This is a genomic window from Mesorhizobium sp. L103C119B0 (assembly GCF_000502235.1).
Lineage (GTDB): Bacteria > Pseudomonadota > Alphaproteobacteria > Rhizobiales > Rhizobiaceae > Mesorhizobium.
In genome coordinates this window covers 112159-335761 of sequence record NZ_AYXE01000004.1, presented here as the reverse complement: position 1 = coordinate 335761, position 223603 = coordinate 112159, and the positions used below count along the sequence as shown (strand labels likewise).

Annotated in this window: 228 protein-coding genes, 3 tRNA genes, 5 pseudogenes and 1 riboswitch (1 of these 237 cut by a window edge); of the genes and pseudogenes, 130 read left to right on the top strand and 106 right to left on the bottom strand. The window is 63.5% G+C overall.

Translation table 11 applies throughout. The features are described from left to right. Positions 1-53: 53 nt before the first annotated feature. Positions 54-461: a 4-oxalocrotonate tautomerase family protein gene (locus tag X728_RS157135; RefSeq protein WP_023831148.1), complete on the bottom strand. Its 408-nt coding sequence runs from the start codon at positions 459-461 to the stop codon at positions 54-56. Positions 462-573: 112 nt separating this feature from the next. Here X728_RS157135 and X728_RS157140 point away from each other — a divergent pair, with 112 nt between their 5' ends. Then, a complete protein-coding gene (locus X728_RS157140) occupies positions 574-1437 on the top strand; it encodes a LysR substrate-binding domain-containing protein (RefSeq protein WP_023831147.1) in 864 nt (287 codons plus the stop codon). Between the two features lie 134 nt (positions 1438-1571). Here X728_RS157140 and X728_RS157145 read toward each other — a convergent pair whose 3' ends face one another. The 3 genes from X728_RS157145 to X728_RS157155 form a co-directional block, all read right to left on the bottom strand. Beyond that, complete coding sequence (locus tag X728_RS157145; protein ID WP_023689124.1) at positions 1572-2480, bottom strand: DMT family transporter; 909 nt, start codon at positions 2478-2480, stop codon at positions 1572-1574. A 51-nt stretch (positions 2481-2531) separates the two neighbouring features. Further along, positions 2532-3419, bottom strand: coding sequence for a DMT family transporter (locus X728_RS157150; protein WP_023831146.1), 888 nt, complete (start codon positions 3417-3419; stop codon positions 2532-2534). A gap of 149 nt (positions 3420-3568) precedes the next feature. Further along, positions 3569-5074, bottom strand: a complete 1506-nt coding sequence (locus X728_RS157155; RefSeq protein ID WP_023831145.1) for an alpha/beta hydrolase — start codon at positions 5072-5074, stop codon at positions 3569-3571. Between the two features lie 289 nt (positions 5075-5363). Between X728_RS157155 and X728_RS157160 the strand changes: the two genes are divergently transcribed. Beyond that, positions 5364-5870: an OsmC family protein gene (locus X728_RS157160; protein WP_023693975.1), complete on the top strand. Its 507-nt coding sequence runs from the start codon at positions 5364-5366 to the stop codon at positions 5868-5870. A gap of 153 nt (positions 5871-6023) precedes the next feature. Here X728_RS157160 and X728_RS157165 read toward each other — a convergent pair whose 3' ends face one another. The 13 genes from X728_RS157165 to X728_RS157225 form a co-directional block, all read right to left on the bottom strand. Then, positions 6024-6245 (bottom strand): hypothetical protein, encoded by a 222-nt coding sequence (locus X728_RS157165; RefSeq protein WP_023689120.1) that lies wholly within the window; start codon positions 6243-6245, stop codon positions 6024-6026. Positions 6246-6380: 135 nt separating this feature from the next. After that, positions 6381-7010 (bottom strand): hypothetical protein, encoded by a 630-nt coding sequence (locus X728_RS157170; protein WP_023693974.1) that lies wholly within the window; start codon positions 7008-7010, stop codon positions 6381-6383. A 77-nt stretch (positions 7011-7087) separates the two neighbouring features. Then, positions 7088-7843, bottom strand: coding sequence for an SDR family NAD(P)-dependent oxidoreductase (locus tag X728_RS157175; RefSeq protein ID WP_023693973.1), 756 nt, complete (start codon positions 7841-7843; stop codon positions 7088-7090). Between the two features lie 30 nt (positions 7844-7873). Beyond that, complete coding sequence (gene purF, locus X728_RS157180) at positions 7874-9355, bottom strand: amidophosphoribosyltransferase (protein ID WP_023711952.1); 1482 nt, start codon at positions 9353-9355, stop codon at positions 7874-7876. Between the two features lie 131 nt (positions 9356-9486). Beyond that, positions 9487-10152, bottom strand: coding sequence for a CvpA family protein (locus tag X728_RS157185; protein ID WP_023831144.1), 666 nt, complete (start codon positions 10150-10152; stop codon positions 9487-9489). A gap of 48 nt (positions 10153-10200) precedes the next feature. Beyond that, positions 10201-11604 (bottom strand): DNA repair protein RadA, encoded by a 1404-nt coding sequence (gene radA / locus X728_RS157190; RefSeq protein WP_023831143.1) that lies wholly within the window; start codon positions 11602-11604, stop codon positions 10201-10203. Between the two features lie 234 nt (positions 11605-11838). Beyond that, entirely contained in the window at positions 11839-13332 is a 1494-nt protein-coding gene (locus tag X728_RS157195) for a replicative DNA helicase (RefSeq protein ID WP_023672717.1), read from the bottom strand. A 225-nt stretch (positions 13333-13557) separates the two neighbouring features. Further along, positions 13558-14532, bottom strand: a complete 975-nt coding sequence (locus tag X728_RS157200) for a small ribosomal subunit Rsm22 family protein (protein ID WP_023831142.1) — start codon at positions 14530-14532, stop codon at positions 13558-13560. A gap of 157 nt (positions 14533-14689) precedes the next feature. Then, positions 14690-16039 carry a cyclopropane-fatty-acyl-phospholipid synthase family protein gene (locus X728_RS157205; protein WP_023831141.1) on the bottom strand — a complete coding sequence of 450 codons (1350 nt, stop codon included), beginning with the start codon at positions 16037-16039 and terminating at the stop codon, positions 14690-14692. A 186-nt stretch (positions 16040-16225) separates the two neighbouring features. Beyond that, on the bottom strand, positions 16226-16813 hold the full coding sequence (rplI, locus tag X728_RS157210) for a 50S ribosomal protein L9 (protein WP_023672721.1): 588 nt from the start codon (positions 16811-16813) through the stop codon (positions 16226-16228). A gap of 267 nt (positions 16814-17080) precedes the next feature. After that, positions 17081-17329 (bottom strand): 30S ribosomal protein S18, encoded by a 249-nt coding sequence (gene rpsR, locus X728_RS157215; RefSeq protein ID WP_006203718.1) that lies wholly within the window; start codon positions 17327-17329, stop codon positions 17081-17083. Further along, complete coding sequence (rpsF, locus tag X728_RS157220; RefSeq protein WP_023672722.1) at positions 17329-17829, bottom strand: 30S ribosomal protein S6; 501 nt, start codon at positions 17827-17829, stop codon at positions 17329-17331. The genes rpsR and rpsF overlap by 1 nt, the downstream gene beginning before the upstream one ends. Positions 17830-18140: 311 nt before the next feature. After that, entirely contained in the window at positions 18141-20069 is a 1929-nt protein-coding gene (locus tag X728_RS157225) for an LTA synthase family protein (protein ID WP_023693968.1), read from the bottom strand. Between the two features lie 277 nt (positions 20070-20346). On the opposite strand from X728_RS157225, the gene fabD reads away from it, so the two are divergent. The 7 genes from fabD to gmk all read left to right on the top strand — a co-directional run bounded on the left by fabD (position 20347) and on the right by gmk (position 27143). After that, on the top strand, positions 20347-21294 hold the full coding sequence (fabD, locus tag X728_RS157230) for an ACP S-malonyltransferase (RefSeq protein ID WP_023831140.1): 948 nt from the start codon (positions 20347-20349) through the stop codon (positions 21292-21294). 60 nt (positions 21295-21354) lie between these two features. Further along, positions 21355-22092, top strand: coding sequence for a 3-oxoacyl-[acyl-carrier-protein] reductase (gene fabG, locus X728_RS157235; protein WP_023685686.1), 738 nt, complete (start codon positions 21355-21357; stop codon positions 22090-22092). A 221-nt stretch (positions 22093-22313) separates the two neighbouring features. After that, entirely contained in the window at positions 22314-22550 is a 237-nt protein-coding gene (locus X728_RS157240; protein ID WP_006203723.1) for an acyl carrier protein, read from the top strand. Between the two features lie 34 nt (positions 22551-22584). Then, positions 22585-23847: a beta-ketoacyl-ACP synthase II gene (gene fabF, locus X728_RS157245; protein ID WP_023731139.1), complete on the top strand. Its 1263-nt coding sequence runs from the start codon at positions 22585-22587 to the stop codon at positions 23845-23847. A 202-nt stretch (positions 23848-24049) separates the two neighbouring features. Next, on the top strand, positions 24050-25309 hold the full coding sequence (mltG, locus tag X728_RS157250) for an endolytic transglycosylase MltG (RefSeq protein ID WP_023672727.1): 1260 nt from the start codon (positions 24050-24052) through the stop codon (positions 25307-25309). Positions 25310-25571: 262 nt separating this feature from the next. Continuing rightward, positions 25572-26462 (top strand): YicC/YloC family endoribonuclease, encoded by an 891-nt coding sequence (locus X728_RS157255; protein WP_023831139.1) that lies wholly within the window; start codon positions 25572-25574, stop codon positions 26460-26462. 24 nt (positions 26463-26486) lie between these two features. Further along, positions 26487-27143: a guanylate kinase gene (gene gmk / locus X728_RS157260; RefSeq protein WP_023689111.1), complete on the top strand. Its 657-nt coding sequence runs from the start codon at positions 26487-26489 to the stop codon at positions 27141-27143. Between the two features lie 33 nt (positions 27144-27176). Here gmk and X728_RS01000000166560 read toward each other — a convergent pair. The 8 genes and pseudogenes from X728_RS01000000166560 to lptF all read right to left on the bottom strand — a co-directional run bounded on the left by X728_RS01000000166560 (position 27177) and on the right by lptF (position 35478). Further along, positions 27177-27469: pseudogene (locus X728_RS01000000166560) on the bottom strand (type II toxin-antitoxin system RelE/ParE family toxin). Beyond that, the gene (locus tag X728_RS157265) at positions 27466-27771 is read right to left on the bottom strand and encodes a type II toxin-antitoxin system RelB/DinJ family antitoxin (protein ID WP_023672731.1); all 306 of its coding nucleotides are present in this window, start codon (positions 27769-27771) and stop codon (positions 27466-27468) included. The pseudogene X728_RS01000000166560 and the gene X728_RS157265 overlap by 4 nt, the downstream one beginning before the upstream one ends. 68 nt (positions 27772-27839) lie before the next feature. Continuing rightward, positions 27840-28676, bottom strand: a complete 837-nt coding sequence (gene rsmA, locus X728_RS157270; RefSeq protein WP_023831138.1) for a 16S rRNA (adenine(1518)-N(6)/adenine(1519)-N(6))-dimethyltransferase RsmA — start codon at positions 28674-28676, stop codon at positions 27840-27842. A 23-nt stretch (positions 28677-28699) separates the two neighbouring features. Next, positions 28700-29728: a 4-hydroxythreonine-4-phosphate dehydrogenase PdxA gene (gene pdxA / locus X728_RS157275; RefSeq protein WP_031195193.1), complete on the bottom strand. Its 1029-nt coding sequence runs from the start codon at positions 29726-29728 to the stop codon at positions 28700-28702. A gap of 12 nt (positions 29729-29740) precedes the next feature. Continuing rightward, positions 29741-30670 carry a peptidylprolyl isomerase gene (locus tag X728_RS157280; protein WP_023738609.1) on the bottom strand — a complete coding sequence of 310 codons (930 nt, stop codon included), beginning with the start codon at positions 30668-30670 and terminating at the stop codon, positions 29741-29743. A gap of 91 nt (positions 30671-30761) precedes the next feature. Continuing rightward, positions 30762-33194 (bottom strand): LPS-assembly protein LptD, encoded by a 2433-nt coding sequence (locus X728_RS157285; protein WP_023711931.1) that lies wholly within the window; start codon positions 33192-33194, stop codon positions 30762-30764. Continuing rightward, the gene (lptG, locus tag X728_RS157290; RefSeq protein ID WP_023695591.1) at positions 33194-34276 is read right to left on the bottom strand and encodes an LPS export ABC transporter permease LptG; all 1083 of its coding nucleotides are present in this window, start codon (positions 34274-34276) and stop codon (positions 33194-33196) included. The genes X728_RS157285 and lptG overlap by 1 nt, the downstream gene beginning before the upstream one ends. Positions 34277-34278: 2 nt before the next feature. Further along, complete coding sequence (lptF, locus tag X728_RS157295; protein ID WP_023733864.1) at positions 34279-35478, bottom strand: LPS export ABC transporter permease LptF; 1200 nt, start codon at positions 35476-35478, stop codon at positions 34279-34281. 32 nt (positions 35479-35510) lie between these two features. On the opposite strand from lptF, the gene X728_RS1000000170230 reads away from it, so the two are divergent. The 3 genes from X728_RS1000000170230 to X728_RS157305 are packed head-to-tail and all read left to right on the top strand — an operon-like array spanning position 35511 to position 37802. Further along, positions 35511-35804 carry a hypothetical protein gene (locus X728_RS1000000170230; protein ID WP_155923279.1) on the top strand — a complete coding sequence of 98 codons (294 nt, stop codon included), beginning with the start codon at positions 35511-35513 and terminating at the stop codon, positions 35802-35804. Between the two features lie 49 nt (positions 35805-35853). Further along, a complete protein-coding gene (locus X728_RS157300; protein WP_023831137.1) occupies positions 35854-37344 on the top strand; it encodes a leucyl aminopeptidase in 1491 nt (496 codons plus the stop codon). Positions 37345-37352: 8 nt separating this feature from the next. After that, positions 37353-37802 carry a DNA polymerase III subunit chi gene (locus X728_RS157305; RefSeq protein ID WP_023831136.1) on the top strand — a complete coding sequence of 150 codons (450 nt, stop codon included), beginning with the start codon at positions 37353-37355 and terminating at the stop codon, positions 37800-37802. Between the two features lie 6 nt (positions 37803-37808). Here X728_RS157305 and X728_RS157310 read toward each other — a convergent pair whose 3' ends face one another. Continuing rightward, complete coding sequence (locus tag X728_RS157310; protein ID WP_023685696.1) at positions 37809-38405, bottom strand: T6SS immunity protein Tdi1 domain-containing protein; 597 nt, start codon at positions 38403-38405, stop codon at positions 37809-37811. A 201-nt stretch (positions 38406-38606) separates the two neighbouring features. Between X728_RS157310 and X728_RS157315 the strand changes: the two genes are divergently transcribed. Genes X728_RS157315 through X728_RS157345 form a run of 8 tightly spaced genes read left to right on the top strand, consistent with a single transcriptional unit; the run spans position 38607 to position 45386 of the window. Then, entirely contained in the window at positions 38607-39545 is a 939-nt protein-coding gene (locus X728_RS157315) for a 3-oxoacyl-[acyl-carrier-protein] synthase III C-terminal domain-containing protein (RefSeq protein ID WP_245262699.1), read from the top strand. After that, a complete protein-coding gene (locus tag X728_RS157320) occupies positions 39542-40546 on the top strand; it encodes an NAD(P)-dependent oxidoreductase (RefSeq protein ID WP_031195192.1) in 1005 nt (334 codons plus the stop codon). The genes X728_RS157315 and X728_RS157320 overlap by 4 nt, the downstream gene beginning before the upstream one ends. Beyond that, positions 40543-41367 (top strand): MBL fold metallo-hydrolase, encoded by an 825-nt coding sequence (locus X728_RS20600; protein ID WP_023715074.1) that lies wholly within the window; start codon positions 40543-40545, stop codon positions 41365-41367. Before X728_RS157320 ends, X728_RS20600 begins: the two co-directional genes overlap by 4 nt. Beyond that, positions 41364-42620, top strand: a complete 1257-nt coding sequence (locus X728_RS157325; protein WP_023715075.1) for a F390 synthetase-related protein — start codon at positions 41364-41366, stop codon at positions 42618-42620. The genes X728_RS20600 and X728_RS157325 overlap by 4 nt, the downstream gene beginning before the upstream one ends. Beyond that, positions 42617-43750 (top strand): GNAT family N-acetyltransferase, encoded by a 1134-nt coding sequence (locus tag X728_RS157330; RefSeq protein ID WP_023831135.1) that lies wholly within the window; start codon positions 42617-42619, stop codon positions 43748-43750. Before X728_RS157325 ends, X728_RS157330 begins: the two co-directional genes overlap by 4 nt. After that, positions 43747-44751, top strand: coding sequence for a Rieske (2Fe-2S) protein (locus X728_RS157335; RefSeq protein ID WP_023715077.1), 1005 nt, complete (start codon positions 43747-43749; stop codon positions 44749-44751). Before X728_RS157330 ends, X728_RS157335 begins: the two co-directional genes overlap by 4 nt. Positions 44752-44803: 52 nt before the next feature. Next, positions 44804-45091 (top strand): type II toxin-antitoxin system RelE/ParE family toxin, encoded by a 288-nt coding sequence (locus X728_RS157340; RefSeq protein WP_023672746.1) that lies wholly within the window; start codon positions 44804-44806, stop codon positions 45089-45091. Between the two features lies 1 nt (position 45092). Next, a complete protein-coding gene (locus X728_RS157345; protein ID WP_023672747.1) occupies positions 45093-45386 on the top strand; it encodes an addiction module antidote protein in 294 nt (97 codons plus the stop codon). A gap of 58 nt (positions 45387-45444) precedes the next feature. Here X728_RS157345 and X728_RS157350 read toward each other — a convergent pair whose 3' ends face one another. After that, positions 45445-46602, bottom strand: coding sequence for a hypothetical protein (locus X728_RS157350; RefSeq protein ID WP_031195188.1), 1158 nt, complete (start codon positions 46600-46602; stop codon positions 45445-45447). Positions 46603-46784: 182 nt separating this feature from the next. Here X728_RS157350 and X728_RS157355 point away from each other — a divergent pair, with 182 nt between their 5' ends. From X728_RS157355 to X728_RS157370, 6 genes are all read left to right on the top strand, one after another. Further along, the gene (locus X728_RS157355) at positions 46785-47399 is read left to right on the top strand and encodes a hypothetical protein (RefSeq protein WP_023831133.1); all 615 of its coding nucleotides are present in this window, start codon (positions 46785-46787) and stop codon (positions 47397-47399) included. A gap of 7 nt (positions 47400-47406) precedes the next feature. Beyond that, entirely contained in the window at positions 47407-48255 is an 849-nt protein-coding gene (locus tag X728_RS157360; RefSeq protein ID WP_023831132.1) for a 23S rRNA (adenine(2030)-N(6))-methyltransferase RlmJ, read from the top strand. Between the two features lie 239 nt (positions 48256-48494). Further along, positions 48495-48662, top strand: coding sequence for a hypothetical protein (locus X728_RS1000000171480; RefSeq protein WP_023831131.1), 168 nt, complete (start codon positions 48495-48497; stop codon positions 48660-48662). Continuing rightward, the gene (locus X728_RS20645) at positions 48583-48915 is read left to right on the top strand and encodes a MarR family transcriptional regulator (protein ID WP_245266107.1); all 333 of its coding nucleotides are present in this window, start codon (positions 48583-48585) and stop codon (positions 48913-48915) included. The genes X728_RS1000000171480 and X728_RS20645 overlap by 80 nt, the downstream gene beginning before the upstream one ends. A 70-nt stretch (positions 48916-48985) precedes the next feature. Beyond that, a complete protein-coding gene (locus X728_RS157365; RefSeq protein WP_023689094.1) occupies positions 48986-49408 on the top strand; it encodes a VOC family protein in 423 nt (140 codons plus the stop codon). Between the two features lie 202 nt (positions 49409-49610). Further along, positions 49611-50057, top strand: coding sequence for a hypothetical protein (locus tag X728_RS157370; protein ID WP_023673457.1), 447 nt, complete (start codon positions 49611-49613; stop codon positions 50055-50057). A 97-nt stretch (positions 50058-50154) separates the two neighbouring features. On the opposite strand, the gene X728_RS157375 is transcribed toward X728_RS157370, so the two are convergent. Beyond that, on the bottom strand, positions 50155-50745 hold the full coding sequence (locus X728_RS157375; protein ID WP_023831129.1) for a TetR/AcrR family transcriptional regulator: 591 nt from the start codon (positions 50743-50745) through the stop codon (positions 50155-50157). A 95-nt stretch (positions 50746-50840) separates the two neighbouring features. Here X728_RS157375 and X728_RS01000000166555 point away from each other — a divergent pair, with 95 nt between their 5' ends. The 4 genes from X728_RS01000000166555 to X728_RS157385 all read left to right on the top strand — a co-directional run bounded on the left by X728_RS01000000166555 (position 50841) and on the right by X728_RS157385 (position 53275). Continuing rightward, positions 50841-51191, top strand: coding sequence for a hypothetical protein (locus tag X728_RS01000000166555; RefSeq protein ID WP_348625632.1), 351 nt, complete (start codon positions 50841-50843; stop codon positions 51189-51191). Then, the gene (locus tag X728_RS1000000172260) at positions 51188-51367 is read left to right on the top strand and encodes a DinB family protein (protein WP_348625631.1); all 180 of its coding nucleotides are present in this window, start codon (positions 51188-51190) and stop codon (positions 51365-51367) included. Before X728_RS01000000166555 ends, X728_RS1000000172260 begins: the two co-directional genes overlap by 4 nt. A 581-nt stretch (positions 51368-51948) precedes the next feature. Continuing rightward, on the top strand, positions 51949-52338 hold the full coding sequence (locus X728_RS157380; protein ID WP_023673454.1) for a hypothetical protein: 390 nt from the start codon (positions 51949-51951) through the stop codon (positions 52336-52338). Positions 52339-52678: 340 nt separating this feature from the next. Further along, positions 52679-53275: a glutathione S-transferase family protein gene (locus X728_RS157385; RefSeq protein WP_023689091.1), complete on the top strand. Its 597-nt coding sequence runs from the start codon at positions 52679-52681 to the stop codon at positions 53273-53275. A 63-nt stretch (positions 53276-53338) separates the two neighbouring features. Here the strand turns inward: X728_RS157385 and X728_RS157390 are convergent, their stop codons facing one another. Next, positions 53339-53989 (bottom strand): outer membrane protein, encoded by a 651-nt coding sequence (locus X728_RS157390; RefSeq protein ID WP_023684724.1) that lies wholly within the window; start codon positions 53987-53989, stop codon positions 53339-53341. 410 nt (positions 53990-54399) lie between these two features. On the opposite strand from X728_RS157390, the gene X728_RS157395 reads away from it, so the two are divergent. The 6 genes from X728_RS157395 (at position 54400) to X728_RS157420 (ending at position 59577) form a co-directional block, all read left to right on the top strand. Beyond that, positions 54400-55164, top strand: coding sequence for an SDR family oxidoreductase (locus tag X728_RS157395; protein ID WP_023701905.1), 765 nt, complete (start codon positions 54400-54402; stop codon positions 55162-55164). Further along, positions 55161-57236, top strand: a complete 2076-nt coding sequence (uvrC, locus tag X728_RS157400) for an excinuclease ABC subunit UvrC (protein ID WP_023831128.1) — start codon at positions 55161-55163, stop codon at positions 57234-57236. Before X728_RS157395 ends, uvrC begins: the two co-directional genes overlap by 4 nt. A gap of 170 nt (positions 57237-57406) precedes the next feature. Next, entirely contained in the window at positions 57407-58003 is a 597-nt protein-coding gene (gene pgsA / locus X728_RS157405) for a CDP-diacylglycerol--glycerol-3-phosphate 3-phosphatidyltransferase (RefSeq protein WP_023831127.1), read from the top strand. Between the two features lies 1 nt (position 58004). Beyond that, positions 58005-58262: a molybdopterin converting factor subunit 1 gene (gene moaD, locus X728_RS157410; protein ID WP_023831126.1), complete on the top strand. Its 258-nt coding sequence runs from the start codon at positions 58005-58007 to the stop codon at positions 58260-58262. 4 nt (positions 58263-58266) lie between these two features. After that, complete coding sequence (locus X728_RS157415; RefSeq protein WP_023733882.1) at positions 58267-58740, top strand: molybdenum cofactor biosynthesis protein MoaE; 474 nt, start codon at positions 58267-58269, stop codon at positions 58738-58740. A 69-nt stretch (positions 58741-58809) separates the two neighbouring features. Further along, a complete protein-coding gene (locus tag X728_RS157420; protein WP_023831125.1) occupies positions 58810-59577 on the top strand; it encodes a YbaY family lipoprotein in 768 nt (255 codons plus the stop codon). A 2-nt stretch (positions 59578-59579) separates the two neighbouring features. Here the strand turns inward: X728_RS157420 and X728_RS157425 are convergent, their stop codons facing one another. Then, a complete protein-coding gene (locus tag X728_RS157425; protein ID WP_023689086.1) occupies positions 59580-60059 on the bottom strand; it encodes a cupin domain-containing protein in 480 nt (159 codons plus the stop codon). A gap of 64 nt (positions 60060-60123) precedes the next feature. Here X728_RS157425 and X728_RS157430 point away from each other — a divergent pair, with 64 nt between their 5' ends. Beyond that, the gene (locus tag X728_RS157430; RefSeq protein ID WP_023693942.1) at positions 60124-60579 is read left to right on the top strand and encodes a MarR family winged helix-turn-helix transcriptional regulator; all 456 of its coding nucleotides are present in this window, start codon (positions 60124-60126) and stop codon (positions 60577-60579) included. A 76-nt stretch (positions 60580-60655) separates the two neighbouring features. Here the strand turns inward: X728_RS157430 and ndk are convergent, their stop codons facing one another. After that, positions 60656-61078, bottom strand: a complete 423-nt coding sequence (gene ndk, locus X728_RS157435) for a nucleoside-diphosphate kinase (protein ID WP_023673443.1) — start codon at positions 61076-61078, stop codon at positions 60656-60658. 238 nt (positions 61079-61316) lie between these two features. On the opposite strand from ndk, the gene X728_RS157440 reads away from it, so the two are divergent. Next, entirely contained in the window at positions 61317-61541 is a 225-nt protein-coding gene (locus tag X728_RS157440; RefSeq protein ID WP_023738631.1) for a hypothetical protein, read from the top strand. A 9-nt stretch (positions 61542-61550) separates the two neighbouring features. On the opposite strand, the gene bluB is transcribed toward X728_RS157440, so the two are convergent. After that, complete coding sequence (gene bluB, locus X728_RS157445) at positions 61551-62186, bottom strand: 5,6-dimethylbenzimidazole synthase (RefSeq protein WP_023693940.1); 636 nt, start codon at positions 62184-62186, stop codon at positions 61551-61553. 304 nt (positions 62187-62490) lie between these two features. On the opposite strand from bluB, the gene X728_RS157450 reads away from it, so the two are divergent. The 4 genes from X728_RS157450 (at position 62491) to X728_RS157465 (ending at position 66251) form a co-directional block, all read left to right on the top strand. Further along, positions 62491-63003 carry a DinB family protein gene (locus X728_RS157450; protein WP_023673440.1) on the top strand — a complete coding sequence of 171 codons (513 nt, stop codon included), beginning with the start codon at positions 62491-62493 and terminating at the stop codon, positions 63001-63003. Between the two features lie 446 nt (positions 63004-63449). Next, positions 63450-64100, top strand: coding sequence for a hypothetical protein (locus tag X728_RS157455; RefSeq protein WP_023831124.1), 651 nt, complete (start codon positions 63450-63452; stop codon positions 64098-64100). A gap of 393 nt (positions 64101-64493) precedes the next feature. Further along, positions 64494-65279 (top strand): GGDEF domain-containing protein, encoded by a 786-nt coding sequence (locus X728_RS157460; protein ID WP_023673438.1) that lies wholly within the window; start codon positions 64494-64496, stop codon positions 65277-65279. A gap of 546 nt (positions 65280-65825) precedes the next feature. Then, positions 65826-66251, top strand: a complete 426-nt coding sequence (locus tag X728_RS157465) for a hypothetical protein (RefSeq protein WP_023831123.1) — start codon at positions 65826-65828, stop codon at positions 66249-66251. A gap of 203 nt (positions 66252-66454) precedes the next feature. On the opposite strand, the gene X728_RS157475 is transcribed toward X728_RS157465, so the two are convergent. From X728_RS157475 to X728_RS1000000170965, 3 genes are all read right to left on the bottom strand, one after another. Beyond that, on the bottom strand, positions 66455-66757 hold the full coding sequence (locus X728_RS157475) for a DUF982 domain-containing protein (protein ID WP_023831121.1): 303 nt from the start codon (positions 66755-66757) through the stop codon (positions 66455-66457). Positions 66758-66921: 164 nt separating this feature from the next. Then, positions 66922-68976, bottom strand: a complete 2055-nt coding sequence (locus tag X728_RS157480; RefSeq protein WP_023831120.1) for an ATP-dependent helicase — start codon at positions 68974-68976, stop codon at positions 66922-66924. Positions 68977-69118: 142 nt separating this feature from the next. Continuing rightward, the gene (locus X728_RS1000000170965) at positions 69119-69286 is read right to left on the bottom strand and encodes a hypothetical protein (protein ID WP_023831119.1); all 168 of its coding nucleotides are present in this window, start codon (positions 69284-69286) and stop codon (positions 69119-69121) included. A 136-nt stretch (positions 69287-69422) separates the two neighbouring features. Between X728_RS1000000170965 and X728_RS1000000170960 the strand changes: the two genes are divergently transcribed. Then, the gene (locus X728_RS1000000170960; protein ID WP_023693936.1) at positions 69423-69575 is read left to right on the top strand and encodes a hypothetical protein; all 153 of its coding nucleotides are present in this window, start codon (positions 69423-69425) and stop codon (positions 69573-69575) included. Positions 69576-69812: 237 nt separating this feature from the next. Here X728_RS1000000170960 and X728_RS157485 read toward each other — a convergent pair whose 3' ends face one another. Then, positions 69813-70781: a LysR substrate-binding domain-containing protein gene (locus X728_RS157485; protein ID WP_023735479.1), complete on the bottom strand. Its 969-nt coding sequence runs from the start codon at positions 70779-70781 to the stop codon at positions 69813-69815. Positions 70782-70971: 190 nt separating this feature from the next. Between X728_RS157485 and X728_RS1000000170955 the strand changes: the two genes are divergently transcribed. The 6 genes from X728_RS1000000170955 (at position 70972) to X728_RS157510 (ending at position 77829) form a co-directional block, all read left to right on the top strand. Beyond that, entirely contained in the window at positions 70972-71727 is a 756-nt protein-coding gene (locus X728_RS1000000170955) for a hypothetical protein (protein ID WP_245266105.1), read from the top strand. Between the two features lie 25 nt (positions 71728-71752). Further along, a complete protein-coding gene (locus X728_RS157490) occupies positions 71753-72709 on the top strand; it encodes a DMT family transporter (protein WP_245265458.1) in 957 nt (318 codons plus the stop codon). Beyond that, the gene (locus X728_RS157495; RefSeq protein WP_023684750.1) at positions 72702-72935 is read left to right on the top strand and encodes a hypothetical protein; all 234 of its coding nucleotides are present in this window, start codon (positions 72702-72704) and stop codon (positions 72933-72935) included. The genes X728_RS157490 and X728_RS157495 overlap by 8 nt, the downstream gene beginning before the upstream one ends. 167 nt (positions 72936-73102) lie before the next feature. Further along, positions 73103-73549 (top strand): MucR family transcriptional regulator, encoded by a 447-nt coding sequence (locus tag X728_RS157500; RefSeq protein WP_023670270.1) that lies wholly within the window; start codon positions 73103-73105, stop codon positions 73547-73549. 135 nt (positions 73550-73684) lie between these two features. Then, positions 73685-75562 carry an ABC-F family ATP-binding cassette domain-containing protein gene (locus X728_RS157505; protein WP_023831118.1) on the top strand — a complete coding sequence of 626 codons (1878 nt, stop codon included), beginning with the start codon at positions 73685-73687 and terminating at the stop codon, positions 75560-75562. Positions 75563-75720: 158 nt separating this feature from the next. Then, complete coding sequence (locus X728_RS157510) at positions 75721-77829, top strand: molybdopterin oxidoreductase family protein (RefSeq protein ID WP_023695559.1); 2109 nt, start codon at positions 75721-75723, stop codon at positions 77827-77829. 58 nt (positions 77830-77887) lie between these two features. On the opposite strand, the gene X728_RS157515 is transcribed toward X728_RS157510, so the two are convergent. Beyond that, positions 77888-78364, bottom strand: coding sequence for an Lrp/AsnC family transcriptional regulator (locus X728_RS157515; protein WP_023684753.1), 477 nt, complete (start codon positions 78362-78364; stop codon positions 77888-77890). A gap of 103 nt (positions 78365-78467) precedes the next feature. Here X728_RS157515 and X728_RS157520 point away from each other — a divergent pair, with 103 nt between their 5' ends. The 6 genes from X728_RS157520 to X728_RS157545 all read left to right on the top strand — a co-directional run bounded on the left by X728_RS157520 (position 78468) and on the right by X728_RS157545 (position 84291). Beyond that, positions 78468-79670, top strand: a complete 1203-nt coding sequence (locus X728_RS157520) for a diaminopropionate ammonia-lyase (RefSeq protein WP_023752542.1) — start codon at positions 78468-78470, stop codon at positions 79668-79670. A 2-nt stretch (positions 79671-79672) separates the two neighbouring features. Continuing rightward, positions 79673-80899 (top strand): Zn-dependent hydrolase, encoded by a 1227-nt coding sequence (locus X728_RS157525; RefSeq protein WP_031195177.1) that lies wholly within the window; start codon positions 79673-79675, stop codon positions 80897-80899. A 12-nt stretch (positions 80900-80911) separates the two neighbouring features. Continuing rightward, entirely contained in the window at positions 80912-82084 is a 1173-nt protein-coding gene (locus X728_RS157530; protein ID WP_023831116.1) for an amidohydrolase, read from the top strand. A gap of 96 nt (positions 82085-82180) precedes the next feature. Next, entirely contained in the window at positions 82181-82984 is an 804-nt protein-coding gene (speB, locus tag X728_RS157535; RefSeq protein ID WP_023727319.1) for an agmatinase, read from the top strand. Between the two features lie 63 nt (positions 82985-83047). After that, on the top strand, positions 83048-83821 hold the full coding sequence (dapB, locus tag X728_RS157540; protein WP_023727318.1) for a 4-hydroxy-tetrahydrodipicolinate reductase: 774 nt from the start codon (positions 83048-83050) through the stop codon (positions 83819-83821). A 236-nt stretch (positions 83822-84057) separates the two neighbouring features. Then, on the top strand, positions 84058-84291 hold the full coding sequence (locus X728_RS157545; protein ID WP_023831115.1) for a DUF680 domain-containing protein: 234 nt from the start codon (positions 84058-84060) through the stop codon (positions 84289-84291). A gap of 191 nt (positions 84292-84482) precedes the next feature. On the opposite strand, the gene X728_RS157550 is transcribed toward X728_RS157545, so the two are convergent. From X728_RS157550 to purM, 3 genes are read right to left on the bottom strand one after another with little or no spacing between them, the layout of a single operon-like run. Then, on the bottom strand, positions 84483-85007 hold the full coding sequence (locus X728_RS157550) for a histidine phosphatase family protein (RefSeq protein ID WP_023693925.1): 525 nt from the start codon (positions 85005-85007) through the stop codon (positions 84483-84485). Positions 85008-85014: 7 nt separating this feature from the next. Then, positions 85015-85722: a phosphoribosylglycinamide formyltransferase gene (purN, locus tag X728_RS157555; protein WP_023689060.1), complete on the bottom strand. Its 708-nt coding sequence runs from the start codon at positions 85720-85722 to the stop codon at positions 85015-85017. Further along, the gene (purM, locus tag X728_RS157560) at positions 85719-86798 is read right to left on the bottom strand and encodes a phosphoribosylformylglycinamidine cyclo-ligase (protein WP_023733903.1); all 1080 of its coding nucleotides are present in this window, start codon (positions 86796-86798) and stop codon (positions 85719-85721) included. Before purM ends, purN begins: the two co-directional genes overlap by 4 nt. Before the next feature lie 187 nt (positions 86799-86985). On the opposite strand from purM, the gene X728_RS157565 reads away from it, so the two are divergent. The 5 genes from X728_RS157565 to X728_RS157585 all read left to right on the top strand — a co-directional run bounded on the left by X728_RS157565 (position 86986) and on the right by X728_RS157585 (position 90373). Beyond that, positions 86986-87543, top strand: a complete 558-nt coding sequence (locus X728_RS157565) for a CDP-alcohol phosphatidyltransferase family protein (protein WP_023831114.1) — start codon at positions 86986-86988, stop codon at positions 87541-87543. Beyond that, a complete protein-coding gene (locus X728_RS157570; RefSeq protein WP_023831113.1) occupies positions 87515-88708 on the top strand; it encodes an AI-2E family transporter in 1194 nt (397 codons plus the stop codon). The genes X728_RS157565 and X728_RS157570 overlap by 29 nt, the downstream gene beginning before the upstream one ends. A gap of 2 nt (positions 88709-88710) precedes the next feature. Further along, complete coding sequence (gene hdaA, locus X728_RS157575) at positions 88711-89415, top strand: DnaA regulatory inactivator HdaA (protein ID WP_023711890.1); 705 nt, start codon at positions 88711-88713, stop codon at positions 89413-89415. Positions 89416-89735: 320 nt separating this feature from the next. Then, positions 89736-89993: a type II toxin-antitoxin system prevent-host-death family antitoxin gene (locus tag X728_RS157580; RefSeq protein WP_023711889.1), complete on the top strand. Its 258-nt coding sequence runs from the start codon at positions 89736-89738 to the stop codon at positions 89991-89993. Further along, positions 89990-90373, top strand: a complete 384-nt coding sequence (locus X728_RS157585; protein ID WP_023819147.1) for a type II toxin-antitoxin system VapC family toxin — start codon at positions 89990-89992, stop codon at positions 90371-90373. The genes X728_RS157580 and X728_RS157585 overlap by 4 nt, the downstream gene beginning before the upstream one ends. An 8-nt stretch (positions 90374-90381) precedes the next feature. On the opposite strand, the gene X728_RS157590 is transcribed toward X728_RS157585, so the two are convergent. From X728_RS157590 to X728_RS157605, 4 genes are all read right to left on the bottom strand, one after another. Continuing rightward, positions 90382-90642 (bottom strand): hypothetical protein, encoded by a 261-nt coding sequence (locus tag X728_RS157590; RefSeq protein ID WP_023701878.1) that lies wholly within the window; start codon positions 90640-90642, stop codon positions 90382-90384. A gap of 424 nt (positions 90643-91066) precedes the next feature. Further along, entirely contained in the window at positions 91067-91378 is a 312-nt protein-coding gene (locus tag X728_RS157595) for a hypothetical protein (RefSeq protein ID WP_023689055.1), read from the bottom strand. A 177-nt stretch (positions 91379-91555) separates the two neighbouring features. Next, positions 91556-91632: transfer RNA gene (locus X728_RS157600), tRNA-Pro, on the bottom strand. Positions 91633-91683: 51 nt separating this feature from the next. Beyond that, positions 91684-92868 carry an NAD(P)/FAD-dependent oxidoreductase gene (locus X728_RS157605; RefSeq protein WP_023826949.1) on the bottom strand — a complete coding sequence of 395 codons (1185 nt, stop codon included), beginning with the start codon at positions 92866-92868 and terminating at the stop codon, positions 91684-91686. A 173-nt stretch (positions 92869-93041) separates the two neighbouring features. On the opposite strand from X728_RS157605, the gene X728_RS157610 reads away from it, so the two are divergent. Next, entirely contained in the window at positions 93042-93347 is a 306-nt protein-coding gene (locus tag X728_RS157610) for an ETC complex I subunit (protein WP_023670294.1), read from the top strand. Between the two features lie 60 nt (positions 93348-93407). Continuing rightward, a tRNA-Arg gene (locus X728_RS157615) sits at positions 93408-93484 on the top strand. Positions 93485-93504: 20 nt separating this feature from the next. On the opposite strand, the gene X728_RS157620 is transcribed toward X728_RS157615, so the two are convergent. Continuing rightward, positions 93505-93578: transfer RNA gene (locus X728_RS157620), tRNA-Cys, on the bottom strand. Positions 93579-93708: 130 nt separating this feature from the next. Between X728_RS157620 and X728_RS157625 the strand changes: the two genes are divergently transcribed. Both X728_RS157625 and X728_RS157630 read left to right on the top strand, forming a co-directional pair. Next, positions 93709-94044: a hypothetical protein gene (locus X728_RS157625; protein ID WP_031195175.1), complete on the top strand. Its 336-nt coding sequence runs from the start codon at positions 93709-93711 to the stop codon at positions 94042-94044. A 32-nt stretch (positions 94045-94076) separates the two neighbouring features. After that, positions 94077-94934 (top strand): alpha/beta hydrolase, encoded by an 858-nt coding sequence (locus X728_RS157630; RefSeq protein ID WP_245266104.1) that lies wholly within the window; start codon positions 94077-94079, stop codon positions 94932-94934. A 45-nt stretch (positions 94935-94979) separates the two neighbouring features. Here X728_RS157630 and X728_RS157635 read toward each other — a convergent pair whose 3' ends face one another. The 6 genes from X728_RS157635 to X728_RS157660 all read right to left on the bottom strand — a co-directional run bounded on the left by X728_RS157635 (position 94980) and on the right by X728_RS157660 (position 100652). Beyond that, the gene (locus X728_RS157635) at positions 94980-95612 is read right to left on the bottom strand and encodes a LysE family translocator (protein WP_023831111.1); all 633 of its coding nucleotides are present in this window, start codon (positions 95610-95612) and stop codon (positions 94980-94982) included. Positions 95613-95701: 89 nt separating this feature from the next. Beyond that, positions 95702-96508, bottom strand: coding sequence for an ABC transporter permease (locus X728_RS157640; protein ID WP_023831110.1), 807 nt, complete (start codon positions 96506-96508; stop codon positions 95702-95704). Further along, positions 96508-97341: an ABC transporter permease gene (locus tag X728_RS157645; RefSeq protein WP_023670301.1), complete on the bottom strand. Its 834-nt coding sequence runs from the start codon at positions 97339-97341 to the stop codon at positions 96508-96510. Before X728_RS157645 ends, X728_RS157640 begins: the two co-directional genes overlap by 1 nt. 21 nt (positions 97342-97362) lie before the next feature. Further along, the gene (locus X728_RS157650; protein WP_023831109.1) at positions 97363-98478 is read right to left on the bottom strand and encodes an ABC transporter substrate-binding protein; all 1116 of its coding nucleotides are present in this window, start codon (positions 98476-98478) and stop codon (positions 97363-97365) included. Positions 98479-98560: 82 nt separating this feature from the next. Next, entirely contained in the window at positions 98561-99652 is a 1092-nt protein-coding gene (locus X728_RS157655) for an ABC transporter ATP-binding protein (RefSeq protein WP_023831108.1), read from the bottom strand. Positions 99653-99755: 103 nt separating this feature from the next. Then, positions 99756-100652 carry a LysR substrate-binding domain-containing protein gene (locus X728_RS157660; RefSeq protein ID WP_023684774.1) on the bottom strand — a complete coding sequence of 299 codons (897 nt, stop codon included), beginning with the start codon at positions 100650-100652 and terminating at the stop codon, positions 99756-99758. A gap of 83 nt (positions 100653-100735) precedes the next feature. Here X728_RS157660 and X728_RS20950 point away from each other — a divergent pair, with 83 nt between their 5' ends. Together X728_RS20950 and X728_RS157665 are read left to right on the top strand one after the other, a co-directional pair. Beyond that, a complete protein-coding gene (locus X728_RS20950; protein ID WP_032897480.1) occupies positions 100736-102361 on the top strand; it encodes a peptidase M20 in 1626 nt (541 codons plus the stop codon). After that, entirely contained in the window at positions 102358-103290 is a 933-nt protein-coding gene (locus X728_RS157665; RefSeq protein WP_023693913.1) for a dimethylarginine dimethylaminohydrolase family protein, read from the top strand. Before X728_RS20950 ends, X728_RS157665 begins: the two co-directional genes overlap by 4 nt. A gap of 324 nt (positions 103291-103614) precedes the next feature. Here X728_RS157665 and X728_RS1000000168580 read toward each other — a convergent pair whose 3' ends face one another. From X728_RS1000000168580 to X728_RS157680, 3 genes are all read right to left on the bottom strand, one after another. Then, complete coding sequence (locus X728_RS1000000168580) at positions 103615-103776, bottom strand: FCD domain-containing protein (RefSeq protein WP_023831106.1); 162 nt, start codon at positions 103774-103776, stop codon at positions 103615-103617. A 237-nt stretch (positions 103777-104013) separates the two neighbouring features. Beyond that, positions 104014-104436, bottom strand: a complete 423-nt coding sequence (locus tag X728_RS157675) for a hypothetical protein (protein WP_023684778.1) — start codon at positions 104434-104436, stop codon at positions 104014-104016. A gap of 128 nt (positions 104437-104564) precedes the next feature. Further along, entirely contained in the window at positions 104565-105116 is a 552-nt protein-coding gene (locus tag X728_RS157680; RefSeq protein ID WP_245266103.1) for a cytochrome c, read from the bottom strand. A 530-nt stretch (positions 105117-105646) separates the two neighbouring features. On the opposite strand from X728_RS157680, the gene X728_RS157685 reads away from it, so the two are divergent. The 9 genes from X728_RS157685 to X728_RS157725 all read left to right on the top strand — a co-directional run bounded on the left by X728_RS157685 (position 105647) and on the right by X728_RS157725 (position 116142). After that, positions 105647-107161, top strand: coding sequence for a tlde1 domain-containing protein (locus X728_RS157685; protein ID WP_348625630.1), 1515 nt, complete (start codon positions 105647-105649; stop codon positions 107159-107161). 180 nt (positions 107162-107341) lie between these two features. After that, positions 107342-108127 (top strand): ThuA domain-containing protein, encoded by a 786-nt coding sequence (locus X728_RS157690; RefSeq protein ID WP_023831104.1) that lies wholly within the window; start codon positions 107342-107344, stop codon positions 108125-108127. A 103-nt stretch (positions 108128-108230) separates the two neighbouring features. Then, a complete protein-coding gene (locus X728_RS157695) occupies positions 108231-109289 on the top strand; it encodes a Gfo/Idh/MocA family oxidoreductase (RefSeq protein WP_023831103.1) in 1059 nt (352 codons plus the stop codon). A 21-nt stretch (positions 109290-109310) separates the two neighbouring features. Next, complete coding sequence (locus X728_RS157700) at positions 109311-109712, top strand: GFA family protein (protein WP_023689042.1); 402 nt, start codon at positions 109311-109313, stop codon at positions 109710-109712. 196 nt (positions 109713-109908) lie between these two features. Then, entirely contained in the window at positions 109909-110574 is a 666-nt protein-coding gene (locus X728_RS157705; RefSeq protein ID WP_023670314.1) for a hypothetical protein, read from the top strand. Between the two features lie 7 nt (positions 110575-110581). After that, on the top strand, positions 110582-113350 hold the full coding sequence (locus X728_RS157710) for an OmpA family protein (RefSeq protein WP_023831102.1): 2769 nt from the start codon (positions 110582-110584) through the stop codon (positions 113348-113350). An 11-nt stretch (positions 113351-113361) separates the two neighbouring features. Then, on the top strand, positions 113362-113856 hold the full coding sequence (locus X728_RS157715; RefSeq protein WP_023670316.1) for a Rab family GTPase: 495 nt from the start codon (positions 113362-113364) through the stop codon (positions 113854-113856). Positions 113857-113859: 3 nt separating this feature from the next. After that, a complete protein-coding gene (locus X728_RS157720) occupies positions 113860-114930 on the top strand; it encodes an adenylate/guanylate cyclase domain-containing protein (RefSeq protein WP_023831101.1) in 1071 nt (356 codons plus the stop codon). A 144-nt stretch (positions 114931-115074) separates the two neighbouring features. Further along, the gene (locus X728_RS157725; RefSeq protein ID WP_023684786.1) at positions 115075-116142 is read left to right on the top strand and encodes a cyclic nucleotide-gated potassium channel; all 1068 of its coding nucleotides are present in this window, start codon (positions 115075-115077) and stop codon (positions 116140-116142) included. Positions 116143-116350: 208 nt separating this feature from the next. Here X728_RS157725 and X728_RS157730 read toward each other — a convergent pair whose 3' ends face one another. The 7 genes from X728_RS157730 to X728_RS157760 all read right to left on the bottom strand — a co-directional run bounded on the left by X728_RS157730 (position 116351) and on the right by X728_RS157760 (position 122049). Next, positions 116351-117079, bottom strand: a complete 729-nt coding sequence (locus tag X728_RS157730; RefSeq protein WP_023670319.1) for an amino acid ABC transporter ATP-binding protein — start codon at positions 117077-117079, stop codon at positions 116351-116353. A gap of 70 nt (positions 117080-117149) precedes the next feature. Continuing rightward, positions 117150-117824: an amino acid ABC transporter permease gene (locus X728_RS157735; RefSeq protein ID WP_023684787.1), complete on the bottom strand. Its 675-nt coding sequence runs from the start codon at positions 117822-117824 to the stop codon at positions 117150-117152. Beyond that, positions 117821-118498: an amino acid ABC transporter permease gene (locus X728_RS157740; RefSeq protein WP_023831100.1), complete on the bottom strand. Its 678-nt coding sequence runs from the start codon at positions 118496-118498 to the stop codon at positions 117821-117823. The genes X728_RS157735 and X728_RS157740 overlap by 4 nt, the downstream gene beginning before the upstream one ends. Positions 118499-118648: 150 nt before the next feature. After that, complete coding sequence (locus X728_RS157745; RefSeq protein ID WP_023684789.1) at positions 118649-119437, bottom strand: ABC transporter substrate-binding protein; 789 nt, start codon at positions 119435-119437, stop codon at positions 118649-118651. A 108-nt stretch (positions 119438-119545) separates the two neighbouring features. Further along, entirely contained in the window at positions 119546-120709 is a 1164-nt protein-coding gene (locus X728_RS157750) for a saccharopine dehydrogenase family protein (protein ID WP_023831099.1), read from the bottom strand. Continuing rightward, entirely contained in the window at positions 120706-121215 is a 510-nt protein-coding gene (locus tag X728_RS157755; protein WP_023670324.1) for an Lrp/AsnC family transcriptional regulator, read from the bottom strand. The genes X728_RS157750 and X728_RS157755 overlap by 4 nt, the downstream gene beginning before the upstream one ends. Positions 121216-121317: 102 nt before the next feature. Then, positions 121318-122049: a 3-keto-5-aminohexanoate cleavage protein gene (locus X728_RS157760; protein ID WP_023689036.1), complete on the bottom strand. Its 732-nt coding sequence runs from the start codon at positions 122047-122049 to the stop codon at positions 121318-121320. 200 nt (positions 122050-122249) lie between these two features. Between X728_RS157760 and X728_RS157765 the strand changes: the two genes are divergently transcribed. Both X728_RS157765 and X728_RS157770 read left to right on the top strand, forming a co-directional pair. Then, positions 122250-122672 (top strand): OsmC family protein, encoded by a 423-nt coding sequence (locus tag X728_RS157765; RefSeq protein ID WP_023670326.1) that lies wholly within the window; start codon positions 122250-122252, stop codon positions 122670-122672. 44 nt (positions 122673-122716) lie between these two features. After that, entirely contained in the window at positions 122717-123256 is a 540-nt protein-coding gene (locus X728_RS157770; protein WP_023695530.1) for a hypothetical protein, read from the top strand. Between the two features lie 46 nt (positions 123257-123302). On the opposite strand, the gene X728_RS0134705 is transcribed toward X728_RS157770, so the two are convergent. Next, the gene (locus X728_RS0134705; RefSeq protein WP_155923950.1) at positions 123303-123758 is read right to left on the bottom strand and encodes a hypothetical protein; all 456 of its coding nucleotides are present in this window, start codon (positions 123756-123758) and stop codon (positions 123303-123305) included. A gap of 65 nt (positions 123759-123823) precedes the next feature. On the opposite strand from X728_RS0134705, the gene X728_RS157775 reads away from it, so the two are divergent. Together X728_RS157775 and X728_RS157780 are read left to right on the top strand one after the other, a co-directional pair. Next, a complete protein-coding gene (locus X728_RS157775) occupies positions 123824-124567 on the top strand; it encodes a 2OG-Fe(II) oxygenase (RefSeq protein ID WP_023805622.1) in 744 nt (247 codons plus the stop codon). 378 nt (positions 124568-124945) lie between these two features. Then, positions 124946-126568, top strand: a complete 1623-nt coding sequence (locus tag X728_RS157780; RefSeq protein ID WP_023689031.1) for an ABC-F family ATP-binding cassette domain-containing protein — start codon at positions 124946-124948, stop codon at positions 126566-126568. Positions 126569-126613: 45 nt separating this feature from the next. Here X728_RS157780 and X728_RS157785 read toward each other — a convergent pair whose 3' ends face one another. The 3 genes from X728_RS157785 to X728_RS157795 form a co-directional block, all read right to left on the bottom strand. After that, a complete protein-coding gene (locus X728_RS157785) occupies positions 126614-129235 on the bottom strand; it encodes an EAL domain-containing protein (RefSeq protein WP_023827696.1) in 2622 nt (873 codons plus the stop codon). Between the two features lie 262 nt (positions 129236-129497). Beyond that, the gene (locus X728_RS157790; protein WP_023827697.1) at positions 129498-130391 is read right to left on the bottom strand and encodes a hypothetical protein; all 894 of its coding nucleotides are present in this window, start codon (positions 130389-130391) and stop codon (positions 129498-129500) included. A 236-nt stretch (positions 130392-130627) separates the two neighbouring features. Then, positions 130628-132274 carry an acyl-CoA synthetase gene (locus tag X728_RS157795; RefSeq protein ID WP_023711869.1) on the bottom strand — a complete coding sequence of 549 codons (1647 nt, stop codon included), beginning with the start codon at positions 132272-132274 and terminating at the stop codon, positions 130628-130630. A gap of 201 nt (positions 132275-132475) precedes the next feature. Here X728_RS157795 and X728_RS157800 point away from each other — a divergent pair, with 201 nt between their 5' ends. The 4 genes from X728_RS157800 (at position 132476) to X728_RS157815 (ending at position 138738) form a co-directional block, all read left to right on the top strand. Then, on the top strand, positions 132476-133597 hold the full coding sequence (locus tag X728_RS157800; protein ID WP_023831098.1) for a KamA family radical SAM protein: 1122 nt from the start codon (positions 132476-132478) through the stop codon (positions 133595-133597). A 151-nt stretch (positions 133598-133748) separates the two neighbouring features. Then, the gene (gene metH, locus X728_RS157805; RefSeq protein ID WP_023831097.1) at positions 133749-137558 is read left to right on the top strand and encodes a methionine synthase; all 3810 of its coding nucleotides are present in this window, start codon (positions 133749-133751) and stop codon (positions 137556-137558) included. A gap of 190 nt (positions 137559-137748) precedes the next feature. Next, on the top strand, positions 137749-138339 hold the full coding sequence (locus X728_RS157810; protein ID WP_023831096.1) for a BA14K family protein: 591 nt from the start codon (positions 137749-137751) through the stop codon (positions 138337-138339). Between the two features lie 87 nt (positions 138340-138426). Further along, the gene (locus X728_RS157815; RefSeq protein WP_023831095.1) at positions 138427-138738 is read left to right on the top strand and encodes a DUF2934 domain-containing protein; all 312 of its coding nucleotides are present in this window, start codon (positions 138427-138429) and stop codon (positions 138736-138738) included. A gap of 102 nt (positions 138739-138840) precedes the next feature. Here the strand turns inward: X728_RS157815 and X728_RS0134700 are convergent, their stop codons facing one another. After that, positions 138841-142089 (bottom strand): SIR2 family protein, encoded by a 3249-nt coding sequence (locus tag X728_RS0134700; RefSeq protein WP_196815064.1) that lies wholly within the window; start codon positions 142087-142089, stop codon positions 138841-138843. Between the two features lie 904 nt (positions 142090-142993). On the opposite strand from X728_RS0134700, the gene minC reads away from it, so the two are divergent. The 8 genes and pseudogenes from minC (at position 142994) to X728_RS157850 (ending at position 149510) form a co-directional block, all read left to right on the top strand. Beyond that, positions 142994-143821, top strand: coding sequence for a septum site-determining protein MinC (gene minC, locus X728_RS157825; protein ID WP_023831092.1), 828 nt, complete (start codon positions 142994-142996; stop codon positions 143819-143821). Positions 143822-143870: 49 nt separating this feature from the next. Further along, positions 143871-144686, top strand: coding sequence for a septum site-determining protein MinD (gene minD / locus X728_RS157830; protein ID WP_023670342.1), 816 nt, complete (start codon positions 143871-143873; stop codon positions 144684-144686). Next, positions 144683-144963, top strand: a pseudogene (gene minE / locus X728_RS01000000166545) (cell division topological specificity factor MinE). The gene minD and the pseudogene minE overlap by 4 nt, the downstream one beginning before the upstream one ends. A gap of 253 nt (positions 144964-145216) precedes the next feature. Next, entirely contained in the window at positions 145217-145648 is a 432-nt protein-coding gene (locus X728_RS21125; protein WP_023743859.1) for a metalloregulator ArsR/SmtB family transcription factor, read from the top strand. Then, positions 145645-146181, top strand: coding sequence for an SRPBCC family protein (locus X728_RS157835; RefSeq protein ID WP_023743860.1), 537 nt, complete (start codon positions 145645-145647; stop codon positions 146179-146181). The genes X728_RS21125 and X728_RS157835 overlap by 4 nt, the downstream gene beginning before the upstream one ends. Before the next feature lie 165 nt (positions 146182-146346). After that, positions 146347-146928, top strand: a complete 582-nt coding sequence (locus tag X728_RS157840; protein WP_031195160.1) for a dihydrofolate reductase family protein — start codon at positions 146347-146349, stop codon at positions 146926-146928. Between the two features lie 391 nt (positions 146929-147319). Further along, positions 147320-148201: a DMT family transporter gene (locus tag X728_RS157845; RefSeq protein ID WP_023831089.1), complete on the top strand. Its 882-nt coding sequence runs from the start codon at positions 147320-147322 to the stop codon at positions 148199-148201. A 106-nt stretch (positions 148202-148307) separates the two neighbouring features. Beyond that, entirely contained in the window at positions 148308-149510 is a 1203-nt protein-coding gene (locus X728_RS157850; RefSeq protein WP_023831088.1) for a hypothetical protein, read from the top strand. A gap of 90 nt (positions 149511-149600) precedes the next feature. Here the strand turns inward: X728_RS157850 and X728_RS1000000170225 are convergent, their stop codons facing one another. The 4 genes and pseudogenes from X728_RS1000000170225 to dinB all read right to left on the bottom strand — a co-directional run bounded on the left by X728_RS1000000170225 (position 149601) and on the right by dinB (position 151627). Then, positions 149601-149693, bottom strand: a complete 93-nt coding sequence (locus X728_RS1000000170225; RefSeq protein WP_023689018.1) for a hypothetical protein — start codon at positions 149691-149693, stop codon at positions 149601-149603. A gap of 74 nt (positions 149694-149767) precedes the next feature. After that, on the bottom strand, positions 149768-149866 hold the full coding sequence (locus X728_RS1000000168575; RefSeq protein ID WP_023684816.1) for a hypothetical protein: 99 nt from the start codon (positions 149864-149866) through the stop codon (positions 149768-149770). A 59-nt stretch (positions 149867-149925) separates the two neighbouring features. After that, positions 149926-150024: a hypothetical protein gene (locus X728_RS1000000168570; RefSeq protein ID WP_023670351.1), complete on the bottom strand. Its 99-nt coding sequence runs from the start codon at positions 150022-150024 to the stop codon at positions 149926-149928. A 285-nt stretch (positions 150025-150309) separates the two neighbouring features. Next, positions 150310-151627, bottom strand: a pseudogene (gene dinB / locus X728_RS0134675) (DNA polymerase IV). Between the two features lie 233 nt (positions 151628-151860). Here dinB and X728_RS157855 point away from each other — a divergent pair. The 3 genes from X728_RS157855 (at position 151861) to X728_RS157865 (ending at position 153146) form a co-directional block, all read left to right on the top strand. Beyond that, entirely contained in the window at positions 151861-152097 is a 237-nt protein-coding gene (locus X728_RS157855) for a hypothetical protein (RefSeq protein WP_023670353.1), read from the top strand. Between the two features lie 153 nt (positions 152098-152250). Next, the gene (locus X728_RS157860) at positions 152251-152658 is read left to right on the top strand and encodes a hypothetical protein (protein ID WP_023695509.1); all 408 of its coding nucleotides are present in this window, start codon (positions 152251-152253) and stop codon (positions 152656-152658) included. Between the two features lie 266 nt (positions 152659-152924). Further along, positions 152925-153146: a hypothetical protein gene (locus X728_RS157865; protein ID WP_023693867.1), complete on the top strand. Its 222-nt coding sequence runs from the start codon at positions 152925-152927 to the stop codon at positions 153144-153146. 20 nt (positions 153147-153166) lie between these two features. On the opposite strand, the gene X728_RS1000000170950 is transcribed toward X728_RS157865, so the two are convergent. The 3 genes and pseudogenes from X728_RS1000000170950 to X728_RS0134665 form a co-directional block, all read right to left on the bottom strand. Next, positions 153167-153397, bottom strand: coding sequence for a hypothetical protein (locus X728_RS1000000170950; protein ID WP_023702926.1), 231 nt, complete (start codon positions 153395-153397; stop codon positions 153167-153169). A gap of 46 nt (positions 153398-153443) precedes the next feature. Further along, positions 153444-153524, bottom strand: a pseudogene (locus tag X728_RS1000000172255) (PRC-barrel domain containing protein); the annotation flags it as partial. Positions 153525-153537: 13 nt separating this feature from the next. Further along, positions 153538-153864, bottom strand: coding sequence for a hypothetical protein (locus X728_RS0134665; protein WP_023689014.1), 327 nt, complete (start codon positions 153862-153864; stop codon positions 153538-153540). Positions 153865-154025: 161 nt separating this feature from the next. On the opposite strand from X728_RS0134665, the gene X728_RS157870 reads away from it, so the two are divergent. From X728_RS157870 to X728_RS157885, 4 genes are all read left to right on the top strand, one after another. Continuing rightward, positions 154026-154328, top strand: a complete 303-nt coding sequence (locus X728_RS157870; RefSeq protein ID WP_023689013.1) for a hypothetical protein — start codon at positions 154026-154028, stop codon at positions 154326-154328. A gap of 342 nt (positions 154329-154670) precedes the next feature. Further along, positions 154671-155000, top strand: a complete 330-nt coding sequence (locus X728_RS157875) for a DUF1236 domain-containing protein (protein ID WP_023670359.1) — start codon at positions 154671-154673, stop codon at positions 154998-155000. 98 nt (positions 155001-155098) lie between these two features. Beyond that, positions 155099-155314: a hypothetical protein gene (locus tag X728_RS157880; RefSeq protein ID WP_023670360.1), complete on the top strand. Its 216-nt coding sequence runs from the start codon at positions 155099-155101 to the stop codon at positions 155312-155314. A 92-nt stretch (positions 155315-155406) separates the two neighbouring features. Next, complete coding sequence (locus X728_RS157885; protein WP_023695508.1) at positions 155407-155646, top strand: DUF2934 domain-containing protein; 240 nt, start codon at positions 155407-155409, stop codon at positions 155644-155646. Positions 155647-155802: 156 nt separating this feature from the next. Here the strand turns inward: X728_RS157885 and X728_RS157890 are convergent, their stop codons facing one another. Together X728_RS157890 and X728_RS157895 are read right to left on the bottom strand one after the other, a co-directional pair. Next, entirely contained in the window at positions 155803-156054 is a 252-nt protein-coding gene (locus tag X728_RS157890) for a hypothetical protein (protein WP_023684826.1), read from the bottom strand. Between the two features lie 370 nt (positions 156055-156424). Next, positions 156425-156721: pseudogene (locus X728_RS157895) on the bottom strand (GSU2403 family nucleotidyltransferase fold protein); the annotation flags it as partial. 198 nt (positions 156722-156919) lie between these two features. Beyond that, a riboswitch (TPP riboswitch) is annotated at positions 156920-157032 on the top strand. Here X728_RS157895 and X728_RS157900 point away from each other — a divergent pair. The 4 genes from X728_RS157900 to X728_RS157915 all read left to right on the top strand — a co-directional run bounded on the left by X728_RS157900 (position 157023) and on the right by X728_RS157915 (position 160512). Then, positions 157023-157631, top strand: a complete 609-nt coding sequence (locus tag X728_RS157900) for a YkoF family thiamine/hydroxymethylpyrimidine-binding protein (protein WP_023670364.1) — start codon at positions 157023-157025, stop codon at positions 157629-157631. (Overlaps the previous riboswitch by 10 nt.) 255 nt (positions 157632-157886) lie before the next feature. Beyond that, a complete protein-coding gene (locus X728_RS157905) occupies positions 157887-158729 on the top strand; it encodes an ABC transporter permease (RefSeq protein WP_023831086.1) in 843 nt (280 codons plus the stop codon). Then, entirely contained in the window at positions 158726-159508 is a 783-nt protein-coding gene (locus X728_RS157910; RefSeq protein WP_023695506.1) for an ABC transporter ATP-binding protein, read from the top strand. Before X728_RS157905 ends, X728_RS157910 begins: the two co-directional genes overlap by 4 nt. Continuing rightward, positions 159505-160512, top strand: a complete 1008-nt coding sequence (locus X728_RS157915; RefSeq protein ID WP_023672481.1) for an ABC transporter substrate-binding protein — start codon at positions 159505-159507, stop codon at positions 160510-160512. Before X728_RS157910 ends, X728_RS157915 begins: the two co-directional genes overlap by 4 nt. Positions 160513-160680: 168 nt before the next feature. Here the strand turns inward: X728_RS157915 and X728_RS157920 are convergent, their stop codons facing one another. Continuing rightward, on the bottom strand, positions 160681-161343 hold the full coding sequence (locus X728_RS157920; protein WP_023689008.1) for a S24 family peptidase: 663 nt from the start codon (positions 161341-161343) through the stop codon (positions 160681-160683). A gap of 80 nt (positions 161344-161423) precedes the next feature. Between X728_RS157920 and X728_RS157925 the strand changes: the two genes are divergently transcribed. The 3 genes from X728_RS157925 to X728_RS157935 all read left to right on the top strand — a co-directional run bounded on the left by X728_RS157925 (position 161424) and on the right by X728_RS157935 (position 163502). Beyond that, positions 161424-161798 (top strand): hypothetical protein, encoded by a 375-nt coding sequence (locus X728_RS157925; protein ID WP_023831085.1) that lies wholly within the window; start codon positions 161424-161426, stop codon positions 161796-161798. An 85-nt stretch (positions 161799-161883) separates the two neighbouring features. Next, positions 161884-162576, top strand: coding sequence for a GcrA cell cycle regulator (locus X728_RS157930; RefSeq protein ID WP_023831084.1), 693 nt, complete (start codon positions 161884-161886; stop codon positions 162574-162576). A 326-nt stretch (positions 162577-162902) separates the two neighbouring features. Continuing rightward, positions 162903-163502 (top strand): DUF6456 domain-containing protein, encoded by a 600-nt coding sequence (locus tag X728_RS157935; RefSeq protein WP_023831083.1) that lies wholly within the window; start codon positions 162903-162905, stop codon positions 163500-163502. A 66-nt stretch (positions 163503-163568) separates the two neighbouring features. Here the strand turns inward: X728_RS157935 and X728_RS157940 are convergent, their stop codons facing one another. After that, positions 163569-163877: a hypothetical protein gene (locus X728_RS157940; protein ID WP_023831082.1), complete on the bottom strand. Its 309-nt coding sequence runs from the start codon at positions 163875-163877 to the stop codon at positions 163569-163571. 203 nt (positions 163878-164080) lie between these two features. On the opposite strand from X728_RS157940, the gene X728_RS157945 reads away from it, so the two are divergent. Then, a complete protein-coding gene (locus tag X728_RS157945) occupies positions 164081-164965 on the top strand; it encodes an NmrA family NAD(P)-binding protein (protein WP_023730350.1) in 885 nt (294 codons plus the stop codon). A gap of 57 nt (positions 164966-165022) precedes the next feature. Here the strand turns inward: X728_RS157945 and X728_RS1000000167755 are convergent, their stop codons facing one another. Both X728_RS1000000167755 and X728_RS157950 read right to left on the bottom strand, forming a co-directional pair. After that, positions 165023-165820, bottom strand: a complete 798-nt coding sequence (locus X728_RS1000000167755; protein ID WP_155923948.1) for a hypothetical protein — start codon at positions 165818-165820, stop codon at positions 165023-165025. Positions 165821-165937: 117 nt separating this feature from the next. Continuing rightward, positions 165938-167212: a DUF763 domain-containing protein gene (locus tag X728_RS157950; protein WP_023824439.1), complete on the bottom strand. Its 1275-nt coding sequence runs from the start codon at positions 167210-167212 to the stop codon at positions 165938-165940. A gap of 243 nt (positions 167213-167455) precedes the next feature. Between X728_RS157950 and X728_RS157955 the strand changes: the two genes are divergently transcribed. Continuing rightward, entirely contained in the window at positions 167456-168448 is a 993-nt protein-coding gene (locus tag X728_RS157955) for an HNH endonuclease signature motif containing protein (RefSeq protein WP_023831081.1), read from the top strand. Positions 168449-168498: 50 nt separating this feature from the next. Here the strand turns inward: X728_RS157955 and X728_RS157960 are convergent, their stop codons facing one another. After that, a complete protein-coding gene (locus X728_RS157960) occupies positions 168499-170454 on the bottom strand; it encodes an acyltransferase family protein (RefSeq protein ID WP_023727022.1) in 1956 nt (651 codons plus the stop codon). Between the two features lie 459 nt (positions 170455-170913). Between X728_RS157960 and X728_RS157965 the strand changes: the two genes are divergently transcribed. Then, the gene (locus X728_RS157965; RefSeq protein WP_023824440.1) at positions 170914-171267 is read left to right on the top strand and encodes a cupin domain-containing protein; all 354 of its coding nucleotides are present in this window, start codon (positions 170914-170916) and stop codon (positions 171265-171267) included. A gap of 710 nt (positions 171268-171977) precedes the next feature. Here the strand turns inward: X728_RS157965 and X728_RS157970 are convergent. The 4 genes from X728_RS157970 to X728_RS157985 all read right to left on the bottom strand — a co-directional run bounded on the left by X728_RS157970 (position 171978) and on the right by X728_RS157985 (position 175855). Then, a complete protein-coding gene (locus X728_RS157970; RefSeq protein ID WP_196814115.1) occupies positions 171978-172805 on the bottom strand; it encodes a metal ABC transporter permease in 828 nt (275 codons plus the stop codon). Then, positions 172789-173583, bottom strand: coding sequence for an ABC transporter ATP-binding protein (locus X728_RS157975; RefSeq protein ID WP_023688992.1), 795 nt, complete (start codon positions 173581-173583; stop codon positions 172789-172791). The genes X728_RS157970 and X728_RS157975 overlap by 17 nt, the downstream gene beginning before the upstream one ends. Before the next feature lie 26 nt (positions 173584-173609). Beyond that, a complete protein-coding gene (locus X728_RS157980) occupies positions 173610-174491 on the bottom strand; it encodes a zinc ABC transporter substrate-binding protein (RefSeq protein WP_031195142.1) in 882 nt (293 codons plus the stop codon). Between the two features lie 302 nt (positions 174492-174793). Next, positions 174794-175855 carry a maleylacetate reductase gene (locus tag X728_RS157985; protein ID WP_023831080.1) on the bottom strand — a complete coding sequence of 354 codons (1062 nt, stop codon included), beginning with the start codon at positions 175853-175855 and terminating at the stop codon, positions 174794-174796. A gap of 309 nt (positions 175856-176164) precedes the next feature. On the opposite strand from X728_RS157985, the gene X728_RS157990 reads away from it, so the two are divergent. The 6 genes from X728_RS157990 to X728_RS158015 all read left to right on the top strand — a co-directional run bounded on the left by X728_RS157990 (position 176165) and on the right by X728_RS158015 (position 183060). Next, positions 176165-177049, top strand: a complete 885-nt coding sequence (locus X728_RS157990) for an AraC family transcriptional regulator (RefSeq protein WP_023695498.1) — start codon at positions 176165-176167, stop codon at positions 177047-177049. Between the two features lie 228 nt (positions 177050-177277). Next, positions 177278-178342, top strand: coding sequence for a sugar ABC transporter substrate-binding protein (locus X728_RS157995; RefSeq protein WP_023672498.1), 1065 nt, complete (start codon positions 177278-177280; stop codon positions 178340-178342). A 153-nt stretch (positions 178343-178495) separates the two neighbouring features. Beyond that, complete coding sequence (locus X728_RS158000) at positions 178496-179320, top strand: ATP-binding cassette domain-containing protein (protein ID WP_023688990.1); 825 nt, start codon at positions 178496-178498, stop codon at positions 179318-179320. Next, the gene (locus tag X728_RS158005) at positions 179317-180576 is read left to right on the top strand and encodes an ABC transporter permease (protein WP_023672500.1); all 1260 of its coding nucleotides are present in this window, start codon (positions 179317-179319) and stop codon (positions 180574-180576) included. The genes X728_RS158000 and X728_RS158005 overlap by 4 nt, the downstream gene beginning before the upstream one ends. A gap of 28 nt (positions 180577-180604) precedes the next feature. Then, positions 180605-181333, top strand: a complete 729-nt coding sequence (locus X728_RS158010) for an SDR family oxidoreductase (protein WP_023685460.1) — start codon at positions 180605-180607, stop codon at positions 181331-181333. A gap of 119 nt (positions 181334-181452) precedes the next feature. Next, the gene (locus X728_RS158015) at positions 181453-183060 is read left to right on the top strand and encodes an FGGY-family carbohydrate kinase (protein WP_023705149.1); all 1608 of its coding nucleotides are present in this window, start codon (positions 181453-181455) and stop codon (positions 183058-183060) included. 10 nt (positions 183061-183070) lie between these two features. Here X728_RS158015 and X728_RS158020 read toward each other — a convergent pair whose 3' ends face one another. Genes X728_RS158020 through X728_RS158045 form a run of 6 tightly spaced genes read right to left on the bottom strand, consistent with a single transcriptional unit; the run spans position 183071 to position 188927 of the window. Next, positions 183071-184000, bottom strand: a complete 930-nt coding sequence (locus X728_RS158020; RefSeq protein ID WP_031195140.1) for a phosphatidate cytidylyltransferase — start codon at positions 183998-184000, stop codon at positions 183071-183073. Positions 184001-184039: 39 nt separating this feature from the next. After that, positions 184040-184708: a lysophospholipid acyltransferase family protein gene (locus X728_RS158025; RefSeq protein WP_023672504.1), complete on the bottom strand. Its 669-nt coding sequence runs from the start codon at positions 184706-184708 to the stop codon at positions 184040-184042. Positions 184709-184711: 3 nt separating this feature from the next. Next, positions 184712-185146 (bottom strand): hypothetical protein, encoded by a 435-nt coding sequence (locus X728_RS158030; protein ID WP_023688985.1) that lies wholly within the window; start codon positions 185144-185146, stop codon positions 184712-184714. 10 nt (positions 185147-185156) lie between these two features. Beyond that, complete coding sequence (locus tag X728_RS158035) at positions 185157-186497, bottom strand: phosphatase PAP2/dual specificity phosphatase family protein (protein ID WP_023695494.1); 1341 nt, start codon at positions 186495-186497, stop codon at positions 185157-185159. A gap of 4 nt (positions 186498-186501) precedes the next feature. Then, positions 186502-188286, bottom strand: a complete 1785-nt coding sequence (locus X728_RS158040; RefSeq protein WP_023831078.1) for a bifunctional alpha/beta hydrolase/class I SAM-dependent methyltransferase — start codon at positions 188284-188286, stop codon at positions 186502-186504. Between the two features lie 38 nt (positions 188287-188324). Beyond that, positions 188325-188927, bottom strand: coding sequence for a CDP-alcohol phosphatidyltransferase family protein (locus X728_RS158045; RefSeq protein WP_023831077.1), 603 nt, complete (start codon positions 188925-188927; stop codon positions 188325-188327). A 238-nt stretch (positions 188928-189165) separates the two neighbouring features. On the opposite strand from X728_RS158045, the gene X728_RS158050 reads away from it, so the two are divergent. The 3 genes from X728_RS158050 to X728_RS158060 are packed head-to-tail and all read left to right on the top strand — an operon-like array spanning position 189166 to position 191926. Continuing rightward, complete coding sequence (locus X728_RS158050) at positions 189166-190167, top strand: sugar phosphate isomerase/epimerase family protein (protein WP_023831076.1); 1002 nt, start codon at positions 189166-189168, stop codon at positions 190165-190167. Continuing rightward, on the top strand, positions 190164-191039 hold the full coding sequence (locus X728_RS158055; RefSeq protein ID WP_023730361.1) for a MurR/RpiR family transcriptional regulator: 876 nt from the start codon (positions 190164-190166) through the stop codon (positions 191037-191039). Before X728_RS158050 ends, X728_RS158055 begins: the two co-directional genes overlap by 4 nt. Continuing rightward, on the top strand, positions 191036-191926 hold the full coding sequence (locus X728_RS158060; RefSeq protein ID WP_023831075.1) for a ribokinase: 891 nt from the start codon (positions 191036-191038) through the stop codon (positions 191924-191926). The genes X728_RS158055 and X728_RS158060 overlap by 4 nt, the downstream gene beginning before the upstream one ends. A 140-nt stretch (positions 191927-192066) precedes the next feature. On the opposite strand, the gene X728_RS158065 is transcribed toward X728_RS158060, so the two are convergent. After that, on the bottom strand, positions 192067-192567 hold the full coding sequence (locus tag X728_RS158065) for a hypothetical protein (protein ID WP_245259886.1): 501 nt from the start codon (positions 192565-192567) through the stop codon (positions 192067-192069). Positions 192568-192635: 68 nt separating this feature from the next. Beyond that, positions 192636-193607, bottom strand: a complete 972-nt coding sequence (locus X728_RS158070; protein ID WP_023831074.1) for a LysR family transcriptional regulator — start codon at positions 193605-193607, stop codon at positions 192636-192638. Positions 193608-193713: 106 nt separating this feature from the next. On the opposite strand from X728_RS158070, the gene X728_RS158075 reads away from it, so the two are divergent. Beyond that, entirely contained in the window at positions 193714-194724 is a 1011-nt protein-coding gene (locus X728_RS158075; protein ID WP_023712504.1) for an NAD(P)-dependent alcohol dehydrogenase, read from the top strand. A 184-nt stretch (positions 194725-194908) separates the two neighbouring features. Here X728_RS158075 and X728_RS158080 read toward each other — a convergent pair whose 3' ends face one another. Genes X728_RS158080 through X728_RS158090 form a run of 3 tightly spaced genes read right to left on the bottom strand, consistent with a single transcriptional unit; the run spans position 194909 to position 198680 of the window. Continuing rightward, positions 194909-197209, bottom strand: a complete 2301-nt coding sequence (locus X728_RS158080; RefSeq protein ID WP_023831073.1) for a xanthine dehydrogenase family protein molybdopterin-binding subunit — start codon at positions 197207-197209, stop codon at positions 194909-194911. Further along, a complete protein-coding gene (locus tag X728_RS158085) occupies positions 197206-198189 on the bottom strand; it encodes a xanthine dehydrogenase family protein subunit M (protein WP_023831072.1) in 984 nt (327 codons plus the stop codon). The genes X728_RS158080 and X728_RS158085 overlap by 4 nt, the downstream gene beginning before the upstream one ends. After that, positions 198186-198680 carry a (2Fe-2S)-binding protein gene (locus X728_RS158090; protein WP_023831071.1) on the bottom strand — a complete coding sequence of 165 codons (495 nt, stop codon included), beginning with the start codon at positions 198678-198680 and terminating at the stop codon, positions 198186-198188. Before X728_RS158090 ends, X728_RS158085 begins: the two co-directional genes overlap by 4 nt. A gap of 460 nt (positions 198681-199140) precedes the next feature. Between X728_RS158090 and X728_RS158095 the strand changes: the two genes are divergently transcribed. After that, positions 199141-199758: a TetR/AcrR family transcriptional regulator gene (locus X728_RS158095; RefSeq protein WP_032897510.1), complete on the top strand. Its 618-nt coding sequence runs from the start codon at positions 199141-199143 to the stop codon at positions 199756-199758. A 9-nt stretch (positions 199759-199767) separates the two neighbouring features. On the opposite strand, the gene X728_RS1000000168560 is transcribed toward X728_RS158095, so the two are convergent. Continuing rightward, positions 199768-201864 carry an alpha/beta fold hydrolase gene (locus tag X728_RS1000000168560; protein ID WP_031195131.1) on the bottom strand — a complete coding sequence of 699 codons (2097 nt, stop codon included), beginning with the start codon at positions 201862-201864 and terminating at the stop codon, positions 199768-199770. 134 nt (positions 201865-201998) lie between these two features. Here X728_RS1000000168560 and X728_RS158100 point away from each other — a divergent pair, with 134 nt between their 5' ends. Next, positions 201999-202358 carry a hypothetical protein gene (locus tag X728_RS158100; protein ID WP_023831068.1) on the top strand — a complete coding sequence of 120 codons (360 nt, stop codon included), beginning with the start codon at positions 201999-202001 and terminating at the stop codon, positions 202356-202358. Positions 202359-202382: 24 nt separating this feature from the next. Here X728_RS158100 and X728_RS158105 read toward each other — a convergent pair whose 3' ends face one another. From X728_RS158105 to X728_RS158115, 3 genes are all read right to left on the bottom strand, one after another. After that, complete coding sequence (locus tag X728_RS158105) at positions 202383-202688, bottom strand: hypothetical protein (protein ID WP_023727043.1); 306 nt, start codon at positions 202686-202688, stop codon at positions 202383-202385. A gap of 14 nt (positions 202689-202702) precedes the next feature. Beyond that, positions 202703-205252 (bottom strand): caspase family protein, encoded by a 2550-nt coding sequence (locus X728_RS158110; RefSeq protein ID WP_023831067.1) that lies wholly within the window; start codon positions 205250-205252, stop codon positions 202703-202705. A gap of 242 nt (positions 205253-205494) precedes the next feature. Continuing rightward, entirely contained in the window at positions 205495-206730 is a 1236-nt protein-coding gene (locus tag X728_RS158115) for an ROK family protein (protein WP_023831066.1), read from the bottom strand. 166 nt (positions 206731-206896) lie between these two features. Between X728_RS158115 and X728_RS158120 the strand changes: the two genes are divergently transcribed. From X728_RS158120 to X728_RS1000000167745, 3 genes are all read left to right on the top strand, one after another. Then, positions 206897-207553 (top strand): SGNH/GDSL hydrolase family protein, encoded by a 657-nt coding sequence (locus tag X728_RS158120; RefSeq protein ID WP_023831065.1) that lies wholly within the window; start codon positions 206897-206899, stop codon positions 207551-207553. Positions 207554-207711: 158 nt separating this feature from the next. Beyond that, a complete protein-coding gene (locus X728_RS158125) occupies positions 207712-208857 on the top strand; it encodes a sugar ABC transporter substrate-binding protein (RefSeq protein ID WP_032895848.1) in 1146 nt (381 codons plus the stop codon). 69 nt (positions 208858-208926) lie between these two features. Then, positions 208927-210789, top strand: coding sequence for an ATP-binding cassette domain-containing protein (locus tag X728_RS1000000167745; protein WP_081732354.1), 1863 nt, complete (start codon positions 208927-208929; stop codon positions 210787-210789). Between the two features lie 18 nt (positions 210790-210807). Here X728_RS1000000167745 and X728_RS158130 read toward each other — a convergent pair whose 3' ends face one another. The 3 genes from X728_RS158130 to X728_RS158140 form a co-directional block, all read right to left on the bottom strand. Next, positions 210808-211812: an NAD(P)-dependent alcohol dehydrogenase gene (locus X728_RS158130; protein WP_023831063.1), complete on the bottom strand. Its 1005-nt coding sequence runs from the start codon at positions 211810-211812 to the stop codon at positions 210808-210810. A gap of 48 nt (positions 211813-211860) precedes the next feature. Next, positions 211861-212133 carry a hypothetical protein gene (locus tag X728_RS158135; RefSeq protein WP_023727050.1) on the bottom strand — a complete coding sequence of 91 codons (273 nt, stop codon included), beginning with the start codon at positions 212131-212133 and terminating at the stop codon, positions 211861-211863. Between the two features lie 86 nt (positions 212134-212219). Further along, positions 212220-212972 (bottom strand): thioredoxin family protein, encoded by a 753-nt coding sequence (locus X728_RS158140; RefSeq protein WP_023695474.1) that lies wholly within the window; start codon positions 212970-212972, stop codon positions 212220-212222. A 389-nt stretch (positions 212973-213361) separates the two neighbouring features. Here X728_RS158140 and X728_RS158145 point away from each other — a divergent pair, with 389 nt between their 5' ends. Further along, a complete protein-coding gene (locus X728_RS158145) occupies positions 213362-214582 on the top strand; it encodes a hypothetical protein (protein WP_023831062.1) in 1221 nt (406 codons plus the stop codon). Between the two features lie 29 nt (positions 214583-214611). Further along, the gene (locus tag X728_RS158150) at positions 214612-215244 is read left to right on the top strand and encodes a glutaminyl-peptide cyclotransferase (protein WP_023831061.1); all 633 of its coding nucleotides are present in this window, start codon (positions 214612-214614) and stop codon (positions 215242-215244) included. A 52-nt stretch (positions 215245-215296) separates the two neighbouring features. On the opposite strand, the gene X728_RS158155 is transcribed toward X728_RS158150, so the two are convergent. Next, positions 215297-215602: a hypothetical protein gene (locus X728_RS158155; RefSeq protein WP_023689804.1), complete on the bottom strand. Its 306-nt coding sequence runs from the start codon at positions 215600-215602 to the stop codon at positions 215297-215299. A gap of 284 nt (positions 215603-215886) precedes the next feature. On the opposite strand from X728_RS158155, the gene X728_RS158160 reads away from it, so the two are divergent. Continuing rightward, positions 215887-216231: a PQ-loop domain-containing transporter gene (locus X728_RS158160; protein WP_023827255.1), complete on the top strand. Its 345-nt coding sequence runs from the start codon at positions 215887-215889 to the stop codon at positions 216229-216231. Between the two features lie 37 nt (positions 216232-216268). On the opposite strand, the gene X728_RS158165 is transcribed toward X728_RS158160, so the two are convergent. Next, positions 216269-217000 (bottom strand): DUF2270 domain-containing protein, encoded by a 732-nt coding sequence (locus X728_RS158165; RefSeq protein WP_023831060.1) that lies wholly within the window; start codon positions 216998-217000, stop codon positions 216269-216271. Between the two features lie 239 nt (positions 217001-217239). On the opposite strand from X728_RS158165, the gene X728_RS158170 reads away from it, so the two are divergent. Beyond that, entirely contained in the window at positions 217240-219534 is a 2295-nt protein-coding gene (locus X728_RS158170; RefSeq protein WP_023831059.1) for a cation:proton antiporter, read from the top strand. A gap of 30 nt (positions 219535-219564) precedes the next feature. On the opposite strand, the gene X728_RS158175 is transcribed toward X728_RS158170, so the two are convergent. Continuing rightward, entirely contained in the window at positions 219565-220773 is a 1209-nt protein-coding gene (locus X728_RS158175) for an MFS transporter (RefSeq protein WP_023735437.1), read from the bottom strand. A gap of 247 nt (positions 220774-221020) precedes the next feature. On the opposite strand from X728_RS158175, the gene X728_RS158180 reads away from it, so the two are divergent. Beyond that, on the top strand, positions 221021-221449 hold the full coding sequence (locus X728_RS158180; RefSeq protein ID WP_155922514.1) for a VOC family protein: 429 nt from the start codon (positions 221021-221023) through the stop codon (positions 221447-221449). Positions 221450-221544: 95 nt separating this feature from the next. Here X728_RS158180 and X728_RS158185 read toward each other — a convergent pair whose 3' ends face one another. Continuing rightward, complete coding sequence (locus tag X728_RS158185) at positions 221545-222132, bottom strand: dihydrofolate reductase family protein (RefSeq protein WP_023673464.1); 588 nt, start codon at positions 222130-222132, stop codon at positions 221545-221547. A gap of 137 nt (positions 222133-222269) precedes the next feature. Here X728_RS158185 and X728_RS158190 point away from each other — a divergent pair, with 137 nt between their 5' ends. Together X728_RS158190 and X728_RS158200 are read left to right on the top strand one after the other, a co-directional pair. Then, positions 222270-222686 carry a helix-turn-helix domain-containing protein gene (locus X728_RS158190; protein ID WP_023673465.1) on the top strand — a complete coding sequence of 139 codons (417 nt, stop codon included), beginning with the start codon at positions 222270-222272 and terminating at the stop codon, positions 222684-222686. Positions 222687-223141: 455 nt separating this feature from the next. Beyond that, on the top strand, positions 223142-223603 hold the 5' end (the start) of the coding sequence (locus tag X728_RS158200) for an NAD(P)/FAD-dependent oxidoreductase (protein ID WP_023708708.1). It continues 642 nt past the right edge of the window; 462 of the gene's 1104 nt are visible here — the first part of the coding sequence; it begins with the start codon at positions 223142-223144; its stop codon lies off the right edge, out of view.

The following is a 223603-nucleotide window of genomic DNA, read 5'->3' as shown; positions in this document are numbered from 1 at the left end:
GAGAAGGTGCCCCGAAGGGCGGATGAGGGGCGGCGCTGCGCTTTCACGTTGGCTCAAGCCGCCTTGATCCGCCCGCTGATGAACCGGAACTCCTGGCTCTTGCCGCCATAGCCATAAGCTGCGGCCGGAACCTCGTGCACGAAGGCATAGCTTTCCTCGTGCACACCACCCAGCAACTTACCAAAGGCCTCAAAGATCGCCTTCAGATAAGCCTCCAGTTCCAGCTTGGTGTTGGTGCCGTCGACCACCTTGATGTCGAGCCAGAAGGTGTTGGCGCCATGCTCCGCCAGCGATTTGCCGCCGGCGAACCAATGCTGCGGGTCGACATAGGTGACGGCGACGGCGGTGATCGTCGGGTCCTTGCGCAGATGGGTTGCGGTCAGGCCGGTGATTTCCTTGGCGATTGTGGCGGACAGCTTGGCGTCGGGTTTGCCGGTGACGCTGATGTTGATGATGGGCATTTTTCTCTCCTTCGTTTGAGCGGCGTCTGTTTGCCGTTGGAGAGACAGTGCCACCGTCTTTAAATCAAAAAAATCGAATTGTTTCGAACAAAAGGTTCTGTATTATCGAAGTATGCAAGCTCTCGATCCCGATCTGCTCAAGACCTTCCTTGCCTTTGTCGATGGCGGCTCGCTGGCTCAGGCTGCGTCTGTTGTCGGCCGCTCGCCCTCGGCGGTGACCGCGCAGATGCAGCGTCTGGAGGAGATCGTCGGCGAACCGCTGCTGGTGGCGCAGGGGCGCGGGCGCGGGCTGACGCCGGCCGGCGAGGATCTTGTCGGTCATGCCCGCCGCATTCTTGCCGTGCACAGCGAGGCCTGGCTGGCGCTCAAGGGCGCGCGTGCCGCTGGTCGCGTCGCCATCGGCACGACACAGGATTTCGCCGATAGCGGCCTGCCGGAGCTGCTGCGCGCCTTCGCGACCAGCCATCCGCGCGTCAGGGTCGAACTCCGCGTTGGCCGTTCGGCCGAGCTTGGCGAGGCGCTGCAGGCCGGGCAGCTCGATCTGGCCGTTGTCATGCGCAAGACGCCGGCCAATGACGAAGTCGGGCTGTTCAGTGAGCCGATGCTGTGGCTGTGCTCGCAAAAAGGGCTTGCCGTGCGGGAAGAGGAATTGCCGCTGGCGCTGCTCGACCCCTATTGCGGCTTTCGCGAAGCAGCACTCGCGGCCCTCGATGCTGCCGGCCGCCGCTACCGCATTGCCGCCGGCAGCGCCAGCCTTGCCGGCTTGCGCACGGCGGTCAATGCCGGCATCGCGCTGACCTTGCGCACCGCCCGCTTTGCCCATTCAGGCATTGCCGAAGCACCGCGCGAATTCGCCCTGCCGCCGGTGCCGACAGCGCAATTCGCGATAAAACTCGGCCAGGGCGCCGAGCGGCCGGCGCGCGATCTTGCCATCCTGCTCAGCGACAACCTCGCCTTGCCCGGCTTTGCCGTCTGATGTCCAAAGAAAAAGCCGACCTTTACGGTCGGCTTTGAGGAGGACGGGTCGAGGGGTTTGGGGGGACTTGGGGGGTGACCCGTCGCACATAAAACTGCCTGATCCGCATGATGGTTCCATGACTTGGAAAATAATTATTGGGTTGCCGCGCTTTTTCTCGCGGCCAGCCAGTCGCGCCCCGCATGGGCGAAAACCGCGCACAGTACTATGGCGCCGCCGATCAGGCTGGCGGCCGGCGCGATCTCGCCGAGGAACAGGAAGGCGAACAGGATCGCAAACGGCACTTCGGCGGCACCGAGAAGGCCGGACTCGGGCGCAGGGATCAGCCGCGAGCCTTCCGTCCACAGGATCGACGCCGCCGCAAACGATCCTCCGAAGGCGACGAGCAGCACGGCGTCGCGAGCAGAAATCGCCAGGGGGTCGGTGACGAACCAGCCGAGCACGAACAGCAGAAGCGCCGAGACTGCGCCCGCCCACACCACCGGCGTGTCGCGGAAGGCGCGCACCATGATCATGTAGAGCGCGCTGCCGGCGGTCATCAGCAGCGCGAGCCCATCGCCAAACAGATGACCGCTGCCGAAGCCGGAGCCGACCATCATCGCCACGCCGCACAGCGAAACGGCGGCGGCGGCAAGCGTCTGCGCCCGGAACGGCTCGCGCACCAGCACGAAGGCGAGCAGCGCGGTGATGAAGGGCGCGGTGGCGTAGATGACCGCGACATTGGCGACATAGGTGAATTTGAACGCCGAGATGAAGGCGATGCTGGCCGCGGCGCCCTCGAGGGCCAGCAACCAGCCGCGCCAGCCAAGCCGCAAGCTTTCCCGCCCGCCGGAGCGGCGCCGGCGCCACAGCACATAGAAGGTGATCAGGATCGCGCCGACAAAGCCGCGCCAGCAAGTGATGGTCAGCGGGTCGGCGTGGATCGATTTGGTCAGCACGCCGGTGAGGGCGAAGAAAGCCGCCGAGGCCGCCACCAGCATGATGCCGAGCGTACGCTCGGCAGCGGTATCTGTGGTGCCTGGGCCGTCGAGCGCTTCCGTCATCTCAGCAGCCTATCCGTCTTCTCCTGCCACCATGCTGTCAGCACGGGGTACTCATAGCCGCTTGCGGAAATGCTCGTTGCCGATGATCAGCAGGCCGGCGCCGACGATCAACGCCGCCCCCAGAAACACCTCGCGACGCGGCACGTCGCCCCAGATCGCAAAGCCGAGCCCGAAGGCCCAGACCAATGAGGTGTATTCGAACGGCGCCACGATCGACACCGGCGCCCGCTTCATGCCTTCGAACAGCATAAATTGCGCCACGCCGCCGAGCGCGCCGACGCTGATCAAAAGCAGCAACTGGCGCCAGTCCGGCATCTGCCAGACCAACAGCGCCGGCACCGTGGAAAACACCAGGAAGTAGAAATTGTTGAGCACAAGCTGGATCAGCGTGCGCTCGGCCAGCGCCGTCTTGCGCAACAGCACCACGGCAATGCCCCACAGCACTGCCGCAGCCAGTACCAAGAGCATCGGCACGGACAAGCCGAGACGAGTGGGATCACAGGCGATGAAGACGCCGACGAAGCCGATGAACACCGCCAGCCAGCGCAACAGCGGCACCTTTTCGCCAAGCATCACCACCGACAGCACGGTGACGATGATCGGGGCGGCGTAATAGATGGTGGTGAGTTCGGCCAGCTGCAGGGAGCGGGCCGCGTTGTAGTAGCAGAGCCAGGCGCCGAGCGTGAAGGCGCTGCGCACCAGCATCGGCCGCACGATGGGCGAGCGCATTGTGTCGGCAAAGACGCGCGGTCCGCCGATTGCAGCACAGCCGATAAGCACAGCGATCGAGCGGAAGAACATGATCTGCCAGACGCTGATGCCGACGACCAGAAGCTTGATCGCTGCGTCCTGGGTCGAAAACAGGAAATAGGCGCAGCCGGTGAACAGGATGCCGGCAAGCACCCTTTCGCGGGTTTCCAGAATGGCAATATCGGCCATGCGGCGTGTCCGGCGCTGTCAAGAGGACGAAGAAGAAGCCTGCCCCAATCAGGCTCCCATTGCAGGCTATACGGGCGAAAGCCTGCGGGGCGCTACGCCAGTGGCAAGCTTGCGTTGGCGCAGCCTGGCCGACAGCGTGGGCACGCCGTTCACTGTGTTGCCTGGTAGAGCTCCGAAGCGGCCTCCTTCAGGGCGCGCCGGCCGCCCGGCCTGAGATACATCATGTGGCCGCCTTCGACGACGTCGAGACGGATGGGTTTTGCCCCGCCCAGCGTCGGGATTTGGCTCACCAGATAGCGTGAGGCCAGATAGGGAGTGACCAGATCGGTGTCGCCGTTGACGATCACCACGCCGAGCCCCGGGTTGAGCGAGCGCGCCCGCTGCAGATCGTCCATCACCCCGGCATAGCCTTGCCGCGAGCCGCCATAGTCCCAGGCGTGGGTCACATCGCCATTGAGCAACCTGTAGCTGACATCGGTGCGAAAATTCAGCTCGTCGCGCGCATAACCGACAAAGGCCGAGGTCAGCGCCGGCACGCTGCGGTCGAGCACCGGATCCGGGCCGGCGCTGCGGGCGCTCTCCGGGGCGATGTCGCTGGTGGCGATGGTGCCGTCATACGGGCTGAGCACTTTGCCACTGGCGCGCTGGAATTCGCGCGCGAACAGGCCGGTCGGGATGCGGGCGAAATTGCGCTGCACGAGGTCGAGCGGCAGGCCGGTGATCTCGGCCACGCGCTGGCTGGCCAGCCGCCCGCCCTGTTCCAGCCCGCCGGTCAGAGCCGTGAGGTAGTCGCCCAGCGCATACTTTTCGACCTCGGCGAGCTTTTCGCGCAGTGCTTCGCCGCTGAAGCCTTCGCTGCGCAGGCGCACCGCCGCCAGCGAGGGCAGTTCCAGCGCCCAATGCAGTGGCTGGAATTCGTCGGGCAGCACCAGCGTGAACTCCAGTGCAGGCGAGATCAGTACGATGCCGTTGGGGCTCAGGCCGACATCTTCCTGCAGGGTCCTGGCGAGAAGTGCCGCGCGGAACCCGCCATAGCTTTCGCCGGCGAGGAAGAGCGGCGATCCGGTGCGGCCGTTCTGGGCGAGATAGAGCCGGATGAAAGCGCCGATCGAACTGGCGTCCTGGCTGACGCCCCAAAAATCTTTCGTGTCCTGGCCGGGGGCCTCGCGGCTGTAGCCGGTGCCGACCGGATCGACGAAGACGAGGTCGGTCATGTCGAGCCAACTGTCGGGATTGTCGATCAGCTTTTGCGGCGGCGGCAGGAATTGGCCATCGGCGCCGGTCGCGACGACACGCGGGCCGAGTGCGCCGAGATGCAGATAGGCGGATGCCGCGCCCGGGCCGCCATTGAAGACGAAGGTGATGGGGCGAGCCTTCTCCGCGCCCGCCAGTGGCGGCAGCGTGTAGGCGACATAGAAGATTTCCGCGGTGACCTCGCCCTTGCCGGATAGCAGCGACAGCGTGCCGGCCTTAGCCTGATAGTCCAGCTTGCGCCCGGCAATGGTGATTGAATGGCTGGTCGTCTGCGGTGCCGGCAGCAGCGACAGCACGCCGCCGGCAGGGGCGGGGCGCTCGGGCGTTTCGCCGAGGACTGGCTGCGCGAAGGCTGCAAGCACCAACAGGGTAAGCGAGATCAGTTTCAGCTTGAACGGCATGATGCCTCCGCGGGAATGACTCTGGTTAGGTATGGCTCGGGCGGTCGAAGTCAAAGTAACTCTTCGCGAGCTAGCGTCCTTCACGCCCCCCTCTGTCCTGCCGGACATCTCCCCCACAGGGGTGGAGATTGGATGTCGCGACCGCCTTCGCTAATCGCCGGCGAAGAAAGCGCCATTGGCGTTGCTGCCGATCTCGCCCGTGTGGGGAGATGGCCGGCAGGCAGAGGGGGGCGCTGTCCCGCCGGCATTTCGGTGCTATCAAAGCGCGAAGAACTCGAAAGGACAGACCATGGACGCCACCGAACTCAAAGCCATGCAGGCGCCGCTCAAGGAGGCCTATCGCGGCGATGCTACGCAGGCGCTGATCACGCTTCGCGCCAAAGGCTCCATCGACGACCAGTCGATTGCCTGCAAGGTCGAGACGGGCAGGGCGCTGGCGGTCGCCGGCCTGCATCCGGCGACCGGCGGTTCCGGGCTCGAATTGTGTTCGGGCGATATGCTTTTGGAGGCGCTGGTGGCGTGCGCCGGCGTGACGCTGAAGGCAGTGGCGACGGCGCTGGAATTCAGGCTTGGCGCAGCCACCGTCGAGGCCGAAGGCGATCTCGACTTTCGCGGCACGCTGGGCGTGGCCAAGGACGCCCCCGTGGGCTTTCGCGCCATCCGGCTGAATTTCAACCTCGACACGGATGAGCCGCAGGATCGCATCGACGCGCTGATCAAGCTGACGGAACGCTATTGCGTGGTCTTCCAGACCATCAACAGCAAGCCGGAGCTGACGGTGAAGGCGCGCGCCTGATCTCCCCCCTTGAGGGGGAGATGTCGCCGAAGGCGACAGAGGGGGTCGGGCCGACTGGACGCCACGCCCTTTGTGCGGAAGGAGGTTGGCACTCTACGCGAGGCGACCCCCTCTGGCCTGCCGGCCATCTCCCCCTCGAGGGGGGAGACTGCGCTACTGCGCCGCAGGCTCTTCCGCGTCGCCCTCATCGGTAAACGGGGAGGCGCTCGGCACGCAGTTGACCGCCCAGCCGGCCGGCGTCGGCTGCTTCTGATATTCGGTAATCGCGTTTGTGCACTGTTCGCGGGTGTCGAAGGTGCTGGGCAGCACCACCATGCCGCCTTGCGGGCCGGCGATCACCAGGTACCAGACCAATGCTACGCTGGGAGCAGCCATGGGAATTCCTCGCTTTGCTGGGTGTCGGAGTCGGGTCGACCCTAGCAACTCCCGGCTGATGGCGAAAGCAGGGCGATGGGGGAGGGACCTGCCGGACCATCACAGACCCGTGAACGAACCGCTCCCAGACGTCTCTCAGTTCGCGGCAAAGCAGTAGAACAGGCCGTCGCCGCCGGTGCCTTTCAGCGCCTCCTGGCTGCAGCCGCCGCGCGAGGCATGCGAGGAGTTCCAGGATTTCGCCGCCGCCGACTCATCAAGGCCGGTGCGGTCGTGATGGCCCATCATCGCCGCGCCCTCCGCCCCGCTCAAGGTCCAGTCGCCGCAGGTCTGGTCGGCGAGCTTGGTGCCGTCAGGCTTCGAGCCGGTCAATATGTCGTGCCGGTTCGGCTTATCGCCGCGGCCGTTGACCACCTCGCCCTTTTCGTTGAGCGCCGTCTGCTTGGTGATGGCGTTGGCGTCGCTATGCAGCGAGGCGACGTCATCGGCAATCTTCTCCCCCTTGGCGTTGACCCAGGGACCCTTGCCGATACGGTCGCGCGCATCGACATTGGCGCTCGAGAGATAGGCGTGCCATTCCTTGCCGGTAACCCCAGCCGCTTCCGCCAGCGAGGCGCAATGCGCGTCGGCACCCTTGAGACCGCCGAGATCGGCGCCCTTGCCGGAACCGACGCTGGTGACGAAGAAACTCATCTTGGCGTCTTGCGCCAGCGCCACGCCGGCTGTGGCGGCAATCGCGGCGGCGGCAACGAGAAGAAGTCTACGCATGTCGGTCCTCCGGTTTCGAATGTCCTACATTCGAAGAAACGTAACTGGAGGCCTGTTTAATCCCGCTACAACCCGGTTTATTCCGGCTGCCGGTAGGCGACGAAGCGGTTGTTCTTGACCTGGAAGATCAGCCCCGTCTCTTTCATCTCGGGGCTCGCCAGCGGCACGATGCGTTTTGCCACCTCTGACGGGTGCGGCAGCGTTTCCGGATCCTCGCCGGGCGCGGCCTGCGCACGCATGGCGGTGCGGGTGGCGCCGGGGTCGACCGCATTGATGCGGAGCGCCAGGCTCTGCGTCTCATGCGCCCAGGAACGCGTCATGGCTTCCACAGCCGCCTTCGACGCCGCATAGGGCGCCCAGAAGGCGCGCGCCGAATGCGCGGCCCCGGACGACATGAGAATGGCGCGGCCGGCGTCGGACAGCCTGAGCAGCGGGTCGACCGAGCGGATCAGCCGCCAGGTCGAGGTGACATTGATGGTCATAACCTTCTCGAAGGTTTTGGCCTCGACATGGCCGATCGGCGAGATGACGCCGAGCACACCGGCATTGGCCACCAGAATGTCGAGCTTGCCCCAGCGCTCGTGAATGGCGCCGCCCAGCCGGTCGATGCCGGCCATGTCTGAGAGGTCGAGAGGCACCAAAGTCGCTTCGCCCTTGCCGGTTTTCGCGCGCTCGGCCTTGATCTGGTCGTCGAGTTCTTCCAGCCCACCGACGGTCCGGGCAACCGCAATGACATGCGCGCCGGCGGCGGCAAGTTCCCTGGCGATGAAGTAGCCGATGCCGCGCGAGGCGCCGGTAACGACCGCGACGCGGCCGGAGAGGTCGAGGGTCATGCGAGCGCTTTCAAGGATAGCAGTTGGGCTTTACGCCCCGTTGTTCGCCAGCAGCGACAGCGTGCGCACATTGTCGTGGCCTTCGAAGTCGAGCAGGCGGGTCGGGTACTGGCCGGTGAAACAGGCGTCGCAGAATTGCGGCTGCTCATTGTCGCGGCTGGCTTCGCCGACGGCGCGGTAGAGCCCGTCAATGGTGAGGAAGCCGAGCGAATCGACACGGATGAACTCGGCCATTTCCTCGATCGACATGCGCGATGCCAAAAGCTTCGACTTCTCCGGCGTGTCGACGCCGTAGAAGCACGACGCGCTGGTCGGCGGCGAGGCGATTCGCATGTGCACTTCCTTGGCGCCGGCGTCGCGCACCATCTGCACGATCTTCTGGCTGGTGGTGCCGCGCACGATCGAATCGTCGACCAACACCACGCGCTTGCCCTCGATCATCCGGCGGTTGGCGTTGTGCTTGAGCTTGACGCCCATATGGCGGATCGAATCGCCGGGCTGGATGAAGGTTCGGCCGACATAGTGGTTGCGGATGATACCGAGTTCGAAGGGGATGCCTGCCGCCTGGGAAAAGCCGATTGCCGCCGGCGTGCCGGAATCCGGCACCGGCACGACGATATCGGCATCGACCGGGCTTTCCTGCGCCAATTCGGCGCCGATACGCTTGCGCACTTCGTAGACATTGCGGCCTTCGACCGAGGAGTCCGGGCGGGCGAAATAGACATATTCGAAGATGCAGAAGCGGGTCTTCTGCGGCTCGAAGGGGAACAGGCTCTCGATGCCCTTCGAGGTCACCACGACCATTTCGCCGGGCTTCAGGTCGCGCACGAAGCGGGCGCCGATAATGTCGAGCGCGCAGGTTTCGGAGGCCAGGATCCAGGCGCCGTCGAGGTCGCCGAGCACCAGCGGGCGGATGCCGAGCGGATCGCGGCAGCCGATCATCTTCTTGGAGGTCATCGCAACCAGCGAGAAAGCGCCTTCAACCTGACGCACGGCGTCGATGAAGCGCGAATTCAAATCGCGTTCCTTGCTGGTGGCAACGAGATGCAGCAGCGTCTCGGTGTCGGAGGTCGACGAGAAGATCGCGCCCTGTTTCTGCAGCGCGCGCTGCACGGTCATGGCGTTGGTGAGATTGCCGTTATGGGCGACGGCAAAGCCGCCATCGGCGAGTTCGGCGAAGAAGGGCTGGATGTTGCGCATGCCGGCGCCGCCCGTCGTGGCATAGCGCGTGTGGCCGATGGCACGGTTGCCTTGCAGGCTGTCGATGACGTGCTGCTTGGTGAAGGTGTCGCCGATCAGGCCGACATGGCGTTCGACATGGAACTGCGTGCCGTCATAGGAGACGATGCCGGCCGCTTCCTGGCCGCGATGCTGCAGCGCATGCAGGCCTAGTGTGACGATGGCCGCAGCGTCCTGCCGGCCGAAAATGCCGAACACCCCGCATTCATCGTGGAAATGATCGTCTGCTTCGGCGGAAAGGACGTCGTCCGCGTCTGCCTTCGAAACTGCCATGGGGCTCAAGCTCCGCTAAAATGGCCATATAGTGCGATAGCACCGCGAAAGCAACGCACGTCGTGCGCCGTTCACACCATAGTCAGGCCGGAACTGCCGGGATGGCGCCTGTCAGGCACCATCCGTCCGTATCAGTTTGCCGGCGCGGCTGGGGCCGGAGCCGGAGCAGCGGGTGCGTTATCGGCCGGAGCGTCGGTCTCGTCGTCGGGCGCCGGCGTATCGTAACCGGTTGCCGGAGCATCCGCCGCCGGTGCATCGGCCGCCGGAGGCGTCTCGGCTGCCGGCTGATTCGGATTGAGCTTCTTCAGGATGGCGTTTTCCGGATCTTCGGGCAGCAGGCTTTCCAGCTTGGCGCCGATGGTCTCGAGCAGCGGCTTCGACTTGGCGTTGGCGATCCAGGCAGGGGCCTTGGCGCCGGCCAGCCAGTTGAAGAACAGCAGCGCCACGGCGACGACGAGGACGCCGCGCGCGGCGCCATAGAGGAAGCCCAGCGTACGGTCGAGCGCGCCGATCCTGGAATCGATGATCCAGTCGGCTAGCTTCATGGTGATGACGGAAACGACGATCAGCGCGATGAGGAAGACAATGCCGGCGGATGCCGCCATGGCGATCTTGTCGCTTTCGACATAGGGCTGAACGTAAGGCAGCACCGGCTTGTAGAAGAAGAATGCCGCCGCGGCGGCAGCCGCCCAGGACACGACGGACAGGATTTCGCGTGACAGGCCGCGAACCATGGCGAGCATCGCCGAGACCAGGGTGAAGCCGACGAGAATTCCGTCCAGCAGCGTAATCGGCATGTCTTTCGCCCCACTCAGATTGTCTTTTCACGGCTCGGGCGAGCCGCGTCAATCTTCCACGTCGACACGGCTGCGCCGTGAGCCGGCTATGCGTGCGACGAGATCGGCAAGTTCGGTCGGCTGGAAAGCGCCGGCCCCGATCCCCCCGACAACCTCCTCGCTGCCCAAGGGCAGAACCGCACTTCCAAAACCCAGCTTTTCGGCCTCTTTAAGGCGCTGCTGCGCATGCGCAACCGGCCTCACTGCGCCCGACAGGCTGATTTCGCCGAAATAGACGCAATCGGCGGGAAGGGCAAGACCGGTGAGCGACGAAACCAGTGCAGCGGCAACCGCCAGATCGGCCGCCGGCTCGGAAATCCGGTAGCCGCCGGCGACGTTGAGGTAGACATCGTGGGTGCCGAAGCGCACGCCGCAATGGGCTTCGAGCACGGCAAGGATCATCGACAGCCGTGCGCCGTCCCAGCCGACGACGGCACGGCGCGGCGTGCCCAATGTGGACGGCGCCACCAGCGCCTGGATCTCGACCAGCACCGGACGTGTGCCTTCCATGCCGGCAAATACCGCGGCACCCGGCGATTTTGCGTGGCGTTCGCCGAGGAACAGCTCCGACGGATTGGCGACCTCGCGCAAGCCCTTGTCCGACATCTCGAAGACGCCGATCTCGTCGGTCGGCCCAAAACGGTTCTTCACCGTGCGCAGGATGCGGTAGTGATGGCCGCCTTCGCCTTCGAAATAGAGAACGGCGTCGACCATGTGCTCGACGACGCGCGGACCGGCGATCTGGCCTTCCTTGGTGACATGGCCGACCAGCACGATGGCAGCACCGGTGGATTTGGCGTAGCGGATCATCGCTTGCGCCGAGGCGCGCACCTGGGTGACGGTGCCGGGCGCCGAGTCGGCCATGTCGGTCCACAGCGTCTGGATGGAATCGAGGATGACGAGGTCCGGCCTTCTGCCGTCGGCTATTGTTGCCAGGATATCCTCGACATTGGTCTCGGCGGCAAGTTCGACCGGCGTGTCGGCGACGCCAAGCCGCTGCGCCCGCAGCCGGATCTGCGCGACAGCCTCTTCGCCCGAGACATAGACGATGCGGTGGCCTTTTGACGCCAATGCTGCTGCGGCCTGGGTAAGCAGCGTCGACTTGCCGATGCCGGGATCGCCGCCGACCAGCAGCGCCGAGCCGCGCACGAAACCGCCGCCGGTGGCGCGGTCGAGTTCGCCAATGCCGGAGATGATCCGCGGCGCATCCTCGATGTCACCGGACAGGCTGGTCAGCACCACGGCGCGGCCCTTGCGCGCATTGCGCGTGTTGGCCGGTCCCGAGCCGATGCCGCCGGCCGTGCCTTCCTCGACGAGTGTGTTCCACTCGCCGCAGGCATCGCATTTGCCGGCCCAGCGCTGATGCACCGACCCGCAATTCTGGCAGATGAACTGGACGCGCGATTTAGCCATCAGCAGTCACCTACGCGCAGTGCTGAAGCTAGAAAGGCTGGTGGGGCAGCACCCCCCTCTGGCCTGCCGGCCATCTCCCCCTCAAGGGGGGAGATCAGCAGCTTTGGTCTCGGTGCCCACCCTGCCACGTTGAAAATTGGCGAAAGCCGACATGACATCCAATCTCCCCCCTTGAGGGGGAGATGTCCGGCAGGACAGAGGGGGATGCGAAGGAATGAGGCCTTTCTCAACAGACTACTCGAACCTCTCCGCAATATGATGCTCTTCGGCGAGGTCGGAAAACCGTGTGAACTCGCCATGGAAGGCGAGGCTCACCGAACCTGTCGGGCCGTGGCGCTGCTTGGCGACGATGACTTCGGCCTTGCCGCGCATCTCGTTCATCTCGTGTTCCCACTTGATGTACTCGTCGGTGCCGGGCTTCGGCTCGCGGTTCTTCAGATAATATTCCTCGCGATAGACGAACATCACCACGTCGGCGTCCTGCTCGATCGAACCGGATTCGCGAAGATCGGACAGCTGCGGGCGCTTGTCTTCGCGGCTTTCGACCTGACGCGACAGCTGCGACAGCGCGATGATCGGAACGGAGAGTTCCTTGGCCAGCGCCTTGAGGCCGGTGGTGATCTCGGTGATTTCCTGCACCCGGTTCTGCGACGATTTCGCGCTCGACCCCTGCATCAGCTGGATATAGTCGATGACGATGAGGTCGAGGCCGCGCTGACGCTTCAGCCGCCGCGCCCGCGCCGACAGCTGCGCGATCGAGATACCGCCGGTCTGGTCGATGAACAGCGGGATCTTCTGCATGGTCTGCGAGCAGGCGACCAGCTTTTCGAAATCCATCTCTGAAATCTCGCCGCGGCGGATTTTTGACGACGAAATTTCCGTCTGTTCGGAAATGATGCGGGTGGCGAGCTGCTCGGACGACATTTCCAGTGAGAAGAAGCCGACGACGCCGCCATTGGCTGCCTTGAACGAGCCGTCGGCCTGTTGCGCCGGCTCATACATCTCGGCGATGTTGAAGGCGATGTTGGTGGCTAGCGATGTCTTGCCCATGCCCGGACGGCCGGCAATGATGATCAGATCCGACGCCTGCAGGCCACCCATGCGGCGGTCGAGATCGCGCATGCCGGTGGCGAGGCCCGACAAATGGCCGTCGCGCATATAGGCGGCGTTGGCCATGTCGACGGCGGTCTTGACCGCGTCGGTGAAGCTCTCGAAGCCGCCGTCGTAACGGCCGGTTTCGGCCAGTTCGAACAGCCGCCGCTCGGCATCCTCGATCTGTTCGGACGGCGCCATGTCGACCGGCGCGTCATAGGCGATGTTGACCATGTCCTCGCCGACGGTGATCAGCGCCCGGCGCGTGGCCAGATCGTAGATGGCGCGGCCATAGTCGGTGGCATTGACGACGGTGACGGCTTCGACCGCCAGACGAACCACATATTGCGCCACCGTCATGTCGCCGACCTTCTCGTCGGCCGGCAGGAAGGTTTTCAGCGTGATCGGCGTCGCCACCTTGCCCATGCGGATGAGCTCGGCCGCGACCTCGAAGATTTTCCGGTGCAGCGGCTCGTAGAAATGGCCGGCCTTGAGGAAGTCGGAGACGCGGTAGAAGGCATCGTTGTTGACGAGGATGGCGCCGAGCAGCGCCTGTTCGGCCTCGATGTTGTTCGGCGCTTCACGATAAAGCGGTTGCTGCTCCGCCACGCCGAATTTTCGCGCTGCCTCTGCCATGATGTCCCCGATTTTGATCCCGGCTTCTCGATATCAGAACGAGATAAATCGGTGCTGACCTTTCTGCATCACCGCACGACCAATCAACCTCGATGCCCCGTTTGTTCACAGGGGCGGCAAACCGTCCACAGAAGAGTGTTTCCGCGCCCCGATTCCGGTTGACTCAGAAAGGCGCTGACTTTTATCCGAGTCGTTGGAACGAAGCAAGAACAATCTCGGTGATTATCAGCTTCTTCCGTCCAATGTATCACCCCAGTCCAGCCGCCGCGCTGCCTTGAACAGCTCGCCTTCGCGCTTGGTGAAAAGTGTCTCGCCGACGCCGCCATCCGGCTGGCACAGTTTGAGCAGCACCTTGCCGGAGCCCGATTTCGGCGGCGCAATCACGCGCGGCTGACGTACAGGCGCGGGTTGCCGCGACGCCACGACGTAGATGAATTTCTCGTCCTCCCACGGCACGTCGGCGTCTTTGGCCAGGCGATGCAGGCGCGAGCGGGCGACGCGGCGCGAAAAATGGCACCAGTCGGGCGGCTCAAGTGGGCAGGGCGCCTCATGCGGACAAGGCGCCAGCACATGCGCCCCGGCCTCCAGCAATTGCCTGCGCACTGCCAGGATGCGCTGCCAGCCGGCCGGTGTGCCGGGCTCGACGATCAGCAGTGTGTCGCCGGTCAAATGCCAGAGCCGGCCGACAAGCTTCGGCAGCGATGCCGGCGCGATCTCGTCCAGCACATAGGCGCAGGTGACGAGGTCGGCAGGCTTAAGATCGGCAAGGTCGATGGTCACGTCGCCGGCGCGCCAGTCCATTCTGGTGGCGATGGTATCAAGGGCGAGCGACTGGCCAACCTTGCGCACCGCGGCGCTTGCTTCAACCAGAACCGCCTCTTCGAGGTCGGGCCACAGGTCTGTAGTGGCCCAAAGCACCGTGCCAGGACCGGCGCCGACATCGAGCAAGCTCGTTGGCTGGAAATCGGGCCGCGCATAGGCGAGTTCGTCGAGACCGGCCCGTACCGCCGCGTAGGTCGCCGGCAGCCGCGTCGCCAGATAGGCTTTTACCGCCATCTCTTCGGCCATGTGCAGGCGCCCGTCGCGCAATTCGGCGCGGTAGCGGTCAGACAGCGTCTTCGCCGCCTGGCGCAGCACCGCCAGCGGTATCGTTTCGAGCAGGCGCTCGACGCCTTGTCGCAGCGAGGCGGGGAGTTCCACGCTCAGGCTCCGCGTGCCGCGAGCACCGAGGCGCCGGCGAACTCGACAAGGGTGGTGGCGATGGTGGGCAGGCAGGTCATTAAAAAAGGTCTCGCGAGAACGAGACCTTTTTCAGTGTCAGAGCCGTCAATGGCAAGCGGCAATCGCAATCGAGGCGTTATTCGCGATCCGCCACCTTGCGACGGCGCGCTGGCTTGGCCGCAACGGACCTGACAGCAACGGACCTGGCAGGCACAGACCTGGCGACAGCAGGCTCGGCGGCCGCCGCCTCCTGACGATGCCCCATTTCGCGCATTTCGAGCGCCTTTTCACATTTGGCCATGTAGTCGCGCGTCATCGGCAGCGTGTCGTTCTTCTTGGCGATCTGGATCTGGAAGATCACCAGATCCTGCCAGCGGAAGGCGGCTTCCGAAGCCGCCAGATAGAACTCCCACATCCTGCAGAAGCGCTCGTCGTAGATGGCTTTGGCCTTGTCGCGGTTGGCGGCAAAGCGCTGGCCCCAATGCTTCAGCGTATCGGCATAGTGCAGCCGCAGAATCTCGATGTCGGTGACCACAAGCCCCGACTTCTCGATCGCCGGCATCACCTCCGACAGCGAGGGAATGTAGCCGCCCGGAAAAATGTACTTGCGGATAAAGGCGCTGGTCGCCCACGGCACGCCGGAGCGGCCGATCGTGTGCAAGAGCATGACGCCGTCGGGCTTCAACAGCGTCGCCGACTTGTCGAAGAAGGTGCGGAAGTGGTTGACGCCGACATGCTCGAACATGCCGACCGAGACGATGCGGTCGAAGCGTTCGTTGAGTTCGCGGTAGTCCTTGAGGTCGAAATGCACGCGGTCCTGCAAGCCTTGCGCATGCGCCCGGTCGGTGGCGACGCCGTGCTGCTCGGTCGACAGCGTCACGCCTTGCACGTCGACATCGAAAGCCTTGGCGAGATAGAGGCCGAGTCCACCCCAGCCGGAGCCGATATCGAGCACGGTCTGGCCGGCCTTCAGCCTGAGCTTGGCGGCGATATGGCGTTTCTTGGCCATCTGCGCCTCGTCGAGCGTCATGTCCGGCTGTTCGAAGTAGGCGCAGGAATACTGCATGTCGTCGTCGAGGAAGAGCTGGTAGAGGTCACCCGACAAATCATAGTGGCGCTGCACGTTGCGGCGCGCCCGTGATGCGGTGTTGATCTGCTGCAGGCGGCGAAAGGCGTGGCGCAGACCCTCGATGGCCTTCGACCAGGTGGCGTCGATACCGCCACTGCCCATGTTCTGGAAGGCGATGCGCATCATACCCAGTACGCCGCCCTCGATGATGTCGAGTTCGCCGTCCATATAGGCTTCCGGCACGGCCAACATCGGATCGAAGGTAATGGCGCGCTCGGCATGCGCGGTCTTGATGTGCATATGCACCGGCTCGCCGCTGCCGTCGCCGAAAACCACTGTCGAGCCCTTCGGGCCGGTGACTTTCAGATTGCCCGTACGCACCAGGCGGTCGAGAACGCGTTTCAACAGAATATTCATCACCAAATGTCCCCTCACGGTCAGACTGGCGGACCAATTCTGCAACAATATATAGGGGTTCGAAAAGTTCCATTTGGCACAAAAATGCCCGGGCGAGAGGCCCGGGCATTGGTCCAGAAAGGCTGGATGACGAGAAAGTGATTGGAGCGCTGCTCCCCTTGCTTCCCGATCAGGCCCCGTGCGGGATCAGGCGTTGTCTTCTTCGCCGCCTTCGAACTCGGTGTTCGGGTCGAAGAAGTTCTCCGGCCGCGCATTGTCGTTGATGTCGTCGCCATAGATGGCTTCGGCGGTGGTCAGCGTCTCGCCCTTGGCCTGGCGCTCGGCTTCGTCGGCCGTGCGGGCGATGTTGAGGCTGATGGTGACCTCGACTTCCGGATGCAGCGCAATCGCCACATTGGTGACGCCGATGGTCTTGATCGGCTGGTTGAGCTGGATCTGGTTGCGGTTGACCGAGAACCCTTCGGCGGTCAGCAGGTCGGCGATGTCGCGGGTCGACACCGAACCGTAGAGCTGGCCTGTCTCGCCGGCCGAACGTACGGCGATGAAGCTCTTGCCGTCGAGCTTTTCGGCAACCTGGCTGGCTTCCGACTTGCGCTCGAGGTTGCGCGCTTCGAGCTGCGCGCGCTGTCCTTCGAACTTCTTCTTGTTGGCTTCGTTGGCGCGCAGCGCCTTGCCCTGCGGCAAGAGGAAGTTGCGGGCAAAGCCGTCCTTGACCTTGACGGTATCGCCCATCTGGCCGAGGCGGGAAACGCGTTCGAGAAGAATCACTTGCATGGTCTTGTTCCTTCGTCTGGGCACCGACCGCGGGATCGGCGCCGAATTGAATGGAACAGGTCAGGAAGCTCTGAGCGCCTTGGCGCCGGTGTCGCTGTCCTGCCTGTCGCGGCAGTTAGAGGCTTTTCACCTCAACTCGGGATTTCAATGCACGTCGCCAAGAGTGGGCCCGGTTTTGGGACAACGACATGCATCATCAAATTACCCCTGCGGCGCCCGTCGCCGTGGGAGAAGGAAGCAGGCGGCGAACCGCCTGCTTCGGAGATCTTAGCGAACCACGTAGGGCAGCAGGCCGAGGAAGCGGGCGCGCTTGATCGCCTTGGCGAGTTCGCGCTGCTTCTTCTGGCTGACGGCGGTGATGCGCGACGGCACGATCTTGCCGCGCTCGGAAATGTAGCGCTGCAGAAGACGCACGTCCTTGTAGTCGATCTTGGGCGCATTGGCGCCGGAGAACGGGCAGGTCTTGCGGCGGCGATGGAACGGGCGCCGGGTCGGGATCTGATTGATGTCGACCATTATTCTGCACCTCCTTCAACGCCTTCGCGCGGACGGCGCGGACCACGATCGCCACCGGCATCGCCAAATGAGCGCGGCGGACGATCGCCACGGTCGCCGCGATCACGGTCGCCGAACGAGCGCGGACCACGATCGCCACGGTCGCGGTCGCCGAAGCCGCCGCGTTCCGAGCGCTCTTCGCGCTTCTGCATCATGGCCGACGGGCCTTCCTCATGCGCCTCGACCTTGACGGTCAGGAAACGCAGCACGTCCTCGGACAGGCCCATCTGGCGCTCCATCTCGTTGAGCGCTGCCGGCGGGCAGTTGAGGTCCATAAGCGTGTAGTAAGCCTTCCGGTTCTTGTTGACCCGGTAGGTGAGGGACTTCAGTCCCCAGTTCTCGACCCGGCCGACGGACCCGCCATTTGCGGAGATGACGCCCTTGTACTGTTCGACAAGCGCATCGACCTGCTGCTGCGAGAGGTCCTGCCGGGCAAGGAACACATGTTCGTATAGAGCCATAGTGGTTCAGTGCCTTTCTTCGTTTCTCTCCCGGATCCTCGCGGCAAAAGCCTCTGCAACTTCTCTGACCCGCTGGTCCCGAGGGGGCGAGGAAGAAAGGAGCATTTCGAGACGGTCGAGAGCGGAGACACGGGAGGCGGAAGCGCTTCTGGCTTCACACGAAGGTTTTGGATAAAACCTCCGGCCCTCCGTTCAGCCCCCAGCAAGGACCGGCAGATTGCGGGCGTCTATATAGCAATTTGGCTGGAAGGCAAGGGTAACGCATGCTCCGGACAGCGTCCTGGCGTCGCAGGGTTGGAAAAGACCAGGCATCAACTCGTATGCGGGGTACGACCGTTGATCGTTTCGGGGAAGAAGTCCGGAGCCGCCTTACGCTTGCCGAACATCATATCGTATTGCAGCAGGCGGAAATCGTTGATCGCCGGATCGATGTCCTTCTGCCGCGCCCAGTCCGCCGTGGCCTCACCTGACGGTGTCAAAAGCAGATTGCGATCCACGACGCGATAGCGTTCGCGCAGCGCGCCTAAGAAGCCGGTATAGTAGGGGTGCGTGATCCCGGCCGTGGTAAGGATATGGTAGGGCAGGAAGGCCGGGCTCACCGCGCCCATATCCTGCGCCGGACCGGTGCGGTTAGACCAGATGACCAGCGGCGTCTGATGATGCTCCAGTGCCGCCTCCGGCGTCGGTTCCTTGCGCGGCGCGACATTGTCTTTCAGGTAACCGGTTTCGACATAGACGGGGCCGAGCGGCGGCAGATGGTCGCCGAAGAAGGCGATGACCGTCGGCCGCTCGCGCTTCTTCGCCCATTCGATCAATCGTTCGAGGCCACGGTCGGCATCGGCGGAGCCTTCGGCGTAGCTGAGCAGCGATTCCCGCGCCCATGTGCTGATCGGCGCCGCGACCTTGTGGGTCGGATTGTAATAGCGGTACGGCTCGTAGGGACCGTGGTTCTGCAGGCTGACGGCGAAGAAGAACACCGGCCGCTCGCTGGCGTCGGCCTCTGCGATGATCTCGTCGGTCATCGAGGCATCGGAAGCCAGCGGCCCGCGCTTTTCCAGTGGCGGCAGCGTCTCTTCCGAGCGGAAATCGTTGAAGCCGAAATCGGCATAGACGGCGCCCCTGTTCCAGAACCAGTTGGTGCCCGGATGGATGGCGCGCGCCCGGTATCCCTCGCTTTTCAGGAAGGTCGCCAGCGACGGCGTCGGCGTGCGCACATATTGCTGATAGGGGATCGAGCCCGCCGGCAGGAAGGCATTGGAAAAGCCGGTCAGCGCCTCGAATTCGATGTTGGCGGTCATGCCGCCGAATTCCGGCGAGAACATATAGCCGGAACGCAGCGCCCGCACATTGGGGATCGGGTCAGGCGTGATTGTGACGCCGGGCAGCTTGGTCGGATCCCAGAAAGATTCGCTCATCACCACGATGATGTCGGGTTTCTCATCCGGTACCGAGGCCGCCACATCAGGCCTGTCGATCGCGTCGATCGCCTTGTCGGAATAGCCCGCCGGGGCCGAGACATGCGCCATCGGCACGTTGAGCGCGAAGGCCAGCGCAAACCCGTTGGAGGCGTAGTTCTCCTTCTGGTCCCACATGATCGGGATGATCTGCAGCCGGTCGCGGGTCCACGAGAAGGTGGCGTAGTCCATGATCGAGACGAAGAAGGCGAGCAGCGGCACTGCCAGCGTCAGCCGCGCCAGCCGCCCTTTGCGGCTGAGGATCGGAACCTTGCGGCGCCACAACCGCCAGCCATAGATCAGCAGCGACAGGCCGGCGACGATGCCGACCGCCATGGCGAGCGCCGTCCAGGGCCGTTCGCGCACCAAGAGCGGCATCAGTGCCATGATCTGGCGCGAATAAAGAAAATCGGTTGGGTAGAGTGGATCGCCGAGATAATGCGACTTCTGATGCCCGACAAAGGCCAGCGCCAGCGTCAGCGGCGCCACGATCATCAGGCTCTGGTGACTGCGGCCAAGCACGGCGTCCAGTCCCATCAGCACCAATGCAAAGACAATGATGGTGGTCCAGCCCGGCTTGAATGGCTGCAGGAAGAAGTCGACCGTGCCGAAGAAGTCGCCCCGCACGATCCATTCGATGGCGAACACCAGGATGGCGGAGGCAAGCAGCGTGACCAGACCGTAGCGGATGACCGGCCATCTGCGCCCCGGCAGGTAGCCGGTGGACGGATCGTCTTCCAAGAACTGTGGCGCGGGTACGGCCGCGCCCTTCCTGATCCTAGCCACGTCTCTTCCCCCGGCCCAAGCAACGCGCATTTCCACTCGCGCCACCGTTCTGTCATAGAACTGTCATGCAAAAGCTAGCGCCTGTGGCGAAAATAAGAAGAGCCAGCAAACGATTCGTGAGCGGTTTTCATCAGGTGTGATCGGCAAAAAGCCTTTGGGAACAGGGACTCGAGGTCAGCTCCGGTTTAAGCGAGAGCGGAAATGCCGCCTCCGGGCTTGACTTGACGGTCCGCCTTGCGTCACAGGCAGGAAAAATCAGCCGCTGGAGAGCGCCCAAATGGCCGTCGCATTCACCTTTCCGGGACAGGGCAGCCAAGCTGTCGGCATGGGCAAGGACCTCGCCGACGCCTTCCCCGAGGCACGCAGGGTGTTCGAGGAAGTCGATGATGCGTTGGGCGAAAAGCTGTCGAAACTGATCTGGGAAGGCCCGGAAGAGGCGCTGACCCTGACTGCCCATGCCCAGCCGGCGCTGATGGCGGTCTCGCTGGCGGGAATCCGCTCGCTGGAAGCGCGCGGCTTTTCGCTGAAGGACAAGGTTGCCTACGTTGCCGGTCATTCGCTCGGCGAATATTCCGCCCTTGCCGCGGCCGGTTTCGTTTCGGTCGCCGATGCCGCCCGGCTGCTGCGCATCCGCGGCAACGCCATGCAGGCGGCGGTGCCGGCCGGCGAGGGCGCCATGGCGGCGATCATCGGACTGGAACAGCCCGACGTCGAAGCCGCTTGCACCGAGGCCGCAACGGGATCCGGCAAAGTCTGCCAGATCGCCAACGACAATGGCGGCGGCCAACTGGTGATCTCCGGCGCCAGGGCGGCGGTGGAACTCGCCGCGAAACTGTGCACCGAAAAGGGCGCCAAGCGGGCGCTGATGCTGCAGGTCTCCGCACCCTTCCATTCGGCGCTGATGGCGCCGGCGGCCGATGTCATGCGCGAGGCGCTGGCCGGCGTGACCAAGAATGCACCGGTCGTGCCCGTCGTCTCCAACGTCACTGTAGCCCCGACCAGCGACCCCGACGAGATCGCGCGCCGCCTGGTCGAGCAGATCACCGGCCGCGTGCGCTGGCGCGAAACGGTGGAGTGGTTCGGCGCCAATGGCGTCGCCACGCTGTTTGAGATCGGCGCCGGCAAGGTGCTTTCCGGCCTGGCGCGGCGGATCAACCGCGACATCGCCACATCGGCCGTCGGCACGCCGGCCGATGTCGAGGCGGCGCTGGCCGCGCTTGCATAATCCACTGGCGATTCAACCCCTCCCGTGGGAAGGGTGTTCTCTTAAGATCAGGAGACGAAAATGTTCGAACTGACCGGCCGCAAGGCGCTCGTCACCGGCGCATCGGGCGGCATTGGCGAGGCGATTGCCCGGGTGCTGCATGCGCAAGGCGCCATTGTCGGCCTGCACGGCACCCGCATCGAGAAACTGGAGACCCTGGCCGGCGAACTCGGCGACCGGGTAAAGCTGTTCCCGGCCAATCTAGCCGACCGTGACGAGGTCAAGGCGCTTGGCCAGAAGGCCGAAGCCGAACTCGAAGGCGTCGACATACTGGTCAACAATGCCGGCATCACCAAGGACGGCCTGTTCGTGCGCATGGCGGACGCGGATTGGGACAGCGTGCTGGAGGTGAACCTCACCGCCGTGTTCCGGCTCACCCGCGAGCTGACCCATCCGATGATGCGCCGCCGCCATGGCCGCATCATCAACATCACCTCGGTGGTCGGCGTCACCGGCAATCCTGGCCAGACCAATTATTGCGCCTCCAAGGCCGGCATGATCGGCTTTTCCAAGTCGCTGGCGCAGGAGATCGCCACCCGCAACATCACCGTCAACTGCGTCGCCCCGGGCTTTATCGAATCGGCCATGACCGACAAGCTCAACGACAAGCAGAAAGACGCGATAATGGCCGCGATCCCGACGCGCCGCATGGGCACGAGTGTTGAAGTGGCGTCGGCCGTCGCCTATCTCGCCTCCAACGAGGCAGCCTACGTCACCGGCCAGACCATCCACGTCAACGGCGGCATGGCCATGATCTGACGGGATATTGCCGGGTGATAAGAAGACATGGCCGGCTTGTGAAAAGAGACCATTTCGCCTTGGACCTCGGCCATTTTTCGTGTAATGCGGCCCGCAACCCGGCGGTTCGGGCAAAAACCGGTCCGGCATCGTTGCGTTTCCCGCAGGACCATCTTTCAGCTTGATTAGCGGCATTCTGCCCGCTAACGAAGACAGACAAACAAAAGACGAGGATGCCCCAAATGAGTGACACCGCAGAGCGCGTCAAGAAGATCGTCATCGAACATCTTGGCGTCGATGCCGACAAGGTGACGGAGCAGGCGAGCTTCATCGATGATCTGGGCGCGGACAGCCTCGACACGGTCGAACTCGTCATGGCGTTCGAAGAAGAGTTCGGCGTCGAGATTCCGGACGATGCGGCCGAGACCATCCTGACCGTCGGCGATGCCGTGAAGTACATCGACAAGGCTTCGGCCTGACACTATCCGCAGTCATCACCGGGGAGGACCTGCGATGAGGCGTGTCGTCGTCACGGGCCTTGGCCTGGTTTCGCCGTTCGGCATGGGCTTCGAGCACAGCTGGAAGGAACTTCTGACCGGCCGCAGCGCCGCCAAGCGCGTCACCGAGTTCGAAGTGGAAGATCTTGCCTGCAAGATCGCCCACGTCATTCCGCGCGGTGACGGCACCAACGGCACGCTCAATCCCGAAGCCGTGCTCGAGCCCAAGGAACTGCGCAAGATCGGCGACTTCATCCTTTACGGGATTGCGGCCGCCGACGAAGCGCTGAAGGATTCCGGCTGGGAGCCCAGCACCGAAGCCGAGCGCTGCGCCACCGGCGTCATGATCGGCTCCGGCATTGGCGGCCTCGAGGGCATCGCCGAGAACGCTATCATCCTGAAAGAGCGCGGACCGCGCCGTATCAGTCCATTCTTCATTCCCGGCAACATTATCAACCTGGTATCTGGCCAGGTATCGATCCGGCATGGGCTGAAAGGCCCCAACCACGCCGTCGTCACCGCCTGCTCGACCGGCGCGCACGCCATTGGCGATGCCGCCCGGCTGATCATCTTCGGCGATGCCGACGTGATGCTGGCCGGCGGCGCGGAATCGCCGGTGACCAGACTATCGCTTGCCGGCTTCGCTGCTTGCCGGGCACTGTCCACCGACCGCAACGACACGCCTGAGAAGGCCTCGCGTCCCTATGACCGCGACCGTGACGGCTTCGTCATGGGCGAGGGCGCCGGGGTCGTCGTGCTGGAAGAACTCGAACACGCCAAGGCGCGCGGCGCCAAGATCTATGCCGAGGTCACCGGCTACGGCCTGACCGGCGATGCCTATCACATCACTGCACCGGCCGAAGACGGCGACGGCGCCTTCCGCTGCATGACGGCGGCGCTGAACCGGGCCAGGCTGACGCCCGCCGACGTCGACTACATCAACGCGCACGGCACCTCGACCATGGCCGACACGATCGAACTCGGCGCCGTCGAGCGGCTGGTCGGCAACGCCGCCTCGAAAATCTCGATGTCATCGACCAAGTCGTCGATCGGCCATCTCCTGGGTGCCGCGGGCGCCGCCGAGGCGATCTTTTCGATCCTCGCTATCAGAGACAACATCGCGCCAGCCACCATCAATCTTGACAACCCGGAACGCGAAACCGCGATCGATCTTGTTCCGAACACGCCACGGCATCGCCAGGTCGACGTGGCGCTGTCCAACTCCTTCGGCTTCGGCGGCACCAACGCTTCGCTGGTATTCCAGCGTTATACAGGCTGATTGCGGTATCGACCGGCGCGCCAGCGGTCTGTCGTCAATTTTGCCATATTCAAGCCTACTCTGCCGCTGGGGATTCGTCGCATCGGCTTGAAACCGAAGGCGCTTTTTTTAAAAGCACGATGCGTAGGCTTGAAATGTTAGGGCACGCTGTGCGTCCAATCGGGCGCATGGTCGCTCTAAGAGATCAGATGGTAGGGCGCTAATGAACACCAATCCGGGCGGCAGCGGACAATTCGGACAAAACCAGCAGACCGGCCCGATCGTGCCGAAGACCGCGGCCGAAGCTTTGCGCCCGGAAGCCGGCACACCACCACCAAAGCGCTCGCGCGCCTCGCGCAGCCAAGTCGTCGTGTTCATGAACTTCGTCATCTCCGCGGTGATGTTGATGATCCTCGCCGCCGGCGTTTCGCTCTATTTCGGCAAGCAGGCATTCAACGAACCGGGCCCGTCGGTGGCCGGCGACACCTTCCTGGTCAAGCCGAGCACCGGCGTCCAGGATATTGCCGACCAGCTCGAACGGCGTGGGCTGATCAGCGATGCCCGCATCTTCCGCATCGCCGTGCGGGTCTATGGCAATGATTCAGCGCTGAAGGCAGGCGAATACGAGATAAAGCCGCGCGCCTCCATGCGCGACATCATGGAGCTTCTGAAGAGCGGCAAGTCGGTGATGTACTCGCTGACCATTCCCGAGGGCCTGACGGTCGAGCAGGCGCTGCAGCGCATCGCCGAGCAGGATGCGCTGACCGGCGACATGCCGGCCGCCAAGCCGGCTGAGGGCAGCCTCGCCACCGACACGCTGCGCTTTACCCGCGGCGCCACGCGCCAACAGATGGTCGACAAGCTGCTCGCCGACCAGAAGAAGCTGGTCGACGAGGTCTGGCAGCGGCGCGCGCCCGACCTGCCTCTGGCCAATGTCGACGACTTCGTCACCTTGGCCTCGATCGTCGAAAAGGAAACCGGCCGGGGCGACGAGCGCTCGCGCGTTGCCGCCGTCTTCCTCAACCGTCTGGCCAAGGGCATGCGGCTGCAATCCGATCCGACCATCATTTACGGCCTGTTCGGCGGCAAGGGCAAACCCGCCGACCGGCCGATTTATCAATCTGACATCCAGAAACAGACGCCTTACAACACCTATCTGATCAATGGCCTGCCGCCGACGCCGATCGCCAATCCCGGCCGCGCCGCGCTCGAAGCCGTCGCCAACCCGTCGAAGACCGATGATCTCTATTTCGTCGCCGACGGCACCGGCGGCCACGTCTTTGCCACCACGCTTGCCGAGCACAATGAGAACGTTGCCCGCTACCGGGCACTGCAGAAGAAGCAGGCTGAAGACGCCGCCAAGGGCGCCAAGACTCCCGGCCAGACCGATGCGCCGGCGGATGGCGACGACAACGGTGACGCAAGTGGCGATGCCGCCGGTGACAGCGGTGATGCCGGCGGCGATACGGGTGCCGCCCAGTAGCAGGTCGGCGCTTTCAGACGGATCGACCTTAAGCAACGCGGACAGAGGCGGACGCGCTGCTGCTTTGAACGAACAGCGCGGTTCGAAGCGTTTTCGGTCTTGCTCGGGTGCCTCTGCTTCTCGATTTCAGCCCTGCGAGATCGAAACGACAGCGGAAATCAACATCTTGCCGGTAGTGCGATTCTGACATTCGCGCCGCCCGTGATATCGAACGCATGCGCAATTTGTAGAATCGGACCATCAGGGAGACACGAGCCGCATCATGAATTTGCAGAGCATGACCGGATTTGCACGCACTGTTGCCGAACATGACGGCGCCTCGATCGCCTGGGAGGTCAAGTCGGTCAACGGCAAGAGCGTCGAGGTCAGGTTGCGGTTGCCGCAAGGTTTCGAGCGGCTCGAACCGACTGTGCGGCAGACGCTGCAGAAGCGCTTTTCGCGTGGCAATTTCCAAGCGACGCTGACCGTCGGCCGCGCCGCCGGCCAGCAGGCGCAGCCGGTGGTCAACGAAGCCTTCCTCAGGGATCTGGCGGGCTTGGCCAAGCGGCTGCAGGACCAGTTCGGTGTTGGTCCGGCAACTGCCGACGGTCTGCTTTCCCTGCGCGGCGTGCTCGATATCCCTGAAACCAGCGAAACCGAGGAGGTGCGGGCAGCACTCGACGCGTCAATCCTGTCCGCGCTGGAAAGGGCGCTTACAGGTCTCGAGCAGGCACGCCAGAACGAGGGCGAAGCGCTGCGTTCGCTGCTTTCCGGCCATATCGACGCCATTGAGGCGCTGACGCTTCAAGCCGAGGCCGACCCGTCGCGCGAACCGGCGGCGATCCGCGAGCGGATCGCCGAACAGGTGCGGCTGCTGATGGATGCGTCGGCCAATCTCGATGCCGGCCGGCTGCACATGGAAGCGGCGTTCCTGGCCACCAAGGCCGATATCCGTGAAGAGATCGATCGGCTGAAGACGCATGTGGCGTCGGGCAGAGCGCTGCTGGCAAATGGCGGCGCCATCGGCCGCAAGCTCGATTTTCTGGCGCAGGAATTCAACCGCGAATCGAATACGCTGTGTTCCAAGTCGAACGCCGCCACTGTCACCGCCATCGGGCTGGAACTGAAGGCGGTGGTCGACCAGTTTCGCGAACAGGTCCAGAATCTGGAGTAAACCCGAATGGGTGGCAAGGAGCCGATGGTTGCCAGGGATCTCGGATCCCGCATTCGCCGCCGCGGGCTGATGCTGGTCCTGTCGTCGCCGTCGGGCGCCGGCAAGTCGACGATCGCGCGCAACCTGCTGGAAAGCGACGGCAGCTTGGAATTATCGGTCTCGGTCACTACCAGGCCACGCCGCGGCTCGGAGATCGAGGGCGTCCACTATCACTTCCGCACCACGCGCGAGTTCGAGCGGCTGCGCGATTCCGACGCATTGCTCGAATGGGCCGAGGTGCACGGCAATTGCTACGCGACGCCGCGCGAGCCGGCCGAACTGGCGCTGGCGCAGGGCCGTGACATGCTCTTCGACATCGACTGGCAAGGCGCCCAGCAGCTCAAGGAGAAGATGCGCGCCGACATCGTCTCGATCTTCATCCTGCCGCCGTCGATGAAGGAATTGAAGTCGCGCCTCAAGCGCCGCGCCGAGGACCAGGAGCACGTGATCGAGACCAGGCTGAAGAACGCCCGCAACGAGATCGAGCACTGGAAGGAATATGACTTTGTCATCGTCAACGACGATCTCGACCGCGCCTTCGCCGAAGTGCGTGGCATCGTGACGGCGGAAAGGCTGCGGCGCGACCGCCGGCCCGGGCTGTTCGATTTCGTCTCGGGGTTGCTGGACGAGAAGACGGAATAGCTCGTCCACCGCTGGCAATCTAAATTAGCCGCATCAGCTGCCTGGCAGATCGTCCGGCCAACGCTGCGCTCCGTGAAGCACGCGCAGGATTCGAATCGTGCTGTTGGTCAGCTGATAGGCCGCGACATATGGCGTGCCGACGATGACGATCTCTCGTGTCCCTGCAAGCCTGCCGATCCGGCCGCTTTGGGGAAGGTCCGAAGACGGTTGATTGCGGCGACGATCCGCTCATCGGTGGCGATCGCGGCCGCAGGATTGTCGGCCTCGATATGCGCGAAGATGCCGTCGCGATCTGAAAGCGCGAATGGCGACCAGACGATCTTCAAGATTTAGGTTCACCCGAACGCCGCGCCGCGGCGCGTCTCTCGGCAAAATGCGCCTCGACTTGATCATCAGGAATGTCTTGTCGGGTGTCGTCGAGCGCTTCGCGAACCTTGGCGCGAAACCATAAATCATACGCCTCGTTGTTTGTGACGAGATCGATGGGCAGCGCACCCTCGTTGGCGGTTCGGGTGAGCAATATCCGCACCGCATCCGAGACCGTCAGCCCCATGCTTTCGAGCACCGCCGAAGCTCGATCCCGGATGTCGGCGTCGATACGCGTCTGGACCAGTGCATTTGCTGGCATGGCAATCTCCTTCGCCGTCAATGTAATGCGTTTGAATGACGATTGCTAGGCGGCGCTAGCGCCGCCGGTCAAACCGCGTTTGTCAGCCGCACGAATTCCTCGACGCTGAGCGTCTCCGCACGCCGGGTCGGATCGATGCCGGCGCGCGTCAGCAGTGCCTCGCCACCCAGGCTCTTCACGCTCTGCCGCAGCATTTTCCGGCGCTGGCCGAAAGCGGCTTCGGTGACGCGACCGAGTTTTTTCACGTCGGTTGACAAAGGGCTGGCGCGCGGCACCAGATGCACCACCGAGGACGTTACCTTGGGTGGCGGCGTGAACGCTTGCGGCGGCACCTCGAAGGCGATCCTCGCCTCGGTCCGCCAGCCCGCCAGCACGCCGAGCCGGCCATAAGCATCGCTGCCGGCACCGGCGACAATGCGCTCGGCCACCTCGCGCTGGAACATCAGCGTCATCGATTGATAGAAGGGTGGCCAGTCCGCCACGGTCAGCCAACGGATCAACAGCTCGGTGCCGATATTGTAGGGCAGGTTGGCGGCAATCCTCACCGGGCCGTCTTGTGACGCGGTCTTGGCAAGAGCGGCAAAATCCGTCTTCAGCGCATCGCCGCTGATCACCTCGAGCCGGCCCGGATAGTGGTTGGAGACCTCGGCCAAGGCCGCAAGGCAGCGTTCGTCGCGCTCGATGGCGACGACGCGGCGGGCACCGGCAGCGAGCAGCGCCCTGGTCAGCCCGCCGGGGCCGGGGCCGACCTCGATCACCGTGCTGTCGGTGAGGTCGCCGGCGACCCGCGCGATCTTGCCGGTCAAATTGAGGTCGAGCAGGAAATTCTGGCCAAGCGCCTTCTTTGCCTGCAGTCCATGGCGCTCGATCACCTCGCGCAGCGGCGGCAGCCCGTCAATGCTCATGAATTTGGTTCATGATTTTGGGCTCATGCAGCTGCGGGCTTTGCGCCGGTATCGGCCAGCCGGCGGGCCAGCTTCAGCGCCGCGATCAGGCTGTCGGGACGTGCGATGCCCTTGCCGGCGATGTCGAAGGCTGTGCCGTGATCGGGCGAGGTGCGGATGAACGGCAGGCCAAGCGTGACGTTGACGGCCTCGTCGAAGGCCAGCGCCTTGGCCGGGATCAACGCCTGGTCATGATACATGCAGACCGCCACGTCGTAGCCGGCGCGGGCGCGCGCATGAAACATCGTATCGGCCGGCAGCGGCCCGAAGGCATCGATGCCTTGCGCCCGCAACATGTCGACCGCAGGACGAATGATGCGCTCGTCCTCTGTCCCCATGGCGCCGCTTTCGCCGGCATGCGGATTGAGGCCGGCAAGCGCGAGCCTCGGCCTGGCGATGCCGAAACGGCGTGCAAGATCGCCGGCGGTGATGCGCGCGATGGCAACGATCAGCTCCGTCGTCAGCGTCTTCGGCACCTCGGCCAGCGCGATGTGGATGGTGACAGGAACGGTGCGCAATTCGGGGCCGGCGAGCAGCATCACCGGCGTCACCGTGCCGCCGGTGTGGAGCGAGGCCAGATGCGCCAGATATTCGGTGTGACCGGGAAAGCCGAAGCCGGCATCGTAAAGCGGCTTCTTGGCGATCGGACAGGTGACGACCGCGGCCGCGTGACCGGCAAGGCAGTCGGCGACGGCGCGATCGATGGCCTCGATGATGCCGGCGGCATTGGCCGGGTCGGGCCGGCCGGGATCATCGGTGAAGTGGGCCGCCAGCGGCACCACGGGCAAGGCGTGTTGAAAGACACCAGCCGCTTGGGCCGGCACCGTCTCGGCGATTGCCACCGCCGCGCCGAGCCGGCGCGCCCGCGCGGCAATCAGCGCCGGATCGGCGAGAAGATAGAAGGGCGCGGCACCGGAACCGCGGGCGCTCTGCCACGCGGCAATGGCGATTTCCGGACCGACGCCGGATGGATCGCCGACGCTCAGCGCCAGCGGAAGCTCGGTCTCACGCACGGCTGGGCCGGTTCAGCGCGTAACGATCTTGGCTTTCGCCTTCAGCTCTTCGACATATTTGGCCGAGAGCTCGTCGGCGTTCTTGTCGCCGCTGCCTTCGCTCTGGAACACCATCTGGGCCGCCTTGTCGTCGGAAACCTCGCGCGACGAGCAGATGCCGATGAATTCAATGCCGCGATCGGTCTCGCGCACGGCCGTGGCGCCGCCCAGCTTGGTGGCCTTGATCTGCTCGGCCCAGTCCGGCGGCAGTTGCGGCGCCAGCAATCGGGGGAGGTCGCGAACGGTGACGTCGATCAGGCCCTTGGCGAATTCACGCGTGGTGTTGCAGCCATTGAAGCGGGCGCGCATGGCTTCGGCCTCGCGCTTGCGTTTGGCGAGTGTGGCACTGCGCTCGGCCTTCGGCACCACGAAGATCACCTGCTGCAGCATGTACTCGGTGGCGCTTGGCTTGGCGCCGCCTTTTTCGAGCATGCGCTTGACCAGATCCTGTTCGCTCACCTGCCCGCCGCCGCCGCTGTAGCGTGCGCTCAGCGCCTGGTTCCACGCCATCTGGGAGCGGATGAATTCCTTGAAATGCTCCTTGGTCACGCCGGACTGCGCCATGACACCGTCGAGCTGCTTGAGCTGCATCTTGTTGCTCGAGGCAAAGCGCTGATAGGCAGCCTCTACCTGGGCGTCGGAGATGCGGATGCCGAGACGCCTGGCCTCCGCCATACGCAGCGTCTGGTCGATCATTTCCTGACCCGCGTCACCCTTCTTGCGCTGCAGTTTCAGGAAGGCAGCCCGGTGCGCGATGTCGCCGGTGGTGATCGGCATGTTGTTGACGACATACTTGATTTCACTGGCGAAGGCCGGCGGTACCATCATGGTGACAGAGACCGAGGTCGCCGCCAACAGGAGCGCGAATCCTGCCGAAAACAGGTATTTCCTCATCGAAAGCATCCCAATTCTAGCCCGGTTTTGGCCGATTCCAGCCCAATATTGGCGAAATCCGTGCCCGCTTTATGCGGCAAAACGATGTCGTCAGCCGGCTCTACTGGATGGAGTCGATCGAGCTTTGGGACGAGCCGAAATCGCCGAGCGTGCGGAACGACAGGTTGAAGCCGACATTCTGCGACACTTCCTTGGTGTTGATGTCGCGTGATTCCGAGTACGTCATCAGGTAGGTGAAGCAGGAATCATTGTAGGCAAAGCCGACGCCGTCCTTGACCAGCACGCTTTGTTGCAGGTCATAGGTGCCGGTGCCGAAGACGCGCCAGTTTTCGGCCAGGTGTGTCGAGGCGCCGAGCGTGACTTCGTGGCGGTCGGTGGTGAAACCATAGAGCGGCTGCGCCTGGATGAAGGCGTATTTGGCGCTCAGCGAAACCGGCAGCCCGGAATAGGCGGCCTTCACCTCGGCACGGCGAACTTCGAAGGTCTGCTCGTCGAAGCGGCCGCTGAGCGAACCGGAGAAGCCGCTCGGGCTGCTGAAGCCGACAAGGCCGACATAGTCGGAGGTCGAAGTCTCCAAGCCGGAATCGGCGCCCGCATTGACCAGATCCGGTGAATCGAACGAGTTGCGCCCGCCCAACTGGTAGGATTGGCCGAAGATCGCGTTGGTGCCCCAGCCATTGTCGTAGGCGCCGGAATAGCGGAACCCGACATTGGCGCGGCTGCCGCCTTCGACGCGGTCGTAGCCGGAGAACTTGTCGCGCTCGAACAGCGTCGTGGCGTCGAAGACGAAGCTCTGTGCATCCTCGTTGGGAACGGCGAGCCCGCCGACATACTGCTCGTTCGGGCGCATGAAGACCTGCGCCATCGGCTCGACGATATGGCTGGAGCCGGCCATCGAAAACAGCACCGGCCAGCGCATCTCAAGGCCGGCGGTCGCCATGTAACGGGCGAAGGAAGACCGCATGTCGTCGGCGGCACCGACATTCGTTGCCATCTGGTTTACCGCAGTCAGCGAAGCCGAAGAAGCGTTGAGATAGTCGACGTCGCCCTGCAGAGCCAGAAGGGGCGTCAACTGCAATCCGCCGTCCGTGGTGAAGGTACGCTTCCATTCGGCTTCGGCGGTGAGGCGACCGGATTCGCCCTCGATGCCGCGCACGCGCTGGACGCCTGAGCCCGGCACATAGGGGGTAAAATAGGCCTGATCGAGATCGTCGCGGCGAATGACTCGTGCATTGACGTTGAACGACAGCTGGCCGCCGGCCACCGACATGTCGGGGATGTAGGCATAGTCGAGCGACGGCAACACCCAGGGCTGCTTGTCGCTGCGCGATGCGACGTTGCCGTCCGGTGTGTTTTCCTGAACCTGGAAGCGCATGGCGCGCACGTCGAAATAATTGCGGTCGTTTAGGCCGGTCAGGTAGACCGACGATTGATGCACGGCGTCGTTGTAGCCTTCGATCGTGTAGGTACGCGAAAAATTCTTGTCGGTCTGAAGCAGGATATCCCAGCCGAAGTCCCAGCGCGGATTGATGGCGAACTGGCCTTTGGTGCCCATCATGCCGCGGAATTTGTTCGGATCGCCTGCTGGCCCCGAATTGACATTGTAGCCGCCGGGGAAAGCCGCGAAATCACGGAAAGCGCCAGGGTCCTGCTGGTTGATTCCGGCAAGCTTCAGCGTGTATTGGCCATTGTTGAAGCGCTGGCGCCACTCGGCCTCGCCGAGGAAACCCTGCTTGGTGTAGCCGCTGCCGGTAACGGTGAGGTCGTAGGTCGGCGACAAAGCGAAGTAGTAGGGGACTTTGACGCCGACGCCGAGACGATTGTTGTAGCCGATGCTGGGGATCAGGAAGCCACTTTTGCGCTTGACCGTCGGGTCGGCGATCTCGAACGCCGGCAGATAAGCCAGCGGGAAACCGAAGAATTCGAAATTCGCATTCTCGAAGCGAACCGTCTTCTTTTCGCCGTTCCAGATGATCTTCCTGGCTTTGATCCGCCAGGTCGGCGCCTTGTCCGGCTTGTCTTCGCAAGGCTCGCAGGCCGTATAGACGCCGTTGTGGAACGTTGTCAGCACCCCGCCCATGCGCTCGGCGCTTTCGGCGGCGAAATAGGCTTTTTCGGGCGTTTCGACGCGCAGCGCATTGACGAAACCGTCAGCGAAATCGTCGGTAATATCGATATGCTGCGAGTTGATCTTGGTGCCGTCGCTGTTGACGATCTCGACATTGCCGCTGGCAACCAGCCGCTTGGTGTTTCGATCATAGACGACGCGCTGGGCGACGAGCTTGTTGCCGCCATAGTCGATCTGGACGCCGCCGATGGCGGTGACCGTCTGGTTGTCGTTGTTATAGACGAGCGTGTCGGCCGCCAGCAGCATCTGGGAGCCGGAGGGAACCTTCGTTGCCACGTCGGTGACGTCCTGCGCCAGCGCAGGGGCCGTCAGCACGCCACAGGCGAGCAGGCATGCCAAGGCGCTCGCCGAATAGAGGCGCGCCAAACCGGCCTGCCTATGGCTGCGCAAAGCCGCCTCCCTCACTAGCCGTCTTCCTTGTATAGCAGGAATGTCACCCCAAAGAACATAGCCACGACAACCGGAACCCATGCAGCCACGGCTGTGGGCACGAATCCCGCCACGCCGAATGCCTTGACCAATACCGAAACGACATAAAGCAGAAAGCCGGCGAGGACGCCACCCAGAATCATCGTTGCCGACTGCCCCATCCTCGCAAATCGCATTGAAACTGTTGCCGCAATCAGCGTCATGGCCACAAGCAGGAACGGTAACGCCACCAGCGAATCGAACTGCATGGCGAAGGCATTTGCCTTGAGGCCGAAGGAGCGGGCAACCTCAATCTTGCCGGGAAGGTCGTAAAACGGGATGGTTTCGGGGCGCGCCAGCCGTTCCTGCACGAATTCCGGCTTGAGGTTGGTCGGCAACTGGTCGGTCGTTTCGGAACGGATGTTGCCGTCCTTGAACACCTTGACGTCCTGCAATTCCCAGTAGCCGTCGCGCAGAAAGGCCCGCGCGGCGTCCTTGCGCTCGACGATGTTGCCCTGCGGATCGAGGACGAAGAACACGGTGTCGGCCATTTCCAGGCCCTGGTTCAGGATGGCGCGGGCGCCGATGATGGTGTCGCCGGAGTTGGTTTTCTGGCGGATCCACGGCGTGGCATCGGCCGCCACCGCGTTCGAATTGCCGGATCGCAGCTGGTTTTCCATCTGCTCCGACCATGAGAAGCCATGCGCGGCGATCGGATTGAGCACGCCGACCGACAATATGCCGAATAACAGCGCACCGATGCAGCAGGGCAACAGAAACTGCCAGGCCGACACTCCGGCCGAGCGCGCAATCACCAGCTCGTATTTGCGGTTGAGCGAGACCAGCGTCGCCATCGCCGAGAACAGGCCGACGAACGGCACCGTCTGCAGCATGATCATTGGCATCCTCAGCGCCGAGATCGCGACCGCCGTGCCGTAGGTGAAGCCCGGCAGGCCGGTGATGCGGCCGGACAGCTCGGTGAAGTCGATCAGGAACACCAGCGCCAGAAGGCCGATGAAGAACCAGATCGTGATCGACACGTAGCGAAAGAAGAAGTAGCGGCCCAGGGTCCAGCCCATCGTCAGGCTCCCTGGCCGGATGTGTAGCGCCGATTGAGGCGCAGCTTGAGCGCCGTCCAGCCATGGCTGACGCGGCCGGCGAAATTCGTCATCCAGTCGGCCCAGCTGCCGGGCAGTTCCATGCTTCGCGAGGTGACGATGAACCAGATGGCGACCGCCGAGGCGATGACCGGCACGCCATAGACCATATAGGCGTATTGCGGGATCTTGTCGGCCTTGCCGGCGGCAAAGAAGCCCAGCCAGCGCACGAACAGCGCAATGGCGATGGCTGTGATCAGCGGGTGGATGCGCGCCTCGCGGTGTGAGCGCGCATCGCCTGCCACGGCCAGCGCGATCAGCGCGAACACCAGCGAATAAGACCATTCGGAAAAGCGCTGGTCGAGCTCGGCCTTGTAGGCGCCGGGCCTGCGCTGGAAGATCTTGTCGTTCGGATCCGGGTTGAGCAGGTATTGCGTCGTTCGGTCCTTGGGCAGGAGCATGATATCGTTCGCCGCCGACATGAAGGCGGAAAGGTCGAAGGCGTAGGACGTGAAGCGGATGACCGACAGGTCGCCGGTCAGCGTCTTGCGATGAATGACGCCGTCATTCATCATCAGCACCTTCTCGTCACCCTTTTCGACGACGCTGCCGCTCTTGGCATAATAGATCAGATTGGCGCCTTCCTCGCGCGAATCGGCCACGAAGATGCCGCCGAGCCGGTTGTCCGGCAGCCGCTCGCCTATCTGCAGGAACAGCCCGTCGTCGATCTTGCGGAACGTGCCTTCCTGGATGATCAGCGACAAGAGATCGGCGCGCGAGGATGCTATCAGCTGGCGGTTCTTCTGCCTGGCATAGGGTTCGACGCCATTGTCGACCGCGAAGGAAAAGACGCTGGCCGCCAGCGCGATCAGCAGGACCGGCCGCACAATCGTCCAGCGCGAGGCGCCGGCGGCGTTGATGACGGCCAATTCCGAATCGGAGTTCATGACGCTGAGCGTCTGGGCCACCGCCACCACCAGGGCGAATGGCACCACGATCGGGATGATGGTGGGGATGATGAGGCCCGCGACCTCGAAAAAAGTCAGCGCCGATTGGCCACTGTCGGTGACCAGGTCGATGCGGGCAAGCACCTGCGTCGTCCAGACAATGGCCAGCGTCCAGATCAGCGCAGCGAGAAACACCGCCAACGCGCGACGCATGATGTAGCGTTCAACGACCTTCATGTAAGGCTTTTCTCGATTTGCCGAACGGCATCATGCCCGCCGACAAGGTAGTCGTCCGGCTGCGGCTGTACAACTGGGTGCGTTTGGCCATTTCTTTCAGGCGGTTCGATCCGATTCTCCGTCCCACATCGCCCGTCCCGCAGGCCGGAGTGTCGGCGGCAATGGATAAGAAAGGGAGAACATCGATGGTTAACAACAGGTTGCGGCAGGAAAGCGGGGCCGTGCCGCGACGAATCGTTATCGATTCCGCTGCGCATATGAGCCCTGATTCCGGCAAAGTCTTGCCAAATCAAGGAAAACGACCAAATGTCGCGCATCTTCCCTGAGAATGCATTTTTCCTGAAAATCTGAGCCGTTTCCCGAAAGCAGGACCTGATGACTTTGAGACCATTGATCGCCTTCGCCAAATTTGCCGCACCCAAAAAGGGCAGCATCTTCGTGCTGGCGGCCGACGATGGTGGCCTTGGCGAACCGGCAAAGGCCTGCGACCCCTCAGGAACACTGGCGCGGGCGTTTCCGGTGGCGGAGTTTTCCGGAAAATTCGCCGGTGTCGTCGAAGTGCTGGCGCCGCAGGGAACATCGCTCGACCGACTGGTGGCGGTCGGCGCCGGCAAGGTCGCCGGCCTCGATGACTTTGCCTGGCTGAAGCTTGGCGGCACCATCGCCGCGTCCCTGCGCAAGGCAGCGGAGGTGGCCGTCATCCTCGATGTGCCGGGCGCAAAGATTGGCGGCAGGCAAGCGGCGAACCTTGCCGCTGGCATCATTCTGCGCAGCTACTCCTTCGACAAATACAAGACCAGGAAAGACAAGGACGATGCCGAGCCGAAGAAACCGGTCAAGGTGACCATCCACACCGCCGATCCTGCCGCGGCGAAAAAGGCCTTCGCCGACGAGGTTGCGGTCATCGACGGCGTGCTTCTGGCGCGCGACCTTGTCAACGAACCGGCCAATACGCTCGGCCCGATCGAATTCGCCGCCCGCGCCAAGGAACTGGAAGCGCTCGGCGTCGAGGTCGAGATCCTCACCGAGAAGGAAATGAAGAAGCTCGGCATGGGCTCGCTCCTCGGTGTCGCGCAAGGCTCGCCACGCGGCGCCCGGATGGCTGTCATGCAATGGAAGGGCGGCAAGGCCAAGGACGCACCGGTCGCCTTCGTCGGCAAGGGCGTCACCTTCGACACCGGCGGCAATTCGATGAAACCGGCTTCCGGCATGGAGGACATGAAGGGCGACATGGGCGGCGCCGCGGCCGTCATCGGGCTCATTCAGGCGCTAGCCGCGCGCAAGGCCAAGGCCAATGTCGTCGGCATCGTCGGGCTGGTGGAAAATGCCGTCGACGGCCATGCCCAGCGCCCCGGCGACATCGTCACCTCGATGTCGGGTCAGACCATCGAGGTGCTCAACACCGATGCCGAAGGACGCCTCGTTCTGGCCGACGCGCTGTGGTATTGCAACGACCGCTTCCAGCCGAAATTCATGGTCAATCTGGCGACGCTGACCGGCGCCATCATGGTCGCGCTCGGCCAGCATTATGCCGGCCTGTTCTCCAACAATGACGAACTTTCGGACAGGTTGACGGCGGCCGGCAAGGCGAGTCAGGAGCGGCTGTGGCGCATGCCGCTTGGGCCCGAATACGACAAGCTGATCGATTCCAAGAACGCCGACATGAAGAACATCGGCGGCCGCTATGGCGGCGCCATCATCGCCGCGCAGTTCCTGCAGCGCTTCGTCAAGGAAACGCCGTGGGCGCATCTCGACATCGCCGGCACCGCGATGGGCTCGCCGCCGAGCGAGATCAACCAGTCCTGGGGCTCGGGTTTCGGCGTCAGGCTGCTCGACCGGCTGGTCCGCGACAATTACGAGGGATAAGGCAGGGAATGGCCGATGTCCTGTTCTACCACCTGACCGAATCGACGCTGGAGGATGCTCTGCCGGGCCTGCTCGAGCGCAGCATCGATCGCGGCTGGCGAGCCGTGGTGCAGACCGGCACCGAAGAGCGGCGCGACGCGCTCGACCAGCATCTGTGGACGTTCAGGGACGATTCGTTCCTCCCGCACGCGACCGACCGTGAAGCCCATCCGGCCGAACAGCCAATCCTTCTCACCACAAGCGACGCCAACCCCAACCAGGCGCAGATACGCTTCCTCGTCGATGGCGCCGCACCCGCGGATCTCGCCGGCTATGAACGCGCCGTGTTCCTTTTCGACGGCCATGACGCGGCCCAGGTCGAAGGGGCGCGGACGCATTGGAAGGTGTTGAAAGAAGCGGGCCACGCTGTCACCTACTGGCAGCAGACGCCCGACCGTCGCTGGGAGCGCAAGGCGTAAGTCGCGTTATCGGTCGCTGATCGTAACCTTGTTTATCTTCGCGCCCTGCGGGAGATCTTTCACCTGCCGATGGATTTGGCCGGCGATATGCACCTTCACAACGAAAAACGTCGTTTCCATCTCTCGCAGACTCATTTCGCCGCCAAGCACCGGCGGCTTCTTGAAATCATAGCATTGGCCGGCTGCCGGAATCAGTCCGTTCTTTCGGGCGGCAACGACAAGGCCCGCCAGCAGCAACTCGTCGCGGCGCGCTTCATTCTGCAAGTCGGCCTGAAATTCCGCCCAATGACCCGCAATTCTGGTCAATTTCCCGTCGAGCATATCGAGATGACGAACCGACCCGTCGCCGGCACGGAAAAATATGTCGCCGAAAGCTGACACCGCAGCTGGTTCAAGGCCATCCAGTCCGATCCACTTCCAGCCGTCCAACGCTTCCGCGACTTCGTTCGCAGGTGGTTCGATAAAGAGGAACTGATAGTCATGGGGCCATTCGGCTCTGATCAAGCCCCCTGTATTGGCTCTGTTGGCCTCGGCTTTTCCTTCCTGTCTGGCGTCGGACGCGCCAAAAATTGAAGAAATAAAGCGGAAAAAAGATCTGGCCATAATCGCCCCCGTACGGGTCTTTATACTTGCGAGAGATTCTAGCCGCAATCCACTGAAGGCTCCATAGTTCCCACGCATTCGTCTTGATGATGGCCATCACATTGGATCCGTTTTATGGATTGACTGGATGCAGGCTCATTGGGCGGGCTGAGAATGCGGATCAGGATCATCGGAACCGGGCGAGCCGTGCCGGCTCGATGCGTGACCTCGCGCGCCCTCGACGCGCGGCTGGGGTTTGGCGACGGACATTTCGAGGCCGCGACCGGCGTCATCGAACGCTATGTCTGCGACGCCGAATCGCAGGTCGACCTTGCTTGTGCCGCAGCCCGTCTGGCGCTTGCCGATGCCGAACTTGAGGCAGGCAGTGTCGATCTGGTCATCGGCGGTTGCGGCGTGCCTTACCAGCCGTTGCCGTCGACGGCTCCGCTGGTCATGCAGCGCCTCGGCCTTGCCGATGGGTCGGCGGCCGCCTTCGACGTCAACAGCACCTGCCTCGGCTTCCTCACAGCGTTCGAGACCGCGTCGCGCCTGATCGAGGCCGGGCAATGCCGGACGGCGCTGGTGTTCTCGTCTGAAATCGCCTCGCGCGCCCTGCCGTGGCAGGACCAGCCGGAAATTGCGGCCCTCTTCGGCGATGGCGCGGCGGCCGCCGTGCTGCAACAGGCCCCAAGCGAGGGTCGGGTCGCGGCCAACCTGATGCGCACCTACCCTTCCGCCTATGCGGCCTGCAGCATCGGCTCCGGCGGCACCCGGTTCGACTTTCATCGTGAGCCCGAGGAATTCGCCCGCCACAGCCTGTTCCACATGGAGGGTAAGGAACTGTTTCGCGTTACGTCACGCCATTTCAACGGCTTTGTAGCGGAGTTGCTCGATCGCGCCGGCTGGCGGCACGACGATGTCGACCTCGTCGTGCCGCATCAGGCAAGCCCTTTCGCGCTCGCCCACATGGCGCGCCAGACGGGCTTCGCCAGGGAAAAGCTCGTCGACATCGCGGCGCGCTACGGCAATCAGATCGCCGCTTCCATCCCCTTTGCGCTCGACGTCGCGCGCCGCGAACAACGCATTGTGCCCGGCGCCAAAGTGCTGTTCCTCGGCACCTCGGCCGGCGTGTCGTTCGGCGGCATGGCGCTGGAAGCATGACCGTGGGACGCGTCCTCGTCACCGGCGCTAGCGGCTTCCTCGGCGCGCATGTCATGGCGCGGCTGGCTGCACTGGGCACACCGGCGCTGGGTCTTGGCAGGGACGCCAAACGCTGCGCGGCGCTCGAAGCCGCTGGTCATCGGGTCGTTCGGCTCGATTTGTCTCAACCATTCGATGCAGCTGCCGCGCGCGCTCTCGACGGCGTCGATGCGATCATCCACTGCGCGGCACTTTCCGCGCCCTTCGGCAGGTTGGCGGATTTCCAGACGGCAAATGTCACAGCTACCCGCAACCTCAGCGATTTCGCGCGCGGGCAAGGCGTGCGCCGCTTCGTCCATATCTCCAGCCCGACGGTCTGTTTCGCCTATCGCGACCAGCTCGGAGTTTCCGAGAATGCGGCCTTGCCCCCTCCGGTCAACCACTATGCCCGCACCAAGCGGCAGGCCGAGGAGATCGTGCTGGCGGCGCCTGAGATCAGCCCGGTGGTGCTGCGGCCGCGCGGCCTCTACGGTCCCGGCGACCGCACGCTGCTGCCGCGTCTGCTGCAGGTGGCACGGCAGCGCCCGCTGCCGCTGTTTCGCGACGGCAAGGCGCGCATCGATCTCACTTATATAGAGGATGTCGTCGATGCGGTGCTTGCCGCGCTGTCCGCCGGCAGCGCTGCCGAGGGACAGATATTCAACATCTCCGGCGGCGAAGTGGTGCCGGTCCGCCGCATTGCCGAGGCGGCCTGCGCCCGCGCCGGCGTGCAGCCGCGCTGGCGCAGAATGCCGCTCTGGCCCGCCATGCTGGCGGCCGGGATAGCGGAGACGGTAGCGAATATATTGCCCGGCCGCCCGGAACCGCCGGTGACGCGCTACGGTCTTGGCCTGTTCGCCTATGCGCAGAGCCTCGATCTTTCCAAGGCAGGCCGCATCCTCGGCTGGGCGCCGAAAGTGTCGTTCGAGGAAGGGCTCGATCGCACATTCGGCAAGGCGATGGAAAGCAGGGGGGCAGCGTGAAGATCGTCTTCGCCAACAGCGCCTCTGTCGGCGCAGCCGAGCGCCTGATCCTGCGCGGCGGCAGCTGGGCGAAGGTCAGGCTACGTGTCCGCTACGGCCTGATCATGCATCCGCGGGCCGGCCCCGTCCTGATCGACACCGGCTACACGCCGCATGTGACACAAGGCAGTGGGCGCAGCACGGCGCTGCGTCTTTACAGTGCGATCCTCCGGCCCCAGCTCAACGAAGCCGAGCAGCCGCTCGCGGTACTGGCGCGCTTCGGCCTGTCTTTGCAGGATGTGCGCACCGTCATCGTCACGCATTTCCATGCCGACCACATGTCGGGCCTGTCGCTGTTTCCCAACGCTCGGCTTATCGCCAATGACACCGCCTGGGCGCGGGCGAAGGCCAAGACTTCCCTGCAGAATCTGCGCCATGGCGTCTTCAAGGAACTGTTCCCGTCTGACTTCGAGGCCCGACTCGACGGGCTGTCGTCGAAGCGGCAGGTCGAGCCGCGTGGCGGCGTACCGGGCGGCGCCGATCTGTTCGGCGACGGCAGCGTCATCGCAGTCGGTCTGCCCGGCCATGCCGATGGCCAGTTCGGCCTTTCGTTCCCAAATCTGGAGCGGCCGCTGCTCTACGCCGTCGACGCGCAATGGTTGTTCGCGGCCCTTGTCGAAAACCGAACTCCCGGTCTGCCGGCAACCCTGCTGGCCGAGGATGCCGCCGCGATCGAGCCGACCAGCGTAATGTTGCGCCGGTTTCTGGCGACCGGCGGCGAGGTTGTTCTTTGTCATGATCCGGCGGTGACGGCCTACGATCTGGCCGGAGAGAGCGCATGAACGGGCCGACGGAAGCGGCCCGTTCGTTTGTGTTGACGCAATGGCTCTCGCGCAAGAGCCGTGAGAATTTCGAACGCTGGCAAGGTCATGCCTTGCGCCGCTTTCTCGACCGCGACCTGCCGCGCGCGCCGTTCTACGGCAAGACGCCGCGTCATCTCGGCGATCTGCCGGTGACCGACAAGGCGACGCTGATGGGCAATTTCGAGCGCTTCAACATTCATGGCGTCTCGGCCGCCGAGGCCTGGAAGGCGCAGGCCGGCGATAGCCGCATTGGCGAGCTGACTGTCGGCTCCAGCACCGGCACGTCGGGCAATCGTGGCCTGTTCGTCATTTCCGAGGCGGAAAAATACCGCTGGCTGGGCACCATCCTGGCCAAAGCCGTGCCCGATCTGCTCTGGCGCCGGCAGCGCGTTGCGGTGATCCTGCCGCAAAACACCGGGCTCTACGACAGCGCGCGCAAATCGCGGCGTATCGACCTGCGCTTCTTCGATCTGACGCGCGGTCCGGAGAGCTGGCGCGGCGCTCTCGAAGATTTCGCGCCGACGGTGATCATCGCGCCACCGAAGATACTGCGGCACTTCGCGGCCGAGGGCTTTCGGCTCAAGCCGCAGCGTGTCTTCAGCGCCGCCGAAACGCTCGACCCGGTTGACCGGCCGGTCATCGAGGCATTCTTTGGTGGTCAGGTCGACCAGATCTACATGGCGACCGAAGGGCTGTTCGCCGTCACCTGCCGCCAGGGCGGGCTGCATCTGGCCGAGGATTCGGTGTTCTTCGAGTTCGAACCGGCCGGCGACGGCCTGGTCATGCCGCTGATCACCGCCTTTCGCCGCCGGACCCAGATCATGGCGCGCTACCGGATGAACGACTTGCTGCGGCTGTCCGAAAAGCCATGCCGCTGCGGCTCGCCGCTGCGCACGCTGGACGAGATCGTCGGCCGCATGGACGACGCTTTCCGGCTCGCCTCGCCGCACGGGCAGCTCCTCGTCACGCCCGACATACTACGCAATGCGGTGCTCAAGGCCGACCGGCGCATCGACGATTTCCGCCTGGTCCAGACCGCTGAAGATGCAATCGAACTCAGCCTGGCCCCCGGGCTTGCCGACGAAGCCGCCACCGCCGCCCATCAGTCCGTGCGCAATTTGCTGGCGGCGCGCCAGGCGACAGCTTCGGTCAGCCTTGTTCGCAGGGACCTGCCGTTGGAGACCGGCCGCAAACTGCGTCGGGTCGAATGCCACCTGGGAGCGGCATCATGAACCGGCTCGCTATGTTGCCACTCGATCAGACGAACCGGGTAGAAAACAACCCGCGTGAGGTCGAAGCCTTCGTTCAGCTTTTCAACGAGGTGCCGGTGCGCGACCTCGTGCGCAATCTGACAGTGGCTGTCGAAACCTTCGAGATCGCCGGCCGCTCCTTTCCGCTGACGCTGAACGACAGAAGCGAAGCGCCGAACTGCTATATCTGCTGCCCGTCCAGCGCCTATATCGACTATGCCATCGACGAGACCCGCAATTTCGTCTCCTCGCCCTTGCTGCAAAAAACGATGCGGATGCTGATCGGCCTGTGCGCGCCGCTGGTCAGGATGAGCGGCCTTGACCATCAGGTTCAGGTCAACAACTGGCTCTATTCGACCAATCCGGTGCCGCTGCTCGATCGCAACGCGGTCGCGGCGATGCGCGACGATCTCACCGCGCGTTTTCCAGATCGCGCTGTTTTCATCCGCTCCCTGAACGAGATCGCCGATCCCTCGACAATCGCAGCGCTGAAGGCGGAGGGTTTTCGAATGCTGGCGGCGCGGCAGATCTACATCTTCGCAGGCGACGGTTCGGCCATGACCAACGACATGAAGCGCGACCGCAAGCGGCTGCCCACGACGCCTTTCGAGCAGGTCGGCAATGGCGACTTCACCGAGGCCGACTATGCGCGCGCCGAAGCGCTCTACCGGATGCTCTATCTCGACAAATACACGCCGCTCAACCCGCACTACACGGCCCGCTATATCGGCGAGACGCACCGTCGCGGCATCCTGCAACTGGCAGGTCTGCGTCGTCCCGGCGGTGAACTGGTCGCCGTCGCCGCTTTGTCTCAGAACGGCAGGACACTGACGCAGCCCATCGTCGGCTACGACACCGGCCTCCCGGTGAGCGAAGGCCTTTACCGCATGATGATGGCGCTGGCGCAGGATCATGCGATGGCGCACAGCCTGTTCTTCAACATGAGCGCCGGTGCCGCCGCCTTCAAACGCTTGCGCGGCGCCGTGGCGACGGTGGAATACAACGCCGTCTATGCTGCCCATCTGCCGCGCCGCCAACGCATGGCGGTGCGGATCATGGAATTTGTGCTCGCGAAGATCGGCATTCCCCTGCTCAGGAGATTTGAACTTTGAGCGACACCCGACAGCAGAAAGACAAAGACTATTGGCAGGCGGTGATGCGGTCTGCCGACATCAAAGCCAAGCCGAAGCGCATCCTGTTCGACGGCGCGCCACTGGTGCTGTTCCGCTCGGCGAAAGGCATTGCCGCCCTCTTCGACCGCTGCGCTCACCGCCTGGTCGAACTCTCGACCGGCAAAGTCGTCGGTGGCGAGATCGAATGTCCCTATCATGGCTGGCGCTACAATGGGGAAGGGCGCTGCACCGCCATTCCCGGCCATGTCGGCGACGTCCCGCATTACCGTATCCGCCGCTACAGCGCGATCGAGCGCGACGGCGTCGTCTTCGTCTCGGCAGGCACGCCTGAGGGCGAGCCCTATCTCCATTGCATGCAAGGCAAGGATGTCGTCGTGAAGCGGGTGCGAAGCTCGGCGCGATCGACGGTGCTCGACGCCGCCGAGAACATTCTCGACGCCACTCACACCCACTTCACCCACAAGGGTGTGCTGCGCGGCCTGACCGCAAAGCGCCATCTCGTGCGCGTCGAGGTGACCGGCGGCAAGGGCTGGGTCGAAAGCTGCTACACCGGCGAGGACCGCCAACAGGGGCTGGTCAGCCGGCTGCTGGAAGGCAAGCGCGCCAAGACCATCGGCCGCTACCGCCATCCCGGCATCGTCGAACTCGAATATTGGGGCAAGGGCGGCTTGGCGCTGGCGACCACTTTCCATTTGCGTCAGGCGGACGAACGGACCGTCGAAGGCGTCGGCTGGCTGATCGGCCCGCGACAGGGCCTGTTCGGCGAACTCAAGGCGCTTGCTTTCCGGCCGCTCTTTGCCTTTGCCCTGCAGCAGGATCGCCGTGTGCTGAAATCGGCCAGCGACAACGCCCGTATATCGCCGCAGGTTCAGCCGGCGATCGGCCCGCTGGATTTCCTGCGCCGCGACATAGCGGCGATCATCGACGGCAAGATGCCACCGGCGGCGGCAGAGCCGCGGGTGCACCAAATCGAGTTGTAATCTAAAGTTCACGGCACTTGATTCCAGTTCTGCTGTAAATTATAGTTCACGGATGATCGAAGTTCGATCCACTGACGAATTCCGAAAATGGCTCAGAGGGCTCACGGACATTCGCGCCGTAAAGAAGATCACCCAACGGATTGTCCGCGTTCAGGCTGGGCTGTTGGGAGACGCCAAGTTCTTCGATGGCATAGGAGAATTGCGCGTAGATTACGGTCCGGGATACCGCGTGTACTTCGTCCGGCGCGGCAACACGGTCATTATCCTGCTCTGCGGCGGTGACAAAGGCTCGCAGGACAGGGACATCGGAAAAGCCAGGAAAATGGCAAAGGAAGTTTGATATGACCCTCAGAACCACACCATTCGACGCCGCCGAATATCTTGATGATGCTGAGTCTCAAGCCGAACTGCTCGCTGATGCGTTCGAGACCGGGGACGCGACTTATATTGCGCACGCCCTCGGCATTGTCGCGCGCGCCCGCGGCATGACAAGCATAGCGAAGGACGCCGGCGTGACCCGAGAGGCACTCTACAAGGCGCTGAGCGAAAAGGGCGATCCGCGCCTCAGTACATTGCTGGGCGTAACCAAGGCGCTTGGCCTGCAATTGTCCGCAAAGCCAGTTAATCCCGTTTAGGCAACCTTAGCAGGACTTACGCACTCAGCTGAAAACGGGAAGTTCCGCTTCAACTCGACTAGTCCTGCTCCGGCCCATTCCACTCGATATCGCGCGTCGACGCAGCCTGAAGGCTGATGCGCTGGCGCAGTGCTGTGCCGGCGATCTCGGCCAGCGTGCGCCACTGCGCCCGCTTCGGCGCGGGGTCGCCCGGCCAGTCGAGCAGCTCATCGGCATCGTGCATCGCCTGGCGAAAGCTGCCGAGACCACCGGAGCGCAGTGCCGCCGGCATCCCGTAGATCCACATCGCAAGCCTCACCGTCTGCGGCGCCGTCACGTCGGGCTTCACCTCGGCGCCATCCTCCAGGACCGCGTCGGCGAAGCGCCGCGGATCGCGAAAGAAGTGCAGGCCGCTCACGGCGCGCGGATTGCACTCCAGTGGCAGCACCCTGCCGTTGTTCTCGCGCATCAGGTCGAAGGAGATCTGGCCGGTCCAGCCGGCGCCGGCGACGAAGGTTTCGACGAAGCGCCGGGCAGCCGCATCCCCGACTGGCTCGAAACAGATGCCGGCGCCCATGCCGGCGCGATAGAGCGAACTGTAGAGCGCCAGCGCTTTGAGTTCACCCTCGACCGCCACCGCATAGGCGCTGATCTCTTCACCGGCGATGTAGCGCTGCGCCACCCAAGGAGCGGCGGGCGAGGGGCGGACGGCGTCGAGTTCGTCCGGCGATGGCCGCAGCAGTACGTCACGGGCAAAACGCGACCACACCGGTTTGAACACCAATTCGCGCGATTGGCCACGAACGCCGTCGAGATCGGCCTCGCTTTGCAGCAGTATCGTTTCCGGCACGTCGAGCCCAAGGCTCTGCGCCAGCCGGATGAAGGCATGCTTGTCGTGAACGCGGGCGAGCATCGCCATCTCGGGTGCGAAGAGGCGGGCCGGCATGGCGCGGTGCTGCCAGAGACGACCGAGATAAAAGACTTCCTCGCAGGTCGGGATAACGAGTTCGATGCCTTCCGCGCGGACAAGCGCTTCCACCGCCTTGGCATAGGCGTCGGCGGCAAAGCGCGGCGGCGGCAGGCGATGGTAGGCGGCGCAGGCCGTGCTCGCTGCGGCGATCGGCCGGGCCGGGCTGTCGGCCAGGATCACCCGGCGACCGGCGCCATGCAGCAGCCGCGCCAGGTGCAGCGCCACCGGCGCGCGGGCACCGGTGATCAGCACGGTGCTATTGGGCATGAGCCACCGGCATCGGTTGGAAAAGACGAGTCGATGCTTCTGCGGAAGGCTTCATTCGCCATAAGTGCCACATGGCTTGCGTGCCGCCAACGGACTCCACAAAGGTGGCTCCGCTGCGTCAGCCATCGCTTTTTGGCCTTCAGGGCGTTATTGGCAATCTGTCGAACACCCGGATCTCCTCAATGCGCTTTCTGTTTGTCCTGATACTGCTTGCCGGCACCGCCATTGGCTTCGTCTATCCCTGGGCCATGAGCAATTTCTCCGGCCACGAGATCGGCGCCTGGCGCGTCTACGACCAGGGACGGTTTAGGCCTGTGACGGTGACGCTGAAAGCTGGCGACGCGCCGGTCAGAGTGCTGGTCGACCTGACGGCAAAGGCCGAGCGCATTGTCTCGCAGCAGCGCACCGTGCTGACGCTGACTGCCGCCACAGCCGGGCGCACGGTGCTTGCCTCGACGCTGCAATTCAACCACGCCGACAATCCGCGCCAGGTCAGCCCGCAACTGCCCGACAAGATCTTTCGCGACGAGGCCGGCGTGATCGAAACCGTCAGTCCCGGCACCTATCTCTTCACCGCCGGCCCGGGCGACGCCGACGATATCCCGATACGCGCAGTGGATCTGATACTGCGCTCCGGCGCCGGTGAGATCGATCAACGCGCACGGCCGGTTGGCTATGGGCTGATGGCCGTCGGCCTGATCGGCTTCCTGCTTACTCTGGCTTTCGGCGGTCGCCGGCCGGAGAACCCGAACTCGAAGCCGCCACCGCCGCGTTGGGGCAGAGGCTCCTCGACATGAGCGCGGCATGAACTACCGTCACGCCTATCACGCCGGCAATTTCGCCGACGTCGTCAAGCATGTCGTGCTCAGCCTTCTGCTCGACTATCTGAAGCAGAAGGACAAGGCGTTCCGTGTCGTCGACACTCATGCCGGCATTGGCCGCTACGATCTTTCGTCGGCGGAAGCGCAAAAGACCGGCGAATGGCAAGGCGGCATCGGCCGCCTCATCCACGCCCCGATCGAAAAATCGGCGGCTGCGCTGCTTGCCCCCTATCTTGAAGCGGTGCGTTCGCTCAATCCCGATGGCGGGGTGAAGAAATATCCGGGCTCGCCATTGATCGCCAGGCACCTCATGCGAAAGCAGGACCGGTTGTCGGCGATCGAACTGCACGGCGCAGATGCCGCCAGGCTGAAGACGCTGTTTGCCGGCGATTTCCAGACAAGGGTGATCGAACTCGACGGCTGGCTGGCGCTTGGCGCGCATCTGCCGCCGAAGGAAAAGCGCGGCCTGGTTTTGATCGATCCGCCGTTCGAGGAAGTCGGCGAATTCGACCGCCTGGTCGATGGCATGCAGAAAGCGCACAGGCGCTGGCCGGGTGGCATCTACGCGCTGTGGTATCCAATCAAGGACCGCAAAGCGATCATCGCCTTCCGCAAGGCGCTCAAGCAATCCGGCGTTCCAAAACTGCTCGACATCGAGTTCGAGATCCGGCCGGCATCGCGTGAACCAAGCCTCGACGGCAGCGGCATGGTGGTGGTCAACCCGCCCTTCACGCTGGAGCGCGAACTGCGCATCGTGCTGCCGGTCCTGCACAGATTGCTGGCGGTCGAAAAGCCGGCGCACTGGTCGCTGGAATGGCTGGCCGGGGAGTAGCGACGCTTCGCAGCGGGCGACGCCCGCGGCAAAGACACAAAGTCGCTAGAAGTTTTGACGGTGGCGCCATCCGCGAATGCTCAGTTGTGTTGAACGAACCGAAACCATGGAGATGCACATCTAATCGGCTTGGCGTTGACGCTAATCCCAGAATCAGATAGATAGATATCTAATTATTAGATTTCGAATCGAAGCCAAGATCGACAAAAAAGGAACTGGTCAACGCGATAGGCTTCGCGATGTCGCGCTGGCAGGATGCCGTTGAAACGTTCGATGGGACCGTTGCCGAAATCTATGTGCTGAGCGCTGCCGAGCGCCGCTGGCGCGATCAGTCACGGCCCGCGGCCGGCAAACGTCGTAGCGAGGGAGACAAATCTCACGCCGGCGGCGGCTACGACGTTGATTGACCGGCTGGAAAAGCGCGGCTTCGTCAGCCGCCAGCCGGATCCCGGTGACAGGCGCAAGGTCATGGTCGCGGCGGGCAAGAAGACCGAGGAACTCGTCCGGCGCTGCTACCATCCGATCCTCGAGGCGGGCGCCGCATTGCTGGAGAATATTCGGCGGCCGAGATGCAGTTTTTGCTCGGCTTATCAAGAGGTCGAAGCGATGCAGGAGGCGCAGACCGAGAGGGTGCGCGGCAAAGCAAAACCGGTGCGTTGAGAGAAGGCATCGGAGGATGGTCCGGCGAAACGCCGGTCCGGTTTCAAGTGTGTACTGTCAAGGAGACCCTATGCCCCCCATGATCTTCGTCAACCTGCCCGTCGCCGATCTCGCTGCGTCGATGGCATTCTACAAAGCCCTCGGCTTCGACAACAACCCGCACTTCACCGACGACACCGCAGCCTGCATGGTGCTGAGCGAAACGATCAACGTCATGCTGCTCACCCACGCCAAATGGCGTCAGTTCACCGATCGCCCCATCCCGCCGGCCACCTCGAGCGAGGTCATGCTTGCCGTGTCCTGCGACAGCCGCGCGGCGGTCGATGCGATGAACGAGGCGGCGGCGAAAAATGGCGGCGCCGCCGACATCAACGCCCAACAGGATTATGGCTTCATGTACAATCGCAGCCTGGCCGATCCTGACGGCCACGTCTGGGAAGCGATGTGGATGGACCCGGCCGCCATACCGCAGGGCGACGCCAAGCAAGGCTGAACCGGGTTTCGGCGGCCCGCCGGCCATGGGCAGGCCGCTTTTCCTAATGGGCAAGGCGAGCTTTTTCGAAGGTCAGGACGTGGTTTCGCAGCTTCGCACCGGCAAAACCGGTTGCGGAGCGGGAAACCATCGTCAGGGCGACCGCTTGACCGCGCGCCGCCGAATCCGCAAAGTGGGCGCAGTCGACCTTTGAGAGGCTGCCATGACTCGCTTTGCCAAATCCGCTCTTGCTGCCCTGATTTCGCTTTGCACGCCGCTGGCCGCACCCCTCGGCCAGCCAGCGCAGGCCGCCGATCTTTCCGTCTATTCCGACGAGGACAGCGGCGTTTGCGGCGAGGCCTGGGTGCTAAGCAAAATCTCCAGCCGCTTCTCCTACCAGGTGCATCACGTGCCGCATCTGCCGGATGTTTCGATCACCGATTTCCAACGCATCCACCAGCATCGCTATCTCCCGGCCAGCGAAGAATGGCCGATCGGCCGCCGCTATTGCGGCGCCACCGTCAGCCTTTCCGATGGCCGCGCCCGCACCATCTGGTACTTGATCGAGGAAGGCCAGGGTTTTGCCTCGATCGGCGACAATGTCGAATTCTGCGTCTCGGGCTTCGACCGCTGGATGGTCTACAACGGCCGCTGCCGCGTCCTGCGCTAAGGTCGGATAAGAACCGCCGTTGAACCTGCTATCTCCCCGCAAGGGGGAGATCTGATGTCGCTCCGGTTTCGCCAATCTCCGAACTGCTGCCGCTGCCTCACATCGCCTTCCCACCAGATACGTAAGCGCAGATCAGCTCGACCAACTGCTTCTGCAGTTCCGGCAAGTCGAGCATGTCTCGCCGCGCGGCATTGTGGATGACGCCCTCGACCGCTGAGGACAGCACCCGGGCCACGGTCTCATTGTCCTTTCTGCGCCTGCGATATTGCGCCACCGCCGCCGTGTAGTGATCAAGATAGCGCGACTGGAACGAGGCATGGGCGGCGCGTGAGCCGCGATCGCCCGGCGCCTCGTCGAGCAGCACCTGATGCAGCGTCGGATAGATGCTGTGCGCATCGATCATGCCGCGCACCAGCTCCTGCGCGAATCGCTTGAGCGGCTTGTCGCCTTCTGCTGATTCGGCGATCACCGACAGCACCTGATCGAAATGTCGCCGGCGAATTGCTTCGACCAGCGACAGCTTGTCGGGAAAATATTGATAGAGCGAGCCGATGCTGACGCCGGCCGCATCGGCCACCTTGTTGGTGGTGAAGCCGGCCCAGCCGAGCGCGCTCAGAACATGAGCACCGGCTTCGATGAGCGCCTCGACCGTCGCTCTCGAACGCGCCTGGCGCGGCTGCTTGCGCATGCGTGAGCGCGGCTTTGCAATGCGAGTAGACATGTCTGCTCCAGCAGCCAAGAATATAGGTAACATACTCACATTTTTTGGAAAGGATACAGACCATGGACGCGCTGGATTTGCTCCGCAGCCTCTACGTTTATCAAATCTGGGCGAATGGTGAATTGCTGGAGAAGCTTGCGGGCCTCGACCAGCAGGAGCATGTCGATCAGCGTCACACAGCGACCCGTCTCATCAACCACAACCTCGTCGTATCGAAGATATTCGCCGCGCATCTTTCCGGCACGCGTCATGGCTATGCGTCCGACAACACCGTGGACACACCGGCACTCGATGAATTGAGCGCTGATGTCGCTGCGATGGATCGTTGGTATCTCGACTATATCGGAGCCGTCTCGCCAAAGCTCATGTCAGAGCCTGTGCCTTTCACCTTCACGATGGCGACAGGGCGATGATGTCACGCCAGGAAATGCTGACCCATGTCGTCACGCATGGCGGCTATCACCGCGGCGAGATCGGGCGGATCCTGATGCAGATCGGCATTGCGCCGCCGTGGGATACGTTTGCCGTCCACCTCCACCAAGCCGAGCCTTCGCGCCGGCCGCAGGTGCGCGAGCGGGTTGGCGTTTAGGGCCTGCACCTCTTGGCTTCCAAGGGATCGCGGCTTCCCGGGAGGAAGATTCCCCTATCTTTCGTTTCCCATTTCCGTTGGGCATCTCTTGCGCCGAAGCTGGCGATCTCCCTTCTCGTCTGGGAGACGTCCGACACACAACAGGCTGTCCTTCAAGTGCTGTCTTTCCTGGCTTCCATCCAACCACTTTCGATATACGAGCAAAAAGCTCGTGTTTAGTTTAGTGCTGTTCCTGCAACCGTGGGGATGAAGCAAGATCAGCCTCTGCGGTGCGATGATTGTTGCCATCCGATAGGTCGCCGATGACCGCGTGAGATCGACGGCGTTGCAAGAGAATGTGAGCTTGACGAAAAGATCGTGTGAGTCTCGATATCAGAGATTTCTCTCGCAACAGTTCGCTGCGAAGCGGGAAGAGTCTTTGCCGATTTCTGTGCCGATGATTGCGATAATGCTCTCAGCGTAACCGAAACTTAATTTGCGAAATTCTATGTAATGCTTCGCTGGCTAGATACGCACGAGTCAGATATGCATTAGCTCGCCGGGTCACTCACGGCCATCGGCACAAACGCAAGGGGCATCGCATGGCAAAGACCACGACGAAGGCGCCGGCGGCGAAAGCGCCGGCAAAGAAAGCGGCACCGAAAGCTGCCGCGAAACCTGCAGCAGTAAAGAAGGCAGCACCGAAGGCAGCGGCAAAGCCGGCTGCCAAGGCAGCGGCAAAGCCGGCAGCTAAGGCAGTAGCAAAACCCGCCGCCAAGGCAGCAGCGAAACCCGCCGCCAAGAAGCCGGCCGCCAAGGCTGTGGCGAAGCCTGCTGCGAAGGCAGCAGCCAAGCCCGCCGCCAAGAAGCCGGCAGCCAAGGCAGCGGCAAAACCCGCCGCCAAGGCTCCGATGAAGGCCGCCGCCGCCAAGTCGACGGCCGCTGTGAAGAAGGCTGCACCGGCCAAAAAGCCAGCCGCCAAGAAGAAGTAACAGCGGTCCATCTCAAAGCTCCCGGGAACTTTGCCGACTGGCAGATTCCCGGGAGCTTTTTTGTTGTGATTTAGGTCTTGTTTTGATGCATGTCGTTCTCTCGAAATTGACGCCACTTCTGTGAGACATGCATGGCGATTTCATTGTCGGCGGATTGGCCGCCTGGTTTTGCCCTTCTGGCAGTTGCTCCCTCAGGGAAGATCGTCCAACACTAAGGCGGTCGCATTCGATGGGGTTCAGGCGACACGCTCTAGACCTTTGTTTTACGCGCGTCGTTCTCAAGACCGGAATCGCATTTTTGAGCGACATGCACTGGCCGTCCGAAAACAGGGAACCGATCATGCCGAAGCTGCTCTACGCGTCCTCATCCCCCTACAGTTCCAAGGTGCGCATGGCAGCACTCCATGCCGGCATTGCCGTCGAGCTCGTTCCGGTCAAGACCGAGGACAAGCCTGCTGAACTGATGTCAGCCAATCCTCTCGGCAAGATTCCGGTGCTGGTGCTCGACGACGGCCGCTCGATCCATGACAGCCGCGCGATCACTCAGCATCTCAACCGCGCTTCGAAGAGCCTGTTGTTGCCGCGCAATGCCGACAAGCGCCTCGAGGCCGAAGTGCTGGAGGCGCTGGCCGACGGCATATGCGACTGCGCGCTGTCGATGGTCTATGAGCGGCGCACGCGTCCGGAGGAGATGGTCTATCAACCCTGGCTCGATCGCCAGTGGACCAAGATCACCGCCGCACTCGATTTCCTCAACGCCAATCCGCCGAAGCTGCCGAAGAAGATCACGCTTGGCCAGCTGGCGTTGCGTGCATGCCTCGGCTACCTCTCCCTGCGCTTCGCCGGCAAATGGGAAAAGGGCCGCGGCCGCCTGACCCGCTGGGCAGCGCGTTTCGATGAGAAGTTTCCGGGGCTGAAGGTGGCTGTGCCGGCCTGACGGGCGAAACAAAAAAAGCCGGGCGCGAGGCCCGGCTTTCTTGTGTCGTGGCTTGAACGACAGTTAGAACTTCATACCGACGCCGAAGGTGACGCGGTTGTCGCTCTCTTTGACCTTGGTGCCGACACTGTCGAAGCTTTTGGAACCGAAGTCGGTGTAGCGGTACTCGACACGGCCGAACACATTGTCGGTGATCTTGATGTCGGTGCCGACGCCGGCCGTCCAGCCGAGCATGGTGTTGCTGTCGCTGTCGCCGGGGACCGAGACCTTCTGGTTCTTCAGGGCGCCGCCGCCGGTGCCGTAGAGCAGGATTTCCGGGGTCACGGCGTAACCCAGACGGGCGCGCAGCGAGCCTTCGAAGCCGCCCTTGGAATTGACGCCGCCGCTGTCACCCTTGACGCCATTGTAGCCGAGATCGGCTTCAGCACCGTACACGAAGTTTTCCTGCTGCCACTGGTAGCCGCCGAAAACGCCGCCGACAAAGCCCTTGGTCTTGATGTCCGGGCCGCCGTCATGGACTTTGGCATGACCGCTGAAGCCGTAGCCGGCGCTGAGACCGGCATACGGGCCGGCCCAGGAAGCGACGGGGAGCTCGGCGATCGGGGCCGGCGCCGGGGGCTCTTCCGAGACGACATCGGCAGCAAAAGCGGTACCGCTGAGGGCGAAGAGCCCGAGCGCAACCGCGAGCGGCGCGAATTTGAGATTGGTTTGCATTGTTGTTTACTCCTTAAGCCACAAGACACGTAGGCTTGTTTGTCCTGAGCGCCATCAACCCGTCCGGGGGTGAAACGGATCTGGCACTCAACGGTTCCGAATGTCGTGTCAAAATGCGGCGGCAGCGAACCTGAAAATGGGTCATTCCCCGGCACGAATGAGGCCGAAGCTTGACGTTGCATCTTCGCAACAGCGAAATGTCAGTACGCAGGCGATGCTGCACTGCACTCGGCTTGGTGCAACGGGTTCAGCGTCCTATATTGCGGTCCTGCCGACCCGAATCCGGGGCGGTGCCGGCGGCGAAAAAGCCGTTTCGCCACATTCCTGCCCCAGGTGGAAACGGCATTTAACCCCTGGACGCGTCACAATGTGCCGCTAGCCGAATTGAGGCGCAGATTGAGGATTGACAGATGATCGAAGCCGCCGGAACGGCGCTGGTGACGGGCGGGGGGAAGCGGATCGGCAAGGCGATCGTCGAGGATCTGGCCGCGCACGGTTTTGCCGTCGCCATCCACGCCAACCGCTCGACCGCCGAGGCCGACGCGCTGGCTGCGAGCATCAGGGACGGAGGCGGTCGCGCCGGCGTGGTAGCCGCCGATCTGACCGACATGGATGCGGTTGGCGATCTCGTCGGCCGCGCCGCGGCAGCGCTCGGCCCGGTCACGCTTCTTGTCAACAATGCGTCGCTGTTCGTCGACGATAGCGTCGAGGACTTCGACTGGGCGGCATGGGACCTTCACTTCGCCATCCATGTGAAGACGCCGGCGCTGTTGGCGCAAAACTTCGCCCGCGCCTTGCCGCAAGGGCAGGAGGGGCTGATCGTCAACATCATCGACCAGCGCGTCTGGCGGCCGACGCCGCGCTATTTCTCCTATGCGCTGTCGAAGTCGGCCCTGTGGACGCAGACCGAAATGCTGGCACAGGCGCTCGGTCCGCGCATCCGCGTCAACGCCATCGGTCCCGGTCCGGCGCTGAAGAATGCCCGCCAGGACGATGATGATTTCCAAAAGCAGGTCGATGGCCTGATTCTGAAGCGCGGCCCGCAATTGGCCGAATTCGGCGCCACCATCCGCTATCTCTGGGAGGCGCGCTCGGTGACCGGCCAGATGATCGCGCTCGACGGCGGCCAGCATCTTGCATGGCAGACGCCGGATGTGACAGGCATGGTGGAATGAGTCCCGCAGACCAGAAACACAAGACGCGCGCCGGCGCCGCCGACGCTATGCCGCCCGAGATCAACCTTGAGGATGAAGCGGTCGAGGAGATCGTCGAGCCCGAGGCCACCGGGCCCGATGTCGCCTTCACAGCGATAGACTGGGCGCCGCATGCCGGCGACGCCGACGGCATGGTCGGCGCCGAGGTCATCCAGACATTGGTCAAGCGGCTGCCCAATGCGCCCGGCGTCTACCGCATGATGAACGCCGCCGGCGACGTGCTTTATGTCGGCAAGGCGCGCAGCCTGAAGAAGCGGGTGACCAACTACGCGCAAGGCCGGTTCCACACCGCCCGCATCGGCCGCATGGTGCGCGAGACATCGACGATGGAGTTCGTCGTCACCCGCACCGAAATCGAAGCGCTGCTGCTCGAGGCCAATCTCATCAAGCGCTTGCGGCCGCGTTTCAATGTGCTGATGCGGGACGACAAGTCGTTCCCTTACATCCTGTTGACCGGCGATCACGTCTCGCCCGGCATCTACAAGCATCGCGGTGCGCGCTCGCGCAAGGGGGACTATTTCGGACCTTTTGCGTCGGCCGGCGCGGTCGGGCGCACCATCAATTCGCTGCAGCGCGCCTTCCTGCTCAGGAGCTGCACCAACTCCTTCTACGAAAACCGCACCCGGCCGTGCCTGCTCTACCAGATCAAGCGCTGTGCCGGTCCCTGCACCGGCGAAATCTCGCATGGCGACTATGCCGAGCTGGTCAGCGAGGCGAAGGATTTTCTGTCGGGCCGCAGCCAGAAGGTGAAGACTGAAATCTCTGCCGCCATGCAGCAGGCCTCGCAGGAGCTCGATTTCGAGCGCGCCGCCATTTATCGTGATCGGCTGGCAGCGCTGTCGCATGTGCAGAGCCATCAGGGCATCAACCCGGCCACCGTCGACGAGGCCGATGTCTTTGCCATCCATCAGGAGGGCGGCCAGGTCTGTATCCAGGTGTTTTTCTTCCGCACCGGCCAGAACTGGGGCAACCGCGCCTATTTCCCCAAGGCCGATCCGGCACTGGAGGGGGCGGAAGTGCTGGGCTCGTTCCTGGCGCAGTTCTATGACGACAAGCCGACGCCACGGAACATTCTGCTGTCGCGAGGCGTCCAGGATCAGGAACTGCTGGCCGAAGCGCTGTCCACCCGCGCCGGCCGTAAAGTGTCGATCTCGGTGCCGCAGCGCGGCGAGAAGAAGGATTTGACCGACAACGCGCTGCAGAATGCCCGCGAGGCGCTCGGCCGCCGGCTGGCCGAAACCTCCACGCAAGGCCGGCTGCTCGCCGGCTTTGCCGAGACCTTCGGCCTGCCGAAGCCGCCGGTGCGCATCGAGGTCTATGACAATTCGCATATTATGGGCACCAACGCCGTTGGCGCCATGGTCGTCGCCGGGCCGGAAGGGTTTGTGAAGAACCAGTACCGCAAATTCAACATCCGCTCGACCGAGATCACGCCCGGTGACGATTTCGGCATGATGCGCGAGGTGATGGAACGGCGCTTTTCGCGGCTGCTGAAGGAACATGGCGATGTCGTTCCCGACGACGCGGCAGCCGGTGGAGCAGGCGACGACATCGAAGAAGACATCTCCGGCAGCTTCCCGGCCTGGCCCGACGTCATCCTGATCGATGGCGGCCAGGGCCAGATGAGCGCGGTGCGCAAGATCCTCGCCGACCTCGGCATCGAGGATCGCGTGGCGGCCATCGGCATCGCCAAGGGCCAGGACCGCGATGCCGGCCGCGAGCGTTTCTTCGTCAGAGGCAGGGACTCGTTTTCGCTGCCCGTCCGCGATCCCGTGCTCTATTTCGTCCAGCGGCTGCGCGACGAGGTGCATCGCTTCGCCATCGGTTCGCACCGCGCGCGGCGCAAGAAGGAATTGGTCAAGAGCCCGCTCGACGAGATCGCCGGCATCGGTCCCGGTCGCAAGCGCGCGCTGCTGCTGGCCTTCGGCACTGCTAAGGCGGTCAGCCGCGCGGCAGTCGAGGATCTGGTCAAGGTCGACGGTATTTCAGAGCAGGTCGCCAAGCTCGTCTACAATCATTTCCATGAGAGCTGAGCGCCGGTGACGCCGCTGTCCCGATGAAATGGCAGCAGCCGTTCTTTTCTCGCAGGCCACTCGAATCCCGGCAATCGCGCGCTATTTTCGTCTGGCCAATCGAATCTCGCCTGTTGACCCCCTACATCCGGTTCTGATTTGAGTACGCAGGCAGAAAGAGTCCCTGAGATATGGCCAAGCGCGCGTTCAACCTGCCTAACATGCTTACCTATGCCCGCATCGTCGCGGTGCCGCTGGTGGTGCTGTGCTTTTTTCTCGAGGGGCATCTGAAATCGAGCGACTTCGCCCGCTGGTCGGCGTTGATCATCTTCCTGCTGGCTTCGATCACCGACTATCTCGACGGCTATCTGGCGCGCGCCTGGCAGCAGACGTCCAACATCGGCAAGATGCTGGACCCGATCGCCGATAAACTGCTGGTCGCCACCTGCCTGCTGCTGCTCGCCGCCGACACCGACCGCCATGCCGGCATCGCAGGCTGGTCGCTGTGGGCGGCAATCATCATCCTGTGCCGCGAAATCCTGGTTTCGGGGCTGCGCGAATATCTGGCGGCATTGAAAGTCTCGGTGCCGGTGACGCAGCTGGCCAAATGGAAGACCGCCATCCAGATGGTCGCCATCGCCTTCCTGCTGGCCGGGCCTGCCGGCGACAAGATCTTGCCGCTGACCACGCAGACCGGACTGGTGCTGCTGTGGATCGCAGCCCTCGTCACGCTCTACACCGGCTACGACTATTTCCGCGCCGGCCTCAAGCACATCATGGACGAGTGAGATGTCGACCAGGCTCATTTATTTCGCCTGGGTGCGCGAACGGATCGGCAAGCCGGAAGAGGATGTCGAACTGCCCGCCGGTATCGTGACGGTGGCCGACCTCCTGCGCTGGCTGAAATCGCGCGGCGAGGAATATGGGCACGCGCTGCAATATCCTGATGTAATCCGCGTCGCCATCAATCAGGAACATGTCGAGCATCGCGAAAAGATAGCCGGCGCGCGCGAGATCGCGCTGTTTCCGCCGATGACCGGGGGCTGACACCATGTCCGGCGCGCCGACGGTGCGCATCCAGCGCGACGATTTCGACGTTGCCGCCGAGATCGCGAAACTGACCGAGGGTCGCGCCGACATCGGCGCCGTGGTGTCCTTCTCAGGACTTTGCCGCGACGAGCAGGGCCAGCTGTCGGCCCTGGAACTCGAGCACTATCCCGGCATGGCCGAGGCCGAAATCACCCGCATCGCCCGCGAGGCACTTCAGCGCTGGCCGCTGCAAGGGCTGACCGTCATCCATCGCCACGGCAAGATCGCACCGGGCGAAAACATCGTGCTGGTGGTGGCAGCGTCCTCGCACCGGCAGGCGGCGTTCGAAGCGGCCAATTTCCTGATGGATTTCCTGAAATCGCGTGCACCCTTCTGGAAGAAGGAGCACCGCGTGGACGGCACCGATGGCGGCTGGGTCGAGGCCAAGGACGCCGACGACCAGGCTGCGGCGCGCTGGAAGGCGCGGCCCGAATAAATCTCGGCGCAGCCATGTATTGACTGCATTCCCTTGGCCAAATCGCATCGGCAAAAAGGGAGCAAGGGCATGCTGGACAGGATCGCCGAGTTCTTCATTTTCGGCTTTGTGCCGCTGGTTATCGGCGTTCTGGCCGTTCCCGAGCCTTCCGTCGCCGCCGAGAAAACCCTGAAGGGCGAGGTGATGTATCGCGAGCGCATCGCGCTGCCGCCCAACGCCGTGCTGTCGGTTCAACTTGCCGATGTATCGCTGGCCGATGCGCCGGCCGCCATTGTCGGCGAGCGCAAGGTAGCGCCGGCCGGCCAGGTGCCGATCAAGTTCGAGATCAGCTTCGATTCAACGGTGATCCGGCCCAACATGACCTATGCGCTGCAGGCGCGCATCACCGCCGACGACAAGCTGCTGTTCGTCACGGACTCGCGCTATCAGGTCGATCCGCTCAGCGACGCGCCGCAGGCCATTGTGCTGAAAATGGTGGCGCCGAGCGACAAGCCGACCTCGGCCTCGCTGTTCGGCCAGAGCTGGCTGGTCGAGTATATCGACGGTATCGGCGTGATTTCGGAGCCGCAGGCGACGTTCCGGGTCAGCGAAGCCGGCAAGGCGGGCGGCAGCGGCCCGTGCAACGCCTATTTCGCCACCGCCAAGGTCGATGGCGAGACAATCGTCATCAACGACATCGGCTCGACCTACAAGGCCTGCGCGCCGGAGATCATGGCCGAGGAAAAGGCGCTGTTCGAGGCGCTCGCCAAGGCGGCGTCATACCGTGTCGATGGCGGCAAGCTGATCATCGCCGACAAGGACGGCCGTGACATTTTGCGATTCAACGCAGCGAGCTAAGATCAAGACTGCGGCGGCGGCGGGGGCGCCGGCGTCAGGCCGAACCGGCGCATCAGGTCCATCAGCCTGGTGCGGTCTGGCGGGCCGCCAGTGCTGAAGATGGCGAAGGCCTCGCGAAAATAGTCCGGGCCGATCGCCGCCGGCGTCACCACGCACAGCACCTTGGCGGTCGCGGCGGTGTCGTTGTCGAAGCGGTGAACCGCGCCGCGCGGAATGCACAGCGCCTGGCCCGGCCCGATATCGTGCCGGTGTCCGTCGACGGTCAGCATCAGCACGCCTTCGATCCCGTACATCGTCTCTTCATAGTGATCGTGGCTGTGCGCCGGGGCGGGCAGGCGCTGCGAGCCGGCGACGGTCAGTTCGAAGGCGGCGATGCTGCCGTTCGACTGGTCGCCGGTAAGCAGGAAGCGCACGGCAAGGCCGCCATGGCTGATTGTCTCGTCGGCCGGATTGACGCTGATCTGGCTAGCTCTGTCTAGCATTTCACCCTCCCATGTGGTAAATTGGATTTACCGAAATGAGTAAACTCAATTTACCCGAGTGTCAATGCCATTATCCAGGGAAGAAACGCCAAAGAAGCCACCGCTGATCGGTGCACTGCTGCGCGTTCCGGCCATGGCCATTCACCGCAAGCTGATCAGGGATCTCAGGGCGTCGGGTTTCGAGGACCTCAGCCCGCCGCATATGGCGGTGATCCAATATCCCGGCCCGGATGGCCTTCGGCCGAGCGCGCTCGCCGAGCGCGCCGCGATGAGCAAGCAGGCCATGAATCAACTGCTGAAGACGCTGGAAGCGATGGGTTATATCACTCGCTCGGCGGCACCCGATGAGAGCGGCGGGACCGTCGTCCACTTCACCGACCGCGGGCGCGCCGCATACCAGAAGATGGCCGACATCCTGCTCGACGTCGAACGGGAATGGGCCGAGGAACTGGGCGAGAAGCGTTTCACGGAGCTGAAAACGCTGCTCGGCGACCTCTGGGACACGCCGCTCATCCGTTGAAAGCGGCAGCCGGGACCTGACCAAAGAAAAAGGCCGGCGAAGTGCCGGCCTCTTGCATACATTGGTTCGCGTCGGCTCAGCCGACGATCTCGGTGTCGGAGAACCAGTACTTGATCTCCTGCGCGGCGGTTTCCGGCGCGTCGGAGCCGTGCACGGAATTCTCGCCGATCGACAGCGCGTGCACCTTGCGGATGGTGCCTTCGGCGGCGTTGGCGGGGTTGGTCGCGCCCATAACTTCGCGGTTCCTGGCAATGGCGTTTTCGCCTTCCAGAACTTGCACGATGGTCGGCGCCGACGACATGAATTCCACCAGTTCGCCGAAGAACGGACGATCCTTGTGGACGGCGTAAAAGCCTTCGGCCTCGCGGCGGCTCATCCACACGCGACGTGAGGCGACGACGCGCAGGCCGGCCTCTTCCAGCATCCTGGTGATGGCGCCGGTAAGATTGCGCCGGGTCGCGTCCGGCTTGATCATGGAAAAGGTGCGTTCGAGCGCCATGGGGTCGTCCTTGTCTTGAGATGGAAAGTCTTGAGATCGGAATGTGGAGTGGCGGGCTCTATACAAGCCGCCCGGCCCATTGCCAAGGGGACGCGCCCCGGCAGCGTTATTCGACCGCGACCGCCCGCATGGCTGTTCGCAACGCTCTGGTCAAAGGCAAGGCTTTGCGGGAAAATGGCGATTGCGCAGGCACGCACGGCTTCGAAGGGAAATCAGCGGAACGGAAAGACATCGGACCATGTTTGACGGGACGCGCTGGCCCTACCTCCACCTCAGACCGGGCGACATAAAAGGGAGCCTTTGGATTATCGGCATCTTGGCTGCCGTGGGCCTTGTTCTGCTGCTCTTTTCGGGTCGCCGCACAGATACGAATTTCGGTTTCGGGCCTGAATGGCAGTGCACTCCGATGCCGAAGGGCGACCCGATCTGCGTCAAGCTCATCGCCAAGGAAGAGACGAAGTGATGGGCAGCTTTACCGCCTGATCACTACCGGCGGCCGCCGGCGCTCCCAGCCCTCGCGTTCCAGCGTCGGCAGATCATGCTCCTCGCTGGCATAGCCGAGGCAGAAATAGCCGATCAGCGTCCACTCAGGCGGGGTGTCCAGGATTGCGGCCATCTCGGCCGCGTCGAGGATCGACACCCAGCCCATGCCGATGCCTTCCGCCCGCGCCGCCAGCCACAGCGTGTGCACCGCCATGACGGCCGAATAGTCGATGGTTGCCGGCATCGTCATGCGGCCGAGCCCATGGCCCTGTTGCGTCGTGCGGTCGGCGAAAACCGCGAACTGGCAGGGCGCTTCATTGAGACCGGCGAGCTTCAGCCGGGCATAGAGAGCGGCGCGCTCGCCTGAAAAGCATTCAAGAGCTTCGGCATTGCACCGCTCGAAACAGTCTCTCACCGCGCCCCGCCGCTCGGCGCTCTCGACCACCACGAAGCGCCACGGCTGGCTGAGACCGACGGACGGCGCGATGCTGGCAAGCTCCAGCAGCCGCTCCAGCGTACCCTCGGGCAAAGCCGTCCGCTCGAAGCGCCGCACATCCCGGCGCCAGCGCAGCAGCGTGACCAGCCCGGCGCGAAAATCATCGGTGAAATCGGGGGGTGGTGGCATGGCGATCAGGAGACTTGTGTGGGGAATAGGCAGTAGGCAGTAGGCAGTAGGCAGTAGGCAGTAGGCAGTAGGCAGTAGGCAGTAGGCAGTAGGCAGTAGGCAGTAGGCAGTACAGCCCTCAGACCCTATTGCCTACTGCCTATTCCCTAAGCTGCGGCCGCCGCCTCCTTCCAGCAAGGCGGGCTGAACGGACGGGTCGCGTCGTGTCCGGCGAGTTCATAGAACAGAATGGTCATTGGCGGCTGCGTCCTCGCGGTCTAATTAGGCGCCTGCGGCTGAAGCGGAACTCGTCGGCGGGAAAAAGATGAAACAGCATTTCATGATGTTCGCGGCCTACAATCAATGGGCCAATGGCCGCATCTACGATGCCGTCGCCGCACTTGACGAAGAAGAGTTCAACCGCGATGTCGGCGCATTTTTCGGCTCGATGATGGGCACGCTCAACCATCTGCTGGCCACCGACCGCATCTGGATGAAACGCTTCACCGGCGAGGGCGACGCGCCGGCAAAGCTCGACGCCATCCTGCACCGCGCATTGCCTGGCCTAAAGCTGGCGCGTGAGGCCGAGGACAGGCGGATCGTCGACTGGGTCGGCGGTTTGACCGAAAAGGCTTTGTCCGGCCGCTTCTCCTACATGACCGTTTCCGACATGCGCACCGTCTCGCAGCGGCTGGCGCCGGCGCTGGGACACGTCTTCAACCACCAGACCCATCACCGCGGCCAGGCGCATACCATCCTGACCATTCTCGGCCGGCCTTCGGTGCAGCTCGACCTGGCGTTTTTCCAACGCACCGACGAAGGCCGCGCCTACGCCTGATCTCCTGACCGCGCTTCCCGTTTAAACGCACGGGAGCGTTAACCGGTGCATTTGCGCGGCCGTCGATGCCCGGCACCAGCTCTGGATCCAAGCCGGGTTTGAGGACCCTGTCGGCACAACGCTGCCCGGTGACTGGGCCAGATGGCTGGGCTGTCAGTGGCCCGCCTTTTGTGGGCCTTCGGCTCCAGGCCGCCGCAGCCACAACCCGCTCCAACTCCGGTGGAATTTCTGTCGAGAGAATTAAACAGAGTTTAAATATTGAAGCAAAAACATATTTTTTTTTAGCAGATCAGTGCACGCCTTGAGAACTACAATCCTTATTCTTGGAAAAAATAAAGAAACTATAAGGAAGACTCGTGCGTAGCTGTGAGTGCATAAGCATATGTCTGCTTTGGTTTGCTGGCATGTTGCAATGCACAAAGCAGAACGGCAACAAGGAGAGTGTCATGGTTAATATCACTCAAAAAATCGCTAGAACACTGGCGGCGGGTGCAATTATCGTCATTTTTGCCGCTCCCGCGAATGCAGGCGGCGGAATTGGCGTCGGTGTCGGCGCATCTATCGGCGGTGCTGGCGGCATCAATGCCGGTGTTGGCGCTTCGATCGGCGGCAGCGGCGGGGTCAAGGCCGGTGCCGGCGCCTCGGTTGGCGGCAGCGGCGGTATCAAGGCGGGTGCTGGCGCAACGGTCGGCGGCAATAACGGCGTTACTGCGGGCCTCGGCGCCTCAGTCGGCGGTAGCAGCGGCATCAAGGCCGGCGCTGGCGCGACGGTCGGCGGAGCCGGTGGCATCAAGGCCGGTGTTGGGGCCACGGTCGGCGGCAGCGGAGGTATCAATGCCGGTGTCGGCGTCAACGTCGGCAGCGGCATCAACGTCGGTGTCGGCGTCGGCATTGGCGGAACGCCGGGCACGCCCGGTACCCCCGGCACTCCAGGAACTCCTGGAACACCAGGCACCCCTGGGACACCCGGTGTCGTCGCCAGCATGTCGAACAGCCAGCTGACACGTATGAAGAAGCGCTGCGTCGATGTGCTCGCCAGCGAGGGCACCTACGACAGCGATCTGCGGCAGCTATGCCTTATGATCTCGCGTCGCTGAGACAGGTTTCGCCGGGAGTGTCGAGCCAGCCGTGAGGCTTTACGGCACTCTCCTACCGCATGGCCCAGACTTCCCGAGGGACATGCGCTGACGAGAAGCCTCCGGCCAGTCGGAAAGCCCGCCGCGCAAGTGGCGGGCTTTTTGTCGCCACTCACAAGGCAACCGATCGCGCCTTTCGATTGCCGGAGCGTTTTATCGTTTAACGGAAACGGTGAAACGCGCTATCCCTTTGTCTTGGTAATTCTCAGGGAAAGCGCCCACGCGCTTCTCCCGGGAAAGCTGCTCACACTTTCCTGGAATTGTTCTGGTTAACCACATTCGAATTGCAGGTAAGATTTTAGGGTTTCATTTGTGTTCCCGCTGCAAAATGGCGAACACAGTGGGAGAAATGGCATGCGGGTCGATCTGTCGCCCACGAGCTGGGGCAGGGTCATAGCAGTCACGGTTGTCGGCACGGCGATCTGTATCGCGGCGGCCTTCTTTGTCGATTCCTACAATTTTCCGTCGCTGTCGCCCGATGCGCTGCGCTGGGCAATGCTCACCGACCTGTTGCTGCCGCTCGTGCTGGGTGGATCGTTCTTCTCTTTCCTGATGTACAAGATGCGCCAGCTGGCGATCGCCCAGAAGAATCTGAGCATCGTCGCGGCGACCGACAGCCTGACCGCGGTGTTCAACCGCGGCGCGTTTTCAATGCTGGTCGAGGCCTATCTCGAACAGGCGCGCAGCCAGTCTGTCGTCGATGCCGGCGCCCTGTTGATAGTCGACGCCGACCATTTCAAGACCATCAACGATCGATTGGGCCACGATTGCGGCGATCAGGCGCTCAAGCTGATTGCGCAGACGATCAAGGCCCAGCTGCGCGGCGCCGACATTGTCGGGCGCATCGGCGGCGAGGAGTTCGCCATCTTCCTGCCTGGCGCCGACCCGTCGCAGTCCTGGCTGGTTGCCGAGGGGATCCGGCGGCGCATCCGCGAGGTCGAGTTTGCCCCGGATGGACGGCCCTGTCCGCTCTCGGTGAGCATCGGTGGCGTCGCCTTCAGCGGACCCACCACCTATGCCGACATGTTCCTGACGGCCGACCGGCACCTCTACAAGGCCAAATCCAACGGCCGCGACCAGGTCAGTTTCGAAACGACCGGGCCGCGCGGCCTGCTCGCCGGTGATCCGACGTTGCATTGAAATGCGGGCGCCAGGCGAGGCTCCGGTCGGGCGCAGGAGCTTTTCAAACGGATCGCGGCAATGCGACCTGGAACACGCAGCGGCGCCGTCAGCTTCCATGGTGTCGACTGCAGCAGGCCTCGTTCCTTAACGCAAGTGTTTCGGTCTAATGGTGGCGCTGCGATCCGTTGGCCTGCCGCATCGTTATGATGCCTTCAGATGTACCTAAAATAGTCCTCGCTTGCTGCGTCCGCCGCTGCTTGCGGGTTGGCCGTCCATTTCTGCTCGAGGTGTGGATCAACCCGATGGCGAAACGGTGGCTGCAGCGTCGCTCGCTATCGCGCGTGGTACCCGCCTCGGCGGCTTGTACCGTTATCCACTGCTCATAGATCGGATGAGTCAGTGATCCAGAAGTCGGCCTAAACTGTTGGAACGACAATTACTTAGAGAACAAATAATCCGTAGAGTTTCCGTTGTTCCATTCATCAAGATCATGATATATTCAACTTCCTGATCAGCCATAATGATTTGTGTCTGACGTCTCAAAGGCCAGTTAATATCTCAGAGATGGGCAAGCATCTGCAAAAACTCAAAGGAATTTTAACACGGCATCTAGGCCGGGGGCTCCTCGAGTTCGCCTCAAGGTATGGATGCGTGACGCGGCACCATGTAAAGGATGAAGACATCGATCTCGTCAGTTCCGATTATCCACAAGCGATTTCTTTCCTGGCGAACGAATTCAAGATTAAAGCCATTCAGTCGCGATCGATACCGGAGGAGGCAGTTTTTGGCAGGCTCTATGATGCAGTCCTTGCGCTTTCATTCTTTTCCCACATGCCGATAACAACTGGGCGCGATGGCTGGTTCGTCTGTTCAGCTTTGTGCGGCCTGGTGGCATTCTGGTTTTCACAACTCACGGCTCGCGATCCCTGCCTTTTCTTCAAATGGAGACGTACCGAGCGAATTTGGCTTTCGGTTTGCATTGAACAGTGAACAGGCCGACATCGCGGTTGAGGAATACGGCATGATGGCCATGGAACTTGGGTTCGTGATCAAACATCTCAAGACGCTTCCAATGCCGAGTTACTCTAAGATGAATTGGACGCTTGGTGGGATCACCAAGACGTGTTGTCGTTCGACGTCTGCCGGCAAGTCCGAGTGATCTTTTTTGCTGGGCAGGCCTGGTCCCGGCCGTCTCAGACGGCGTAGCCGCCATAACCGTGTGCGACCGGCTTGACCGAGACGGCCGGCTGGACCGCGGGCCAGAGGATGCCTGCCGTGACCGCAAAGGTGATCAGGGCATCGCGTGCGGCCTCGGTCGAGATTTCTCCGGCGCGCGCCGCCTCGCAAGCCCTCACGGCCGCGCCATAGCTCAGGCGCCGGCGTGACCGCGGAAATTCGGTCAGGAAATCATGCATGTCGAACAGCGAGGCGAGCATGCGTTTGTGGCCGGCGCCAACGCTAACGGCAACCGGGGTGAAGAACATCGCGTCGTGCATTCTGGCCTCTCTGGATGGGCGGAAGGGCGGCGGCCGCCGCCCTCCGATCGCGGGTTGGACGCCAGAAAACGCGGCTGGCGGCCCGAGGTTCCCTGAGAGATGCCATGACAGGACGATTTGCTCTTGAGGTCGCTCCCTGCCGGCATCCGCGGTTGCGGCGGCTTCTATTTCCACATGCCGCGCATGCGGGCGCCGAGGTCGACGCGGACTTCAGGTCTGTGGCGCGGATCGTCCTTGGCGTGGACGCTCGCCCACGAGGTCTGCTCGAAAGCGCCGAGGATCGAGGCCGGGATGAAACGGGTTCGCGAGGCGTAGACGTGGCGGTCGCCGCGCGCTGCCTGGCCGTGGGTGAAGAAGCGCTGCGGCGTCACCAGATGCAGGCCGTCCTTGGCCCGCGTCATAGCGACGTAAAGCAGCCGGCGCTCCTCCTCGATGTCTTCCTTGGTGCCGACGCCGAGATCGGCCGGGATGCAGCCATCGACGGTGTTGAGCACGAAGACGTTCTTCCATTCCTGGCCCTTGGCCGAATGAATGGTCGACAGGATCAGATAGTCCTCGTCGCGGTGCGGCGGCCCGGCCTGGTCGCTGGTCGCATCCGGTGGATCCAGCGTCAGCTCGGTCAGGAAGCGCTCGCGCGAAGCATAGCCGGAACCGATCTGCTCGAGCTGCATGAGGTCGGCCCGCCGCGTCGTCGCATCCTCGTGGATGCGCTCAAGATGCGGCTCGTACCACAGCCTGACCTGTTCGAGATCGGCCGGCCATTTCCCCGACCGGGCGCGCAGGCCGGAATAAAGCGCAACGAAGGCTGGCCAGTCCTCAGCCGCGCGTTGCGGCGGCCGGTAGCGGGCCAGCCCCATTTCCTCGTCGAGCGATGTCGCCATGGTCTCGACGATGGTGCTCGCCGCCGAAGGGCCGATGCCGGGCAGGAGCTGCAGCACGCGGAAGCCGGCGACGCGGTCGCGCGGGTTCTCGGCAAAACGCAGCACCGAAAGCACGTCCTTGACGTGGGCGGCGTCGAGGAATTTGAGCCCGCCGAACTTGACGAAGGGGATGTTGCGGCGCGTCAGTTCGATCTCCAGCGGGCCGCTGTGGTGCGAGGCGCGAAACAGCACCGCCTGCGATTTCAGCACCGTGCCGGCCTCGCGCTCGGCCAGGATGGCCTGGCAGACATAGTTCGCCTGCTCGGCCTCGTCGCGCACGCTGACCAGTTTCGGCCTTTGCGAGGATTTGCGCTCCGACCAGAGGTTCTTGGTGAAGCGCTCCGACGCCTCCGAGATGACCGCGTTGGCTGCCGCCAAAATAGTCACGGTCGAGCGGTAGTTGCGCTCCAGCATGATGACATCGGCGGCTCGCGCGAATTGTTGCGGGAAATCGAGGATGTTGCGCACTTCGGCGGCGCGAAACGAATAGATCGACTGCGCGTCGTCGCCCACCACTGTCAGTCCGGCGCCGTCCGGCTTCAGCGCCGAAAGGATCGAGGCCTGCAGCCGGTTGGTGTCCTGGTATTCGTCGACCAGCACATGGTCGAAGCGCGAGCCCAGATGCGCCGCGATCTCCGGCTCGGCGGCCATCTGCGCCCAGTAGAGCAGGAGGTCGTCGTAATCGAGCACGTTCTGCGCCTGCTTGGCCTCGACATATCCGGCGAACAGCTCTTTCAGCTGTTCTGCCCACCCCGAGCACCAGGGAAAGGCCGAACCCAGCACCTCGCCAAGCGGCGCCTGCGCGTTGACGGCGCGCGAATAGATCGCCAGGCAGGTGCCCTTGGTCGGAAACCGGCTTTCGGTCTTCGAGAATCCAAGCTCATGCCGGGCAAGATTCATCAGGTCGGCGGAATCCTCGCGGTCATGGATGGTAAAGGCGGGGTCGAGGCCGATCGTCAGCGCATAGTCACGCAGCAGCCTGGCGCCGATGCCGTGAAACGTGCCGGCCCAGGCCAGCGCATCGGCGATGACGGACGCGTCTCGGCCCAGCACCTCGCCGGCGATGCGTTCGACCCGCCTGGCCATTTCGGTGGCGGCGCGGCGCGAGAATGTCATAAGCAGAATGCGTCTGGGATCAGCCCCCTTGACGATCAGATGCGCAACCCGGTGGGCGAGCGTGTTGGTCTTGCCGGAGCCGGCGCCGGCGATCACCAGCAGCGGCCCGGCGATCTGGCCGTCGCCATGTTCGACGGCGAGCCGCTGCTCGGCGTTGAGCTTCGTCAGATAGGCGGGCTGCAAGGACGAATCATTGATGNGGGGAGCCGCTGCTCGGCGTTGAGCTTCGTCAGATAGGCGGGCTGCAAGGACGAATCATTGATGGCGATGGTCATCGCCTATCAAGCATCGTTTCCGCTTTGTTCGCAACGGGCCGAAGTAGCCCCTATCGCCGTGGCGCGACACGCGTTGCCGCCGACTGGCGCCGCAAAGTGGCGCGTTCGTCGCCAGGCACCGGCAACGGATCGAAATTGTCGGGCACGTCCTTGATGATCTCCTTGGCGATGCGATAGGTCGCGTAAGCGAAAAGGCCGGTAATGAGCAGACGGATCATGGCGCGATCTCCTTTGGGCAACCAACCTCAGAGCCGCCGTTTGGTTCCAGCCGACGCGGTGTCGTTTGCGAGCGTGCAACCAAAGCTGAACCACCTCGTTGCCTTACGAAGGAGAGGGCAGACCTAGGAGGTCGCCATGAAGAGGCTTCTGATTCTATTGGCCGCCAGCTTGGCGCTCGCCGCCTGCGACGGCGACATCCAGCCAACCAAAGCCCCGGTGCTCGATCAAACTCCGCAGACGGATTCGGCGCCAAAGCCGGCGGCCAGCGGCGATCAGCCGGCGCAATGATCGTTTTCCGGCGGGAGACGAGAAATGGCTTTCAGGAGAAGAAGGCCGGCGCCGCTTGGGAGGTGAGCTGATAGCGCCGGCCAGGCGGATATCAGGTCCGCCGCAACAACCGAAGATAGCTGAGTCTCTCGCCTGCGTCATGAGGTGGCAGTTTTCGTGCCGGTTCTGCTCGTGCCGTCTGCGCAAAACCAGCAGAAAAGACCACAAATCCCGCAAGGCCGCGGAAAGAATCCGACCTCAGGCAATGGCCTTGCGCAGCACCGGGCCGCCGGCAATCCCGGCGTCCAACTGGCACTGCGTCAGCGCCGCCTCGGCCATGATCCACTGCTTGAACAATTCCACCTTGCGCGTGTAGGGCGCGGTGACCGGGCAGACGAAATACCAGCCGGCGGTGTTGGGGTGATGCACGGCAAACGGCGCCACCAGCCGCTCTGCGCGGATCTCGCTCGCCATATAGGCGCGGTTGGCGACTGCAAAGCCCATGCCGGCATTGGCCGCCTCATAGGACATCATGCAGGAATCGAAATAGATGCTCTTGGTCTCGCCGAGCACGGAACTCGCGCCGGCAAAACCCAGCCACGACTGCCAGTTCTGCGTGCAGGTGTCGGAATGCAGCAGCGTGAAATGCCTGAGGTCGTCCGGCGTCACCTTTGACGGCGGCCTGTCGCCGAGAACTTCGTGGAACAGCTTCCTGCTGCACACCGGCGTCAAATCCTCCTTGAACAGCAGGTCCGCTTTGAGGTCGGGAAAGCTGCCGTCGCCATAGCGGATCTCGAGGTCGAACTCGGAGGTGGCGAACTCATTGGCGGCGTAGGAGGTCGAAACCCGCATTTCGATTTCGGGATATTGCCGCTGGAACAGCGGCAGGCGGGCAAACAGCCAGCGCGCCGCGAACGTCGGCAGCACCGAAATCTTCAGCACATGTGCCTGCGACTGTCCGGTCGCCTCCATGCTGGCCGCCACGATGCGCTCCAGCGCCTCGCGAACGCGCGACACATAGGTCTCGCCCTCGGGCGTCAGCGACACCGCATTGCCGCCGCGCTGGAAGATCTTGAAGCGCAGCTGTTCCTCGAGGCTTTTGACGCGCTGGCTGACGGCGGAAGCAGTAATAAACTGCTCTTCGCCGGCGCGCGTGAAGTTACGGTGCCGGGCGGCACTTTCGACAATCTTCAGCGAATTGAGGTTGACCTGACTGAGCAGACGCACGCGTTTCGACCTTAAGCTGGGCTTACACTAGCACCAGCATTCCTAATTTTACAGGGGTGGGGAAATTAATCGACAGTTTACCAAGTGATGCCCCCATCCTGGAGAAGTAGAATGAACGCCCATACCATACCTGAACTGCGCTACGCGATGAGCCGAGAAGCCATTATCCGGTCATGAGACGGCCTGGAAAGTGTCGGGTTTCGGCGTTGCGCAGTATCTGCATGGCTACGACCCGGCGCTGCTGGCGGCGATCGAAGAGGCGGCGTTGAAGCTCAAGGCCAGCCACGCCGTGCACAAGCACCTCGATCTGACCTTCATCACCGGCGCCGACCGTTTCATCCCGGAGATCAAGGAACTGCTGCATGACAAGCTGCGCCTGGAACGTCTGTCCGACATGATGGGCACCAAGCTCGAGCCCTATCCGCTGTCGATCGTCGGCTCGACCGTCACTTTCATGAATCCCAAGGACGGCGCCGTCGATTGGCATTGCGACGGTGTCCCGGTCACCGAACTCATTCCGCTGTCGATCAGCAATCCGCTGGTCGGCGGCCATCTCGAAATCTACTGCGACGATTCCGAGACCGGCCGCGCCATCCTTGAATCCGGCCGCGAGATTCCGCGCAACCAGGTCATGCGCATCGACCACAAGATGAACTACGCCACGCTCGGCCAGTTTCTCGGCGTCCTGCACCGCACCGCGCCGATCCAGCTCGGCTCGCGCGTCACGCTGGTCCTCAACCAGCGCTCGGTGGCCAAGCCTTATGTCGACGACAATCGCATGTTCTATCTCGCAGCCGACAATGATCAAGATCGCGAATGGGTCAACGAGCTCGCCGAAGACGTCTGGACGAACCAGCTGCCGGCCTATCGCCGCTTCGAGGAAGAACGTCCGGTTACGGCGGCGGCCGATGCGCCGGTCCCGGGCGGATCAAGGGAATCATGGTAGCCAGAGCATAGAAGTGGACGCCTGTTTGGCCGTCGGTAACATCATGGTCGGCGATAAGGACAAGGCACCGTCTCGGCGATTCCGGGGTGGATCGGGCTCGCCGTCGGCCCTGGTCTTCGCCGCCGGCGCGGTCGCCCTGTGGTCGACCAACGCGCTGGTCGGCAAATCCCTGCTGGCCAGCCATCCGGTGTCGCTCGTGCAGTTGCTGCAGTTTTGTGGAGCGGCTCTGGTGTTCGCCGTCATCCATCTGGCGAGCCGGAAGGGGGACACGCAAGGCGCAGCCTTTGCCAAGGGTGCTGACGGCACCCTGGCGCCGGTCGCGGTCGGCTTTATTGGCCTGGTCGGCACCATGGTGCTGCAATACATCGCCTTTGCCTCCATGCCGGTGATCGAGGCCAATCTCGTCGCCTACACCTGGCCGCTGATGGTCGCGGCGGCGGTCATCGTGCTGGGCAAGCGGCAACGCCCCGTGCTGCTGGGTTTGACTGCCGTGTTCGGCTTTGTCGGCGTGGCGCTGGTGATCTCGGGTGGTCGCGGCCAGCCTTTTCTCCAGGGCAGCATCGTCGGCTATCTCGCTGCCTTCGGCTCGGCGCTGTGCATGGCCTTCTATTCGATTGCGGTCGCCCGCCTGGCCACACCGTCGGAGCGTTTGCTTTTGCCTTCGGCATTGGTCGGCGTCGGCCTGACCTTGCTGTGGTGTATTCACGACGGCGCAGCCTGGCCATCCAGTGAGCACCTCCTGCTTGGCCTCTATCTCGGTGCCGGTCCGATGGGGCTGGGATATTATTTCTGGTCGCGCGCCTTGAAGCTTGAAGGCGGCGGCAAGGTTGCGGTCATCGCCTATCTGACCCCGATCGCATCGACGCTGCTGCTGACACTTTCGGGCGAAAGGCTGACGCTGACCGCGATAGCCGGTGCGGTCCTCGTCATCGGCAGCTGTATTGCGGTGGGCATAGAACGCTCGGAGGCTGAACATGCTTGACGACGATGAACGCCTCGCCAGACAGGAAGCATTCTGGCTGCTCAAGGAGTTCGGCGCCGAGGCGCCGCTCTACGCCGCCATGAAGGCCGAAAAAGCGATAGAGCAAAAAGATTTCGGCCGGTGCGCCCGCTGGAAGCGCATTCTGGACATACTGGCCGACTCTAAACCTGCGGCGTCCGTGCAGTTGAAATCTGCTGGCGCGAAGTCGGCCGTTTCCAAGTATTAGATTTTCTAATTTGCAACGTTGCAACCTGTTGTGGAAACATCCTCCTGTTCCGATTCTTGATCGTTTATTGAGACTTTAGCGACCCGTTGGGGGGTGCAGCTAGGTCGATACATCAAGAGAAGTCTTAAAAAAAGCCGGCAACTTCATGACCGGCGGGAGAAACAGAATTGCACACCATCGACAGCAAGACCGCTATTGAACTGACTGCTGACATCGTCTCGGCCTATGTCGGCAACAATCCGCTCCCTGCGTCCGGCCTGCCGGATCTGATCGCCAGCGTCAGCGCATCGGTGCGCAAGCTGGGCAGCATTGCCGCCGTGGAAAGCCCCGCGCTGAACCCGGCTGTCAATCCGAAGCGGTCGGTGTTTCCCGACCACATCGTCTGTCTTGAGGACGGCAAGAAATTCAAGTCGCTGAAGCGCCACTTGATGACCGACCATGGTCTCAGCCCGGAGGAATATCGTGGCAAATGGGGCTTGCCGTCGGACTATCCGATGGTGGCGCCGAACTACTCCGCGACCCGTTCGGCACTGGCCAAGTCTTCGGGCCTCGGCCGCAAGCCGGCCGTTCCGGCCGCCGCGGCCAAGGTGACGAAGCGCAAACCCAAAGCCTGAACCAGGCAGCCTCTGAAAAGTCAGTCTGCTGTTTGCAATGGACGGCGCGCTTAAGGCGCGCCGTTTTCATGCCTTATGCCCCCGCCGGCGCCCAGGCCCTTGCGAAGCGCCGCCCTCCCGTGCAAAAGCCCCGGCATGCTTATCATCAACGATCTTTCGCTCCGCATGGCCGGACGCTTGCTTCTCGATCATGCCTCGCTGACCTTGCCGGCCGGCACAAAGGCCGGCCTCGTCGGCCGCAACGGCACCGGCAAGACGACGCTGTTCAAGGCCGTCACCGGCGACTTTCCCTCCGAGACCGGCTCGATAAGCCTGCCCAAGAACACCCGCATCGGCCAGGTGGCGCAGGAAGCGCCCGGCACCGAGGAGCCGCTGATCGAAATCGTGCTCAAGGCCGACCTCGAGCGCACCGCATTGCTCCAGGAGGAAAAGACCGCCACCGACGCGCACCGCATTGCCGACATCCATATGCGGCTGGCGGATATCGATGCGCATTCGGCGGAATCTCGCGCGGCCACCATCCTCGCTGGCCTTGGCTTCGACGACGCCGCGCAGCGCCGCCCGGCCTCGTCCTTCTCCGGCGGCTGGCGCATGCGTGTGGCGCTCGCCGCGGTGCTGTTTGCCGAGCCCGACCTTCTGCTGCTCGACGAGCCGACCAACTATCTCGATCTCGAAGGCACGCTGTGGCTGGAAAACTATGTTTCGAAATACCCGCACACGGTGCTTCTGATTTCGCACGATCGCGACCTGCTCAACCGCGCCGTCAATTCCATCGTTCATCTCGACCAGAAGAAGCTGACCTTCTGGCGCGGCGGCTACGACCAGTTCGAGCGCCAGTACACCGAGCAGAAGGAGTTGCAGGAGAAGGGCCGTGTCAAGCAGGAAGCCGCGCGCAAACACATGGAGTCCTTCGTCGAACGCTTCCGCGCCAAGGCTTCGAAGGCGAGACAGGCGCAGTCGCGCATCAAGGCGCTGGAGAAGATGAAGCCGATCGCGGCGATCGTGAACGACACGGTGAGGCCGTTCTCTTTCCCGGAGCCGGTGAAAACGGTGGCGTCGCCGATCATTGCCTTGAACAACGTCAATGTCGGCTACACCGAGGGCCAGCCGATCCTCAAGAAGATGACGCTGCGCATCGATGCCGATGACCGCATCGCGCTGCTCGGCGCCAACGGCAACGGCAAGTCGACCTTCGCCAAGCTTCTGTCGGGCCGGTTGAAGCAGGAGAGCGGCACCATGACGGTGGCGCCGGGCCTGAAAGTGGCTATCTTCGCGCAGCATCAGCTCGACGATCTCAGGCCTGATGAAAACGCCTATGAGCATGTCCGCCGGCTGATGCCGGAGGCGCCGGAATCCAAGGTACGTGGCCGCGTCGCCCAGTTCGGTCTCACCACCGAGAAGATGAACACCCCCGCCAAGGACCTGTCCGGCGGCGAGAAGGCGCGCCTGCTGATGGGCCTGTCGGCCTTCGAAGGCCCGAACCTGTTCATCCTCGACGAACCGACCAACCATCTCGACATCGACAGCCGCGAATCCCTGATCCATGCGCTGAACGAGTTTCCCGGCGCCGTCATCCTGATCTCACATGACCGCCATCTGCTGGAAGCGACCGCCGACCGGCTGTGGCTGGTCAAGGACGGCGCGGTCAACCCGTATGATGGCGACCTTGAGGACTACAAGACGCTGGTCACCGGCGTGTCGGGTGACCGCCGCGGCAAGCGCGAGGCCGAGAAGGCATCGAAGGCCGATCGCCGCCGCGATGCCGCGGCGCGCCGCGCCGCCTTCGAGCCGCTGGCCAAGGAAATCCGCGCCACCGAAGCGCTGATGGACCGCATCCGCAAGCGCATCGACCTGATCGAGGATGAACTCGCCAATCCGGCGGTATACGAGAAGGATCCATCGACGGCGACCCGGCTGGCCAAGGAGCGCTCGCAACTGGCACAGCAGCTTGCCGGTCACGAGGAAAAGTGGCTGACCATGTCGGCCGAGTACGAGGAAGGCACGGCGGAGTGATTTACCCTCCCCCTTGTGGGGAGGGTCGATCCGCAAAGCCGAGCGGGGCGGGGGTCTGCGCCGCACCCCACCCCGGCGCTGCGCGCCGACCCTCCCCATCAAGGGGAGGGTAAGATCTGGCCCTACACGCCGCCTGCGAAACCCGCTAAAAACGCCGCATGAACCAGCACGCCAAGCTCAGAATCGGCCACTCCGCCTGTCCGCATGATTGCCCTTCGACCTGCGCGCTCGAGGTCGAGCTGCTCGATGGCAACCGCATCGGCCGTGTCCATGGCGCCAAGTCCAATACGTATACGGCTGGCGTCGTCTGCGCCAAGGTCGCGCGCTATGCCGATCGTGTCCATCATCCGGACCGACTGCTGAAGCCGCTGATGCGCGCCGGCGCCAAGGGCGACGGCGTCTGGAAGGAATCCAGCTGGGAAGCGGCACTCGACGTCGTCGCCGAGAACTTCATCGCGGCCGAGGAAAAATACGGCTCCGAGACCGTCTGGCCTTATTTCTATGCTGGCACGATGGGGCTGGTGCAGCGCGACGGCATCGACCGGCTGCGCCATGCGAAAAAATACTCCGGGTTCTTCGGCTCGATCTGCACCAATCTGGCCTGGACCGGCTGGATGATGGGAGCGGGCGCCTTGCGCGGTCCCGATCCGCGCGAGATGGCGAAGTCCGACTGCGTGGTGATCTGGGGCACCAATGCCGTGGTCACGCAGGTCAATGTCATGACCCACGCCATCAAGGCGCGGAAGGAGCGTGGCGCCAGGATCGTCGTCATCGATGTCTACGAGAACGCGACGATGAAGCAGGCCGATATAGGCCTTGTGCTGAAGCCCGGCACCGATGGCGCGCTGGCCTGCGCGGTCATGCATGTGCTGTTCAGGGAAGGCATGGCCGACCGCGCCTATCTCGAAAGATACACCGACGATCCGAAGGGGCTGGAAGCGCATCTGGAGACGCGCACGCCGGAATGGGCTTCCGCCATCACCGGTCTTGCCGTCACCGAGATCGAGGCTTTCGCCCGCCTCGTCGGCACGACGAGGAAAACCTATTTCCGCCTCGGCTATGGCTTTGGGCGTCAGCGCAATGGTTCGGTCAACATGCACGCGGCGTCCTGCATCGCCGCCGTCACCGGCGCCTGGCAATATGAGGGTGGCGGTGCCTTCCATTCCAATTCCGGCATCTTCAAGCTCAACCAGGATGTGCTGGAAGGCACCGCGATGCGCGATCCCAATATTCGCCATCTCGACCAGTCGCGCATCGGTCCGGTGCTGACCGGCGCAGCGGACGCGCTTTACGGTGGCCCGCCGGTGACGGCGATGCTGATCCAGAACACCAACCCGGTGAATGTCGCACCCGAGCAGCGGCTGGTGAAACATGGTTTTCTGCGTGATGACCTGTTCACCTGCGTGCACGAACAGTTCATGACCGACACGGCAAAGCTTGCCGATGTCGTTTTGCCGGCAACGATGTTTCTCGAGCATGACGACGTCTACAAGGGCGGTGGCAACCAGCACATCACGCTCGGTCCCAAGCTGATCGAACCGCCGGAAGGGCCGCGCACCAACCATTTCGTCATCGAGCAATTGGCGCAGCGTCTCGGCGTCGCCGACCGGCCGGGCTTTGGCCTGACCGAGCAGCAGCATATCGACATCATCCTCGGCAAGCGCGGGCTGGGCTCCTTCGCCAGCCTCAAGGAAGACAAATGGGTCGACCTGCAGCCGGATTTCGAGGCGGCGCATTTTATCGATGGTTTCGGCCATGCCGACAAGAAATTTCACTTCCGCGCCAACTGGAGCGGGCAGGCGGCGCCCAACCGGCCGCCGAAAAGCATGGGCCTGTTCGGGCCGGTGGCGGAACTCCCCGAATTCCCCGACCATGTCGACCTGATCGAGGTCGCGGATGCGGAGCATCCGTTCCGGCTGACGACATCACCGGCGCGCAACTTCCTCAATTCGACCTTCTCGGAAACGCCGGTGTCGAAGGCCAAGGAAGGCCGGCCGGAATTGTTGTTGCATCCGGACGACGCTGCCGCGCTTGGCTTGGGCGACGGCGACCGTATCGAGGTCGGCAACCGGCGCGGCGAGGTGGTGCTGCACGCAAAGCTGTTCGAAGGCCTCAAGCGCGGCGTGGTGATCGCCGAGGGCATCTGGCCAAACAGCGCCCATGAGCGTGGCGAAGGCATCAATGTGCTCACCGGCGCCGACGCACCAGCGCCCTATGGCGGTGCGGCCTTCCACGACAACAAGGTCTGGCTGCGGCCGGCTGGCTGAAGCAATTCCAGGAAAAGTGTGAGCGGTTTTCCGTCCGGAATTGCGTAAAAGTGACTGGCTATCCCGGCAGAGGCACCGTCAGCCCCACCTTGACACGGTCCATGGCAACGAAGGTGCGGAATTTTCGGACATTCTTGCTGTCGAAGAACAGTCTGCGCGTCAGGGCCTCATAGGCCCCCATGTCGGCCGCGGTGATGACTAGGATGAAGTCGGCCTCGCCGGTGACGTAGTAGCATTGCTGCACTTCGGGCTCTGCCGAGAATTGCCGCTTGGCCGCGTCGATCAGGTCCGAGCGTTCGCTCTCCAGTTCGACCTCGACGAAAATGGTGATGGGATGGCCGACCGCCGCCGGGTCGACCACGGCGACATTGCCCGCAATGACGCCGGACTGTTCCATGCGCTTGATGCGCCGCTGCACCGCCGGCGCCGACAGGTTGACGGCTTCGCCGATCAGCCGCTGCGGCATCGTGTTGTCCCGCTGCAGGATGGCAAGGATGGCGAGGTCGAAACTGTCGAGTGAAGGCGATCGAGGCAAAGCGCTATCCTGGCGAAACAAACTTGCATTTCGAAGCGCCAATAACAGCGCTATTTGCGCCTCGGCTGCAATATGATTTCGTCACACCCAAAGGAGGCCACCCGTGTTCCTGCTCAACAGCAATGCCTTGCACCGTCGGCCGCTCGATCCGGTCGATGCCGAAACGCTGGGGAATGCCGGTGCCGATACGGTCGAGCGCTTTCTTGCCCATCGCGACAATCACCTGGCAACTCCGTTGCATGCATTGCCGACGCTGGCCGGCGAACTCGGCCTCGGCGCCGTCCACATCAAGGATGAAGGCTTTCGCCTCGGTCTCGGCAGTTTCAAGGCGCTCGGCGGCGCCTATGCCGTTTTTCGACTGGTGCTGGAGGAGGCGAGCCGATCGCTTCATCGGCCCGTTGACGTGGCCGATCTCAACCGGTTCGACGTCCGGGCGGTCGCTGCCGGCATGACGGTTGCCTGCGCCACCGACGGCAATCATGGCCGCTCGGTCGCGCAAGGTGCACAGTTGGTAGGCGCGAAAGCGGCAATCTTCGTTCACGCCGGCGTCAGCGAGGCGCGCATTGCAGCAATAGCCCGCTATGGCGCCGAGATGATCCGCGTCGACGGCAATTATGACGACTCGGTCAGGCAGGCCGCCGAGGTTTCAGCGGAGCAAGGCTGGACCGTGGTGTCCGACACCTCCTGGCCGGGCTACGAGCGCATCCCCGGTCTGGTCATGCAGGGCTATACGGCGATCGTGCGCGAAGCGTTGGGCCAGTTGCCGCAGCCGCCGACCCATGTCTTCGTGCAGGCCGGTGTCGGCGGCATTGCCGCCGCCCTGGCCGGCCATCTCGCCATCGTGCTCGGTGACGCCAGGCCGACCTTCATCGTCGTCGAGCCGGCCCGCGCCGCCTGCGTTGTCGCAGCCGCCCGGGCGGGCCACGTGGTCAAGGTCGCACACGATCAGCCGACGGTGATGGCGATGCTCGAATGCTACGAGGCCTCGCAAGTTGCCTGGCGCGTTCTGGCGCGGGTTGCCGATGCCTTCATGACAGTGGATGAGGAGGAGGCGGTCGCGGTGATGCGGCGGCTGGCACGGCCGGCTGGCAATGATCCAGTGATCGTCGCCGGCGAAAGCGGCGGCGTCGGTCTGGCCGGGCTGATCCGGGCGGTGGCCGACCACAAGGCCGCGCTCGGGCTCGACGACAAATCCCGCGTGCTGCTGATCAACACCGAAGGCGCCACAGACCCGCATCGCTATACCGAGCTGGTCGGGCAGAGCCCCGCCGATGTGCTGGCCGGCAAGCTGAAGGCCGAGGCATAGCCATGATCGGGATCGATGCACAGCGTCTGCTTGGCCGCATCCGGGAACTCGGCGCCGTTGGCCGCGACAGTGAGGATAGGCTGATCCGGCTCGCCGCCTCCGACACAGACAGACAGGGCCGTGACCTCTTTGTCGGCTGGCTCAGGCAGGCCGGGCTGGAAGTCGCCATCGACCGGGTCGGTAATATCTTCGGCATCTGGCAAAGCCCCGACAATGCCGGGCAGGCGCCGCTGCTCATCGGTTCGCATATCGACACCGTTATCGATGCCGGCATCTATGATGGCTGCTACGGCGTGCTGGCCGGGCTGGAGGTGATCGAGAGGCTGCAGGCTTCGGGCTTTTCGCCGTCGCGCCCGGTCGCGGTCGCCGCTTTCACCAATGAGGAAGGCGTGCGCTACACGCCTGACATGATGGGCTCGCTATGCCATGCCGGTGGCGTCAGCGCCGAGGCCGTGCTGGCCGCCATCGGCACGGATGGCAGCGTGCTCGGCCAGGAGCTCGCCCGCATCGGCTATGCCGGCGACCGCGAACCCGGCTTCCTCAAGCCGCATGCCTATCTCGAACTTCATATCGAGCAAGGGCCGGTGCTGGAGCGTGAAGGCGTGCCGATCGGCGCGGTCGAGAATTTGCAAGGGATTTCCTGGCAGCGCATCACCATCGACGGCGCCGCCAACCATGCCGGCACCACGCCGATGTCGATGCGCAGCGACGCCGGCCACGCCGCCGCCCGCATCATCACCTTCCTGCACGATCGGGCCAGGGCTTCAAATGGGCCAACCGTGGCCACGGTCGGCACGATGCGCTTCGAACCCAACGCCATCAACGTCATTCCCGCGCGCGCCGTCTTCACCATCGACCTGCGCGATCCCGACGAACAGCGCCTGCAGGCGCATGAGGCGGCCCTTGCTGCCTATCTCGAGGAGCTTGAGGTTTCGGAGAACGTATCGATCTCGGTCGAGCGGCTCGCCCGCTTCGAACCGGTGCTATTCGACATCGGCATCGTCGAACTGATCGAGGCGGCCGCGAAGAACCGCGGTCTCGGCGTCAGGCGCATGACATCGGGCGCCGGCCATGACGCGCAGATGATGGCCCGCCTCGCGCCGGCGGCAATGATCTTCGTGCCGAGCGCCGGTGGCATCAGCCACAATCCGCGCGAACACACTGAAGATGCCGAGCTTGTCGCCGGCGCCAACATCCTGCTTGATGTCGCCAGTGAGCTTGCAAAATAGGTCGGGGAGAAAATGGCTGAGCTCGATCGTGATGTGCTGAAGCAGGAAATGACCGGCTGGCGGCGCGATTTGCACGCGCACCCCGAGTTCGGCTTCGAGGAAAAGCGCACCGCTGCCTTTGTCGCCGCGAAGCTGCGCGAATTCGGGCTGGACGATGTTGCAGAGGGGGTCGGCGGCACCGGCGTCGTCGGCACATTGAAGCGCGGCAGCGGCAACCGGGCGATTGCGCTCAGGGCCGACATGGATGCGCTGCGCATCACCGAGCAGTCCGCGACAGCCTATCGCTCGCAGAACCCCGGCATCATGCATGCGTGCGGTCATGACGGCCACACCACCATGCTGCTCGGCGCGGCAAAGCTGCTGGCCGCCGAGGGTGGTTTCGACGGCACCGTGCGTTTCGTTTTCCAGCCGGCCGAGGAGTGGGGCAAGGGCGCGCTGGCAATGCTCGATGACGGGCTGCTGCAGCGCTTCCCCTTCGACGAGATCTTTGGCCTGCACAACATGCCGGGCCTGCCCGTCGGGCATTTCGAGACCCGTGCCGGCCCGTTCATGTCGGCGGAGGACAATTTCGAGATCGTGCTCAAGGGCATCGGCGGCCATGCGGCGCGGCCACATTCCGGGAACGAGACCTTGGTCGCCGCCTGCGCGCTGGTCACCAATCTGCAGACCATCGTCTCGCGCCGGCTGAGTCCCGCCGACATTTCGGTGGTTTCGGTGACCGAGCTGATCACCGACGGCACCCGCAACGCATTGCCCGGCCTCGCCCGCATCCTCGGTGACGCCCGCAGTTTTCGTCCCGAGGTCAGCGCCGAGATCGAGCGCCAGATGCGGGTCATCGCGGCAGGCACCGCCGCTGCCTACAATGTCGCCGCCGACGTGACCTATAGCAGGGAATTCGTGCCGCTGCAGAACGATGCCGACCTGGTGGACGCGGCCTTTGTCGCCGCAAGGCGCGTGCTGGCCTATGGCGCCGCCAGCATCGCGGCGGAGCCGATGACCGCCTCGGAGGATTTCGCCCGCTTCCTCGATCACGTACCGGGCTGCTTCGTCTTTCTCGGCAATGGCGAGACCTCGCCGCCGCTGCACAATTCCAGCTACGACTTCAACGATGACGGGCTGTTGCACGGCACGGATTTCCATATCGCGATCGTCAGGCAAAGACTGTGCGGCGCGATCGGGAAATGACGCCTGATCGCCTTCGCAACTGGCCCAAGCGGCACTGCTATCGCCAGCCAGCTGCCGGGTTTAGGGAGATTGCCTGTTGCCGGAGATCGCACGCCGATGACCAGGGTTTCGCTTCTGGGAATACCGCATGACGAGAACTCGTCCTATCTCAAGGGCGCGGCCGCAGCGCCGGCCCTGATCCGGCGGGAACTCAAAAGCGACGCGCACAGCTCGTGGAGCGAAACCGGCTTCGATGTGGCGGACAGTTTCGTCGACCACGGCGACATCGACTTTTCAGGCGCCGGCGGTCCATGGGAGCGGATCGAGGCCGAGGTCGGCCGCGCGCTGGATGCCGGCCACCCGTTGATCAGCCTCGGTGGCGATCATGCCATCGCCTGGCCGGTGCTGCGTGCCGTGCGCCGCCGCCATGCCAGGCTAACGATCGTCCAGATCGACGCCCATCCCGACATCTACGATGCCTATCAGGGCAACAGGCGGTCCCACACCTCGTCCTTCGCGCGCATCCTGGAGGAGGGGCTGGCTGGCCGGCTGATCCAGATCGGCCTGCGCACCCTCAATGATGAGCTTCGTGACCAGCTCAAGCGCTTCGGCGTCGAAATGATCGAGGCGCGGCATTTCAGCGAGGATCTGCAGCTCGATCTCAAGACGCCGGTCTATCTCTCGGTCGATCTCGACGGCCTCGACCCGGCTTGTGCGCCCGGCGTGTCGCACCGCGAACCCGGTGGTCTTACAACCCGGCAAGTGATCAACCTGATCCAGCGGATCGACCAGCCCATCGTCGGCGCCGATGTCGTCGAATACAATGCAAGCCAGGATGTCTCCAATCTCACCGCGCTGGTTGCCGCCAAGCTGGTCAAGGAGATCGCCGGCATGATGCTCAAGACGCATGGCGCCGGCTGAATCAATCTGGCAGGGCGGCATGGTAGATCATTGTTGTGACTCGCATTTCCAGTGAAAGCCGCCATGCCGCATCTGTTGAAGATAGCCATAGCCGGTGCGCTCGGCCGCATGGGCAGCCAGATGGCGCTGGCCGTCGAGGCCGATCCCAGGCTGACGCTCGTCGCCCGCTTTCACAGGCCGGGCAGCATCGGTGAGGGGCTGGTCGAGCGCGACGAAGCACTGGCGCTTGCGGATGTCGTCATCGATTTCACCACGCCTTCGGCCTCCGTCGATCTTGCACAAGCTTGCGCGGCCCGCGGCGGCCCGGCGCTGGTCATCGGCTCGACCGGCTTCGAGCCGGCCGATCTCGCCGCCATCGCTACTGCTTCGAAGTCCGTCGCCATCGTTCGCTCCGGCAGCTACTCGCTCGGGCTCAGCATGCTGACCGGGCTGGTCGAGCAGGCGGCGCGAGCACTTGGTCCCGCCGCCGACATCGAAATCCTGGAAGCGCATCACCGCATGAAGGTCGACGCACCGTCGGGCACGGCGCTGATGCTGGGCGAGGCGGCCGCTCGCGGACATGGCGTCAGGCTGGACGATGTGGCGAAACGCATCCGCGACGGCCTTACAGGTCCACGCCCTGCCGGCGAGATCGGCTTTGCCGTGCTGCGCGGCGGCAGCATCGTCGGCGAGCACAGCGTGAGCTTGCTGGCCGAGGGCGAGACGCTCACGCTTTCCCATTCGGCGGGCCACCGCTCGATGTTCGCGCGCGGCGCCATTGCGGCAGCACGCTGGGTCGCCGTCCGGCCGCCCCGCGAATACGACATGCGCGACGTACTGGGCTTCACGACCTTTTGAGATGCAAGGGTAACGCAACGAGGGGCGTTGGCGGTCGGAGCCGCCTAGAGAATAGAATATAGCAACAACTACGCCATTTCGCGCCTTCCAACACCGAACCGAACGGTTCGGTTCGCACATTTTTGTGATTGGCAATGGCAGCAACGCACACCCATTTCGGGGTGGTCCGAGCGACGCGAATTCCTCCCAAGGCACGCCACTTGACGGACAGAACTGAAAAATCTGGATTACCTGAAATGACCAAGATCGCACTTACCGCTGCTGCCATCCTCCTTGCCACCGGCACCGCTTTCGCAGGCAGCGACCACTACGGCTCCGACGGCGTCAACCAGCCTGCTGTGGCAGCGCCCGCCGGCAACATCGATCACAGTTATACCGCCTCAATCCGCAAGCCGGCCAGCCTCGGCGATTTCACGATCAAGGGCGACTCGAACCAGCCGCAATCCGGCCAGGGCATCTGGGGTCGTTGATTTTCTGAGAAATCGACGACCACAAAGAGCGGGGGGCTTGGCCCACCGCTCTTGGTTTTATGCAATTGACTCTGGGCCGCAAAGATCTTGAATCAATCCGCCAGCAGTTGGTCTTATGTCCTTGATTGCGTGGTCTTTTCAAAACACGGTTTGCGGCTGTCACCTGCGGCTAGCCCGTTAGGCAGCTTGGTCTAGCTTATATCCTTCGGCTTGATGCAATGCGTCAACCGGGCCGCGCCGAAGCCGAGATCCGCCCAATCGCCGTCGATGACAAAGCGGGCAAGGGCGCCGGTCGGGAGTTTCTCTTCAAGTTTCCTTAGAGCAGCCACACCCGATCGCGGACCGGCGAGCCGGCGGGCAAAGTCCTCCAGGCCGGGATTATGGCCGAGCACCAGGAGACAGCTAGCCGATGCGACTGCCTGCTGCACCTCGGCCAGAATGTCGCCAGCCGTGGCTTCGAAAAGCGCCTCGGCGAACTCCACCGTTACGCTCGCCGAAAGTTCCGCCGAGACCAGCCGCCATGTCTCGCGCGTGCGCAGCGCCGGCGACACCAGCGCCAGGTCAGGCAGCCAACTGCGCCGGGCCAGTTCGCGCCCCATCAGCGGCGCCGTCTTCAGCCCGCGCGGCCCGAGCGGCCGGTCGAAATCAGCAAGCGCCGGGTCGTCCCAGCTCGACTTGGCGTGGCGCAGCAGGAGCAATTGTCTCGGTGTCGCCAATGTCGGCCTACGGCGTGATCCGCGCCAGATGTTCGAGATCGCGTTCTTCGCGCAGCGGGTCGGGCGCCATCACCACGGAAGTTCCGTTTTCGGCATCGTCGGCGAAATGTGCCAGCACGGTGCGACCGCCTTCCATGTGCGCCTTGCCGTCAGCGACCAGCCCGAGCGCCAGCGCATAAAGCCGGTGCTCGGCCTTCAGCACTCTGGCGGCCAGCGTGTCTTCGTTGTCGCCGACCATCACCGGCACCGCTGCCTGCGCGATGATCGGGCCGTCATCCATCTCTGATGTGACGAAATGCACCGTGCAGCCATGAATGCGAATGCCGGCGCGCAGGGCGCGCGCATGCGTATCGAGCCCTTTGAAGGCCGGCAGCAGGGCAGGGTGGATGTTGAGCATGCGCCCTTGCCACTTCTCGACCAGGCCGCGGGAGAGAATGCGCAGATAGCCGGCCAGCGCCACGATCTCGGCATTGAACGCAATCAGCGCGGCGTCGATCGCCGCATCATGGGCTTCCTTGCTGGCATGGTCGGCGCGCACGATGACCTTGGTCGGGATACCGCGCGCGGCCGCGATGCCGAGGCCGGCGGCGTTGGCCCGGTCGGAAATGACGCCAACGATCTCGGCCGGATAGGCCGGGTCGCTGGCCGCCGCGATCAGCGCCGTCATGTTGGAGCCGCGTCCCGAGATCAAAACAACCGTGCGTTTCCTGCTCATAGGCCGATCGAGCCCCGATAAATGACGCCGGCGTCGCGGCGCGGCACGATGCGGCCGATCGGCGTCACCGTCTCGCCGGCCTCCTGCAGCACGGCTGCGACCTGTGCGGCCTGGCCGGAGGCGACGACGAGGATCATGCCGATACCGCAGTTGAAGGTGCGCATCATCTCCTCCGGCGCCACGCCGCCAGTCTTCGCCAGCCAGGAAAACACCGCCGGCACATCGATGGCATTGAGATCGAGCTCTGCGGAAAAGTCCTTGGGCAGGACGCGCGGAATGTTTTCGGGAAAGCCGCCGCCGGTGATATGGGCCAGTGCCTTGATGCCATGCGTGTTGCGGATGGCCTTGAGGACCGACTTCACATAGATGCGGGTCGGCTCGAGCAGCGCCTCGGCCAGCGTCGCTTCGTCGTTGAACGGCGCCGGATCGCTCCAGGCAAGCCCGCTGACGGCAACGATACGGCGCACCAGTGAAAAGCCATTCGAATGCAGGCCCGAGGAAGCCAGCCCAAGCAGCACGTCGCCTTCGACAATATCGTCGGTCGGCAGCAACTGGCCGCGTTCGGCCGCACCGACGGCGAAGCCGGCAAGGTCGTAATCCTTGTCGTTATACATGCCGGGCATTTCAGCGGTCTCGCCGCCGATCAGCGCGCAGCCGGCCTGTCGGCAGCCGATTGCTATGCCGCCGACGATTGCCGTCCCCTGGTCGGGGTCGAGCTTGCCGGTGGCGAAATAGTCGAGGAAGAACAGTGGCTCGGCGCCCTGCACGACGATGTCGTTGACGCACATGGCGACGAGGTCGATGCCGATCGTGTCGTGCTTGCCGGCATCGATGGCGATCTTCAGCTTGGTGCCGACGCCGTCATTGGCGGCAACCAGCACCGGATCCGTGAAACCCGCCGCCTTGAGGTCGAACAGGCCGCCAAAACCGCCGATCTCGCCATCGGCGCCCGGCCGGCGCGTCGCGCGCACCAGCGGCTTGATCTTCTCGACCATGAGGTTGCCGGCATCGATGTCGACGCCCGCCTCGGCATAGGTGAGCCCGTTCTTGCGCTTGGCCCGGTCGCCCTTGCTCATCGTCGGCGCATCCCTGTTTCCCTCGGCGGCTCTTCGCATGAATGGTTTCGGGGGGCAAGGATGACGACAGGATACCGGGCTTTTGCCCAAGATAAATACGTGGACAGTCGCCCCTTCACCGCTGGTCCTTGCAGCCACAATCCATCTCCATCATCTATCTGCAGAACAAGCATGGCGGGACATGCCTTTGACCATTCCCAACCTCATCACCGTCCTGCGCTTCGTGCTGGTTCCGGCCGTCGTACTGGCGATGCTGAATATGCGCTGGGACTGGGCCTTTGCCGGCTTTCTCGTCGCCGGCATTTCCGACGGCGTTGACGGCTTCATCGCCCGCCGTTTCAACCAGCATTCGAAACTCGGCGCCTATCTCGATCCAATGGCCGACAAGGTGCTTCTGGTCTCGGTGTTCGTGGTCATGGGCTTCATCGGGCAATTGCCGCTGTGGCTGGTGGTGACCATGGTGTCACGCGATGCGCTGATCATCTGCGCCGTGCTTTTGTCCACGGTCATGGCGCATCCGGTCGAGATGAAGCCGCTCTATGTGTCGAAAGGCCAACACCGCCGCCCAGATCGTGCTGGCGCCGTGGTGCTGGGCGAACTTGCCCTTGGCCTCCACCTCGACCCGCTGAGGCCTGCGCTCATATTGCTGTCCGGGGTCTTGACCGTGGCTTCGGCCGCGGCCTATCTCGTGGCTTGGCTGAGGCATATGAGCGGCTATGGCGAAGGCTCCACCCCGGGTAGTTGACAAGAATGCCGCGACTGCAGTGCTGGCAGAGGCGGCTGCGTCCCTGGCGTTTCGCCGCCAGATTTTCTTCTGGCTGGGCACGGCAATCTTCCTGGCGCTGTTCCTCTACATTTTTTCCAGCATCCTGTTGCCGTTCGTTGCCGGCATGGTGCTGGCCTATTTCCTCGACCCGGTCGCCGACCGGCTGCAACGCCTCGGCCTCTCCCGGCTGATGGCGACGGTGGTCATCCTGATCGCCTTCATCGTCCTTTTGGTGCTGGCCTTCGTCATCCTGGTTCCGGTTCTGGCCACGCAGATGGCCGATTTCGCCAGCAAGCTGCCGGAATATCTGACCCGGCTGCAGTCGCTGATCACCAGCTTCGATCCGAAATGGCTGGAGCAGAAATTCGGCGTCAATGCCAATGGCCTGCGCGACGGGCTGAATTCGCTGCTCACTTCCGGTTTCGGCCTGCTGAGCACCGTCTTCACCTCGATCTGGAGTTCCGGCGTTGCTCTGGTGTCGGTGGTCAGCCTGTTCGTGGTCACTCCGGTTGTCGCTTTCTACATGCTGCTCGACTGGGATCGCATGGTGGCGGTCGTCGACAGCTGGGTGCCGCGCGATTATGTCGGGACGGTCAGGGCGATCTCCAGGGACATCAACACCGCGACCGCCGGCTTCGTGCGCGGCCAGGGCACGCTGTGCCTGGTGCTCGGCGGCATGTATGCCACCGGCCTGACGCTGACCGGGCTGAATTTCGCCATCCTCATCGGCCTCTTCGCCGGGCTGATCTCGTTCATCCCTTATGTCGGCTCGCTGACCGGACTGGTCCTGGCCGTCGGCGTCGCCTTCGTCCAGTTCTGGCCGGACTGGACCATGATCGTTGCTGTCGCCGTGGTGTTCTTCATCGGCCAGTTCATCGAAGGCAACATCCTGCAGCCCAGATTGGTCGGAAAAAGCGTCGGCCTGCACCCGGTCTGGCTGATGTTTGCGCTGTTCGCTTTCGGCGCCCTGTTCGGCTTCGTCGGCCTTTTGATCGCCGTTCCTGCTTCGGCGGCGGTTGCCGTGCTGGTGCGGTTTGCCATTGCCCGCTATCTCGAATCGCCGCTCTACAAGGGACACTCCACCGAGCCCGTCCCGCCGCTGCCCGCCGCTCGCGGCGGCGGGCACCGGTCGCCGCGCGGCTGAACGTGACGGATCATAAGACCGAACCGCCGCGCCAACTGCCGCTCGACCTTGGCCACGGCACCGGCTACTCGCGCGACGAACTGGTGGTGTCGGCCACCAACCGCGAGGCGGCAGCCCTTGTCGATCGCTGGCCGGACTGGCCGTCGCCGGTGATCGTGCTCGCTGGCCCGGCCGGTTCCGGCAAGACACATCTGGGCTCGATCTGGCAGGCGCGGGCCAACGCTGTGGCGGTCGATGCCCAGCGCATCGGCAATGCCATCACCGGGCTTGGCGGCAGGCCCGCGCTGATCGACGATGTCGACAAGACAGCCATCGACGAGGCGGGCCTGTTCCATCTCATCAATGAAGTGCGCGGCGCCGGGGCCACCTTGCTGTTGACGGCGCGGCGCTTCCCCGCCGCCTGGAGGGTGACGTTGCCCGATCTTGCCTCGCGGCTGAAGGCGGCGGCAACCGTCGAGATCCATGAGCCGGACGATTTGCTTCTGGCCGGTGTCATCGCCAAACTCTTCGCCGACCGCCAGGTCGAGGTCGAGCCGCATGTCGTGCAATATCTGGTGCGCCGCATCGAGCGCTCGCTGGCCACCGCCATGCGCGTGGTCGAACGCCTCGACCGCACGGCGCTCGAGCGCAAGACGCCGATCACCAGGGCGCTCGCCGCCGAGATCGTCAGCGCCATGGATGAAGGGCAGGGCGAGTTCGAGGTTTAGGCAGTGGAAGGAGAAGACTCCGCTCCTGTCCCATTTCGAGAAGAAACCTCTGGCATCCATCTTGCAACACTGCGTTTGCCGGCTGACCCCGGTCCTGATCGCGTTCCTGATCGGGTTGTAGGCTCGCCGGGAGTGATGATTGGGGTTCTCGCCCGGCGAGCTTACCTTCAGATAGAATCGCCGCAAGGCCTACGATTGCGCGCCAGCTGTCATTCAGACTTCACCAAGCCGCAAGATCTCATCGTCCTGCATTGAAATGGACCATTAGATGGTCTACTTTTTGGATATGGACCAGAGCATGGTCCATAAAGGAGCGGTCAATGCAGGTATCCGTTACAGACGCCAAGGGGCAGCTCACCGAACTGGTGCGTCGTGCCGAGGCTGGGGATGAAATTATCCTGACCCGCCATGGTCATGCAGCCGTGCGCCTTGTTCCCGTGAAGGCTGCCCCTGACAGGAAAGGCCGCCGGGCATTGCTGGAGGCAATGCGAGCATCCGGCGCTGCCAAGGCAAAGGCGGGGTCGGATGCCGCGCGGAGCCAGGATTTCCTCTATGGCGCTGATGGCCTGCCCGAATGATCGTGGTTGATACCTCGGCCCTGATGGCGATCGTTCTTGCCGAACCTCAATCCAGTGCCTGCATTGCGGCGCTGGAAGCCGAAGACGATATTTTGATCTCGGCTGGCACAGTGGCCGAGGCGCTGATCGTGGCGGATAGGCGCAATGTCGGTGAGGAAATGGCCGGCCTGATCGACGGGCTCGGCTTCGAGGTCACGGCGGTGACACCAGCCTCTGGCCGACGCATAGCCGAGGCGTATGGGCGATGGGGCAAGGGTATTCATCCGGCCGGGCTCAATTTCGGCGATTGCTTTGCCTATGAAGTGGCAAAGGATCGAGCCTGCCGCTTACTCTATGTTGGCGACGATTTTTCGAAGACCGATATCGAGAGCGCTCTATAGAGCTACGTTTATGCCCACAACGCCGCCAGATACCGGACCAGCAGATAGACCACCGTATGCGCTGCCACGTAGCACGCGGCAACGACGACAAAGAACAGCACGCTGGCGGGCCACGAGCGGGGAGGGCCTTGCCTCTTGCTCGGCCGGTTGTTCCAGATCCACAGGGCCGCACAGATAATGGCCCAGACGACGACGAACGGAACCGTGATGCCGATGTAAGCGAAGTAGGCAGGGCCAATCAGCGAAAGCCATGCCTCGAGACCAAGCATCCAGAATCTCCCCTTGCCCGGAGTCTAATGCATGTCGCTCAAAAGTGGTCCCGGTTTTGAGAGAACGACATGCATCAAAACAAAAATCAAAGCGCGTCGCCTGGATACGTTTCAGCGCGACGCGCTTTTAGACCGGCGATAGAAGTGGAAGCGAGGGGATTATCCCTGCGTCGATTTTTAGCCAAACCCGCCGAAGGGATGCTGTTCGATGACACGGGCGCCTGATGCATGTCGCTCAAGTGGCCCCGGTTTTGAGAGAACCGCATGCATCAAACATGCATCAAACATGCATCAAACATGCATTAAACATGCATCAAACAAGACCTCAAGCGCGTCGCGTGAGTCCGTTCAAATGAGACGCGCTTTAGGTCAGATTGGTGCTCCGGTCGCCAAACTCGGCCGTAGCAGGTCTAAAGCGATCGGATCAACCGCAGACCCTGACCTCTTCGACGACCCTGTGGTGATGGCGCCAGTGCCTGACCAGTTCGATATGGCAGCGGTGATGGCGATGGTGGCGCCGCCATTGGCCATCCTGGTTGTCGCTGTAGTCGTCGCCATAGTCGTCGCTATAGTCTTTGTGGCGCTGGTGATGGCGAAGAATCTGTATATCGCCATCGTCGGACGAATATTGATCGTCGTCATCGGACTGGATAGTCAGACTGGCGGCTTGCGCCGGTGCGATCAAAGCCGCCGTTCCGGCGAACGCGATCATCGAGGCGATGAGAAGGGTTTTCATTGTTTGCTCCTTGGGTTGAACATACACAACTCTCGGAGCGAACTGGTGTTCCAATGTAGGGTCCGATCGGCGAGCGGCTGCTGCTTGGGCAATGCGTGCCGCCATGCGCTACCGGCGAGGCAGCCATTGGCGACCTTGGGAGTGACCTTGGGCAAGGACTGGCTTTGTGGGAAAAAATGGTCGGAGTGGAGAGATTCGAACTCCCGACCCTCTGGTCCCAAACCAGATGCGCTACCAGGCTGCGCTACACTCCGAGGCCCTGCGGCGTATACGGTTCCGGACCCTGTCGCGCAACCCCTAAAACATCAAACGGGGCTTGGCGGTCTGCGCTCCCGCGCAATCCTGGCTGCGATCGCCTTGGCCTGGATGCGAGCATTGGCGAAGCAGCCGCGGATGCTTGGCCGCATGCCGGTGAACCACAGGCCCGGCAGTTTCGGGTCGCTGTCGGCGCCGTTGAACAGCGGCACGCCCTTTTGGTCGAGCACGCCGAGCCTGCCCAGCATGGCCTCGAGCCCGGTGCGGTAGCCGGTCGCGGCGATGACGATATCGGGCTGGATCGTCGCGCCATCGTCGAAAACGACCGTGTCGCCGGTAAATTCCCGCACGGTTGGCAGCACGATGATCCTGCGGTCCTTGATGGCATCGACGGCGCCGTCATCGGTGGCGATGGCGGTATAATCCGACGCCAGCCGGCTTGCGCCGCCCGAAGGCGTCGGCGGCAGGCCGTAGGCCGTGAGGTCGCCGAAGGCCCATCGCTGCGTCGCCGCCATCACCGCATCGGCGAGCTTGAACGGCAGCCGCGCCAGGATCGGCGAAAACCGGTGGACGGCGATCTGGCCGAGGCGCTTGGGCAGCAGTGCCGGACCGTTGCGCGCCGACAGCCAGATCTGTCCCGCGTCGGCTGCCACCAGGTGATTGAGCACGTCGAAGCCGGAATTGCCGGCGCCGACGACCAGCACTTTCTTGCCCGCATAGGCCTTGGCGTTACCGAATGCGGCCGAATGGATGATGCGTCCGGCAAAGGCCTTCATGCCTTTCCAGGCCGGGATGAAGGGCTGCCGGTCGCGCCCGGTGGCGATGACGACATGGCGCGCCAGCCGCGGCCCGGCACTGGTCCGCACAAGCCAGTGGTCGCCCTCGAAGCCAATCTCCTCGACCGCGATGCCGAACTCGACCGGCAGCCGGTGCATGGCGTGGAATTCGTTCAGATGGCCGATGATGGTGTTTCGGTGCGGAAAGGCAGGGGTGCCGGCAGGAAAGGAAACGCCCGGCAGCGCCGAAAGGTCGCGATGCGTGTTGAGATGCAGTCGCTCGTGCCGCCCGTGCCATGGCTCGGCCAGCCGGGCTTCCTTTTCCAACACCATCACAGGCACGCCGGTCTTGAGCAGCGCATGGGCTGCGGTCAAGCCGGCTGCCCCGGCGCCGATCACGATCGCGCCGTCGAAAATCGCTTGGCTGTCGGCCTCGGCGTGCAAAATCCCTGCGTCCATGCCTCTTTGTGTCGCCATCATGACCATGACTTTTGATGCTACGCCAGTGTATCGGGCCGATGCCGCTGCCGAAGCGGCCTGGTTGCAGGCCGCTTCGGCCTTGCCGTCGGCAGTGTTGCACAGTATTGACTGAAATAAGGCGGCGCTACCGCCAACGCAGCTACGAGGTGCCCATGTCCGCGCGAATTTTCAGCCCAGCCAAAACCGCGATGCAGTCCGGCAAGGCCAAGACCGGCCATTGGGTGCTGGAATTCGATCCCGCCCAACGCAAGAAGATCGACCCGCTGATGGGCTACACCACATCGGGCGACATGCTGAGCCAGATCAGGCTGACCTTCGACACCAGGGAAGAGGCGGTGGCCTATGCCGAAAAGCAGGGCCTGGCCTTCCGTGTCGAGGAGCCGAAAGAGACCAAGCGCCGGCAGATTTCCTATGCGGAAAATTTCCGCTATGACCGCAGGATACCCTGGACGCATTGACCGGCGGTCAGCGCCTGGCACATAGACACCAGCCGGCCAAGATATCAAATGCCGGCCAGCGGTCCCGTAGCTCAGCTGGATAGAGCACCGGCCTTCTAAGCCGATGGTCACAGGTTCGAATCCTGTCGGGATCGCCAACAACTTCAAAGAGATAGTGTGGAGGCCTGAGTGGGAATTGAACCCACTACGTCGGTTTTGCAGACCGATGCGTCACCGTCCCGCCCTCAAACCATGGCTCCTTGTGCATTGACCGCGACAGCTAGTCAACTTGGCCGGCCTCTGCTCGCAGGTTCGGACCGCGATCCGGCTGCCACCAGTCGAGATGTTCGGAACGCGGCTCGCGTTCAGGCGTTTGTTGCTGATGGCACCGACAACCCCGACCATTGCGCGCATCTGGCGCGGCAGGACCTTGCCCGACAAGGCCGACGCCTATGAGCGCTACAATTACGAGGCTGGTATCAAGCCGCTGATCGAGAAAGCGCTGGGCGTGCAGACTTTTCGCGAGGACACGCCGACGCATTCGGAATTCATCACCATCTCCTATTGGGAGAGCGTCGAGGCGATGGCCGCCTTTACCGGCGGCGATCCGCAAAGCATCCACCATCTCGACCGCGACAAGGAGTTCCTGATCGAATTGCCGAAGGGTGTCCAGGTGCTGCGAATCCGTTCCAGCCACGGAATGGTTGGCGGCAGCTGATGTTTGCGGGCTTTGACGCCAGGACCGTTCAAATGGAGGAGACATCGATCTTCGTCAGGGCCGGTGGCTCAGGGCCGCCGCTGCTGCTCCTGCATGGCTTTCCCGAAACGCATGTTATGTGGCGGGACATCGCCGTGGCATTGGCGCCGCACTTCAGCGTGGTTGCCGCCGATCTGAGAGGCTACGGACAAAGCGGCTGTCCGGCTTCCGGAGCCAATCATGCCGCCTATTCCAAACGAGCGATGGCGCGCGACATGGTGCAGGTTATGGACGTTCTCGGCTTCGACCGCTTCACGGTTGCCGGCCATGACCGTGGCGGCCGCGTCGCCTACCGGCTGGCGCTCGACCATCCCGAAACCGCGTCGAAGGTCGCCGTTCTCGACGTCATCCCCACGGCCTCCGCCTGGGATCGGGCCGATGCCAGGCTGGCGCTGGCCTTCTGGCCGTGGAGCCTGCTTGCCCAGCCCGATCCGCTGCCGGAACGCCTTCTGGCTGCTGCACCGGATGTAGTCATCGACAATGCGATCGCCGGCTGGGGCTCGGCTCCAGATGCTTTTCCCGCTGAGGTCAGGGCCGCCTATATCGAGGCGCTGCGTGATCCCGCCCATGCCCACGCCATCTGCGAGGAATATCGCGCCGCCGCCGGCATCGACCGCGAGCATGACGCGCAGGACCAGGCTGACGGCCGTCGCATCAGATGCCCGCTGCTTGCGCTCTGGAGCGGCGAGGGCGGGTTGGAAAACTGGTATGCGGAGGAAGGTGGACCGTTGGCGATCTGGCGACAATGGGCTGATAACGTCGGAGGCGGCTCGGTCAAGGGTGGGCATTTCTTCCCGGAAGAGCACCCCGAAGACACGGCTGCAAGGCTGTCGAGATTCTTCGCAAGCTGACGGCGGACCGATTGCTAAATCCGGCCCTGTGTAGTCCTGTGTCGACTATCTCAGATGCCCGAGGGATTGCAGGATCAAAGTGCTCGAAAGACCAAGCAGGGCGATACCGTAAAACCGGTCGATCCACACGGCGTTTGGCCCAGCCAGAAGGCTTGCGGCCCGCGCGCCAAGGGCTGCGTAAAACGTCAGCACAAACACATCGGCAAGCGCGGCGATAATGGCCAGGATGCCATACTGGATCGCGATCGGCTCATCCACGCGGACAAAATGCGGCAGGATCGCGGGGAAAAGCAGCCAGGCCGCCGGATTTGTGACCGCCACCAGGAAGCAGCGCCCAATGAGTGCCTTGGCTGAATGGCGTGTTTCGGGAAGGTTAGGGTTGAACGAAGGTCGGGATGCGGTGCGCAGGGTACCGATGGCGACGAAAAGCAGATAGCCCGCGCCGAACATCCTGAGAGCCGAGAGATAGAATTCCGAAGCCAGCAGAAGAGCGCCGAAGCCCAGCGCGACGATGCTGATAAGAATGAAATCCGACAGTACGACGCCGGCCATGCCGAGCAACGCGCGTCGAAAACCGTAGCGGGAGCCGTTGGTGATGGCGAGCACGACGTCCGGTCCCGGAACCGCCATTCCGAGCACCGACACGAAGGCAAATGTCACCAGCGGCAGGTTTCCCATGACGCCGCGTAATGTACCCGGCGCTCACCGTCCGTAACGCCCTTCACACAGCGGCTTGGCGATCGCCGATTGTTGTTGGCCACCTTGGCTCAGTGCCCGTCGCGCATCTTAACCACCACAGTCCGCACCGCCAGCACCAGCACGGTGATGATGATCAGGATCACCGAGAGCGCGGCGATCGCCGGGTCGATGTTGTCGCGCAGGCCCATCCACATCAGCCGCGGCAGCGTGATGGCGTTGACCGAGGTGATGAACAGCGTGACGCCGATCTCTTCCCAGGACAGCACGAAGGACAGCAGCGCGGCGGTGACGATGCCGAACTTGATGTTGGGCATGATGATGCGCGTGGCGCGCTCCCACACGCCGGCGCCAAGGCCGCGCGCGGCAAGGTCGATGCGGCGGTCGAGCTGGCTGAGCGAGACCAGGATCAGCACCGTGGCGAAAGGCACCGTCATCACCGAATGCGCCATGGCGACGCCAAGCCAGGTGTCGTAGCCGAAGAACGAGCTCATGCCCGAGATCGACGTCAGCAGGAAGTAGAGCGTGATCGCCGAGACCACCGGCGGCACCACCATCGGCAACAGCACGAAGCCGACAAGGGTGGCCGTGAAGCGCGGCTGGAACATCCAGACGCCAAGGCTGAAGCACAGCGCCAGCACGGTGGAGATGACGCTGCTGACGATGCCGATGCGGATCGACAGCAGGATGGCGTCGAGCCAGCGCGGATCCTCGATCAGCGCGCGGTAGTGGCGCAGCGACAGTTCGCCCGTCGGCATAGCCAGCATGCGGCTTGGCGTCAGCGACACTGGGATGACCGCCAGCAGCGGCAGCAGCAGGAACAGTGCCACCAGCACGGCGAGGATCAGCGAGACGGGACCGGGGCGATAGGTCGGCATCAGATCAGTTGCTTCGGTCTGACATAGCGGAACAGCAGCGCCATGAGCGCGCCGACGAACAGCACCAGCACGACGCTGATCGCCGCACCCAGTCCCCAGTCGGGACTCTGGAAGATGCGGAGATAGATCAGCTCGGCGATCATCACGCTGCGGCCGCCGCCGAGGATCGCCGGCGTGACGAAGAAGCCGAGCGAGAAGACGAACACGATCATCGCCGAACCGATGATGCCGGAGCGCGTCATCGGCACGAACACGGTCCAGAAGGTGCGCATGCGGCTGGAGCCGAGCCCGCGCGCCGCGAGCAGCACGCGCTCGTCGAGGCTGCGCATGGCGGAGGCCAGCGGGAACACCGCGAAGGGAATGAGGAAATGCGTCATGCCGACGATGACGCCGAACTCGTTGCGCACCAGCGCCAGCGGCTCGGAGATGAAGCCGATCGATTGCAGCCAGGTGTTGATCAGGCCGCGGTTGGACAAAAGCGCCACCCAGCCGAAGGCGCGGGTAAGCACCGAGATCCAGAAGGGGACGAGAATGCAGAATTCAGCGATTATGCGCTGTGCCGGGCTGCCGCGCACCCACACCATGGTGATGGCGTATGCCGCCGCCACGGAAACCACGGTGACGATCAGCGCGATGCGCAGCGTGCGGATGAACACAGACTGCACCAGGGCATCGGTGGCGAGCGCGCCATACTGGCCGAGCCCCGGTGTCGGCAAGGTGACGCTCCACTTGACGACGCCGAGGAACGGCCAGGCGTAGGCCAGCACAAGGAACAGGAGCAGCGGCGCCATCAGCACCGCCGCGCCCATCCTGTCGGAGAGGGTGCCTCTCATCGAAGCTCCTGCCCGGCCTGGTCAGGCCGAGATGATCTTGGTGTATTCGTCGAGTGCTGCCCCGTAATTCTTGGCGTACCAGTCCATGTCGAGCGCGATCTGCTTCTTCATGTTTTCGGGATCGACCGGGTTGATGCGCTTCTTGTCGGCGGGGATCAGCGCATCGGCGGCCGGATTGGCCGGACCCTGTCCGAGCTTGTCGAACATCACCAGTTGCTTTTGCGGATCCTGGGCGCTGGCGATGAACTTCATCGCTGCGTCCTTGCCGCCGGGGTTGCCCTTGAGCACGGCCAGCGCGCCGGGCGAAATCAGGCCCTGATCCCAGATGAACTTGATCTTGCCGCCCGAGTCCTGCTCGATCAGCGAGGCGCGGGTCGACCACACGATCGCCATCGAGGCTTCGCCGTTGAGCAGCACGCTCTGGCTCTCGGCGCCGCCGCCCCAGTAAGCCACGACGTTTTCCTTGAAAGCGGCGATCCTGTCATGCGCTCGCTTCAGGTCGAGCGGGTAGAGCGAGGCCGGCGCGATGCCGTCGGCGAGCAGCGCTGCTTCCCAGCTCGACACGCCCCATTTGTAGAGCGAGCGCTTGCCCGGAAACTTCTTCACGTCGAAGAAGTCGGCCATGCCGGTCGGCGCGTCCTTGCCGTATTTCTCCGAGTCATAGGCGATGACGTAGGAGAAGAAATAGGTCGAGGCCGCGTATTCCCAGCCGAAGCCTTCTCGCATCTTCTTCTTGTCGACGACGGCGTAGTCGATCGGCTCGAGCGCACCCTGGGCGCCGAGCGTGATGGCCGAGAACGGGTCGACGTCGACGAGATCCCAGGTCGGCGCGCCGCTCTTGAACTGTGCGGCAATCGCGCCTTCGGTCGGGCCCGAACCGTCCATCTTGACGGCGATGCCGGTCTCCTTGGTGAAGGCCTGGCCATAGGCGGCGTCATAAGCGGTGAGGGCATCGCCACCCCAGTTGACCAGCACCAGCTCCTTGGCCTGCGCAAACGCACCGGTCGAGCGCAGCAGCATCGGTGTGCCGGCCAGCACGAGGGCTGCAAGCTGGGTGAATTGCCGGCGCGAAATCTCGCCGCGCACAGCCCGGGCGGTCAGCCCGTCCATGGCTTGTTTTTTGCTTTGGTTTGTCATTTTAGTTCCCCTTTTTCGTTTTGGTTCCGGTGGTTATGGCGCGCTCCAGATTCTTTGCTGGAAGACTTCGCCGTTCTCGTCGTCATCCTCCGTCCGGAAGGAGGAAACCCTTTTCCGCCGGCCATGTCAGCCAGACGGAATTGCCTTTGCTGAGTGCAGCCGCCGCGACCTCGTTCGGCACCGAGACGGTCACCTTGGCGCCCTGGCGCGTCGTCAGATCGAGTTTGGTCGCCGCACCCAGATAGGTCGAGCCGATGGCGGTGGCGGCAATGCCGTTCTCGCCGGCGGCGGCTTCGCGCGCGATCGACATATGCTCGGGCCGGATCGCCAGGATCGCATCGCCACGGACTTTCTCGGCCTTGCAGAGCATGTTGACCGCGCGGTCCTCGCAGAGGCCCGTCGAGCCATTGTCGGCGGGCTTGACCCCCTTCAACGGCAACATGTTGATCTCGCCAAGGAACTCGGCGACGAAGCGGTTGTCCGGCCGGTCGTAGACCTCGTCCGGCGCTCCGACCTGCAGCAATTTTCCGTGGTTGAAGATGGCGACGCGCGACGACAGCGCCAGCGCCTCGCTCTGGTCGTGGGTGACGAAGACGAAGGTGGTGCCGGTCTCCTGATGCAGCCGCTTCATCTCGGCCTGCATCTGGCCGCGCAGGCTCTTGTCGAGCGCCGAGAACGGCTCGTCGAGGAGCAGCACGCCGGGTTCGAACACCAAAGCGCGGGCCAACGCCACGCGCTGCTGCTGGCCGCCGGAAAGCTGCGCCGGCAGTTTCGTCTCATGGCGCTTGAGGCCGACGCGCTCGATCATCTCGGCAACGCGGCGCTTGATCTCGGAAGCCGATTTCTTGCGTACCTTGAGCGGGAAGGCGATGTTGGCCTCGACCGACATGTGCGGGAACAGCGCATACCCCTGGAAGACCATGCCGGCGGCACGCTGTTCGGCCGGCCGCTCGGTGATGTCGATGCCGTCGCTGAAAAGCTTGCCGGCGGTCGGTTGCACGAAGCCGGCGAGGATCATCAGGAATGTGGTCTTGCCCGAGCCGGAGGGACCGAGCAGCGTCAAAAACTCGCCGCGGCCGATATTGAGCGTCAGGTCGTCCAGCGCCCGGAACGAGCCGAAGCTCTTGCCGATCCCGATTGCCTTGATCTCTGCGGCCCGGCCGGGTTGCTGCATCCTGCCTCTTCCTTGGTCGTGGCTTGAGCGTAGGGCAGGGCCCCGGCTCACCGCAACCGAATAGTTTTCGCCTGATCGGCAAATTTGATTCACGGATGGGAGGCTAGTACGGGCTGATCCGGTTCTCCGACAGCTTCGACCTCAACCACCCATTGAACGCTTCCAGCACCGGGTGGCTGGCCTTGGCATGTTCCGACACCAGGAAATACGAGCGCGGCGAGGGGATCGCGATGTCGAAGGGGCGCACCAGACGGCCTTCGCTCAGCGCCCGGCGGCTGGTCAACTCGTCGCCCATGGCGATGCCCTGGCCGGCGATCGCCGCGGAAAAAACGAGGTTCATGTCCGAGAAGAAGATGCCGCCTTCGGTGTCGGGGTTTTCCACCTTGGACAGCGCCAGCCAGCGCGCCCAGTCCTCGGTGTCGCCGAGATGCAGGAGATTGGCGCGCAGCACGTCGGCCGGTTTTGAAAAGCCGCCGACCTTGTTGAGCAGTGTCGGGCTGCAAAGTGGCGTGAACGAGATTTCGCACAGCAACTCCACCGAGCGGTTCGGCCAGTTGCCGACGCCGAAGGCAATGAAGGCATCGGCGTCCGGATTGCTGACATCGTCCAGCCGCCGCGGCGTCAGGATCGACAGCGCCACATCCGGATACATTTGCCGGAACTCGCCGATATGCGTGCATAAAAACAGAGAGGCGAAGCCCGGCGTGCAGGAAACGGCGAACGAACCGCCGACGCCGGTGCCGGCCTGGCGCGTCACCGCATCGCCCAGCACCGTCAGCGCCTTTCTCACATCGGCGGCATAGCGCTGGCCGCGCGGTGTCAGCGCCACGCCCTTGCCGATGCGCTCCAGCAGGTCGAAGCCGAGGTCGCGTTCGAGGAGCCGCAACTGATGGCTGACGGCGCTGCGGGTCAAATGCAGTTCATCGGCTGCGCGCCAGACGCTGCCGTGACGGGCAAAACTGTCGAGGGCGCGCAACGCCTGTGTGGAAGGTATTCGCAAGAGGCCTCAGGTGAACCGAATTTGCATGAACCGGAAAAACATATCACTTTTTGCAATGCCGCTTCACTGCTTTCTTGGGCCGCATGGAGAAACCGGTGACGACTTCGGCGCAAGCCACCGCGCTTGCCTGTCTCGATAGCATCCAGCCGTCGCTGTCGGCGTGGACGCGCACCATTTTCGATTTCGGCGAAACAGCCTGGCGCGAATACCAGTCGGCGGCCTGGTATGTCGCGCGGCTGAAGCATGAGGGCTTTTCGGTCGAGGAAGGGTCGGCCGGCATGCCGACCGCCTTTTGCGCCCACTGGACGAATGGCCCGGGGCCGACCATCGGCATGTACGGCGAATACGACGCGGTGCCCGGCAACTGCCAGGACGCGGCAACGGTGAAGCGGTCGCGGCCGGGCCTCGGCAGCGAGGCCGGCGGCCACACCGATCCGCATTCCGGGCTTGGCATTGCCGGCCTCGGCGGACTTCTCGCCACCAAGGCGGCAATGCAACGCCACGGCATCGAGGGGACGCTGCGCTTCACCGGCGAGCCGGCCGAGAAGGTCAGGGGCTCGAAGCCGATCCATGCAGCCAAAGGCTATTATGACGGCCTTGCCGGCATGATCTCGTTCCATCCCTTCTATATGCTGCCGCTCTGCAACACGGCGCGTTGGGACACGCATTGCGGCGCGGCCTACGCGATGATCTACCGTTTTGTCTGCGACGAACCCGAAAACTGGGTTCGCGCAAGCGATGGCGCGCCGATCCCGCAGGCGCATTCGGCGGTGCGGGCGCCCGGTGCCAATGACGCGCTGATGGCGATGTACATGACCTCCAAGGCGCTGCGCGATTCCATGCTGCCTCACCAGGGCGGCTGGTCGATCAGCGAGGCGATCCTCACCGCCGGGCAGGCGACCGCCGACAATCTGCCGGCGGGGCTGGCCGAGATCCAGTACATGATCCGCGTGCCGACCATTGCCATGGCAGAGCAGGTCACCGCGGTGCTCGACCGTAATGCGGCCGCGGCCGCGGCGATCAGCGGTTGTCGCTATGAGCGCCATTGGGTGTCGAAGTCGCGGCCGGGCCTCGCCAACCACGCCATGGCGGGGATTGCCTATGAGGCGCTGTCCACCGTCGGCGCGCCGAGCTGGGACGAGGCGGCGAAAGCGATCGGTCGCGAGGTCCAGGTCAATGCCGGCGGCACCGCGACCGAAAACCCTTTCATCGACGAGATGGAGCGGCTGATTTCGCCGCAAGAGGCCGAGGCAATCCTGCGCCGCGATTTGCCTCCGTCGCAGATCAACTCGACCTCCGACGACTACACCGACATGTCGTGGCACACGCCGACCGCACGCTTCTATGTCGCCCGCCCGGCGCTGCGCTCGGCGAATGGCCATGCCTATCCATCCTGGGCGATGAACGCGCTGGGCGGTATCTCGGCCACCATCGACCCGATGGTCATTTGCGCCGCCAAGACGGTTGCGCTTGCAGCCCTCCGCCTGCTCGAGGACAAGGCCGCGCGCGATGCGGCCATGGACGAATTCGTCACCCGCACCGGCGGCGGCATTGGTGGCTCCAACTGGATCGCGCCGCTTTGCGACTACGACCCGCCGATCAATTTCCGCTGGCCGGAATATGTCACCACCGCGCGCGGACGCGATTGGTGGATTCCGAGCAGCCAATCCAATCAAAGCTGCATAGTCAAATCGAGGAGAACCTTATGACCGTCCATGATCGCATCGTCGCCGAGCCGTTTTCGCTGCAGCGCCGCAACCCCGCCGGCGGCACCAAGCCGCTGACGTCATGGGGCTTTGCCAACGAGACCGACGTGCTGACAGACGTGTTGCTCGGCTCGCCAAACTTCCTGCGCCACCTCTCGACCAGCTCGCTGTCGCGCAAGCATTTGCGCGAAGCGCCCTGCAACGTCCAGATCGCGCAGGCGCAGCACAAGGACCTCGTCGCCGCCTACGAGCATTTCGGCGTCAACATCCACTGGCACGAGCCGACGCCGGAACTGCCGATGCAGGTCTATTCCAGAGACTCCAGCGTCATGACGCCCTACGGCGCCTTCATCACCGCCATGGCCAATTGGTGGCGGCGCGGCGAGAACTATGCCGCCATCCGCACCTATGAAAAGCTCGGCATCCCCATCTACGACATGGTCACGGCTGGCACCTTCGAAGGCGGCGACTTCAACGTCATCGAGGAGGGCGTGGTGCTGATCGGCTGCGGCGGCGCCCGCACGCAGGAAGAGGGCGCCCGCCAGGTGCAGGACTGGTTCGAAAAGGAAGGCTGGGAAACGCGCCTCGCCTTCATCGACGAATATTACGTCCATATCGACCTGATGGTGGTGCCGATCGCCGAGAAGCTCACCGCGGTGTGCCTCGCCTGCACCGAGCCCGGCATCGTCGACTGGCTGAAGGGCAAGGGCCACGAGATCATCGACGTGCCCTTCCAGGACACGATGGCGCTCGGCTGCAACTTCATGTCGCTCGGCAAGGACAGGGTGATCGCGCCGACGTCGAGCCAGTCGCTGATCGGCCAGCTCAAGGCACGCGGCTTCGAGGTTGCTGCCGTCGACATGAGCGAGATTTCCAAGACCGGCGGCGGCATTCACTGCATGGCGCAGGCGCTCAAGCGCGAGCCGGCGTAAGGGCACGAATTGCCGCCGGGACCTGTGACGGACTGCTGCCAGATTTGACAAAACAGGCCTGGCAGAGGAAATTGATGCCATTAGAGGAGGGATTCTGTGAAGAAAATTTACGAAAAGCCGAGTCTGGCCAAAGCCGGCAAACTCGGATCGCTGGTCGCTTCAAACCCGTCGAAGCCCGCCCCCTGAGCGCAACCAGCCGCTGAAGGCCGAAATTCGGTCGTCCTGGTTACCGGCGAGCGGATCGCGCTGTATGATTGAAGGGAGCCCGCCGGCTTTGAACGGCGGGCTTTTTGCTTTGCGCCAGAGCGCCGCCGCGTCAACTGGCTAGCCCAGTCTTCCCGACCCTGAATTGAACTTGCGCCGGGCGTTTTCCAGATGCGCGCTCATCGCCTGGCCGGCCGCTTCCGGGTCGTGGCGCTCGATCGCCTCGAACACCGCCTGGTGGCCGGCAAAACTCCTGCGGTTTTCGATCTCCGTATTGGCCACGTGGATGCGCTGGTTGATCAGCCATTCGACCTAGCCGATGATTTGAAAACCAAGCCAGCTTTCCCAAAAGATCATGCCCAAACAAAGCCATAGCGCGAAGACCACATGCGCGCCGTTCCCGCCCGCCCGGCGATCAGGGAGTGGCTGGCGTGAGATGGCCGCGCTGACGACGGAACGAGATCGCCTCGTCTGGCCGGCCGGACTCGCGACGGCGTGGTCCGGCCGGAACTCCATCTGCTATGCGGGTATCAATACGGCGATGCGATGCACGCCGACCTCCTTGCTTGTATTCGTCGCTTCATCGGTCTTGCCCTTGGAGCAGGTGTACATATCACCCGTCTTGAGCTTGAATTCCTTGTCCGCTTTCTTGATCGTGAATGCACCTGAGGTAATGGTGCACACCATGTCGTTGTCCATCACGGTTTGAGGAGCATGTGCTCCGGGCTGAAACACAACGTCGATAATTGCGATGCTCTTGTAGGCGGGAATGTCAGCATTGCCGGTGCCGACCTCCACCACCCTGACACCGGGCGCAATCTCCTTGCCCTCTTTCGGGCCGTATTTCTTGATTTTTGCCGATGCCGCCAAGGTGAACAAAGGCGCTACCGCGGCGGTCGTCAGACCGAGGGCAATTGCAGACCTGCGATTCATGGTTTTCATTGCATCCTCCCGATGCTCGTCATGCATGGATATGCACGACCGCGATATATTAGCACAAACGAATTTACTTGTATGCAAAGTGACTGTGGCGCAGGCCAGCAAGAAATGCTCCGCCGGATAATGTCGCTTCACTGTACCTTTTGCCGGAATTTCGAATGACAGGTCGAGCAATCCTGCAGGATGAGATGCAGGATATGCTCCGCCGGCAGTTTGGTCGGATCGGCTTCCTCTGGAATCGAGCGCTTGCCGAGCAGGCTGCCGCCGCCCATCGCCAGGCCGGTGCCCATGCGCATGTCATCGGTGATGACGGCCGGCGCGCTTTCGGCCTTGGCGGCCAGAGCGTCGGCCAGCGTTCCGATATGATTTGCCAGGGCCTCGAATTCCGCCCGTGACTGATCGATCTCCAGCCTGGCCTGCGAAGGCGGTCCAAGCGAGCCGCTCGGAAATTCGGCAATCAGGGCAGGGCCGGTGCGCGCGCGCAGCGTGTCCGCTGCCGCCTTGAAGGCTGCCGCGTCATAGGCTTGCCTGCGGTCGAACATGCCGGCAATGGTTTTCGCAGCCGCCGCCATCTCCTTCATCGACGCCTGGCGGGCCGCGACGATCGGTCCGCTGCCGACGGAGGCGGCCATCGTAAGGGCACAGACCAGCCACAGCAGCGCCGCTTTCACAGTCCATCTCACGGCGCCATGTCCTTGCCCCATCCATCCGTGCTCAGCCAGCCGCAGCAGGGGTTCGACCTGCAGTCGGATTCTTCGGTCGTGATGCCGGTTCTCCTCGGTAAATTTCCGTCGCCGGAGGTCTCCGTCTCTGAGCAGATAGACCTTCCAGCCACCGGAAGGTCAACTGATTGAGAAGGCCGATCAGCGGGCAATCAGCACAGGCTTGCAGCAAGCTGACGCAGCGTTTCCTTGACTTGGATCGCAAAAACGGGCAGCAAGGCGGGGGTGAGGGAGAGCATTCTACCGTGGCGCAGACCATGGAGTGCTCTTTTTTTCGTATCAGGCGCCGCATAATCGGTGGCTGATGGAGGGATTGGTTAACCAACTTTGTCCATCTTTTGATTCAATCGGCAACAGACGCGAAAGGTGCAGGGGGCACCAGCGAACTGTGGATGTCACGGATGCGAGGGTCGCAAGCCTGCATGCCGATTGAGAGTGGTTGTATGGCGTTTTTGCGTTTGAAAGACCGGGGCGATACTCCTGAACGGGGTTTGACTTCGAAGAGATCCGGCCAGCGCTGGATGGTGGTGCCGGTTGTCGGCGCGGCCTTGGCGCTGTGGTCGGTGGCAACCATGGCCGGCCTCTATTCGCTCGGTACCTCGCTCACCGCAGCCTCCAACAGCCTTCCGCACAGTCTGCTTCTGCGGAACGCAGCACTTGCCGATTCGCGCCGCAGCCTCGCCAATTCGTGGGCGCCGCGGCTTTCGGCGCAAAAATCACAGGCCTCGCTGCTCAGCCAATGCGACGCCGGCTGCGCGCATGCCGCCGCGAACTTCGCGCATGACGGCAAGATGGCGCGGCTGAAGCCGGCCACGCACGCTGTGGCCCCGAGCAGTGTCGCCTCAAACATTGCGCCAAACACCAGCGTCGCTCTCGCCACTTCGCGCGGCATGCGCTTCGACGGCGTGGTGGCCAAGGCAGAGCTGTCGCCGCAAAAGCTGGCTGCCGCCTTCGCCAAGGCCTCGAATGCGCCCTTCATGCTTGCCAGCCTTCCGGTCGCTGCCCGTTTCGCCGAAGTCCGGCTGCCCGATCAGCATGGCCCCGCTTCGGAACGCTTTGGGCCGGAAGTGGCTGAGATCGAACGCTCGTCGCGCCTGGCGCTGGCGCTGGCCAACAGCTTGCCGGAAGACGCTGACATGCTGGCGCCGCCGCCCGCCGTTGCAGCAATCGCCGGAGGGCAGGATCCTGAGCAGGCCGAGGTTCAGGTCGCTTCGCTGCCGCCGCAGGACGATCTGCCCGACAACATTGCGTTGCCGGGTTGGCGTCCACGCGCCGAAACCGCTCAGCCTGCAGAGCCTCGGCAAGCCAGCAAACCCAGGGCAGCCAAGCCACAGACCGACAGGACGGCCGAGAGCCCCGCACCCCAGTCGCCGGGAAATTCGTCGCCGCGCTCGCCACGCAGTACTTCGGAGGTCGCCGCACTGCCTGGCGTGCCAGACAGCCAGAGCATCCAATCAAGCCGGATCAAGCCTGGCAAACGGTCGAAGACACAGGCCGGCGAGATGCTGGCCTATGCCAAGCCGGACGCCCCGGCGGGCGGCGTCGGCCGCGCCTTCAAGGATCTGTTCGCCACGCCCGGAATGGGCGGCGGCGTCGCCGTCTACGATATCTCGGCCAAGACCGTCTATATGCCGGACGGCTCGCGGCTGGAGGCGCATTCGGGGCTGGGTTCGATGGTCGACCAGCCGCGCTTCGTGCACAAGAAGAATGTCGGCCCGACGCCGCCCAACACCTATGATCTGCGGCTGCGCGAATCCCGCTTCCATGGCGTCGAGGCGCTCCGTCTCACTCCCGTCAGCGGCGGCAACAAATACGGCCGCGACGGCCTGCTCGCCCACACCTACATGCTGCGCGGCGGCCGTGCGGAATCCAATGGCTGTGTCGTCTTCAAGGACTACGCCCGCTTCCTTGCCGCCTACAAGAAAGGCAAGATCAAACGCCTCGTCGTCGTGCCGCGCCTGACCAAGCCGCTGACGCGGGTCGCTCAGGAAGGCCGAGGAGCGTAAGGCAGTAGGCAGTAGGCAGTAGGCAATAGGCAGTAGGCAGTAGGCAGTAGGGCCCAGGAGCGTCCATCGCCTGTTGATTGTTTTTCTGCCCCTATTGCCTATTCCCCACTGCCTATTCCCTTTTCACCCCCAGGCAGACTATGAGTGACCGCTGCGGGTCGGCTTCACCACGAGGACATCATGACAATACGCGCTGTCGTTTGGGGCGAGAACATCCATGAGCGGACCAATGAGGTGGTCGCCGCCCTCTATCCCGAAGGTATGCACACGACCATCGCCAAGGCGCTGAACGCCGACAATACGATCTCCGCCTCGACCGCCACGCTCGAGCAGCCGGAGCACGGCCTGCCGGCCGGCCGTCTGGCCGAGACCGACGTGCTGGTCTGGTGGGGCCACAAGGACCATGGCGCCGTTGCCGACGAGATCGTCGAGCGCGTCGCCCGCCGGGTCTTTGAAGGCATGGGGCTGATCGTTCTCCATTCCGGCCATTTCTCGAAAATCTTCAAGCGGCTGATGGGCACGCCCTGCACGCTGAAATGGCGCGAGGCGGGCGAGCGCGAGCGACTCTGGGTGACCAGTCCCAGCCATCCGATCGCCGAAGGCGTCGGCGAATATTTCGAGCTCGAGAATGAAGAAATGTATGGCGAGCAGTTCGCCGTGCCCGAACCGCTGGAGACCGTCTTCATCTCCTGGTTCCAGGGCGGCGAGGTGTTCCGTTCTGGGCTGACCTATCGCCGCGGCGCCGGCAATGTCTTCTACTTCCGCCCGGGCCACGAGACCTATCCGACCTATCACGACGCCAATGTGCACAAGGTGCTGCGCAATGCGGTGAAGTGGGCGCACAATCCGCAGGGCACCAAGTCGGCGATCCTTGAGGCGCCGAACGTGCCGGTCGAGAAGGCGCTGGAGCCGATCGTCGAGCGCGGCGGCAAGCTGCACGCTTCGGGCGAGGCCGGCTTCCGCTAAAGCAAAATCCAGGAAAAAAGGCGTAGCGGTTTTCCGCATGGGTTTCCTAGACCGTATCTGCGCCATATGATTGAATCGAACCAATTCGCTCGGAGTGCAGAGAATGCGGCTTTTGATACTGGGTACCGGCTGGATGGCGCAGGAGCATGCCCGCCGCTTCGGCGGTATCGACGGCGTCGAGATCGTCGGTGCTGTCGACGTCGATGAAAAGCGCGTTGGCGAATTTGCCGACGGGTTCAAGATACCGAAGCGATTCACATCGCTGGAAGACGCGCTGGCGTGGGGCGAGTTCGATGCGGTCGCCAACGTCACACCGGACCGCATTCACCACCCGACCACCATGGCGTTGATCGCGGCCGGCAAGCCGGTGCTGTGCGAAAAGCCGCTGGCCGAAGACTTCGGCAAGGCAAGCGAGATGGCCAACGCGGCTGAGGCAGCCGGCATCGTCAACATGGTCAACCTCACCTATCGCAATGTCGCTGCCTTGCAGAAGGCGCGACAGATGGTGCTGGCCGGCGAGATCGGCACCGTCCGCCACGTCGAGTCCTCCTATTTGCAGAGCTGGCTGGTGTCGAAATTCTGGGGCGACTGGCGCACCGACCCGAAATGGCTGTGGCGGCTGTCGCGCGACCACGGCTCCAACGGCGTGCTCGGCGATGTCGGCATCCACATCCTCGATTTCGCCAGCTATGGCGCCGCACTCGACGTCGACCACGTGTTTTGCCGGCTGCGCACCTTCGACAAGGCGCCAGGCAACCGTATTGGCGAATACGACCTCGACGCCAATGACAGCTTCGCCATGACGCTGGATTTCTCCAACGGCGCCTTTGGCGTCGTTCACGCCAGCCGCTGGGCGACCGGCCACATCAACGAATTGCGCCTGCGCATCTATGGCGACAAGGGCGGCATCGAAGTCGTGCACAATCTCGAGGGTTCGGAACTGAAGGCGTGTGTCGGCGAGGATATCGAGAACGGCAAATGGCAGGTGCTCGACGCCGGCACGGTGCCGACCAATTACCAGCGCTTCGTCGATGCGGTTCGCAGCGGCGTGCAGGCCGAGCCTTCATTCCACCATGCCGCCGAACTGCAGAAGGTGCTGGATCTGGCCATGGTTTCGGAACAGAAGCGGACGGAACTGAGGGCCAGCGCCGATACGCAGTGATGTGAAGGGGAGGAAGAAACTATGGTCTCGCGCCGCGCGCAATGTCTCTGCGGCCAGCTTTCAGCCGTCTGTTCGGGCGAGCCGGTGCGCATCTCGGTCTGCCACTGCCTCGACTGCAAGCGCCGCACCGGCAGCGCCTTCAGCTACAATGTCCGGTTTGCGCAAGCTGATGTATCGATCGAGGGGCGGGCGAAGCAGTTCACGCGCACCGGCGACGAGGGCGGCCGCGTCATCTACAATTTCTGCCCGGAGTGCGGCGCCGCCGTCCACTATCGCATCGACACGCAACCCGGCGTGATCGCCATTCCCGTCGGCGCCTTCGCCGACCCGTCGTTCCCGCCGCCCTTCCAGTCTTTTTACCACGAAAGCCGTCGCTGTGAGTGGGTCGAGATCAACGCCGAGCCGCTGGCGACGTTCGACTGAAGGCCGCTTTTTGGATACCCGGAACCGTCCGCACGCTCCGCGCCTTCAAGAGGGCATCGCCCCTGATTGCCATTGCCGGGCCGTTAGCCATCGCGCTCGGCTGCCCCATGAATAGGCATAAGTCAAGACGAATCCGGCTTGCGGCCCGATTGCTGACATGCTTACCTGACGGCATGTGTTCAATGGGGGTATATGGATGGCTAAGGAATCTTCGAATTCCGCTTCTTCAGAAAAGAAGGCGGACGTAAATCTGATAGGTAACACAGAAGGAAACGGGCTGAACTTCATGGGAGTTCAGGCCCGCGAAAACGGAACCGCCGGCGACGCCGTCGGTGTCGACAAGATCCGTGACCTGCTGTTCGGCAACCAGATGCAGGACTATGACCGCCGTTTTTCCAAGCTTGAAGAACGGGTGTTGCAGCGCTTCAAGGATGTCGAGTCCGAGGCCAAGCGCAATCTCGAAATGTACGAGTCGAATGCAAAGAAGCAGATCGATTCGCTTGCAGGGCAATTGCGGAGCGAAAAAGATTCACGAGCCGATGCCGACAAGGAGATCGACCGGAATCTTCGCGAGCAAAACCAGGCTCTTGAAAAGCAGGTGCGCACGTTGTCGGATCAGTTGAGCGCGCTCGAGCGCGACGTTTCGGACCGGATAAATCGAAACGATCATTTGCTGCGTGAGGAAATCAAGCAGAAGAATGAAGGCGTTCAGATGCTGATCGAGAAGATGTTTGCCGACCTCAGCAACGTCAAGACCGACCGAAATCTTTTGGCTGGCCTGTTTGTCGAGGTTGCAAAATGTCTCAATCAGGATCCCGTCGGGAGCAAGAGCAACTCGGACCGCAGCTGGAAAGTGAGTTGATGGGACCTTGACGTCCACCGTCGACCCATTCAACCTTCCGCAAAGAACAGCCTCGAACGATACAGAGATTGATCGCGAGGCTCTGGCTCGTCTTTTGATCGAAATTGCCCGGAACGTTGATCCGGACTACCGTGCGCAGTTCGAGGCGGTTCCCACCGCCGATCCGCGCATGGAAACGCTGCGGCAGTTGCTGGTCAGCCGCGAAATCTCGGAGCTTTCACGCGTTACGCATCTGCTCGACGAACCCGAGCAGCTTGCGGCGGCCGTGGGCGACGTTCTTCCCAGTGCTGCCGGACGAGCGCCTTACGCGCAACTCGGCGAGGCGCTTGCGCCAGCTGTCGAACGGGCTGTGCAACGGTCGATCCAGAAGAGCCCGCGCACGCTGACGGACATATTGTACCCGGTGTTTCTGCCGGCAATTCGCAAGTCGATCGGGGAAAAGATCGACCAGACCTTTCAGTCGCTGAATGAAACTCTAAGGCACATATTCACCTGGCACGGGCTCAAGTGGAGACTTGAAGCCTGGAGAACAGGGGCAAGCTTCTCGGCAGTTGTTCTGAAGCATTCCCTTGTCTACCGTGTGGAACATGCCTTTCTCATTCATCGGAATTCCGGCCTTTTGATAGCGCATGTAACTGCCGACAATGCGACGAGCGAAGATCCTCAGCTCATTTCTTCGATGCTCAGTGCGATTCAGGATTTTGTAAAAGACTCATTTAACGAGAAAGAGCAGAGCGGCCTGGACACAATCCGTTTCGGCGAGCTTCGTCTCTGGTCGGAAGTTGGACCGTTTGCGACACTGGTTTCGGTGATCCGGGGAAATCCGCCGGAGGAATTGCATGAAATCGTTCGCGATGTTTTGCTTCGCATCCATGAGCAATCCTCAGAGGCTTTAGAGCAGTTCGACGGCGACGGTTCGCGGCTGGCCTCCGTAGAGGCGCAGTTGCAGACCTGCGTCGAGCTCAAGCAAGAGGAATCAAACGACGGATTTCCGTGGCTGGTGGCGGCCGTTGCCCTGTTGCTCTTGAGTCTGGCAGGCGGTTGGTACTTTCTTTCCTGGCAATCAGCGCAGCGCTGGCAGGCTTATGTGTCGCGCTGGCAGGCTTACGTGTCGCGAGTGGAGGCCCAGCCGGGCATCATCGTTGCCGAACAGCAGGTACGCGATGGCCAGTTCTATATTGCCGGCCTGAGGGACCCGCTTGCCGTCGACCCGCAGTCGCTGTTGTCAGGCACGGGAGTCGATCCGGCCGGGGTTCATCCGCAATGGCAATTTTATCAGAGCCTTGAGCCGGAGTTCGTGCTGAAGCGGCTGACGGCGTCACTGTATCCGCCGGAAACAGTACGANATCCGCAATGGCAATTTTATCAGAGCCTTGAGCCGGAGTTCGTGCTGAAGCGGCTGACGGCGTCGCTGGCTCCGCCGGATTCAGTGCGACTTTCGATTGTCGATGGCCGCATCGTCGCCGAGGGTGAGGCTCCCGACACCTGGATCAGCCGGGCGCGCGCGGCGGCCCAGCAGCTTTCGGCAGGCGGGCCGGTCTTCGATATCTCGGGGGTTCGTGACGTAAGCCCCCAAGTGCGCGAGGCGGAGCGCTGGCACGCCTATGTGTCGCGACTGGAGACCCAGCCGGGCATCATCGTTGCAGACCAAAAGATAAGCGACGGCCAATTCTATATTGCCGGCCTGCGAGACCCGCTTGGCGCCGATCCGCAGTCGCTGTTGTCGGGAACAGAGGTCGATCCCGCCCGGGTTCATGCGCAGTGGCAGTTCTATCAGAGCCTTGAGCCGGAGTTCGTGCTGAAGCGGCTGACGGCGTCACTGTATCCGCCGGAAACAGTACGACTTTCGATCGTCGATGATCGCATCGTTGCCGAGGGTGAGGCTCCCGACACCTGGATCGATCGCGCGCGCGCGGCGGCCCGGCAGCTTTCGGCAGGCGGACCCGAATTCGACATCTCCAAGGTTCGTGACGTGAGCCCCGAAGCACGCGCGGCGGAGCACTGGCAGTATTATGTGTCGCGACTTGAGGCCCAACCGGGAATCATCGTCGCCCAACAAACGGCGAGGGGCGGACATTTCTATATTTCCGGCTTGAGAGACCCGCTTGCCGCCGACCCGCAAGCCCTGCTGTCCGGAACGGACGTTGATCCTGCCCGCGTTCATGCACAGTGGCAATTCTATCAGAGCCTTGATCCGAAGTTTGTGGTGAAGCGGTTGACGGCGGCGCTGTCCCCGCCGAAAACCGTTCAGCTCTCGATCATCCAGGGTCGCATTGTGGCCGTGGGTGAGGCTCCTGCCGGCTGGATCAACCGCGCGCGGGCCGCCGCTGAACAACTTTCGGCGGACGGAGTGGTTCTGGATGTCTCGCAGCTGCGTGAGCTGAACCTCGCAGAACTTAATCATTTGAGGCAGGCGATCCAGACGACCGATATTTTCTTCTCTTCCGGCAAGGTTGTGCCGGGACCGGAGCAGACGCCGGTTCTCGACAGGTTGGCGGATCAAATAAAGGAATTCGCCCAGAGTGCCCGCAATTCCGGCGTAACGGCGCGGTTCATGTTGACCGGGCATTCGGACACCACGGGCCGTGAGACGGCCAACGCGTCGATCAGCGCCGCCCGCGCCGAGACAGTTCGTGCGCTTCTCAACAAGCGCGGCGTTGCTCCCGAACTGCTGCTGGTTCGGGGCGCGGGCACTTTTGAGCCGGCTGTACCTGAAAACAGTCTAACCGGTAGCTCCACCAATCGCCGGGTTTCGATTACCGTAAACCTGGACTAGCGGAGCCCAACATGTTGCAAAAAAAGATCTGCATGCTGGGCGGTTTCGCTGTCGGAAAGACGAGTCTGGTCCGCAGGTTTGTGCAGAGCATCTTCTCAGAAACCTACTTGACCACCGTTGGAGTGAAAATCGACAAGAAGAGCGTCGCGCTCCCGGACAAAACCGTGGATCTGATTTTGTGGGATTTGGCCGGCGAGGACGATATCGGCTCATTCCGCGTCAGCTATGTTCGCGGTGCAACCGGGCTCGTGCTTGTCGTTGATGGAACCCGCGCCGCTACTCTTGCCGTGGCACTCACGCTGCGCGAACGGGTCGAGGCCGAATTCGGCGCCATGCCGTTCGTATTGCTGTTCAACAAGTCCGATCTGGCCGATCGGTGGGCGATATCGGATGGTGAGATCAACGAGTTGAGGCAACGTGGATGGCAAATCTATCTAACAAGTGCGCTTTCGGGCGAGCAGGTCGATGACGCCTTTCGTCAACTTGCCTTGATGGTCACCAAATAGACCATGCATGAATTGCCAAAAGAAGTCAGAAATTGGTTTTTCAATTTCTTCTTCGACGGGCACGCTGTCGCTTATCTGAAAATCGACGCTGAGCTTTGCATAGCTGCCAAGGGCGGTAATGTTGAACATTACGGGCTGTCATCGCTTCGCATCGGCAAGCCTGTTGCGGAGCAGCTTGAATTCATGGAAGGTTTGCTGCCTTGCCCGGAGCTTCCGTTTCGCATGGACATGGTTGAACTGCCCGGCGGGCGTGTCGCCGACCTCCATTTTTTTGCTGACAATGCGTTCGTGTGGCTTCTTTTTCTGGACGCCACTGCCGAACGAGACAACAGGCAGCGGCTTCAACAGAAGGCCTATGAAATGACGCTCCTGCAAGAGAGGGAGCGTCAACTCAACGAAAAATTGCAATCGACGAACGAGGCACTGAGAAAGAGCCAGGAGGGATTGGCGCGTGAATACCAGCGCGCCGAAACCCTGCTCCTCAACATTCTTCCGGCGTCCATCGCGGAGCGGTTGAAAGCGCAAAAGAAAATTGCCGACAACCATGCGGAGGTGAGTGTGCTTTTTGCCGACATCGTCGGCTTTACCGAAAGAGCGCGCAGCGTCGGAGCGGTGACGACGCTCGCTATTTTAAACTACTTCTTCAAGGCGGCGGATCGGCTCTCTGAGCGATACGGCTGCGAAAAGATCAAAACAATTGGCGATTGTGTGATGGTGGTCGCCGGCCTGCCCACGGCGCGATCCGATCATGCAAAGGCCCTCACGCGCTATGCGATTGAGCTGCGCAAAGCGGTCAAGCGGGAACGCTTCGCAGGAGAGCCGATAAGGCTGAGAATTGGAATTCACTCAGGACCGATCGTCGCCGGCGTCATAGGCAAGAGGCGGTTCGCCTATGACCTGTGGGGTGAGACCGTTAATCTCGCCTCACGTATTCAAACGTCCGCGGAGCCCGATGAAATCCGTATTTCCGATGCAACTTGCCAACTGCTTGGACCGAAATTTGCTTGCGACCCACTCGAGGAAACGGAATTGCGCGGTGCGGGTCGCGTGCGAATGTGGCGGCTCCCGAGCTGATCCGTCGCCTGCGGTGCGACCGTGGAGCGCCGATAGCGGCGCCCGAAAGCCATTGGCGTGACCTGATCTTGCGATCGCAAAGCACCCTTTGCGCTTGCCCGGAAGGCCTCTATTCTGGAGCACAGTGGCCGCTGGTGGGATAGAATGTCGGTACTGCCTTTTCTGAGAATCTACGCACCGCTAAATGCGGTGCTCGCTGCGCCTGGGCTTCTGGCGGTGGCTGCGCTCACGATGCCGAACATGTCCGGACGAAGCAGACTGGCTCTGGCTGCTGTGCTCGCTGTCATTTGGGCCGCCTATCTTCTGCAGATGGCCGAGACCCTGCTCAAGCGCTGGGCGGGAGACCTCAGGGACAGGACGCCGGCAATCGCGATCGATGTGCTCGCGGTTTTGGTTCCAGTCGCCGCATTTCTGCTCGACGGCACGCCCGACCGGAGCCTCTACTGTGCTGTCTGGCTGCTGAAGCCGCTGCGCGACTCGACCTTCTTCCCGCTGCTTGGCAGGGTTCTGGCCAACGAAGCGCGCAACCTGGTCGGCGTCACCACGGTCTTCGGCCTGGTTCTGTTCGGTGTCGCACTCGCGGCCTATGTCATCGAGCGCGACGTCCAACCGGAAAAGTTCGGCAGCATCCCCGAGACAATGTGGTGGGCGGTGGTCACGCTGTCCACTACCGGCTATGGCGACGACATTCCGCAAAGCTTCGCCGGCCGCGTCCTTGCCGGGGCTGTCATGATGTGTGGCATCGGCATCTTCGGGCTCTGGGCCGGCATTCTTGCCTCCGGCTTTTATCAAGAAGTCCGTCGCGAGGATTTCGTCCGCAATTGGCAATTGATTGCCGGCGTTCCGTTGTTTCAGAAGCTTGGCCCGGCCACGCTGGTCGAGATCGTGCGCGCGTTAAGACCCCGCACGGTGCCGGCGGGCGCCGTGATCTGCCGCAGCGGCGAGACCGGCGATCGGATGTTCTTCGTCGTGGAGGGCCGCGTCAGCGTCGCGACGCCGAACCCGGTGGAGCTTGGCCCTGGCGCCTTCTTCGGCGAGATGGCGCTGATCAGCGGCGAACCGCGTATGGCGACCGTCACAGCCGCAACTTCTGTCTCACTCCTGTCGCTGCACGCGGCGGATTTCCAGATGCTGTGCAGCAGCAGCCCGGAAATTGCGGAAATCATCCGCAGGACAGCGCTCGAGCGGCGCGGCGCGGCGCCGGTGGCTTGACCGTACAGCCGACGGTGGCCCGGCTGGAACTGGATGGTACGGCTCTATCGACCACGCGCGAAGGTTCTGGACGGCACGTGGAAGGTCCCAGAGGCGTAGCCGGAGACCTAAACGTAGCCGATCCACTCTACCGGCGGCTCGTTGTTTGGCGCTGTGCGTCGACAGTTCCTGCCCCGCGGCCTTTCGGACGACCGGCTTTGGCTAAACTCTAATGCCTTAGAATCTTGCTTAGAAAAGCCCGGCTGCGGTCGGTCTTCGGGTCGGAGAAAAACGCTTCCGGCGTGCCGCTTTCGACGATGGCGCCGGCGTCCATGAACACCACGCGCTGCGCCACCTTGCGGGCAAAGCCCATTTCGTGCGTTACCACCATCATGGTCATGCCTTCCTCGGCCACCGCGACCATGACGTCGAGCACTTCGGAAATCATCTCGGGATCGAGCGCCGAGGTCGGTTCGTCAAACAGCATGATCTTGGGGCGCATGCCGAGGCAGCGCGCGATGGCCACACGCTGCTGCTGGCCGCCGGACAGCTGTGACGGGTAGGCGTTGACCTTGTCGGCGAGGCCGACCTTGGCCAGCAAGTCGCGCCCGGCCTGCTCGGCCTCGGCGCGGGGGATCTTGCGCACATGGATCGGCGCCAGCGTGACGTTTTCCAGCGCCGTCTTGTGCGGGTAGAGGTTGAACGACTGGAAGACGAAGCCGATCTCGGTGCGCAGCTGCGTCATGTTGGTGGCGGGGTCGCCGAGGCGCTGGCCGTCGACGACGAGGTCGCCATCCTTGATCGCTTCCAGGCCGTTGATGCAGCGGATCAGCGTCGACTTGCCCGAACCACTTGGGCCGCAGACGACGACCACTTCGCGCGGCTCGACGCTGAGCGTGATGTCCTTCAGCACATTGAGCGAGCCGAACCATTTGTTGACGCCGCGAAAGTCGATCATGCCCGTTTTGGTCAGGTTTGTCTTGGTCGGGCTTGGATTGGTCATGGCGGTCAGCCCTTTGGGTTCGATGTCACAGCTGCACCTCGCCATGCGCCGCGCCCATGCGGCGCTCCAGCCGGCGGGCGAGCATGATCAGCGGATAGCAGACGACGAAATAGCCGACGCCGACCAGGAAGAAGACCAGCAGGCCGTTGGGCACACGCTGCACCACAAGCCAGCCGACGCGGGTGAGGTCGGTCAGCCCGATCGCCGAGACGACGGAGGAATCCTTGATCAACAGTACATATTGCCCGACCAGCGGCGGCAGCACGATGCGCATCGCCTGCGGCAGCACCACCTGGCGCATGCGTTGCCAGCGCGACAGGCCAGACGCCAGAGCTGCCTCAACCTGGCCGGTCGGCACCGAGCGGATGCCGGCGGCGACGATCTCGCAGATGAAGCACGCGGCGAGGTTGGTGAGCGCGATGATGCCGGCCGTGAAGGCATCGAGCTCGATGCCGAATTCCGGCAGGATGAAGAAGATCAGAAAGATCTGCACCAGAAACGGCGTGCCGCGGATCAGGTCGACCCAGGCGCCGATCACGCTCGAGATCAGCCGGTTGCCGCCGGTGCGCAATATGCCGAGGCCGAAACCAAGCAGCGTGCCCAGCACCAGGCTGATCGCCGACAGCATCACGGTCATCCCGAGGCCGCGCAAGGCGAGGGGGTAGCTGCCGGCCAGGCTTTGCAGCTGTTGCCAGATCATGTGCTGCTCCTTGCCGGCTGCAGACGAAGCCAGCGACTGGACAGCCCCGCCAGTCCTTTGAGGCCGTAATAGAGCAGCAGATAAAAGGCGGCGATGGTGATGAAACCTTCCGCCGGCATGAAGCGGTCGGACGCCAGCAACTGGCCGGCGCGCGTCAGTTCGGAAACCGAGATCAGCGACAAAAGCGCGGAATCCTTGACCAGCACGATCGCCTGGCCGAGCAGCGGCGGGATCGTCACCTTGAAGGCTTGCGGCAGGATGACCAGGCGCATGCGCTGGACATAGGTCATCCCCGAGGCGACGCCGGCCTCGACCTGGCCGCGCGGGATCGACAGGATGCCGGCGCGGATGATTTCCGCGACATAGGCGCCGCTGTTCAGCGACAGAGCGATGATGCCGACGACCAGCTCGGGCAGGACGAAGCCGAGACGCGGCAGGCCGAAATAGAGGAAGTAGAGCTGCGCCAGCAACGGCGTGGCGCGCACGGCATCGATATAGCCCTTGGCCAGCACGCGAAACAGCTGGCCGCGCTGCAGGTTCATGGCGGCGAGCACGATGCCGACGGCCAGCGCGCCCGCAAAGGACAGCGCCGACAGCCACCCGGTCGTGATCAGACCCTGCCCGAACAAAGGCAGATATTCGATGATGGTGCGGAAGCTGAAATTTTCGAGCATGGCGGTGAATGGTGAATGGTGAATGGGCAGTAGTGAGTAGTGAGTAGTGAGTAGTGAGTAGTGAGTAGTGAGTAGCGTCCGGAATGGCCATTCACCATTCACCATTCACCATTCACTACTTCCTACTCACTACTCCCTGCTTACCTCTGCTTAGTGATCCTTCTTCCAGGCGTCGGAATTGACCCAGTAGTCGAGGTTCTTCTGCAGGCGTCCGTCGATGCTGACCTGGTTGAGGAACAGGTTCATCCAGATCAACAGGTCCGGCTCGTCGTAGCGGGTGGCGAAGGCAAGCGGCTCCTTCGACAACAGGTCCGGCATGATGGTGAAGGTGCCGGCGGGATAGGCTGTCGACTGACCCTTGACCGCCGAGACGTCGTTGACGCCGCAATCGGCTTGGCCGTTGTTGACCGCGTCGAGCAGCAGCGGGCCGCCGCCCTTGTAGCTCTTGATGTCGGCATCCGGGAAGGCGTTCTTGGCTTCCTTTTCGCCGGTGGCGCCCAACAGCACGGCGATCTTGGTGCCCTTGGCCTTGCAGTCCTCGGTTGTCTTGAACTTGCTGTCGGCCTTGGTGAAGACGGTGCTGCCCGTATACATGTAAGGTGTGGTGAAGGCGACCTTCATGCCGCGCGCCAGCGTCGGCGTCATGTCGGCGACGAGCAGGTCGGCCTTGCCCGAAAGCAGCGCCGGGATCAGCCCGTCCCAGTCATAGTCGAGGAAGGTGATCTTGACGCCCATTTCCTTGGCCATCAGCTCGGCGAGTTCGACCGAACTGCCGGTGCGCTCGCCGGCCGCGCCGACCAGCGAGAAGGGAGGTCCTTGCGTCTGTACCGCGACGCGCAGTTCGCCGCGCTTGGTGATCTCGTCGAGCGTTCCGGCACTGGCAGCAGCGGTCAGGCCCGCAAGCGCAAGTCCGGCGATGAAAAGCTTGGCAATCTTCATTTGGCATTCCTCCTGTAATCGTTGTTGTTCCACTTTGTTATTCCACCCTTTTGGGTGTTTTTTGAGCGGCGGCACCGTTTGCCGGCGGCAGCCACCGTTCGAAAATCCTCAGTCCCAGGCCACCGTCTCGGCAACCTTGATGCCACGCCTGGCCAGCTCGTCGAAGAAGGGTTCGTCCGGCACATGCAGCAGCGGGTTCAAAAGCCCTGGTGTGGCGATCTCGCGCCGCGCCAGCATCTGCGCCACGATGCTGGCGGGATAGCCGACGCCAAGGCTCATGCCGAACAGGCCTGATGCCAGGTCGCGTTCGATGATCAGGTCCGACGTCACCGTTTTGGCGCGGCCGCCTTCGAGACCGGAAAAGACATTGCGCATCACGCAAAGGTCCTTCTCGTCGGCGCCATATTGCAGTTGCGGGCCGAGCAGACGGCCGAGAAATTCGCGTGGGCTGGCGCCGGTGCCGGGCACCTTGTCTTCGGAGAGGAAACCGAGTTCCTTCAGCGGCGCCCAGAACGCCGACCATCCCGGCCAGCGCAGCGTATAGCGGCCCGAGCGTTGCAATCCCTTGGCGGCTGCCAGCATCTCGACATAGTGCAGAGCGTCGCCATTGGGGAAAGCTTCCAGCCGGCCGAGGCCCGCGACCTCGATCTCGTGGATGAAGGCATTGTCGTGCTGTCGGCCGGCCGGCACTTCGACGCGCTTGCCATGCTCGATCATCACGCTGTCGCGGTTCTGGCTGACCAGAACCATGTCGAAATTCCAGCTCACCTTGTAGCAGAGCGGCTTCGCCATCGCCTTCGGTTCGGGGATGCCGCCGCAATAGGAATCGATCGAGGAGATCCTAGAGAACTGCTTTGCGGCGCGCGCGTAGAGCACGAGGTCGATGCCGGGGTCGAGCCCGCATTCGGTCATGATCGAAACGCCGGCCTGTTCAGCCTCCGGCGCCAGGTCGGCAATCGCCTTGCCGTAGTTGGTGGTGACCAGCGGCGTGCGCGTTGCGATCGCGGCCTGCACCGCCTCGCGCATCAATGGCTGCGGCAGCAGATCGATGGCGGCGTCCACATCCGCCAGCACGGTGGCAAGCGCCGGACCGATCGCGCCCTCGGGCATGACGAAACGCACGCGGGAAAGGTCGGTCAGCCCGGCAAGCCGGGCAGGGCCGTCAGCCGACGTATCGACGCAGACGACTTCCTCGACACCGGCGCTGGCGACGAGATCGGCGATGGCCGCCCGTCCCTGCAGGCCGAGGCCGCCGAGAACAGCTATTCTCATGCCGGCTCCTTGCGTGACGGTGTTTCTTCCGACCAGCAGCCTTCGGGAAGGCTGACCCATTTGTTGCATGAAGCCATGACGACGAAGGTTTCGCTGCGCACGACTTCCCCGGGAATGCCGGCGCCCGGAATCAGCTCGCTGGTGATGCGGTAGAGGTCGGCGACATCGCCGGCGACGGTCACGTCGACGATGATGTCGAAGCGCCCGGTAACCACCGAGGCCGAGTTGACGAAAGGCAGTTCGGCAATGCGCTGCGCCAGTTCCCGGGCGCGGCCACGTCCCTGAGCGTTGATGCCGACAATGGCCGAGATCAGCTCGGGGCGTTCGGTCAGATTGAGCAGCCCGACGATCTTCAAGAGGTTGCGGTCGAGCAGATTGCGCAACCTTGAGCGCACCGTCGGCACTGAGATCGCCATCGTCTCGGCGAGCCGGTTGATGCCGGGCTGGGCATCTTGCGACAACAGCTTTACCAGCCGTCGATCGGTTTGATCGAGATGCTCACGCAAAAGGCAAGGCTTTCATAAAGGAGAAAAATGTGGTGGAATTTCTTCCTGATATGAAAATAGCCTACGAGATATTTATAATAACAGCAAGAGGTGAGTTTGTTGCTACGCTGATCGAATCGACTGGAACATCGCTACCGCCGCAGCTGTCAGCGCCGCATTGCCGGATGCCGCCGCGCCATCCGGCAGATGCTTCCCATCCTCCAGCCCGACGCGCGTCGACCAGTTGCGATCCGCGGCACGGCGCACGAACGGCCACACCGTCGCGTTCTCGCCATGCAGCAGGATGGCACGGCGAATGCCGGCGCGCTCCAGGACCTGTTCGATGCCGCCGGCGACCGCAAAAGCCTCGTCTAGCGTCTGCTCGGAAATCTCGATCAGGACGCGCAGCACGCGCCCGCCATGGTCGAGGCTGACGAGGCGCTCGGCGTCGGCGACCGAGGCCAGACCCGCCTCGATGCCGATGCCGCGCTGGCGCAGGCTCTCCATGACGATGGGTGCCGCCGCCTCGCTGAGATTGACCGAGGCATAGTCCGGCAATTCGCGCCAGCCGGCGATGGCGACCAGCGTGCTTGTATCGTCATTCTCGATCCAGGCGCCGGTGGAGACGCCGATCAGCGTACCGGGGCAGGCACGGCGCAGCCCTGCGATGGTCGGATCCATCGCTGCCGGCGCAAGGCTCTCGCGGCGGTCCGCGCTGCGGGCATGGACATGCAGCTCAGCTGCGCCCGCGGCAATCGAAGCCGCCCCGTCGCGCGCCATAGCGTCGGAGTCGAGCGGCAGTGTGGGGTGAAAATCGGCGGCGCGCGCGCCATTGATGCAGGCCTGGACGATCATGGCTCTCGCGATCCTGTTGCGGATCGCGCGAGCCTACCGCAGGGCAGGGCGGAGAGGGAACGGGCGTGGTGAAGATTGCTGACAGGGTGCCGCTTCTGCGGAGGTTGCGGTATCGGCCCAGGACATACCATATAGCGGGACAGGACACGCCACGGGCGATCCTTACCCCTTTGCCGGACTGCCGGCCAGAAGGATTTGCGATGGCTGAGTTGAAGGTCAGAACCCGCGTCACCGGCGCGACGGCGACGCTGCAGCCCGGCGGCTTGCCTTCCATCACCACTCCGACCGGCGGTGCAGTCGATGTCGTCACCGGCGTCAGCGCGCCGGGCTTCAATCCGCTCGACCTGCTCTACGCCTCGCTCGCCGCCTGCATGGTGCTGAGTGCGCGCATCGCCGCCTCCCGCCTCGGGGTTGCCGCCGCGCTTGGCGAGGTGCGCGCCGAGGTCAGCGGCGAGAAGGCCAAGGACGAGCCGTCGCGCGTCGAAAGGCTCAACATCAGGCTCGACATCTCAGGCGATCTCGACGCTGCGACCAAGCAGCGGATCGTCGAGGACGCCGAAGCGATCTGCACGGTGTCCAACACGCTGCGCGCCGCGCCGCAATTGCATACGACGCTTGGGTGAGGGCTTCGCAGAATGCCTCGCTGCCACCAACCAAGGACCGTCCCATGGCCATGATCCCGCCGATCGACTACGCCTCGGCATCGCAAGACATCCGCGCCGAGCACGACAGGGAGCTTGGCCTGCGCGGACGCATGACCAACATGAAGCGCATCCTGCTGCATTCACCGGCGGCCCACCGCATCTATGCCGAATGGTTCACCCTGCGCGATCTGCTCAAGCCCGCACTCGACGACCGCGCTGTCTGGCTGTTGTCGCTGGCGATCTCCGAGAGATGCCGCGCCGAGATACCGCTTACCTTCTTCCGCCGCGCGCTGATCGACAGCGGTCTTGATCCCGAGGCGATCGAGCCCAGCGCTGAAGAAGCTTTGCTGATCGAATTCGGCAAGGCAGTCGCTGCCGATACCAACGCCGTTCCCGACGATGTCTGGGCGGCACTCAAGGCTAGCTACGACGACACACTGCTGGTCAACCTCGTCGCCTTCGCCGGCATCATGGTGGCGACCTGCCTGTTCACAAACGCGGTGAGGGTCGATCTGGACCCTGAGTTGGAGGCGTATCGCCGCAAGGGTGCCGATCCGGTCTGATGCGATCGATACGCAGTCGATCTGCAGTGGATATCGCCCGGAAGGATCAGCCGTAGTAGCCGGCTCCAAACAGCAAAAGTGTTTCCACCTGGGAGTCCGCTTCTTTTCCTATGGCTGTCCAGATGCTGATGCCGAGAGCATTCGAAATCGCGCTATCGATCTCGACCTTCACATTGGGGTCGGTTTGTCTCAAGAACCTCAGCGCAACCTCCATGGAAATCGGAAACAGCGACGCGCCACCCAGTTCCAAGATCGCAGGCGAGGTGAATTCTAGCGCTTCGAGTGCGCCATCGGCCTTGTAATAGGCGAATACTCCAAGGTCCGGCCAATAGTCGGCCGGAACGCTGGTTGGGCTCCGCCGAAAGACCTTGAGCTCTCCTGAAAAGAAGGATCTGACAGTCGCCTTAGACGATCCGAGAGGAAGCCCTTTGACGCCATTTAGCGGTTCGATCGAAAGATGCATGACAGTTAATCGCTGCCGGCAGCAGATGACAATGTTCATCGCAGGAATCGGGTGGCCCAGGCGCCTCGTTCGCCCCACTTTGACCGCAAGCAAAGGAGGCATCCATGACCATCCATTCGATAAGCACCAAACGCGCAGCCCATTCGGCCGAAGCGCGCGTCGCAGCGCAGGACTGGAGTGCTCTGGTCGGCGAACTGAACAGCCACGGCAGCACCGTCATGCCGGCGCTGCTTTCACCCGAGGAGTGCACCGAGATCGCCGGTCTCTATCCGCATGAGGACCATTTCCGCAGCCATGTGGTGATGGCCCGCCATGGCTTCGGCAAGGGCGAGTACCGCTATTTCCGCTATCCGCTGCCGGATCTGGTCGGTGGCCTGCGCACCGCGCTCTATCCCAGGCTCGCCGGCGTCGCCAACGACTGGAACGAACGCATGGGCGCGGCACGGCGCTATCCCGATGACCACGCCGCCTTCCTCCAGCTTTGCCACGAAAGCGGCCAAACGCGGCCGACGCCGCTTCTCCTGCAATATGGCCCCGGCGACTTCAACTGCCTCCATCAGGACCTCTATGGCGATCTCGCTTTTCCCCTGCAGGTGGCGATCCTGTTGTCGCAGCCCGGCGAGGATTTCACCGGCGGCGAATTCGTCCTGACCGAACAGCGCCCGCGCATGCAAAGCCGTGCCGAAGTGGTGCCGCTGACCCGGGGCGATGCGGTGATCTTTGCTGTCCACAACCGCCCGGTGCAAGGCACGAAAGGCCATTACCGCGTCAACCTCAGGCACGGCGTCAGCCGCCTGCGCTCCGGCAGGCGGCATACAGTGGGGATCATTTTCCACGACGCGAAGTGACAATTCGTCGGACACAGCCAAAGCACCTCACTACCGCTGCTTATTGACATGGCGAGTTCGGCGGAACAGTCTCCGCTTGTGTAAGAGAGGGGCATTTATGAAACGATCCTATGAGAAGCCGACACTCGTCAGACGGGGCAAGCTCGCCTCGCTCGCCGCCCAGCAGGTGCCGTCAATAGAAGCGGAAGTGCCCGCACCGAACTGAGTACAGAAGCTGGTTCAAAAACAGCCCGTTGCGCAAAATCGCGCGGCGGGCTGTTTTGCATTCTGGAGGTGCGGACCGCAGCGGCTTTTGCGCGCGGCGTCAAATGGGCGCTTCCTCTGGCGCGGCCGATCGCGTAAGGGCCGGGGAAAATCCTCCAAGGTTCTTCCAGTCGCATGATCCGTCTTGAAAGCATCAGCAAACAGAACGGCCGCCAGCTTGTCTTCATCGAGGCCTCGGCCTCGCTACAGAAGGGCGAGAAGATCGGCCTTGTCGGTCCGAACGGCGCCGGCAAGACGACTTTGTTTCGCATGATTACCGGCCAGGAGCAGCCCGACGAGGGCCAGGTGCAGGTCGATCGCGGCGTCACCATCGGCTATTTCAGCCAGGATGTCGGCGACATGGCCGGCCACAGTGCTGTGGCCGAAGTGATGAACGGCGCCGGGCCGGTCAGCGACGTGGCGGCCGAAATGGCCGAACTCGAGGCGGCCATGGCCGATCCCGAGCAGGCCGACCGGATGGATGAGATCATCGAGAAATATGGCGAGGCGCAGCACCGTTTCGAGGAACTCGACGGCTATGCGCTCGATGGCCGCGCCCGCGAAGTGCTGGACGGCCTGGGCTTCAGCCAGGAAATGATGGACGGCGATGTCGGCAAACTGTCCGGCGGCTGGAAGATGCGCGTGGCGCTGGCCCGCATCCTGTTGATGCGGCCCGATGTCATGCTGCTCGACGAACCGTCCAACCATCTCGATCTCGAAAGCCTGATCTGGCTGGAGCAGTTCCTGAAAGGTTATGAGGGCGCGCTGCTGATGACCTCGCACGACCGCGAGTTCATGAACCGCATCGTCAACAAGGTGGTCGAGATCGACGCCGGTTCGCTCACCGCCTATTCCGGCAATTACGAATTCTACCAGCAGCAGCGGGCGATCGCCGACAAGCAGCAGCAGGCGCAGTTCGAGCGCCAGCAGGCCATGCTGGCCAAGGAGATCGCTTTCATCGAGCGCTTCAAGGCGCGGGCGTCACACGCCGCCCAGGTGCAGAGCCGGGTGAAGAAGCTCGACAAGATCGATCGTGTCGAGCCGCCCAAGCGCCGTCAGATCGTGAATTTCGATTTTCAGCCGGCGCCGCGCTGCGGCGAGGATGTCGTGACGCTGAAGAACGTCCACAAGGGCTATGGCAGCCGCTCGATCTATGAGGGGCTGGACTTCCAGGTCCGCCGCCGCGAGCGCTGGTGCATCATGGGCGTCAACGGCGCCGGCAAGTCGACACTGCTGAAGCTGGTGGCCGGCGCGTCTGACCCGGATGCCGGCACAGTTGCTCGGGGGCCGAGTGTGAAAATGGGCTATTTCGCCCAGCACGCCATGGAGGTGTTGGAGGGCGAACGCACCGTGTTCCAGACGCTGGAGGACGCGTTTCCGCAAGCCGGCCAGGCGCCGCTCAGGGCACTCGCCGGCTGCTTCGGCTTTTCCGGCGACGAGATCGAGAAGAAATGCCGGGTTCTGTCAGGCGGCGAAAAGGCGCGCCTGGTGATGGCGCTGATGCTGTTCGATCCGCCCAATCTTCTGGTGCTCGACGAGCCGACCAACCACCTCGACATCGCGACCAAGGAGATGCTGATCACGGCGCTGTCGCAATACGAAGGCACCATGCTGTTCGTCTCGCACGACCGCCATTTCCTGGCCGCACTCTCCAACCGCGTGCTGGAACTGACGCCAGAAGGCATCCACACCTATGGCGGCGGCTATACCGAATATGTGGAGAGGACCGGGCACGAGGCGCCGGGGCTGCGGACCTGACGCAGGTCCTGCGTCCGCATTTGCGTCCAGCAAAGCCAGGATTTGTCAGCTCGCCGCCAGCCATTTGCGCGACTGCGCGAAGGCCTTGAAGGCTTTGGCATCCATCGGGTAGCCGAACAGGAAGCCTTGCAGGATGTCGCAGCCAAGCTCTTTCAGGATGCGCGCGTGCTCCATCGTCTCGACGCCCTCGGCGATCACTTCGATCCCGAGCGACTTGCCGATGTCGATGATGGACGACACAAGCTGCCGCTGTGCGGTTGAGCTGGTGATGGGGGTGACCAGCTGGCGGTCGATCTTGAGGCGACGGGGCCGCAACTTCAACAGCGAGACGATCGAGGCATGCCCGGTGCCGAAATCGTCGATCTCGACGTCGATGCCGAGCCCCTTGATGTGTTCGATGTTCCAGCTGACCAGCTCGTCGTTTTCGTCGAGGAAAATCGACTCCACCAGTTCGAACGACACGGTCCCTTCCTTGATCGGAAGCTTGCGCAAACCCTTGATCAGGTCCCTGTCTTCCAGGCGCCGTGCGGAAACGTTGACCGAGACGCGCGGGATGTTGAGGTGGCTGCGCGACCAACGCTCAAAATTATCGAGCGCCTGCTCCAGGACGGTGCGGTCGATAAGCGCCACGACATTAAGTTCTTCAGCCACCTTGATGTAGGCGTCGGGGGTCAGCATGCCGCGTTGCGGATGATCCCAACGCGACAGCGCCTCGACGCCGACGATCTCCAGCGTCTTGGCGTCGAACTGCGGCTGATAGTAGACGATGAATTCGTTCCGCTCGAGCCCGCCCAGAATCTCGTCGGCGGTCTGCTTGGTCCGCACGATCTCGCTCTGCAGCTCTTCGTTGAAAAACTCGTAGCGGTTGCGGCCGCGGCCTTTCGCCCGGTACAGCGCCAGATCGGCATTGACAAGCAACTGCCTTGCATCGACGCCGCTATTGGCCGCAATGCCGATGCTGACGCCGAACCGGCACTGGTGACCCAGATAGTCGACCGGCTGGCGCATCGCATCGATAATGTGGTCGGCCAGCGCGGCGAGTTCCTTGTCGTCGCGTCCATGGCTCAGCACGACAAACTCGTCGCCGCCGATGCGCGCAACGAAATCGGCACTGCCGACGCTGGCCTTGATGACTTTCGAAGCATGCACCAGCAATGCATCGCCCGCTGCATGGCCGAGCGTGTCGTTGATCTGCTTGAACCGGTCAAGGTCGAGATGCAGCAACGCCGCACGGCCGTCGGCTTCGCGGTTTTCGGCAAGCATCTCGTCCAGATACCGACGGTTGGGCAGACCGGTCAGCGAATCATGCATCGCGACATGCTCGATGCGGGCTTTGGCCAGGTTCAGTTCGGCATTTTTCGATTCTGAAAGGCGACGTTCACGCACGAGATTCTCGTTGAGCAGCACGTCGCCTGTCACATCCCATTCGGCGCCGATCATTTTTGGCGTGCCGTCGATGTCCCGGAAGAAACTGGCGCGGGTGCGCACATGGCGAATGGTGCCGTCCGGCCGCAGGAGCCGATACTGCGAAGAGTAGGGGCCTTGTGTTGCAACAGCCGAATCGAAATCTGCTTTAGCCCGTTCGAAGTCTTGGGGATGGATCGCCAGCGCCCAGTCGTCATAGCTACGGGTCTTGCCGCCGCCGGGTTTGCCATAGATTTCGTTGATGCGGTCGTCCCATACGAGTTCGTTGCTGACGGTATCGTGCTCCCACACGCCTATAGCAGAGGCTTCCAACGCCAGCTCCAGCCGCCGGGACAGGCGCCTCAACTCGGCGTCACTTTTCTGCCGCTCACCGAAAAGACGTCCTGCCACGAGGATCGGCAGCACCACCAGCGCGCCGGCAAGCGCCATGAGCAGACGCAACAGCCACTCATTTTTCGGAGCGGTCGGCCAGCCGCCCTTCGGTATGGCTGAAATTTGCCAGGAGCCTGAAGGCAATTGCACCTCTGCCATCACCGGATTGCCGGACACGACATTATCGCCGCCGAAGAACAGTTCCCCGCCGCCGCCGAGCGCATCCTTGCCGATAAGCGCCACATCGATATCCAGATCAGGGTCGGTCAGTCCGCTGGCAGCGTAGAGCCGATCGACATCGATCACGGCCGAGACGATACCCCAGAAACGGTCGCCGCCACCCGCCGTCGGCACGAAGACCGGGATACGGCCGATGAAGCCACGTCCGCCTTGCGCCAGTTTGACCGGCCCGGCGAGCACCAGCGCGCGCTGGTCACGGGCGCGAAGCGCGGCCATGCGTTGCGTATCGCTCTTGCGGTAGTCCAGCCCGATGGCTTTTTCATTGCCTTCCAGCGGATACATCAGCGCGATGACGAGGTCGGGGGCGCCGGCAATATCGCGCAACTGCGATTTTTGCTCGAACAGATTACGGGCGAGTGCCGCAAATCTTTGCTGGCCCATATAGGGCTCGGTAACGATTGTCGAAACGAGACCCTGAACCAGCTGGAGATTGCCGCCTATGTTGCCTTCGAGCTTGGCGCGTATGATGTTGACCTTGGCCAGGACGTCGGCGCGCGCCAGCTGATCGGAGACCTCTCTGTTCCTCTGGTCGGCAACCAGGGCGCAGACGAGAAGCACGACAAAGGCAATCGCCGCCGGCAAGTTGGCGGAAGAAAAAACGGCCCGTTTCAACCGGCCGGAATTGAGCATTGCACCTGCCAACTCGATCCGAAGACCTTTCCAGGACAGTAGTCCTTCGGTCGACCATAGTAGCTAAAGCTTAAGTTTGAGCTTCGAGACGAATCCGAGAACAAACGGTAAGCTTTTGGCTGCCAGGGTCCAGCCGAAATCTGAATGAGTGTCCGAAAGTAGGACGCCAGGTTGCAGCGTTCTGCAACCCAGCGGCGAAGTCATATTCGCCTCAGATTGCAACAAGCCGCCTGATCTTGCCGCGCGGGCCCTTGCGGGAGGCTTACTTCCCAGCCATTTGATCGGCCAGCGCCTGCGCCTGGGCGAGCAGCGCCGGGAAAGCCGGGTCAGCCGGCAGGCGCTGCGCCATGCAGGCCCGGTAGTCGCTGTCGCCCTTGTCCCAGGCGGCGTTGGAGGACTCGAACGCTTTTTCGTCCTTCAGGTCCGATGCCTGGTAGGCCTCCTGGAATTTCTGCGCGGCGGCGTCCGCAGCAGCCCACACGGCGTCGCAGGCGGCGATCTTCGGAACGGCAGGGGCTGCCGGCGCTGCGATAATTCTCACGCTGTTGCCTTTGACGAGCGTAACGATGACTTCCTGCTCATAGATCGGCCCGACGTCCTGCGTCCAGCCGCCGAGCCGTGCGAAGGCGATGTCGGCGCCTTCGGGTTTCTTCAATGGAAAGTCGAGCGTTCCCTCGAAGGCGGCGTCGCTGTTGATCGCCTGGGTATAGAAGGCATCCAGCTTAAGCGCCTCATCGATGCCGGCGGGCAGTTTGAAACTTTCGTCGGTCTCGGCGGTTCTGGACTGGAGCCAGCGCTCCAGCAGCCCTCGCGTCGTTGCCACCAGGCTGGGGCCGTCGTCGCCCTTGGTGTATCGCAGCCCATCGAGCATGCCATAGCCGATATCGGAGTCGCTGAGGCTTTCGATATTGATTGTGCCGGTTGGCGGAAAGTCCTTGACCGCCAGCGGCCCGATAATGCCGGCAAGACGCTGCTGGAGGTCGGCCAGCGCCTTCTCGTTCTCAGCGTCGATGGTCTCGATTGCCGCGTTCGCACTGTTCAGCGCCGCGATATCAGCAATCGCCTTGTCACGCGCGGCCACATAGTCGTCCTCCGGCGAGGCCGTGAAAGCCACGCTGCTCACCAGCGCAAACAGAAACGTCCAGACCCACCGCATGATATAAACCCTGCTCTACGTTCGATTCCAAGGATACATGACAACATTGGGCTGAAAAAAGACGGCGTTGGAGCTGCCCCCTTGAGGAAGGAGATGGCCGGCAGGCCAGAGGCGTCGTTGCGCTTGAAGCGCTGACTCCTTTTGCAGCGCGAGACGACGTTAGCGCTTCACGCGCAACGACCCCCTCTGTCGCCTTCGGCGACATCTCCCCCTCGAGGGGGGAGATTGGCGCCTAATCACGCCTTGCGCTTCTCCACCTCCGCCTTCCTCAGCAGGAAGCGCTGGATCTTGCCGCTTGGGGTCTTCGGCAGTTCCGTGATGAACTCGACCTCGCGCGGGTAGGCGTGCGCCGACAGCCGTTTCTTGACGTGCTGGGCCAGCTCTTCGGCGAGCTCCGAATTGCCCTTGTAAGCCGGCGCCAGGACGACGAAGGCCTTGACGATCTCGGTGCGCTGCGGATCGGGCACGCCGACGACAGCCGCCTCGTTGACCGCCGGATGCTCGATCAGCGCGCTTTCGACGTCGAACGGGCCGATGCGATAGCCGGCCGAAGTGATGACATCGTCGGCGCGGCCGATGAAGGAGACCGAACCGTCCGGCTCGTACTCCACCGTGTCGCCGGTGCGGTAGTAGCCGCCCGTGATCGCTGGCGTCTCGGCTTGGTGATAGCCGTCGAACCAGCGCAGCGGCGACTTCGCGATGTCGACGGCGAGGATGCCGGGCTGGTTGGGGCCGAGCTCGTTGCCGGCCTCGTCCAATACCACCATGCGATATCCGGGCATTGCGAAGCCGGCCGAGCCCACGCGCACGACGTGCGAGAGCCCATGATGGTTGTTGACCATCATGCCGTTCTCGGTCTGGCCGTAATGGTCGTGAATGGGCGCGGCGAGATTTGCGTCGAACCAGCGGATGACTTCCGGGTTGAGCGGCTCGCCGGCGCTGCTCACCACGCGCAGTCTGCCTTTGACACGGGCCGCAGCTTCCGCGCCTTCCGCCATCAGCAGGCGATAGGCGGTCGGCGAGCCGGCAAGGCTGGTGACGCCGAGCCGCTCGATGATGTCGTAAGTGCTCTTGGCGTTGAAGGCGCCTTCATGGAAGGTCGTGGCGATGCCGAGCTGCAACGGGCCGGTGATGGCGTAATAGAGGCCGTAGGCCCAGCCGGGATCGGCGATATTCCAGAAGATGTCGTCGGGCAGCAAGCCGATCGCGTCGCGCATATAGGCGCCGAAGGCGAGCAGGGCGCGGAGCGGCACCGGGACGCCCTTGGGCAGGCCGGTCGTTCCCGACGTCGACATCATCATGAACAAGTCGTCGCCCTTGCGCATCACCGGCTGGCAGTCGGGCGAGGCGGTGCCAAGCGCGGCGCGGAAATCGATGTCGCCTGCAGGCAGCACATCGCCATTGCCAAGGATGTTGGCGATTTGCGCTGATGTCTCGACCTCGTCGAGCTTGCCGCGATTGGTCGGGTTGGTCACCACGATCCTGGCGCCGCTATAGCCGAGGCGGTGCTCGATGGCTTTCGGACCGAAGGCGGTGAACAGCGGCTGGTAGACCGCGCCGATGCGCCATGTCCCGAGGATCAGCGCCACCAGTTCGGGGACGCGCGGCAGCATGCCGGCGACGACATCGCCGGCACGGACGCCGGCGGCCTTGAGCACATTGGCGGCGCGCCCCGACATGTCGGCGAGATCGTCGAAGCTGAATTCGCGAAGCTCACCACCGGCCGAGATCGCGCGCAGCGCCAGCCGGTCTTCTCCGGTGTAGCGGCCGCAGCATTCGACATAGGCATTGATGCCGGTCCCAGGGTTGCCATACAACCGCGCGATCTCATCTTCGATGCGAAAGCGCTGAACGGCATCCTCATAGCGCGGCATTTTGCTCATCGCGGTCCTCCCTAAGCGGCGCCCATCTCCCCTTGGAGCGCCTTATCGGTCAGATTGCCTGAAATTGCTGCGCTGGTCGATTACGGCGATAGTCGGGGGATGCGAAGGACCGCAGCGCAGCGACAATCCGCGCCGAGCCACTGCTGTTGACCGAACCATCCATCCGGCCGATAGCACCGCCAGAATTGCCCCGAGGCCCCAATGACCCCAGACTCAACTTTCCATGACTCGGCCACAGCCGACGAAGGACGCGATGCCGACACCGCCTGGCACAACGAAATCCGCGCGGGCGTGCGCCACGTCCGCGATCTCGCCTCGCTGCCGCTGTCACCCGCCGAGCGCGCGGCGGCGCAGGAGGCGGCTACGCGCCACAAGGTGCGTGCCCCAAAAACCTATCTCGACCTGATCGACTGGAACGATCCCGCCGATCCGATCCGCGCCCAGGTCATTCCATCGCCGGATGAGCTGACGGAAACGGAAGGCGAGCTCGACGATCCGATCGCCGACCATGCCTTCAGTCCGGTGCCGCGACTGACGCACCGCCACGCCGACCGCGTGCTGTTGTTTGCGACCTACCAATGCGCGGTCTATTGCCGCTTCTGCTTCCGCAAGGAATCCCTGACCTCGATCGGCCGCGGCTATACGCGAAAAGCGCTCGAAGAGGCTTTTGCCTATATCGAAGGCCATACCGAAATCCGCGAAGTGATCCTGACCGGCGGCGATCCGCTTTCGCTGCCGGACAAGGCGCTGGCCGAAATCCGCACCCGCATCGAGGCGATCGCGCATGTGAGGCTGCTGCGCATCCACACGCGCGTGCCTGTCGTGCTGCCCGCGCGCATCACGCCGGGGCTGGTTCACGCCTTGCAGGGCCGGCTGATGGTCACAATCGTCACCCATTTCAACCATGCGCGGGAGATCACTCCGGCCACCGAATTGGCCTGCCGCGTCATGCGCCAGGCAGGCTTCGTGCTGCTCAATCAGAGCGTCCTGCTCAAGGGCGTCAACGACACGGTCGAGGTGCTGGAGGAACTCTGCCGCGAACTGATGTACCGGCTCGGCGTCAAACCCTATTACCTGCACCATGGCGACCTCGCGCGCGGCATGGCGCACAGGCGCACCACGATTGCGCAGGGACAGGCGCTGGCCGGCGCGCTGCGCGCCCGCCTGTCGGGCATCTGCAATCCGGTCTATGTGCTGGACCTGCCGGAAGGCGGCGGCAAGGTGCCGCTCGGGCCATGCCATGTCGAGGGGCGGGAAGGGCAGGATTGGCGCATCCGCGGCCAGGATGGCGAGGTAAGGGTATATCGGGACGTGGTGGTGTAGGCACGGCGCAGCGGCGCCAATGATCGCCGCCGTCACATTGTCGATCGGGATGACCGATCGCACCGAACTATCGCCACGACGCGTTCGCCTGCATTCCGTATGTTGACATAAAGATATCCTTATGTGATAGTTGTCGCCTCAAGGATAAAAAATGTCGCAGAATTCTGCATCGCTGGACGCATTGTTCGGCCCCGTCGCGGCCAGACCCGATGGGTCCGAAGTGCTTGCGGCGCTGACGGCAGCGGCACGCGAGCGCATCCTCATCCTCGACGGCGCCATGGGCACGCAAATCCAGGGTCTCGGCTTCGACGAAGAGCATTTCCGCGGCGAGGCTTTCGCGGGCTGCGCCTGCCACCAGCAGGGCAACAACGACCTCTTGATCCTCACGCAGCCGAAGGCGATCGAGGAGATCCATTATCAATACGCCATCGCTGGCGCCGATATCCTCGAGACCAACACCTTCTCCTCGACCTCGATCGCCCAGGCGGACTACGGCATGGAGGATGCCGTCTACGCGCTGAACCGCGACGGCGCGCGGCTGGTGCGTCGGGCAGCGGCGAGGGCACAGCAGGAGGACGGCAAGCGGCGCTTCGTCGCCGGCGCGCTCGGGCCGACCAACCGCACCGCCTCGATGTCGCCCGACGTCAACAATCCAGGCTACCGCGCCGTCACCTTCGACGAATTGCGCCTGGCCTATGGCGAGCAGCTGCGCGGCCTGATCGACGGCGGCGCCGACATCATTCTCATTGAAACCATCTTCGACACGCTGAACGCCAAGGCGGCAATCTTCGCCTGCAACGAGTTATTCATCGAAAAGGGCTTGCACCTGCCGGTGATGATTTCCGGCACCATCACCGATCTCTCCGGCCGCACCCTGTCGGGCCAGACGCCGACCGCCTTCTGGCATTCGGTGCGCCATGCGAGCCCCTTCACCATCGGCCTCAACTGCGCGCTCGGCGCCAATGCGATGCGCGCGCATCTGGCCGAAATTTCAGGCGCCGCCGACACCTTCGTCTGCGCGTATCCGAATGCCGGCCTGCCCAATGAATTCGGCCGCTATGACGAGAGCCCGGACTTCATGGCCGCGCAGATCGAGGATTTTGCGCGGGAAGGGCTGGTCAATGTCGTCGGCGGCTGCTGTGGCTCGACGCCGGACCACATCCGCGCCATCGCCGAGGCTGTCAAGAAATATCCGCCACGCGCCATCCCCGAGGTCGAGCGCAAGATGCGCCTGTCTGGGCTGGAGCCGTTCACGCTGACTGATGAGATTCCCTTCGTCAATGTCGGCGAACGCACCAACGTCACCGGCTCGGCCAAGTTCCGAAAGCTGATCACGGCGGGCGACTATGTCCCGGCGCTCGACGTGGCGCGCGACCAGGTCGCCAATGGCGCACAGATCATCGACATCAACATGGATGAAGGCCTGATCGATTCGAAAAAGGCGATGGTCGAGTTCCTCAATTTGATCGCCGCCGAACCCGACATCGCCCGTGTTCCGGTGATGGTCGACTCCTCGAAATGGGAGATCATCGAGGCCGGGCTGAAATGCGTGCAGGGCAAGCCACTGGTCAACTCCATCTCGATGAAGGAAGGCGAGGAAGCCTTTCTGCATCATGCGAAGCTGGTGCGCGCCTACGGCGCGGCGGTGGTCGTCATGGCCTTCGACGAGGCCGGTCAGGCCGACACCAAGGCGCGCAAGGTCGAGATCTGCACCCGCGCCTACAATCTGCTCACCGAACAGGCCGGTTTCCCGCCCGAAGACATCGTCTTCGACCCCAATGTCTTCGCGGTCGCCACCGGCATCGAGGAGCACGACAATTACGGCGTCGACTTCATCGAGGCCGCCGGCGAGATCACCGCCACGCTGCCGCATGTGCATATCTCGGGCGGCGTCTCGAACCTGTCCTTCTCCTTCCGCGGCAACGAGCCGGTGCGCGAGGCGATGCACGCGGTGTTCCTCTACCATGCCATCCAGCGCGGCATGGATATGGGCATCGTCAATGCCGGCCAGCTTGCCGTCTACGACACGATCGAACCGGGACTGCGCGAGGCTTGCGAGGACGTCGTGCTCAACCGCGCGCCCAGGGCCGGCGGCACCGCCACCGAACGCATGCTGGAGATCGCCGAGCGCTTCAAGGGCACCGCCGGCAAGGAAGCCAGGGAGCGCGATCTCGCCTGGCGCGACTGGACGGTCGAGCGGCGGATTTCGCATGCGCTGGTCAACGGCATCACCGAATTCATCGACGCCGACACCGAAGAGGCGCGGCTTGCGGCCGAGCGGCCTCTGCATGTCATCGAAGGCCCGCTGATGGCCGGCATGAATGTCGTCGGCGATCTGTTCGGCGCTGGAAAGATGTTTCTGCCGCAAGTGGTGAAGTCGGCGCGCGTGATGAAGCAGGCGGTGGCCGGATTGCTGCCGCACATGGAGGCCGAAAAACTGGCCAACGCCGCCAATGGCATCGACAATGGCGAGCGCCAGACAGCGGGAAAAATCCTGATGGCGACTGTAAAGGGCGATGTCCACGACATCGGCAAGAACATCGTCGGCGTCGTTCTGGCCTGCAACAATTACGAGATCATCGATCTCGGCGTCATGGTGCCGGCGGCGAAGATCCTGCAGACGGCTCGCGAGCAAAATGTCGACATCATCGGCCTGTCCGGCCTGATCACCCCGTCGCTGGACGAGATGGTGCACATGGCCGCCGAGATGGAGCGTGAAGGGTTTGACATTCCGCTGCTGATCGGCGGCGCCACGACCAGCCGCGTGCACACGGCGGTGAAGATCCACCCGCGCTATTCCAAGGGACAGACGGTCTATGTCAATGACGCCAGCCGCGCCGTCGGCGTCGTGTCATCCTTGCTGTCGAACGAGACCAAGGGCGGCTACGTCGACACAGTGCGGGCCGAGTACAAAAAGGTCGCCGACGCGCATGCCCGCTCCGAGGCCGACAAGCAGCGGCTGCCGCTGGCCAAGGCCAGGGCCAATGCGCACAAGGTCGACTGGTCGACCTATGAGCCGCCGAAGCCGTCCTTCACCGGCGTCAAGGTTTTCGGCAACTGGGACCTGACGGAGCTCGCGCGCTACATCGACTGGACGCCGTTCTTCCAGACTTGGGAACTAAAGGGGCGTTACCCCAAGATCCTCGACGACGAGAAGCAGGGAGCCGCCGCGCGCCAGCTTTTCGAGGATGCGCAGGCGATGCTGACAAAAATCATCGCGGAAAAATGGTTCGCGCCGCGCGGCGTCATCGGCTTCTGGCCGTCCAATGCCGTCGGCGACGACATCAGGCTGTTCACGGATGAGGCGCGCTCGCAGGAGCTTGCCACTTTCTTCACGCTGCGCCAGCAGCTGATCAAGCGCGACAGCAAGGCCAATGTCGCGCTGTCGGATTTCGTCGCACCGGCCGACAGCGGCAAGCCGGACTATATCGGCGGCTTCATCGTCACCGCGGGGATCGAGGAGGTGGCGATCGCCGAGCGCTTCGAGCGCGCCAATGACGATTATTCCTCGATCATGGTCAAGGCGCTGGCCGATCGTTTCGCCGAAGCTTTTGCCGAGCGCATGCACGAGAAGGTGCGCAAGGAATTCTGGGGCTATGCATCAGACGAGAAGCTGGCGCCCGACGAACTGATCGGCGAGCCTTATCGCGGCATCCGCCCCGCGCCCGGCTATCCCGCGCAGCCCGATCATACCGAGAAGGCGACCTTGTTCCGGCTGCTCGACGGCGAGCGCAATGCCGGCGTCAGCCTGACCGAGAGCTATGCGATGTGGCCGGGCTCCTCGGTCTCCGGCATCTATCTCGCCCATCCCGAAAGCTATTATTTCGGCGTCGCCAAAGTCGAGCGCGACCAGGTCGAGGACTATGCCCGCCGCAAAGCCATGCCGCTGGCCGATGTCGAGCGCTGGCTCGGCCCGATCCTCAACTATGTCCCTCAGCACTATGCCGAGGCGGCGGAATAGCGGCTGCGACGTGGCCCAATGGCTGCTCGACCGCTCCCTTGATTTTTCACCGTCGAAAAAAATCGCGCCGCACCCGGTTCTCGGCGAGCTGCCGGTTGTCGGTCGGTCAGACTTAGGTCCCTCGAGCCTGCTTTTCTGGAACAAGCCGTGATGTCCCGCATTTTATTGGCAGGGACACAAGGAGTGTCGAGTGAAAGCGATTTTGGGACTGGTCGGCGGCTTCGTGCTGACCCTTGCGGTGTTCGGCAGCGGGCTGGTTTTCGCAGCCTGGCTGCTTGCCGCCAAGCCAGCGCGGGAGGCAAGGCCGACCGTCAGCGTGGCGGAACTGTGGACCCGGAAAGCGCGGCCGGTGGACAAGACGGCGCAGGACTTCGAACGTGTGCCGCCCGAGCAGTCCGCGCCTGCCGACATCGCCGCCAAGGAGCCAGCCCAGGACCCGGCCAGGCAGCAGCCCGATCCCACCGTCACCGGCGCCATCGCGCGGACCGAACTGCCGCCGCCGCATCTCGCCTGGTGCGCCAGCCGATACCGCTCCTACGATCCCGAGGACAACAGCTACATGTCCTATAGCGGACAGCAGCGCACCTGCGTATCGCCCTATCTCGCCGCCGACCGCGCCGCGCCGCGAGAGGCAAGCTATGTCGAGGGCGCGGGCGCCTACGCGGCCGCCGGCGGCGAACCGGGCCATGTCGCCTCCTGCTTCAGCCGCTATCGCTCCTACCGTCCGGAAGACAACAGCTACCAGCCATATTCCGGCGGGCCGAGACGGCAATGCGAGTAGCCAGCGCGAAGGGCGCCGCGAACGATTGCGACCGCGCGATTTCTGGGGTCGTTCGGATCGTCCTCAAAGCCCAGGGGAGGAACCACCATGGAAGACGACCGGCATCACAAGATACAGCAGCGCGCCTACCAGATCTGGGAGCGCGAAGGCACTGGTGACCCCGAACACCACTGGCACCGGGCCGAGGCCGAAATCGACCGCGAGGCGGCGCTGCCGCTGACCGCCGACGACGCCCTGCCGCGCGAGATCGCCAGCACCGACGTCCTGACCGTCGAGGAACTCGCCGTGCGCACCGGCATATCGGGCGACGAGGCACAGGAGCTGATCGACAGGCTGGGGACAGATCGCGCGGCGATTGAGCAGGCTGCGCGGGGGATGGAGGGCAAGCGGAAGTCCTGACCACAGAGACCGAGTTGGTCCTCAAACTCAAGGGGGGAGAGCGCCGCTCTTACGCAACCGCAACATAACAGTAAATCTATCGACTTCCCCGGTGGATAAATATCAAGTGATTTTCTTGATTGCAGTGCGTCTCTGTGTTCTGCTTTTTGATTTTTGCATGCCTAGGGCGTCAAATATGTCTTGACAGTATCCCTCATCAATCTCCGAGAAATCGTTTCGATTAATAAAATCTATTATCTCTGAGTCAGTACAAAAACCCTTAATAGTGAACGCAATTCTAGCAACAGCCGGTCTAAAGTCGATAGAAACGTCTCGATCGTCAATTTTTGAAGAAATGTAAGCCCGTAGCATTGAGCGTTGATCATCGCTCAGGATTATATCGCATGCACCTCGCGGGACACCTTCCAAATCTACCACAGATAGCCTAATCCCATCGTCGAATATCCGTTTGTCAAAAAATCTTTCGATAAGAAGAGCAAGCGTTCTGTTGTCAGGAATCGGCTTTCCTCGCTTAAGGTTAGTTTGAAGATAGCGCCAGAAACCCCAAGCCCAGCTTGCAGCCGTTTGAATTGGAGGACGTTCGTCAAACATTGCATTCTCAACAATTTCATAAATTCGCCGGGATCCCGCCAAAGCACTCTTCTCGCGATATAGCCAAAATGATCCTGGTATACTTAGGATCGCTCGCGACAAGGCTTTAGTGTCGCCGCCCAATGTACGAGTAATCATGGAACTTTCACAATCGTTACCAGTCCAGAACCCGGGCGGTTCCGCATATGCCTCTAGCAATGCTACGGTATTCCGCAAGAAAGCAAGCGGTTTGCCAGAGTTCTCGATGTAGAGTTCCAATGCCGCCGACCGCAAGTCTGGTCCATATGGACCCCGGCTTAGCGCTTGCCAGTTGTCATTTGTACGACAACCACTTGCGAAGAATGCCACGAGGCGAACCGCCTTACTGAGTATGCTTGGCGGGAAAATCGCTTCTTCAACCATGGACTGCGCAAGTCGCCCAACGGCCGGGGGAAGTCGCGCATCTGCACGAAGCCAATCGCCTTCGTGAGGTTCCTTTTGAAGAAATTCCTGTTTTTCCGCCTCGGCCACGGTGACTAGGGCTGCCAGCAGGGAGCCCGCCTGATTGCGGGCAAGCATAGCGGCCATGGGAATAACCTCTTTCCACTCGTCGGCCACCAAGTTTTCTTGCAGCGCTGATAGCGGTAATTCAGCTTGTTCGCCGGATAAAATGTAACCTTCCACAGCCGCCACAGCAGCCAAATATTCCTGAAATGTTAGGTGGCGAAACTGATAGAATGGTACCGTTTTACCATCTTCGCTAGTGTGTCCGCCCTCAAGCATAAGGCTAGATCGGAGTTCAACGCGCATTAGGAAGTCATGTGGGCTATCTTTGGCATAGCGGTCAACCATGGGGATTTTGACTCGCGCTGCCTCCAATATCCTTAGGATTTCTTGCTCGGTTGCGGTTTGCTTTCCTTGGCGGAGAAGTTCAAAAGCCAGGCAAGCTAATTGCGGTACCGCTTCCTTGATGTTGAGAGCTTCATGACCTTTGATATTCCATGTATCAAGAAGCACTTCGATGGCTCGATCATATAAGCTAACTCGGTCAGGTGGCAGTCGCCCTGCGCCATGCTTTACGACCAACAGCATAGTAAGAAGCAAGGGATTCTCCGCGAGCCGGCGGAGCGAGTCGCTCTTTATTAAGGTAGTCGCAACTGCGCGCCCCTCTGCGGTTGCCTCGGGGCTGCCACCACTCATTAATCGATGCCAGTGCCCACACAAAGCTGTTATTGCCGGCTCATTCAAAGGAGCTATTTTGAACTTCATACAAAACCGAACCAGGCAGGGAGCTACAAGGTCGAACCCGGCTTCTCGACTCGTCACCATCAGGCGAATTTTGGGGTAGCTGTCTAAGAATTTTTCTAGGTTCTCTACAAATATCGACCGGTCGGCGTCATCATGAATTTCATCAAGGCCGTCAACTAACAGCAGTACGTTGCCAGATTTAAGTGGCTTTTTCAGAGCGTCGGCGAGCCCTTCAAGATTTGGCTCGCCGGTGATCGCGGCAATGTTACTCAATAAAGTAGGAATCGGTTTTCGAATGTGTTCCTTCCATTCGCGACAACGGATCATTATAGGCAGGAGGTCAACATCAGGTAATTTGTCTGAGCTTGACTGCCTCCGAATTGGATTGGCGTAGGCGACAGCCAATCTTTTTAGAAGCAAGGTTTTGCCGCCTCCCGGAAGTGCTAGAAGCGCGATCTTCGTTGTTTTTTCAAAAGCGCTTGCAAATGCGACGGGGGCCGCATGCTTGACACGCCACTGCTCCAACTTAGCTTCCCGATTCGAGTCAGTCAGCGGAATGTTGGGTGGGAATTGGAGTACTTCCAGTGGTACGAATAGCTTTTCGAGATCAAACTTCCGTTGCGCAGTGTCCATGTCTGCGCGCATGCCCTCAATCGTCATCTCGCCGCAGTCACGTAGAAGAAAGCTGCGATAGGCCTCGATTACTCGTGCATCACGGCCGGCAACCGCCTTTTCCCTGCTGGCCGGCGTCGTCGGTGAACGGCGTGTCGGGAAGCAGTTGAGAAGGAAGCCGGGAAGGTTCGAGTGTTCGCGGCCATAACTCAATGGTTCAACAAACCCACGCCATGCCGGATCTACCAGCCGCTTCTTCACCTCATCTTCGCGCACCAGAGCGTAATGCTGCAAAGAATTCGCGCCGATATTCTTACGAAGCCAGCTTATCAAAGATGAAAAATTTGGATCCATGAAGGTGTCGCCGCATCCGATGAATAAGAGTCTGTTAAGAGAACTTAGAGATCGCTGAATTAATAGTCTCGTTTCGTCGGTCAAAGTTGTATGATAGTCTCGGATTCCGAAGACGCAGCCGCTTGGATTCGTCCAAACTCCATGCAGATGCAGAATCCCTTCGCGCTCTTTGCGCGCCCAAGCCATCAGACCTTCGGTGTCAGCGAAATCAATCGGGCTTAAACCAGTGCAATTTTCCGCTAAGGTGTCATAGTTTAAAGTGGCTATCGCAATCTTCTGCGCTTCAATTGCACGTAGCGCGTTCTGCATCCCAACAGATTCAGGCTTCCACCCGTCGAACACACTACGCATCCAGCGCGCATAGTCCATGCCATTAGGGGCTTCCATTTTTCGCCCGACAAATTCGGCGGTGCCCAACAAGTCGTCAATGTCGTCAGAGTCAAGCGCGCTCATATTGCGGACATGTTGAACGTCGTTGATTAGGCCTCGATCATGGCCGTACTCTAGCCCGGAACGCACAAGGCCAGTCCAAGAAAGTGCTTTTCTCGATTTTGGCGTCAGTGCCATGCTGGACCCTGCGCCCAAAATTACCACCAATCGGCCAGCAGATGCTGACCGTCCGATTTCCTCTATGCTCAACGAATTCCCCCTGTGTGCTTGTGCGCCTACCTGGATAGCATTCTCATCAGATGCCATTATTGTGCGGTAAGCGAACAATTATCCAAGTGATGATCAATCTCGAGCGGCATGTCAAGAACGATGCTGAAATGAACGAACTATCGTGAATCTAACGTGCCAAAGGTCTACAGTCGAACAGCGAGTTGCGTTGACGGCAGGTGGAGATGACGGAATGTTAGTGTGTTCGCGACCTAAATAATCTAGTTCTACCGCCTCTAAGTGTTTAGCGCTCCACAGTGCCCCTTAAGAATAGCGATCTCGGCCTCGTGGTCGCCTCCCGACATGGATGCAACCGGCACGCCGATCAGGAAGACGCCGAGCGCATCGCCAGGTGCCGCTTTGTTCTGCTGGTCCGATATGACGGCGAGGCGCTGTCTGTCAGCCGGGGTGCACGGGCCGGAATTCGGAACGCCGGCTATCTTGTCGGACGGCGTGGCGCATGCTGCGATGCAAGCCAACAGCGATAGTGTCAAACACTGCGTTCATAATTCCCCCAAATAAAACCCGTCCCACGCCAACATTACGCGGCGCATGGCGATGCGCAAGTATTTAACGCTCGGCAATACATGATTATTTTCAACAATCTGCGCCGACACTTGTCGCGCCGCGGTCGTCGCGATTGCAGCTTGCCCTACCGCCGGCGTGTCGATTAGCGCCTTTGCAAGGGAGGCAGGGATGCCTGGCACGGGTTGTCAGGAAAGGCGCTCCCAAAGCCCGCGAATAGCCCCTCCCATTAACCTTTCATTAACCATACCACGGCTAGCGTTTACCTCTCAGTAAGGAATCGCCCGCCGTGACCTTTGCCGCTCCCCTCGAGGCCAAGTCCATTCGCTTTCGCGCCCGCTCCTTCGTGGCTTTCACGCTGACGCCGGAGGCGCCTTTGGACGTTTGGCTGGAGAGCCTCGATCGCTGGGTCGGCAATTCGCCGGGATATTTTGCGGGGCGCCCGGTGGTGCTCGACCTGAACGTGCTCAAGCCCGATGTCGTGGCCATCGAAGCGCTGGTCGATCTTCTCGGCCAGCGCGGCATCCGCATCTATGCCATCGAGCTCGACGGCGGCGCCGAGCTTGGCGCGCATCTGCCGCCGGTGCTGGTCGGCGCCAAGGAGGCGACCACCGACGGTCTGCTGCAGCCCAGCCGCAAGGCGGGCAGGGCGGAGGACGCCACTGCAGGAAGCGACATAAAGGCGGCCGGTGACATCAAGGCAGAGGCCGGCGATTTGAAGGCAGGGGAGTTGAAACCGGCGGGCGATGCAAAGCCGTCGCATGACGCCAAAATCGCCGCACCCGACGCCGGCACGTTGATGATCCGCTCGCCGATCCGTTCAGGGCAGCTGATCTTCCACCCGCATGGCGATGTCATCGTGCTGGGCTCCGTCGCCTCCGGCTCCGAGATCGTCGCCACCGGGTCGATCCACGTCTATGGCACACTGCGCGGCCGCGCTTCGGCAGGCGCGCAGGGCAACACGGCGGCGCGTGTCTTCTGCCGCAGGAACGAAGCCGAACTTCTCTCGGTGGATGGCTGGTATTGCACCGCCGAGGAGATGGACCCGTCAGTCCGGGGCAAGCCTGTGCAGGCATTTCTCGACAACGGCATGCTGCGCATCGCCCCTTTCAGCTAATGCGTCTCGCCCGACAACGACATAACGAACAACAACGGAGGCTTTATTGATGGGCAAGGTAGTGGTGGTCACCTCGGGCAAGGGGGGCGTCGGCAAGACGACCTCTACCGCGGCTCTGGGGGCGGCGGTCGCCAAGACCGGCAAGAAGGTGGCGCTGGTCGATTTCGATGTCGGCCTGCGCAACCTCGATTTGATCATGGGCGCCGAACGCCGCGTGGTGTTCGACCTCGTCAACGTCATCCAGGGCTCGGCAAAGCTGTCGCAGGCGCTGATCCGCGACAAGCGGGTGGAGACTTTGTTCCTGTTGCCGGCCTCGCAGACGCGCGACAAGGATGCGCTGACCGAGGAGGGCGTGGCCGAGGTCATCGGCAAGCTGCGCTCGGTGTTCGACTATGTCTTCTGCGACAGCCCGGCCGGTATCGAGCGCGGCGCGCAGCTTGCCATGCGCTTTGCCGACGAGGCGGTCATCGTCACCAATCCGGAAGTGTCGTCGGTGCGCGATTCCGACCGCATCATCGGCCTGCTCGATTCCCGCACCTTGCGCGCCGAGGAGGGCGAGCAGATCGCCAAGCATGTGCTGGTCACGCGCTACGATGCGGGACGCGCCGCGCGCGGTGAAATGCTGTCGATCGACGATGTGCTGGAAATCCTGTCGGTGCCGCTGCTGGGCATCATTCCGGAAAGCCAGGATGTGCTGCGCGCCTCCAACCTCGGTTCGCCGGTGACGCTGTCGGAGCCGCTGAACGCCGCCGCCAAGGCTTACATCGACGCGGCCAAGCGCCTCGAGGGCGAACAGCTGCCGGTCATCGTGCCCTTCGAGCGCAAGGGCTTCCTCGATCGTCTTTTGGGAAGGAGGGCGGCATGAACCTGCTCGACATCTTCAAGCGGCGCACCAGCGCGCCGGTGGCGCGCGAACGGCTGCAAGTGCTTCTCGCCTATGAGCGCCGCAACCGCAGCCAGCCCNCCAGCCCGATCTCGTCTCCATCCTGCGCGAGGAGATCATGGCGGTGATCGCCAAGCATGTGCAGATCGACCAGGACTATCTGCAAGTCTCGATGGACCGCGGCGAGACCATGTCGACGCTGGAGATCGACATCCAGATCCCCAACAAGAGCGCAGTGCCGCTGGCCATGGCCGGGTGAGATTGAAGCTGCTGATCTCCCCCCTTGTGGGGGAGATGGCCGGCAGGCCAGAGGGGGGNCCCCCCTCTGTCCTGCCGGACATCTCCCCCACGAGGGGGGAGATTGCGCTCCTCGCGCTCGCCTGCGCCAAGCACCCCCGCCCGGACCTACGGTCCGACCTCCCCACAAGGGGGAGGTAGGGGGCCAGCGCCTCTCCCCAAAACATTCAACCAACTAGTTGACTATCTAAAATCTCGCCTCTATATTCAACTACATGGTTGAATTAGAGACGCCCCAGATGGACCAGGTTTTTCACGCCCTTGGCGACGCCACGCGCCGGAACATGCTTAACCACCTCGCCGGCGGCGAGCGTACGGTGAGCGAGTTGGCTCAACCCTTTGCCATGTCGCTGGCCGCCGCCTCCAAGCACATCAAGGCGCTGGAGCATGCCGGGCTGATCCGGCGCGAAGTGCGCGGCCGCACCCATGTCTGCCGCCTCGAGGCCCGCCCGCTGGCCACCGCCTATCAGTGGCTCGGCCAATACGCGCGTTTCTGGAACAGCCGCCTCGATGTCCTCGAACAGCTTTTGCGCGAGGAGGCGGGGCGCAAAACGTCGACAACGCAGACAATGCCGGCACCGGCAAATCCAGAACCATCCAAGCCGGAATCACCCAGGCCAACACCTTCCAAGGGAGACGACCGATGAATCAGATGAACAGCTTCGACGGCTACGCCCAGCTGATCCAGCCGGCCACTTTGAGGATCGAACGGCTTTTGCCCGGAACCAGGGAGCGCGTCTGGGAATATCTGACGCAGAGCGATCTGCGCTGCAAATGGCTGGCGGCCGGCGACATGGAGATGGAGGAAGGCTCTTCCTTCGAGCTGGTCTGGCGCAATGACGAACTGACCGACCCGCCCGGCGACAGGCCGGCCAGCTTCAGTGGCGGCGAGCAGCGGATGCACAACCAGATTGTCGAGTGCGATCCGCCGCGCAAGCTCACCATCACCTGGAACGGCAGCGGCAATGTCACCTTCGAATTGGCGCAGCGCGGCGACGACGTTCTGCTCACCCTGGTCCACCGCCGCCTGCCAGACCGCTCGAGCCTGATGATGCATGCCGCAGGCTGGCACGTGCATCTCGACCTCCTGGTTGCCCGCGTGGCGGCCGAGAAGCCCGAACCGTTCTGGGACAGCTTTAGCCGTATCGTGGCGGAATACGACCGGCGCCTGCCGGCCTGACCTGACCTGACGCATCGCCCGGTCCAACCGGGCACCATCGATCCCTTGCGCCGGATGCCGGCGCAGGGGCCGGCGAAACACGCGCCTTCGCCAGACACCGCGGCGCGCCAGCGGAAATGAAACCAGGCAACGTGCTTGCATCCCGCAAGCCCGAAGGAGGAAGTCATGCGTAAATTGATCACCGGAATGAAGATCTCCATCGACGGCAAGATCGAAGGCCCCGAAGGCTTTGCCGACTGGGTCGACAACTGGTCGGAGGAATACGGCCTGATGCCTGAGATCGACGCCTGCCTGCTCGGCGGCGTCATGTATGCCGGTTATGAGCGCTACTGGAGCGCGATCCAACAGAACGAGCCGGACCAGCCATTGCCGATGACCGGCAGGCTGGTCGACCCGGCCGAACTCGAATGGGCGCGCTTTGCCGCGAAAACCCCGCACTATGTGCTGTCGAACACCATGACTTCGGCCGCCTGGGCCTCGACGCGCTTCCTGCGCAGCCTCGACGACATCGCGGCGCTGAAGCGCGAGCCCGGCAAGGACATCTATCTCATGGGCGGCGCCCGCATCACCGCCAGCCTGATCCAGGCGGGGCTAGTGGATGAAATGCGGCTCATCGTCTACCCGCTGCTCGCCGGCGACGGCAAGGCGCTGTTCGGCATGGTGCACGCCCGGCACAGACTGGAACTGCGCAAGGCCGAGGCGCTTTCGGATGGACGTGTGAGCCTGGTGTATGGGCTGGCGAGCTAGCTTCTTTTCCTCTCCCCCGAGGAAGGGCGCAAGCTTATGCGAGCTGGCATTTTCCTCTCCCTCCGGAGGGGGGAGGGGTGGCGCCGCGAAGCCGCGACGGAGTGGGGGAAGGCGCTCATGAAACCCACGGTCGCCGCAAGACAGGAGCGACGGAAGCGAGGCGAAACGCCTGCAGGCAGGCAATCGGGCGGATGTGATGGACGGTCGACCCCACTCCGTCGAGCTTTGCTCGACACCTCTCCCCCGATCGACGGGGGAGAGGAAGGGCGTCGGCGTTCGCCTCCCACCCTTGCCCTATCAACAGCCCGCTCGTGCCACACGACAGCCAGGCCCTTTATCCCTATCTCCAGCCTGCGCTACGGCCTGCTGGTCGCGCGGGGAGGGACTGGAATTGACGTCGACGCCGATTGCCTCAGCTGAAGCGAAGGCCTTGCCGATCGGCGCGTTGCTTGGCGCCATGGTGTCGATCCAGATCGGTGCCACCTTCGCCAAGGGCCTGTTTCCGCTGATCGGCGCCAATGGCACCACGGCGCTGCGGCTGGTCGTGGGCGCGCTGATGCTGGCGGCGGTGCTGAGGCCGTGGCGGGTGCGGCCGTCGCGCGCCGTGCTGCCCTGGCTCATCGCCTACGGCGTCAACCTCGCGGCGCTGAACCTTTTGTTTTACGCAGCGCTCGCCAGAATCCCGCTCGGCGTCGCGGTGGCGCTCGAATTCTCCGGCCCGCTGCTTGTGGCGACGCTGTCGTCGCGGCGCGCCACCGACTTCGTCTGGGTGGTCCTGGCCGTTTCCGGCATATTGCTGTTGTCGCCCTTCATCCACTCCGGCAGTGCACTCGACCCGCTCGGCGTGATGCTGGCGCTGGCAGCCGGCTGCTGCTGGGCGCTCTACATCGTCTTTGCGCAAAAGGCGGGCGCCGAGCTCGGCAGCCAGACCACGGCTTACGGGCTGGTCATAGCCGCTGCCGTCGCCCTGCCGTTCGGCCTCGCCGAGGCGGGTACCGGCCTGATCGCACCCGCGATCCTGGTCAGCGCGCTGCTGGTCGGGCTGTTCTCCAGCGCCTTGCCGTTCTGGCTGGAGATGGTGGCGCTGACCCGGATGCCGGCCAGGCTCTACGGCACGCTGACTTGTCTGGAGCCGGCGCTGGGCGCGCTGGCCGGCTTCCTGTTCCTGCACGAGATCCTGAGCCCGTTGCAATGCGCGGGCATCGCCGCCGTGGTCGTCGCCGCCTTCGGAGCCGCGCTGACCACCAAGCCGCCGGTGCCATCGCCGGAATAGGTGCCTGGGTATGTGACGCCGATGCCGTGGTCCGCCGGTCCCGTGTCCGGTTGCTCAAGCGCCTGCAGCATCGATATATGGATCGATGTATGTGCAGGAGATCCAGATGCCGACAGCATTGCTTGAGCCGTCCGTGATCAAGGCAATACTCCTTGTCGGGTTCGCCGCTGTCGTTGCGGCTTTGGCCTGGCGGCTGGCGCGGTCTCGTCGCAGAGCCCGGCTTCGTGAAGATCCGGCCAACGACTACGCCGTGCGCCGCGACTGGTCGGGCAACCACGGCAAGCTCAATCATTCGTCCTTTGTCTATTTCGATGCCGATCGCGACGGCCGCTACGGGCTCGGCGACCGCCCGATGGCTGGCATCATGGTCAGACTGCATGATGGCGACGGCCGCTTCGTCGCCGCGGCGCGGAGCAATCGCGGCGGCTTTGCCAATTTCCTGGCGTCGACGAAACGTCGGGCCGCGCTCATCCATGTGCCGGGCAGCTACCGCTTCACCGTGTCGGTTCCGCCCGGCTGGTGCTCCAGCAGCGCCAACGAGGTCCAGTCGCAGCACCTCCGGCCGCTGCCGGGCTCGCCCACCGGGCTGGCCTCGGAAGCAATGCTGCAGCCGGTCGGCCTGTTTGCGATACGCCGGCTCAGCGGCCGCGTAGCGGACGGTGCTTCGGCGAGCATCTCGGTGATGGCGAAAGGGCAAGAGGTGGCGGTGCATCCGCTAAGTGCTGGGGCTGGCTTCCGTCTCGATCTGCCCGATGACGCCGACGCGATCGAAGTCACCGGCGATGGCATGGAACGACGACTGGCCTTGTCCGCCTACCCGACCGAGCTCGGCCTGCTGTCGCCCGAGAACGCGGCTGTCGACAGCGCCGCGTCCTTGCAGGCCATCGGTTTCGACGATGTCACGACGCGCGGCCTGCGCAAGGTGCCGTCCGGTTATGCCGGGTTGACCTGGTTCAACCTGAACGCACTGGCGCGCGATCATACCGAAGGCAGCGAAGGCTACGTCAACGGCAATATCTCGGGAGACCATGTCTGCTATACGAGCAGCGGACACCCGGCCGAATTCTCGAGCGACAAACCGTTCGGGTTCCATTCCGTGATGCTGACAGCGGCATGGTTGAAGTCCGAAGGCGAAACCGCACTGGTCGAGAGCTGGCTTGGCGACCGGCTGATCGCCAGCGACACGATCGTCCTATCGGCACTGGCGCCCGTCCACTATGCGCCGATGCTGGCGGCGGTGACGCGCGTACGCCTCTCCACGAGCCACTATTGGCAGCTAGTGCTCGACGATCTGGTGGTTGTGCGCTGAACGGTCCCGCCGCCTGCGGGAGATCATGCTCCGGAAACGATCAAGCCGCCCGACTCTGCCAGGAGGATCTCGATCTACCGGGGAACGAGTTTAGCCCGGAATAGGAGCAGAAGCGCCGTTCGCGGTGATCTGCGAGAGCTTGCCCTTTTTTACCAGCACTGGCTTGGAATAGGTCTTCCTCATTTTCCACTCTCCACGTCGGGCACCCAAAGCCCCGTTCCCGGCCAGACGGCACGAGGCGTCGGATAATCGGGCCGCTAGACGGCGACCGGCCCGGAGCCGTTACCATTGTCGGCTGTAACCTGCGAGAGCTTGCCCTTCTTGACCAGCACCGGCTTCGAATAGGTCTTCTTCATGCCGCATCTCCAGTGTCAGGCGAGGCCGCCAGATCAGGCGACAGTCCGACTCAACGACTTCACTCGATCGGGCCGGAACCCGCTCCATTGGCGAGCGCCGTAACCTGCGAAAGCTTGCCTTTTTTGACCAGAACAGGCTTCGAATAGGTTTTCTTCATAGTGAATCCTCCAAGCTTACGCGATAATGCCAGACGGATCGGCACTGTCAACCTTCGCGGCGCCGTCGTCCCGCCCCGGGTTTTCTCGGTCCCGATGCACTAACTGCAAGTCCACCTTCATCGACAAAGCGTTGTTCTTGGGCGTGCATGGCGTGGCCGGGTTGCGGTGCGAAAAATGTCCGAAACTGCGGCGGGTCTGGCCTGGTTGGTCGGCCTGCTCAAACAGAGCGGCAATGCAGCGCGGACTGGCCCAGCCTAAACATTGGCCTCGCCGTCGCGCCGCACTCACAGTTCCTTTTCCGCCAGTTCGCGGAAGGCATCGGGAACCGAGCGCCGGGCTTCCAGCGCCACGGCGCCGTAGCCGACAGCCTCTCTGCCAAAGCGCTGGCGGATCTTGTCGATGGCGCGGTCGGCGCCAAAGCGCGCCAGGCCTTGCCTGCTGCCGGGTCGCTGCTTTTCATCGGCAAGCCCGAGCGGCAGCTCCAGCTGCAGCTCGGCACTTTCTTCCAGCTGCGACACCGAGATCGCCAGTAGCGAGATGGTCTTCTCCCGAGGGTTGGCGGCCAGCACGCCGCGCACCAGCTCCCCGGCCATNCGAGATCGCCAGTAGCGAGATGGTCTTCTCCCGAGGGTTGGCGGCCAGCACGCCGCGCACCAGCTCCCCGGCCATTTCGGCCAGCATCGCGGTTGCCGAAATCGGCTGATCGAGCGTCAGCGAGCGTGTGACAGCGTGCAGATCGGCGAAACGCACGCGCACCGTCACCGTGCGTCCGGGCCGTGATTTCGCCCTGAGCCGGCTGGCGACCCGGTCTGCCAGATGCAGCAGGACGGGTCCGAAGATACGCGCCTCGGCCGGCCGTCTGCCAAGCGCCGACTGCGCGCCGGCGGAATGCGACGGCCTGTGGGTTTCGAGCTTTCGCGGGTCGCGGTTCCATGCCAGCGACGCCAGCTTTTCGCCGGCGGCGGGCCCGAGCAACCTTCGCAGCGCCCCGCTATGCGTCTTTGCCAACTGGCCGATGGTCTCGATGCCGATCTCGGCCAGCCGCGCCTTGGTCGCCGGGCCGACGCCCCACATCAGGCCGACCGGCAGATCATGCAGGAAGGCAAGTTCGGTGTTCGGATCGACCACCACTAGGCCGTCGGGCTTGGCCACCTGCGAGGCGATCTTGGCCAGATGCTTGGTGCGCGCCACGCCGATCGAGATCGGCAGGCCGAGCTCTGCCCGGACGCGCCGACGCACCGTGGCGGCGATCTCGGCCGGCGGTCCGAACAGATGCGTGCAGCCGGCCACATCGGCAAAGGCTTCATCGATGGAAATCCGCTCGACCAGCGGCGTGAAATCGTCGAGCACCTTGATGGCGGCGTCGCCCAGCCGCTGATAGTCGGCGAAATGGCCGCCGACGAAGATCAGTCCGGGGCAAAGCTCGCGCGCGCGTCGTCCGGGCATGCCGCCGCGCACGCCGAAAGCCCTGGCTTCGTAGGAAGCGGCAAGCACGACGCCGCCGCCGACGGCGATCGGCTTGCCCCTGAGCGCCGGGTCGAGCAGCTGCTCGACCGAGGCGTAGAAGGCGTCGAGATCCGCATGCAGGATGGTGGGCTCCATCCCGACCGTTCCCTTTGCGGCGTTGCAGCATTAGCCGCGTCTGTTGTGAGAGGCGTTTTTGCCGAACAAATAGAGAACAAACAGGGCCTATTGTCAAGCGAAGCGGTTGTCGCCGGCCGGCCCGTTCCAGGTCGGGCTGTCGAGTGCTCCGCCTGGGCATCGGACCTGCGGAACATTGTCTCTCGCCTCGGCGTTCATATCCGCGACGGGACGCTGTTTTTGTGGAGGCCGGTATGGGCCAGTTCGAGATGATCGACCTCGTCAGCGTCATTGACGCCTGCACGAGCGATCGCGTTGCCGGGCACTGCGTGTCAATGGCCAGGGCGGTGGAGGAGTTGCGAGTGCTGACCGGTGATTTCGTATCGCCGGACGAGACGGTGGCCAACGCGCTGTCGGCAGTGGCGCTGGGGCGCGGCTGCGCGGTGGTTTTCGACGAGCGAGCGGGCGCCGACATCTTGCTGACGCCGTAGCGGGGCGGCGCCGGGTTGTGGCAGCCAGAAAAGTCGAACAGCGTGCAAAAAGCTGTGCAGGCATGGCCCATAAGCGCGGCGTGGAAAATTTCTGGGCGTGGGTGTATTCTCCAGGACGCAAGCGGTCGCAGACCGCATAGGGGGAGAAATGACATGCCGAGGATTTCGGAACTCTTTTTCAAAACTGCCATCTTGTTCCTGATGTTGGGGATTGCGGCCGGCCTGCAGATGGCGATCTCGGGCGACCACGCCGCTTTTCCGGCGCACGCGCATATCAATCTGCTCGGTTGGGTGACGAGCGCCATCTTCGGCGGCTACTACGCGCTCAATCCGCAAAAGGCGGCGCGTCGCGTCGCCATGATCCACTACGGGCTCTACACTCTCGGCTTGGTGATCATGCTGCCGGCGCTGTACGTGATGCTGCAGGGAAACCCGGCGCTTGAACCGATCGTCGCCGGCGGCTCGCTCATTATCGCCGCTGCCGTTCTGGTTTTTGCTTTCGTGGTGTTTTCGCCCGAAACGGCGCGCTCGGTGTCCGGCGTGGTTCCGGCCTCTCGCTGACTGTTCGCGCGCGGCGATCAAAGTCCGACCCGCATTCGCGACCCGCGACACGGGTTGGCCAGGCCGATGGCCGCAGCCGCTGGCTGCGGTGTCTATCGCCGCGTCGGCGCTTAACATACCCGAGTCCCACCACGTATTATTTCGTGACTATTTGGCGCCGGAACCTTCCCAGATATCGCGCGTTGCGGCGACTGTATTCGCGCTGCCTTATATATAGGCAGACTTGAGTACGTCCACAGCATGGGTTGGGGGAGGAGCAGGCCACCATGTCGAAAAGAGAAATCGGAACGTCGGCCTCACTGGGCCGACGCATCGCCGATCTGAAAGCCAGGATGCGAGACGCCAGCGTTACTGAACACGAGATGCAGACCTTCCAGAAGGTCGCAGCCATCATGGGAGGTGTCGAAGGCTCCCTACGCCTCGACGCCGACGACCTGATCGCGGCGTCCTTCGTCACCGAGGCGCTCGGCGATCCCGGGTCGAATTGAAGGTCAGAGCCCGTCGGCACTCAAGTGCCGGCGGTCGATGGCCCGGTTCGCAGCGCCGCGATGCCGGAGCGTGTCTGCACCGCCCGCGGCGGGGATTTCTTGCGCACTTTGAAGATTTCAGGCGAGCGGCCTCGACGGCGCTTGAAATATTGGGCTTCGCGTTCGTGCTTCTCGGCTGCTTCTCGGCTGTCGAAGGTGCCGAGATTGTCGCCGTCCAGCCCTTGACCACAAGGGCTAAGCCAAACCGCCAAGGCGCCTTAAACGAAGGATCCGGCCAGCCGGATCCTTCGAAATATCGCGATGCTCCGGCATCGCCTTCAGCTCATACTTGGTCCAACTGGTGACGGCGTGGACGTCCCGGGAAACCTCTCGAAAGTCCGCGGTCGCTGCCTTACACGTCGTCGAACGGGCCGCCGCGCCTCGCCAGGTCGTGACCAATGGCGGCTTCCTCGGCGTCGTCGGGCAAGGCATCGTCACTGTCTTGGTAGGGGTTGTCGTCATCCTCCTCGGGCAGTTCGCCTTCCTTCTCGACACCGGTGGTGTCCGGCAGGCTTTCCTCATCTGCTCCGTCGGGCAGGACCGTTGCGCCACGCAGCGCATCCCAATCCTGCCGACCCGGCGTCGGCGCTTCCACTTCATCATTGGCGATCCTGTCGCGGGCATCGTTTTTGCTCGGTGGCGCCTCGACCTCGTCATTGGGTTTTCTGTTTCGTTCCATGATTGCCTCCTCTGGGCGGCTTAGCGTCGAGAAGGTGGAACTCACTTCCGGCTGCCAGGTTCCAGCAACCACTCCAGCTTCAGTGGAACCAATTGCCGCCAGTCTGCTTTGCCAAGGACTAGTCTGCTTTGCCAAGGTGATGAATCCAGAGGAGCTGGACCATGAAGACTTTCCCCCTCATCCCATGCGTGCTGCTCTTGGCGCTGGTCGACCCGGCGGCCGCGCAGGACAATAGCGACCAGCACGGCCCTGCCGCGCCTTGCCAGGCGCAGCCTCAGGACGATGGTCAGAAGCCGCCGGCCGCCAATGGCGGTGGCGAATCGTCCAGCACGCTCGGTCCCTGCGGCGGCGTGCTGCAGCCGCCGCCCAGTGGTGACCAGGGTATGACGCAGCCGCCGCCGGATCAGGGCAAGACGCCGGTGATCAAGCCTGGCGAGGTGCCTGCGCAGCCGCCGAAGCAATGACCTTTGCTTGAAACTTCACGGCGTGGCACGAAGGCGGTCGGTTCCGGTCTTGGCCGGGCACGACGCGGTCACCGGATCAATGCCGGCGCCGGCCGCGATCGCCACCGGAATTGGAGCCGTGCATCGTCCATGTCGAAGGTCTCCTGAGGGATTGTGCTTCAATGCGAATCTTGCGGGTGCGGGTTCTGCTGGCATGACCGGAAGCCGATCAATTTAGTCTCCGCTTGCGGAACAAGACCGTACCGGCTGCGTTTGCCTCCAGGAGCCCGCCACCTCGATCTGCGCTGTTTTCGCCTCATGCGGGAACACGGCGGAGCTCGCCAACAACGACAGGAGACGAAGATGAAAACCATCCTTATTCCCGCCGTCGCCGGGCTCGCCATGATCGCTGGTATCGGCATTGCCGCCGCCGACGAGGTCATCGTCACGCAGCCGGCACAGCAGCAGGTGATCATCACCCCGGAACAGCGCACGGTCGTGCACCAATACGTAAAGAAACATCCGCTTGCCTCGGTCAATCTGCTCGGCGTCGAATTGAATGTCGGCACTGCCTTGCCTGACACTGTCGAGCTGCAGGAGGTTCCCGACGTTCAGTACAGATACGCCGTCGTCGACAACCATACCGTGTTGGTCGACCCCAGCACGCGCAGGATTGTCGAGGTGGTCGAGTAACGCTCGACAACCTAACCATTCATCGGTGATACGGCCCTGTCGTTCTTCCCAAAAGGGCGGCAGGGCCGAATGACGAACATGATGAAAGGAGAATTGCCATGTTGCCGCATGTCGAGACCCCGAACTCCGCCAATGTTGCGGCGTGTTGCGACAAGTTGCTGGCCGAGCGCAACACGGCGCTGTTATCGATGAAGGAAGCGATCGCGCTCCTGCGGGAGCGCACCGGCACCGATCGTTCGGATGCCGACCTCGCCGGGCTGATCGTCAAGAAAGCGGCGCTGCTCGGCGTTGCGGTGATTTCCGACCCGCGCTGAGATGTCTCGTCACTCAAGACGCCGGCCGAATTTTCGGCTAATGTTTTCGTGGAATCTGGACCAACCGACCGGACCCAACCACGGAGGCTTAAGTGACGGACGACAAACAGGACCGCATTCGCCAGCGCGCGCACGAGATCTGGGAAAAGGCCGGCCGGCCTGAAGGCGCGCATCAGGAACACTGGGAGCAGGCCACGGCTGAAGTCGATGGCGCGGTCGCCAAGCCCAAAAAGGCGGCGAAGAAAGCTGACGCCAAGCCCCCCAAGGCAGCCGCCAAGCCAAAGGCGGCGAAGCCTGCCGCCGCAAAGTCCGGCAAAGCCAAATCGAAATAAGGCCAGAAATAAGGCCAGTCGAAATAAAGCAAGGCCGGAATTCGCTGGCCGGGGCCATCCTTGGCGCCCGCCGTTCAGGCGCGCCCGAGCCTCTCAACCTGACGAATTGCGCCTGCGACGGGCAGCGCAATTCCTTGTGTTTGGCGACAGGCGCCCTCATGCCTCCCAGGCATAACTCGACAGCGCAAAGCGAATGCCGGCAGCTGTCATGGCCAGTTCGCATTCGGTGATCTGGCGCAGGTGGCGCAGATAGCGCGTTACAGTCTGTGGCAGCCAGCCGGCGCAGGCCTCGACATAGGCGCGGCTGTGAACAAGGGTGCCGGTCGACAGCCTCTCGTCCTTCTCGGCAACGACTTTCAGATATTGGCGGATGAAGCGGATGTCGTCGGCGATGTCTTGGCTGGCCATTCGCCAAGCCCCGGCGAGGCGTTCGCACTGATCGAATGACAAGGGCAACAAAGGGGGCGGCAATAAAGGCGGCGGCAACAAAGGCGGCGGCAACGACGGGGGTGACAGCAAAGGCCGAGAGAGATCGGCGAAGGCAACATGGTTCGCTGTGCTCAAGGACATTCCTCTCTGCGAAAAGAGATATCGTACTTTATGTACGAATAAGCGTCAAGCCAATTTCGTACGGTTGGGACGATGGAAATGAATATAGCAGCGGTCGCTTCAGCTAATCCCGCATCGTGAATCCTTCAGGAGTCGCACCAATTTCGCGGAGGGATTTCCCCAGGATGGTGTGACTGTTTTCCCTCGTGGCGGCGTCGAACAGGTTCAAGCCGCCCCGGATCGTCTCGCGCCAGTTTTCGCCCTTGTCCCACGCTTCCATGAAGGCGAAGGCAAGGTCGTCCTGGCGACGCGTGGCTTCGAGCGCTTGGGTCAGCAGGCGCGCTTGATGGAGATCCTTCTCCCGCTTGGCGCCAGCGCTCGGCCCGCGTCGCGAGGCGACGATCAGCTTGTGGATGGCGTAGCGCTGGGGCGAGGGGACCAGCACAGGCAAGCCCGAGCGATGCAGGAGCACAGTCCGGATGGGGTCGCGGATAAGGAAATCCAGAAACCGTAAGGGCTGCGCGGAGTCTCTGCCGTTTTCTTATAATTACGTTTATCAGCTTGAATTTCAACGCAGTTATAAGAAGTTCGTGGAAACGTTATAACGCAACGAACTGACGAGTCGTCTGTTAACGCCCGGGCGCCCGGCACGTCTGGCCCAAAACACTTTCCCGCAGTGCCTCAACAAACGGCTTCCCCAATGCCGCGAACGGTGCTTTAACCCGCCCATCCACAGGGGTGCTCCGTATCGTCGGGGCTGAGATGAGGGCGGCAAGCCTTCGGACCCTAAAGCTGATCTGGATAATACCAGCGGAGCGAGGCGGGCGATGTTTTCAGGCGCACAGATTTCCCTTTATCCCATGACCGACGATTTCGTCGGCGTCATCCTCGGCGCGCTCGGCGCGCTCGATCCCTGGCGCGACCGGCTGCGGATCGAAACCGATGACATCTCGACCCTTATGGTCGGGCCGCCCGAGGTGCTGTTTCCCGCCATGCGCGACCTGTTCGTCGCGGCGGCCAAAAGCGGCAAGCACTGCGTGCTTTCGGCGGCGGTCTCGCGCGGCTGTCCGGGCGAGCCCGACGATCCGATCTGCCGCTCCGACGAGACCGGCGGCCCCGCCATTCCGCTGGACGAGCGCAAGATCGCCGCGATCCGCGCTGTCCAGGCCACGCCGTCGACCGGCCAGCCGGTGGCGGCGCAGTTCTCGCTCTACGTTATGGGCACGGGCGACCATATGGACGAGATCTACGGCTGCATCGATTTCCTGAAACAGTCCGGCGTCTTTGAGCGCTCAAAGAACTTCTGCACCAAATTGCGTGGCGATGCCGGTGCGGTGTTTGCCACGCTCAACGAGGCCTTCTGCCGCTTCGGCCCCGGCGCCGGCCACGTCACCCTCGACATCACGATCTCGGCGAACAGCCCGAGCGCCGTCTGAGCCGCGGCTCAAGCGTCGTTCCTTGAGGATATTGCCGTGGCTGGTTTATCTGACCCATTGCGTGGAGGAGATGCCTCTGACCCCTCAGCACAGAGAGGAGGGGAGCCATTGGCGATTGGCGAAGACCGCGATGCCCACGAATCTCCCCCCTCGAGCAGGAGATGGCCGGCAGGCCAGAGGGGGTCCCAGCGCGTGGAGCGCCGACGTCCTTTTCGCATCGGCAAGGCGTGGGCGCTCTATGCGAGACGACCCCCTCTGTCGCCTTCGGCGACATCTCCCCCTCGAGGGGGGAGATTAGCCGCAGCCATCGCCAAGACCATCCCCGCCGCCTGCGCCTCCGCCCTGCTCCTCGCGGCGTGGGAGCTCTACGCCCGCTATGGTGGCGCTGCGCCCACCATGCTGCCGGCGCCGTCGCGCGTGCTGCAGCAGGCCTGGGAGCATCGCGCTGCCCTTGCCGACAACACGCTGCCCACCATCCGCGCCACATCAGCCGGCTTCGCCTGCTCGTTGGTCGCTGCCTTCGTGCTTTCGGCGCTGGTCGATTTCTTGGCCCCGCTGCGCCGCGCGCTGTTTCCGCTGCTGATTATCAGCCAGACCTTGCCGCTGGTCGCGATTGCGCCGCTCATCGTACTGTGGTTCGGCTTCGGGCTGATGCCAAAAATCTTGCTTGTGGCGCTCGTTACCTTCTTCCCGATGATGGTGGCGCTGGTCGAGGGTTTTGCCGCGACCAGCAAGGCGATTTCGCAGATGCTCGCCACCATGGGGGCAGGGCGCTGGCGCATCTTCTGGCTGGCGCGCCTGCCTTCGGCGCTGCCCTATTTCTTCGCCGGGCTGCGCATCTCCATCACCTACGCCGTCGTCGGCGCGATCTTCGCCGAATATGCGGGGGCGGCGAAGGGGCTGGGCATCTACATGCTCAATGCCAAGAACAACTTTCGGCCCGATCTGGTGCTCGCCGCGGTCGCCGTCAGCGCCGCGCTCACGCTTGTCTTGTTCGCCATTGCGGTGCTCGTCCAGCGCTTCGCCATGCCTTGGGAGAATGCAGGGAGCGAAAGCCGCGACGGCAAGGTTGAAGCTGCAGAAGAGAACCGTCAATGACGCGGCTCGAACTCCGGGACATCAGGAAGAACTTCGGCGCGCTTGAGGTGCTCGCCGGCATTTCGCTTCATGTCGCGGCCGGCGAGTTCGTCTCCATCCTCGGCCCTTCCGGCGCCGGCAAGTCGACGCTGTTCCAGTTGCTGACCGGCGCGCTGAAAGGCGAGGGCGACATGCGCTTCGACGGCGCGCCATTGCAGGGCAGCCCCTTCGCCTTCATGCCGCAGCGCGACGCGCTGATGCCGTGGCGGCGCGTCATCGACAATGTGACGCTGGGGCTGGAAGTGCAGGGTCTTGGCCGCAAGGCGGCGCGCGAACGCGTCGCGCCGTTGTTCGCTGAGTTCGGCCTTGCCGGTTTCGAGCGCGCCTGGCCGGCCGAGCTTTCCGGCGGCATGCGCCAGCGCGCCGCCCTTTTGCGCACCGTGGTGCAGCAGCGCGACATGCTGCTGCTCGACGAGCCCTTTGGCGCGCTGGATGCACTGACCCGCGCGGGTATGCAGCGCTGGCTGGAAGGCATGTGGCAGCGCCAACGCTGGACGGCGCTGCTGATCACCCATGACGTGCGCGAAGCCGTCTACCTCTCCGATCGCATCTATCTGATGTCGGCGCGGCCGGCCCGCATCATCGGCGAGATTGCCGTGCCGCTGCCGCGCCCGCGCACCACCGGCAGCGATGCCGCGCGCCAGGCCGCCGCGCTCGAAGCCGACATCCTCGACACGCTGCTCAATCCCGGGACTGACCGGGGCTTGTTTCCGCAGACCGCTCAAAGGAGTTTTTCATGACCGAATTCACACGCCGGCAGGCTTTGCTGCTGACGCTGGCTGCCGGACTGCCGCTGGCCTCGCGCGCTCATGCGGCTGCGCAAAAAATCACCGTTGCGCTCGACTGGACGGTCAACACCAACCATGTCGGCCTGTTCGTTGCCCGCGACAAAGGATTCTACAACGAGGCCGGGCTCGATGTTGAGATCCTGCCCTATGGCGATACTGGCGCCGGCACGCTGGTCGCCAACCGCATCGCCGATTTCGGCATTGCCGGCGTTGGCCTGTTTACCCAGCGGGCTGCCGGCGCCGATCTCAAGGCGGTCTACGCCGTGGTCCAGCAGGAGACCGGCCGGTTGGTCTTCAACGCGGATCGCGGCGAGATCAAGAGTCCCAGGAATCTCGACGGTCTGACCTATGGCGGCTTCGGCAGCGCCTGGGAAAACACGCTGATCTCGACCATCATCCGCCACGATGGCGGCAAGGGCGTTTTCGAGACGGTGACATTAGGCACCTCGGCCTATGAGGCGCTGGCCAACGGCTCGGTCGACTTCACGCTGGAGGTCTCGACCTGGGAAGGCGTCGCTGCCGAGTTGAAAGGCGTCAGGCAGCGCGGCTTCCGCTACGCCGACTACGGCGTGCCCGACGAGCACACCACCTTGATCGCCTCCAGTGATGCCTATCTCCAGGCAAATCCAAAGGCGGCGTCATCCTTTGTCGAGGCGACGCGGCGCGGCTACCAATTTGCCTGCGATCACCCGCAGGAAGCCGGCGATCTGCTGATCGCTTCCAACAAGGATGCGCTGACCGACCCGGCGCTGATCCACGCTTCGCTGAAGATGCTCGTCGACGGGCACTTCCTCAGAAGCCAGGCCGGCGTCATCGGCACCATCGACAAGGCCAAGATCGAGGCGATGGGAACCTATCTCTTCAACGCCGGCATATTGCTCGATGGCGATGGCAAGGTTCTGAAGGAGAAGCCGGATTTCGGGGGGTATTTTACGAACGAGTTTTTGGGCGCGTAATCTCCCCCCTCGGGAGATGTCGCCGAAGGCGACAGAGGGGGTCGGTACGTCCTGACGCGACTTCCTATCGCGGACAGAGGACGTCAGCGCCTTACGCGCGGCGACCCCCTCTGGCCTGCCGGCCATCTCCCCCTCGAGGGGGGAGATTGCGCCTCACCGCCTTCTCCCTCACATATCGATCATCGAGCGCTTCACCCGGCCGATGATGGTGATGGCGCCTTCGAGCGCCGGCGGCGGGATGTCCATGTAGGAGGCCGGCTGGAAGGGCGGGTTCTCGTTGGGGCGGTAGCGCTTGTAGGTGGCCTGGCCGGATTCGTCCGAAATGACGTAGCAGCCATTAGTCACCAGCCGCTTGTCCCTGAGGTTGACGAAGATGATCGAATCCGGTGGCGAGATCTTGTTCATCGACGGGCCGTCGACGCGTAGCGCAATCCATTGGCCCTGCTCCAGATCGGTGGTGGGGATGGTCGGATAGTCGCTGAGATTGACCACCATGTCCTGGCTGCCGAGTTCGCCGGCGCTGATCCATGAGACGATGGGCACGTCGACGGTGGCCAGCGACGGCATCGGGATCTGCCGGCCCGACTCGTCAAAGCCGAAATGGCCACCCGAAAGGCTGCCGCCGTCGCCGTTGAACAAGAGCCAGCCGGGATCGACGCCGAACAAGCGGCCGTATTTCTCCGCCGCCTTGCGCGACAGCGGCCGGTTGCCATTCTCGTGACTGATCAGCGTGTTCTTGTTGATGTCGCGCAATGCCCGCGCAGCGTCGCTCGGCGAGGCATAACCCGCCTCCGCCCGTGCCTGCTGCAATCTGTGCCTCGGTTCCTGCATCGTACAAATTGCCTGAAATTTATCGTCCAATATGTACGATTTCGCTTGCGTACGTTTCGTACATATCGTACGCTTAGCGCATGATCGAACAAATCGCAAGCGTTTCCGCAGACATCCTCAGCTTTCTCCCATCGTCCGGGCTGTCCTCCTCCCCGGTCCGGACGCAAACCGGGGCTTCTGCCCCGGATCCGGTCGAACCGTCGTCCCCCCGATCGACCGGAACGGCCGGAGCCGCTCCTCTCCCGGCTCCGGCCACCTCTTCAGCCCATGGCGCCGCCGGTGCGCCAAGGGCTGTTTCCGGCGGGCAGGGCCTTTCCTGCATCCGCACGGAAGACGGCACCGTCATCCTGTTCGACCGGCTGACGGGCAGGGCAGTTTCCGCCATCACCAAAGCTGCCGCCGAAGCCGCCTTGCGGCATCTCGCCGGCTCGCTGCCGGCCGTCAGTATCGGCTGACCGCACCGACCATCCGCTCTGATTTTTCCCGTGGGCCCTCGGGGCCGGCGCTCGGTCTTTGCGCGCGCAATCAATGGATACCGACATGACTGCCTATTCCGACACCGAATTGCAGGAGATCGCCGTCTGGCTGAGGGATGGCCTGTCGGCCACAGGGATCGCCGTCCGCTTCACGGCGCTGCGCGGCAGTCCGGTCTCGCGCAATGCCATCATCGGCATCGTCCACCGCAACAGCGCGTTGAAGACCATCGGCTTCGCCAACCCCAGAGGCGGCAGGTCCGGCGGCCGACCGAGGAAGAATGCGACGGGGAAGACTGCGGCAAACGAGAATACCGCCAAGAGGAATCCGCCGGCGCAGCCAAGCAAGCCCGTAACGGAAGTAGGAGTTTCGAAGCAGGCCGCGCCGGTCAAACCGGCCGCCAAACCGAGCCGTCAGCCATCGGCCAGGCCTCTGTTGCCAGCCCGTCCGGCGCCCTCGATCCCGGGCGAAGGACGGCTGGTGGTGGACGGCGAAATCTACCGCTTCAATGTGCCGGCGCCGCGCCCTGCCTCGCTCGGGCGTCAGCCGCATGTCGCCGCCATGCGCTTCATCGACTGCCTGTTCGACCGCTGCCGCGCGCCGCTCGACCTGACGCTGGAGGAAGACCCCGACAACGATGCTCCCGGCAGTCGGCCGGCGCTCGAGATGCTGTGCTGCGGCCTGCGCACAAGGGCGCTGAAAAGCTACTGCGAATATCATCAGACGCGTTTCCACCGACCTGTGGCGGAGGTGGTGTGAGCGGCTGGGCTCCGTTCCTCGCCTCCGGACGACCCCACCAATGATCGAAAGCCGGCGGGACAGCGCCCCCCTCTGTCCTGCCGGACGTTCGTCGCTCGGAAAGCCAAGCAATTGGCTTTCCGTCCGCTTCGCGGACCACTCCTCAACCCCCACGAGGGGGGCGATCGGATATCGCCGCCGATTTCGCCAATTGCCAACGTTGCAGAGGCGCAGCCGCCGAAACTGCCAATCTCCCCCTCGTGGGGGAGATGCCCGGCAGGGCAGAGGGGGGCGCGAAGGAACGCCAACCTTCCGGCTCAACAACCCAATCCCACAAGGATCCTCCGATGAGCAAAAAAACCGCGCAGAAACGGCAGCCACCAAAACTCCCCACAGGCGAAGCCGAGCAGGTGCGCATCCGCCGCGAGATCGGCCATGATTTCGCGCTGAAGGACGATCGCTTCGGCCGCAAGCGGTTGAGCGTCGGCACCGAAGAGGCGCGGCGCGTCTACGAGGTCTCCAATGACGGCTACACCGCGACCGGCGGCATCGTGCGGGTGCGCAATGTCGATCCGCTGGTCGGCATCACCTCACTGACGCGCCAGCAACGCGAGGCCGGCCAACGGTTTCGCGACGATTTTGAGCGCGCCTCGCGTGACGGGCTGCGGCCGATGCCGTGGGAAGAGCGCATTGACGGCGGCCGCATCAATGGCGGCATCCCCGACCGCGTGCTCAACGCCGGCCGCGCCCACACCCATGCCATCGCCGCCATGGCCCACTGGGAAGTGGCGGAGGTGGTTCGCAAAATCTGCCTCGAAGGCCAGTCGGTGAAGGCGCTCGCCGAACGCACCGGCGAGGGACGAGATGTGGTGGTGAAGATGTTGAAGGTCGGGCTCGACCTTTTGGCCGTGGGTTACGGGATGATGCTGATGCGGAAGCCGCGATAAGGCCGGCAGCCGCGCAGGAAGCGGCCGGCCGGCAGATGCCGGCCGAACCGGTTTCACCCTATCGGATCACCGTTCGCAAACGCGAATTTCCTCGACGATCCTGTGATGATGGCGCCAATGCTTGACCAACTCTATACGGCAATGGCGATGGTGCCTGTGATACCTGTGGTACCTGAAGCCGTTGTCGTAGGCGTCATACTGGTAGTAGGGGCGAGGAGCGTAGCGATCGTAATAGTCGCCATAGCTGTCATTGTAGTCATCGTCATAGTAGCCGTTGCCGATGCCGATCACGACGCGCCCGCCGGCATTCGCCGGGGCGATGATCGCCGCAGCCGCAGTGATAGCGATAGCCGAAGCAAGCAGGAGCTTTCTCATAGCTGCCTCCTATTCAAGGTTGCGCTAATATAACTCGCTGGGCACGACCTCGTTCCATAATTTTGCAAGATGCGAACGACCCCTGCGCCGTGCATTGCGAGGAAAGTCAGCGTCACCTCCTGTCAGCATCGCCCCCCGATTTTTGAACCCTTCGCCGCCCCAGCCATTAATCCGGCATGAATCAGCAAGGGAAGGACGAGACCATGCATGTCATTCTTGGAGGTACCGGCCATGTCGGCTCGGCGGCGGCAATGGCGCTGTTGCGGCAGGGCGAGGATGTCACGGTGGTGACGCGCGACGAGTCGAAGGCCGCATGGTTGGTTGAACAGGGCGCGGAGGCCGCGGTTGCCGATGTGCTCGATGTCGAGGCGCTGCGTGAAGTCTTGCGGCGCGGCAAGCGGGCGTTTCTGCTCAACCCGCCGGCCGATCCATCGACCGACACCGACGCCGAGGAGCGCAAGACGGTTGGCGCCATTGCGGCGGCGCTGGAGGGCTCCGGCCTCGAAAAGCTGGTGGCGGAATCGACCTACGGCGCGCAGGCCGGCGAGGGTGTCGGCGATCTCACCGTCCTTTACGGCCTCGAGCAGAAGCTGAAGGCCCAGGCCATTCCGGCAAGCATCAACCGCGCCGCCTATTACATGAGCAACTGGGATCAGGCCTTGGAGACGGCGCGGCGCGACGGCGTCATCACCTCCTTCTTCCCGGCGGATTTCGAGCTGCCGATGGTGGCGCCGCAGGATCTCGGCGAGGCCGCGGCGAGACGTCTGCTGGAGCCGACGGACAAGACCGGCACGCACTATATCGAGGGCCCTCGGCGCTACTCAGCCGCCGATGTCGCCGCAGCCTTCAGTGCGGCGTTGCGCAAAAACGTGCGCGTGGTCACGGTGCCGCGCGAGCGCTGGACAGAAACCTACGAAAAACTCGGCTTCTCCAAAGCGGCGGCCGAGTCCTACACCCGCATGACCGGGGCCACGCTGGACAAGCCGGCGGAGCCGGAAAACCCGGAGCGCGGCACGACCAGCCTGGAAAGCTATATTGCTGCGCTCGTCGAGGGGCGGCCGGAAGACCTGTTGAAGGGTGCCGCGTAAAGTGAAGGGTTGCTGTTGAGAAACAGGCGCTTCGACGACCTACGTGGCCCGCTATTCCTATTGCCTGACCGTTCGGCAGTTGCCCGCCGGCGGCGTGGTCTTGCAGATATCGATGGAGGTGCGCGTGTCGCCGTGACCGGTTTCGGTTATCAGATTCAGGTCCAAAAGTTCGTATGTCACGAGGTATCGTATGCTGTCGTCGGGTATTTTTTGCATGGCCGATACGATCCACGAACCTGCTTTCATCTCGGTGAAATAGCTGTCGACCTTGCGTTCATACCATTTGGGTATCGGAACGAGGACGATGGTCTTCTTGCCGTGGATTTTCTTGGCGGTCGGCAGCATGATCCGGTGAATGCCGACAAAGGCGCGGCTGTCTGCCAGGCGCCGTACGCCGCCCGCAAGAACCATCGTACAAGCTGACGAACAGACTGCGCCGACGGGGTTGGCGACGCCGAAGCGGAGGTCGCCCGGCCCGCAGGCTTTTGTGTCTGGCGCGCATTCGGAGAACTCCGTCTTGCCAACCATCGTGTCGAGCCCGCTGGCGCGGATCATATGGCCAAGCGCCATCGCCGCATCGGTCTCGCCGCCCGGGGAATTCAACGCCAAAGGCAATTTGCGGGGGCCGAGTTTTTTCAGCAAAGCCTTCAGCAAAGCTGGCGTGCCGGCCACGATGTGACCTTCCGCCGAAATCCATTCCGGGCATGTCGGCTCGCATCCTGGCGTGCTGTTGCGTACAACGACGAAGTGCATCGGCGGTGTATATGCCAGTATGGCAGGCTCAGGCGTCGTTTGGGCGATCGCGCCGCCAATCGCCAGCAGCACGAAAACCAACGTCCATGCGAATGTCTTCATGCCGAGCCTCGCCTGGCAGAGCATCACTTGAGAAATGGGTCTTTGCAAGTATTATCAAAACAAGCCGAGCACGTGTTTCTATGGGCCGCGCACTATCTCTGCATGATGGACAGGCCGCTACTGGCGGCCCCTGTCTGAACCGTCGTCGCTTTCCGCCGCCCCCTCCCACCCGAACACACTGCGCCCTCCCAGCAGATGCGACTGATCGAACTCGCCGGCGACGATTTCCTTCAGGCTCGGCCCGGTGACGTAGCGCTCCAGCCGACGCGCTTCGCCATCCAGCCGCTGCAGCGCGCCGAGCTCTTCCTCGCGGCCGAGCTTGGCCTTGCCGACGGCCGATTTCAGCACCGCGATCGTCTCGTCATAGACTTTCAGCGGCACCGGGAAGGGGTGGCGGTCCTTGCCGCCATGGGCGAGCGAGAAGCGCGCCGGATCGGAGAAGCGGCAGGGCGCGCCATGCACCACTTCCGCCACCATGGCCAGCGCCCGCACCGTGCGCGCGCCGACGCCGGGCACCAGCAGCAGCTCGGGAAAGTCGGCCGGCCCGCTTTCGATGGCGGCGGAAATGTTGCCGTGCAGCCGGTGCATGACGATGTCGCTCTCGCGCACGTCGTGATGCGCCGGCATCACCAGATTGGGCAGCATCGGCTGCGCCGCCGGTTTCGCAGGCGCTGCTTTCGGCGGCGGCTCCAGCACGGCAAGCTCGTCGAGGATCCGTTCCGGGCTCATGGTCTTCAACAGGTCGATCTGGCCGCTACGTGACGGCGCGGCGCGATGGTCGGTCAGGTTGACGATCTCGCCCTGCCGCTCGCCCTCGATCGCCGCATGCGGCTGGTCGACGAAGCTTGTCAGCCCTTCCGACAGCCAGTGATAGCGCCGCGCCTGGCGGCTGTCGCCGTTCATGCCTTGCTGCACCACCACCCAGCGGCTGTCGTCGGTGACGATGAAGCCGTGCAGATAGAGGTCGAAACCGTCCTGCACGGCCGCACTGTCCACCTTGGCGACCAAGCGGCTGGCGGTGGCAAGCGCCGCACCATCGATGCCGACGCGCTCGCCGATCGCCATCAGCTCCTGCGGCGTCTTGCGCGAATGCGCGCCGCGCCCGCCGCAGACATGGATGCCGAGCTCCCGCGACATCGGGTTCAGCCCGCGCTTCAGCGCGCCGACGACCGAGGTGGTGATGCCTGAGGAGTGCCAGTCCATGCCCATGACGGCGCCGAAGGACTGGAACCAGAACGGATGCGCCAGCCGCCGCAACAGCTCGTCGCGGCCATAGTGATGGATGATCGCCTCGCACAACACCGCACCCAGCCGCGTCATACGATCGCCCAGCCATTTCGGAACCCGCCCGCCATGCAGCGGCAAGTCCGCACTGCCGCTTCGCTGCGTCAAGTGAATGCTCCGTGGATGCCGCGCACCGGCGGTGCGCCTGTGATGTAGATGGCATTTGGGGGGCGATTTGCAAGCGGGGTGGGGGCGGCGACTATCGTCGCCCTACGCTCTTCTTGGTGTCTCGCCGAAAGATGCAGTTACGCCGCCTGTCGCACCTGGCAATAAGGTCGGCTCCCTGCTTGAAGGCGAGACAGGTCTCGAATAGAGCTTATCCAACCGACGGCAACTATTAAAACCAAAACGATGTCGCAATTCTGGTGGGTAAATCACAGTCAGACCGCCCGCCAAGAGATCGACGGGCAATATCTCTGGTCGCCCAAAACTCAGAAGAATGGGGCACGCAGCGAGTTCTACAAAAATATGCGTCGGGCGACACCTGGTGACCTCGTGTTGTCTTTTTTCGGTCAAGCCGTGCGCTATATTGGTCGGGTAGCGGAGTTTGCATTCACAGCACCGAAACCACCGGAGTTCAAGAACACTGGAGCCAATTGGAACGAGGAAGGTTGGCTTCTCCCGGTGTATTGGGCGCCGCTCCTGCCGACGGTGCGCCCGTCGGACATAATTGGCGAATTGGGTCCGCTTCTGCCTCCCCGATACTCGCCCATCGACCCAAACTCCGGATCAGGCCGTCAAAACGCCTATCTCGCGAGCGTATCGCAAGAGGTGTTTCACACAATTGTCGCGGGTACAGCTTTCGACCGCGAAGCTCTGAGGCGTGGTGGCGCAAACAGTCTCACTTTCGAAGTCGTCAATGAAATTTTAGAGGACGTGGTTGAGCGCCGTATCCGAGACGACCTCCAACTCGAGGACACTGTAAAGACGAGCGTCATTCAAGCTCGTCGCGGCCAAGGTAAATTTCGTTCCAATGTCGAAGCCATGGAGCGCTCGTGCCGACTCACAGGGGTCACCAATCCCTCGTTGCTGATTGCAAGCCACATCAAGCCTTGGCGCCTATGCGCTTCCGCGCAGGAGCGCTTGGACGGCATGAACAGGCTGCTCCTCACGCCTGATGCCGACCACCTCTTTGACCGTGGCTTCATCAGTTTTGAAGATAGCGGGCAGGTCCTCATATCCCAGCGCGTCGACAAGACTGATTTGCGGCGGCTCGGTTTCGAGCAATTGGTGATGCAGAGTTTCGGCTTTGCCGAAGCCCCCGCCGTCTGGCGCACTAGCACCTTCACCCCGCCGCAGCAGGCTTACCTCGCTCACCATCGAGAGGATGTGTTTGTGGCATAGCTCCCATCAACTGAGCGGTCAGCCGTCAGGTCCCCCTACCTCGCCGCCCCCTAAAACACCGCCTTCTCCAAGACCGGCTCCAGTGATTCAGCAAATGGCGTCGCCAGGTGGTGCCGGTCGCGGAAGGCGAGTTGGCCGTTGATGAACACGTGGCAGGTTTGGGCGTCGCAGAACTGGCTGGTCAGGTCGACATAGGTGGCGCCGGGCACGCTGCGCACGACGTCGCGCTCGGCCGCGGCGATGTCGTCGTTCGCCGCCGCGTCCCTCGGCGTGTCGCAGACTTCAGGCACCTGCCCGCGCCACAGCGCCCGCGCCACGCATTTGTCGGCATAGCTTCCATTGTAGGGAACGTCCCGGATTACCGCGACCTTGATCCCGGCCCGGCTGAATGCCGCCAGCGTCCAGCGCAGGCCGGCCTTCCACTCCTCGTTCCAATCGGCGTGCTTCAGTTCCTCGGGCGATTCCTTCATCACATTGCCGATCGAGAATTCCGAGATCACCACCATGTGCGGGTGCAACGCGATAATGTCCTTGACCGATTGCTCCCGCCACTGGTCGCATTCGGTGTAGTCGCGCTTCAGCCGCCAGTTCCAGGTCGTCACCCGCGAGGCACGGCAGGACGATTTGAGATAGGTGACGAGGCGATAATTGTTCTTGGCCGCCGCCTCGATCAGCGGCGTCGACCAGTGGTCGGCATGCGAATCGCCGAACAGCGCAATCGAGCGCCCGGCGTCCTTGTTGCCGAACACGCAGGCCTTCGGCGTCACCGTCTCAAAGGAGAGAATACAGCCGGCCGCGCGCGCCGTGGACGGCTGCGCGGCGCTGGCGGCAATGCTGCGCTGCTCAGGGTCCAGATCGTGGACGGCAAGCCTGGCATTGGCGTAGGCGGCTGCGACGCCGGTGCCGGTCAGGAGGACGGCCGGCACCAGCGCCCGCGCCGCACTGGCCATCAGCCAGCCATTGCGGCGGATCGGGTTTTCGATGACATGATAGGTGAACCCCGACAGCGCCAGCGTCAGCGCCAAGCAGCCGAGCCGCTGCAGCGGCGAAAGTTCCGGCGTCAGCATCGTGGCATACACGATCACCGGCCAGTGCCAGAGATAGAGCGAGTAGGAGAGTTTGCCGACCCATTGCAGCGGCGCCAGCGCCAGTGCCTCGATCGGGCTTTTCTTAGCGCTCTCCTGCTGCGCGTGCGCCGCTCCTGCCAGCAGCAACAGCACGGTGCCGGCCACCGGCACCAGGGCGAGGAAACCCGGGAAGGGCGTTTCGTCGCTGAAGGAAAGATAGGCGCCGGCAATCAGCGCTAGGCCGAGCCACGCCAGCGGCGTGGCGAGCCGCGGGCGGTTTTGCCAGACTTGCTGCGGCACCATGCTGGCCAGTCCGCCGGCGGCGAACTCCCAGGCGCGTAGCGGCGAGAAATAGAAAGCCCAGGGCTGCGAGACCGTGGTGAGCCACGCGCAGACGGCGAACGAGACGAGGCCGGCAATGCCGATCACCAGGATCGCGCCGCGCTTGCCGGGGCGCAGCCATGCCGCCAGCACAAGCAGCGCCGGCCAGGCGACATAGAACTGCTCCTCCACCGACAGCGACCAGAAATGGACAAACGGGTTGCTGGCCGCATCGGCGGCGAAATAATCGAACGACCAGCGGATCAGCCACAGATTGATCATGTAGGCCGAGGCGAACATGGCGCCTTTGGAATAGAGCGATTGTTCCTCCGGCGACAGGATGAAGGCGCCGGCCACCAGTGTGGCGAGGATGACGAACAGCGACGCCGGCAACAGCCGCCGAGCGCGCCTGGCATAGAACCGCCACAGGTTGAGCCGCCCGGTCTCGGTGATTTCGGCAAGCAGGTGTTTTGTGATCAGATAGCCCGAGATGACGAAGAAGATGTCGACGCCGGTGAAGCCGCCGGGCAGGCCGGTGAAGCCGAAATGAAAGGCGATCACGCCTGCCACCGCCAAGGCACGCAGTCCTTCGATATCGGGCCGGAACGATGCTGACACGATTTGCCACCTCGTGCTGGTGCATGACCCCGCCTCGGCGAGTAACGATCGCGCCGGGATCATACGTGCGGCAGCTTTGCGCCCAACGGGACACGGCGCTGCAACCGTTGACAGTCGGACGAAGACTCCGCCCTATGGGTCGATATCGCAATGCAACAAATCTAACGCAGTGCAACATTGGAGGAGGCGACGCCGCTGATCTCCCCCCTTGAGGGGAGATGGCCGGCAGGCCAGAGGGGGTCGGTTCGACCGGACTGGCCCAATCCTGCAAGTGAAGGCAGGCGCTCCACGCGCGGCGACCCCCTCTGTCGCCTTCGGCGACATCTCCCCCTCGATGGGGGAGATTAGCTCCCCGCCTCCTTCGCCAAATCTCCGACATCCGGGGTCGGCCCTTGCGTTGCCCCCGTCACACGCATCGGCTATCCAACCGGCAGCCATGCAATTCAAACGGAGCCTCCCATGACCAACACCACCATTTTCAAATTCGGCGCTGTCGAGCATGCCGAGGGCGGCGACTTGCCGGGCTGGATCGTTGTGGCGGGCCGACCGACCATGCAGACCGCCGTGCAGCACACCACCGCCGATGGCAAGGTGCTGTCGGGCACCTGGCGGGCCTCGCCCGGCACTTATCACGCCACCTACACCGACTATGAGTTCGTGCACATGATCGCCGGCCGCATCATCATCACGCCCGATGGCGGCACGCCGGTCGAGGTCGGTCCGGGCGATGCGTTCGTGGTCGAAGCCGATTTCAAGGGCACCTGGCAGATCATCGAGCCGGTAACCAAGCACTTCGTCGTCAAGCTTACTTGATCGACGTCGTCAAGCTTGCTTGATCGCGTCGTCAGGGGTGTCTGATCCGTGCCGATACACGTCGGCCGGCGCGGTTCATCGCCAGCGTCCCCCTCGCCCAGCAGGGGGAGGGGGACGTAGCGAAGCGAATATCGGTTAAGAGGGCGTCACCTCGTTCGCTTCGAACCGATGCGGATCGAAAAGCTGAGACGATGGCGTTCTGCGGAGCCTGGTCGAGAGAACGCAGGCCAGGTCTGCTGCCGGGTCGCCGGCGCGTCAGCCAAGAGCGAGCGGCGCACTTCGAGAGTGCATGCCGCCCGTCCGGCGCCGGGCCGTCAATGCTGTTGTTACGAAACCCCCCAGCCCCGTCTCAACCGCCACGGCCATGGGCGTGACCCATGGCTTGCTATACGCATGCAGCACCGCGGTCTGTCAACGCCGCCCGCGATGGCCGCGGGGGGTCGCCTTTGCACCTCCCGGCCAGCTTCCAACCGGCCTCGCGCAAGCCATTCGCCGCTACAAAATGCACTTGAAATGTTCCGGGTGTTCCGGCCGCTCCGGAGCGGCCCTTTGGCGCGACAGAGGTCGCGATCTAGGCGATTGGATGAATTTGTCTTTCGCGGCTGAAACGTTTCAGGAGCCGGTTTGTAAACCTGACTTTTTTTGGGTGTATTTCCCTCACGTCAGTTTTGCACTCCAGCCGGCCCGATCGACCCGCCGGAGGGCAAGCCTCAGGGGCCTGCGTCGGCGCTCTGAGTCTCTCGGACCGACGGGCGCCGGACCATGCCGCTGACGACATAGGCCGCCGCGCCCAGCGCCGTGATCCAGAAGCTCGTCGGCCAGTCGGTCAGGAAGGCGAGCGTCAGGCTGATCCAGGCGATGATCACGGCAAGCGCGATGGACGCCAGCACGCCGGCTCCGACGCCGCTGGTAAGCCTGAGCGCGGTGGCTGCAGGCGCCACCATCAGCGCGAAGACGAGCAGCACGCCGACGATCTGCACCGCCTCGGACGTGGCGACGGCGACCAGCACCATGAACAGGGTCGAGACAAGAGTGAGCGGCACGCCGCGCGCTTCGGCGAGTTCCGGCTGCAGGCTGGCGAACAGCAGCGGCCGCGCGATCAGCAAAAGCGCGACAAGGATCGCCACCGCCAGCACCGCAAGCACGATAACGGTGCGCAGGCTGATGCCCAGCACATTGCCGAACAGCACGTTGGTCGCCTGCGAGGCGAAGGCGGTGTAGAAATGCAGAAACAGCAAGCCCAAGCCGAGCGACAGCGTCAAAACGATGCCGATGGCGACGTCGCGATGCGCGCGTTCGCCGAGCAGGCCGATGCCGATGCCGGCGGCGACGGTAAACACGGTGAGGCCGAGAAACGGCGACAGCCCGATCAGGCCGGCGCCGGTGGCGCCGGGAAAGCCGACATGGGAGAGCGCATGACCGGCGAAGGTCTGGCCCCGGAGCACGAGGAAATAGCCGACCGCGCCCGAAACGATGCCGACGATGGTGCAGGCATAGAAGGCGTTGCGCATGAATTCATAGTCAAAGATCGTGGACATGCGCCCCGCTCTCCAGTTCGACATCGTCGGCCATGACGAAGATGCGGCCGGCAACCCGCACCACATTGATATGCGTGCCGTAGAGTTTCGACAGCACCGGACCGCTGATGACCTCGTCGACGGAGCCGATCGCCGCCTTGCGGTTGCCGAGATAGAGCACGCGGTCGACGGCGCGCAGCAGCGGGTTGATCTCGTGCGAGCAGAACAGCACGGCAATGCCGAGCCGCTCGCCGATCTGATGCACCAGGTCGATGATCGCGCGCTGATGGCCTGCATCGAGGCTGATCAGCGGCTCGTCGAGCAGCAGCAGTTGCGGATTGCCGATCAAGGATTGCGCGATCAGGATGCGCTGGCGCTCGCCACCGGAAAGCTCGCCCAAGGGACGGCGCGCGAGGCTGCCGGCGCCCACCTCTTCAAGTGCCTTCCACGCCGCCTCCTTCTCGGCAGCCGATGCGACGGGCCAGCCCCAGCGATGCCCGCCGGCGGCACTCAGCACGAAGTCGAGGCCGCTGACGCCGACATCGCCAAGCGCGCGCCGCGCCTGCGGCATATAGCCGATGTCGGCGTTGCCGCGCGTCGGCGATTTGCCAAGCACCGAAATGGCGCCGCCGGCCGGTTTGATCAGGCCGAGAATGGCGCGCAGCATCGTCGTCTTGCCGGCGCCATTGGCGCCGAGCAGGCCGACAAAGGCGCCTTGCGGTAGAGAAAAGGAGACGTCGGATAAAACCCGGCGTCCCCCATAGGTCAGCGTGACCTTGTCGAATTCGATTGCGTTCATTTAGTCACATTCATTCGCAGTCACATTCATTGTGTGCGGGCGGCGAGCGCCTTCTGGACCGCGTCGATCTGGCCGCCCAACCAGGTCTGGATCGTCTGGCCCGCCGGTTCCGTCTCGGTGACGCCGATGACCGTGACCTTGTTCTGCTTGGCGATGTCGAGCAGCCTTGTCGTTGCCTCGTCGGTCACCTGCGAATTGTAGAACAGGATCTTGGCCGAGCCGTCCTTCAGGCTGTTTTCGAACGCCGCCACCTGCGTGGCGCTCGGCTCCGCATCGTTCATCAAGGCCACCTGGAAATCGTAGTTCAGCATCTTGAGACCGAGCGCTTCCGCCATGTAGCCGAAGACCGGCTCGGTAGCCGTCACCTCGGTGCCGGCATAGGTGTTCTTGACGTCGGTGATTTCCTTGTCAATGGCCTCGAGCGAGGTCTGGAATGCCTTCAGGTTCGCCTCATAATACACGGCATTGGCCGGATCGCGCTTGGCAAGGTCGGCGCTCAGCGCCTTGGCGATGGCCGGCAGCGTCGCCGGGTCGTACCACAGATGCGGGTTGTCGCCCGACTTCTTGCCGATCAGGTCGGCGGCGACGATGGTCGTGCGATCCTTGGCTGTCGAGGCCGACAGCAGCTTGTCCATCCACGGATCGTAGTCGGCGCCGTTGTAGATGACGATCTTGGCGTCGGCGATGGTGCGCGCCGTCGACGGGCTGGTCTCGAACAGATGCGGATCGTCATCGGGATTGGCCAGGATGCTGGTGACGGTGACGTTGCTGCCGCCGATCTGGCGGGCAAGGTCGCCATAGAAATTCTCGGCCGCCACGATGGTCAGCTTGTCTTCGGCGCGGGCAGCCGTGCCGGTCAAAAGCGGCACCGCGACGAGCAGCGCGGCGAGAAAGGGAATGCGACGCATCCGTGGTCTCCTTGCAGTCTGAAATGTATGTCGCCGGAGAGGCGGGCTGTGTAACTGTATAACAGTAACAATATAACGTTTGCGTCGAAAATACGGCTGATGTCAATGGGCTTTTCGAGCCGCGCAGTTTTTCACGCGCACAAAACCGTGAGCGGCCTGCGCCGATCAGGCGGAGCCACTCATGCCTGTCGGCTATATGCGAAAGGGCAGGCGATCGCCGGCACCGCGAGGCCGCCGCGAGCACACCGGTCGTGGCGGTATCCTGATGAATTCGCGGCGGGTAAGTTCCTTGCTTGTTGCCGTCAGTTTTGCGGACGCCTTCCCTCCCACGCGTCCTGCAACAGGGCGCGGATTGCGGCGCGGTCGAAAGGCCGCGGATTCCAGTATGGGTTCCTGGTCGCGATCTCAGCGGCGCGGTCGAGATCGGCCTGCATGAGGCCGAGTTCTTTCAATGTAAGGGGCGCGCCGACCGCCCTGGCGAAATCGTGGAGACCGCTACCGGCGCTGCCGCCAAACAAGTCGGCGACCGGCTTCAACAAGTCGGGCACCGCGACGGCGTTGAAGCCGATCGTGTGCGGCAACATCACCGCATGCGTCTCGGCATGCGGCATGTCGAAAGAGCCGCCCAGCGTGTGACAGATCTTGTGATGCAGCGCCATGCCGACGGCGCCGAGCACCGTACCGCACAGCCAGGCGCCGTAAAGCGCATCGCCGCGTGCATCGATATTTCCAGGCTCCTTGGTCAACACCGGCAGCGCCGCCGTCATGGCGCGCAATCCTTCTTTCGCCATCAGGGTGGAAATCGGATGGCGATCCTGCGCGTAAAGCGCTTCGGCCGCGTGCGCCATGGCGTTGAGTCCTGACGCGACGCTCATCGCTATCGGCAGGCCGACGGTCAGCTCTGGATCGTAGATCACCACTTCCGGCAGGATCCTTGCGTCACGCATTGTGGTTTTTTCGCCGTTCTCGGTCTGACCGAGGATCGGCGTCACCTCCGAGCCGGCATAGGTGGTCGGGATGACGATCTGCGGCAGGTCGGTGCGCCAGGCGATCGCCTTGCCGAGACCGGTGGTCGAGCCGCCGCCAAGCGCGACAACGCAGTCAGCGTTGACCTCGGTCGCCTTGGCCATTGCCGTTTGGGTTACCTCGACCGGCGTGTGCATGGCGGCGCCCGAAAAGGTGCCGGCCGCCAGCGCGCCGAGGGATTTGGCAAGCGCCTCGCCGTCGGCAGCCCGATGCGGCGTCGACAGCACCAGCGCGCGATTGCAGCCGAGTTTTTCGATCCAGGTGCCCACCTCGGACGACGCGCCATTGCCGAAGACAATATGCGCAGGGCTGCCGGAGTAGGTGAACGTCCTTGTCATGCCGATCCGCTCCCTTTGCATATTATCACTGTGACGGAGCCGAAATCGAGCGACCAGCTCTCGCCGCCGGCGACATCGTTTGCGTCGTCACCGTCTCGCAAGCGGGGCCTGATCTCTCCCGCGTACTCGCAAACGTATCGCCTTGACCACAAAAACGTCAAAAAAGTATCAGTGAGGTGGACACACCGTGGTGGCGGCTGCATGAATTGCCGCCTAAGCTTCGATCACTGCAGAGAGCGGCAAACGCGGCCTGCGGGAGATGGCACTGCAACTGGTCGCATGACCGGACCGGCGCCGGGAGGAACTGACATGAATCCGGACTTGGAAGTCGTCCAGATCAGACGCGGCGAGTCGTTCAAGGCCTGGGCCCACGGCTACCCCTTCCACACGGTGCGCTGGCACTTCCACCCCGAATACGAAATCCATCACGTCGTCGCCACCACGGGCCATTATTTCGTCGGTGACTTCATCGGCGAGTTCGAGCCCGGCAATCTCGTGCTCACTGGCCCGAACCTGCCGCACAATTGGGTTAGCGACGTGCCGGCAGGCGCCAGCGTGCCGCTGCGCGGCCGCGTCGTGCAATTCTCGCAAGAGTTCATCGCAGACGCCACCGCCGCGTTGCCGGAACTTGCCGGTTGTGAAAACATTCTCGAGCTCAGCCGCCGCGGCGCGCTGTTCTCCACCGCTACCGCCAAGCTCGCCGCACCTGTGCTGGCCGAACTAGTCGAGGCGCAAGGCGTTCGCCGCATCGCGCTGTTCATGGAGCTGATCGATATTCTGAGCCGCGCCGCCGATGTACGGACGCTGACCAGCGCCAGCTATCTGCCGGATCCCTCAGGCTTCATGTCGGCCGGCGTCAACAAGGCGCTTGCCTTTATCAACGCCAACCTGACCGAGCCGTTCAGCGAAAGCGATCTGGCGGCGATTGCCGGGCGCAGCCCGAGCGCGTTTTCGCGCAGCTTCCGCCGTCATACCGGCATGGCGCTGGTTCAGTACGTCAACCGGCTGCGCATCAACCTTGCCTGCCAGTTGCTGATGAGCGAGGCCGACATGCCGATCACCGAGATCTGCTACGCCGCCGGCTACAACAACATCTCGAATTTCAACCGCCAGTTCCTGACCCAGAAAGGCATGTCGCCTTCGCGCTTCAGGGCCCTGCTGGCGGAAAACGTCAGCGCGGAGATTGCCGCCTAACAGGGAGGACCGGGAGGAGCCTAGACATTTACTGAGGTAAGAACGCGGGGTGCGTTGGAGGCGCCCCGTGCTGGAGATCGCTTGTCCCGAAATCCAGAGATATCAAGAGGATGCGCAGCACGGATCAAGTGCTCCGTTGTTCCTCGCAACAGCCGACTGCAGTCAAGGCCCGGCGCCATGTGGTGTCCAAGGCTTCATGAAACCATTCCTTGAAACGGAGCTATCGAAATGACCAGATTTGCCTGGAAATCGACGGGAGCCATCGCGCTCACTCTTTCTCTTCTTGGCGGCACCGCTGCCTTTGCCGCCCCGGTTACCGACGCCACGGTCGCCTTCTTGATGCCCGACCAGGCCTCGACGCGCTACGAGCAGCACGACTATCCCGGCTTCGTCGCCGAGATGAAAAAACTCTGCCCCGGCTGCAAGGTGATCTACCAGAACGCCGATGCCGACGCCTCGCGCCAGCAGCAGCAGTTCAACTCGGTGATCTCGCAAGGCGCCAAGGCGATCGTGCTCGACCCTGTCGACTCGACCGCCGCCGCCTCGCTGGTCAAGCTGGCGCAGAGCCAAGGCGTCAAGGTCATCGCGTATGATCGCCCGATCCCGACCGCACCTGCCGACTTCTACGTCTCGTTCAACAATGAAGGCATCGGCAAGGCCATTGCCGACTCGCTCGTCGAACACCTCAAGGCGCTGAAGGTCGACCCCGCCAGCGGCGGCCTGCTGCAGATCAACGGATCGCCGACCGACGCGGCCGCCGGGCTGATCAAGAAGGGCATCCATTCCAGCCTCGACAACAGCGGCTACAAGATCCTTGCCGAATACGACACGCCGGAATGGGCGCCGCCGAAGGCGCAGCAATGGGCAAGCGGCCAGATCACCCGCTTCTCCACGCAGATCGTCGGCGTCGTTGCGGCCAATGACGGCACCGGTGGTGGCGCCATCGCCGCCTTCAAGGCCGCCGGTGTCGATCCGGTGCCGCCGGTGACCGGCAACGATGCGACCATCGCCGCCCTGCAGCTGATCATCGCCGGCGACCAGTACAACACCATCTCCAAGCCGAGCGAGATCGTTGCGGCGGCTGCAGCCAACGTCGCCGTCCAGCTTCTGTCGGGCGAGACGCCGAAGGCCGAAATGACCCTCTACGACACCCCGTCGCAGCTGTTCACGCCGGCGGTGGTGACGCAGGAAAACCTCAAGGCCGAGATCATCGACAAGAAGATCAACACCGCCGAAGAGCTTTGCGTCGACCGCTATGCCGAAGGCTGCAAGAAGCTCGGCATCACAAAGTGACAATGCAGGTCGCCCCAAAAGTGCGCAGCGGTTTTGGGATAACGACATGCATAAAAGGATGACCTAGAATCCTGATCCTGCTTTCCGGCCGCCCTTGCGGCGGCCGGAAGTTCGCAGTCACTCTTGACCGCCCATCCGGAAAGGTTTGCCACCATGTCTGACATCTCTGACGGACCGGTTTCGGCAGGCGAGCTGGTGCTCAGCCTGCGCGGCATCTCGAAGAATTTCGGCGCCGTTTCGGCGCTCACCGATATCGATCTCGATGTCCATGCCGGCGAGGTGGTGGCGCTGGTCGGCGACAATGGCGCCGGCAAGTCGACGCTGGTCAAGATTCTGGCCGGCGTCCACCAGCCGAGCTCGGGCACCATCAATTTCCGCGGCAGGCAAGTGACGATGCCCGACCCGAGCGCCGCGCTGACGCTCGGCATCGCCACCGTCTTCCAGGATCTCGCACTGTGCGAAAACCTCGACGTCGTCGCCAACATCTTTCTAGGCAAGGAGATCAACCCGCTGCGGCTGGACGAGGTGGCGATGGAAATTCGCGCCTGGACGCTGCTCAACGAATTGTCGGCGCGTATTCCAAGCGTCCGCGAGGCGGTCGCCTCGCTGTCCGGCGGCCAGCGCCAGACCGTGGCGATCGCCCGCTCGCTGCTGCTCGACCCCAAGGTCATCCTGCTCGACGAGCCGACCGCCGCTCTTGGCGTCGCCCAGACGGCGGAAGTGCTGAACCTCATCGACCGGGTGCGCGAGCGTGGGCTCGGCGTGCTGATGATCAGTCACAATATGGAGGACGTGCGCGCCGTCGCCGACCGCATCGTCGTGCTCAGGCTCGGCCGCAACAACGGCGTCTTCGAACCCGACGCCTCGAACCAGGAACTGGTCAGCGCCATCACCGGCGCCGCCAACAATGCAGTGTCGCGCCGCGCCGAACGGCGCAAGGCCGCCGAACAAGCGCACAACCAGGAGCAGCGGCCATGAGCGCGGAGCCCAAGCAGGACACCTCTTCGTCGACGGCGCTCGACCGCAGCGACGTCCGCGTCAAGCACCAGGCCGGCGTCGGTGGCGCCATCAGCGCCTTCTTCGACCGCGTCCGCTCCGGCGACCTCGGCTCGCTGCCGGTCATCGTCGGCCTGGTCATCATCTGGAGCGTGTTCACCGCCCTCAATCCGGTGTTCGTCTCGTCGAGCAACCTCGTTAATCTGTTGTTCGACTGCTCGACCGTCGGCGTCATCGCGCTCGGCATAGTCTGCGTGCTGATGGTCGGCGAGATCGACCTGTCGGTCGGCTCGATCAGCGGCTTTGCCTCGGCCATGGTGGGCACGCTGTGGGTCAACCAGGGCTGGCCGGTGGCGCTCGCCATCCTCGCCGCGATTGCCGTCGGCGGTTTCATCGGCGCGCTCTATGCCTTGCTGTTCAACCGGCTCGGCATGCCAAGCTTCGTCTCGACGCTCGCCGGCCTGCTCGCCGTGCTCGGCCTGCAACTGTATATTCTGGGCTCCACCGGCTCGATCAATCTGCCCTATGGCTCGAACCTGGTGAATTTCGGCCAGTTGCTGGTCATGCCGGACTGGCTGTCCTATGCACTGGCGGCATTGCCCGGCATCGTCATGCTGATCAGCGGCCTGCGCACCGTCAGCCGCCGCCGGGCCGTCAATTTGTCGGCGCCGTCTGTCGGCGGCCTCATCGTGCGCGTCGCCGCCCTGACCATCCTGCTCGAACTGATCGTCGGCTATCTCAACCAGGCGCGCGGCATACCGTGGATGTTCGGCCTGTTCGTCGGCCTGGTGGTGGCGATGAACTATGCGCTGACCCGCACCCAATGGGGCCGCTCGATGACCGCCGTCGGCGGCAACCGCGAAGCGGCGCGCCGCGCCGGCATCAAGGTGCGCTCGATCTACCTCAGCGCCTTCGTCATGTGCTCGATGTTTGCCGCCCTCGGCGGCGTGCTGTCGGCGGCGCGACTGGCCTCGGCCAGCCAGCAGGCCGGCACCGGCGACGTCAACCTCAACGCCATTGCGGCGGCGGTCATAGGCGGCACCAGCCTGTTTGGCGGCCGTGGCAGCGCCTATTCCGCGCTGCTCGGCATCATCGTCATCCAGTCGATCGCCAGCGGGCTGACCTTGCTCGATCTGTCATCGTCGCTTCGCTACATGATCACCGGCGCCGTTCTGGCAATTGCGGTCATCGTCGACTCCCTGGCACGCCGCTCGCGGGTTTCCCACGGCCGCGCCTGAACGCAACCGCAATCGATACGAGGATAGAATGGCTCAGGATTTGAGTGGAAAGGTCGCGGCGATCACCGGCGCCGCGTCGGGCATAGGCCTGGAATGCGCGAGAGCGCTGATTGCCGCCGGCGTTCGCGTTGTGCTCGTCGACCGCGCCGAAGACGCGCTGAAAAGCGTCTGCACCGAACTCGGTCCCGACGCGATCCCGCTGGTGATCGATCTGATGAAGCCGGCCAGCGTCGCGACGATGATGCCGCAAATCCTGGACAAGGCCGGCCCGCTCGATATCTTCCACGCCAATGCCGGCGCCTATGTCGGCGGCCCGGTGCTCGAAGGCGACCCCGATGTGTGGGACCGCATGCTGAACCTCAACATCAATGCGGTCTTTCGTTCCATCCACGCCGTGCTGCCGCATATGGTCGAACGCAAGACCGGCGACATCATCGTCACGTCTTCGATCGCCGGACTGGTGCCCGTGGTCTGGGAGCCGATCTACACAGCGTCGAAACACGCCGTGCAGGCCTTCGTCCATACGGTGCGCCGCCAGGTCGCCCCGCACGGCCTGCGCGTCGGCGCGGTGCAGCCGGGGCCGGTGGTGACAGCGCTGATCAGCGACTGGCCGAAGGACAAGCTTGAGGATGAACTGGCCAAGGGCGGCCTGATTCAACCGGTCGAGGTCGCCGAAGCCGTGCTGTTCATGCTGACTAGGCCACGGAACGTCACCATCCGGGACCTGGTGATCCTGCCGCAGAGCAATGATTTGTGAGGCAGTAGGCATTAGGCAGTAGGGAATGGGGAGAGGCTCTTGCAACTGGCCGTTCACTGCTGACCATCTCGCCTACTGCCTACTGCCTACTGCCTACTGCCTAACTTCTGAGGTTCCCCATGTCCCACTTCCTCGGCATCGACGTCGGCACTGGCAGTGCCAGGGCGGGGGTGTTCGACAGCAAGGGCGCCATGCTTGCCTCGGCGAAGCGCGACATCGCTCTGTTCATCGAGCCCGGCGAAATCGCCGAACAGTCGAGCGAGGACATCTGGCGTGCGGTTTGCGCCAGCGTGCGCGAGGCGGTGACCAAGTCGGGGCTCGCTGGGCGCGACATTGCCGGCATCGGCTTCGACGCCACCTGTTCGCTGGTCGTGGTCGGCAAGGACGGCGCGCCGTTGCCGGTCGGCCATTCCGGCGATGCCCAGCGCAACATCATCGTCTGGATGGACCATCGTGCGCTCGATCAGGCGCAGCGCATCAATGCCGGCAAGCACGCCGTGCTCGATTATGTCGGCGGCACCATATCGCCGGAGATGGAAACGCCGAAGCTGTTGTGGCTGTGCGAAAACCTGCCCGCCACCTTCGATGCCGCCGAGCATTTCTTCGACCTCACCGACTATCTGACCTGGCGCTCGACCGGCAGCCTGGGGCGTTCGATCTGCACGCTGACCTGCAAATGGACCTATCTCGGCCACGAGCGGCGCTGGGACGAAGCCTATTTCCGCGCCATCGGCCTCGGCGCGCTCGCCGATGAAGGCTTTGCCCGCATCGGCACCGAGATCGTCGAGGGCGGCACCGCGCTTGCCCAAGGCCTGACTGAGGCCGCCGCGGCCGATCTCGGCCTGCTGCCGGGAACGCCGGTTGCGGCCGGCCTGATCGATGCCCATGCCGGGGGAGTCGGCACGGTTGGCGGGCAGGGCTCGGTCGGCACCTTGCAGTCGCGCATGGCCTATGTGTTCGGCACTTCGGCCTGCACCATGGCCAGCACCAGCGAGCCGGCCTTCGTGCCCGGCGTCTGGGGTCCGTATTTTTCCTCGATGGTGCCGGGGCTTTGGCTCAATGAAGGCGGGCAATCGGCGGCGGGTGCTGCAATCGACCACCTCGTCGCTTTCCATCCGGCCACGGCTGAGGCATCCGCAAAAGCCAAGGCGGAAGGTCTCGGCCTGACCGCTTGGCTTGGTCAGCAGGCGGCGAAACAGTCCGCCGACCTGTCCGCAGTAGCGCACCTAGCCGATGGACTGCATGTCGTGCCGGAATTCCTCGGCAACCGCTCGCCCTTCGCCGATCCTGAGTCCAAGGCCCTGATCGCCGGGCTTGGCATGGACACGTCCCTCGACAGTCTGGTCGCGCTCTATGTCGCCGGCCTGCTGGGCATCGGCTACGGCGTTCGCCAGATCCTGGCGGCGATGGCCAAAAAAGGCATTGCCATCGACACTATCGTCGTCAGCGGCGGTGCGGCGCAAAGCGAGCTGGTACGTCAGCTTTTGGCCGACACCACAGGCCTGACCGTCGCCGGTTCGACCTCGCCCGAACCGGTGCTGCTCGGCTCAGCCATATTGGCTGCGGTGGCGGCGCAAAAATTTCCCGATGTGATCGCGGCGATGACCGGCATGTCGCGCATCGGCGACATCTATCGCCCGGCCGGTGGCGACCTCGTGCCCTGGCACGACAAGCGCTTCGCCGCCTTCGAATTGCTGCAGCAGGCAGGCCGGGCCATCCGCGATTGAACGGCTTCGCTCACGTCCAGAAATAGCGGACGATGTGGAAGAACACCGGTGCGGCGAAGACCAGGCTGTCGGCGCGGTCCATCATGCCGCCGTGACCCTCGATCAGGTGACCCCAGTCCTTGACGCCCTGGTCGCGCTTGATCGCCGACGCCACCAGCCCGCCGAGGAACCCCATCAGGCAGGCGATGGAGGCGACGCCTGCCGCCGCCAGCGGCGAGAACGGCGTCAGGAACGACAGCAGCGCGCCGAGAAGGCTCGATGCCACCAGCCCGCCGCCCAGCCCTTCCCAGGTCTTCGAGGGCGAGACGGAGGGCGACAGAAGATGCCTGCCGAACAGCTTGCCGAAAATGTATTGCAGCACGTCGCTGCCTTGCACGGTGATGATCAGGAAGGCGATGAGCAGGAGGTTGCGGCCCTCGAAACCGGGCACGTTGAGGGTCAGCAGCGCCGGCACATGGCTGACGCAGTAGACCGAGATCATGACCGCCCATTGCTGCGCGGACACGCGCTCGAGGAAGCGCTCGGTGTCGCCGTTGAGCGCGGTGACCGCCGGCATCAAGAGGAAGCAGTAGACGGGGATGAAAATGGTGAAGAGCCCGTACCAGGCGGTCCACACCAGCCAGTACTGGAAGGGAATGATGATGCCGAACATGCCGAGCAGCACCCAGTGGTCGCTGCGCCGGCTGTGCGTCAGCGTCACGAACTCGCGCAGCGCGGCAAACGAGATCAGCGCAAACAGGATGGTCATGCCGGTGCGGCCGAAGAAGAAGGCGACGGTGATCGCCAGCACCATCACCCACCAGGCGTTGATGCGCTGGTTCAAGTTGACGAGCGTCGAGGGCAGCGGCTTCGGCGCCCGCCATGAGAGGATACCGGCAACGATGCTCGCCATGGTCAGCACGCAGATCAGGCCGGCCAGCAGGATGACGGTTTCATGCATTGGCGGCAGTGTCATACGAAGTCTCTTTGCCTGGTCATGCTAGTGGTCCCGATCGGGACGCGGGTTGAGCGACAGCAGCGTCTGGCGCGCGCGCTCGAGGAAGGTGCGGCGTTCTTCGCCGGGCGCGATCGCCACCGGCGGACCGAAGACGACGCGGCACAGAAGCGGCACCGGCAGGAACTGGCCCTTGGGCAGCACGCGCGACATGTTCTCGATCCAGCACGGGATGAGTTCGACATCGGGCCGCGCCATCGACAGATTGTAGAGGCCGGAGCGGAACGGCAGCAGATCCGCCTCCGTCGTGTTGCGAGTGCCTTCGGGAAACAGGATCAGCGAGTGGCCGTCGTCGAGCACCGACAGCATGATCGAGATCGGGTGTTGCGTTTCGTCGGTCCACTGCCGGTGGATGAGCACGGACGACAGCATGTCCTGCGCGATGAAGCGGCGCAGCCGCGACTTGCCCCAATATTCGGCCGCCGCGATCGCATGGGTCCGGGCGCGCACCTTCTCACTCAGACAGGCCGACAGCAGGATGAAATCACCATGGCTGGCATGGTTGGCGAAGTAGATGCGCTGCCGCTCCGACGGCTGGCTGCCGTTCCAGATTGGTCTGACGCCGGTTACCACCCAGGCCGCCGCCGACAGGCCGACCGACGTCACCGTCTGCAGCAAGGTGAAGGTGTTGGCGCGCAGGTGAAGTTTTGTCATGGCTCAAACAAATGCTGCGAAAAGGGATGCCGCAGCAAACATGGCGAGCGCCATGCGCTGCCTTGTCAGCAGGCGGCGCGTGCCTGCCATGCGATGGTCGAGCGAGCGGCCGCCGGCAGTGGTGGATTTCAGGCGCATGCGCGCCAGCACATCGTCGACCGCGGCACCCCCGGCGGCCTCGCTGGCGTGGCTTGCCATCAGCCGGAACAGCAGCGCATCGAACAAAAGCAAGGCCGAAAGAGCCAGCGTGGCCACGGCGCTCGCCGCCGTGACCAGCCAGGCCGCCGCGGACAGCGCTGTCGTCTGCGGCCCGGCCACCAGGCCGATGACCGGCGCTGCCATCACAGCCGCCACCACGAGCAGGATCGGCCACACCGCCTGCACCATCAGTCCGGCGGCGAATATTTCGGCGTTCTCGGGAAAATTCTCGCCACTCATGCCGGCCAACTCATGTCGGTTCTTCCAGCCCGATCTGAAGATGCACGGGCCGGCTCAATGCGGCGAGTTTCCTGCGCGCCTGCGCGGCAGTGTGCGAGCGTCCGGTCACAACCAGCCAGTCGGCGACGACGGCTGCACTGCGCTGGAAGCCGAGCGCGCAGCAGACCAGGACGGTGCCGCGCCGGCGCGCCAGCTCGATCGCCGCCACCGCTCGCTCCAGCCTGTCGTGAGGCGGCGCCACGAGGTCGAGCATCGCGTAGCTGATCCAGCGGCAGGTCACGCCGCGCGGCCGTTCCATCTCGCCGGCAAGGTCGATCACTGTGCCGAAGCGGTTGGCCTCGTCGGCACTCGGAAACCGGCCGAGGAAAACACCGTCGGTGATCTCCGCTTGCGGCGCCAGTTGGCGGGTCCATACCCACACATTGATCCGGGCGCCAAGCCGGTAGGGCAGGAGCAGGATACGGTTGGCCAGTGAGACGCTACCATCGGCTGCCTTCTGGAACACTTTGGCGCCGGCCCCAGCATAGCCGAAGGCGACGATGGCCAGCGCCAATGCCGGCCACAACAGGATGAGAAAATCGGCGGAGACCAACGCGCCCTCGGCAGCGCCGGCCAGGGCAAGGGCCGCCCCCAGCCCGTAATAACCCGCCAGCCGCCGCGCCCTTGGGTCGGCGGTCAACCGAAAACCCCAGAATGGCAGCTCGCCCTTGGACGGAAACAGCCACAGCGCAAACAGGCCGAGCAGGGCGCCGGTCGGAATGTCGATGAAATGATGCTGCCAGGTCGTCAGCACCGAGGCGCCGATGAGAAAGCACCAGACGTGCCAGACCGGGCGGAGAATGCCGCCGAGACGGTGACGTGCCAGAACGTGACGCCAATGGTCCCAGATGATCACCAGGAGTGCGATGTGCAGGGATGGCGCCTGGTTGAACGGCTTGTCGAAACCACCGAGCACTGCAAACAGGAAACCCGGCAGGCCGGTGGTTTCCGGCCGCACGAATGTCGCCGTCAGCGGGAACGCGATGAAGCAGGCGACGGCAATGATCTGCGCCGAGAGATAACGGCCGGCGAGCCGGTTGACACCGCGCCTGGTCGTGTTGAGCAGCAGCGATAGGCCGTAGAACAGATTGATCGACCAATAGGGCACGATCGTCCAGGCGACGAAAGGGATGGCGTGTTCCCAGGCAAACATGATGCTGCCGACATGGTCGCGCCGCGACGCCAGCCAGTTGGCAAAGCCATAGGTCGAATAGAAGAACGGCGCCAGCAGCGCCAGCCAAAGGGCGGCCCTCAGCACGATGCCCAAATAGGGTTCCCGCGCCGGGGCAGGGTCAGTGACAGGCAGGGCCATGGTCTCAGACGCGCCGTGCGACCGAGACGGTGAAGATGCCCCATTGGTCGATGCGCTGGTCGATCTTTTCGAAACCGGCAGCCGTCACCAACTGGTCCATCTCGCCCTGCGTGCGCCGCCGCATCACCCAGGCCTGGCCGCCGCGATGCGAGGTCAGGCTGCGCGCGATCATCTCCAGCTGCGGATGCCATGGCTGGTTGGTGTAGACGAGCAGGCTGCCGGACTGCATGGCGCTGGCCAGCCCGCCGAGCGAGCGGGAAATCATCGTGTTGTCGGCGAACAATTCGTAAAGCCCGGAGACGATGGCGAGGTCCGGCGCCGGCTTTTGCCCGGCCAGCATGTCGGCATCGAAGGCGTCGGCCTGGTGGAAGCTGACGCTGGTCGGCAGACGCCGCTCGGCGATCAGCTTCGAACCCAACCCGACATTGAGCTCGGAATAATCCTGCAGCCGCACGCTTGCTGGTGGTTCAGTGCATTTGGCGACGGCATCGAGCACATAGCGGCCGTGACCGGCGGCGATGTCGAGCATGTGGACGGGACGGCCGGCTGCCTTCAGGCTGGCGGCGGCGTTGCCGATCAGCTCTTCCAGATGCAGCTTGCGCTGGCGGATGCCGCGCCAGCCGATGGCGTCGAGGAAGGTGCGGTCGATCATGCGGCCGATGAAGCCGATGCCGCGCGCGTCGTTCTCGTAGACATAGTCGAGCGTCGAGCCGGAATCGAAGCCGGTGGCGATGCCAATCTTCATGCCCGAAGACAGCCAGGCGCCGATGCCGATCGAGGCGCGGCTTATCGCCCAGTAGATACCCTTTGGCGACAGCAGCGCCAGCGGCGAGGCCAGCCTCTCGGCCTCGTCGCGGGTGTAGCCGGCGCGGTCGGCCTGAAGCAAGTCGATGGTTTTCTCCGGCGTGGCAAATTGCTTTTCGAGGAATGGCCGGATCAGGTCCAGCGCCTGCTTGCGATCGCGCTCGCCCAGCGTGTCGTGGAAGAAGCCGGGCAGCACATGCCGCTCCTTGGCGCTGCTGCCGAGATTGACGAAGAACTCGTGCTGCGGTCCATGCCGCACCACCCAATCGCTGCCGGAGATCAAGAGCTGCGTCGGCACGGTGATGGCGCGCGCGTCCGAGACGATGCGGGCAGCGTGGTCGTAAAGCTCGACCAGGATGTTGGAGGCGATCGGTCGCGTGATCAGCGGATCGGCGTCGAAGGAAGCGATGCGCTCGGCATCATGCGTCAGGAACTTCGCCTTGACGTAGGAATTGACGAAGAAGCGGCCCTTGAGCTTCTGCCACAGCGCAATGCCCTCTTTGGCGAAGGGCACGTAGAGCTTGACCGAAAAGGCCGGTGAAGCCACCACCAGCGCGCGGATGTCGGGCGCATAGTCATGCACCCAGGCAGCAGCCAGCACGGCGCCGAACGACTGCGCGATCAGCGCGATGTCGCGCTGGCCAAAACCATCCCGGCCGATCTCACGCACCAGGCAGTCGATGTCACGAACCAGGGCGGCAAAGGATGGCGCATAGCCGCGCTCCCCGGCCGAGCGGCCATTGCCGCGCACGTCCCAGGCGTAGAAGGCATGGTCGGGCATGGCGAGTTCGTCGACCAGATGCGCCATGCGGCCGCCATGCTCGTGGCCGCGATGGAACAGAAGGATCGCACCCTTTGGCGTCGACCCGGCGGCCGGCCAGTAGCGGTAGAAGATCTCGGTGCCGTCATGGCTCTTGAACGTGCGCTCCAGCGCGATGCGCTCGAGGCTTGCCGGTGCTCCGGCTGCAATGGTCTGGTGGATCATGGTTTCCCTCTGGCGGTCGGGTGCCTGACGCTTTGGCATCATGCGCCGCCCGCTCTAAGGCCGCCGCGTATCCGGTTGATGGCGGTTACGACTGACAGTGTAGCCATGACCGGAAACACAAAGGGCACAATCGCTTGGAACCACAGGCCGCAGGCGATGAGGAAGGCGATGACGCCGAGCACCAGGGCTCGGTCGCTCTTGCCGAACGGCCCGGCATAGTTGCGCCCGCTGCCGGCGGCGACGCCGAGCACGCCGGCGAACTCGACCAGCATGGCGGTAATAGCGAAGGCAACGACACCCCAGGCCGGGAACAGCGGAGCAAAGGCCAGGATCAGCGCCAGGTCCGAGACGACGTCGCAGAGTTCGTTGAGATACATCCCGAGTTTCGACGCTTGTCCATGTTCCCTGGCCAGCATCCCATCAACGGCGTTGAGCGCCATGCGCACGAACAGCACCACCGGCATCAACAGGAACACCAGGAGATGGAAGGCAAAGGCAGTGACCACCAGGCCTGTGGCGATAGACAGTGCTGCGGCGAGAAGCGTAATCTGGTTGGCGGTGACGCCAGCATCGGCCAGCCGGTCGGCCAACGGCCGCAGCCTGGCCTGAAAGGCCGGTTTCAGTTGATAAAGCGTTGGCATGTGCGATCCCCCAACCGCGGCTCATGACAGTGTCGGCGAGATTGGTCAATCGGCAGGCAGGGCGCAAGGGCTCGCACCAGTATCCGCACCGTTGCGGGACTCGAAACTCCCGAAATGGATGCTGAGGCGGAGCCGAAGATCTCGGCCAAGCAGGATGTTGCGCGCTACAAACCGTCTCGCAAATGAGAACTTTACAAATATTCGTATTTGTGTGAAGTAAATCACTGAAAGGTCGATCATGACAAACAGTCGCTTCGCCACCCGCCTGAATTCCTTCGCCTCGCGGCCGCAAGCCGAATGGCCTGATCTCACCGGCAAGCCGTCCATGCTGCAGATGGCAGCCCGCGCGGCCAAGGTCGACGGGCTGACCGATCTTGATCTTAATTTCCCCGACCATCTCAGTGAAAAGCCGGCTGAAATCCCCCGAAGGCTCGGCGATCTCGGGCTTTCCATCAATGGCTTTGCCATGCGTTACTACTCCAATCCGGCCTTCAAGCTCGGCGCCTTCACCAATCCGGACCCAGCGGTGCGCCGCGAAGCCATCGACTTGACCAAGGCCGGTATCGATGCGGTGCGCGCGGCCGGCGCCAGTCTGATGACGCTGTGGCTGGGCCAGGATGGCTTCGACTATGCATTTCAAACTGACTATGCGACGCTCTGGCAGCACGAAATCGAGGGGATTCGTGAAGTTGCCGCGCATGATCCCGGCTGCCAGATCAGCCTGGAGTACAAGCCTAACGAACCGCGCTCCTACTCGCTGATGCCGGATGCGGCGACCACCTTGCTGGCGATCCGCGAGGTCGGCCTACCCAATCTCGGCGTCACGCTCGATTTCGCCCATGTGCTCTATGCCGACGAACAGCCGGCCTTCGCCGCGGCGCTGATCGCTCGCCACAGCAAGCTGCTCGGCGTCCATCTCAACGATGGCTATGCCAAGCGCGACGACGGCCTGATGGTCGGCGCGGTGCACACGCTGCAGACCATCGAACTGCTGTGCCAGATCCGTCGCGACGGCTACGCCGGCGCCATCTACTTCGACACTTTCCCCGACATGACCGGGCTCGATCCGGTGCGCGAATGCGAAGTCAACATCGCCACCGTCAAGCGCCTGCTGCGCGTTGTCGACCGGCTGGAGAAGGATAACCGCCTGTCCGCCGCGATGGCCAGCCAGGACGCCGTGACGTCGCAGGCTATCGTCCAGGAAGCCATGCTCGGGCCGGAGACGAGGGGACGTGGATGACGTTGAGCAATCTCGATCTGAAAGCCGTGGGGCCGCGCATCCGCATGATGATGCCGCATCTCACCCCGCTTGAGGCCAAGGTGGTGGAAACCGTCTTCGGCCGGCGCGGTTTCGACGAGACCATTCCGCTCAAGCAGATCGCCGAGGAGGCCGGCGTGTCGGAGGCGATGGTGGTCAAGATCGCCAAGAAACTCGGCTTCTCCGGCTACCGCGACTTTCGCACCGCCGTCTATGAATACAGCCGCCTGCCGACCGCCGAGATGCACCAGGAACTGTCGGTCGACGACAGCTCGGCCGAGATCGTGCAGAAAGTGTTCCGCACCTCGATCCAGGCGCTGGAGGAGACGCTCGCGATCCTCGACATGGACGATTTCGACCGTGCCGCCGATCTGCTCTACCGCGCCAGGAACCGCGATTTTTATGGCGTCGGCGGCTCCGCCCAGATCGCCCGCGACGTCTCGCACAAATTCCTGCGCATCGGCATCCGCGCGTCTGTCTATGACGACTCGCACATGATGCTGATGTCGGCCTCGCTCCTCGGCGCCGACGACATCGCCGTCGGCTTCTCGCATTCCGGCAACACGTCGGCCGTCATCGACGCCATCCATCTTGCCCGCAAGAGCGGCGCCCGCACGCTGGCCATCACCAACTACGACAACTCGCCGCTGGCCCGGATTGCCGACATCGTGCTGTGCTCGACGGCGCAGGGATCGCCGCTGATGGGCGAGAACGCGGCGGCCCGCATCGCGCAGCTCAACATCCTCGACGCGCTGTTCGTGGCGGTGGCGCAGCGCGACTACCAGGCGGCGGAGCGCAATCTCGGCCGCACCATGTCGGCGGTCACCTCGAAGCGAAAAGACCGCGGCACATGACGGTTCCGCTGGTCACCGTCTTCGGCAGCCTGCACTACGACATTATGGTCGACGCGCCCGACCGTCCGCGCAAGGGCGAGACTGTGACCGGCCATGCCTGGCAGCCGAAATGCGGCGGCAAGGGCGGCAACCAGGCGGTCTCGGCGGCACGCGCCGGCGTGCGCGCGGCGATGATCGGCGCCGTCGGCGACGACGATTTCGGCACGGCGTTGCTGGCCAATCTCGATCGCGCCGGCGTTGATCGCCGCTTCGTGCGCGTGGCGGCAGGCGCAGGCTCCGGCATCAGCGTGGCGATCTTCGACAGCGATGGCGACTATGGTGCGGTGATCGTCTCCGGCAGCAATCTCACCCTGGGCAGTGATGACATCGCGGCTGCGGGCGAGGTGGTGGTACAGACGGCAATGCTGTTGCTGCAGAACGAAGTGCCCGATGCCGCCAACATCGCTGCCGCGCGCGCGGTGAGGGCATCCGGAGGCCGCGTTGTGCTCAACGCCGCACCGGCGCGAACACTGTCGGCCGAATTGACCGCGCTGATAGACATCGTCATCGTCAACGCCATCGAAGCGGAATTTTTGGCCGGCGTTCCGGTCGTCGATACGCTCGCCGGCGCAACCGAAGCCGCGCGGCGGCTGATCGATACCTACCCATCGGCGATCGTCACCGCCGGCGGCGAAGGCGTCGCCTATTGCGACCGGATCGGCGCGGCCTTCGCGCTGGCGGCCATTCCGGTAAAAGTCGTCAGCACCCATGGCGCCGGCGACGAATTCGTCGGCGCCTTCGCGGCAGGCCTCGCGCGTGGCCATCCGGTGGAAGCGGCGATTGCCACTGCCAATGCCGCCGCCGCCTCGCTGGTGGCGACACCGGAGGGAGAGCGCAGCTCGCGTTGAAAACTCAGGCCGCATGTTGCGCCTCCAAAACCCGTGCCCCCGTCGATGAGCGAAACGGCAAACCGGGCGCGGCGAGAACCTGCTTGGCTTTGCCCTGACGGAGGCGCGGGACCAAGCTGCGTGGTCGAAAGTAGGGAGCTTCAGTCCGCGTCGCCGGCCGAACCTTTGCCGCACTGCGTCAGCACCTTGCCGATGGCCGCGCTCGAGCCGGTCAGCGGAAAGCTGTTCTCGCCATATTTGTCGGCCGTAACCGTGACGTCGCCCTTGCCGCGCAACAGGCCGAGCAGTGGATCGTCTTTGCTCAGCTCAGCCGTGAAGTAATTATACATGGCCTCGAGGTCGAGCTTTTTGGTCACGCTCTTGTCACCGCCCTTGAAGGTGAAGGAAGCGCTGATGCCGGGCTCCAGCTGCTGGCCGGCCGCACCCAGATCGTAGCTCAGCACCGGCTTGTCGAAACAGACGAGCATCAGATGCGCATCGGCCTTCGGTCCGCCGCACACCGAAGCCGTCAGCACGCTGCCGCCTTCGTCTTCTTCCATCTTGGCGCTCCAGTTGCAGGACGCGGCAAAAGCCGGCTGCGCGGCTTGCAGCGCGGCCAGAACGGAACTTGCCATGATGAACTTCGCCAATGCACTTTGCATGATCCCCTCCCAAGCTACATCAACGAGATCATACAGGACAAAGGGCCTGGTGACAGCGGCATGCCGTCTTAGCCCCCGGCGCGCCCCATTGAGCAAGCCTTTGAGACCGGCCTCGACGTCCAGGGCGGCTCCGGCGCGAAGCGCTTACCGATCCAGTCGGCGAAGGCGCGTGTCTTGGCGGCTTGTCCCCTGGCCGAGGGCATGACGACATAGACAGCGCCTTCGTCGGCCAGCGTCCAGTCCTCCAGCAACGGCACCAGCCGTCCGTCGGCGAGTTCGCGCCCGACCAGCCAATCGGTGCTCATCATCAGGCCTAGGCCTTGCACCGCGGCTTCGACCAGCACTTCGGCATCGTCGCAAACCATCGGCCCCGAGACTTCGACGTTAACGCGGCGGCCCGAACTGTCGGTCATCTCCCAGGTGGGAAAGGTCTGGAAGCCGGAGAAGCCGAGGCAGGCGTGTTCGGTCAGCGCTTCCGGCGCTTCCGGCGCGCCCCTGCGGGCGAGGTAGGAGGGAGCAGCGCACAGCAACCGCCGCCGTGTCGCGATCTTGCGCGCCACCAGGCGCGAGTCCTCCAGCGCGCCGAGACGGACGGCGACATCGAAGTTCTCTGCAACGAGATCGACGAACCGGTTGGAGAACTCGGCCTCGATGCGGACATCCGGGAACGTCGCTAGAAACTGCGGCAACAGCGGCCCGATCCACATACGCCCAAAGGTTCCCGGCAGCGCCAGCCGCAGCAAGCCGCGCGGCGTCCCGCTGGCATGCGCGGAAGCAGCAGCCTCAGCTTCGTCTACCGAGGCCAGGATGGCGCGGACGCGTACCAGGAACTCCGCTCCCGCCTCCGTCAACGATACGCTTCGGGTGGTCCGGTGCAGCAGCCGCACGCCGAGCCGCTGCTCCAGCGATTGCAGGCGGCGTGACAGAACCGTCGAGTCGCGCCCGACGCGCAACGCTGCCTTGGTGAAGGAGCGCGCTTCGGTGATGGCCGCAAAGGCGGCCATTTCGGCAAGGCTGGCGGGGTCGTGTGATTGCTGCATAAAGCACAGGACTCAAATGTAAAAATTCCGGATTATCTGCTTGTAGCGCAGCAGATAGCTTCACTCAATCCTGACGATTGACCCCTTAAACAGGAATGCGTGAGCCATGAAAGCCATCGAGCTGACCGCCGCCAAGCTGGACGCCTTTCGCGCCACCACCATTGCCACGCCTGAACCGCAGCGCGGCGAAGTGCTGATCCGCCAGCGCGCCGCGAGCCTGAATTTCGTCGATGTGGCGGTGGCCAGCGGCAATTATCGCGTTCCCGGCTTTCCGCTCATTCCCGTCGCCGACGGCGCCGGCGAGATCGTCGCGCTGGGGGAGGGCGTTACGGATTTCGCCGTCGGCGATCGCGTCGTTGCCCATGCCAAGCCGCGCTGGATCGGCGGTCCGCCCCGGCCTAACGAGATGACACAGATGCGCGGAATTTCGCTGCCGGGGTCGCTCGCCGAATATGTCGCGCTGCCGGCCAACTCGCTCGTGCCGGTACCGGCTCGTCTCTCTTTCGAGGCGGCGTCGACCCTGCCGATCGCCGCGACCACCGCCTGGAACGCCGTCCGCGCCGCCGATGTCGGGCCGGGCTCGGTCGTCGTGCTGCTCGGCACCGGCGGCGTCTCCATCTTCACCCTTCAGCTGGCGAAAGCCGCCGGCGCAACCGTCATCATCACTTCTTCGTCGGACGAGAAGCTGGAGCGGGCGAAGGCACTCGGCGCCGATCATCTCATCAACTACCGCGCGACGCCCGACTGGGATGGCAAGGTGCTGGAACTGACCGGCGGCCTCGGCGCCGACCTCGTCGTCGAGACCGCCGGCACCGCCACCTTCGCCCGCGCCGTCAACGCCACCGCGCCTGGCGGCACGCTGTTCACCATCGGTTTCGTCACCGGCGCCGAGGCCACGGTCGACCTGCTGCCGATCATCATCAAGGCGCTGAAGGTGGTCGGCAACAACACCGGGTCGGTATCTGACCTTCGCGCCGCCGTCCGCGCCATCGCCGCCGCCCGCATCGACCCGGTCGTCGACAAGGTGTTCAGCCAGGAGCAGGCGGCCGAAGCCTACGCGCACATGTCGGCAGGCGGGCAGCATTTCGGCAAACTTGCGTTCAAGCTCGACTGGTAGCCGAGGCGCGCGAGCTGCCAATCTCCCCCCTTGAGGGGGAGATGCCCGGCAGGGCAGAGGGGGTCGGTCCGACCGGGCTCGACCTACTGCGGCGGAAGGAGGTTGGCGCTCTACGAGAGGCGACCCCCTCTGTCGCCTTCGGCGACATCTCCCCCTCGAGGGGGGAGATTACGCACGCCGCTTCCTAGATCAACTTCTCCAGCGTGATCGGCAAGTCCCGCACTCTTTTTCCCGTCGCATGGAACACCGCATTGGCGATCGCCGGCGCTACGCCGACGATGGCCAGTTCGCCGACACCCTTGCCGCCGAGCACCGAAGAGTGCAGGTCGGGAACGCCGACCGAGATGACCTCGATATCGGGGATGTCGGCATTGGTCGGCACCAGATAGTCGCCGAGATTGTTGTTGACGATGCGGCCATGCCTGCGGTCGACAATGCCTTCTTCAAGCAGCGCCTGGCCGATGCCCATGATGATGCCGCCCTTCCACTGGCTTTCGGCCAGCTTGGGGTTGTAGAGCCGGCCCGAATCCAGCGCCGATACCACGCGCGACACGCGCACCGTGCCGAAATCCTCGTCGACGCGCACCTCGATGAAATGCGCGCACCAGGAGTGGCGCGAATAGTCGCCCTCGGTGTGCGGCAGCGCCGCCGCGATGGTGGTGTAGTTCTTGTAGCGATCGGCGGCCGTCGAGTTCGCCGGCATGGTGTCGCCTGTGGCCTCGATGCGGTCGCGGCCGACGCTGGCCAGCAGGTCGGCGATCGAGACATCGGGACCATCGCCGCGCGGCGACCTGATGCGGCCGTTGGCGACGACCAGCGTGTTGGCCTGCAGCGCGTGGAAGGGCGAGCGCGAATCGCTGATCGCCAGACCAACCAGCTGGTCGAGTGCCGATGTCGCTGCCTTGTAGACCGCGCCCGTCATCACGCCGGCCAGCCGCGACCCGCCGGCCACGCCGGCGCGGGGATACCGGGAATCACCGAGCTTCACCACGACATGGTCGGCCGCCACGCCTACCGTTTCGGCCGCTGTCTGCGCCAGGATCGTGTAGGTGCCCTGGCCCATGTCGATCGAGGAGCTTTCGACCTCGACCGAGCCGTTGGCAAGGATACGCACGATGGCCTCGCCGTAAGCGCGCCGTACCGGATAGGTGCCGGCGGCGACGCCCCAGCCGATCAGCTGGTTGCTGTCGCGCATCGAACGCGGTTTGGGCGTGCGCTGGGCCCAGCCGAAGCGTTCGGCGCCAGCCGCGAAAGCCTCGCGCAACTGCCGCGTCGACCAAGCCTTTTTTGCGTGCGGATCCTGCTCGGCGTAATTCCTCAGCCGGATCTCCAGCGGATCGATGCCGACCTCGTAGGCGAGCTCGTCAATGGCGCTTTCGATGCCGAAGGCGCTAGGGTTTTCGCCCGGCGCGCGCATGGCGCCAGGCACCACCGAATTCACCCGCACGACATTCTGCTTCGAGGAGAAGTTGGGCGTCGCATACATGATCGAGGTGACCACGCCCAAAGGCTCGACCCACATGCCGTCGATCGACGTTTCATTGACGCCGCGATGCACGATCGACTGGATTTTTCCGTCACGGTCGGCGCCGATCGTCACCGTCTGGCGGGTCGCGGCGCGGCCGCCATAGCCGGTAAAAGTCTGCGGCCGAGTCATGACCACCCTCACGGGCCGTCCCAGCATCTTGGCTGCGGCAGCCGCCACCGCGCCATGGCCGAGCGCCAATGCCTTGGAGCCGAAGCCGCCACCGATATAGGGCGAGACCAGCCGTACATTTTCGAACGGCACGTCGAACCATTCGGCATAGGTGCGGGCCATGCCGTCGAGCCACTGGCTCGGTTCCCACACGGTCAGCCGATCGCCCTCCCAGCGCGCGATGAGGCCATGCGGCTCCATCGGCGCCTGGTATTCGCGCGGCGTGTTATAGGCGCCGCAGACGCGCACCGGGGCAGCGGCGAAAGCGGCCTGCGCATCGCCCCATTCCTTGGTCATGGCGGCGATCGGAATGCCGTCGCCGGCCTTGGCGTCGCTGAGGTCGACGATGGCCGGCGTCTGGTCATAGCTGACCTTGACCATCGCCGCTGCCGCGACGGCCTGCTCGAAAGTCTCCGCGATGACCGCGGCGACATGCTGGCCCGAAAAGGTGATGTCGCGCGCCAGCGGGCAGTAGGGTTTGTCCGGCGGCGGCGTGCCGAACCAGTCCGATGCAGTCTTCAGCGGCATGATGGTGTCCGGCGTCAGCACCTTGAACACACCAGGTGCCGCCTCGGCGGCTGACGTGTCGATCGAGCGCACCTTGCCTGACGCGATCGTGCTTTCGACCAGGACGCCGTAGGTTAGCCCGTCGAGCTGCTGCTCGACGGCGTATTTTGCCGCACCGGTAATCTTGGCCGGGCCGTCGACGCGCGACAGCCGCCCGCCAACCTGATCGGCAGTGCCGTCCGAAGCATCGCCGTGCCGTGTCCTGGGGTCGTGAATGGTCATGCCATGGCTCCCGTCTTGAGGATGGCGCGGGCGACGACGCGCGGCGCCAGTTCGATCTTGTAGTGGTTGGCGCCGTGGTCGATGGCCCCTTCCACGGCGAGCAAGCTGGCCGCCCGCACCCTGTCTTCGCTGAGCACCTTGCCCTTCAGCGCCGCTTCGACGGCGTGCGCCCGCCACGGCTTCGTCGCGACGCCGCCCAGCGCGACGCGCAGGTCGCGAATGGTGCGGCCATCGGCTTCGAAGTCGATGCCGACTGCGGCGCTTGCAGCGGCGAACTCATAGGACTGCCGGTCGCGAACCTTGAGATAGGTCGACCGCCGGGCGGCGGCTGAAGCCGGGATGCTGATGGCCGTGATCATCTCGCCCGGTTGGATGGCATGTTCCCTGTCGGGCGTGGCGCCGGGCAGGGGAAAGAAGTCGTCGACGGCAACCTGGCGTTCGCCAAGATGAACCACGGCGTCGAAGGCGACCAGCGCGGTGGCGAGATCGCCGGGATACATGGCGATGCAGGCGTCGCTGGTGCCGAGCACGGCATGGCCGCGGGTGACGCCACCGATCGCCGAGCAGCCGCTGCCGGGCGAGCGCTTGTTGCAGGCGGAAAAATTCGCGGGATCGCGGAAATAGGGGCAGCGCGTGCGCTGCATCAGATTGCCGCCGATGGTCGCCATGTTGCGCAGCTGCGCGGAAGCCGCCTGCCACAGCGCTTCGGAGACCGCGGGAAAGCGGCTCTTGATCTCGGCATTGTCGGCGACGAGGCTCATCTTGGCCAGCGCGCCGATCATGGCACTGTCAGCGTCGACCTTGATGGCGTCGAGCCCTTTGAGATGGGTGATGTCGACCAGGCTCTCGGGTTCGGCCACGCCGCATTTGGCGAGATCGACCAGCGTCGTGCCGCCGGCAAGCAGCATGGCCCCAGGCAGGGCGGCTGCCTGTCGTGCCGCATCGATACTATCGGCGCGAACGTAGGAAAAATCCCTCATGACGCGACCTCCAGTGCCGCCTGGCGCACGGCGGCAACGATGTGCGGATAGGCGCCGCAGCGGCACAGATTGCCGGCCATGTATTCGCGGATCTCGTCATCCGAGCCGGCATGGCCCTCGCGGATGCAGGCGACCGCCGACATGATCTGTCCCGGCGTGCAGTAGCCGCACTGGAAAGCATCCTGGTCGAGGAAAGCTGCCTGAACCGCGTTGAGCGTGCCGTCATCGCGGGCCAATCCTTCGATGGTGGTGATCTCGCGGCCTTCGACCTGTGCTGCAAGCGTCAGGCAGGACAGCACGCGCTGGCCGTCGACATGCACCGTGCAGGCGCCGCACTGGCCCTGGTCGCAACCCTTCTTGGTGCCGGTCAGGTCGAGGCGATCACGCAATGCATCGAGCAGCGTGACGCGCGGCTCGACCTGCAGTTCGTGACTGTGTCCGTTGATGGTGAGACGGATTGGGATAGTGGTGGATTTGGTTTGGTCGGTCATGGGCGTCTGGCTCCAGTTGCTTGACGCTAGGGGATTGAAATGGCGTCCGAGTGGGAGAGGAAAAGGGAAGAGGCGACGGTGCGCCTAATCTCGCCCCTTGTGGGGGAGATGCCCAGCAGGGCAGAGGGGGGCGCGAAGGAATGCGACGTTCCCGATTTACATGCGTCGAAATAGACCTTTTCCAAGCGGGTGTTGGTCAGGCCTCGATAGGCTGGCGGGACAGCGCCCCCCTCTGTCCTGCCGGACATCTCCCCCACGAGGGGGGAGATTGACAGCTCTGCCGCCCCGACTCTCCAGCCGGCAGGGGATGCTTCAGTCTTCACAATCTCAACACGTGACATACCGGCTCCCCTGATTATATGATGAGGCTGCTCCACTAAAACGGAGGCGCCTCCGTTTATCCAATTGGGGGCTTACCCCTTTGGGTTCAAGCCCCCATATATCGACAGTGGAGAAAAAATTGACCGAGCAGTCGCAAGCAATTGCCGACGAGAAGCGCGAAGCCGCAGCGCCAAGGCCGCTGCGCGCCGATGCGCAGCGCAACCGCGACCGGCTGGTCGAGGTCGCGGCAGCGGCCTTTGCCGAGCACGGCGTCGATGCCTCGCTGGAGGAGATCGCGCGCCAGGCGGGCGTCGGTATCGGCACGCTCTACCGGCATTTTCCAACCCGCGAGCATCTGGTCGAAGTGGTCTATCGGCGTGAAGTCGAGGCGCTCTGCGCGGCTGCCGATGACCTCGCCAGCCACCATTCGGCCGATGTGGCGCTGGAGCAATGGATGCAGCGCTTCGTCGACTACATCGCCACCAAGCGTGGCCTGGCGGCCAGCCTGCGCATCCTGTTCAACACCAATTCCGCCGTGTTCTCCGACATGTCTGGCCGGGTGTCGTTGGCCTTGCGGCAACTGGTTGAGGCGGCAGTGGCCGAAGGTTCGATCCGCAGCGACATCGATGCCTCCGATGTGCTGCATGCACTCGGCGGCATCTACTCGGCCCCCGACACCAAGGACTGGCGCGACCGCTCGCGCCGGCTGGTATCGCTGCTGATGGACGGGCTGCGGTTCGGGGCTGGGAAGAGGTGACCTAGCGGCTCAAGCCGAACCATCGACCGCATAGAACCGAAACGCGCCGGGCAGCCCGCTTGCCGCCATTTCGCCACGCTCCTCGAACCGCAGGCCGGAGCCGACCACGAGATCGCGCACCGTCCTTGATGCAATGATTTCGCCCGGCCGCGCATGGTCAAGCAGACGCGATGACAGTTCGATCGCCGCGCCTGAAAATTGATGGCCCCGCTGCTCGCACTCGCCGATATGCACCGCCGAGCGGACCTCGACACCGGATTGCCGCAAGCGATCGCGGATGGCGATCGCGCACTGGATCGACCGCGTTGGCCGCTGGAACACCGCGAGCACCTTGCCGTCCGATCGGCTGATCTCTCTGCCTTCGGCCGCGAGGAGTTCGCCACGGAGCGCTTCGGCGTGCCGCTCGGCCGGGTCGATGCCGAAAGGCGAGCCCGTCATATCGAGGGACAGCACCGACACAAGCAGCCGTTCGCCTGGGGCCGCCGGCAAGGCGCCGGTGACGAAAGCCTGGATCTCGTCGACGATCCGATCGGAATTCTCGCCCCAGATGACGTGGTCGCGGCCGGCGAACTCAATGTATCGGGCGCCCTCGATGTGCGTCGCCAGGTAACGTCCTTCTTCCCGCTTCACCCAGCCGTCGCCAGTCGTCTGCATGATCAGTGTCGGAACATGGACAGCAGGCAGAATGTCGCGAACATCGATTTCGGCTCCCCAGCGCCACAGGGCGATCGCGTCGGCGGGCGAGGCAGAATTCCTGAGATAGGCGGCGAACCATTCTGTCTCGAACGTGTCGCTCATCAGACTGGGCGCCGCGTTGCTCATATCCGCCGCCGCTCCCCATTCTTTCTCGACGATCGCCAGATCCTCTTCCACCTGCTCGCTTGTCTTCGCCCACGGATAGTCTTGTGACCACCTGCCGCGGGCGTAGGCCCCATTGAGCACGAGTGCCGCTGTGCGCTCGGGATAGGTCGCCGCGAACAGCATGCACATCGGGCCGCCCTCGGAGCTGCCGAAAAGCACCGTGCGCTTCGAGCCAACCGCATCCAGCACTGCCCGCACATCTTCCATCCGCTCTTCCAGGGTCGGCAGACCGACATTGCGGTCCGAGAGCCCGGTGCCGCGCTTGTCCATGCGGATTAGGCGCGAGAAAGTGCCGAGCCGCCGGTGCACATGCGAAAGCCGCGGCGAGCCCCAGGCGTGGTCGAGGTTGGAGACCCATCCCGGCACATGGATCAGGTCGACCGGACCGTCGCCGGTCACCTGATACGCGATGTTGATCCCGGCCGATTTGACATAGTGGGTCGGGGGGGCTGCGAGTTCGTGGCTGAAGCCGGTAGCGTCATCCGCATCAGTCGTGGGTGGCCGTGCCGGCGCCATTGTGCGGCGTGTGCGCAGCGTCTCGAACAATTGCCGCGTCTCCGGCTCCGGCTGCAGCTTGAGATCGCGTAGAAGCGCGGTGCGGCAGTGCTCATATTGCTTCAGCGCGAGATTGGTCCTGCCTTGCGCCGCATAGGCGCGCATCAGGGCACGGTGGACATCCTCCCTCAACGGGTCCATGGCCAGCAGGCGCGCCGCCGCGCGCACGCATGCGGCAGGATCGTTCGTCGCTGCATAATGCGCGACGAGCCTGTCGAGCGCCGCGACGGCCAGTGCCCGCAGCCGCTCGCGTTCGATCCTCAGCCAGTCCTCGAATGGCTCCTCCTTCAGGCCGAAGCCGTCGAGCAGGTCGCCGCGGTAGACATTGAGCGCCAGTTCGAGGTCTTCGGGTGCCGGGCTGGCGACCAGCGCCTCGAACCGCGCGACGTCGAAATCAAGGCCGTCGAGATGCAGAGCGACGCTGTTGCCATCGGTGAGGAAGCGGCCGCCGCCGCACGTCTGCATGGCCTTCCTGACAGACGATACCGCTTGCCGCAGGCTCATTCGCGCCTGCGCCTCGCTGTTGATGCCCCAGAGCAGGGTCGCCAGCTTCTCGCGCGACTGCGAATGCCCCGACTGCAGCGCGAGATAGGCGACCATCGCACGCGCCTTGCGGCTGATGGCTGGAACCGTGGCCCCGACGCCGGCAAAGTCGAAACCACCCAGCAGGTGAAGATAAGGTCCGGTCATCGGATCCGCCACGGTCACAGCGCGACGACGATCCGCTCAAGCTCGGTCCATTTCAACACTTATTCCGCCGCCGAGGCGCTTTTCACGATTCCATCACGCAGGTTCCCACGCGTTGCTCACGGCGCTTGAGGAGATTGTTCGCACTGGATCTCTTTTCGCAGGAGGATACCGTGCATCACCCTGGCCCGACCGAGTGGCCCATCTGGCATGACGACCCCGGGCGCGACCGGCAGGAGCTTGGCGCACCATCGCGTCACGATGTTGCGCTGGCCCGCTATCTCGAAACACAACAGGCCCATCGGGCATTGGCGGCTCGCAGACTCGATCCGGCGGCGGTCGTGGCCTCTGCACTGGCAGCGTTCGTCCGCTGCCTTTTCCGTGCGCTGCGCCGAATTGTCCGCTGGCCAACCGATGCCGCGACAGGGATGGACGATTTCGGCTTGACGTTGTCCAAGGCTCATGCGGATCTTAGCAAGACCCTTTGGGGCCGCTGAGTGCAGCGCCCTTGGTCGACGATCTCATCCCCAACCGCCGCCGCCGCCGCCAGCCCCACCGCCTCCGCCGCTACCGCCGAGAGCGGGAATGACGGGCGGCTTTTGCGGGATCTCCTCGGCCGGCTTGATCACTTTGCCGGTGGCCGCCTTCTTGAATCTGACCACCTTTGGCTGGGGTGCTGCGCGAACCACCTTGCGATGTTTCACCGGCGATGCCGGCTCAAACATCGGCGACACCGAGGTGCAGCCCATGAGCCCGGCCAGAACGCCGGATAGAATTATCCCGATGAATGCCTGCCCGAATGTCTGCTTGAATGCCTTGCCCACCATGGCCTCCTTATTGTTCAGAACAAATCCCGACGCGGATTGGCTTCTTCCCAGACCCCCCGGGCCGCATTGACCAGTTGCGTGTCCAGCGAACCGGACGCGGGAATCTTCGACTTGAGCTCTCGACGCAGGGCGTCCAAAGCTGCCGTTTTCGGCTTGGTGCCGAACTGCGCCAGGCCCTTTTTGGCGTCCGGCAGCTCCTTGCGCAGATCGAGCGCGACGGTGAATGCCAGGAAGCGCACCGCGACAGCCTGATCGGCCTTGTCGCCTTTCGCCATTTCAAGCGCCGCGCGATCATAGGCGCTCGACGGATCGCCGCGCGTGGTCGCCAGTTCGAACAGCCTTTGCGCTTCCGCCGGGTCCTGGCGTACACCGGCGCCATCCCTGTACATGCGGGCGAGGCTGCCCGGAGCGTAGGGCTGGCCAAGATCGGTGGCCTGCTGGAACAACGCCTGCGCCGTCTTCGGATCCTTGTCGATGCCCTGGCCGGCGAGGTAATTGCGGCCGAGCAGGTTCATCGAATACATGTCTTGGCGCTGCACCCCCGCTTGCAGGAAGGCGACGGCGCGGGCCGGATCGGCAGGCACGCCATTGCGGCCCTCGGTGAAGATGGCGGCAAGATCGTTCATGGCATAGGTGTGCCCCATGGCCGCCGCCTTGAGCAGCAGGTCGAGGCCCTTGGCCGTATCGCGGTTGACGCCATAGCCATTGAACAGCGCGCGTCCCCACGAGGTCATACCATAGGGATCGCCCTTGTCGGCGGCAGCCTTGTAGAGAGCGTTGGCCTGGGTGCGGTCTATGGCCGTTCCGGTTCCAGTTGCGTTGAGATAGCCGAGTTCGAAGACGGCGCGCACATGGCCTTTCTTGGCGGCCTCCTCGATGGCTGTCCTGGCCTCTCTAACCTGGCCTGCCGCAAGCAGGGCGCGGCCGAGCTCGTAGCGGAAGCGGGCGACATCGGGATAGGTTTTCACCGCGGCCTCGCAGACCGCCACCGCACCGGCGCCGATCTCGTTCGGCAGCAGGCCGGGCACCACGCCTTGCAGGTCGAGAGGCTCGCCGGCGGCGGTATCGCAAGCATCGACCGTCGGCGACAGTTTCATCGTCGCCGGCTTGGCGGAGCTGCTGTCGGCACGGATTTCGAAGCCGACCTCGACCGGCGCGCCGGCGCCGATCTGCGGCTCGTAACGGAGATGGTCGACTTCACCGGCCAGAAGGCTGGATTGCGGCGACAAGGTTCGATCAGGCAACGACAGCGTTCCCGTTGCCGGATACCCCGAGACCTTCAGGCTGACCGCCGGATCGTCGGTGGGGAAATCCAGATTGAGCGCGACGGGGCCGACGCCGACGGGAATATCAAGCTTGCGGTTCTCGATCGCTTCGGCAGCGCCGGTGATGTGGATGCCGCGATCCAGCACCTGCTGCTTCTGCTCGGCCTCGAGCGAAGCCATGATCTGCTGACCCGCCGCACCTTCGCCGCTCTTGACGCGGAACACGAGTATGCCCTGGCTCCCGCCGCCCCAATTGTCATGCGTGGCATAGGCCAGCATATCCACCTCGTCCTGCGTGGCGGCCCCTTTGGGGACATCCATCTGCAGGCGCGGCAGGTCCTTGCCGGCGATCGGTTCGCCCACCGCGACGTCTTTGCCGTCCAGCACCAGACGGCCCATTGCCGGCGGCCGTTCGATGCTGACGCTGATAGCGCCGCCATCGACATCGACCGGCTCCGGCAGGCCAAGAGCGACAGGACCGACCCCCGACAGCACCACCTTCTCCAGCACTGGCGGCAGCGAAGGCCGGTTGTTGCGGCGCACCAGCACCACGTCATCGATCAGCGACGAATTTTCCCAGGGCACCTGCATGCCGTTGGTGGCCTGCACGACATCGCGGCGCACCGCCGACATGACCGTGCGGATCTCCTGGTTCGGCGCCAGCGCGCGCCGCGAAAAGGCCGATGAAAACGGGCTGAGGTCGCCGCTGCCGTCATAGGCGACCGCGCCTGGTTCGGTGGCGAAGGCAATCAGCGTGTTGAGCGAGCTTCGCACCTGCGCCAGCCCGGTATTGCCGGCGGTGACAAGCTGGTCGCGCAGCCAGTAATTGTTGCGCGGGAAGGGGTTGTTGCGGCAGGCATCGAGGATGATCACCTGGATCTTCGACTTCGAGCGCAGCTGCTCCAGCACGTCGTTGAGCTTGATGGCCTGGACCTCGATGTCGGCCGCCTTCTTCAACGAGGCGTCGACCGGTATTAGGAAATTCTCGCCGCCGATCTGAAAGCCGTGCCCGGAATAGTAGACGACGGCGAGATCGGCGCCGTCGGCGGCGGCCAGATAGTCCCGGAACTGGCCTTCGAACTGCTGCTTGGTGAGGTTCTCGGCGACGAAAACCTCGAAGCCGGCCAGCCGGAACGTGGCCGATACGTCCTGGGCATCCTTGGCCGGGTTCTTCAGCGCCGGGATGTCGCGATAATCGGAATTGCCGATGACGAGCGCGACCCTTCGATCGGCGCAGGCCTCGAAGCTTGTGAAGCCGGCAAGGATGAAGGCCGCGATGAATCCGCAAAGTCGGAGCATGACAAAACTCCTGGTCGCGGCCTGACGCCGACGAGAACACCGCTTGCGGCATCAAGGCCCGTTGAGAGTATGCAACCTGCCACAGCATAAAGTGAAAGGCCCGTCACCGCCAGACCATGGCAGGCGATTTCTTTCGGCGTCGACCGACCGCAGGGTGCAAGTAGCACGCGCTTCACGAGCAGGTATGTGACAAGTCTCACAGTTCGCTGTTTGGGGAATGCCTGGTGCCGGCGGCTGCGCGCCTATTCCTTGAAGAGCAGTTCCTTGTCGTTCGAATATTTCACCAGCAGCGGAATACTGGCGCCGCCGATAACGGGGCCGAGATGGCCAAACGTCCCCTCGATGACGGAGAACGGCTCGGGGCGATCGACAAGGATCCGTGCCAGCTTTCTGCGCATGGCCTTGGCGATCTCCTTGCGCACGCCATTCGGTATGGCGCCGTCGATCACCACATTGTCGATGTCGAGCAAGGCAACGGCACTGCGGGCGGCATAGGCAAGCCCGTCCGAAACCTCATCGATCCACGCGGTGAGCGGCTCTCCAAGGCCGCCCCAGTCGTCGGGCGACGACCAGATGCGGCCGGCGCCCTCGTCCCCATTGTCCTGGTCGTTGAGCTTGCCGGCCAGCGAATGCAGCGAAGCGACGCGCAGCAACGGGGTCATCCGGTCGCCCTTGCGCCCCGGCGCGGGCACCGGCATGTCGCCCAGCGCCCCGGCCAGCTTGTTGCGGCCGGGGAACAAGTGATGATCGAGCACCAGGCCGCCGCCGATGAAGTGCCCGACATAGGCATAGAGAAAGTCGGCGCGCGATCCGCCGGCGCCAAACATCAGTTCGGCCGCGGCCGACACCGTGGCGTCGTTGTAGAGGAACACCGGCCAGTCGAACGCCCGGTCCAGTTCGGCGCGAATGTCGATTTCCCTCCAGGCATCCAGCCTGCTCGCCGGCACCGCGCCCTCTTCGCTCAGGTTCCACTGATGGAATGGCGAGGCGATGCCAAGACCGGCGATGCGGTCTTTTTCTATCGATCTGTGCTTGCGGCACATGCGCGCGATGGCGCCCTTGGTGAATTTCATCACCTCGACGGGCGTCGGATAGTCGAACAGTGTGCGTTCGAACGCCATCACGTCGCCGACGAAATTGACCAGGGCGACGTCGGCGCTGCGATGGTCGACCTTGAGGCCGAAGGCATAGGCGGCTTTCGGGTTCAACGCATAGGGAACCGAGGGTTGCCCCAGCCGTCCGCGCAAAGGCTCCAGGCGCAGCAGCAGCTTGTTGTCGGCGGCGCGGTTGACGATGGTGGTGATGGTTTGCGCGGCCAGCCCGGTCAGCCGCGTCAAATCGGTCTTAGCCAGCTGCCCGTGCCGGCGGATGAGCGAGACGATCAGGCGTTCGTTGTAGATGCGGCTCTCGGCCTGCGTGGTTCCGCCGCTGCGGCCCTCGGCGATCTTTTCGAGACTGAAGAAGCTGGTGCCGGTCACGCTTTCCCCTGCGCAAGGAGGTTGGCCGCAAGGCGAGCCGATCAAAGCGCTGACGTAGCAATGCGGGCACGGCAAGGCAACACTTAAATCCACCCGATGGAAAAATGTAGTTGACGCCGGCCGGCCTGCTGTCGTTCAAAGTATGCAAGCCTGGAGGAGCAATGCCGTGACGCAGACCCGGACAATCATGTGCTTTGGCGATTCCAATACCTATGGCGCCATTCCCACCCTGGCCCGGGTCGGACGGCACCGCTTCACGCCCGACCGGCGCTGGCCGGGCATCATGCGCCGCCAGCTCGGCAGCGGATGGGATGTGATCGAAGAAGGGCAGGGCGGGCGCACCACCGTGCACGACGATCCGATCGAAGGTCTCCACAAGAACGGGCTCAAATCGCTCCCGGTGTGCCTGGAAACGCATATGCCGCTCGACCTCGTCATCCTCATGCTCGGCACCAACGATCTCAAGCATAGGTTCTCGGTAACGCCGAATGATGTCGCTGATTCCATTGAGCTTTTAGCCAGAATTGTCCTGCGCAGCGAAGCTGGCGCCGCAGGCGTGGCGCCCGCGGTCCTGATTGTTGCGCCGCCGCCGATGCTGGAGGTCGACTGGTTCGGCCAGATGTTTCTGGGCGGCGCCGCAAAGTCGATGCACTTTGCCGGCCTGTTCCGTGATGCCGCCCGGCGCGCCGGCGCCGCGTTCTTCAACGCCGGCGACGTCGTCGAGTCGAGCGCGGTAGACGGCATTCACCTCGACAGCGACGCGCATCGCGTGCTCGGCACGGAGTTGGCCAAAGCCGTCCAGTCGCTGATCGGCAAGGCGTGATCGCGTGGGCGAGCCACCCGACTATCTCTGATTAATTAATTCCACTGGAAAAACTTTTGACTTGAGAGCGGGAAGGTGGGCATCTGGGGAGACTGGGAAGAGTAGCGACCGCGAGGCTTACGAAGCGCGGCAACAATCAACGACAGGGAGGAAGTAAAATGCGATCTGACAGGAACATGATGCTGGCGACGCTGCTCGGCGTTGCCGGTGTGCTCGCGGGCGGTACCATTCTGGCAAGCGCGCAGGACGGCCCGGCCGGGCTCACCAAGCCGGCGGTATTTGCGCCGTTCGACCCGAAGGCGCCGGCCTGCAGCCCACCGCCCGGCCTGAGCAAGGTGCTGGCCTTCGCGCAGGACAACGAGCGTGAATTCATGCAGGGTGTCGACCGCGGCCTGGCCGCCGCCGCCAAGGATCGCGGCCTGGAATATCGCCGCGCGCTTGCCAACAATGACGCCGCCAAGGGGGTCGAGCAGGTGCAATTGTTTCTCGCCTCCAAGATCGGCGGTCTGGTCGCAGCCCCCGTGGACCCGGCCTCGATGAGCCGCAGCCTGCAGGAGCTTATCTGGTCGGGCGCCTATGTCGGCACCATCGTGCCGCCGCCGGCCACGTCGCTGCTCAACGCGCCGCAATACGAGACCGGCAAGGTGCTGGCCGAAGCGGCCGCGGCCTACATCAAGGACAAGCTCGGCGGCAAGGCCAATGTCGTCATCCTGTCGCATGACAGCATGGAATTCCTGGCGCCGCGCTTTGCCGCCATGCGCGACATCTTCAAGGCCATGCCAGGCGTCACCATCGTCGCCGACATTTCGCCCAATCCCGTCAACAAGGAAGGCGGTTTTGCCACGATGAGCACCATTCTCCAGGCCCATCCCGACGTCGATGTCGTGCTCGGCGCCGACACGGTCGTGCTCGGCGCGCTCGCTGCCCTGGAAGCGGCGGGCAAGGCGCGGCCGGACCAGTTCCTCGGCGGCATCGACGGCGAGCCGGAGGCGGTCGCCGCGATCAAGAAAGGCGGCGGTCCCTACAAGGCAAGCATCAGCCTGGCGTCGCCGGTCTTCGCTTATGCCATGGGCCAGCACGCCGCCGACTGGCTGGAGGGCAAGAGCATCCCGCAGGCGATGGATATCCTCCCCGTGGCGCTGACCAGCGACTACATGGCCCAATACGAGGCCGACGTGGCCGATCCGGCCGCGGTCTACAAGGACCCGAAGCGCCGCGACATCTATCTCAGGATGTACGGCAACATCTGCTACGATACGCGCGACCAGTATGTGAATTTCCCCTGGTCGTCCGAGGCAAAGTAGCGCCCGTTTTTCCCGCGATACGGGCGGGTTCAGCCTGACCTGAAACCGCCCGCTTCAGCAGAGGCAAGCATGAGCACAGACAGCCTTCGAACGGGGACGACACCGCTGCAAACGGGCCGGTTTTCATCCTTGCTGCCGGGCGTCAAGGCACCGGGCGAAGCGTCTGGCCGCATCGGGCTGGCGCTGGTCGCGCTGGGCTTGATCGTCGCCTTCTCGCTGTCGAACAAATCGTTCTTCAGCCTCGACAATTTCGTCGTCATTGGCGTCAACTCGACCTCGATCCTGATCGCCGTGCTCGGCACCTCCGCGCTGCTGATCGCCGGCTATGTCGACCTCTCCATCGGCAGCATGGTCGCCTTGATCGGCATCATCACTGCCAAGGTTGCGGTGGCGACGCAGAGCGCGCCGCTGGCAATCTGCGTCGGCCTGGGTCTCGGCCTTTTGCTCGGTCTGCTCAACGGTCTGCTGGTGCGCAGGCTGAGCATCTCGCCGTTGATCGTCACGCTGGCGATGCTGGCGCTCTATGGCGGCCTTGCCTTCGTCGTCTCCAGCACCGCGGTCTATGGTTTTCCCGAGGCTCTGCTCGAATTGGGGCGGGGCAAGATCTTCGGCATCCAGTACACCGTGATCATCGCCGCATCTGTCTTTGTCATCGGAGCCTTTGTCTTGACCAGCACGGTCACCGGCTTGAGGCTCTACGCCATAGGCGGCGACCCGCGCGCAGCCGAACTCTGCGGCATTCCGGTGGGGCGCACGGTGGTTGGCCTCTACGCCGCCAATGGCTTGCTGATCGGCCTGGTCTCGGTTCTGATCGCCGGTCGTCTCGGCAGCATCACGCCGACCATCGGCGTTCGCTTCGAGCTCGACGTGCTCACCGCCGCGATCCTTGGCGGCGTCGCTTTTTCCGGCGGCTCCGGCCGGCCGCTCGGCATCGCCATCGGCGTTGCCACCATCGGCATCCTCAATGCAGGACTGATCTTCGTCGGCCTGCAATCATGGTGGCAATCCATTTCGGTGGGAAGCATGCTGTTGCTGGCGCTGGTGGCCGACCAGGCTGCGATCGGTTTTCGCGGCCGGCGCGCTCGGGCCGCCGCGACCAATTTCACGGTGGCGGACAATGGTGCCGTCGCCTCGGCCGGCCCTGCCGTGACGGCGGGCAATGCAGAAGCCCCGCAAGGTCCGGCATTCTCGATTGCCGGCGCCCGCAAATCCTACGGCGCGCTGACGGCATTGGAAGAGGCGAGTTTCACGGTCGGCAAAGGCGAGATCGTCTGTCTGCTCGGCGACAATGGCGCCGGCAAGTCGACGCTGGTGAAGATTATTTCGGGCGCCATCCGGCCCGATGCCGGCGCGATGACCCTCGAGGGCCAGCCGATTTCCTTCAGGAGCCCGCAGGATGCACGCGGCGCCGGCCTGGAGACCGTCTATCAGGATTTGGCGCTCTGCCCGAACCTCAGCGTCGCCCACAATATGATCCTCGGGCGTGAGGAAACGCGGCGTTGGCTCGGTGTCTTCCCGGTTCGCGACGACCGAAAGGCCGCCGAGCAGTGTCGTGCCCGGCTTGCCGCGCTGGGCGTCACGCTTCGCGACGAAAACGTTCTGGTGCGCTCGCTGTCGGGCGGCCAGCGGCAGTCCATCGCCATTGCCCGCGCGCTTGCGGATCACGTCAAGCTGATCTGCCTCGACGAGCCTACCGCCGCGCTCGGCGTCAAGCAGACCGCGCAGGTCGTCAAGCTGATCCGTTCGATCGCCGTCAGCGGCACCGGCGTCATCCTGGTCACGCACGACCTGTCCACAGTGCGGGCGCTGGCCGACAGGATCGTGGTGCTCAGCCTCGGCCGGGTGGCCTACGACGGCTCGGCCAGACAGCTGACGGCCGATCAGCTGTGGGGCCTGATGGCAAGCGGGACGCTCGCGCCGGCCGCTGGGTAGGAATGCCGATCGCAGGGTCTAAAGCTCGAGGCAGATCTTGCCGAAATGCCTTTGCGCTTCGTAATGCCTGAAGGCGGCGGCGATATCCTGCAGTGGAAAGCTGCTGTCGATGACGGGCTTCAGGCGGTTGATCTCTATGGCACGGATCATGTCCTGCTGGTCGGCTTTGCTGCCGATGGAAATTCCGCTGATGCGGATCTGGTTCGAAAACAGCGCCGGGATCGAAACTTCTGCTGCAAAGCCGGTCAGGACGCCGATGAGTGCGATATGCCCGCCTGTTCGGCAGGCCGCTATCGACTGCGCCAGCGTCGCCGGTCCGCCGACCTCGATCACATGATCGACGCCGCGTCCGTCCGTCAGTTCCTTGGCCCTGCCGCCCCACTCCGGCACCGCCTTGTAGTTGATGACGCTGTCGGCCCCGAGTCGTCTGAGCTTCTCCAGCTTCTCTTCATCGGACGACGTGGCGATGACCCTTGCGCCGGCGGCCTTGGCAAATTGAAGCGCAAACAATGACACGCTGCCGGTGCCAAGGATCAGCACCGTGTCGCCGGGCTTTACCTTGCCGCATGTCACCAGGCCGCGCCAGGCGGTGACGCCCGTGCAGGTCAGCGTTGCCGCCTCGAGATGCGTATAGCCCGCCGGCGCCTTGGCGAAGGCCTGCGCCGGCATGCACACATACTCGCTGGCGAAGCCGTCGAAACTGTCTCCGGGAATGTCGCGGCTTGTATCGGATCTCATGTCGCCGGCCAGCCACCAGGGGTAGAAAACACTGACGACGCTGTCGCCCGGCTTGAACGTGTCGACACCGTCACCGATCGCGATCACCTCGCCGGCGCCATCCGACAGCGGCACGCGGCCGTCGGCGAGCGGCACCTTGCCCTGTACGGCGAAATCGTCGCGCATGTTCAGCGCGCAGGCGCGAATCCTGACCAGCATTTCTCCCGGCCCAGGCCGGGGCTGATCCTCCTCGACCAGGTCGAGCTTGTCCAACCCGCCCGGCGCTCTCAGCCTGACCAGCTTCATAGTCTCTCTCCGACGTAAAGAGCGTTAGCATGGCGGCGGCGGTCCAGCCTATCGCCGGACCGGCCGGCCGGAAATCACGCGCAGCCAAGGCGCCAGATGGACGGCGCTCATCAAGAGATACATCAGCGGCATGCCGGTGAGCGGGGAGGCATCGGCCCCCAGGCACGACATGGCGCCGTCGCCAGCGTGAATGCAGGTAAGCAGCGCCATCACGGCGAAAACAGGGGCCGCGGCGAGGCACAGCCAGTCGGCGGTGCGGAGAGAAACTGCATCGGAGCGTTGAGGGACCTCACTGCCGGTGCCTGTGCCGATATCGCTCATGGTCGTAATCCCTTGATGATCAATGCCCGGGTTTCCTGTCCCGTGAGGGACAGGAAACCAAGCTGGATGGGCGCCGCTCCAGGTCCTTACTTGCCGTCCTTGTTGCGGAACGCGGCTTCGCCGGCCGCCGACACTTCCTCCCACGTCTTGTCGGGTGCGGCGTCGTAATTGTCGTGCCAGTTCCACCAGCTGTAGAGCTCGGTCTGCGGATAGCCTTCGGGCGAATCCTCCCAGATTTCCTGGCGGCCGAGCGGCGTTGCGTCGAGGTAGCTCCAGACTGTGCCCATCTGCTCGTCGCCGCGGTTGTTGATGAAGTAGGTGCGATACACTTTCTTGCCGTCCTGGATGAACACGTTGTGGCCGTGCCATTCGTCGACGCCGAAATCCTTGTCGAAACTGTCGGTGATTGTGTACCAGGGCATCTCCCAACCCATCCGCTGCTTCAAGCTGGCAATGTCGGCCTGCGGCGCGCGGGAGGCATAGGCAAGCGTGGTGTTGCGGGCGTTCAGATGGGCGAGATGGCCGACCTGGTCGGCGCCGAGCGAACAGCCGCGGCAGGCATGTTCGGGCCAGCCGTGGACGCCGGGTTCGTAGAAGGCGCGGTAGACGATCAACTGCCGCCGGCCCTCGAACAAATCGAGCAGGCTCGCTTTGCCGTTGGGACCCTCAAACACATAAGCCTTGTCTACTTCCATCCATGGCATGCGCCGGCGCTCGGCCGACAGCGCGTCCCTGGCGCGCATCGTTGCCTTTTCCTTCACCAGCATCTTTTCGCGCTCGGCTTCCCATTCCTGCCTTGAAACGACCGGTGGGGTCTTCATTGCCACGTGCTTGGTCATTGCTTGTTTCCTTTGCCAATTGTTGAGCCGTTGTGGCTTGTCGTTGCCTGTTGATCGTGAGGCAGGCTAGGGCCGCGAGGCGGCGAGGGCGGAGTTACAAATGTGACGGCATTTGCAGGCGGGCCACCGCAGCAGGGGTGGCGAGGCCGCACGGTGGGCTCGAGGTCCTCGGAAGCAGGCATGGTCGGTTTTTCCTTATTGAGAAGCTTAACGCGACTGTCTGAGATGCTCAGGCTAGCGAATGCGAATATTGCCGTCAACGCAGGCCTGGGCGTCTTCAACCAGTCCAGATGGCTAGGTCGCCGTCCGCAGCTTGCTGCTTGGCGGTGGTGACTTAAGTTAGGGCCGGTAAGGGGAGCGGTGGGAGTTACAAATGTGACGGGATTTGCATGGACTCGCTGATCACCGCGGCAGGGCTGGCGCTGGCGGCGGGCAACCCGCTGGCGGCACTCGACCGCGTCGCCTTGCGCGAGGATGCCCCGGCGCTGGCGTTGCGCGGCATTGCCATGGCGCAGCTCGGCGATCTCGACCGCGCCAAAGTACTGTTGCGTAGGGCCGGCCGTGCCTTCGGTCCAAAGGAGGCGGTGGCGCGCGCCAGATGCGTTGTCGCCGAAGCCGAGATCGCGCTTGTTTCGCGTGATCTCGGCTGGCCATCCAAGGCGCTCGACGCGGCGCGGTCGACATTGGAAAAGCATGGCGACCGGCTGAACGCGGCGCATGCCGGGCATCTCAAGGTGCGCCGCCTGCTTCTGATCGGCCGCCTCGACGAGGCTGAAGACGTGCTGGTTGGGCTCGATCCGTCGCCGCTTCCGCCGGCCTCACGCGCTGCGCATGAACTCGCGGTTGCCGGCATCGCCATGCGGCGCCTGAAGACGAAGGCCGCGCGCGCAGCCCTTGAGTGGGCGCGCTATGCCGCCCGCCGGGCCGGCATTCCGGGTCTTATGGCGGAGGTCGACAGCGCCTTCCTGGCACTGGAGACGCCGGCGGCGCGGCTGATCGCAGGCGGCGAGGAGCGCCCGCTGCTGCTCAAGGAGGTCGAGGCACTGCAGGCGTCGCCGGCCTTGGTCGTCGATACGTTCCGCTATATCGTGCACAAGCAGGAAACAACGATATCCCTGGCAACGCGCCCGGTGCTGTTTGCGCTGGCGCGCGCGCTTGCCGAAGCCTGGCCGGCGGATGTGCCGAGGGCGACGCTGATTGCCCGCGCCTTTGGCGGCCGGCATGCCGATGAATCGCATCGCGCCAGGCTGCGGGTCGAGATCGGCCGCCTGCGCGCCGAATTGCGGCCGCTGGCGGGCATCGGCGCGACCAGCCAGGGCTTTGCGCTAAAGCCGCGCGAAGCAGGCTCCGTGGCGGTGCTGGCGCGGCCGATCGAGGAGCGGCACGCCGCGGTGCTGGCCTTCCTGGCCGATGGTGAATCCTGGGCCAGCTCGGCGTTGGCGCTGGCGCTGGGCGCCGGACAGCGCAGCGTACAGCGGGCGCTCGAGCAGTTGGCCGAGACCGGCAAAGTGCAGTCCTTCGGCCACGGCCGGGCGCGGCGCTGGATGACGCCACCGGTCGCTGGTTTCACGACCACCTTGTTACTCCCGTCGCCGCTGCCGAACGGCTAGGAAAGGTGACCATGATCGAGGACCAGGACATGAAACATTCAGCAGCGGAAATCCTGCGCGAATACGGGCCCTTTCCTGATGTCGACACCGTGCACGGCGTGAGCTTCGACGGACAGAATGTCTGGTTTGCGACGGGCGAGCGGCTGACCGCCTTCGATCCGGCAAGCGGTGAGACGCTGCGCTCGATCGATGTCGCCGCCCATGCCGGCACCGCCTATGACGGCCGACATCTGTTTCAGCTCGCCGGGGACCGCATCCAGAAGATCGACCCGGATACCGGCAAGGTGCTCTCCACCATCCCGGCGCCCGGCGGCGGCCGCGATTCCGGCATGACCTGGGCCGAGGGCACGCTCTGGGTGGGGCAAAACCGGGAGCGCAAGATCCACCAGATCGATCCCGAGACCGGGAAAATCCTGCGCACCATCGACTCAAACCGCTTCGTCACCGGAGTGACCTGGGTCGATGGCGAGCTCTGGCACGGCACCTGGGAAGGCGACCAGAGCGATGTCCGGCGCGTCGATCCGCAAACTGGCAAGGTGCTGGAACGGCTCGACATGCCGGCGGGGATGGGCGTTTCCGGGCTCGAATCCGACGGCGGCGACCGCTTCTTTTGCGGCAGCGGCCCCGGCGGCATGGTGCGATCGGTGCGTCGGCCGAAGTAAGGCCGTCAAGTATTGGGCCGGCAGCGTATTTCCTACGGTCATCCCGCCGAGATCATATCCCGGAGCCGTCGAGCAGCGGGACGTCTTCGCCTTGCCACGGACTTGGCATTGAAGCCCGGCTCAGATTGGCCGTCGGCAGCGGCATCCAGCATTTTAACTCCGGTTCGGGGTATTCGATCACCCGTCCTGGCGACGAATCGGAAGAGCGCCAGCCCTCCGTGCCGAACTGGTCGGCGCGCGACCAGTAAGCGAGGTCGACCTCGGCCGGCCCCTGTTCCGATGGCCTGACCGTGACCAGGATGCGGCTGCCGTCCTTGGGCGCGCTCGCCATGTGCCGCCAGCGATCGGGTTCGTCCATTCTCATGTCCTCCTGCACGTTGCAGGGATAGTCGCCGCGCGCTTGGCAGCGGTCAACCCGAACTTTGCCCAAGCACGAGATCTGTTTAGTACTCCCGCGCCGTCGGCCGAAACAAGATCTGGTTCATGTCGACCTCGTCGGGCTGGCTCACGGCGAACGCCCCCATGGCGAAAGAGTCCGGATGCCGGGCCGCAACAGGAAAATCGAAACCGGCATGTGAACGGGCTCACATGCCGCCACTGCAAGGAACGCTATGGGACGTCCGGCCATGACAGGGGTTTCGGATGACACTTGCTGATCTGTCTTTTTATCTTTTCACTATTTTCAATGGCTTGCGGGTGGTGTCCTACCTGCCGCAGATCATGCGGGTGGCCCGGGACAGGCACGGGGCGTCGGCGATTTCCTACGCGACCTGGCTGTTGTGGACAGGCGCCAACGCCACGACGGGACTCTACGCCCACATCAATCTGAACGATCCCGCTCTGGCGGCGATCAACTGGCTGAACGCCGTATGCTGCGTGCTGGTCATCGCGCTCACCGCCTACAAGCGCCATCGCGCACGGCTTCCGGTTGAGGAAGCCGCAAGCCGGTCGGAAGCGACCGCTCTGATGGTCGACAATGTCTGCTGAAGATCACCGCGGCAGATTGCGCTTTTCGAGGCCGCTCTCAGACATGCACGGTGCCATGCGAAAGCTCGCCCTCGTCGCGTGAGATGAGGAAAGCGGCTGCGAGTAGGCCGACATAGAACAGCCCGACCATGCACACGACATAGATGCCTGGAACCGGGCCGAGCTGCGCCACGCGCGCGGCGTCGCGAAATGACGCGCCCAAGCCTATCGGCGACCCTTCGCGCTGCAGACTGGGCGTCGTGATCTTCAGCACCCACGCCAGCATCAGGATCGTGTACATGAAAATGTAGTTGCGGCGCAGCCGGCGCACCAACGCCGCGCGTTGCGAGATCAGGAAGCGCGGCGAACGCAGGCCTTCGCCGACGATGGCCAGCCAGTTGGAGGCGTAGTCGGGCTGCGGCGAGAAGATCTGCGCGAAATAATAGCGCTCGAACTGGCGCACCCTGGCCCGGTAGACGTCGAAGAAACGATAGCGCCGCGCCTCGATCCATAGCAGCAGCGTGGTCAGCAGCATGGCAAAGAGCAGCACCCCGTGATGGGCGCTGGGCGTCGAGAGTGAGACTGAGAGCATGGCGGCGACGACAGTAATCGCCCAGTTGCTGGTACGGTCCAGCCGGTCGCGCCAGCCGGCCATGCGGGCTATTTCGGCGCGGTGGAAATGCGACATGGTGGCCACGAATTCCGATGAGGTGAGCTTCAGCGCGAACGCATCAGAGGCCCGCGGCGCTGCAGCCGCTTCGTCGGTTTTCACGGTCTTGACCTGGGACATCCCTTGCCACGCGCCTCCCAACGCCATGGCCGGCCGAAACGACGCCGGTCATCCCCATCCGCGCAACGCGCAATCGGTTGAAAATGTTCCGTCGCCGGCCCGGGTCTCGGCGGTTTATCCGCAGTCAGATAGGCCCGTTATGCGATTCAGGTAAGGAGGAACCTGCGGCGCGCCAAGGGAGCGTGGCGTGCAACCGATCTCGCCCTCAAAACGTTATACCGGGCACAATGAGGGGGTGCATGTCCTTCGTGGTCAACCGGCGCCGGTCGGTCGCGCTTGCCGCGGCAGCTTTCGCATTCATGCCTGCCGCATCGTTGGCAGCCGAAAAGACCGGCATGTCCAGCGAGGGCATTTTCGTTCTCGAAATCCTCCTTCTGCTTCTCGTCGGCCGCGGCATCGGCGAGTTGCTGGAGCGTCTCGGCCAGCCGGCGGTGATGGGTCAGCTCATCGGCGGCATCCTGCTCGGGCCATCGCTGCTCGGCTGGCTATTGCCGGAAGCAGAACGCGTGATCTTTTCAGGCGACGCCACCCAAAAGAGCATGATCAGCGCCATCGCCCAGCTCGGCGTGTTGATGCTTCTGTTGCTCACCGGGATGGAGACGGATCTGCGGCTGGTGCGCAGGGTCGGCCGTGCGTGCTTTTCCATCTCCGCCGCGGGCGTCGCCGTGCCTTTCGCGCTCGGCTTCACCGCCGCGCAGTTCATGCCGGCCTCGCTGCTGGCCGACGGAACCGAGCGCATTGTCGCCGGTCTCTTCCTCGGCACGGCGCTGTCGATCTCCTCGGTCAAGATCGTCGCCATGGTGGTGCGCGAGATGAACTTCATGCGCCGCGATCTCGGTCAGACCATCGTCTCGTCGGCCATCATCGAGGACACGATCGGCTGGGTGATCATCGCCATCACCATCGGCATCGCCACCAAGGGGCGCATCGAGCTCGGCAGCCTTGCCTTCACCATTGTCGGCGTCGCCGCCTTCATGGGGCTTTCCTTCACGATTGGCCGCCGCATCGTCTTCGACGCCATCCGCTGGACCAACGATACGTTCCGCAGCGAATACGCCGTCGTCACCGTCATTCTCGCCATCATGGGCGCAATGGCGCTGATCACCGATCTGATCGGCGTCCACACCGTGCTCGGCGCCTTCGTCGCCGGCATACTGGTTGGGGAATCGCCGATCCTGTCGCGTCATATCGAAGGGCAATTGCGCGGCGTCATCATGGCGCTGTTCATGCCGGTTTTCTTCGGCGTCGCCGGCCTTTCGGCGGATCTCACCGTGCTTGTCGACCACGAGCTTGCGCTACTCACGGCCGCTTTGGTGCTGATCGCCAGCTTCGGCAAATTCGCCGGCGCCTTCATCGGCGCCGAGCTTGCCGGCATGAGCCGCAAGGAAGGCATCGCCGTCGGTTGCGGCATGAACGCGCGCGGCTCGACCGAAGTCATCGTCGCCTCGATTGGCCTGTCGATCGGCGTTCTGTCGCACAATCTTTTCACCATGATCGTGACCATGGCCGTCATCACCACGCTCGCCATGCCGCCGACCTTGCGTTGGGCACTCGGCCGCTTGCCGATGGGCGAGAACGAGAAGAAGCGTCTGGAGCGCGAGGAGATCGACCAACGCGGCTTCATCGCCAATCTGGAACGACTGCTGGTGGTGACCGATGAGGGCGTTGTCGGCCGCTTTGCTGCTTACCTCGCCGGAGTCGTGGGCGCCGGCAGGCCGACGACGGTGCTGCATGCCCGAGGCGAGGGGGAGGAGGCCGAGCCCGGCACGGATGCGAAGCTCGAGCCGATCGAAAAGGGTGCCGAGGACAGCCGCGAGGCCGCCAGGAGTTCGGACGAGGAGCTGGCCCATGCGGCGCCTGTCACGCGGCGCCGCGAGGCCGAGCTTTCGGCCGAAACGGTTGCCAAGGAGGCGCGCAAAGGCTATGGGCTGCTGCTGATCGGGCTCGGCCGCGCGGTCACGTCGAAAGGTGGGTTTGCCCGCCGCATCAACGAGATCGCCGGCGCCTTCGAGGGCCCGCTATGCCTGGTGCTGAAGGCGACCGGCGCCGGCCGCCAGATGCCAAGGCTAGGACCTGAAGGCGGGAAGATTCTGGTTCCGGTCAACGGCACCGCGATCGCCCGCCGGGGTGCCGAAATGGCACTGGCGATTGCAGCGGTCACGGGTGCGCGGGTCAAGATACTTTATGTCGCGCGCGTCGCCCGCGACGAACCGCGCGACACTGTCTCGCATCGCCGCAGGGAGGCGGTGCTGAAGGATACCGTCGCACTAGCCGACCGCTATGGCGTCGAGATCGAGACGGCCATCCGCAGCCGGGCCGCCGCCGCCGATGCCATTGCCCGCCAGGCCGGCAGGGGGGCGGCGCTGATCGTCATGGGCGTGGCGCGGCGCCCTGGCGAGGAACTCTTCTTCGGCGAGACGACCACCGGCGTGCTGCAGCGCTGCCAATGCCCGGTGGTGCTGATCTCGGACGCCAGGCTCAGCCGCGACGACGAGGGCAGAGAAGAGCTGCGCTCGGGAACGGGGACAGGGTGATGAGTATTTCCCCTCGAGGGGAAATTTCGCTCATGCCGCCTGCAGCCTCTCTCGGCCGGGCTGCGGCGGGAAGGCGATGGCGATGCCGGCAGCACCGAGGCCGATCAGCGCCGAGCCGATGAACAGCCAGGAATAGCTGGCATAGGCGTCGAAGATCATGCCGCCGGCGAGCGGGCCGAACGACATGCCGAGGCTGGACAACAGGGTCGCGGCGCCAAGTATCGTGCCGATGATGCGTGGCCCGAAATAGTCGCGCGCCAGAACCGCATAGAGCGGCATGACGCCGCCATATGTGGCGCCGAAGATGATCGCCAGGAGATAGAACTGCTCGAGATTGCCGACGGCGAGATAGGCGGCGATCACCACCGCCTGGATGGCGAGGCCCACGATCAGCACCGGCTTGGCGCCCAGCCTGTCGCCGAGCACGCCGTAGAGCACGCGCCCGCCAAGGCCGGCAAGGCCCTCGACGCTGTAGATCGACACGGCTGCCATCGGCGCCACGCCGCACGACATGGCATAGCTCACCATGTGGAAGATCGGCCCCGAATGCGCCGCGCAACAGGCGAAGAAGGTCATGCCCAGCACCAGGAATTGCGGCGAGCGCAACGCCTGGCCGACTGACATGCCGGGGGCCGCGGCAGGTGCGGGCGCGCTGCCATCCGCTGCCGCGACCGCCGCCGACGGCTGGAGCACCAGGAAGACGGCCGGCAGCAACAGCACCCAAGCCATGATCCCGATGTCGAACATGGCGGTACGCCAGTCATAGGCCGTGATCAGCCAGCGTGCGAAGGGCGAAATGGTCATCGGCGCCACGCCCATGCCGGCCGAGACCAGCGACACGGCCAGGCTGCGATGGGTCTCGAACCAGGCGGTGGTCAGCGCGATCATCGGCGCGAAGAAGGCGCTGGCCGCCAGCCCGACGATGACGCCATAGCTCAGCTGGAAGACCAGCAGCGATTGGGCTCGGCTTGCCACCACCAGCGACAGACCGAGCAGCACCGCGCCGGCAAAAACCACCGGGCGGGCGCCGACACGGTCATAGATGGCGCCCCAGGCGAAACCGCCTGCGCCCATCACCAAGAAATTCAGCGTCATGGCGCTGGAAATGCCGGTTCGCGACCAGTTGGTGTCGAGCGCCATCGGCTCGAGAAAGATCGCCAGCGAAAACATCGCGCCGAGCGCCACACAGGTCATCAGCGCGCCGCACGCGACGATCACCCAACGGTAGGAACTGTTCATGCTCTTCTCCCGAGATCGGTTTCGATGCGGCGCCACTCGCTCCAGCTCCGTTGCGCCGCTTGCGTCCGAAGGACGTTGGCGGGATTTCGAATCCGACAATCCGGTTGCATTTTTTATCCGGTCTGCGTGGAAGTCCATCCGGATATGACAAAAGCAGGGGCGTAAGGCTGCCAAGCGCGCCGACAAGATAGACTGCCGAATTGACGAGCCGCTCCGCGGCACTAGCTTTGTGGTCTCGCGACGGGAGATATCGCTCATGGAACTGCATCGCGGCCGCCTCATCGACCACGTCCAGCTGGTGGTCAGGGACCTCAAGGCGAGCCGGCGCTTCTATGAAGCCGTCTTCAAGGTGCTCGGCATTCCGATCGGCGGCGAGGCCGAGGACTATTTCTGGGCCGACGAGCTGTTCATCTCAAGCCTCGACAGCCGGGCGGCGAGGGGACAGCTGACCGGGCGCCATCATCTGGCCTTCCAGGCCAGGGACAAGGCCATGGTCGATGCGTTCTACAAGGCTGGCCTCGATGCCGGCGGGGCCGACAATGGCGCGCCGGGTGAGCGGCCCTACCACCCCGGCTACTACGCCGCCTTCCTGCTCGACCCCGACGGCAACAACATCGAGGCGGTGTTTCACGGGCCGGCAAAGCGAAGTGCCGCTTCGGTCGAGATCAATTTCTAGCGCAGGTTCACGAGGAGCGGGTTGCGGTGATCCGTCCGGAGTTCTCGCAAAAACAAAGAGTTGAAGCGGTCCACGGATTCAATCTCTGAACTGCTTCACATTGCCGGCGCGTAGCGGTTCACCACCATTCCGCAGGCATAGGCTTTAGAGCCGAGCAGGCGCAATTTCAGGAAGCCGCCACAGTCGAAAATCCGCTCGCCGTCGCCCAGCGCGGCCGGATTGATGAACAGCTGGAACTCATCGACCAGTCCCGCTGCAATCAGCGCCGAGGCAAAGCCGGCGCCGCCGAATACCGCCATGTCGCCTTCACCTTCAGCTTTCAGCGCCTTGACCTCGCGCGGCAGGTCGCCGCTGGCAAGCGTCGTGCGCTCCCACCGCGATGCCGCGAGCTTGTCGCTCAGCACCACCTTGCGCGCCTCGACGATGCGCTGCGCAAAGGCGTAGAAGGGATCGCGCGGATAGTTTTTTGCCGCATTGCCCCAATGGGTTAGATAGCCTTCTTCGGCCATCTTGCGGCTGAGCAGAATGGTATCGATGCCGGCGAACACCGCGTTGAAATCCTGCTTCAAGTCGTCGTCCCACGGGCAGTTGGCGCCCCATTCCCAGAGCTGCCAGTGCTCATCGCCGGCCGCGCCGACAAAACCGTCGACCGACATCTGCATCTGCAGGATCAGTTTTCTCATCGTTGTTCTCCTGATTGAGCTCTGGTGTCACCAGCGCCAGGTCAGGCGGCGTTGGTGATCGCTTTACTTTCGGAACCATTGACACGAGAGAAAAATGATGTCAATAGTAAAGTGATTTAGAAATGGAAGCATTGAGAATGTCGACCAGGGAAAGATCCGGCTGCCCCATCAGCCTGTCGCTCGAATTGCTCGGTGACCGCTGGACGCTGCTGATCATCCGCGACATGATTTTCGCGGGAAAAAGGCACTTCCGGGAGTTTCTGCTATCAGGCGAAGGCATCTCGTCGCGCACGCTGGCCGAGCGGCTGCAGACCTTGCAGGATGAGGGCATTGTCACCAGAAGCGACGACCCCACGCACAAGCTCAAGGCGATCTATAAGCTGACCGAGGCGGGCATCGACCTGTTGCCGGTGCTGGCGACGCTCGGCGCCTGGGGCAGCAAATACCGCAACGCCGATGACAAGCTGGCAAGGATCGCCGATGAACTGGCGACGGGCGGCGAGGCAGGCCTGGAGCAGATAAAGAAGAAGCTGCGCGCCGAGCATATCGGCTAGGGAGCAACGCCAGCCCTCCCGTCGGGCCGATGGCGGGCTACATCGACACGACGTCGCGCAGCCTCACCCTTCCCATCCCGCAAATCGCTGTGGCCGGAGCCATGTCTGCTTCGGATTGCCATCGCCCGAACCACGGCCTCTTCCAGCCAGCGCGCGATGGCGGGGGCGGCATGCATGCCGATCGGCCCATGCCGCCATGCACGTAGAGCTCTTCGACCGCGGTGCGGCCGGCGACAGGCAGCCCGTCCGACAGCATGGGCGATTGCCGGGATAGACATTCGTCACCGGGGGTGAGCCGAGACCGGACAGGATGCGCAGCGTGCGCGCCGCGATGCGAAGGCGTCTCGGCGCTAGCGCGCCGATCCACCTTCTCCAACAAGGGGAGAAGGTGAGGCGCGCCTTGTCCCGCCTGCGCTTCTACGCGTAGCCTAAGGAGCTAGCGGGAGGAGAATCGCTTGGACACCACTGTCGTTATTGTCGGCGCCGGGCCCGCCGGCCTTGCGGTCGGTGCCTGCCTGAAGCGGGCAGGAGTGGATTTCATCCTGCTCGAAAAATCGCAGGAGATCGCGCCCGCCTGGCGGCGGCACTATCGGCGGCTGCATCTGCATACGGTCAAGTCGTTCTCGTCGCTGCCGTTCCTGCCCTTTCCCAAAAATTATCCGCGCTACGTGCCGCGCGAAATGGTGGTCCGCTATCTCGACGACTACGCGGAAAAATTCGATCTGCGCCCGCGCTTCGGCGTGACGGTGAAAGCCATTCGCCTCGGGGACGGCGGTTTTCTGGTCGAGACAGGATCGGACAACATCAAGGCGCGCCATGTCGTCATCGCCAGCGGTAACAATGCCGAGCCGATCGTCCCCCGGCTCCCTGCTATCGAGGCTTTCAAGGGCGAGGTGCTGCACAGCGCCGACTATACG

Excerpts from the sequence above, each read along its gene's own strand:
- X728_RS157135 (WP_023831148.1), bottom strand. The coding sequence starts at position 461 with ATGCCCATCATCAACATCAGCGTCACCGGCAAACCCGACGCCAAGCTG.
- X728_RS157140 (WP_023831147.1), top strand. The coding sequence starts at position 574 with ATGCAAGCTCTCGATCCCGATCTGCTCAAGACCTTCCTTGCCTTTGTC.
- X728_RS157145 (WP_023689124.1), bottom strand. The coding sequence starts at position 2,480 with ATGACGGAAGCGCTCGACGGCCCAGGCACCACAGATACCGCTGCCGAG.
- X728_RS157150 (WP_023831146.1), bottom strand. The coding sequence starts at position 3,419 with ATGGCCGATATTGCCATTCTGGAAACCCGCGAAAGGGTGCTTGCCGGC.
- X728_RS157155 (WP_023831145.1), bottom strand. The coding sequence starts at position 5,074 with ATGCCGTTCAAGCTGAAACTGATCTCGCTTACCCTGTTGGTGCTTGCA.
- X728_RS157160 (WP_023693975.1), top strand. The coding sequence starts at position 5,364 with ATGGACGCCACCGAACTCAAAGCCATGCAGGCGCCGCTCAAGGAGGCC.
- X728_RS157165 (WP_023689120.1), bottom strand. The coding sequence starts at position 6,245 with ATGGCTGCTCCCAGCGTAGCATTGGTCTGGTACCTGGTGATCGCCGGC.
- X728_RS157170 (WP_023693974.1), bottom strand. The coding sequence starts at position 7,010 with ATGCGTAGACTTCTTCTCGTTGCCGCCGCCGCGATTGCCGCCACAGCC.
- X728_RS157175 (WP_023693973.1), bottom strand. The coding sequence starts at position 7,843 with ATGACCCTCGACCTCTCCGGCCGCGTCGCGGTCGTTACCGGCGCCTCG.
- purF (WP_023711952.1), bottom strand. The coding sequence starts at position 9,355 with ATGGCAGTTTCGAAGGCAGACGCGGACGACGTCCTTTCCGCCGAAGCA.
- X728_RS157185 (WP_023831144.1), bottom strand. The coding sequence starts at position 10,152 with ATGCCGATTACGCTGCTGGACGGAATTCTCGTCGGCTTCACCCTGGTC.
- radA (WP_023831143.1), bottom strand. The coding sequence starts at position 11,604 with ATGGCTAAATCGCGCGTCCAGTTCATCTGCCAGAATTGCGGGTCGGTG.
- X728_RS157195 (WP_023672717.1), bottom strand. The coding sequence starts at position 13,332 with ATGGCAGAGGCAGCGCGAAAATTCGGCGTGGCGGAGCAGCAACCGCTT.
- X728_RS157205 (WP_023831141.1), bottom strand. The coding sequence starts at position 16,039 with ATGAATATTCTGTTGAAACGCGTTCTCGACCGCCTGGTGCGTACGGGC.
- rplI (WP_023672721.1), bottom strand. The coding sequence starts at position 16,813 with ATGCAAGTGATTCTTCTCGAACGCGTTTCCCGCCTCGGCCAGATGGGC.
- rpsR (WP_006203718.1), bottom strand. The coding sequence starts at position 17,329 with ATGGTCGACATCAATCAGATCCCGACCCGGCGCCCGTTCCATCGCCGC.
- rpsF (WP_023672722.1), bottom strand. The coding sequence starts at position 17,829 with ATGGCTCTATACGAACATGTGTTCCTTGCCCGGCAGGACCTCTCGCAG.
- fabD (WP_023831140.1), top strand. The coding sequence starts at position 20,347 with ATGGCCGTCGCATTCACCTTTCCGGGACAGGGCAGCCAAGCTGTCGGC.
- fabG (WP_023685686.1), top strand. The coding sequence starts at position 21,355 with ATGTTCGAACTGACCGGCCGCAAGGCGCTCGTCACCGGCGCATCGGGC.
- X728_RS157240 (WP_006203723.1), top strand. The coding sequence starts at position 22,314 with ATGAGTGACACCGCAGAGCGCGTCAAGAAGATCGTCATCGAACATCTT.
- fabF (WP_023731139.1), top strand. The coding sequence starts at position 22,585 with ATGAGGCGTGTCGTCGTCACGGGCCTTGGCCTGGTTTCGCCGTTCGGC.
- mltG (WP_023672727.1), top strand. The coding sequence starts at position 24,050 with ATGAACACCAATCCGGGCGGCAGCGGACAATTCGGACAAAACCAGCAG.
- X728_RS157255 (WP_023831139.1), top strand. The coding sequence starts at position 25,572 with ATGAATTTGCAGAGCATGACCGGATTTGCACGCACTGTTGCCGAACAT.
- gmk (WP_023689111.1), top strand. The coding sequence starts at position 26,487 with ATGGTTGCCAGGGATCTCGGATCCCGCATTCGCCGCCGCGGGCTGATG.
- X728_RS157265 (WP_023672731.1), bottom strand. The coding sequence starts at position 27,771 with ATGCCAGCAAATGCACTGGTCCAGACGCGTATCGACGCCGACATCCGG.
- rsmA (WP_023831138.1), bottom strand. The coding sequence starts at position 28,676 with ATGAGCATTGACGGGCTGCCGCCGCTGCGCGAGGTGATCGAGCGCCAT.
- X728_RS157280 (WP_023738609.1), bottom strand. The coding sequence starts at position 30,670 with ATGCTTTCGATGAGGAAATACCTGTTTTCGGCAGGATTCGCGCTCCTG.
- lptG (WP_023695591.1), bottom strand. The coding sequence starts at position 34,276 with ATGGGCTGGACCCTGGGCCGCTACTTCTTCTTTCGCTACGTGTCGATC.
- lptF (WP_023733864.1), bottom strand. The coding sequence starts at position 35,478 with ATGAAGGTCGTTGAACGCTACATCATGCGTCGCGCGTTGGCGGTGTTT.
- X728_RS1000000170230 (WP_155923279.1), top strand. The coding sequence starts at position 35,511 with ATGCCCGCCGACAAGGTAGTCGTCCGGCTGCGGCTGTACAACTGGGTG.
- X728_RS157300 (WP_023831137.1), top strand. The coding sequence starts at position 35,854 with ATGACTTTGAGACCATTGATCGCCTTCGCCAAATTTGCCGCACCCAAA.
- X728_RS157305 (WP_023831136.1), top strand. The coding sequence starts at position 37,353 with ATGGCCGATGTCCTGTTCTACCACCTGACCGAATCGACGCTGGAGGAT.
- X728_RS157310 (WP_023685696.1), bottom strand. The coding sequence starts at position 38,405 with ATGGCCAGATCTTTTTTCCGCTTTATTTCTTCAATTTTTGGCGCGTCC.
- X728_RS157320 (WP_031195192.1), top strand. The coding sequence starts at position 39,542 with ATGACCGTGGGACGCGTCCTCGTCACCGGCGCTAGCGGCTTCCTCGGC.
- X728_RS157325 (WP_023715075.1), top strand. The coding sequence starts at position 41,364 with ATGAACGGGCCGACGGAAGCGGCCCGTTCGTTTGTGTTGACGCAATGG.
- X728_RS157330 (WP_023831135.1), top strand. The coding sequence starts at position 42,617 with ATGAACCGGCTCGCTATGTTGCCACTCGATCAGACGAACCGGGTAGAA.
- X728_RS157340 (WP_023672746.1), top strand. The coding sequence starts at position 44,804 with ATGATCGAAGTTCGATCCACTGACGAATTCCGAAAATGGCTCAGAGGG.
- X728_RS157345 (WP_023672747.1), top strand. The coding sequence starts at position 45,093 with ATGACCCTCAGAACCACACCATTCGACGCCGCCGAATATCTTGATGAT.
- X728_RS157350 (WP_031195188.1), bottom strand. The coding sequence starts at position 46,602 with ATGCCCAATAGCACCGTGCTGATCACCGGTGCCCGCGCGCCGGTGGCG.
- X728_RS157355 (WP_023831133.1), top strand. The coding sequence starts at position 46,785 with ATGCGCTTTCTGTTTGTCCTGATACTGCTTGCCGGCACCGCCATTGGC.
- X728_RS157360 (WP_023831132.1), top strand. The coding sequence starts at position 47,407 with ATGAACTACCGTCACGCCTATCACGCCGGCAATTTCGCCGACGTCGTC.
- X728_RS1000000171480 (WP_023831131.1), top strand. The coding sequence starts at position 48,495 with ATGTCGCGCTGGCAGGATGCCGTTGAAACGTTCGATGGGACCGTTGCC.
- X728_RS157365 (WP_023689094.1), top strand. The coding sequence starts at position 48,986 with ATGCCCCCCATGATCTTCGTCAACCTGCCCGTCGCCGATCTCGCTGCG.
- X728_RS157370 (WP_023673457.1), top strand. The coding sequence starts at position 49,611 with ATGACTCGCTTTGCCAAATCCGCTCTTGCTGCCCTGATTTCGCTTTGC.
- X728_RS157375 (WP_023831129.1), bottom strand. The coding sequence starts at position 50,745 with ATGCGCAAGCAGCCGCGCCAGGCGCGTTCGAGAGCGACGGTCGAGGCG.
- X728_RS01000000166555 (WP_348625632.1), top strand. The coding sequence starts at position 50,841 with ATGGACGCGCTGGATTTGCTCCGCAGCCTCTACGTTTATCAAATCTGG.
- X728_RS1000000172260 (WP_348625631.1), top strand. The coding sequence starts at position 51,188 with ATGATGTCACGCCAGGAAATGCTGACCCATGTCGTCACGCATGGCGGC.
- X728_RS157380 (WP_023673454.1), top strand. The coding sequence starts at position 51,949 with ATGGCAAAGACCACGACGAAGGCGCCGGCGGCGAAAGCGCCGGCAAAG.
- X728_RS157385 (WP_023689091.1), top strand. The coding sequence starts at position 52,679 with ATGCCGAAGCTGCTCTACGCGTCCTCATCCCCCTACAGTTCCAAGGTG.
- X728_RS157390 (WP_023684724.1), bottom strand. The coding sequence starts at position 53,989 with ATGCAAACCAATCTCAAATTCGCGCCGCTCGCGGTTGCGCTCGGGCTC.
- X728_RS157395 (WP_023701905.1), top strand. The coding sequence starts at position 54,400 with ATGATCGAAGCCGCCGGAACGGCGCTGGTGACGGGCGGGGGGAAGCGG.
- uvrC (WP_023831128.1), top strand. The coding sequence starts at position 55,161 with ATGAGTCCCGCAGACCAGAAACACAAGACGCGCGCCGGCGCCGCCGAC.
- pgsA (WP_023831127.1), top strand. The coding sequence starts at position 57,407 with ATGGCCAAGCGCGCGTTCAACCTGCCTAACATGCTTACCTATGCCCGC.
- moaD (WP_023831126.1), top strand. The coding sequence starts at position 58,005 with ATGTCGACCAGGCTCATTTATTTCGCCTGGGTGCGCGAACGGATCGGC.
- X728_RS157415 (WP_023733882.1), top strand. The coding sequence starts at position 58,267 with ATGTCCGGCGCGCCGACGGTGCGCATCCAGCGCGACGATTTCGACGTT.
- X728_RS157420 (WP_023831125.1), top strand. The coding sequence starts at position 58,810 with ATGCTGGACAGGATCGCCGAGTTCTTCATTTTCGGCTTTGTGCCGCTG.
- X728_RS157425 (WP_023689086.1), bottom strand. The coding sequence starts at position 60,059 with ATGCTAGACAGAGCTAGCCAGATCAGCGTCAATCCGGCCGACGAGACA.
- X728_RS157430 (WP_023693942.1), top strand. The coding sequence starts at position 60,124 with ATGCCATTATCCAGGGAAGAAACGCCAAAGAAGCCACCGCTGATCGGT.
- ndk (WP_023673443.1), bottom strand. The coding sequence starts at position 61,078 with ATGGCGCTCGAACGCACCTTTTCCATGATCAAGCCGGACGCGACCCGG.
- X728_RS157440 (WP_023738631.1), top strand. The coding sequence starts at position 61,317 with ATGTTTGACGGGACGCGCTGGCCCTACCTCCACCTCAGACCGGGCGAC.
- bluB (WP_023693940.1), bottom strand. The coding sequence starts at position 62,186 with ATGCCACCACCCCCCGATTTCACCGATGATTTTCGCGCCGGGCTGGTC.
- X728_RS157450 (WP_023673440.1), top strand. The coding sequence starts at position 62,491 with ATGAAACAGCATTTCATGATGTTCGCGGCCTACAATCAATGGGCCAAT.
- X728_RS157455 (WP_023831124.1), top strand. The coding sequence starts at position 63,450 with ATGGTTAATATCACTCAAAAAATCGCTAGAACACTGGCGGCGGGTGCA.
- X728_RS157460 (WP_023673438.1), top strand. The coding sequence starts at position 64,494 with ATGCGGGTCGATCTGTCGCCCACGAGCTGGGGCAGGGTCATAGCAGTC.
- X728_RS157465 (WP_023831123.1), top strand. The coding sequence starts at position 65,826 with ATGGGCAAGCATCTGCAAAAACTCAAAGGAATTTTAACACGGCATCTA.
- X728_RS157475 (WP_023831121.1), bottom strand. The coding sequence starts at position 66,757 with ATGCACGACGCGATGTTCTTCACCCCGGTTGCCGTTAGCGTTGGCGCC.
- X728_RS1000000170965 (WP_023831119.1), bottom strand. The coding sequence starts at position 69,286 with ATGATCCGTCTGCTCATTACCGGCCTTTTCGCTTACGCGACCTATCGC.
- X728_RS1000000170960 (WP_023693936.1), top strand. The coding sequence starts at position 69,423 with ATGAAGAGGCTTCTGATTCTATTGGCCGCCAGCTTGGCGCTCGCCGCC.
- X728_RS157495 (WP_023684750.1), top strand. The coding sequence starts at position 72,702 with ATGCTTGACGACGATGAACGCCTCGCCAGACAGGAAGCATTCTGGCTG.
- X728_RS157505 (WP_023831118.1), top strand. The coding sequence starts at position 73,685 with ATGCTTATCATCAACGATCTTTCGCTCCGCATGGCCGGACGCTTGCTT.
- X728_RS157510 (WP_023695559.1), top strand. The coding sequence starts at position 75,721 with ATGAACCAGCACGCCAAGCTCAGAATCGGCCACTCCGCCTGTCCGCAT.
- X728_RS157525 (WP_031195177.1), top strand. The coding sequence starts at position 79,673 with ATGATCGGGATCGATGCACAGCGTCTGCTTGGCCGCATCCGGGAACTC.
- X728_RS157530 (WP_023831116.1), top strand. The coding sequence starts at position 80,912 with ATGGCTGAGCTCGATCGTGATGTGCTGAAGCAGGAAATGACCGGCTGG.
- speB (WP_023727319.1), top strand. The coding sequence starts at position 82,181 with ATGACCAGGGTTTCGCTTCTGGGAATACCGCATGACGAGAACTCGTCC.
- dapB (WP_023727318.1), top strand. The coding sequence starts at position 83,048 with ATGCCGCATCTGTTGAAGATAGCCATAGCCGGTGCGCTCGGCCGCATG.
- X728_RS157545 (WP_023831115.1), top strand. The coding sequence starts at position 84,058 with ATGACCAAGATCGCACTTACCGCTGCTGCCATCCTCCTTGCCACCGGC.
- purN (WP_023689060.1), bottom strand. The coding sequence starts at position 85,722 with ATGAGCAGGAAACGCACGGTTGTTTTGATCTCGGGACGCGGCTCCAAC.
- purM (WP_023733903.1), bottom strand. The coding sequence starts at position 86,798 with ATGAGCAAGGGCGACCGGGCCAAGCGCAAGAACGGGCTCACCTATGCC.
- X728_RS157570 (WP_023831113.1), top strand. The coding sequence starts at position 87,515 with ATGGCGAAGGCTCCACCCCGGGTAGTTGACAAGAATGCCGCGACTGCA.
- X728_RS157580 (WP_023711889.1), top strand. The coding sequence starts at position 89,736 with ATGCAGGTATCCGTTACAGACGCCAAGGGGCAGCTCACCGAACTGGTG.
- X728_RS157585 (WP_023819147.1), top strand. The coding sequence starts at position 89,990 with ATGATCGTGGTTGATACCTCGGCCCTGATGGCGATCGTTCTTGCCGAA.
- X728_RS157590 (WP_023701878.1), bottom strand. The coding sequence starts at position 90,642 with ATGCTTGGTCTCGAGGCATGGCTTTCGCTGATTGGCCCTGCCTACTTC.
- X728_RS157595 (WP_023689055.1), bottom strand. The coding sequence starts at position 91,378 with ATGAAAACCCTTCTCATCGCCTCGATGATCGCGTTCGCCGGAACGGCG.
- X728_RS157605 (WP_023826949.1), bottom strand. The coding sequence starts at position 92,868 with ATGGACGCAGGGATTTTGCACGCCGAGGCCGACAGCCAAGCGATTTTC.
- X728_RS157610 (WP_023670294.1), top strand. The coding sequence starts at position 93,042 with ATGTCCGCGCGAATTTTCAGCCCAGCCAAAACCGCGATGCAGTCCGGC.
- X728_RS157625 (WP_031195175.1), top strand. The coding sequence starts at position 93,709 with ATGGCACCGACAACCCCGACCATTGCGCGCATCTGGCGCGGCAGGACC.
- X728_RS157630 (WP_245266104.1), top strand. The coding sequence starts at position 94,077 with ATGGAGGAGACATCGATCTTCGTCAGGGCCGGTGGCTCAGGGCCGCCG.
- X728_RS157635 (WP_023831111.1), bottom strand. The coding sequence starts at position 95,612 with ATGGGAAACCTGCCGCTGGTGACATTTGCCTTCGTGTCGGTGCTCGGA.
- X728_RS157640 (WP_023831110.1), bottom strand. The coding sequence starts at position 96,508 with ATGCCGACCTATCGCCCCGGTCCCGTCTCGCTGATCCTCGCCGTGCTG.
- X728_RS157645 (WP_023670301.1), bottom strand. The coding sequence starts at position 97,341 with ATGAGAGGCACCCTCTCCGACAGGATGGGCGCGGCGGTGCTGATGGCG.
- X728_RS157650 (WP_023831109.1), bottom strand. The coding sequence starts at position 98,478 with ATGACAAACCAAAGCAAAAAACAAGCCATGGACGGGCTGACCGCCCGG.
- X728_RS157655 (WP_023831108.1), bottom strand. The coding sequence starts at position 99,652 with ATGCAGCAACCCGGCCGGGCCGCAGAGATCAAGGCAATCGGGATCGGC.
- X728_RS20950 (WP_032897480.1), top strand. The coding sequence starts at position 100,736 with ATGGAGAAACCGGTGACGACTTCGGCGCAAGCCACCGCGCTTGCCTGT.
- X728_RS157665 (WP_023693913.1), top strand. The coding sequence starts at position 102,358 with ATGACCGTCCATGATCGCATCGTCGCCGAGCCGTTTTCGCTGCAGCGC.
- X728_RS157675 (WP_023684778.1), bottom strand. The coding sequence starts at position 104,436 with ATGAAAACCATGAATCGCAGGTCTGCAATTGCCCTCGGTCTGACGACC.
- X728_RS157690 (WP_023831104.1), top strand. The coding sequence starts at position 107,342 with ATGACAATACGCGCTGTCGTTTGGGGCGAGAACATCCATGAGCGGACC.
- X728_RS157695 (WP_023831103.1), top strand. The coding sequence starts at position 108,231 with ATGCGGCTTTTGATACTGGGTACCGGCTGGATGGCGCAGGAGCATGCC.
- X728_RS157700 (WP_023689042.1), top strand. The coding sequence starts at position 109,311 with ATGGTCTCGCGCCGCGCGCAATGTCTCTGCGGCCAGCTTTCAGCCGTC.
- X728_RS157705 (WP_023670314.1), top strand. The coding sequence starts at position 109,909 with ATGGCTAAGGAATCTTCGAATTCCGCTTCTTCAGAAAAGAAGGCGGAC.
- X728_RS157715 (WP_023670316.1), top strand. The coding sequence starts at position 113,362 with ATGTTGCAAAAAAAGATCTGCATGCTGGGCGGTTTCGCTGTCGGAAAG.
- X728_RS157720 (WP_023831101.1), top strand. The coding sequence starts at position 113,860 with ATGCATGAATTGCCAAAAGAAGTCAGAAATTGGTTTTTCAATTTCTTC.
- X728_RS157725 (WP_023684786.1), top strand. The coding sequence starts at position 115,075 with ATGTCGGTACTGCCTTTTCTGAGAATCTACGCACCGCTAAATGCGGTG.
- X728_RS157730 (WP_023670319.1), bottom strand. The coding sequence starts at position 117,079 with ATGATCGACTTTCGCGGCGTCAACAAATGGTTCGGCTCGCTCAATGTG.
- X728_RS157735 (WP_023684787.1), bottom strand. The coding sequence starts at position 117,824 with ATGATCTGGCAACAGCTGCAAAGCCTGGCCGGCAGCTACCCCCTCGCC.
- X728_RS157740 (WP_023831100.1), bottom strand. The coding sequence starts at position 118,498 with ATGCTCGAAAATTTCAGCTTCCGCACCATCATCGAATATCTGCCTTTG.
- X728_RS157745 (WP_023684789.1), bottom strand. The coding sequence starts at position 119,437 with ATGAAGATTGCCAAGCTTTTCATCGCCGGACTTGCGCTTGCGGGCCTG.
- X728_RS157750 (WP_023831099.1), bottom strand. The coding sequence starts at position 120,709 with ATGAGAATAGCTGTTCTCGGCGGCCTCGGCCTGCAGGGACGGGCGGCC.
- X728_RS157760 (WP_023689036.1), bottom strand. The coding sequence starts at position 122,049 with ATGATCGTCCAGGCCTGCATCAATGGCGCGCGCGCCGCCGATTTTCAC.
- X728_RS157765 (WP_023670326.1), top strand. The coding sequence starts at position 122,250 with ATGGCTGAGTTGAAGGTCAGAACCCGCGTCACCGGCGCGACGGCGACG.
- X728_RS157770 (WP_023695530.1), top strand. The coding sequence starts at position 122,717 with ATGGCCATGATCCCGCCGATCGACTACGCCTCGGCATCGCAAGACATC.
- X728_RS0134705 (WP_155923950.1), bottom strand. The coding sequence starts at position 123,758 with ATGAACATTGTCATCTGCTGCCGGCAGCGATTAACTGTCATGCATCTT.
- X728_RS157775 (WP_023805622.1), top strand. The coding sequence starts at position 123,824 with ATGACCATCCATTCGATAAGCACCAAACGCGCAGCCCATTCGGCCGAA.
- X728_RS157780 (WP_023689031.1), top strand. The coding sequence starts at position 124,946 with ATGATCCGTCTTGAAAGCATCAGCAAACAGAACGGCCGCCAGCTTGTC.
- X728_RS157785 (WP_023827696.1), bottom strand. The coding sequence starts at position 129,235 with ATGCTCAATTCCGGCCGGTTGAAACGGGCCGTTTTTTCTTCCGCCAAC.
- X728_RS157790 (WP_023827697.1), bottom strand. The coding sequence starts at position 130,391 with ATGCGGTGGGTCTGGACGTTTCTGTTTGCGCTGGTGAGCAGCGTGGCT.
- X728_RS157795 (WP_023711869.1), bottom strand. The coding sequence starts at position 132,274 with ATGAGCAAAATGCCGCGCTATGAGGATGCCGTTCAGCGCTTTCGCATC.
- X728_RS157800 (WP_023831098.1), top strand. The coding sequence starts at position 132,476 with ATGACCCCAGACTCAACTTTCCATGACTCGGCCACAGCCGACGAAGGA.
- metH (WP_023831097.1), top strand. The coding sequence starts at position 133,749 with ATGTCGCAGAATTCTGCATCGCTGGACGCATTGTTCGGCCCCGTCGCG.
- X728_RS157815 (WP_023831095.1), top strand. The coding sequence starts at position 138,427 with ATGGAAGACGACCGGCATCACAAGATACAGCAGCGCGCCTACCAGATC.
- X728_RS0134700 (WP_196815064.1), bottom strand. The coding sequence starts at position 142,089 with ATGGCACTGACGCCAAAATCGAGAAAAGCACTTTCTTGGACTGGCCTT.
- minD (WP_023670342.1), top strand. The coding sequence starts at position 143,871 with ATGGGCAAGGTAGTGGTGGTCACCTCGGGCAAGGGGGGCGTCGGCAAG.
- X728_RS21125 (WP_023743859.1), top strand. The coding sequence starts at position 145,217 with ATGGTTGAATTAGAGACGCCCCAGATGGACCAGGTTTTTCACGCCCTT.
- X728_RS157835 (WP_023743860.1), top strand. The coding sequence starts at position 145,645 with ATGAATCAGATGAACAGCTTCGACGGCTACGCCCAGCTGATCCAGCCG.
- X728_RS157840 (WP_031195160.1), top strand. The coding sequence starts at position 146,347 with ATGCGTAAATTGATCACCGGAATGAAGATCTCCATCGACGGCAAGATC.
- X728_RS157850 (WP_023831088.1), top strand. The coding sequence starts at position 148,308 with ATGCCGACAGCATTGCTTGAGCCGTCCGTGATCAAGGCAATACTCCTT.
- X728_RS1000000170225 (WP_023689018.1), bottom strand. The coding sequence starts at position 149,693 with ATGAGGAAGACCTATTCCAAGCCAGTGCTGGTAAAAAAGGGCAAGCTC.
- X728_RS1000000168575 (WP_023684816.1), bottom strand. The coding sequence starts at position 149,866 with ATGAAGAAGACCTATTCGAAGCCGGTGCTGGTCAAGAAGGGCAAGCTC.
- X728_RS1000000168570 (WP_023670351.1), bottom strand. The coding sequence starts at position 150,024 with ATGAAGAAAACCTATTCGAAGCCTGTTCTGGTCAAAAAAGGCAAGCTT.
- X728_RS157855 (WP_023670353.1), top strand. The coding sequence starts at position 151,861 with ATGGGCCAGTTCGAGATGATCGACCTCGTCAGCGTCATTGACGCCTGC.
- X728_RS157860 (WP_023695509.1), top strand. The coding sequence starts at position 152,251 with ATGCCGAGGATTTCGGAACTCTTTTTCAAAACTGCCATCTTGTTCCTG.
- X728_RS157865 (WP_023693867.1), top strand. The coding sequence starts at position 152,925 with ATGTCGAAAAGAGAAATCGGAACGTCGGCCTCACTGGGCCGACGCATC.
- X728_RS0134665 (WP_023689014.1), bottom strand. The coding sequence starts at position 153,864 with ATGGAACGAAACAGAAAACCCAATGACGAGGTCGAGGCGCCACCGAGC.
- X728_RS157870 (WP_023689013.1), top strand. The coding sequence starts at position 154,026 with ATGAAGACTTTCCCCCTCATCCCATGCGTGCTGCTCTTGGCGCTGGTC.
- X728_RS157875 (WP_023670359.1), top strand. The coding sequence starts at position 154,671 with ATGAAAACCATCCTTATTCCCGCCGTCGCCGGGCTCGCCATGATCGCT.
- X728_RS157880 (WP_023670360.1), top strand. The coding sequence starts at position 155,099 with ATGTTGCCGCATGTCGAGACCCCGAACTCCGCCAATGTTGCGGCGTGT.
- X728_RS157890 (WP_023684826.1), bottom strand. The coding sequence starts at position 156,054 with ATGGCCAGCCAAGACATCGCCGACGACATCCGCTTCATCCGCCAATAT.
- X728_RS157900 (WP_023670364.1), top strand. The coding sequence starts at position 157,023 with ATGTTTTCAGGCGCACAGATTTCCCTTTATCCCATGACCGACGATTTC.
- X728_RS157910 (WP_023695506.1), top strand. The coding sequence starts at position 158,726 with ATGACGCGGCTCGAACTCCGGGACATCAGGAAGAACTTCGGCGCGCTT.
- X728_RS157915 (WP_023672481.1), top strand. The coding sequence starts at position 159,505 with ATGACCGAATTCACACGCCGGCAGGCTTTGCTGCTGACGCTGGCTGCC.
- X728_RS157920 (WP_023689008.1), bottom strand. The coding sequence starts at position 161,343 with ATGCAGGAACCGAGGCACAGATTGCAGCAGGCACGGGCGGAGGCGGGT.
- X728_RS157925 (WP_023831085.1), top strand. The coding sequence starts at position 161,424 with ATGATCGAACAAATCGCAAGCGTTTCCGCAGACATCCTCAGCTTTCTC.
- X728_RS157930 (WP_023831084.1), top strand. The coding sequence starts at position 161,884 with ATGACTGCCTATTCCGACACCGAATTGCAGGAGATCGCCGTCTGGCTG.
- X728_RS157935 (WP_023831083.1), top strand. The coding sequence starts at position 162,903 with ATGAGCAAAAAAACCGCGCAGAAACGGCAGCCACCAAAACTCCCCACA.
- X728_RS157940 (WP_023831082.1), bottom strand. The coding sequence starts at position 163,877 with ATGAGAAAGCTCCTGCTTGCTTCGGCTATCGCTATCACTGCGGCTGCG.
- X728_RS157945 (WP_023730350.1), top strand. The coding sequence starts at position 164,081 with ATGCATGTCATTCTTGGAGGTACCGGCCATGTCGGCTCGGCGGCGGCA.
- X728_RS1000000167755 (WP_155923948.1), bottom strand. The coding sequence starts at position 165,820 with ATGAAGACATTCGCATGGACGTTGGTTTTCGTGCTGCTGGCGATTGGC.
- X728_RS157955 (WP_023831081.1), top strand. The coding sequence starts at position 167,456 with ATGTCGCAATTCTGGTGGGTAAATCACAGTCAGACCGCCCGCCAAGAG.
- X728_RS157965 (WP_023824440.1), top strand. The coding sequence starts at position 170,914 with ATGACCAACACCACCATTTTCAAATTCGGCGCTGTCGAGCATGCCGAG.
- X728_RS157970 (WP_196814115.1), bottom strand. The coding sequence starts at position 172,805 with ATGTCCACGATCTTTGACTATGAATTCATGCGCAACGCCTTCTATGCC.
- X728_RS157975 (WP_023688992.1), bottom strand. The coding sequence starts at position 173,583 with ATGAACGCAATCGAATTCGACAAGGTCACGCTGACCTATGGGGGACGC.
- X728_RS157980 (WP_031195142.1), bottom strand. The coding sequence starts at position 174,491 with ATGCGTCGCATTCCCTTTCTCGCCGCGCTGCTCGTCGCGGTGCCGCTT.
- X728_RS157985 (WP_023831080.1), bottom strand. The coding sequence starts at position 175,855 with ATGACAAGGACGTTCACCTACTCCGGCAGCCCTGCGCATATTGTCTTC.
- X728_RS157990 (WP_023695498.1), top strand. The coding sequence starts at position 176,165 with ATGAATCCGGACTTGGAAGTCGTCCAGATCAGACGCGGCGAGTCGTTC.
- X728_RS157995 (WP_023672498.1), top strand. The coding sequence starts at position 177,278 with ATGACCAGATTTGCCTGGAAATCGACGGGAGCCATCGCGCTCACTCTT.
- X728_RS158000 (WP_023688990.1), top strand. The coding sequence starts at position 178,496 with ATGTCTGACATCTCTGACGGACCGGTTTCGGCAGGCGAGCTGGTGCTC.
- X728_RS158005 (WP_023672500.1), top strand. The coding sequence starts at position 179,317 with ATGAGCGCGGAGCCCAAGCAGGACACCTCTTCGTCGACGGCGCTCGAC.
- X728_RS158010 (WP_023685460.1), top strand. The coding sequence starts at position 180,605 with ATGGCTCAGGATTTGAGTGGAAAGGTCGCGGCGATCACCGGCGCCGCG.
- X728_RS158015 (WP_023705149.1), top strand. The coding sequence starts at position 181,453 with ATGTCCCACTTCCTCGGCATCGACGTCGGCACTGGCAGTGCCAGGGCG.
- X728_RS158020 (WP_031195140.1), bottom strand. The coding sequence starts at position 184,000 with ATGCATGAAACCGTCATCCTGCTGGCCGGCCTGATCTGCGTGCTGACC.
- X728_RS158025 (WP_023672504.1), bottom strand. The coding sequence starts at position 184,708 with ATGACAAAACTTCACCTGCGCGCCAACACCTTCACCTTGCTGCAGACG.
- X728_RS158030 (WP_023688985.1), bottom strand. The coding sequence starts at position 185,146 with ATGAGTGGCGAGAATTTTCCCGAGAACGCCGAAATATTCGCCGCCGGA.
- X728_RS158035 (WP_023695494.1), bottom strand. The coding sequence starts at position 186,497 with ATGGCCCTGCCTGTCACTGACCCTGCCCCGGCGCGGGAACCCTATTTG.
- X728_RS158040 (WP_023831078.1), bottom strand. The coding sequence starts at position 188,286 with ATGATCCACCAGACCATTGCAGCCGGAGCACCGGCAAGCCTCGAGCGC.
- X728_RS158045 (WP_023831077.1), bottom strand. The coding sequence starts at position 188,927 with ATGCCAACGCTTTATCAACTGAAACCGGCCTTTCAGGCCAGGCTGCGG.
- X728_RS158050 (WP_023831076.1), top strand. The coding sequence starts at position 189,166 with ATGACAAACAGTCGCTTCGCCACCCGCCTGAATTCCTTCGCCTCGCGG.
- X728_RS158055 (WP_023730361.1), top strand. The coding sequence starts at position 190,164 with ATGACGTTGAGCAATCTCGATCTGAAAGCCGTGGGGCCGCGCATCCGC.
- X728_RS158060 (WP_023831075.1), top strand. The coding sequence starts at position 191,036 with ATGACGGTTCCGCTGGTCACCGTCTTCGGCAGCCTGCACTACGACATT.
- X728_RS158065 (WP_245259886.1), bottom strand. The coding sequence starts at position 192,567 with ATGCAAAGTGCATTGGCGAAGTTCATCATGGCAAGTTCCGTTCTGGCC.
- X728_RS158070 (WP_023831074.1), bottom strand. The coding sequence starts at position 193,607 with ATGCAGCAATCACACGACCCCGCCAGCCTTGCCGAAATGGCCGCCTTT.
- X728_RS158075 (WP_023712504.1), top strand. The coding sequence starts at position 193,714 with ATGAAAGCCATCGAGCTGACCGCCGCCAAGCTGGACGCCTTTCGCGCC.
- X728_RS158080 (WP_023831073.1), bottom strand. The coding sequence starts at position 197,209 with ATGACCATTCACGACCCCAGGACACGGCACGGCGATGCTTCGGACGGC.
- X728_RS158085 (WP_023831072.1), bottom strand. The coding sequence starts at position 198,189 with ATGAGGGATTTTTCCTACGTTCGCGCCGATAGTATCGATGCGGCACGA.
- X728_RS158090 (WP_023831071.1), bottom strand. The coding sequence starts at position 198,680 with ATGACCGACCAAACCAAATCCACCACTATCCCAATCCGTCTCACCATC.
- X728_RS1000000168560 (WP_031195131.1), bottom strand. The coding sequence starts at position 201,864 with ATGACCGGACCTTATCTTCACCTGCTGGGTGGTTTCGACTTTGCCGGC.
- X728_RS158105 (WP_023727043.1), bottom strand. The coding sequence starts at position 202,688 with ATGGTGGGCAAGGCATTCAAGCAGACATTCGGGCAGGCATTCATCGGG.
- X728_RS158110 (WP_023831067.1), bottom strand. The coding sequence starts at position 205,252 with ATGCTCCGACTTTGCGGATTCATCGCGGCCTTCATCCTTGCCGGCTTC.
- X728_RS158125 (WP_032895848.1), top strand. The coding sequence starts at position 207,712 with ATGCGATCTGACAGGAACATGATGCTGGCGACGCTGCTCGGCGTTGCC.
- X728_RS1000000167745 (WP_081732354.1), top strand. The coding sequence starts at position 208,927 with ATGAGCACAGACAGCCTTCGAACGGGGACGACACCGCTGCAAACGGGC.
- X728_RS158130 (WP_023831063.1), bottom strand. The coding sequence starts at position 211,812 with ATGAAGCTGGTCAGGCTGAGAGCGCCGGGCGGGTTGGACAAGCTCGAC.
- X728_RS158135 (WP_023727050.1), bottom strand. The coding sequence starts at position 212,133 with ATGAGCGATATCGGCACAGGCACCGGCAGTGAGGTCCCTCAACGCTCC.
- X728_RS158140 (WP_023695474.1), bottom strand. The coding sequence starts at position 212,972 with ATGACCAAGCACGTGGCAATGAAGACCCCACCGGTCGTTTCAAGGCAG.
- X728_RS158145 (WP_023831062.1), top strand. The coding sequence starts at position 213,362 with ATGGACTCGCTGATCACCGCGGCAGGGCTGGCGCTGGCGGCGGGCAAC.
- X728_RS158150 (WP_023831061.1), top strand. The coding sequence starts at position 214,612 with ATGAAACATTCAGCAGCGGAAATCCTGCGCGAATACGGGCCCTTTCCT.
- X728_RS158155 (WP_023689804.1), bottom strand. The coding sequence starts at position 215,602 with ATGGACGAACCCGATCGCTGGCGGCACATGGCGAGCGCGCCCAAGGAC.
- X728_RS158160 (WP_023827255.1), top strand. The coding sequence starts at position 215,887 with ATGACACTTGCTGATCTGTCTTTTTATCTTTTCACTATTTTCAATGGC.
- X728_RS158165 (WP_023831060.1), bottom strand. The coding sequence starts at position 217,000 with ATGTCCCAGGTCAAGACCGTGAAAACCGACGAAGCGGCTGCAGCGCCG.
- X728_RS158170 (WP_023831059.1), top strand. The coding sequence starts at position 217,240 with ATGTCCTTCGTGGTCAACCGGCGCCGGTCGGTCGCGCTTGCCGCGGCA.
- X728_RS158175 (WP_023735437.1), bottom strand. The coding sequence starts at position 220,773 with ATGAACAGTTCCTACCGTTGGGTGATCGTCGCGTGCGGCGCGCTGATG.
- X728_RS158185 (WP_023673464.1), bottom strand. The coding sequence starts at position 222,132 with ATGAGAAAACTGATCCTGCAGATGCAGATGTCGGTCGACGGTTTTGTC.
- X728_RS158190 (WP_023673465.1), top strand. The coding sequence starts at position 222,270 with ATGTCGACCAGGGAAAGATCCGGCTGCCCCATCAGCCTGTCGCTCGAA.